This is a genomic window from Streptomyces sp. NBC_00988 (genome assembly GCF_045162645.1).
Classification (GTDB): Bacteria; Actinomycetota; Actinomycetes; order Streptomycetales; family Streptomycetaceae; genus Streptomyces.
The window spans coordinates 10063833-10294518 of sequence record NZ_CP108730.1; the positions used below are offsets into that span (position 1 = coordinate 10063833).

Genomic DNA, 230686 nt, shown 5'->3' on the forward strand with positions numbered 1-230686 from the left:
GTGGCGGTGCGCCGCGTGGGCGACGGCCTCGTCGAGGAGCTCGCTCAGGACGACGGGGGTGCGTTCGGGCAGGGCGTGGGCGTCGCCGCGGGCCAGGGTCTGCAGGCCGGTGAGGAGCGCGGTGATACGGCGGTGCTCCGCGCTCATCGCCTCCAGGGCCCGGGCCCGTTGGGGTGCGGGGAGTTCGGGGTTGCGCTGGAGGGTCTCCAGGGTGACCCCGAGACTGGTGAGCGGGGTGCGGAGTTCGTGGCCCGCGTCGGCGGTGAAACGGCGCGTGGAGTCCATGCTGACGCGCAACTGGTCCAGCATGCTGTTCAGCGCGTGGGAGAGGTCCGCGACCTCCTGCGGGCGTGTGACGGCGGGGAGTTGGGGCCCGGCCGTGTCCGCGCTGATCGCGAGGGCGCCGGTCCGCAGGCGTTCGAGCGGCTGGAGGATGATCCGGGTGAGCAGCCAGACGCCGCCGGCCGTGGCGAGCGCGGCGAGGAGCGTGACGGCGGCGACGATCACGGTGTTGTCCGCGAGCCGCCGCTCGATCGGGTCGATGTCCTGGAGGACTTCGAGGCGCTCGCCGGTGGTGCTCAGGGACCGGGTGAGCGAGCGCCAGGTCTGCCCGTCCGTGTTGATCGTGCGGTAGCCGTCGCGGGTGGGCACCGGGAGCGGGGCGGTCGGCGTCTCCCCGTGCTGCGCGATCACCTTCCCGCTGGAGACGAGCCGGACCAGACTCTGACTGCCCGCGAGCAGGCCGCCGTAGTCGTCGCTGTCCTCCCCGTCACCGTTCGGATGGTCCCCCTGGTCGCGGAGCTTGTCGGCGTCCTGGTCGCCCTTCTCGGCACGGGCGGCGAGTTGACGGTCGACGTCGGTACGGTCGCGGTGATCGATCCGGGCAACGATGACCAGCCCGGCGAGCGCGACCACGACAGTCACGAGCAGGACGACAGCGGCGGTGATCCGTGAGCGCAGGCTGCGCGGCAGCCAGGTCATGGACCGGTCCATAGAGCGATGGCGGGTGTGATGCGGGGGCGCGGGCTGAGCGGCAGCCATGTCAGGCTCGGGAGGGCAGGACGGACCGTGGCCGTGATCCGGGAGCGCAGGTTGCGCGGTAGCCACCTCACGAGCCAACAGCCTGGAACCATCGTGGGTTTGAGTCGGGAGCGCGGGTTGCGCGGTGGCCATGTCATGGGCTGGTCCGCAGGACGGCGGCGGTCGTGATTGAGGTGCGGAGGTCGCGCGGTAGCCACCTCACGGGCCAACAGGCAGGAATCGCCGTGGGTTTGAGTCGGGAGCGCAGGTTGCGCGGTGGCCGGGTCATGGGCTGGTCCGTAGGGCGGCGGCGGGATGTGATCGGGGAGCGGAGGCTGTGCGGTATCCGTGCCATGGGCCGGTGCGCAGGACCGACTGCGGTCGTGGTCCGGGTCCGGGGGCGGGGGCTGCGCGGCCGGCGCCTCGCGGGCCAGTGGGCGGGAGCAGCCGTGGTCGTGGTCTGGGTGTGGAGGCAGCGCGCTAGCCTCCTCGCTGGCCAATAGGCAGGACCGACCCGGGACTTGAGGCGGAAGCGCAGGCCGCGCATTGGCCCCCTTCACGGGCCGGTGCGCAGGACGAAGCCGATGCCGCGGACGGTGCGCAGTACCCGGGGGCCGCCGTCGGCCTCCAGTTTCTTGCGGAGGTAGCCGATGAACACGTCCACCACGTTGGTGTCCACGTCCCAGGTGTAGCCCCAGACCTGTTCCAACAGCTGGGCCCGGGACAGGACTTGACCGGGCCGGTGGGCCAGGGCGAGCAGCAGGTCGAACTCCCGGGAGGTCAGCCGGAGTTCGCGTCCGGCCCGGGAGGCCACGCGGCGCGCGGGCTCGATCGCGACGTCGCCGACGACCAGGGACCGCTCGGTCGTCGACTCGTGCAGCCGCACCATCGCGTGCAGCCGCGCGGACAACTCCCCGATGGAGAACGGTTTTACGACGTAGTCGTCCGCGCCCGCCGCGAGCCCCGCGACCCGGTCGTCGACCTCGTCGCGGGCGGAGAGCATGCACACGGGAAGGGTTCGGCCCTGGGCGCGCAGCGCGCGGACGACCTCGACGCCGGACAGGCCCGGCATCGTCACGTCCAGGACGATCACCGACGGCGGCCGGCCGGCGACCTCGTCGAGTGCCGTCTCGCCGTCCTCGGCCAGCCGTACCGTGAAGCCCTCAAGACCGAGCCCCAGGTCCAGGGCCGCGCGCACGCCGGGGTCGTCGTCGACCACCAGCACCTCCGGCTTCCGGCCCACCGCCGCCATGCAGCACCTCGACTTCCTCACCGGCACCCGCGGGAACGAGCACCGTCGCCTGCCCCCAGGATCGGCGGCGAACAACAAGGAAGTCTAAGAACCACGCGGGCCCGTCCTCCCACCGAGCCGATATCGGCACAGGTCAGCGGCGTGCCCGCCTCTCCAGCCCGCCGGGTTTCTTAGAGCGGCCACAAAGAGCGGAGCAAGGGTGAGGACACGCCCTGTCCGCCGGGGCACCCCTGGCCCTCGCGACGAAGGAAGCCCGCCGATGACCCTGTCCACCGAGCTGCCCCGCGGGCAACGCACCCCGCCCGCCCCACCCCGCAGGGGGCGATTCACCCTCGCCGATCCGCTCGGCGCGCTCGCGATCCTGTCCGTGGTCGCGGTCGTAGCCCTGTGGGTCATGAACCAGGGCGGCCCACTCAGCCTCACCGCCTCCGACCGGGCGACCGGTTCCCTCGGCCTGCTCGCCGGACTGCTGGCCTCCGACCTGATGATCCTCCAGGTCGTCCTCCTCGCCCGGATCCCCTGGGTGGAACGGTCCTGGGGCCACGACCTGCTCACCCGCCGCCACCGACTGATCGGCTTCGCCTCGTTCTGGCTGATGACGTCCCACGTCGTCCTGTTCGCTGTGGAACGTTCCACACGGGAACCCACGGCGATACCGAACGCACTCCTCCGCCTCTTCATCACCGACTCATGGATGCTGTTCGCCACCGTCGGGACCGCCCTGCTGATCATGGTCGTGGTCACCTCGGTCCGCGCGGCCCGCCGCCGACTGCGCTACGAGTCCTGGCACCTCCTGCACCTCTACTCCTACGCCGGCATCGCGGCCACCTTCCCGCACACCTTCACCGACGGCGCCGACTTCCACGAGACCTGGACCCGCGTCTACTGGTGGTGCCTCTACGGCTTCGCGTTCGCCGCCACCCTCCTCTACCGCGTCGCCCTGCCCGCCTGGCGCTCCCTGTACTACCGCCTGCGGGTCGAGTCCGTGGTCACCGAGGCGCCCGGCACGGTCTCGGTCACCTTCAAGGGCCATCGCCTGGACCGGATGCGGACGGTCTCCGGCCAGTTCTTCGTCTGGCGCTTCCTCGACGGCCCCGGCTGGTCCCGCGGCAACCCGTACACCCTCTCCGCCGCCCCCACCCCCGACCGGCTGCGCATCACCATCAAGTCCGCGGGCGACGGCAGCGAACGCGCCGCCCGCCTCACCCCCGGCACCCGCGCCCTGATCGAGGGCCCCTACGGCACCCTCACCGCCCGCCGCCGCACCCAGCCCCGCATGCTCTTCATGGCCGCCGGGATCGGCATCACCCCCATGCGCGCCCTGCTCGAAGACGCCCCCTACGCCCCCGGCGAGGCCACCCTCATCTATCGCTACGGCGAGGACGAGCACGCCGTGTTCGCCGACGAACTCCGCACCATCGCCACCCACCGAGACGTCGCGCTGATCCTCCTCCCGGGACCGCGCCGCGCCGACACGTCGTGGCAGGCGGCGGGTTCCGCGCACCTCGACGGCACGTCCCGGCAGACCGGAGGACCGGTCCAATTCGAAGGCGCGTCCCGGCAGGCCGAAGGTCCCGTGCACCTCGCCGATGCCGCCCGGCAGGCCGTGCGTCCCGCACGTCTCGACGGCCCCTCCCGGCTGACCGCGGGTCCCGCATACCTTGCTGACGCCGCGCGGCAGACCGGAAACCCCGCACGTCTCGACGGCACCTCGTGGCACAACGCAGGCTCGGCCCACTTCGCCGGTACTCCCGGGCAGGCCACCGCCGCCGCTCACCTCGACGACGACATCCAGGTCCTCAAGAGGCTCGTCCCCGACATCGCCCACCGGGACATCTACGTCTGCGGCCCGCCCACCTGGATCACCGCCGTCCGCAAGGCCGCACGCGGCGCCGGCGCCCACCGCGACAGCGTCCACACCGAAGAGTTCGCCTGGTAGCAGCACCCCGTCCCGTCAACAACAGGAGCACATATGCGACGCATCACCCTCTGGTTCACCGCCACCCTCGCCGTGGCCGCACTCCTCTTCGCCTTCCAGCTCAACGCCTCCGGCGCGACCGGCAAGTCCGGAGACGGCGGCGACCACATGCCGCCCGCTTCGACCTCCACGTCCACCTCCACCTCCACCGCCTCGGCCAAGCCCGGGGACGACACCGCCGGCTACGGCGACCACGTCGGAAAGCCGGGCGAGAACAAGTAGGTGCCTCACGGGCACGGGCGCGCCAACTCCCGCTCCACGGAAGCCTCTTCACGCGCCTCGCGTCGGCGGCCATACGCCCCCGTCACGCACCCGTCACGCCTCCGGCCGCCACCCCAACGCCCGGGATATCCCACGCGCCGCAAGCCGCACCGCCGGGATCAACGCCGGTACCTGCGCGTCGACTTGAGGCACGACCACCGACACGGCGGCGACCACCGCACCGCCCGGCCCGCGCACCGGTGCGGCCACCGACAGCGCGTCGTCGGTGATCTGACGGGTACTCACCGCGACGCCGGCGTGCCGGACTTCGGCCAGTACCCGGCGCAGTCGTACCGGATCGGTGATCGTGTACGGCGTGAAGGACGCCAACGGACCGGCGCAGTAGGCCTCTTGGGAATCCGGGTCGTCGTGGGCCAGCAGGGCCAGGCCCACTCCGGTGGCGTGGAGGGGCCAGCGGGCGCCCACGCGGATGTGCACGCCGACCGCCGAACGGCCCGAGATCCACTCGGTGTAGACGACCTCCGCGCCGTCCCGCACCGCCAACTGCACGTTCTCGTGCGTCGATTCGTACAGGTCCTCCAGGTAGGGCAGGGCGAGTTGGCGCAGGGCGAGGCCGCGAGGCGCGAGCGCCGCGATCTCCCACAGCCGTAGGCCCACGTGGTAGGCGCCCGACGTGTCCCGTTCCAGCGCGCCCCACTCGGTGAGGGCGCCCGCGAGGCGGTGGGCGGTGGTCAGGGTGAGGCCGGCGCGGCGGCTGATGTCGGACAGGGACAGGGCCGTGTGCGCGTGGTCGAAGGCGGCGAGCACGGCGAGCAGCCGGTCGGGCGCGGACCGCGTGGCGGGCGCCGCCGACCGGGGGATCGCCGCCGACCGTGCAGCGGCCGCGGGCCCCGTGGTCGTAGCGGAACCGGTGCTCGTAGCGGACCGGGTGGTGGTCATGGCCGGGCCTCCGTCCGGTGTCAGGTCAGTCCGTCCTCGGCGACCCGTTGCAGCAGGGTGTGCAGGGTCTCGCGCTCGGTCGGGTCGAGCGGGTCCAGCAGTTCGTTCGTGACGCGCAGGCCCGCTTCGTCCGTGTCGCGCAGGAAGCCGCGGCCGTCCGCCGTCAGGACCACGATGCGGCTGCGGCGGTCGTCGGGGGAAGGGCGGCGCTCGGCGAATCCCAGCTTCTCCAGGTCGTCGACCAGGCCGACGATCGCGCTCGGGTCGTAGCCGAGCCGGGTGCTCAGTTCGCGCTGGAGGGCGCCGTCGGACGTGGCCAGGAAGCGGAGCAGCGCGTAGTGGCGCAGGCGCAGGCCCGACTCCTGGAGGAACGTGTTGAAGAGCTGGCCGGAGCGCAGGCCCAGCCGGTACATGAGGTAGCCCGTGTCCGCGTGCAGCCCGCGCATCCACGGCTCGTGCGCGTCGATCGAGGGGTTCGCGGCGTGCGGCTGACGGGCGATGGCGGGCTCCCTGGGTCGAGGCCCCGGGCGGGGCGTGCGGTGGTTCGGAGCCAGTGTGACGCACATGGTCCATCGGCAACAACTATTGACGTCAACAATTATTGCTCTTAGCTTCGATCTCGAAGCCGCACCGGTGCCGTTCGCGGTCTTCGCAGTCCTCGCGGACTTCGGGGACTTCGCGGTCACGGTCCCGGTGTGTCGTACCGCAGCCTCGTCTTGTGAAGGGACCGCTCGTGCCCAGCATCGATCTGACCGGCAAGGTCGCCGTCGTCACCGGCAGTGGCCGGGGCCTCGGCCTCGCCTACGCGCACGCCCTGGCCGCCCACGGCGCGTCCGTGGTCGTCAACGACATCGACGAGGCGGTGGCCGAACAGGCCGTGAAGTCGATCGCCGAGGCGGGCGGCACCGCCGTCGCCGAGGTGGTCCCGGTCGGTACGACGGAGGCCGCCGAGCGGCTGGTGAACCGTGCCGTAGAGGAGTTCGGGCGGCTCGACATCCTCGTCACCAACGCGGGCATCCTGCGTGACAAGGTGCTGTGGAAGATGACCGACGAGGACTTCGACGCGGTGATCACCACCCACCTCAAGGGCACCTTCACCTGCGCCCGCGCCGCCGCCGTACGAATGCGCGAGCAGGGCGAGGGCGGCAGCCTGATCCTGGTCGGCTCGCCGGCCGGCCAGCGCGGCAACTTCGGCCAGACGAACTACTCGGCCGCCAAGGCCGGCATCGCCGCCTTCGCCCGTACCTGGTCGATGGAACTGGGCCGCGCGGGCATCACCGTCAACGCGATCGTGCCGGTCGCCGCGACGGCGATGACCGAGACGATCCCCGCGTTCGCCCCGTACATCGAGGCCATGAGGAACGGCGACCCGCTGCCCGACTTCCTCCGCAAGGGCGAGGGCTTCGGCACCCCCGAGGACTGCGCCGCCCTCGTTCCGTTCCTCGCCTCCGAGGCCGCGCGCGGCATCACCGGCCAGGCCATCGGCATCGGCGGCGACAAGGTGGCACTCTGGTCCCACCCGCAGGAGATCAGCGCGGCCTACGCCGACGGCGGCTGGACCCCTGACACCCTGGCCGACGCCTTCCCCACCTCGGTCGGCGCCGAACTCCAGTCGGTCGGCATCCCCGCACCGAAGCTGCCGGAGGCGTGATGGACATCGGTACGGACACCGGCACGGGTACGGGTAGGGGCACCGGTATGGACATCGGTGAACTCGTCGCGATCGACGTCCACACCCACGCGGAGGTGTCCTCCAAGGGGCACTCCTCCCTGGACGACGACCTGCACGACGCCTCCTCCGCCTACTTCAAGGTCGAGGGCAAGCGGAAGCCGACCCTGGAGGAGACCGCCGCGTACTACCGCGAGCGGAAGATGGCCGCGGTGATCTTCACGGTCGACGCCGAGTCCGCGACCGGCACCGAGCCCGTCCCGAACGAGGAGGTCGCCGAGGCCGCCGCCGCCAACGCCGACGTGCTCATCCCCTTCGCGTCCATCGACCCGTTCCGGGGTAGAGCGGGCGTGAAGCAGGCCCGCCGCCTGGTCGAGGAGTACGGGGTCAAGGGCTTCAAGTTCCACCCCAACATCCAGGGCTTCTTCCCCAACGACCGGTCCGTGGCCTACGACCTGTACGAGGTCATCGAGGAGACGGGCACCATCGCCCTCTTCCACACCGGCCAGACGGGCATCGGCGCGGGAGTGCCGGGGGGAGGCGGGATCCGCCTGAAGTACTCCAACCCCCTCCACGTGGACGACGTCGCCGCCGACTTTCCGCACCTCAAGATCATCCTGGCGCACCCGTCCTTCCCCTGGCAGGACGAGGCCCTCGCCGTCGCCACGCACAAGCCGGGCGTGCACATCGACCTGTCCGGCTGGTCCCCGAAGTACTTCCCGCCGCAGCTGGTGCAGTACGCGAACACCCTGCTGAAGGACAAGGTCCTCTTCGGCTCCGACTACCCCGTCCTCACCCCGGACCGCTGGCTCGCCGACTTCGAGAAGCTGCCGATCAAGGACGAGGTCAAGCCGAAGATCCTCAAGGAGAACGCCGCCCGCCTGCTCGGACTGACGTAAGGGGCACCGGATGCGCAACGAGGGACTGGGGTCCTGGCCCGCACGCCGGGCCCGCAAGACCCCGCACCGAACGGCTTTGGTCTACGGCGGACTGTCTACGGTCGGCGGTGGGCCGTCGACGGGTCACGGTATTCCGACGACGGACGGCAGCCGAGGGTCGGCAGGCGCCGGTAGTTCGTCGACAGTCGACGATGGGTTGTCGGCGGGCCACGGTGGACTGTCGACGGTCGCCAGTGGTTCGTCGACGGTCGGCAGCGGACGGGCGACGGTCGACAGCGGGCGGTCCACGGACCACAGCGGTCCGCCGACGCCCGGCAACGGTTCGTCGATCGACTACGGCACATTGCATACACGAACCACCCGCCTCGCCCACGCCCTGCGCGCCCGAGGCGTCCGCCGCGGCGACCGCATCGCCTACCTCGGCCCCAACCACCCCTCCTACCTGGAGACCCTGTTCGCGGCCGGCATCCTCGGCGCGGTCTTCGTCCCCCTCAACACCCGCCTCGTCGGCCCCGAGATCGCCCACCAACTCTCCGACTCCGGCGCCAAGATCCTCGTCTACGGCCCCACGCACGCCGGCCTCGTCGCCGGACTGCCGGGCAGCACCGACGTACGTACATACCTCGAAGTCGGCCCGGAATACGAGGAGTTGCTCGCCGCGGCGTCCGACGAGCCGATCGACGAGCCCGTCACGGCCGACGACACCTGCATCATCATGTACACCTCGGGCACGACGGGCCGCCCCAAGGGCGCCATGCTCACCCACGGCAACCTGGCCTGGAACGCGATCAACGTCCTCGTCGACACCGACCTGATCGCCGACGAACGCGCCCTGGTCTCCGCCCCGTTGTTCCACACGGCCGGCCTCAACATGCTCACTCTGCCGGTGCTGCTCAAGGGCGGTACCTGCGTCCTGGTCGAGGCCTTCGACCCGGACGCCACCTTCGACCTGATCGAACAGCACCGGATCACCTTCATGTTCGGGGTCCCGACGATGTTCGACCAGCTGGCCCGGCACCCCCGCTGGGCCGACGCCGACCTCTCCTCGCTGCGCATCCTCACCTGCGGCGGCTCCCCGGTCCCGTCGCCGCTGATCGCCGCCTACCAGGAACGCGGACTGACCTTCCTGCAGGGCTACGGCATGACGGAGGCCGCGCCCGGAACCCTGTTCCTGGACGCCGAACACGCGGTGAGCAAGGCGGGTTCGGCGGGTGTGCCGCACTTCTTCAGCGACGTACGGGTCGTACGGCCCGACCTCACCCCCGCCGGCGTCGGCGAGACCGGCGAGGTCGTGGTGCGCGGGCCCCATGTCATGCCCGGTTATTGGGGGTTGCCCGAGGAGACGGCCGCGGTCTTCGCCGACGGCTGGTTCCGCAGCGGGGACGCGGCACGGACCGACGAGGACGGGTACGTGTACATCGTCGACCGTATGAAGGACATGATCATCTCCGGTGGGGAGAACATCTACCCCGCCGAGATCGAGGACCTCCTCCTCGCCCACCCCGACATCGTCGAGTGCGCGGTCATCGGGGTCGCGGACGACAAGTGGGGCGAGGTGCCGCGCGCGGTCGTCGTGCCGCGCGAGGGTGCGTCGCCGGATCCCGACGAGGTGCTCGCGTCGCTGGCCGGCCGGCTCGCCAAGTACAAGATCCCCAAGTCGATGGTGATCGCGGACGAACTTCCGCGCACCGCCTCCGGCAAGCTCCTCAAGTCCCGGGTGCGCAAGCGCTTCGGTGACCAGTAACTCCCTTAAGGAACAGGCTACTTATGACCATCACCGTGAACGGCCTCGACGAACTCAAGAAGCTCGCGGGCAGCGACCTCGGCACCAGCGAGTGGATCGAGGTCACCCAGGAACGCGTCAACACCTTCGCCGACGCGACCGGCGACCACCAGTGGATCCACGTCGACCCGGAGAAGGCCGCGGCAGGCCCCTTCGGCGCGCCCATCGCGCACGGCTATCTGACCCTCTCCCTCTTCATCCCGCTCTTCACCGAGCTGCTGGACGTCGAGGGCGTGTCCACGAAGGTCAACTACGGCCTGAACAAGGTGCGTTTCCCCGCACCGGTCAAGGTCGGGTCGCGGATCCGGCTCGTCGCGAAGCTCGCCTCGGTGGAGGACGTGCCGGGCGGGGTACAGGTCGCCGTCGACGGGACGATCGAGATCGACGGCGGGCCGAAGCCCGCCGCCGTCCTGCAGAGTCTCTCGCGGTTCTACGCCTGACCGGCAGCCGCAACTACCGTTCGTCTACTGCTGTTTGTACGAGTAGACGCTCGTCGACACCTGGCACACGCCCGGCTGGACGACCTCGGCACGCAGCGTGCCGCTGTTCACGTCGTAGTCGATGCCCTCGGCCTCGAACGTGCCCGTGCAGATGCTGCGTTCGGGCAGTGCGAACAGGCTGGTGACCGTGCCGGTGATCGGCTGGCCGTCCAGCTTGTGGGGCAGGTCGACCTGGAGGAGCGGGCGGATCTCGGGGAACTTGGTCCCCGACGCGTCGTCCGAGACGCACACCAGGCGGGTGTCCGTCACGAAGTCGCAGCCCTGGATGTCGTTCACCGTCCTGTCCAGGGTGATCTGCCCGGCCTGCGGCAGTGCCCCGCCCGTCGCCGGAGTCGACGGGTTGAGCAGGGGCGTGGGGAAGACCTGGAGTCTGGACTGGTCGCCCCACTCGCCCGACACCATCCACTGCGTGTCGGGCGAGATCGCGTCGAACGAGTTGTTGATCTTCTCGCCCGAGTCGAGCGTGTGGACGTACGAGTACCGGGTCCCCGACGGCGTGGTGACCGCGAACATCTTGGACGTGGCCGTGTCGGCGCCCTGGTAGGCGTCGAAGACGTAGCCGTTCGCGATGTCCGGGTCGCCGATGTGGTTCCAGCCCTGGATGCGCAGATCCAGCGGGATGGACGCCAGCCCGCGGTACAGCAGCGAGCCGTCCGCCTGACTGGCGACGCCCTCACCGCCGCCGAGGCTGCCGGTGTACGCCGTGCCGGTCTCCACCCAGGTGGTGGCGGCCGCCGCAGAGGAGGTGCTCACGCCGAGCGTGAGGGCACCCAATAAGCCAGCGAGGAAAGTGAGTTGACGCTTCATCAGATACCTGCCAGGTCGACGAAGATGGGGTTGGAATAGAACCATGTGTCGGCCCACGGGTCACCGGTTCCGGGCTCGTGGGGGATCGGGCCGTGCGGGTCGACCGAGGCGCCGAGGTAGCCCGCGCCGTGTCGCTTGCCGTCGCTGCCGCGCAGCCGCAGGTAGAAGGACTCGTCCCCGGCGGTCACCGGGACGCGCAGGGTGTACGTCCCCTTGCGGCCGCCGACGTCCGCCGTACGGACGACCTTCGTGTCCGGCGCCCGCCACGCGTCCCGGTCGGACACCGCGCCGCGCACCGCGCCCCGGATCACGTCCACGTGCGCCAACTCGGGCAGGATTCCCTGGGCGTTGGGCCGCGAGGCGGTCGTCACGGTGATGTTCAGCGTGAGCCGGTCGCCCTTGCGGACCCGCAGCCGGCCGCCCAGGGTGACGCCCTGACCGTGGTCGCAGTCCCGCTTCAGGCGCACGTCGAGCCCGTCCAGCAGATGCCCGTGGTCGACCCAGACCCGGCCGGCGCGCATCCCCGCCATCACCTCGCGGTAGCCGTAGCGGGTCACGCCCACGTGCGTGCGGCTGAACTCGCCGGGCCAGAAGTCGCTGCCGGGCTGCGGGGAGTCCGTCTGCACCGGGTCGGGCAGCTTGCCGGTGTTGTCGAAGTTCTGCCCGTCGGGCCAGGCGCCGTTGGCCCAAGTGTCGTAGACCGTTCGGTGGTTGTCGGAGTTGGTGGTGATCGAGAACAGCCGGCCCTCGGCCAGCATCGAGTCCCACAGCCCGCCGACGGTCGCGGTCGCCCAGTCGAACCCGCCGTACGTCACATACGCGTCCGTCGGATAGCCCGACCAGGACTGCGCCGAGGGCTTGTTCTCGTACTCGCCGCGGATCGACGTGGCGCCGCGCCAGCCGGGCAGGGCCGCGCCCTGGGCGCCGGGCGCGCCCTCCATGCCGATCATGATCTCCGGGGCCGCGTCCCGCCAGGCCCGCATCTCGTGCGGGGAGTCGATGCCCAGGCGCAGCGGGTGGTTGGCGAGGACGAGGACGTCGTCGACGTAGCCCGAACGGCGCTGCGCGGCCAGCCACTTGACGGCCTTCACGGCGTGGGCCTCGTTGCGGGCGGTGTCCGTCGCCCCGGCCGAGCCCTCGGTGTAGCCCAGCAGTTTGCCGTCGTAGGCCAGCTCGAACTGCGTGAGCAGGTCCACCTCGTTGCGACCTGGCGCGGCGAACACCGTGCAGTGCTCGGCGGCCGGGATGTACCACTCCAGGCCCTGGAAGATCAGCTGGCGGGGGTTCGCGGCACGCGCCTTGAGGATCTCCGCGTGCTCCGACTTGGCGCCGTAGGAGGCGTGTCCGAAGTTGGAGTGCTCGTTGAACACCATCCAGTCGAGGCCGTATGTGGCGGCGGCCTTCGCCTGCTGGGAGAACGTGTACTTCGCGTCGTGGCTGTACACGGAGTGCACGTGGTGGTCGCCGACGAGGTAGGCGAGGCGCGGGTCGTCGCCGCCGTAACCCCGGCCCGCCGCCGAGGCGGAGGTGGCGAGCGGGCCCGCACCGAGGGTGAACGCGGCGCCGAACAGGCCCGCGCGGCGCAGGAGTTGGCGTCGGGAGACGCCCTGAGCGTCGAGGTCGGCGGGGGAGACGGACGGATCGGCCCAGGAGGGCAGCTGCTGCTCGGTCATGATGGTTCGAAGTCCTCTGGAGGGCTGTCAGTGGGTCATGAAGGAGGTCACGGGCAGCGCCCGGGAGACGATCCGGACATCGCCGAGGCGACCGTGCAGGATCTGGTCGATCTTGTCCGCGTACTCGTAGCCGCCGAGCAGCCAGGGCTGTCCGGAGGAGGCGATGCCGATCGCGGGGGCGTGCGGGTTGCGGGCCACCGGGCAGCCCTGGACATACATGGTGGTGTGCCGTCCGTCGTTGACGACGGCGAGGTGCCACCAGATCTCGGGGTCGGTCTCGTCGCCCCAGTTGGTGGCCAACTGGGGCTGGTTCAGGGGGTGTACCGCCCACTGCGGGCCTGGGCCGTCGGAGAGGGACAGGGTGGCGAGCGGCTCGTCGGGGTCGTCCGTCACCGTGCCGACGGAGCCGTTGCGGCCGGTGCGGCTGACCAGTCCGGCCCAGGCGTTGTGCGAGGCGTCCCAGTCGGCCGGCAGCCAGTAGAACGCCTCGATGGTGTAACCGTCCTTGAACGTCGCCGAGTTGAGCGGCGCTCCGTCGACGGTCCGCAGGTATGCGCCCTTCAACGGGGACTTGTAGCCCGTGAACTCCAGGCTGCCGTGGCCCGGTTGGTCCGGGTGGTGGTCCGCCGACCAGCCGAGGGTGCCGCCGTTCACCGGGACCACGGTGAGGTCGTTGCCGCGGCCGGACAGGTCACGGACGGTGCCGGAGACCGGGGACTCGAAGCGCCAGTAGGCGGCCGTGCCCGGGATCACCATCTTCGACGCGGGGCGCGCCGGGCGGACCGGCACCGGGTCGAAGCCGGCGAAGCGGTCCGCGAAGTCGATGCCGACGGAGAACCGGTCGGCGTCGCCGCTGAGTTCGATCTCCTGCCGCTCCAGCTCGTTGAGGCCCTTCGCCGCCCGGCCCAGGATCCACGGTGACACCGTCTCGACGTCGATGACGTCGCGGTCCAGGTCGAAGTGGTAGAGGCGGATCATCGCCGCGCCGCCGAAGTAACGGTTCTGATAGTTCGTCAGATGAAGGTGGACGTCATTCCCCGCCGCGTTCTTGCGCGTTGCCCGGCGAGCCGGCCAGTAGTGGCCGTTCAGGGTCAGGAAGATCTGGTCGTGGTCCGCGATCAGCTGGTCCCACAGCTGCTGCCCGTAGTCCGACAACGTGTCGTCGTCCACGACCAGTTCGTGCGTGGTGAGGATGACCGGCGTCTTCGGGTGCCGCGCGATGACGTCCTTCGCCCAGGCGTAGCCCTTCGCGGACAGCCGCCAGTCCAGCGCCAGCACCAGCCACTGGCGCCCGGCCGCCTTGAACAGGTGGTACGTGTTGTAGCCGTCCGAAGAGGCGCCGCCGAACGTGGGCTTGCTCTTGAAGCGCTGCGGGCCGAACGTGTCCAGGTAGGGCGACGCGCCGCGCTGGTCGTCCGTCGACGACTTGATGTCGTGGTTGCCGGCCAGCACGCTGTAGCCGACGCCCCGCCGGTCCAGCAGCCTGAACGCCTCCCCGATCGCGGCGAATTCGGGCTTCGCGCCGTTCTGGGTCAGGTCGCCCAGGTGGGACAGGAAGACGATGTTCTCGTCCTTGCCGTGTTCCAGGAGATAGCGCAGCGAGGCCTCGATCGGCGCCTTGTCGATGCTCGGCCCGTCGAAGAGGTACTGGGTGTCCGGCATCACCGCGAGAGTGAACCGCCGGCTGTCGGTGTCGGGCCGCCAACTCGCCGTCGCCGGGGCCGCCTCGGCGGCGGTGGGCAGCGTGACGCCGGCCGTGGCGGCGGCGCCCAGCAGCGCGGTCGCCCGCAGGAAACTGCGCCGTCCGGCGCCGGCCTGGGCCGTCTCGCACTGGTCCTGCTCGTGCTCATGCGAAGTACACACGTGTGCTCCGTGGGTAAGTGCTCGTGAAAGCTGGGGAGTTCAAGGCTGGGGGATTTCAGAGAACGCGCAGGGTCCAGCTCCAGCGATGGACGCCCGGTGCGACGAGATACTGCGCCGACGTGTCGGGGCCGCACGACGCCGTGCCCAACCCCCGGTGCGCCGCGTCGAGTTGCACCACGCAGGACGCGCGCGGCACCAGTTCGTCGTGATGCCGTACGGCGGTCAGGTCCGCGGCGCGATGGCGGGTCACCGAGACCTGGCGGGGCTCGTCGAGGTCGACCGCGAGACCGGTGGCGTCCGGTGCCGACAGCGTGAACCGCCGCACCCCGTGCCTGCCGCCGCTCTCCTGCGGCCGCAGATACGGAGTGAACAACTCGTCGACGGGGACCGAGTGGTGGCCCACGGGCGCGCCCGTGCTGCGGTCGGGGTACGACTCCCAGGGACCCCGGCCGAACCACTCCAGCAGATCAAGACCCGGCACCGTCTCGAACACGGTGCCCACCCGGGCCACATCGACGAACTCCTCGGGCAGCTGGGCCGATTCCTCGACCCTGACCCCGCCCTCCACCGGCGTGAACACCTGACAGTGCCGGACCACACCGGCGGCCCCGGCGTACTCGGCGACCGTCGTCACGCGCTCGCCGTCACGCCGTACCGAGACGATCTTGCGGACCAGCGAGTCGAGCCCCCAGGTCCGCCAGCGCGCCGCCATGCCGCCCAACTCGTCGTTGTCGGTGGGCGCCCGCCACAGGGACAGGGTCGGGGCGACCGTCAACAGCGGGTGGAGGAGCAGGCCTTCGCCGTCGACCTCGACCCGGCCGCCGCCAACCACCGGCGGTGCCATCGGGGTTGCCGCCCGCAGCCGTACCTGGGGCGCGCACACGTCCGTGCCGCGCGGTGCCCACGCCTGGTCCTCGGCCGTCGTCACGCGCAGCGTCAGCCAGGCCTCGCCGCCGTCCTCCGGCAGGTCGAACGGCAGCGGTACGGCCACCGTCTCACCCGGGCACAGGGCGGGCAGTTCGGCCGGAGCGGTCAGCGTACGGCCGTCCGCGAGGGCCAACTCCCAGGTGGCGGTGAGCCATTCGAAGCCGCGGAAGTGCTGGTGGTTGCCGAGGACGATGCCCTCGTGCCGGAAACACTCGATGCGCACCGGCGCCGCGATCTCCCGGTGCTCGAACATGACAGGCTTGGGCGTGCGGTCGGGAAACACCACGCCGTCGGCGATGAACGCGCCGTCGTGGATCGACTCGCCGAAGTCACCGCCGTACGCCCAGCGTTGACCGGGCGCGGCGACACCGTTGTCATACAGTCCGGCGCCCGCGCGGCCGGTGGGTCTTCCGTCGCTCACACGCTGCAGGATTCCGTGGTCCCAGAACTCCCAGATGAAGCCGCCCTGAAGACCCGGGGTTGACTCGATGGCGGCCCAGTGGTCCGCGAGGGTTCCGTTGCTGTTGCCCATCGCGTGGGAGTACTCGCACTGGATCAACGGCTTGGTCTGCTCACCGGACAGCGCATGGGCGACACAGTCCTCCAGCGGCGCGTACATCGGGCACGCGATGTCGGAGGCGAGGTCCGGGTCGGCCCAGCCGCGCTTGGCCGCGCCCTCGTATTGGACCGGTCTAGTGGGGTCGTGCCGACGGACCCAGCCGGCGGCCGCGTCGTGATTGGCGCCGTAGTCGGACTCGTTGCCGAGCGACCAGATGATGACGGAGGGGTGGTTCTTGTCGCGCAGCACCATCCGCGCCATGCGGTCCACGAACGCGTTGAGATAGTGCGGGTCGTCCGCGATCTCGTGCGCGTGGTCGTGCGACTCGATGTCCGCCTCGTCGACGACGTAGAAGCCCAGCTCGTCGGCGAGGTCGTAGAGCGCCGGGTCGTTCGGGTAGTGCGAGGTGCGGACGGCGTTGAAGCCGAACCGCTTGAGCAGCACCAGGTCCGCGCGCATGTCGTCGTACGACACCGTGCGGCCGGTCAGCGGATGGAAGTCGTGCCGGTTGACGCCCCGGACGAACACGCGCTCGCCGTTGACGAGCAGGTCACGCCCGACGATCTCGACGTCACGGAAGCCGATGCGCCGGTACGACGAGTCGGCGACCGTTCCGTCGGCGCGGTGCAGCCGGACGGTGAGGCCGTACAGCTCGGGCGTCTCGGCGTTCCAGGTGCGGACCTCGGGCACCGTGGCGCGCATGCGGGCCTCGCCGAGGAAGTCGGAGACCCGGTCGTCCTCCGTGTTGAAGCGGTCGAACTCCTTGTCCTGGGTGAGGAGTTGACCGTCGAGATCCCCGCTGACGTACCACCCGGCGGGCAGTGCGCCGGCCGCGTCCCGCACCTGGCAGTCGACCTGCAGCTCGCCGTCGTAGGACGCCCGCACGGTGACGTCCGCGAGATGCAGCGGATCGGTCGCGTACAGCAGCACCGACCGGGTGATGCCCCCGTGCCACCACTGGTCCTGGTCCTCGATGTGCGAGGAGTCCGACCACTTGACCACGGTCAGCCGTACGGTGGCCCGCCCGCCGGGACGTACGACGTGCGAGAGGTCGAACTCGGCGGCGAGGTGGGAGTCCTTGGAGATGCCGACGGGCCGCCCGTCCACGTGCAGGAGCAGCACGCTCTCGGCGGCCCCGACCTGGAGCACGATCCGCCGCCCGGCCCAGTCGGCCGGGACGTCCACCTCACGCTCGTAGACACCCGTCGGATTGTCGACCGGCGACAGTGGAGGGAATTCCGCATACGGCATACGGACGTTCGTGTACTGCGGAAGGTCGTCCGTATCCTGCATGGTCCATACGCCCGGCACGTATGCGGACGACCAGGCGTCCGCGAGTGGCGCGTCCGGCGCCGGCAGCAGCTGGAAACGCCAGTCGCCGTCGAGGGACACGGCACCGGCGCGGCGGTCGACGGCGGACATGGGCAACCGCCCCCAGGAGGTCACCTCGGGTGACTCCCAGGGGCGGAGCGCGAGCAGCGGGTCGGTCATCAGCGGATGGCTCCCTTGCCGAGGTCGCCGATGATCTGCTTGGCGCCGACCGCGAACACGATCAGCAGGGGGACGAGGGCGAGGAGCGCGCCGGTCATGACCATTCCGTAGTCGGTGGTGCCGTGGGTGCCGTTGAGCTGGGACAGGGCCACCTGGAGGGTGACGTTGTTCGGGTTGGTGAGGGCGATCAGGGGCCAGGCGTAGTCGTTCCACTGGCCCATGAAGGTGAAGATGCCGAGGAAGGCGAGGCCCGGCCGGACCACCGGGAGGGCCACGTGCCAGTACTGGCGCAGGAAGCTCGCGCCGTCGATGCGGGAGGCGTCGAGGAGTTCGTCGTGGATCGCGCTCTTCATGTACTGGCGCATCCAGAAGATGCCGAACGCGTTGGCCGCGGCCGGCACGATCAGCGCGGTCATCGAGCCGATCCAGCCGAGCTTCGCCATGATGACGAACTGCGGGATGGCCGCGAGCTGCGCCGGCACCATGAAGATGCCCATGAGCAGCGCGAACATCACGTTCTTGCCGGGGAACTGGAACTTGGCGAAGACGAACGCGGCCAGCGAGTCGAAGAACAGGACCAGGAAGGTCACCGACCCCGCCACGAGTACCGAGTTGAACATCGAGCCGAAGAAGTCGATGTTGTCGAAGAGGCTGCGCACGTTCTCCAGGAAGTGCGTGCCCGGCAGCAGTTTCGGCGGGTAGGAGAAGATCTCCGACGAGGTGTGCGTCGACATGATCACGGCCCAGTAGAACGGGAAGGCCGAGAGCAACACGCCCAGGATCAGGGAGACATGGAGGGCGACGCCGCGGCTCCGGGTGCCCCGGATCGCCTTCGGCCGCCGTGTGCCTTGGAAGAATGCCATGGTGACCGGCTCCCTAGTCTTCGCCCCGGCGCTGCACCAGGCGCCAGTTGACGATGGAGAAGATGATGACGACGAGGAAGATGCCCCAGGCCACGGCGGCGCCGTAACCGAAGTCGTTGTTGTCGAAGGTCTGTTGGAAGAAGTACAGGACCATCGTCTGGCCGGAGTGGCCCGGACCGCCCGCGAACGTCGAGTCGTTGGAGGTGTTCTGCAGCAGCACCTGTGGTTCGGAGAAGCTCTGCAGACCGGTGACGGTCGAGATGACGAGAACGAACAGCAGCACCGGCCGCATCATCGGCAGCGTGATCCGGAAGAACGTCTGGACCGGTCCGGCGCCGTCCATCCGGGCCGCCTCGTACACCTCGCTCGGGATGGTCTGCAGACCGGCGAGGAAGATGATCGCGTTGTAGCCGGTCCACTGCCAGGTCATCAGCGTCGCGATCGCGATCTTGATGCCCCACGGGGTGTTCAGCCAGGCGATCTGGTCGATGCCCACCGCCTGCAACAGGGCGTTCACCAGGCCGAAGTTGGTGGAGAACACCGAGCCGAAGACGATCGCGATCGCCACCACCGAGGTGACGTTCGGGAGGAAGTAGGCGAAGCGGTACACGTTCTTGAAGCGGACCGCAGAGTTGAGCATCACGGCCGTGATCATCGCGAGGAAGATCATGGGGAACGTCGCCAGCGCCCAGATGATCAGGGTGTTGCCGATCGAGTTCCAGAAGTCGGTGTCGCTCAGCAGGTACTTGTACTGCGACAGACCCGCCCACTCCATGGAGCCGAGGCCGTCCCAGCGGTGGAGGGAGAGGTAGAACGAGAACCCGACGGGGATCAGCCCGAAGCAGAGGAACAGCAGATAGAACGGGGAGATCGCGGCATACAGATGCCAGTACTTCCGGAAGCCGCTCTTGGGCCGCGAGGCGGCGGACGAACTGTCCACGGCGGCAGGGGGCTTGTCCAGTGCGGTGGCCATCAGTAGCTCACCCCCAGGTGGTCCGCGATGCGCCGGCACTTGCTCATGGCGTCACTCCAGGCCTTCTTGGGGTCCTTGCCGAGGACACCGACGTTCTTGATCTCGTCCTTGAGGGGCTGCCCGAGCGCGATGTCGAACGGGCTGTTGTAGGCGACCGTGATCTTCTGCGCGGCGGGCCCGAAGATGTCCATCGTGTCCTGGCCGCCGAAGAACGGGTCCGGTACGCGCACGGTCTTCAGGTCGTACGAGGCGGGGGTGGAGGGGAACAGGCCCGCGTCGACGAAGCCTTGAGCCTGGTTGGCCGCGTTCATCATCCAGGTGATGATCCGGAAGGCCTGCTCGGGCTCGCGGCACGCCTTGGTGATCGACAGGAACGAACCGCCGTTGTTGGCCGGCCGCACCGGCATGTCGGCGACCCGCCACCTGCCCTTGGTCTTCGGCACGCCGGTCTTGAGGTCGCTGGTGGCCCAGGAAGCGCCCAGCTGACTGGGCAACTTGCCGTCCTGCACGGCCGAGAGCTGGTCCGGCGTGCCACTGACCAGATCCGAGACGATCTTGCGCTGCTTGGCCTGCACCGCCAACGCCCAGGCGTTGCGCACGTGTTCCTGGTCGCCGATGAAGTGGCGGTCCTTGTCGACGTACCGTTTGGAGCCCTGGTTCACCACGTTCTCGAAGATGCTGTTGACGTCGGTGACCAGAGACGTCCCGGGGATCCGCTTCCTGAGCTGCTCGCCCGCCGCGAAGAACTTCTCCCAGGTGTTCAACTCCTGTGAGACGTCGGCCGGTTCGTACGGCAGCCCGGCCTTGCGGAAGACGGCGTACTGGTAGAAGTGGGCCACCGGGCCGCAGTCGATGGGGAAGCCGACCATCGTGCCGTCGTCGGCGATGCCCTGCTCCCACTTCCACGTCAGGTACTGGCTCTTGTACTTGTCCGCGCCGAGTGTCCTGAGGTCCACGAACTGGTCGGCGTTGGGCAGATAGGACGCCATGTCCTCGCCCTTGAGGCCGGCGATGTCGGGGATGTGGGCCTTGCCCGCCATCGTGGTGATCAGCTTGGACCGGTAGTAGCCACCGATCTTGATCGCCTGGAGGTCGACCGTACTGTCGTAACGCGCCTTGGCGTTCTTGACGACCGTGTCGCCGAGGCCGCCGTCCCAGTACCACAGGACCATGTTCCGGCCGGTGGAACCGGTCGGAACGGCGCAGCCGGACGCCAGGCCGCCGAGCGCCGTGGCGGCCGTACCGGCCAGGCCCGCGCGGAGCAGGCCTCTTCGTGAGAGCCGCACAGCTCCCACCGCCTTTCGGATCTGTTCGATCTGTTCGGGTCGTGCATACGAGGGGCTCAAGTGGGGGGACTTGCAAGGGACTTGAGAGGGAGGGGGGGGCTACTTCGGTGCGGGGGGAGTGACGGGGGCGTACGAGACGGGCGGGCCGGGGTCCGCCGGGATCCTGTCGACGAGGAAGCCGTATGCGCGCCGCAGTTCGGGATCGCGGACTGTATGCAGCCAACGGTCGACGCCGTACCAGCCGGGCGCCGCCAGCGCGCCGCCGTGGTGCTGGACGGACAGCCCGGCCGCGAGCACCGCGAACCGCAGCCGTTCCTCCAGCGGCCAGCCGCCGAGCGAGGCCGCGACGAAACTCGCGCCGAACACGTCACCGGCGCCCGTCGCGTCCAGGACGTCCACGGCGAGGGCCGGGACCTCCGCGTACTCGCCGGTCGTCTGGTCGACGGCGACCGCCCCGTCGCCGCCCCGCGTGATCACCGCGACCGGCACCAGTTCGGTGAGGGTGCCGAGCGCCGCGACCGCGCTGTCGGTGCGGGTGTAGGCCATTGCCTCGGTCTCGTTGGGGAGGAAGGCGTGGCACAGGGCGAGCTGGTCGAGGAGGTCGCGGGACCACTGCTCGGTGGGGTCCCAGCCGACGTCGGCGTAGATCTGCGTGCCGTTCGCGGAGGCCTTGGCGAGCCACCCGCGCGGCTCGGCCTCCAGGTGCACCAGCGCGGTCCGTGCCTCGGGCGGGTCGCCCATCAGCACGTCCTGCGAGTACGGCGGTTCCTGGCCGTGGGTGACCAGCGCCCGGTCGTCGCCGTGGGCGAGCGAGACGGTGACGGGGGTGTGCCAGCCGTTCGCGGTGCGGGACAGGGAGAGGTCGACGCCCTCCTGGCCGGCGAGGATCTCATGGCAGTACGCGCCGTAGAAGTCGTCGCCGAAGACCGTGGCCAGGGAGGTCCGCAGGCCGAAGCGGGACGCGGCGACCGCGAGGTTCGCGATGCCGCCGGGGCCGCAGCCCATGCCGGTCGTCCAGATCTCCTCGCCCGGCGTCGGCGGCTGCCCCAGACCCGTGAGGACGAGGTCGTAGAAGAGCAGCCCGGTCAGCAGCACATCGGGCCGGGGGTCGTCCACGCGCGCATCCTCTCGTCGGCACGTCGCTGGAGAGTTCGTCAAAACTCTTCATTTCGGTGACCGGAATCGTGCGCTGCTCGACGAGATTGGTCAATACCCAAGCAGAACTGAGCATAGAAATGATTGAAGATGACGAGTAGTGTTCGCGGCGTGCTGGCAGAACGACGACATCAACTCATCCTGCGGGCCCTGCGCTCCGGGGGCCCCGCGGCCGTGACCGATCTCTCCGAGCAGCTGGGTGTGAGCCCCGCCACCATCAGGCGTGATCTGCTCAAACTGGAGGAGGACGGACTGCTCACGCGTGTCCACGGCGGTGCCGTGGCCGACGAGGGCGACCAGCCCTTCGCCGAGGTCGCCGAGGTGCGGGTGGCCGAGAAGGACGCGATAGCCGCGCGCGCCGCCGCGATGGTCGCGGACGGCCAGTCGGTCCTCCTCGACATCGGCACCACCGCCTACCGGCTGGCCCGCCAGCTGCACGGCCGCCGGCTCACCGTGATCACCAGCAACCTCGTGGTCTACGAGGAGCTGGCCGACGACGAGGGCATCGAACTGGTGCTGCTCGGCGGCATGGTCCGGCGCGAGTACCGCTCCCTGGTGGGCTTCCTCACCGAGGACAACCTGCGCCAGCTGCACGCCGACTGGCTCTTCCTCGGCACCAGTGGAGTGCGGCCCGGCGGCCAGGTGATGGACACGACGGTCGTCGAGGTGCCGGTGAAACGGGCCATGATCAAGGCCGCCGACAAGGTCGTGCTGCTCGCGGACGCGCAGAAGTTCCCGGGTACGGGGATGGCGAAGGTGTGCGGTCCCGAGGACCTGGACGCGGTGGTGACGAACGCCCCGGTCGACCCGGTGACCCGTTCCTCCCTGGAGGAAGCGGGCGTCGAGGTCGTCGTGGCAGGAAAGGTGAAAGCGTGAAGCTGACGATTCTGGGCGGCGGCGGGTTCCGGGTGCCGCTCGTGTACGGGGCACTCCTGACGGACCGCGGCGAGGGCCGGGTCACCGAGGTCGTGCTGCACGACCTCGACGACAGTCGACTGTATGCGGTCGCCCGTGTACTGGCCGAACAGGCCGCCACCGTGCCCGACGCCCCCACCGTCACCGCCACCACGGACCTCGACGAGGCCCTGCGCGGCGCCGACTTCATCTTCTCCGCGATCCGCGTCGGCGGCCTGGAGGGACGGGCGAACGACGAGCGGGTAGCCCTCGCGCAGGGCGTCCTCGGCCAGGAGACGGTCGGCGCCGGCGGTATTGCCTATGGTCTGCGAACCGTCCCCGTCGCCGTCGACATCGCCCGGCGCGTGGCCCGCCTCGCCCCCGACGCCTGGGTCATCAACTTCACCAACCCGGCGGGCCTGGTCACCGAGGCCATGTCCCGCCACCTCGGCGACCGCGTCATCGGCATCTGCGACTCCCCGGTCGGCCTCGGCCGCCGTATCGCAACAGTGCTCGGCGCCAACCCGCGCGAGGCCTTCATCGACTACGTCGGCCTCAACCACCTCGGCTGGGTCCGCGGCCTGCGCGTCGCCGGCCGCGACGAACTTCCGCGCCTGCTCGCCGACCCCGACCTCCTCGGCTCCTTCGAGGAGGGCAAGCTCTTCGGCACCGACTGGCTCCAGTCGCTCGGCGCGATCCCGAACGAGTACCTGCACTACTACTACTTCAACCGCGAGACCGTCCGCGCCTACACCGAGGTCGAGAAGACCCGCGGCGCCTTCCTCCGCGACCAACAGGCGCAGTTCTACGACGAGATGAAGCGCCCCGACACGGCCGCGCTGACCGCCTGGGACCGCACCCGCGCCGAGCGCGAGGCGACCTACATGGCGGAGAACCGGGAAACGGCCGGCGCCGGCGAACGCGACGCCGACGACCTCTCCGGCGGGTACGAGAAGGTCGCCCTCGCCCTGATGCGGGCCATCGCCCGCGACGAACGCACCACCCTGATCCTCAACGTCCGCAACCAGGGCGCCCTGTCCGTCCTCGACGCGGACGCCGTCATCGAGGTGCCGTGCCTGGTCGACGCCAACGGCGCCCACCCCGTCGCCGTCGACCCGCTGCCCGACCACGCCACCGGCCTGGTCTGCGCGGTCAAGGGCGTCGAGCGCGAGGTCCTCGCGGCGGCCGAGAACGGCTCCCGCACGACGGCGGTGAAGGCCTTCGCGCTGCACCCGCTGGTCGACTCCGTGAACGTCGCACGCAGGCTGGTCGAGGGCTACACCGAGGTCCACCCGGGCCTGGCGTACCTTAAGTAGGCACCCTTCGGTAAGCGCTTTCCCCAAGTTCGCGACAGCACCGCAGGTTCGCGACAGCACCCCGAGTTCTCGGCAGCGAGTTCTCGACAGCTTCCCCAGTTCTCAGCAGCTCCCTGGTTCCCTGGAGACTTCCCATGCACGACGAACGCCGCCGGATCGAGGAGCGCGTCGAGCGCGCCCACAACCAGCGCATCAAGCCCGCGATCTACGCGGCCACCGCGCCCTTCACGGTCGAGGCCTGGCAGGCCCCCGGTGAGCCGGTCCCCTTCGAGGAGGCCGCGGCGGCGCCGTACGCGCCGTTCGCGATGGACACCCCGTGGGGTCCGCCCTGGGGCACCACCTGGTTCCGGATGCGCGGGCAGGTGCCGGAGGCGTGGGCCGGGAAGCGCGTCGAGGCCGTCATCGACCTCGGCTTCGTCGGCGACTGGCCGGGCAACCAGGCCGAGGCCCTGGTCCACCTCGTGGACGGGACGCCGCTGAAGGCGGTCAACCCGCTCAACCAGTACGTGGCGATCGCCAACCCGGCGACGGGCGGCGAGGTCATCGACTACCTGGTCGAGGCGGCCTCCAACCCCGACATCCTCGCCAACAACTTCTCGGAGCCGACACCTCTCGGTGATGTACTGACGGCAGGCGACCGTCCACTGTATACATTCCGCCGCGCCGACCTCGCCGTCCTCGACGAGGAGGTCTTCCACCTCGACCTCGACGTCCAGGTGCTGCGCGAACTGATGCTGGAACTGGGCGAGCACGACCCCCGCCGCCACGAGATCATGCACGCGCTCGACCGAGCCCTCGACCTTCTCGACCTGGACGACGTCGCCGGTACGGCCGCCGACGTACGGGCCGCGCTCAAGCCGGTGCTGTCCAAGCCCGCCAACGCCAGCGCGCACATTGTCTCCGGTGTCGGGCACGCGCACATCGACTCGGCGTGGCTGTGGCCGATCCGCGAGACCAAGCGCAAGACGTCCCGCACCTTCTCGAACGTCACGTCCCTCGCTGACGAGTACGAGGACTTCATCTTCGCCTGCTCGCAGGCCCAGCAGTACGAGTGGGTGCGCGACAACTACCCGCAGGTGTGGGCCCGGATCCAGGAGTCCGTCAAGCGCGGCCAGTGGGCCCCGGTCGGCGGCATGTGGGTCGAGTCCGACGGCAACCTGCCCGGCGGCGAGGCCATCGCCCGCCAACTCGTCCACGGCAAGCGGTTCTTCATCGAGCACTTCGGCGTCGAGACCAAGGGCGTCTGGCTGCCCGACTCCTTCGGCTACAACGCGGCCTACCCGCAGCTCGCCAAGCTCGCGGGCAACGAGTGGTTCCTCACCCAGAAGATCTCCTGGAACCAGACCAACAAGTTCCCCCACCACACCTTCTGGTGGGAGGGCATCGACGGCACCCGCATCTTCACGCACTTCCCGCCGGTCGACACCTACAACGCCCGCTTCAGCGGCGAGGAGATGTCCCGCGCGGTCCGCAACTACCAGGAGAAGGGCAACGCGACCCGCTCCCTGGCCCCGTTCGGCTGGGGCGACGGCGGTGGCGGCCCGACCCGCGAGATCATGGAACGGGCGCGCAGGCTCGCCGACTTGGAGGGCTCGCCGAAGGTCGTCGTCGAGCACCCCGACGACTTCTTCGCCAAGGCCCGCGCCGAGTACCCCGATGCCCCGGTCTGGGTCGGCGAGCTGTACCTCGAACTCCACCGCGCCACCTACACCTCCCAGGCCCGCACCAAGCAGGGCAACCGGCGCAGCGAACACAAGCTCCGCGAGGCCGAGTTGTGGGCGACCACGGCCGCCCTGCACGTACCGGGCTACGCCTACCCGTACGAGAAGCTCGACAAGCTGTGGAAGACGGTGCTGCTGCACCAGTTCCACGACATCCTGCCGGGCTCCTCGATCGCCTGGGTGCACCGCGAGGCCGAGGCCGAATACGCGCGTGTGGCAACGGAGTTGGAGGAGCTGACGGCGGCGGCCGTGGCCGCGCTGGGCGGCGGCGGGACCCGCGTCTTCAACGCCAGCCCCTTCGACCGCGCCGAGGTCATCCGCACGGCGACCGGCGTCCCGATGTACGCGACGGTCCCGGCGAACGGCAGCGCCCCGCTGGCCGCCGAGTACGTCCCGCAGGCGGTGACCGTCACCGACCGCGTCCTCGACAACGGCATCGTCCGCGTCGAACTCGCCGCCGACGGCACCCTCGCCTCCGTGCGCGACCTGCGCCACGGCGGCCGCGAAGTCCTCGCCGACCAGGGCAACTTGCTGCGCCTGCACACCGACCTGCCCAACTACTGGGACGCCTGGGACGTCGACAAGCACTACAAGAACCGCTTCACCGACCTCCTCGACGCCGACTCCATCACCGTCGTCGAGCAGGACCCGTTGCTCGGCGCGATCCGTGTGGAACGGTCCTTCGGCAAGGGCTCGAAGATCGTGCAGACGATCACCGTGCGCGCGGGCAGCCCCCGCATCGACTTCGAGACCGACATCGACTGGCACGAGGCCGAGAAGTTCCTCAAGGCGGGCTTCCCGGTGGACATCCGGGCCGCGCACTCCTCCGCCGAGATCCAGTTCGGCCACATCCAGCGGCCCACGCACACCAACACCAGCTGGGAGGCGGCCCGTTTCGAGGTCTCCGGCCACCGCTGGGTGCACCTCGCCGAGCCCGGCTACGGCGTCGCCGTCATCAACGACTCGACGTACGGCCACGACGTCTCCCGCACGGTCCGCGAGGACGGCGGCACGACGACCACGGTCCGCCTGAGCCTGGTGCGCGCCCCGCGCATCCCGGACCCGGGCGCCGACCAGGGCAAGCACCGCCTCACCTACTCGCTGCTGCCCGGCGCGAGCATCGAGGACGCGGTCGCCGAGGGCTACGCCCTCAACCTCCCGCTGCGGGTGGCCGATTCGGACGGCGCCCCGGAACCGGTCGTCTCCGTCGACGGCGACGGCATCACCGTCGAGGCGGTCAAGCTCGCCGACGACGAGTCCGGCGACGTCGTGGTCCGCCTCTACGAGTCGAACGGCGGCCGCGCCCAGGGCGCACTGCGCACGGGCTTCCCCCTCGCCGGCGCACAGGTCACCGACCTGCTGGAGCGCCCCTTGGAGGACGAGGTCGCTGTCGACGGCGATTCGGTCGCCGTCGCCCTGCGGCCCTTCCAGATCCTGACGCTCCGTCTGCAGCGGGCGGGCGCGGGCCAGTAGCACCCGGGGGAGGGGCGGGCCCGGCATCGGTGCCGCCGGGCCCGCCCCTCTTCATCTCCCAACTCGCCCTGTACGTAAAGGGAGTTCAGCCGTGACCGTGCAACCGTGGTTCACCGACGCCAAGTTGGGGATCTTCGTCCACTGGGGGATCTACGCCGTCGACGGCGTCCAGGAGTCCTGGTCGTTCTACGACGACATCGTGCCGCACAACCGGTACATGTCCCAGCTCGACCGCTTCACCGGCGCGAGGTACGAACCGCGCGCCTGGGCCGACCTGTTCGCCCGCGCCGGCGCCAAATACGCCGTCCTGACGAGCCGTCACCACGATGGAGTCGCCCTGTGGGACACCGAGTTCGGCGAACTCAACCTCGGCAAGGACTACATCACCGGTTACGCCGACGCGCTGCGCGAGCAGGGCCTGAAGGTCGGCCTCTACTACTCGCACTCCGACTGGAACCACCCCGACTACGCCACCACCCGCAAGCCGGGCCGCCCGCCGGAGCAGGAGGACAACCGCTACTCCGAGTGCTCGGCGGAGGACGAGGACCTCGAAGCCTGGGAGCGGTTCATCGTCTACCGGGACGGCCAGATACGGGAGTTGGCCTCCCGCTACCGGCCCGACCTGATGTGGTTCGACGGCGAGTGGGACCGCAGCGAGGAACAGTGGCGCATCAAGGAACTCGCCGCGCTCGTCCGCTCGTACTCGCCGGACGTCGTCTTCAACGCCCGCATGCTCAGCGAGGGCGACTACGCGACACCGGAGCAGGGCGCTCCCGTCGAACCCCCGGACGGGCCCTGGGAGTTGTGCCTCACCATCAACGACTCGTGGGGGTACCAGCACCACGACGGCAACCACAAGTCGCTGAGCCAGCTGGTGCGTTACTTCACGGAGACGATCGGCGGGGGCGGCAACCTCCTCCTCGACGTGGGCCCGATGGAGGACGGCACCATCCCGCAGCCGCAGGTCGAACGCCTCGAAGGCCTGGGGGAGTGGATCCGCAAGCACGCCGACGCCGTGTACGGCACGGTGCGCGGGCTCCCGGCCGGGCACCACTACGGGCCGAGCACCCTCTCCGCCGACCGGCGCACCCTCTATCTCACCCTGTACGACATCCCGCGCGCCGAGATCGGGGTCCGAGGGCTGGTCACCCCGGTCCGCCGTGTCACCGTGCTCGGCACCGGCACCGAACTCGCCCACCGGGTCGTCGGCGGACTGCACGAGGCCGTAGGGCAGTTGTGGATCGACCCGCCGCCCCTGGCCGACCTCGACCCGCTCGCCACGGTCCTCGCCGTGGAACTGGACGGGGAGTTGGAGCTGTACTGGGGCTCGGGCCGTTTCTGACCGACGGAGCCGACCGTCGGGGCACGCACCGAGGCGGCCGGCCCACACGGGGGACCGGCCGCCAGGGGTGGGGGTCGTCAGCCGGTGAAACCGGCTGTGATGGACGTGAACTGCCAGGTGTTCTGGCTGATGCCGGAGCAGTTGCTCACCACTCCGCCGCCGGCGCACCCGCGGTCGCGGTTGACCGACCAGAAGGCGAGCCGGGCGATGTGGTGCGAGTTCGACCAGTCCCGGATCGAGGTCCAGATAGCGGGAGTTGTGGTCTCCGACTGGTCCGACAGACCGTTCATGCCGGAGATACCGATGTGCGAGTAGGCCGTCGCGTCGTCCCACCCGAACGTGGACTTCAGCTTGGTCTTCAGGCCCTCGGCCGCGGCGACCGTGTTGCCGTACATGTCGGAGCCGCCGCCGAAGTCGAACGGCATGATGGTGAAGACGTCGATGTTGGCGTTGAGCGACTGCGCCTGCTCGATGAGCCGGTTGCCGTAGTACGTCGGGCCGGTCGTCGAGGTGCCGAAGGTGACGATCGTGCGCAGGCCCGGGTTGTTGGCCTTCACGGTCTTCAGCGCGGTCAGGATCTTCGCCTGGACGGCCTCGTTCTCGAACTCGTCCGTGTTCTCGATGTCCATGTCGATCGCCTTGAGGCCGTAGGCGGTGATCACCTTCTGCAGAGCCCCGGCGAGTGCGCTCGCGGAGGAGCAGTTGGCGCCGAGCTTGCTGCCCTGCCAGCCGCCGAAGGACGGCACGACGTCACCGCCCGCCGCGCGGATCTGGTTGATGGCGGTCTGGTCGACGCCACCGGTCAGGGCCCGGCTGCCGTCCCAACTCGGCGTGCAGCCACCGGAGTCGAGCACGAACGCCATCGTGAACCACTTGATGCCGGTCGCGCTCATCACCGTGCTCGGGCTCGGCGGATCGCCCCAGCCCTCGTAGAGATAGGGCGCGGCCTGCGTGAAGCCGGTGCCGCCGCCGGTGCCGGCACTCGTGGTGACGCTCACCGCGTTGGAGGCCGCCGAACTGTTCCCGGCCGCGTCGCGCGCCTTCACGGTGAACGTGTAGGCGGTGCTGGCCGCGAGCCCGGTGACCGTCCCGCTCGTACCGGAGACGCTGAGGACCTGGTTCGAACCGCTGTAGATGTCGTACGCCGTGACGCCCACGTTGTCCGTCGAGGCGCCCCACGACAGCGAGACGCTGGAGGAGGTCTTGCCCGTGGACGTCAGGCCTGTTGGCGCGGTCGGGGCCTGGGTGTCGCCACCGCCGCCACCGCCCGGACCGTCGAGGCTGATGTCGTCCGCGTAGTAGGTGCCCTGCGCGTACCAGCCGTGGACGTAGATGGTGGCGCTGGTCTGCGAGGCGGTGGTGGTGAAGGACGTCGTCAGCTGGCTGTACGCCGACGGGGACGAAGTCCACGTCGAGGAACCGCCGTTGACACCGAGGTAGACATAACTGCCGCGCACCCAGCCGCTGAGCGAGTACGTCGTGCTCGGCTGCACGGCGACCGTCTGGGAGCACTGTGCGGTGTCGCTCGAACTCACCGCGCCCGCAAGGGCCTTGGAGCCGCCGTGCACGGGCGAGGAGACGACCGAACCGAGGTTTCCGGTGCAGGACCAGGGGGAGAGACTGCCCGACTCGAAGCCGGGGTTGGTCAGGACGTTGGCAGCCTCCGCCGTACCGGGCAGCGCGATCGCCCCGGCCATGGCCAGGGCGGCGGTACCGAGCAGGGCGAGGAGCCGATGTCTGGAGCGTCTGAGTGTGTCGCGCACGCGATCTCCCTGAAGTAATGGGGGTGTTCGGGAGTGCAAGAGGGTGCGCAACCAAGTTGGTATGGACCAATCACGGTGTCAAGGTGCGACGCCATGATTGGTCCAGACCGGTATGAAGTTGTGTGGTGAGAGCGGGAGTTAAGCGCGAGCCGCTGCCCGGCTGCCCGTCTCCGAGGTCTCTGTCGCCGTTTCCATCTCGTCCTGCGCCGGTGCGGGCGCCGCCGGGAGCAGGGGCTCCGACTCCTCCGCGCGCTGGTGCGGGAGCGACACCGGACGCAGCTGGCGCGGGCCGGACACCACCGCGTAGTCGGCGCCCAGGAACGGCGGCTCCATCGTGCCCGGGTCCTCGCCGAGCGCCAACTGCACTGCCGCCCAAGGGGCGTTGACACCGCACAGCGACAGCTGGTGCAGGCCCCCGGCGGGGCGGGTGTTGACGTCCATCAGTACGGGCCGGTCGCCGAACATGCGGAACTGGATGTTGGACAGGTAGTGCAGCCCGAAGCCCTCCGCGATCCGGCGGGCCGGCTCCAGCCACTGCTCGTGCAGGGTGAAACCGCGACGGCGGCCGTTCTTCGTGCGGCCCACGGCGAGCCGGACCAGGTTGTCGGGACCGGTCAGGCAGTCCACCGACACCTCCGGCTCCTCCAGACGGGGCATGACCAGCCAGTCGACCTGCTCGTCGGCCTGCTCCAGCGCCTCGACGACCGTGTCGAGCGGGACGTAGGGGCTCGGGAAGCCGTTGAGGTGCATGAGCGAGAAGGGGGCGCGCGTGATCACGCGGAAGCCCACCCCGCCGGCGCCGGACGCCGGCTTGAAGCACGCCTTGTGCCCGGCGGCCTCCAACTCCTCGACGGCGGCGACGAGTTGGGGAGCCGTGCGCACCCGCCACCACGGCGGTACGGGCACGCCGATCGCCTGGACGGCCTCGTACGCGATCACCTTGTCGTGGAAGACGGCGACGGCCTCGGGGGTCGGCGCCAGCAGCGCCGTGCCCACCGCCGCGAAGTCCGCGCGGTGCGCCACGATCTCCGACTGGTGCAGCCGGGGCACGAACACGTCGATGCCGCGACGGGCGCACTGGTCGAGCGCGAACTCGACGTACGCGGCCGGGGACAGGCCCTCGGGCTCCAGGTCGGCGGTGTCGGCGGCGGCCAGTACGGGCGAGTCCGCGTCGCCGTGCGTGGCATGGATCTCGACGGCCCGGTCGCTGGGATTTCTCCGCAGCTGATCCATGAAGAACACGTTCTCCGCGTACGTGCGGTTGAGCCAGACGCGTACGCGAGAGACCATGCAGGGCCGTCCTTTCGGTTTCGCGGGCACGGCGGAGCGAGGCCGTGCCCGGCCAAGGTGGTTGGAGGTACACCAAACCGCCCTCGGCGAAGGGGCGTTCGTAGCGGTGGTGTTGGGGCGATCATACGGCTTGCGAAGGGTGCCGCGTGCAACGCCCGTGTTACGGATTTCCCGATGGTGCCCACCCGGGACATGAACTCCCGTCGCGGCGTCGCCCGGGCCTCCGGGTTTCCCGCGGCCCGCTCCGCGGACACGCCCCCGTGCGTCCGGCCGTCTTGTCGCGGAACGGCGGGATGTGATCTCGTGGGCCCCATCGGGTGCGCGGAGGGGGCGAGGGTGGAGTCGACGGCCGGCGGTGCCGGACAGCTGCTGGCCATCAGCGACCTGCACATCGGGTACGCCGAGAACCGCGCCCTGGTCGAGAACATGCGGCCCGTCACGGACGACGACTGGCTGATCGTGGCCGGTGACATCGCCGAGACCGTGGCCGACATCCGCTGGGTCCTCGAACTCCTCGCCGGCCGCTTCCGCAAGGTCCTCTGGGCCCCCGGAAACCACGAACTGTGGACCCACCCCAAGGACCCCGTCACCCTGCGCGGCGTCGCCCGCTACGACCATCTCGTCGCCCTGTGCCGGGAGTTGGGCGTCGTCACGCCCGAGGACCCCTACCCCGTCTGGGAGGGTCCCGGCGGCCCGGTCGTCGTGGCACCCCTCTTCCTGCTCTACGACTACTCGTTCCTCCCGGCCGGCTGCACGACCAAGGCCGAGGGACTGACGTACGCGCACGGCACCGGCATCGTCTGCAACGACGAGTTCCTGCTGCACCCCGACCCCTACCCCAGCCGTGAGGCCTGGTGCCGGGCCCGGGTCGCCGAGACCGAACGCCGGCTCAGCGAGATCCCCGACACCCTGCCCACGGTCCTGGTCAACCACTACCCCCTGGACCGGCACCCCACCGAGGTCCTCTGGTACCCCGAGTTCGCCATGTGGTGCGGCACCACCCTGACCGCCGACTGGCACCGCAGATTCCGCGTGGACACCATGGTCTACGGCCATCTCCACATCCCGCGGACCACCCACCACGAGGGGGTCCGCTTCGAAGAGGTGTCCGTGGGATACCCCCGCGAGTGGCAGAAGCGCCCGGAACCCCCGGGCCGACTGCGCCGCATCCTGCCGATGGAGGTCGGAACCGGTGATCGAGGAACTGCTTCCGGACTCCGTGGTGACCGTGGAGACACACGGTGACGAGGGGCTCCAGGACGCCCGGCTGTACCCCGAGGAAGAGGCCCGCGTGGCCCGCGCGGTGCCCAAGAGACGCCGCGAGTTCGCCGCCGTACGGGCCTGTGCGCGGCGCGCCATGGAGAAGCTCGGCGTGCCCCCGCAGCCGATCCTGCCCGGCGCCCACGGCGCGCCGGCCTGGCCCGCCGGAGTCATCGGCAGCATGACCCACTGCGACGGCTACTGCGCCGCCGCACTGGCCCGCGCCGGCGACCTCGCCTCGCTCGGCATCGACGCCGAACCCCACGCCCCGCTCCCGGACGGCATCCTCCCCTCCGTCTCCCTGCCGGCCGAACAGGAACGCCTGGCACGCCTGACGGCGGAGCGGCCCGGCGTCCACTGGGACCGGCTCCTGTTCAGCGCCAAGGAGTCCGTCTACAAGGCGTGGTTCCCCCTGACGGGCAAGTGGCTGGACTTCTCGGAGGCCGACATCGAGGTCTTCACGGACCCGGGTGAGGACACCCGCGGCGGCCTCCGCGCCCGTCTCCTTGTGCCCGGCCCGGTGGTGGACGGCGAACGTCTCGACGTCTTCGAGGGCCGCTGGACCGTCGGGCGCGGACTGGTCGCCACGGCGGTCACGGTCCCGCATCCCTCAACTCCCTTCACCCCTCCGGGCACCAGCTCTCCAGCAGCCTGAAGAACGCCTCCTCGTTGCCCGCGAGCCCGGCGTCCGTCAACGCCTGGTCCGCCTCGGCCAGTACCGAGGGCGGGACCAGGACCGGTCGAGGGGCGCCCGGCGGGCCGTCGAAGGCTGCTCGGACCGTGTGCAGCAGCCGTAGATAGGCCTGAACGGCGGCGCGCTCACGGTCGGTCATCACTGCGGTCTGCATAGGACGGCTCTCCCCTGGTCGGCGTCATGCGCCCCCGCACGGCGGTGGCACGACCCCAGCTTGCCGGGTGCCACTGACAATGCCGTTGTGACGGGCGCCGGTTCGCCCGCTTAGCGGAGGCGAAACGTCACCGAAATCCCCGGTGGGACAGCGGCCCTACGCTGGAGGGAAGGGCTTTCGGCCGTCTGCGGGCGGCCAGGTGAACGGGAGGCGAGTGCGTGGAGGACGTCCCGGCACGGCGCCCGGCGCGCGCCGCACGACTGCGCTCGGTGGGCGTCGGAGAACTTGAGCTGCAGTACCGCGTCGTGCACGGATACCGGCGCGCCTTCCGCATGGCCGGCCAGGGCCCGGCGCTGGTCCTCATCCACGGCATCGGCGACTCCTCAGCCACCTGGACCGACCTCATCCCGGACCTCGCCCGCACCCACACCGTGATCGCGCCCGACCTCCTCGGCCACGGCGCCTCCGACAAACCGCGGGCCGACTACTCGGTCGCCGCCTACGCGAACGGCGTCCGCGACCTGCTCACCACGCTCGGCATCGAGTCCGCGACCCTGCTCGGCCACTCGCTGGGCGGGGGAGTGGCGATGCAGTTCGCCTACCAGTTCCCCGAGCGCACCGAACGCCTCGTCCTCGTCAGCGCGGGCGGCGTGGGCCGCGAGGTCAATCCGGTGCTACGGCTCGTCTCGCTCCCGGGGTCCCATCTCGCCCTGTCCGCGCTTCGGTTGCCCGGCATGCGTCTCCAAGTCGGCCTCACGGTCGGGCTGTTGCGGCTCCTCGACACCGACCTCGGCCGGGACGCCCCCGAACTCCTCACCCTCGTCGACGCGTTGCCCGACGAGACCGCCCGCAACGCCTTCATCCGCACCCTGCGCGCGGTCGTCGACTGGCGCGGCCAGGTGGTGACCATGCTCGACCGCTGCTACCTGACCGAGGGTATGCCGACCATGCTGCTGTGGGGCGACCGGGACAGCGTGGTGCCGGTCCGGCACGCGTACGGCGCCCACGAGGCCATGCCCGGCAGCCGGCTGGAGATCTTCGAGGGCGCGGGGCACTTCCCGTTCCACACCGACCCGGCACGGTTCCTCACCCTGGTCGAGGAGTTCACCGGCACCACCACCCCCGCCCACTGGAGCCGCGAGCACTGGCGCGACCTTCTGTGCGAGGGCCGCCCCGGCGTCACGGCCCAGGGCGGCGCGACGGAACGGGACCTGCGGGAGGCGAGCGAACGCAGCGCCACGTGAGACGCGCCTGCCTGTCTGCCGACAGACCTGTTTGACGGGACGTCAAGTCCTAGCCGCGCGGCCCCGGATACCCCAGCGCCGCCTCGATCCGCCCCGCCAGGTGGTCGTGCCGCGCGGGTCCTCTGTGGGACGAACCGGCCAGCCACGTACGGCACTTGCTGGCGAGCAGCAGACCGAAGCTCTCGGCCTCCCGCTCGTCGGCACGCTCGAACCGGCTGCGGGCGGCCACCTTGAGAACGGTCGCACGCAGCGCGGCCTCGTCGACGGTGTCGCCGAGGAGCCGGGCGGCCACCGCGGTGCCCTCCAGATGCGGGCCGCAGTGCCCGGCCTTCATGTGCCACAGCTCGTGGCCCAGGATCACCAACTGGTGGTCGGGAGCGGTGCGTTCCTCGATCACCACGAGATCCTGGTCGGCCATGTCGAGCCACAGCCCGCTCGCGGTGCAGGCCGGGAAGGCGGCCGTACGGAACTGGACCGGGCGGCCGCGGCGGCGGCTCATCGCGTCGCACAGCGCGGTGTACAGGTCGTGGGGGCGTGCGGGTGCGCCGAGGCTCAGCTCCGCGACCAACTCACCGCACAGGCGGCGCATCTGCCGTCCGATGCCCACCGTTCTCCCCCGGATCACGACTCGGGCCGCTTCACGCTCTCCAGGAGCATGTCCAGCCACTCGGCGACCTTGTCGCGATGCTGGTCGGTGGGCAACTGCGCGGCCCGCCAGGCGATTCCGCGCACTCCGTGGTCCTGGAGCAGCCGCTCCAGCGGGTCCTCCGCGGCCTCGGCAGCCGCCCGCTCGCGGTCCGCGAGCTTCTGCAACAGCTCCTGCTCGGTGCGCTGGAGGGCGCCCGCGAGGGCTTCGGAGTCCTCGGCCGTGAGGAATCCGGCGTGCACGCGGAAGAAGCGCTGGAGGGCGTCGCAGTGCTCCATGGTGGGACGCCGGTCGCCGTTGATGAGCGCGCCCGCCTGCTGGCGGGACATGCCCGCGCCGTCGGCGATCTCCTGCTGGGTGTACTTGCGTCCGTTGGGCTTGAGTCTGGTGCGGCGCAGCAGGTCGAGGCGTTGCAGGAACCGGGCCTGCACATCGGGCTCGCCCGCGGGACGGCCGCTCAGCAGGGCTCTGACCACGGACTCCGGGACGCCGCAGGCGACGGACAGCCGGCCGATGTGGACGACCTCGGCCTGGGGCACACCGAGCCGTTCGGCGAGCGCGGTGACGCGGTCGACGACGGCGGGCAGCAGAGCGGTCGGCGTCGTGCCCGGTACCTCGAAGCCATCCGACACCGACAGATCTCCTATACGTCTCTCACAGGCTTCTCACAAACGGCGGCTGTGAACATCCCGGAGAGTAGCGGTTGGTTCGAACTCGCATCCAGGTCTCGCCACAACTGTGGCCAATTTCAGCCGTCAACAAGCACGAAATGCCACGATAGTTGACACGGCTCGCGTCGGGGCACCAGGATCAAGGCGCCGCGAGAAGGCCGCATAGGCAAGAGGGGTGACCTCCCGATGGCATATCAGGCAGGTGGGCAGCGGTCCGCGCCGCGGCCCGTCCCCGAGAGTCCCGAGGCCCAGGCGTATCTGCTGGACTACGCCACGCTGTTGGAGGCCGTCACTTTCCCCTCCGTCGTCATGGACCACCGCTGGGACGTGGTGTTGACCAACGGCGCGTTCAAGTCACTTTTCCGGGCGGTCGGCCCGCATCCGACGGCGATGCCGGGCGACAACTTCCTTCGCTTCGTGCTCTTCCACCCCGACGCGAGCACCGTTCTCGGTGAGCACGAGTCGAGTTGGTGCCTGCCGATGCTGGCCCACTTCGCCGCCGCCGTGGAGAGCCACGGGCACGACCACGGCCTGCAGGCGATCCGTCGTGACATCGCCCAGGACCCGATCATGGAGGCGGCCTACCGGCAGGGCCTGCCGCACTGGATCCGCGCGGTCGGCGAGCAGGCGGCCGTCGAGCACGACGGCGCGGTCCGCCCGTTGCTGCACCCCGACCCGCGCTGGGGCGCCACCGACTGCCGTGTCGTCGGCGAGACCCCCAAGACCCTTGAGAACATGGGCTATACGCGTCTGACGCTGGTCCTGCGCGAGGCCCGGCGCGTGCCACCGCCCAGGGTCCGCAGGGCGGGCCGCGGCGTCGGACACCTGAGGGTGGTCTCCGCGGCCGAGTGAGCGCGGGCTCCGTGCGGCTCGCCCCAACTCGGCGCCCCGGCGTGTGACTTCTGCGCGGGTCGGCCCCAAATCGGTTGCCGCGCGGAAGAGTTCGGTCACCGCTCCGCGACCACCAGCACCAACGGCACCCCGTCGCACGGCACCAGCCGCGCCCCCTGCGCGAACCCGGCCCGGCCCGCCGCGAGGGCCTCCGCGAAGTCCGGACCCTTGCTCAGCGAACCGACCAGGTGCCGGGGGTCGGTCGAAGCGGCCACTCTGCCACGGGCGTTGACCAGTCGGGCCGGTCCCGGCAGCCGGTGCAGCATCGGCATCACGGCCGCCTCGAAGTGCCGTAGATACACGTCCGCCGCGGCCACCCCGGCGAACCGCCCCTCCATCAGGACCGGCGCGGACAGGGTGAGGCTGTACTCGTCCGAGCAGAGGTAGTCGACGTACGGCCCGGCGACCGCCCGCTCCCCGGTGTCGCGGGGCAGCGCGAACCAGTCCCAGTGCGTGTAGTCGGCGTACGCCGAGTGCTCGGGGTCGAGGTCGAGCAGCAGCGGTCGTATGCCACCGTCGGAGGTGGACTGCCACCACTCCAGCCACGCGGGTACGTCGCTCAGCAGGCCCGGCGCCGCGACGAAGCCGACGCCGGACACCAACTCGTGCTGGGCGAGCCGGAGATGGAGGCCCGGGCGCAGTGCGGCGAGGTCGACGGTCGCCGGGCGGCGGCCCTGTGCGGCCACCTTGGCGAGCAGTGCCGTCGTGTCGGCGCGGGTGGTGGCCACGGCGTCGAACACGGACTCCAGCGCCGAGCGGACCCCGGCCGCGACGGACTGCTCGGGTGCCGTGGGCGGCGTTGCCGTCGCGAGGCTCATGCGTGCCCTCCAGCAGACGGGGAGCGGTCGCGGTGACGGGCTACAGGGCCAGCCGCTCGGCGATGAGCCGCGCCGTGGATTCCTGCACGCACCGCTCGGCCAGCTCCCTGGCCGAATCGTGGGCCCCATCTTGCACGGCCGAGATTACGGAGCGGTGACGGGCTGCGGCTTCTTCACGATATTCGTCGTTCCCGAGCACGAGGCACAGCAGTGCGCCGACCTCGGTCTGCAACGCGACCTGTTCGCGGGTGAGCCGGGCCGACTGCGCTGCGGCGGCCAGCTCGACATGGAAGCGGCCGTAGACCCGGCCGCGTGCCGCCGCGTCCTCGGCGTGCGTCAACTCTTCGGCCGTACGCCGGAGTTGGACCAGGTCCTCCGGCTCGGTGCGCTGTGCGGCGAGCCGGGCCGCGGTGCCCGACAGGGCCGCCCAGTGGTCGCCGAGGTCGCGCAGCTCCTCGGTGCTCCAGCCGCGCAGCCGGACCTTCAGGCGCTCCTCGCCGGGGACTTCGGGCAGCGACACGAAGCTGCCGCCGCCGCGCCCCCGGCGGGTGGTGACGAGCCCCTGCTGGCGCAGCGCCATCAGCGCCTCCCGCAGGGTCACCGTGGACACCCCGAGCTGCCCGGCGAGCTCGCTCTCGCCCGGGAGCTGCTCGCCGTCGGAGAGCAGTCCGAGTTCGATGGCGTCCCCGAGTCTGCTGACGACGGCGTCGACCCGCGCCCGGTTGTCGACCGGGGCGAAGACGGCTTTCCGGGCGCCGCCGTTCATGTGCTGCTGCTGGTTCACGGTCACCACCTTGCACGTTGACTCAAGCTTTACCTTAAGGGGGTCTTGAGATTTGAACTATGGCTTCATATGTTTCCGTGCAACGTTATAGAGCACCAGAAAGGTTCCCGCCCATGGAGGGGATTGCGATCCGGCTGCGGGATCTGCGGAAATCGTTCGGGGAAACGACCGCCGTGGCCGGCGTCGACCTGGAGATCAGGGACGGCGAGTTCTTCTCGATGCTCGGCCCGTCCGGCTCGGGCAAGACGACCGTGCTTCGCATGATCGCCGGCTTCGAGAGCCCTACCGGGGGCACCATCGAACTCGCCGGCCAGGACGTCACCGGCCTCGCCCCCTTCGAGCGGGACGTCCACACCGTCTTCCAGGACTACGCCCTCTTCCCGCACATGACGGTCGAACAGAACGTCGCCTACGGCCTCAAGGTCCGCAGGGTCCCCAAAGCCGAACGGCTCGTGCGTGCCCGAAAGGCCCTCGCGGAAGTACGACTTGAGAGTTACGGCACCCGCCGCCCGGCCCAGCTCTCCGGCGGCCAGCGGCAACGCGTCGCCCTCGCCCGCGCCCTCGTCGGCCGCCCCAGGGTGCTGCTGCTCGACGAACCGCTCGGCGCCCTCGACCTCAAACTGCGCGAGCAGATGCAGGTCGAACTCAAGGCGCTCCAGCGGGAGGTGGGTATCACCTTCGTCTTCGTCACCCACGACCAGGAGGAGGCCCTGACGATGAGCGACCGCATCGCCGTCTTCAACCAGGGTCGCATCGAACAGATCGGCACCCCCGCCGAGGTCTACGAACGCCCCGCGACCCCCTTCGTCGCGGGCTTCGTCGGCACCTCCAACCTGCTGGCGGGCGAGGCGGCCGAGCGGATCGTCGGCACCACCGGTACGTACAGCATCCGGCCCGAGAAGATCCGGGTCCTCAAGGACTCGGCCGAGACCGGCGAACCGGACCACGAGAGTGCCGCCGGCACCGTCGCCGAGGTCGTCTACCTCGGGGACTCGACCCGCTTCCTCGTCGACCTCGACGCCGGCGGCCGCCTCACCGCACTCCAGCAGAACCTGGAGACCTCCGCCGAGGACGTGGCCGCCTACCGCGGCAGCCGGGTGCGACTGCAATGGCACCGGCGCCACACGGTGCACGTTCCCGACCCCCGCTGACCCCGTTCGCTCCTTCACCCATCTCCTCCACCCATGGAGAACGCCGTGCGTCTCACCCGAACCCTCCAGGTGGCGGCCTGTGCCGCCGTCCTGCTCGCCGCCACCGCCTGCGGCTCCTCCGACTCGGGAGGCAGCTCGTCCGGCGGCCTCAACCCCCCTGATCTCAAAGCCCAGTCGAAGCTCGGCAAGAGCGAGGGCGAGGTCAACCTGGTCGCCTGGGCCGGCTATGTCGAGGACGGCTCCAACGACCCCAAGGTGAACTGGGTCAGCGACTTCGAGAAGCAGACGGGCTGCAAGGTCAACTCCAAGGTCGCCGCCAGCTCCGACGAGATGGTCAAGCTGATGAAGACCGGTGAGTACGACGCCGTCTCCGCCTCCGGCGACGCCTCCCTGCGCCTCATAGCCTCCGGCGACGCGGCCCCCGTCAACACCAGCCTGGTCCCCAACTACAAGGAAATCTTCCCGGACTTGAAGCTCCAGGCCTGGAACTCCGTCAAGGGCAAGGCCTACGGCATCCCGCACGGCCGCGGCGCCAACCTCCTGATGTACAACACCCAGAAGGTCACGCCCGCCCCGACCTCCTGGGCCGCGGTCTTCGACGACGCCTCGAAGTACAAGGGCCATGTCACCGCGTACGACTCGCCGATCTACATCGCCGACGCGGCCCTCTATCTCAAGGCCACCAAGCCCGAGTTGAAGATCAAGGACCCCTACGCGCTCGACCAGAAGCAGTTCGACGCCGCCGTCGCCCTGCTGAAGAAGCAGAACGCGGACATCGGCGAGTACTGGAGCGACTACCTCAAGGAGATCTCCGCCTTCAAGAGCGGCGACTCCGTGGTCGGCACCACCTGGCAGGTCATCGCCAACCTCACCGCCGACGAGGGCGCCAAGGTCAAGGCCTTCGTGCCCAAGGAGGGTTCGACCGGCTGGTCCGACACCTGGATGATCTCCGCCAAGGCCAAGCACCCCAACTGCGCCTACCAGTGGCTCAATTGGATCGTCTCGCCGAAGGTCAACGCCCAGGTCGCCGAGTACTTCGGCGAGGCTCCCGCCAACTCCAAGGCGTGCGCCGAGACCAGCGACAAGAACTTCTGCACCACGTACCACGCCGCCGACACCGCGTACTGGAAGAACATCGCCTTCTGGAACACGCCCATCGAGCAGTGCCTCGACGGCCGCACGGACGTGAAGTGCGTGCCGTACGCCAAGTGGGTGCAGGCCTGGACCGAGATCAAGGGCTGACACCGACATGACCGTCACCGCGCAGGCCGCCGGACGCCCCGCACCGGGCCCCGTCCGGCGGCTCGCCGGGATGCTGCACCGCCGACCCCGGCTGCGGCTCTCCCTGCTCCTCACCGCACCGCTGCTGTGGCTCGCCGTGCTCTATCTCGGCTCCCTCAGCGTGCTGTTCGTCTCCGCGTTCTGGACGACGGACTCCTTCACCTCCGAGGTGGTGAAGGTCTGGTCGACCGACAACTTCCACGAGCTGTTCACGGTGCCCGTGTACCGGCAGGTCATCCTGCGCAGCATCGGCGTCGCGCTCGCCGTCACGGTCCTGTGCGCCGTGGTCGCGTTCCCGCTCGCCTTCTACACCGCCCGCGTCGCGAAGCCGCGGTGGCGCCCGCTGCTCGTGGTCGCCATCCTCACCCCGCTGTGGGCCAGTTACCTGGTCAAGGTGTACGCGTGGCGGCTCATCCTGTCCCAAGGCGGCCTGGCCGACTGGATGTTGAAGCCGTTCGGCCTCAGCGGACCGGGGTTCGGACTGCCCGCGACCGTCCTCACCCTGACGTACCTGTGGCTGCCGTACATGGTCCTGCCGATCCACACCGCGCTGGAACAACTGCCCGCCAACCTCCTTGACGCGTCAGCCGACTTGGGCGCGCGGGCCGGGCGGACCTTCCGGTCGGTCGTGCTGCCGATGGTGCTGCCGTCCGTCGCCGCCGGCTCGATCTTCACCTTCTCGCTCAGCCTCGGCGACTACATCACCGTGCAGATCGTCGGCGGCAAGACCCAGCTCATCGGCAACCTCGTGTACTCCAACATCGAACTCAACCTGCCCATGGCCGCCGCCCTCGGCACCGTCCCCGTCGTCGTCATCGTGGTGTACCTGCTCGCGATGCGCCGCACGGGCGCGCTCAGCAGCCTGTAGACGATTCCCGACAGCCTCCGAAGGGGGTGACATGTCATGCAGCTCTCCCGTTCCGCGCGTATCGCCCTGCGCGTGGCCGCCGGGTTCGGCTTCGCGCTGATCTACGTCCCGCTCCTGCTCGTCCTGGTCAACTCCCTCAACCCGGACCGCAGCGCGAGCTGGCCGCCGTCCACCCTGACCCTGCACTGGTGGTCGGTCGCCTGGCAGAACTCCGGTGCCCGCGCGGCCCTCTGGGTCTCCGTGAAGGCCGGCCTCGGCGCCACCGCCATCGCCCTCGTGCTCGGCACCCTGATCGCCTTCGCGGTCGCCCGGTACCGCTTCTTCGGCCGCGACGCCATCTCCTTCGTGGTCGTCCTGCCGATCGCGCTGCCCGGCATCGTCACGGGCATCGCCCTCAACTCGGCGTTCAGTACGGTACTTGAGCCGCTCGGGGTGGGCCTCGGGCTGTTCACGGTGATCGTCGGACACGCCACCTTCTGCATCGTCGTCGTCTTCAACAACGTCGTCGCCCGGCTCAGACGCACCTCCGGCTCGTACGAGGAAGCCGCGATGGACCTGGGCGCCGACACCTTCCGCGCCTTCGTCGACATCACCTTCCCGCTGGTGCGCTCGGCGCTTCTCGCGGGCGGACTGCTCGCGTTCGCGCTGTCCTTCGACGAGATCGTGGTGACCACGTTCACCGCCGGGCCCGGCATCGAGACCCTCCCGATCTGGATCTTCAACAACATGACCCGCCCCCAACAGGCCCCGGTCGTCAACGTGGTGGCCGCGGTGCTCGTCCTGCTCTCCGTGCTCCCGATCTACGTCGCCCAGCGACTGTCCGCCGACACGGCCACCGCCAGCCGCGTCTGACGACTGGTCACCCCGCCTGCCGGGGTGACCAGTCGGCGAACTCAGCCCGCGAACTCCCGCATCCACGCCTCGACTTCGTCGGCCGAGCGCGGCAGCCCCGCCGACAGGTTCTCGTAACCGTCCGCCGTCACCAGCAGATCGTCCTCGATCCGGACGCCGATGCCCCGCCACTCCTCCGGCACCGTCAGATCGTCGGGCTGGAAGTACAGGCCCGGCTCGACGGTGAGCACCATGCCGGGTTCGAGAACCCCGTCCACGTACTCCTCGCTGCGTGCCTGGGCGCAGTCGTGGACGTCGAGCCCGAGCATGTGCCCGGTGCCCGCCATCGTGAACCGCCGCTGCAGCGACAGCTCGTACGCCCGCTCGGCCGGCCCCTCGATGAAGCCCCACTCCACCAGCCGTTCGGCCAGGGACCGTTGGGCCGCCTCGTGGAAGTCCCGGTAGTGCGCACCTGGCTTCACCGTCGCCATGCCGGCCTCCTGAGCCTCGAACACCGCGTCGTAGACCGTGCGTTGGACGGGGGAGAACGTGCCGTCGATCGGGAGGGTGCGGGTGACGTCGGCGGTGTAGAGGCTGTGCGTCTCGACTCCCGCGTCCAGCAGGAGGAGTTCACCGGGGCGGACCGGGCCGTCGTTGTCGGTCCAGTGCATGATCGTGGCGTGCTCACCGGCGGCGCAGATCGAGCCGTAGCCGACATGGTTGCCCTCGACACGCGCCCGGCGGAAGAAGGTGCCCTCGATCCAGCGTTCCGACGTGGCGACCGCCTGCGACAACTCCCGTACGACATCGGTGAATCCGCGCACCGTGGAGTCGACGGCCCGGCGCATCTCGCCGATCTCCCACGCGTCCTTGACGAGCCGCAGCCCGGAGACGGCCGACTCGAACGCGTCGTCGCGGTCCTCGTCGGTGTCGAGCGCCGCGTCCAGGGCCGGGTCGACGCCGCGGACGATGCGGGTGGGTGTCCCGGAGGTCTTCGCCAGGTCCTCGGCGATCGTGCGGATGTCACGGCAGGGCAGCCCGAGCAGCAGCGCCGACTCGGCGAGCGAGCGGCGGCGGCCCATCCACAGCTCGGCGGTGTAGCCCGTCCAGAACTCGTCGCTGTCCCGGCTGTCGCGGGGGAGCTGGTAGCAGTGTGCGTCGTGACCGCCGTCGGGGCGGGGCTCCAGGACCAGGGCACCGTCGCGTGCCTGGTCGCCGGTGAGATGCACATAGCCGGAGTACGGGCGGAACGGGTGGTGGCTGTCGTTCGAGCGGATCAGGAGGCTTCCGGACGGCACGACGAGGCGCTCGCCCGGGAAGAGCGCGGACAATGCGGCCCGGCGGCGTGCCGCGTACGGCGCCTGCTCGGCCGGCTCCAGATCCGTGCGCTCGGTGTCGGCCCAACCGGTCCGCATCAGAGCGGACAGCTCGTCGGAGATTCCTCGGTACAGACCGTTCTTTCGGCCCTTGGCCACGTCGGGCACCTCTTCCGTGTGTGGTGACATGCGCGTGGGAGATACGCGTGAACATACCCAGCTAGAGAGTCATGTGACATAGTACTGCTGTGAGCAAGCGACTGACCTGCGATGTCGTGGTCGTCGGAGCCGGAATGGTGGGCGCGGCCTGCGCCCTCTACGCGGCCCGGGCAGGCCTCGACGTCGTCATCGTGGACCGCGGCCCGGTCTCCGGCGGCACGACCGGCGCCGGCGAGGGCAACCTGCTCGTCTCCGACAAGGAGCCGGGCCCGGAACTCGACCTCGCCCTCCTCTCCGGCCGCCTGTGGGCACAACTCGCGCAGGAACTCGGGGAGTTCGTCGAGTACGAGGCAAAGGGTGGCCTCGTCGTGGCCTCCACCCCCGACGGGCTCGCCGCGCTGGAGCGCTTCGCCGACGAGCAGCGCACCGCCGGAGTCGTCGCCGAGCCGGTCCACGGCGACGCCCTGTACGACCTCGAACCCCACCTCGCCCCCGGCCTCCCGGGCGGCGTGTACTACCCCCAGGACTGCCAGGTGATGCCCGCCCTGGCCGCCGCCCACCTCATCCGGGCCTCGGGCGCCCGCCTGCTCACCGGCCGTACGGTGACGGACGTACTCCTCAAGGCGGATGGAACGGTCCACGGCGTCCGCACGGACCGGGGCGACATCCTCGCCCCCACCGTCGTCAACGCCGCCGGCACCTGGGGCGGCGAACTCGCCGCCCTCGCCGGAGTCACCCTCCCCGTCCTCCCGCGCCGCGGCTTCGTCCTCGTCACCGAACCGCTGCCCCGCCTGGTCCGGCACAAGGTGTACGCCGCCGACTACGTGGCCGACGTGGCCAGCGACTCGGCCGCCCTGCAGACCTCACCGGTCGTGGAGGGCACCGCCGCTGGACCGGTCCTGATCGGCGCGAGCCGTGAACGCGTCGGTTTCGACCGGGAGTTCTCGCTGCCGGTCGTACGGGCGCTGGCGGCGGGCGCGACGAGACTGTTCCCGTTCCTGTCCGACGTCCACGCGATGCGCTCCTACCTAGGCTTCCGCCCGTACATGCCGGACCACCTGCCCGCCATCGGCCCCGACCCGCGCGCCCCCGGCCTCGTCCACGCCTGCGGACACGAGGGCGCGGGCATCGGACTCGCCACCGGCACAGGGCACTTGATCGCCCAACTGCTGGGCGACAAGACCCCGGACCTCGACTTGGCACCCTTCCGACCCGACCGTTTCCCCGAGTCCCCTGAGTTCCCCGAGGAGGAGGACGCGTGAACTCCCCACTGGACCTCGCCGACGCCCACCCGGGCCCGGCCTTCACCGTCACCCTCGACGGCCGCGAGGTCGAGGCCCTCCCCGGCCAGACCGTCGCCGCCGCGCTGTGGACGGCGGGCGTGACGTCCTGGCGCACCACCCGGGGCGAGGGCCGCCCACGCGGCGTCTTCTGCGGGATCGGCGTCTGCTACGACTGCCTCGTCACCGTCAACTCCCGCCCGAACCAACGGGCTTGCCTGGTGGCTCTGCACCCGGGCGACGCCATCCGTGCGCAGGAGGGGACGGGCCACGATGACTGACCACCGACCGCACCTCGCCGTGATCGGCGCGGGCCCGGCAGGACTCGCCGCCACCGTCGCCGCCGCGGCCCACGGCGTCCGCGTCACCCTGATCGACTCGGCGGCGCGGGCGGGCGGCCAGTTCTACCGACAGCCCGCCACCGAACTGAACGCCGGACGCCCGCAGGCCCTGCACCACCAGTGGCGGACATGGGAGCGACTGAGGGGCGCCCTCGCCCGAGACGTAGAGGCGGGACATGTAACGCACTTGACGGATCATCATGTCTGGCTTGTGGAGCGGCGGTTGAAGCAACAGGCCAGCGGTGCTGACCGAAACGCCTTCACCGTGCACGCCCTCCTCGGTCCCGAACAGGAGGCCCCGGCAGAGGTACGTGCCGACGCCGTCCTCCTCGCCACCGGCGGCTACGAGAAGATCCTACCGTTCCCGGGTTGGACCGTTCCCGGAGTCCTCACCGCGGGCGGCGCCCAGGCCATGCTCAAGGGCAACCTCGCCGTCTCCGGACGCACCGCCGTGGTCGCCGGTACCGGCCCGCTCCTCCTCCCCGTGGCAACCGGCCTCACGGCAGCCGGTGTCGAGGTGGCCGCGCTCGTCGAGTCCGCCGACCCCAAGGCGTTCGTACGACGGACCCGCGCGCTCGCGGCACAGCCGGGCAAGGTCGCCGAGGGTGCCCAGTACGCGGCCCAACTCCTGTGCCACCGCGTCAAGTTGCTCACCCGGCACGCCGTCGTGGAGGCCCACGGTGACGAACGGCTGGAGGCGGTGACCGTTGCCGCACTCGACACCGACGGGCGCGTCCGGCCCGGCACCGAACGCCGTATCGCCTGCGACACCCTCGCGGTCGGCCACGGCATGCTTCCCCACACCGACCTCGCCGAGACCCTCGGCTGCCGACTCGACGGACTCAATGTGCAGGTCGACGACGAACAGCGCACCGACGTCCCCGGCGTCTGGGCGGCCGGCGAGACCACCGGTATCGGCGGCGCGGCCCTCTCCCTCGCCGAGGGCCACATCGCGGGACGCTCCGCCGCGGCACGCCTGAACGGCACCGAACCCGACCCGCGCACCTGGGCGTCGGCCGCCAAGTCCCGTACGGGACTGCGGGAGTTCTTCGCCGCCCTCGACACCGTGTACGCGCCGCCCGCCCGTTGGACCGATCTAGTCACCGACGACACCGTGGTCTGCCGCTGCGAGGAGGTCACCGGGGGCGCGATCCGCGAGGCCGTGGACGGGCTCGGAGCCGGTGACGTACGCACCGTGAAGCTGCTGACGCGGGCCGGGATGGGCTGGTGCCAGGGGCGGATGTGCGGGCCCGCGGTCGCGGGGCTGGCCGGGTGCCAACTCACCCCGTCCCGGCGGCCGTTCGCGCGGCCCGTACCGCTCGGGGTGCTGGCCCGTGCCGGTGAGTCCGAGTCCGCAGCTGAGCCGGACTGACCGTACGTCCTGCCCGTCAGTAAAATGTCACACCCTATTCAGATGGGAATCGACCGCACATGACCACCACCCCGAACCGCCCCTGGCGCGGCGTCCTCGTCGCCACCGCCCTTCCGCTGACCGACGAACTCGCCGTCGACTACGACAAGTTCGCCGAGCACTGCGCCTGGCTCGTCGAGAACGGCTGCGACGGTGTCGTGCCGAACGGCTCGCTCGGCGAGTACCAGGTGCTCACGCCCGAGGAGCGCGCCAAGGTCGTCGAGACGGCCGTCGCCGCGATCGGCGGCGCGCGCGTGATGCCCGGTGTCGCCGCCTACGGCTCCGCCGAGTCCCGCCGCTGGGCCGAGCAGGCCCGTGACGCCGGCTGCGCCTCCGTGATGCTGCTGCCGCCCAACGCGTACCGCGCCGACGAGCGTTCGGTCCTCGCGCACTACGCGGAGGTCGCGAAGGCGGGCGTGCCGATCGTGGCGTACAACAACCCCATCGACACCAAGGTCGATCTGGTGCCGGAGCTGCTCGCGAAGCTGCACGGCGAGGGGTACATCCACGCCGTCAAGGAGTTCTCCGGCGACGTCCGCCGCGCGTACCAGCTTGCCGAACTCGCCCCGGAACTCGACCTGTTGATCGGCGCCGACGACGTCCTGCTGGAGCTCGCGCTCGCGGGTGCGAAGGGTTGGGTGGCCGGTTACCCGAACGCGCTGCCCGCCGCGTCCGTCGAGCTGTACCACGCGGCCGTCGACGGTGACCTGGCGACGGCGAAGAAGCTGTACGAGCAGTTGCACCCGCTGCTGCGCTGGGACTCCAAGGTCGAGTTCGTGCAGGCCATCAAGCTGTCCATGGACATCGTCGGCCGGCACGGCGGCCCGGTCCGTCCGCCGCGCGTCCCGCTGCTGCCCGAGCAGGAGACCGCTGTGCGCGCCGCCACCGAGAAGGCGGTCGCGGCCGGGCTCGCGTAGACAACGGCACACTGGTTTACCGGCATTCATCAGGAGCGTCATGCGCAGCAAACTCGTCCTGCACGCCGTCGACTCGCACACCGAGGGCATGCCCACCCGCGTGATCACCGGCGGCATCGGCACGATCCCCGGCGCGACCATGAACGAGCGGCGGCTGTACTTCCGCGAACACCGCGACCAGATCCGGCAGTTCCTGATGAACGAGCCGCGCGGCCACTCCGCGATGAGCGGCGCGATCCTGCAGCCGCCCACCCGCCCCGACTGCGACTGGGGTGTCGTCTACATCGAGGTCTCCGGCTACCTGCCGATGTGCGGGCACGGCACGATCGGCGTGGCCACCGTGCTCGTCGAGACGGGCATGGTCGAGGTCGTCGAGCCGGTCACCATGATCCGGCTCGACACCCCGGCCGGACTCGTCGTCGCCGAAGTCGCCGTCGAGAACGGCGCCGCGAAGAACGTCACCCTCAAGAACGTCCCCTCGTTCTCCGTCGGCCTGGACCGCAAGATCACACTCGCCGACGGGCGGACGGTGACATACGACATGGCGTACGGCGGCAACTTCTACGCCATCCTGCCGCTGGACCAGTTCGAGCTGCCCTTCGACCGGTCCCGCAAGGACGACATCATCAAGGCGGGCCTGTCGCTCATGGAGGCGATCAATGCGCAGGACGAGCCCGTCCACCCCGAGGACGACTCCATTCGCGGCTGCCATCACGTCCACCTGTACGCGCCCGGCGCCACCGCGCGGCACTCCCGGCACGCGATGGCGATCCACCCGGGCTGGTTCGACCGCTCGCCCTGCGGCACGGGCACCAGCGCCCGCATGGCGCAGCTCCACGCGCGCGGTGAACTCCCGCTGCACACCGAGTTCGTGAACGAGTCCTTCATCGGCACCCAGTTCACCGGACGGCTCCTCGACACCACCGAGGTCGCCGGTCTCCCCGCCGTCCTGCCCAGTTTCACCGGCCGGGCCTGGATCACCGGCACCGCCCAGTACCTGCTCGATCCCGCCGATCCGTTCCCGGGCGGATTCATCCTCTAGATCGGGGATAATGGCCGGTCACGCGTGACATTGCACCGTGTGGGACCTTGCACCGCTAGGAGACTTCCGATGGCCGTTCAGCGAGCCGGCGCCCCGCCGACCACCGCTCCGGATCTGCCCACGCTGGGCGGCAAGAAGAGCAGCTACCGCGAGCGGGTCGTCGACGCCCTGCGGGCCGCGATGATCGCGGGGGAGCTGCGGCCGGGCGAGGTGTACTCCGCGCCGACGCTCGCCGCCCGCTTCGGTGTCTCGGCGACCCCGGTGCGCGAGGCCATGCTGGACCTGGCCAAGGAGGGGCTGGTCGACACCGTCCCGAACAAGGGGTTCCGGGTCACCGCGGTCTCGGAGAAGCAGCTCGACGAGTACACCCACATCCGCGCGCTGATCGAGATCCCCACGGTGGTGGGGCTGGCCGGGACCGCCGACCCGGTCTCGCTGGAGGCGCTGCGCCCGGCCGCCCGGGAGATCGTCCACGCGGCCGTGGCCGGTGACCTCATCGCATATGTCGAGGCGGACACCCGTTTCCATCTCGGCTTGCTCGCGCTTGCGGGCAACGCCCACCTCGTCGAGGTCGTCGGTGATCTGCGGGGGCGTTCCCGCCTCTACGGCCTGACCGCCCTCGTCAAGGCAGGGCGGCTGCTGGCCTCCGCGCAGGAGCATCTGGAGCTCCTGGACGCGCTGTTGGACCGTGACAAAGGGGCCGTGCGTGAGATCATGACCCGGCACCTGGGGCACGTCCGCGGTCTCTGGGCCGCCCACGACTGACCGGCGCCGAGGGTCGTTGGCGGGCGCCAAGAGCCGCTGACCGGCTCGGGAAGCCGCCGGTCGCCGGATCCGACTCACCCATAACGCAAACCACTTGCATATCTTGCGCTATTCTTGCGCACATGACGCGACGACTTGCTGAGGTGGCGAAGAAGGTCGGGGTCAGCGAGGCCACGGTCAGCCGGGTGCTCAACGGCAAACCCGGAGTCTCCGAGCCCACCCGGCAGGCGGTGCTCTCCGCCCTGGACGTGCTCGGCTACGAGCGGCCCACGCAGTTGCGCGGGGAGCGCGCGCGGCTCGTGGGTCTGGTGCTGCCCGAGCTGCAGAACCCCATCTTCCCCGCCTTCGCCGAGGTGATCGGCGGCGCCCTCGCCCAACTCGGACTGACCCCGGTGCTGTGCACCCAGACCAAGGGCGGCGTCTCCGAGGCCGACTACGTGACCCTGCTGCTCCAACAGCAGGTCTCCGGCGTCGTGTTCGCCGGCGGGCTCTACGCGCAGGCGGACGCGCCGCACGACCACTACCGGCTGCTCGCCGAGCGCAACATCCCGGTCGTCCTGGTCAACGCGGCCATCGACCACCTCGGCTTCCCCGCGGTGTCCTGCGACGACGCGGTCGCCGTCGAGCAGGCCTGGCGGCACCTCGCCTCCCTCGGCCACGAGCGCATCGGGCTGGTCCTCGGCCCCGCCGACCACATGCCGTCCGCAAGGAAGTTGGCCGCCGCGCGGGCCATCGCGGCGGACCTGCCCGACGAGTTCGTCGCCCGCGCCATCTTCTCCATCGAGGGCGGTCACGCCGCGGCCTCCCGGCTGATCGACCGGGGCGTCACCGGCATCATCTGCGCCAGCGACCCCCTCGCCCTGGGTGCGGTAAGGGCCGCTCGCCGCAAGGGACTTGACGTCCCGTCACAGATTTCCGTCGTGGGTTACGACGACTCCGCCTTCATGAACTGCACCGAGCCCCCGCTGACCACCGTCCGCCAGCCCATCGAGGCCATGGGCCGGGCCGCCGTGGAGCTGCTGAACTCACAGGTCGGCGGGACGGCCGTACCGGCCGAAGAGCTGCTCTTCGAACCGGAACTGGTAGTGCGTGGTTCCACCGCGCAAGCCCCGCGCGGCTGAGCGTCAGCGCGCTGTCGAATAATTACAGATTCTGCGCGACATCTTGCGGACAGGTGTCGGCGGTGCTTGAGTGTGCGGCGCCCACCGCTCCTGCCCAGAGGGGTCCACCGATGAGAAGCACCGGGTTCCGCCGCACCTTCGCCGCGATCGGCGTCTGTTCTCTCGCGCTCACTGCCTCCGCCTGCGGGTCCGGCGACGACTCGGCGAGCGGCAAGACGCGCATCACGGTCAACTGCGAGCCGCCCAAGAGCGCCAAGGTCGACCGCAAGTTCTTCGATTCCGACGTCGCGGCCTTCGAGAAGAAGAACACCGACATCGACGTCGTCACCCATGACGCGTTCCCCTGCCAGGACCCGAAGACCTTCGACGCCAAACTCGCCGGCGGCCAGATGGAGGACGTGTTCTACACGTACTTCACCGACGCCAAGCACGTCGTCGACATCAACCAGGCCGCCGATCTCACGCCGTACATCAAGGAGTTGAAGAGTTACGACACGCTGCAGAAGCAGCTGCGTGACATCTACACCGTCGACGGCAAGATCTACGGCATCCCGCGCACCGGCTACTCGATGGGCCTGATCTACAACCGCAAGCTCTTCCAGCAGGCCGGCCTCGACCCCGACAAGGCGCCGACGACCTGGGCCGAAGTCCGGGCCGACGCCAAGAAGATAGCCGCGCTCGGCAACGGCACCATCGGCTACGCCGACTACAGCGCCCAGAACCAAGGGGGTTGGCACTTCACCGCCGAGATGTACTCCCAGGGCGGCGACGTCGTCAGCGCCGACGGCAAGAAGGCGACCATCGACACGCCCCAGGGCCACGCCGTGCTGCAGAACCTGCACGACATGCGCTGGACCGACAACTCGATGGGCAGCAAGCAGCTCCTGGTCATCAACGACGTGCAGCAGCTGATGGGTTCGGGCAAGCTCGGCATGTACCTCTCCGCGCCGGACAACATCCCGATCCTGGTCAAGGAGAAGGGCGGCAACTACGACGACCTCGCCCTCGGCCCGATGCCCGGCGGCCAGGGCACGCTCATCGGCGGCGACGGCTACATGTTCAACAAGCACGACACGCCCGCCCAGATCCGCGCCGGCCTCAAGTGGCTCGACAGCATGTTCCTCACCCCGGGCAGCGGCTTCCTCGGCGACTACGCCCGCGCCAAGAAGGCCAACGCGCCCGTCGGACTGCCCGAACCGCGCCTGTTCACCGGCGCCGCCGACGCCAAGGACCAGCAGGTCAAGAAGGCCAACTCCAATGTCCCGGTGGCGAATTACCAGGCCTTCCTCGACGGCAACCAGTCCCTCCAGATGAAGATCGAGCCGCCGGACGCGCAGCAGATCTACTCCGTGCTCGACGGAGCCGTCTCCGCCGTCCTCACCAAGAAGGACGCGAACATCGACCAACTCCTCAAGGACGCCTCCGGAAAGATCGACGGCATCCTGGCCCGGGGCTGACCCGATGACCCGGACGGCCACCCGGAGTCCCGTCGAGACGACGGCAGTTCGACAGGTCGAGGCGCCGCCCCCGGGAGGGGGCCCGGGGCGGCGCCGCCTCCTCGACCAGGCCCGCGCCTACGCCTTCCTCATCGGCGGCCTGATCTGCTTCGCCCTGTTCTCCTGGTACCCGGCGATCCGCGCGGTCGTGATCGCCTTCCAGAAGTACACGCCCGGCTCCTCGCCCGAGTGGGTCGGCACCGCCAACTTCACCCAGGTCTGGCACGACCCCGAGTTCGCCGCGGCCTGGCGCAACACCCTCGTCTTCACCCTGCTGGCCCTGCTCATCGGCTTCGCGATCCCGTTCGTACTCGCCCTGGTCCTCAACGAGTTGAGGCACTGGAAGGCCTTCTTCAGAGTCGTCGTCTACCTCCCGGTGATGATCCCGCCGGTGGTCACCGCCCTGCTGTGGAAGTGGTTCTACGACCCGGGAGCGGGCCTCGCCAACGAGACGCTGCGCTTCCTGCACCTGCCCACCTCGAACTGGTCCAACGGCACCGACACCGCCCTCATCTCCCTGGTGATCGTGGCCACTTGGGCCAACCTGGGCGGCACCGTCCTGATCTACCTGGCCGCGCTCCAGTCCATCCCCGGCGAGCTGTACGAGGCCGCCGAACTGGACGGCGCGAGCCTCCTGCAACGCGTCCGGTACGTGACGATCCCTCAGACCCGGTTCGTCATCCTGATGCTGATGCTCCTTCAGATCATCGCCACGATGCAGGTGTTCACCGAACCGTTCGTCATCACCGGTGGCGGACCGGAGAGCGCCACCGTCACCGTCCTCTACCTGATCTACAAATACGCCTTCCTCTACAACGACTTCGGTGGCGCCTGCGCGCTCAGCGTGATGCTCCTCGTGCTGCTCGGCGTCTTCTCGGCCCTCTATCTGCGGCTGACCCGCTCCGGAGAGGACGACCTGTGACCACCCGCACGCTGCTCTCCCCGGCGACCCTCGCCCGGCCGCGCGGAAAGGCCGTCTACTGGACGGTGTTCACCGGCGTCGTCGTGCTCTTCGCGCTCGCCTTCCTCTTCCCCGTCTACTGGATGGTCACCGGCGCGATGAAGTCGCCGGACGAGATCGCGCAGACCCCGCCCACGATCGTGCCCCACCACTGGCACCTCAGCGGCTACACCGACGCCTGGGACCTGATGCAGCTCCCGGAGCACCTGTGGAACACGGTCGTCCAGGCCGCCGGCGCCTGGGCGTTCCAGCTGGTCCTCTGCACGGCCGCCGCCTACGCCCTGTCCAAACTGAAGCCCGCCTTCGGCAAGTTGATCCTCGGCGGCATCCTGGCGACGCTGATGGTCCCGGCCCAGGCACTCGTCGTACCCAAGTACCTGACCGCCGCCGACCTCCCGCTGATCCACACCAGCCTGCTCAACAGCCCCCTCGGCATCTGGCTCCCGGCCGTCGCCAACGCCTTCAACCTGTATCTCCTCAAGCGGTTCTTCGACCAGCTCCCGCGCGACGTCATGGAGGCCGCCGAGATCGACGGCGCCGGGAAACTCCGCATCCTGTGGTCCATCGTGCTGCCCATGTCCCGCCCGGTCCTCGGCGTCGTGTCGATCTTCGCGCTCGTCGCCGTCTGGCAGGACTTCCTGTGGCCGCTGATGGTCTTCTCCGACACCGACAAACAGCCGATCAGCGTGGCACTCGTCCAGCTGTCCCAGAACATCCAACTGACCGTGCTCATCGCCGCGATGGTGATCGCGAGCATCCCCATGGTCGCGATGTTCCTGGTCTTCCAGCGGCACATCATCGCCGGGATCAGCGCGGGCAGCACGAAGGGCTGACACCGCCCCCTTCGACGCCCCCGACAGAAAGGCCAGCACCGTGGGACAGCCCACCCCTGCCCAGAGCCAGGACGACTGGTGGCGCTCCGCCGTCATCTACCAGGTCTACGTCCGCAGCTTCGCGGACGGCGACGGCGACGGCACCGGCGACCTCGCGGGCGTCCGCTCCCGACTGCCGTATCTCGCCGAACTCGGCGTGGACGCGCTGTGGTTCAACCCCTGGTACCTGTCACCGATGAAGGACGGCGGCTACGACGTCGCCGACTACCGCGCCATCGACCCCGCCTTCGGCTCGCTCGCCGAGGCGGAGAAACTCATCGCCGAGGCACGGGAGTTGGGCATCCGCACGATCGTCGACATCGTGCCGAACCACGTCTCCGACCAGCACCCGTGGTTCCGCGCCGCCCTCGCCGGCGGCCCCGAGCGCGAGCTGTTCCACTTCCGCCCCGGACGCGGCGAGCACGGTGAACTCCCGCCGAACGACTGGCCGTCGCAGTTCGCCGGCTCCACCGAACCCGTGTGGACCCGGCTCCCCGACGGCGACTGGTACCTCCACCTGTTCACCCCCGAACAGCCCGACCTCAACTGGGCCCACCCGGCGGTGCGTCAGGAGCACGAGGACATCCTGCGCTTCTGGTTCGAGCGCGGCGTCGAAGGCGTCCGCATCGACTCGGCGGCGCTACTCGCCAAGGACCCCGACCTGCCCGACTTCGTCGAGGGCCGCGACCCCAACCCCTTCGTCGACCGCGACGAACTCCACGACATCTACCGCTCCTGGCGGGCCGTCGCCGACGAGTACGGCGCCGTCTTCGTCGGCGAGGTCTGGCTCCCCGACACCGAACGCTTCGCCCGCTATCTGCGCCCCGACGAACTGCACACCGCCTTCAACTTCGCGTTCCTGTCCTGCCCTTGGGACCCCGAGCGGCTACGCACGTCGATCGACGAGACCCTCGCCGAGCACGCCCCGATCGGCGCACCCGCCACCTGGGTCCTGTGCAACCACGACGTGACCCGCACGGTCACCCGCTACGGCCGCGCCGACACCGGCTTCGACTTCGCCACGAAGGCCTTCGGCACCCCGACCGACCTCGCGCTGGGCACCCGGCGCGCACGGGCGGCCGCCCTGCTCTCGCTGGCCCTGCCAGGAGTGGTCTACCTCTACCAGGGGGAGGAGCTGGGACTGCCCGAGGTCGAGCTGCCCGTCGACCGCATACAGGATCCGATGTACCTCCGGTCCGGCGGCACCGACCCCGGCCGCGACGGCTGCCGGGTGCCGCTGCCCTGGGCCGAGGAAGCGCCGTACGCGGGCTTCGGTTCGCGCGGTGAGCCGTGGCTGCCGCAGCCGGTCGGCTGGACATCGTATGCGGTCGACCGTCAGCAGCGGACCGTCGACTCCATGCTCAACCTCTACCGCGAGGCGATCCGCCTCCGGCCGGTCTTCGGCGACGGCCCCCTCACCTGGCTGCCCGCCCCCGACGGCGTCCTCGCCTTCGCCCGCGCGGAGGGCGTGACCTGCGTGGTCAACCTCGCCGACACACCCGCCGACCTGCCCTCGCACACCCGACTTCTGCTGACCAGCGGTCCCCTGGACGACCAGGGACGCCTGCCGCGGGACACGGCCGCCTGGCTGCGCACCGCATAGCCCCGCGGTTATCGGCCGTCACCCTGCATCCGCTATCCCCGTACCCCCACCTCGAAGGGATCAGCACATGCACAGCACCACCTTTCATTCTGTCAGGCGCATGCCAATGATCGGCGCGGCCGTCGCACTCGCCGCCGGCACGCTCGTCGCCCTGACCCCCGCCGCCGCCCACGCCGCCTCGGGCGCCTCCCTCCCCTTCACCTCCGTCGAGGCCGAGTCCGCCACCACCACCGGGACCAGGTTCGGTCCCGACTACACCCAGGGGACCCTCGCCTCCGAGGCCTCCGGACGGCAGGCCGTACGGCTCACCTCCGGGCAGCGCGTCGAGTTCACCGTGCCGCGCGCGGCCAACGCCGTGAACGTGTCCTACAGCGTCCCGGACGGCCAGAGCGGCAGCCTCGACGTGTACGTCAACGGCACCAAGATCAGCAAGACGCTCGCCGTGACCTCCAAGTACTCGTACGTCGACACGAGTTGGATCGCGGGCGCCAAGACGCACCACTTCTTCGACAACTCCCGGCTCCTGCTCGGCCAGAACGTGCAGCAGGGCGACAAGGTCGCGTTCGTGTCGACGGGCACCCAAGTCACCGTCGACGTCGCCGACTTCGAGCAGGTCGCCGGGGCCGCCGCGCAGCCCGCCGGTTCGGTGTCCGTGGTCTCCAAGGGCGCCGACCCCAGCGGCGCGGGCGACTCCACCCAGGCCTTCCGCGACGCCATCTCCGCCGCCCAAGGGGGAGTGGTGTGGATCCCGCCGGGCGACTACCGGCTCACCTCCTCCCTCAGCGGTGTGCAGAACGTGACGCTCCAGGGCGCCGGCCAGTGGTACTCGGTCGTGCACACCTCGCGCTTCATCGACCAGTCCAGCTCCTCCGGCGGCGTCCACATCAAGGACTTCGCGGTCATCGGCGAGGTCACCGAACGCGTCGACTCCAACCCGGACAACTTCGTCAACGGGTCGCTGGGACCGGGGAGTTCGGTCTCCGGCATGTGGATCCAGCACCTCAAGGTCGGTCTCTGGCTGACGGGCAACAACGACAACCTCGTCGTCGAGAACAACCGGATCCTCGACACCACCGCCGACGGCCTCAACCTCAACGGCAGCGCCCACGGCGTGATCGTCCGCAACAACTTCCTCCGCAACCAGGGCGACGACTCCCTCGCCATGTGGTCGCTCAACTCCCCGGACACCAACAGCAGTTTCGAGAACAACACCATCTCCCAGCCGAACCTCGCCAACGGCATCGCGATCTACGGCGGCACCAACATCGCGGTCAGGAACAACCTGGTCTCCGACACCAACGCCCTCGGCAGCGGCATCGCGATCTCCAACCAGAAGTTCCTCGACCCCTTCTCCCCGCTCGCCGGAACCATCACGGTCGAGGGCAACACCCTCGTCCGCACCGGCGCGATCAACCCCAACTGGGGCCATCCCATGGGCGCGTTGCGCGTCGACTCCTACGACAGCGCCGTCAACGCCACCGTCAACATCACCAACACGACCATCACCAACAGCCCGTACAGCGCCTTCGAGTTCGTGTCCGGCGGCGGCCACGGTTACTCGACCGGCAACGTCACCGTGAGCGGCGCCACCGTGCAGAACACCGGCACGGTCGTCGTCCAGGCCGAGGCGCAGGGCGCGGCCAAGTTCAGCAACGTGCAGGCCACCGGCGTCGGCGCGGCCGGCATCTACAACTGCCCCTATCCGTCCGGCTCCGGGGTCTTCACCGTCACCGACGGCGGCGGCAACTCCGGCTGGAGCAGCACCTGGTCGGACTGTTCGACCTGGCCCCAGCCCGGCCAGGGCAACCCGCCCCCGGACCAGAACGCCAACCTCGCCAAGGGCCGCCCCGCCACCGCGACCGGCTCGCAGGACGTCTACACACCGGGCAAGGCGGTCGACGGCGACGCGAACACCTACTGGGAGTCCGCCAACAACGCCTTCCCGCAGGCCTGGACGGTCGACCTCGGCTCCAACCAGGCAGTGCGCAGAGTGGTGTTGAAGCTGCCGCCGTCCTCCGCGTGGGGCGCCCGCACGCAGACACTGTCCGTGCTGGGCAGCACCGACGGCTCGACCTACTCCACGGTCGTCGGCTCCACCGGCTACCGCTTCGACCCGGCGACCGGGAACACGGTCACCGTGGCCCTGCCGAGCGGCACGAACCTGCGCTATCTGCGGCTCAACGTCACCGCCAACACCGGGTGGCCCGCAGGGCAGTTGAGCGAAGTGGAGGCGTATCTCACTTCGTGAGCCGGTCCTGAACCGGGAGCGTCCCGCGCTTCGCCGCCTGGATCTGCTCGTACACATGGGTCCGCAGTTCGGCGAAGCGCGGGGCGACCCGGGTGTGCAGCTGGTCGCGCTCCACGGGCAGATCGACCTTCAGCTGCTCCTGCACGACGGTCGGCGACGCCGACAGCACGACCACCCGCTCACCCAAGTACACGGCCTCGTCGATGTCGTGGGTCACGAACAGGATCGTGATGCCGCGCTCCCGCCACAACCCCCGTACGAGATCCTCCAGATCGGCCCGGGTCTGCGCGTCGACCGCCGCGAACGGCTCGTCCATCAACAGGACTTCGGGCTCGTACGCCAGCGCACGCGCGATCGCGACCCGCTGCTGCATACCGCCGGACAGCTGCCACGGATACGCCCCCGCGGCCTCCGTCAACCCGACCGACTCCAGTGCGTCCGCGACCAGTTCACGCCGTCGGGCCTTCGACAAGTTCTTCTGTTTCAAGGGGAGTTCGACGTTCTCGCCGACCCGCATCCAGGGGAAGAGGCTGCGTCCGTACTCCTGGAACACGAACGCCATCCCGGGTGGCGGACCGCTCACCTTCCGTCCGCCCAGGAGGACTTCGCCCGCGGTCGGGGTGAGCAGCCCGCCCATGCACTTCAGCAGGGTGGTCTTGCCGCAGCCCGACGGGCCGACGAGACAGACGAGTTCGCCGGCGTCGACGCTGAAGGTGAGGTCCCGCACCGCCTCCACGCGGCGACCGGAACCCTCGTAGACCTTCTGCAGGCCGGATACGTCGAGTTGCGCGTGCATGGACCGCCCTTTCACGATGTTCACGGGGACCGGCGGGAGGCCGCGCGCAGGCCGTGGTACCAGCCGAGCACCCGCCGCTCGACCACCTGGAAGACGACGGAGAGCAGGAACCCCAGGATCCCGAGGACGAGGATGCCCGTCCACATGTCCGGGATGGCGAAGCTGCGTTGGAACTGGACGATGGTGAAGCCCAGCCCGTCGGTGGCCGCGAACATCTCGCTGATGACCATCAGGATGATCCCGATGGACAGCGCCTGGCGCAGCCCCGCGAAGATCTGCGGGCTCGCCGAGCGCAGCACCAGCGTGCGCAGCCGGGCGACGCCCGTGACGCCGTAGGAGAGGGCTGTTTCCTTCATGACGGGGTCGACCGCGCGGACGCCCTCGACGGTGTTGAGGAGGACGGGCCAGACGCAGCCGCTCGCGATGACCACGATCTTCATCGTGTCGCCGATGCCCGCGAACAGCATGATGACCGGGACCAACACCGGTGGCGGGACCGCGCGCAGGAACTCCAGGACCGGTTCGCACACCGCGCGCACCCGGCGGTACGAGCCGATCACCGTGCCGAGCGCGACGCCGACGACGGCCGCCGTGGCGTAACCGGCCGCGAGCCGCAGGACGCTGGGCAGGACGTCCGTCTTGAGACGGTCGCCGGTCCATACGTCGGGGAAGGTCTTGAGGATCGTGCGCAGCGGCGGCCAGTACACGTTGGTGCTGCCGTCCGACGCCAGCCACCACACGGCGACGAGTACGGCCGGCAGCGCGACCGCGAACAGCAGTCGGATCAGGATCCGCCTCACACCGCCACCTCCCCGCGCACCGACTGGTGCCAGGCCAGCGCCCGCCGTTCCACCGTACGCGCGCCGACGTTGATGAGCAGCCCCAGCAGACCGGTCACCACGATCAGCGCGTACATCTCCGGTACGGCCTGCGAGGTCTGGGCGACCGCGATGGTCGCGCCCAACCCCGGTGCCCCGATGACCAGTTCGGCGGTGATGGTGAGGATCAGCGCGACGGCCGCCGCCAGCCGCACGCCCGTCATGACGTACGGCAGCGCGCTCGGCCACAGCACGTGCCGGACCCGGGCCCAGGTGCCGAGACCGTACGACCGTGCCGTCTCCTCGGCGACCGGGTCGACGTCCTGGACGCCGTAGAGGACCTGGATCAGGATCTGCCAGAAGGAGGCGTAGACAACGAGCAACAGCACCGACTTGAGTTCGGTGCCGTACAACAGCACTGCGAGGGGGATGAGGGCGACCGACGGGATCGGGCGCAGGAACTCGATCGTCGACGCGGTCGCCTCGCGGAGGTGGGGGACGACGGAGAGCAGGACGCCGACGACGATGCCCGCGCCGACGGCGATCGCGAGGCCCAGGGCCCAGCCGGTGAGGGTGTCGCCGAGGGCCGACCAGAACGCGCCGTCCTTGAGTTCGTCGACGAACGCGGACGCGATCCTGCTGGTCGGCGGGAAGTAGGCCTCCTTGACGATGCCGACGCGCGGCACGACCTCGCCGAGGGCGAGGAAGGCCGCGAGTCCGGCAGCACCCAGTGCGGTGTTCAGTCCCTTCACGGAAGCAGCTTGTCCAGGTCGGGGGCCGTCTTGAAGAGACCGTCCGTCACACTCAGCTTCTCCAGCGTCTCGATCGACGAACGGTTGGGATCGGCGGGCCACTTGGGCAGGATCACCTTGGCCAGCACGCTCGACGGAACCTTGGTGTAGGTGGTGACGATCTGGCGGACCTCGTCCGGGTGGGCGTCGGCGTAGGCCAGGGACTCGGCGGTGGCCTCCTGGAACTTCTTGACCAGGTCCGGGTTCTTGGTCGCGTACGCCGTCGAAGTGAAGTACATGGCGACGGTGAGGTTCGGCGCGACGTCGACCAGCGGCCAGGCGATCTGCTGGGCGCCCTGGTCCAACATGGTGGTGAGGGCGGGTTCGACGGCCATGGCGGCGTCGATCTGGCCCTTGTCCAGCGCGGCCGGCATCTGGTCGAAGGCCAGCTCCACGAACTTGACCTTGTCGGGATCGCCACCGGCCTTACGGACGGATTCGCGTACGGCCGTCTCGTTGATGTTCTTCAGCGTGTTGACCGCGACCTTCTTGCCCTCCAGCTCCTTCGCCGACTTGAGGGAGCTGCCCTTCTTGACGACGAGGGCGCCAAAGTCCTTGCCGGACACGCCCGTTGAGGCGACGCCGTTGGCGATGGCCTGCACGGGCACGTTGTTGGACTCGGCGAGCATCAGGGAGGTCATGTTGGAGAAGCCGAACTGGAACTGGCCGCTGACCACACCCGGCACGATGGCCGCGCCGCCCTGCGCGAGCGTCATCGACAGTTTGAGCCCGTGCTTGCTGAAGAAGCCCTCCTTCTGGCCGAGGTAGAGCGGGGCGACATCGACGATGGGGATGACTCCCACCTTGACCGTGGTGGTGCCGGTGGACGAACTGGTGTTGTCCGACGCTCCGTTGCCGGACGAACCGCAGGCCGACGCGGCGACCAGCATGGATCCGGCCGCGAGGCCGACGAGCAGACGACGCATGGCAACTCCTGTGCAGACGACGGTGTTCCGACAGGCTGTGCGCAGACCGCACAGTGGTGCTCAATGGGTGTTGAGCGGGAACGTAGGGCCCCGTCGCGGCCAGGTCAATGCCTAGTGCTCACAATATTGTTGACAGTTACCGAAGCGCGCTCTCGCTGTGTCGTGAAGTGCGCTCTTGTCGTGTCGTCCGGCGTCGTCACAGATCCGGCCCGTGTCGTCACAGATCCAGCACGAGCCGCTTTCCCAGGCAGCGCGAGACACAGATGAGCATCGTCTCGCCGGCCGCCCGCTCATCCTCGCTCAGTACCGAGTCGCGGTGGTCCGGGGTGCCTTCGAGGACATCGGTCTCGCAGGTCCCACAGGTGCCCTCGGTGCAGGAGAACAGCACCTCGACACCGGCGGCGCGCACGGTGTCGAGTACGGACACGCCCACGGGGACGGTGACCGTCTTCCCGCTCTGCTCCAGCACGACCTCGAACTCGCTGTCGGCGCCCGCGACTTGGACCTTCGGCTGGAACCGCTCGACGTGCAGGATGCCGGCGGGGCAGCGTGCCTCGACCGCGTCGAGCAACGGCCCGGGACCGCAGCAGTAGACGAGGGTGCCGTCCGGAACGTCGTCCAGGACCGACGGCAGGTCGAGCAGCCCGGCCTCGTCCTGCGGAGCGACGGTGACGCGGTCGCCGTAGCGGCCCAACTCCTCCGTGAATGCTATGGAGTTGCGGGTGCGGCCGCCGTAGAGCAGGCTCCACTCCGCGCTCGCCGCCTCCGCCGCGGCCAGCATCGGGAGGATGGGTGTGATGCCGATGCCGCCCGCGACGAAGCGGTAGCGGGGGGCGGGCTCCAGGCGGAAGTGGTTGCGCGGGCCGCGTACCCGCACCTTGTCGCCCTGCTCCAACTGCCCGTGCACGTAAGCCGATCCGCCCCGCCCGTCCGGCTCGCGCAGCACGGCGATCCGCCATGTCGTACGGTCGGCCGGGTCGCCGCACAGTGAGTACTGGCGCTCCAGGTCGGGGCCGAGGGCGACGTCGATGTGGGCGCCCGGTTCCCAGGCGGGGAGTTGCTCGCCGAGCGGGTGGCGCAGGGTGAGGGCGAGTACGCCGTCGGCCGCGAACTCCCTTGCCTCTACGACGAGTTCGGCCTCGTAGGTGGTCATGCGTCGGCTCCCTGCGCATCGTCGAGGGCGTGGCCGCGGGGGTGGGCGAGCATCCACTCCCACATCTCGATCGGGTCCTGGGACGTGTGCTCGCGGCCGCAGTGGCAGGTGCCGTGCAGGATGTCGGTGCCCGGCAGCCAGTCGATGCGGTAGACCTCGCCGGTCGGAGCGGTCACTGGACCTTCTCCACGGGCTTGGCGCCCTCCTCGACCAGCCGGGCGAGGATACGGCGGGCCGCGAGACCGCCGGTGTCGATGTTGATGCTCAGCTCCTGGTAGCCGCCGCGCTCCGAACCCAGCGTCTTCTGAAGGAGGTTGAGGGCGTCGACGTCCTGCATGACGACGGTGTGGTTGTTGCCGCGCAGGAACTCGGTGACCTCGGCGTCGTCCGTGGCCCAGTCGCGCGAGACCGCCCAGAAGTCGTACACCTTGCCGTCCGACGAGGGCGTGATGGCGTAGGTGATCTCGGTGTGGAAGCCGTTCGGGTCGCTGCCGTCCTCCTCGGGGAGGACGCCGACCGGGGCGATACGGCTGTGCAGGAGGTAGAGGCACGGCGCGTGGTACTCGATGTCCTGCCAGCGGGTGATCCGCCCCTGTATCCCGGTGGACCTGGCGTAGAACGGCGGGCATTCGGCGTCGCCCATGTGCCGGCTCACCCGTACGACGCCTGCGCCCTCGTCGACCTCGGTGGTGATCGGCGTCTCGGCGACCTCGGGGGAGCCGATGTAACCGCCGTGCAGATACGTCTCGTGGGAGAGGTCGAGGAGGTTGTCGACGAGGAGGCCGTAGTCGGCGTCGATCGGTTCCATGCCGCTGACGGTGACCCAGTCGGGGGAGGCGAGGTGCGGGGCGCGCGGGATGACCTGCGGGTCCGCGAGCGCCGGGTCGCCGATCCACACCCAGATCAGCGCGTCCTGCTCCACCACCGGGTACGAGGCGACACGGGCGGTGCGGGGGATGCGTTTCTGCCCCGGCACGTACACACAGGTGCCCGTCGTGTCGTAGGTGAAGCCGTGGTATCCGCACACGATCCGGTCCCCGTCGAGGCGGCTCTCGGAGAGCGGGAACCGCCGGTGCACACACCGGTCGTGCAGGGCTACGGCGGTGCCGTCGTCCTCGGTGCGGTAGAAGACGAGGGGTTCGCCGAGGATCGTCCGGCCGAGCAGGTCGCGGCCGACCTCGTGGCTGTAGGCGGCGACGTACCACTGGTTCCTGGCGAAGGCGGTGGTGTGCGGCATCGTTGCGGCTCCCGTCATTGGGTGATGGCGACATCGTCCGGAAGGGCGTCACGGCGCCGCAAGAGCTCTTCCGCGTCACGGAAGGGGGTGGGGAAACCGCCCGTGCGCCCGGCCGCGACAACCCGGCACCGGTCGACGGCCGTACGAGCTCGACGGTGCCGCCGCCATGGGTCCTGGACCCGGAATTCCCGTCCCGGGTAAACCAGTTGGGCACTCACGGCTGTATCAGGGTGTCGCTGCTGTGCTCCTGTGGAAGGGACCCTGAAATGGTTGTCGAACCTGTGGTGGTGGTCGTGGTGCCGGCCTGTACACAGTTGGTGTACGCGCTGGCGGTGCTGTGGACGCAGCCGGTCCGGGACCGCGCGCGGGCGCACGCGCTGGCCACGGTCGTGCGGGCGGCCGGGCCCGGCGGCACGGTCGAGGTCACGTGCGCCGACGGCGAGACGCTGATCGCGCGCTCGGCGGCGGCCGTCGAGCCGGCCGGGGCGGAGCACCGGTGAGCGCCGAACAGGCCGTGGGCCAACGGGACTTCGAGACCTTCTTCGCGTGCGCCTACGGACGTGTCCTGGCGCAGGTGATCATGCTCTGCGGCAGCCGCGAGGACGCCGAGGACGTCACCCAGGAGGCGTTCCTGGAGGCCTACCGGGCCTGGGACCGCATCGCCGGGTACGAGCTGCCCGAGGCGTGGGTGTACCGGGTCTCGGTCCAGCGGCTGTGGAAGACCCAGCGCAGGCGCAGAACGGGCCAGGACCGGCTGCCGGACGTGCCGGTGCCGGTCCGGGCGAGCCCCGAACAGAGCGCGGAGGCGCGCGAGGCGCTGCGGCTGCTGGCCGCCTTGCCGCCGCGGCAGCGGGTCACGATGGTGCTGTTCTGTCTGCACGGCTGGTCCCAGAACGAGATCGCCAGGACGCTGCGGATGACGCGCGGCGGCGTCGCCGCGAACGTCTCCAAGGCGCGCCGGACGCTCAAGGAGGCGCTGGACATGGCCGCGGACGACACGAGCAGGCACGACCCGTTCATGTCCGGCCCGCAGCCGGCCCGTCCTGGCCGCATGGACGCGAGCCGGATCGGCCTCGGCCGTGACCCCGTCGTCATGGCCCTGCGCACCGCGGAGGCATGGCTGCGGGCGGCCGTCGAGGCGGACCCGAAGGCGCTCGCCCGGGCGAGGGCGGCGCTGGACCGCAGACGGGGAGGAAGCCGGTGACGACTGTCCTGGCGTGGTTACGCGGGTTGTTCGCCGTGGGGATGCTCGCCGGGTTCTACGTCGTGGCGTTCACCCTCCTCGCGGCCGACGCGGCACTCGTCTGCTTCATGCTGTGGGGGATCGTCGAACTCCCTTCACAGGGCGGCAACTGGGCGCTCGTCGTGGGCAGCAGCATCCCGGCGGCCTCCGCCCTGGTGTACGGGATAGCCACGGTGAGCCGCACGGAGGAGCCTCCGTCCGACGCGGTCTTCCTGCGCCGCGCCGACGCGCCCGGCCTGTGGCGGCTGGTCGAGGAGCTGGCCGGGCAGTTGCGCACCCGGCCGCCCAGCCGGATCTACCTGACGTCGCAGGCCAACGCGTCGGTGTCGGAGGACGCGCGGCTCCTCGGGTTCGCGGTCGGTGAGCGGACCATGAACCTGGGTGTGCCTCTGCTCCTTTGGCTGAAGCCCGTGGAGCTGCGGGCCGTGCTCTGTCATGAACTCGGCCACTACGCGGGCCGGCACACCCAGTTCGGCGCGATCACCTACAGGGGGGCCGCGTCGCTGCGCTCCACCCTGTTCCGGCTGCGGATGACCGCGCGGTCGGACGAGGCCCGCATCGGGTACGCATGGCTGTTCCAGGCGGCGATCGGCGCCTATGCCTGGGTGTATCTGCGCCTGTCTCTGGCGGTGCGCCGACGCCAGGAGCTGGAGGCGGACGCGGAGGCGGCCGCCGCGGTCGGTCCCGAGGTGACCGCCCAGGCGCTGCGCGCCGTCCACGCGCTCGGCATCACCTGGGCCGGGTTCGAGAGCCGGTATCTACGGCCCGTGCAGCGGCTCGGGTTCGTGCCCGAGGACGTGTTCGAGGCGTTCGCCGCCATGGTGGGCGACCCGCCGGTGCGCGAACGGATGGCCGAACTGCGCGCGCACCCCCTGGAGTTGGACCGTTCCCCGCTGGACTCCCATCCACCGCTGGCCCGACGGCTGGCCCTGATCGAGGCGATGCCTGCCAGGCCCGGAGGGACCGTCGTCGAGGAGGGCCTGCTGGTCGCAGACCCGTCCCCGGTGCCCCGGGTGCAGCGCAAGATGCTCGGCGAGTTCGGGCACTCGGCGACAGCACTGCCCCGGACGGCGTGGGCCGACCTGGCCGCCGAGGCGTTCGCCATCGAACTCGCGAGCCTCCTGCTCGACGCGGCGAGCGACTCCCGTGCGATCGCGCGCCCGACTCTCGCCACCGTGCTCGGCCTGCTGGAACGCGGAGAGCAGACAGAGCTGATACGCCGTCTCACCGACGCACCCGAGCCCGAGGAGCAGCTCGCCGAGGCGCTGTACGCGCTGACCGGGCAGGCGCTGGCCGGCGCGGGCCGCGCGCGCTGGGTGCTCAGCTGGACCCAGGGCTACCTCCTGGACTGCCCCCAGGACCCGCGCGGACGCCTGGACGATCTCGTCGCGGCCGCCGCACGCGACAAAGGGGCGGTGCCGGCCCTGCGCGGCGAACTCGCGCGCCTCGGCCTGGACATCGAGGCGCCGGTCGTCCTGGCCCTGCGTACCGTGGCCGCACCGGCCGGACGGACAACCGCCCGGCGGCGCACCAGGAGCGCGCCGGACCTGGTTGTCGAAGAACTCGCGCGGCAACGCACGGTCGCCAAGGTGACCATGGGCGCCGTGATCGTGACGGGGATGGTGTGGGGGATCGCCCTGCTCGGCTCCGACTCCTCCCAGCCCTACGGGCAGTCCTACCGGCCCGGGCTGCCGACGGCGGCGGCCTCGCGGTACACGCCGTGGCCCCTCTCCACCGATCACCTGTCCGCGCCGAGCTACACCGCGCGGCTGCCCGTGCCGATCATCACCGAGCCCATCCTGCGGCCGACGCCCTCCCTCTACTTCCGCATCCATTTCGTCGTACGCGGTGACACGCTGTCCGCCCTCGCCTGCGAGTACGGCACGACCGTCGAGGACCTGCAGGAACGCAACGACATGGGAAAGAGAACCGATCTCACCGTGGGACAGATGCTGTCGGTACCGGCCGAAGGGGAGGGCTCCGGGATCGTGGCGACGGACTGCCGGTGACCGAAGCGGGTCAGCGGCGGCGTCGCCTCGGCCGCGGTTCGTCGACAGGCCTCCACCAGGCGAACCGGTCGGCCCGCCGCCACGAGGAGTCCGGATCGTGCGCCGGGAAGGAACCGGCGTACATCCCCTGGTCACGGACGGGGCCCGGGCCGGCACCAGTGCGCGGGCCGGCACCGGAGGCCCACTCGAAGGGGTCGGCTGCCGGCGGCGGTTCGGTGGTGGTTCCGGGCGCGCCACGTGGCGGCGCCGCGCGGCGACGGTCGTACGCCTTGCGCCGCACCGGGTCGGACAGCGTCTCGTAGGCCCGGCGCGCGTCCTGGAAGGCTTCCGCGTCGCCGCCACGGTCGGGATGGTGGGTCAGGGCCCGTCGGCGGAACGCGCGCACGATCTCGGCCCTGGTGGCATCGGCCGGGATGCCGAGCACACCGTAGAAGTCCGGTTCGTCCGCCGCGGTCACCGCGCCGCGACCTCGGCCTGCCGGCAGATCAGCCGCCACGACGCGCGGTGCGCGGGACCGGACAGACCCGAGCCGTGCCCCGACACGAAGGTCACCCACCGGCGCCCGGCCAGGTAGCACCAGACGTCCAACTCGTCGTCGTACCCGGAGTAGAAGCAGTTCCCCCGGGCGAACGTGTCGCCGTTGACGAACGGCCGCTGCAACCGTGCCTGAGCCTCCACGGGCAGATTGCCGAGAAATCCGCGTAAGCGCTCCGGCAGCGGCAGTTCCTCGTCGTACCCCCGCGGCTCGTCGCCGCCCGGCAACGCGGGACGACCGGAGCGCGGCCGTCTCGGCTTCTGCACGACCACCGCGTGCCGCAACGACGACGGTACGAACGGCAGGACCGTGATCGACTGCGCGGGCCCGCCCCGGTCGTTGACGGTCGGCGTGGCCACCGCGAGGCCCCGCTCACCGAACACCACCGCGTACGGGCGTTCGTGGTCCGTGGGGTGGCAGTACGCCCACCACTCGACGATCGGACCGACCCTGGTCACCATCCGGTCGCGGGCCGCCGTGCTCAGCTCACGCCACCAGTACTCGCGGCCGGGCAGGTCGACCAACCCGAGCGTCGCGGCGTCGTGCACCGGAGCGTCCACCTCCGCGGCGCGCCCCGGAACAGGAAGCGGCCCGGACCCACGATCCACCGAACCGGCCTTCGGCCGAGGCACAGGGTGCGACGCCATACGGGACCTCCCAGGGCGCGGATCCACCGACACCGGCCGTCCATTGTGACCGTGCCGCCTCCGCCAGGGAAGAGCGCGGCCCGGCCGCGAGACCTTCGGCTACGGGTGAGGAGCCGACGCCGGTTCCTTCGCGGCCGGTGCCTGCGCCGGTGTGGTCGTGCGGCGGCCGTGGACCCGGTTGATCACGACCGTCGCCGCGAGCGCCCCGAGCGGCGGGGCGAGCAGATAGACGGGCAGGAGGGAGGGCGCCCCGGCGAACACTGCCGGCCCGAACTCCCGTGCCGGGTTGGCGATTCCGCCCGACAGGGTGCCGAAGGCGACGATCTGGGCGGCGATCATCGTGCCCACCGCCCACGGGGTGAACGGGCCGAGCCGACGGCTGGAGACGGCGATTCCGGCGACGGCGACGATGACGAACATCGTGGCGGTCTCGATGAGGGCTACGGAGGCCCAACTCCAGCCGGGAGCAGGGCGGATGACGGCGAAGTCCACGGCCGGGGAGGCGAACGCCGGGCCCCAGACCAGTCGTCCGGCCGCGATGCCGAGCAGCGATCCGATCAGCTGACCGGCGATGTACGGCGCGACATCGCGGCCCGGGGTGCGGCCGTAGCGCCACATCGCGAGGGTGATCGCCGGGTTGATGTGGCCGCCGGTCAGCCGGCCCCAGGGGGAGAGCATGACGGCGGTGACCGTGTAGCCGGAGAGAGGGGCCACCGCGAGGAGTCTGCCCTCCGGGGTGTTCCACCAGCCGCCGGACGCAGGGTCGATGGTGCCCATCAGCCAGCGGACCGTTGTCGCCACGATGAACAACATCAAGGCGGTCAGGGCGAGTTCGAGTAGCGCGGAGTGAAGTGTGCGCCGCCACGGGAGACTTGCGGACGCGTCCTTCGCGGCGGCTTCCTTCACCGTGGCTCCGTTCACAGCGGCTTCGTCCAGGACGCGTCGGAGCGGGTCAGTACGAACGCCGTGACGGAGGCCGCCACCAGCAGCACCGCGGCGAACAGCAGGGGCAGGGCGCGGCCGCCGTGCTCGACCGTGACGGCACCGGCCAGACCGCCGGCGAACATCGCTCCGGCCGAGAGCACGCGCCGGCCGACCTTGCTGCCCTTGCCGCCCGCGAGGCGGCTGTCCGCGGCGACTCCGGTGATGGTGAGCGTCAGCACGGTCGTGGTCAGGTCGGGTACGGCCAGGGCGCGGGCGGTGGCGTTCTGCACGCCCATCGCCAGGCCGAGGAGGGCGATCAGCGTGTACTGGACGGCCGTGCTCACCTGCGAGATGTCGGCGACCTGGGCGACGACGTACGCCGCCAGGACCAGGGTCGTCTCCAGCAGCAGCGCGAGGTGCAGGACCCGTCCTCGGTGGGCGCCGGCCCCGTGCGCGAGCCGGCCGCCGAGCAGGGCGCCGAGGGCGAACGCGGCCAGTGCGGCGAGCGAGGCGGCCAGGGAGAAGCCCGCCGCGCCGGCGATCGCGAAGCCGGAGAAGACGACGTTGCCGGTCATGTTGGCGACGAAGACATGGCCCAGGACGAGATAGCTGAAGGCGTCCACGAGCCCGGTCACCACCGTCAGCGCGAGCATCAGGGGAGGGAGCGGGCCGTGCCGGTCCTCCATGTCGGGGACGACCGTGGTCCACGCGTCGCGCAGTACGGCAGACATGGCATTGCTCCCATTCGCTGGACGTCACCGGTCTCCCGGCTGCCTCTTCCGGTTTCTCCACCGGGTTCTCTTCCGAGCGTCGCGCCACGGGAGCGGTTCGTCCAACATATGGATGCGGGTGCAGCGATCTCCTGAACCGATCGATCGGCCTCCTAAACGGATCGACCGGCCTCTTGGACCGGTCCATCGGCCCGGTCCCTGATCGCGTGCCGCTCCACCACTTCGAGGAACGCCGCCGCGGCCGGCGCCAGCCGCTTGCTGTCGTGGACCGCGCAGATGGTGTGCACCGCCGCCTCGTCCGCAAGACGGAGTGCGCGGGCACCGTACGGCAGGGCGTCCCGGAGGCTCGCGTCCGGCGCGGAGTCGTCGAACACGGACGACCGCGGTACGACCGTCACGCCGATGCCCCGTGCCGCCAGCCGGATCATGTCCTGGATCTGGCCGACCTGGAAGTGCTGGCCCGGTTCCACTCCGGCACGGGCGAAGGCGGCCTCCACCTGGCGGCGCAGACCGCTGCCCCGGGTGAACTGGATCAGCTGGTGGCTCTCCGGCAGATCGGCCAGGTCGACGAGCTCGCGGTCGGACAGCGCGTGGTCGGCGGGCACGATCAGGACCAGCGGGTCGGCCGCCAAAACCTGGTGGTCGAGCCCGTCCGGGATCTGCCGCGGGCCGAGGCCGACGATCGCGATGTCGAGGTCCCCGGCCAGGACCGCGGCGGCCATCTCCGCGCTGGGCGCGTTGGTCACATGGAAGTCGATGCCCGGGTAGCGGGCGTGGTAGTCGGCCATCACCTCGACCAGGTCGACCGAGGAGGCCCGCGTCTGCACGAGGCCGAGGCGCAGCCGCCCGCGCCGCAGCCCGGACAGGGCGTCGAGGGCCGCCCGGGCGGTGTCGACGTCGGCGAGGATGCGGCGGGCCAGCGGTTCGAGGAGCTCCCCGGCCGCCGTCAGCCGTACGGAACGGCTGGTGCGGCTGAACAACTGGGCGCCCACGTCCTTCTCCAGCCGGGCGATCTGCTGGCTCAGGGCGGACTGCGCGACGTAGCAACTGGCCGCCGCCTGCGTGAAGTTGCGGGTCTCGGCGACGGCGAGGAAGTACTTCAGGTGCCTCAGGTCCATCCGGCGCCCGTCCTTCCATCCAGCTGCTTCGGCGATCGATACAAGCAGAACCATGTGTTGGACCGATCCATTGTCGCAGACCTACCGTCAGAGGTGTCGCCGGACGACCGCCCCCCGCCTCCCCTCGCCTCTCCTGCTCCGAGGAGCCTCCATGTCCAGCAGCACCTTGCCCGCGGGCACCATGCCCGTGGGTGGCATACGCCCCTACGACGGCGTCCAGCACCCCGCGCAGCTCGTCGTCCGCAACGGTCGTATCCACACCGGTGACCCCGCCCGCGCCGCCGCGTCCGCCGTGGCCATCACCGACGGTGTCTTCACGGCCGTGGGAGACGACGCGACCGTCGCCCCGCACATCGGTCCGGCCACCCGGGTCGTGGACGCGCTCGGCCGGCGCGTGATTCCCGGGCTCAACGACTCCCATCTGCACGTCATCCGGGGCGGGTTGAACTATCTGCTCGAACTGCGCTGGGACGGCGTACGGTCGTTGCGCACCGCCCTGCGGATGCTGCGGGAGCAGGCCGAGCGGACGCCAACAGGGCAGTGGGTGCGGGTGGTTGGCGGCTGGACGGGGGAGCAGTTCGCGGAGAAGCGGCTGCCGACCGTCTCCGAGTTGAACGCCGCCGCCCCCGACACCCCTGTGTTCGTCCTGCACTTGTACCAGTCGGCGATCCTCAACCGGGCCGCGCTGGAGGCCGTCGGCTTCACGCGTGACTCGCCGAATCCGCCCGGTGGCGAGATCGTGCGGGACTTCGCGGGCAACCCCACCGGCGTCCTGTTGGCCGCGCCCGCCGCCGGGCTGCTCTACTCCACCCTCGCCAGGGGACCGGTCCTCGCCCCCGAGGACCAACTCGGCTCCACCCGGCACTACTTGCGCGAGCTGAACCGCTTCGGCATCACCAGCGCCATCGACGCGGCCGGCGGTTTCCAGAACTTCCCCGACAACTACGCGGCCGTCACCGAGCTCGCGGAGCGCGGGGAGTTGACGGTCCGGATCGCCTACCACCTCTTCCCGCAGACCGCCGGGCAGGAACTCGACGACCTGCGCCGCTGGATCGGCATGGTCAGCCCCGGCGACGGAGACGAGTGGCTGCGCTGCAACGGCGCCGGCGAGAACCTCGCCTGGTCCCCGGCCGATTTCGAGAACTTCGCCGAGCCCCGCCCCCAACTCACCGCCCGCGCAAGGGAGGACCTCGACGCGGCGGCCCGGCTGCTGCTCGACAACGGCTGGGGTTTCCGCCTCCACGCCACCTACGACGAGACGATCCGCCAGGACCTCGACGTCTTCGAGAAGATCGCCGCGGACGGCGGATTCCCGGACGGGACACGGTGGTTGTTCGACCACGCCGAGACCGTCAGCCGCAGCAGTCTGGACCGGATCAAGGCCCTGGGCGGCGCCGTCTCCGTGCAGAACCGCATGATGTTCCAGGGCAAGGCCTTCATCGACCGCTACGGCGCCGAGCGCGCCGCGACCGCGCCCCCGATCCGCGCCATGCGCGACACTGGCCTGCTGGTCGCCGCCGGCACCGACGCCACCCGCGTCTCCAGCTACAACCCGTGGTTGTCCCTGTCCTGGCTGGTCACCGGCCGGACCATCGGCGACACGCTCCTCTACCCGGCCGAGAACCGCGTGGACCGTTCCACCGCCCTGGAGATGTACACCAGCGCGGGCGCCCACCTCACCGGCGAGGCCGACGTGAAGGGCACCATCACCGAGGGCAAGTACGGCGACCTGGCCGTGCTCTCCGCCGACTACTTCTCCGTCGCCGACGAGGACATCGACCGTATCGAGGCCCTGCTCACTGTGGCCGGCGGCAAGGTCGTGCACGCGGTCGGCGACTACGAGAACATCGCCGCCCCGCTGCCGGAGATCAGCCCGGCCTGGAGCCCGGTGGCCCGCTTCGGCGGATTCCAGGCGAGGACAGAGGTAACAGGGGTGACCGGGGCGTCAGAGGCATCGGGCGCCCGGCAGGCCCGCGCCTTCGTCGACGCCGCCGCCGACTCCGAGGAGCAGCGCGCCTGGCGCGACCGGCGCGGCGACTTCGAGCGCGTACCGCAGGTGCCGCACCAGGTCGGCGGCGCGCTCGACCCGCTCGACGGCTGCTTCTGACCGACCGTTGGACCGGTCCCACGGGCGGGTCCGGTTTTACGGCGGCTTGGTGGCCCGACCCGCACTGAGCTGCCGTACCTTCTTCTCGACCGACCGCACACCTCGCTCCGGGAGCCGCAGCATGAGCGCGAGTACGACGACGGGGAGGACCGCGGAGTCCGGCTCGGCCTGGGCGCCGTTGGGCCGGCCGGTGTTCCGGGCGCTGTGGATCGCCCAGTTCGTGTCGAACACCGGCACCTGGATGCAGACCGTCGGCGCGCAGTGGCTGCTGCTCGGGCACGGGGCGACCATGGTGACGCTGGTCCAGACGGCGTCGAGTCTGCCGATCGTGCTGCTGGCGTTTCCCTCGGGCGTGCTCGCCGACCGGTTCGACCGACGCGGGCTGCTGCTGGTCGCGCAGTTCGCGATGTTCGCCGTGTCGGCGGTGCTGACCGCGCTGGCCTTCGCGGACGCGCTGTCCGCCGTACCCCTGCTGGTCCTCACCTTCCTCCTCGGCTGCGGGACCGCCCTGATGGGGCCGTCGTGGCAGGCCATCCAGCCCGAGCTGGTGGAGCGGGAGCAGTTGGGGCAGGCGTCCGCGCTGGGCGCGGTGAACATGAACCTCGCGCGGGCGGTCGGTCCGGCGCTCGGCGGTGTCGTGGTCGCGGCGGCCGGCGCGGGCTGGGTGTTCGGCTTCAACGCGGTGTCGTTCCTCGGGATCGCCGCCGTACTGGTGCTGTGGCACCGCCCGAAGACCACCGTCCCCGCAGCCCAGCAGGAACGGCTCCTGACCGCCGTCTACGCGGGCCGCCGCTACGTTTGGAACGCTCCAGGCATCCGCCGCGTCCTCCTGCGCACCGCCCTGTTCATCCCCGGCGCGGCGGCGCTCTGGTCCCTGCTTCCGCTCATCGCCGCCGACTCCCTCGGGCTGGGCTCGGGCGGTTACGGCCTGCTGCTCGGCGCGGTCGGTGTCGGCGCGGTGGCGGGCGCGTTCGCACTGCCGTGGCTGCGCCAACACCTGGGTATCAACGGCATCCTGGCCGCAGGCGCCCTCATGTTCGCCCTCGTCCTGCTGGTCCTCGCCACCGTGCACATCACCTGGGTCGCGGTGCTCGTCCTGCTGCCCGCCGGGGTGGCCTGGATCGGCGTCCTGTCCACCCTCAACGCGGCGATGCAGACCCGGCTCCCCGGCTGGGTCCGGGCCCGCGGCCTCGCCGTCTACCTCCTGGTCTTCCAGGGCGGCCAGGCCGTCGCCGCCCCCGTGTGGGGCGCCCTGGTGCAAGGGCTGGGCCTGACCACGGCCCTCCTCATCGGTACCGCCGTCATGGTGCTGAGCGCGCTCAGCCTCTACCGCTGGCGGCTCTACGGCATGGAAGGCATCGATCCCACCCTCTCCGACCACTGGCCGACCCCGCCCCTGGTCTTCGTGCCCGGCCCCTCAGACGGCCCGGTGCTGGTCTCCGTCGTCTATCGCGTGGCACCGGACGACAGCGCGGCGTTCATCGACGCCATGGAACGTGTCGCCCAGTCCCGCCGCCGCACCGGCGCCATCACCTGGGGCCTCTTCCAGGACGGCAACGAACCCGGCCGGTTCATCGAGAACTACCTCGTCGGCACCTGGTCCGAACACCTCGCCCAGCACCACGACCGGCTCACCGCCACCGACCGGAGCTTCGAGGACCGCGCCCGCGCGTTGCTCCTGCCCGGCACCGCCCCCGAGGTGACCCACGCCTTCGACGCCGCCGTTGGACCGGTCCCGCCCACCTCGGAGAAAGCTTCCTGAAGACCTGAAGGTGGGTGCCGGACACCCAGGAGAGGCGTGGCCTGGTTACCCGTGTGCGGGAACGCGACCGTGGAGCCATGAACACGAACGCAGCACCGCACCCCTTCGTCGGCATGTGGGTGACCGCCGACGGACACATCCGGCAGGAACTACTCGCCAACGGCCGCTACGACGAGGCCCGCGGGAACCGGTCAAGCGCCTACATCGGCAGCTACACCGTCACCGGCGACCACATCGACTACGTCGACGACACCGGCTTCACCGCCACCGGTGACGTCCGGGACGGCGTGCTCTTCCACGAGCACCTCGTCCTGTACCGTGCGTGACCCGGTAGCGCCATGGACAGCCTCGAACTGATCGTCGCGGCCGCCGTCCTGCTCATGGGCTGGCTGTCGCGGCGTACGGGCCTGAGTGAACCCCTGCTGCTGCTCGCCGCGGGGTGCCTCGTGGGGCTGACGCCGTCCTTCTCGTCGTTCGCGCTGTCCCCGGACGTCGTCCTGTTCCTCTTCCTGCCAGCGCTGCTGTACTGGGAGGCGCTGACTTCCTCGGTGCGGGAGATCCGCAACAACTTCCGCAGCATCGCGCTCCAGTCGACCGGCCTGGTCCTCGCCACCGCCGTCGCGGTCGCCGCCGTGGCCCACGCGCTGGGCTACGGCTGGCCGATCGCGTTCGTCCTCGGTGCCGTGCTCGCTCCGACGGACGCGGCGGCCGTCGCCGCGGTCGCCCAGGCCATGCCGCGCCGCATCCTCACCGTGCTGCGCACCGAGAGCCTCCTGAACGACGGGACCGCGCTGGTCCTGCTCGCCGTGACCATCGACGTCGTCACCGACGAACACCCCTTCTCCTGGTCCGGCACGGCACTCGCCTTCGTCGCGTCCAACGCCGGAGGCATCCTGATCGGCGCCGGGGTCGCGCTGCTCCTCATCCCGGTCAGGCGTCGGCTTCCCGAACCGCTGCTGCACAGCGTGCTGAGCGTCGCGACGCCCTTCCTCGCCTATCTGCCGGCCGAACTCCTGCATGTGTCAGGTGTGTTGGCGGTCGTCGTCTGCGGTCTGGTGTCCGCCTGGTTCGGGCCGCGTGTCATCGGGTCCGAGGCCCGTATCCAGGCCGTCGCCTTCTGGGAGGTGGCGAGTTATCTCCTGAACGGCGCCCTGTTTGTCCTCGTCGGCATCCAACTACCGGCTGCGGTCAGGGCGTTGACGTCCGTGTCCCTCCTGCAGGCGACGGTCGCCGCCCTCGCGGTGAGTGTCGCGGTGCTCGGGACCCGGCTGCTCTGGTTCTACTCGGTGCCCTATCTGGTGCGGCTCCTGGACCGGCGCCCCCAGCAGCGGGACCGCCGGATCACCGCCCCGCAGCGGCTGCCGCTGGCCTGGGCGGGGATGCGCGGCGCCATCTCGCTGGCCGCCGCGCTGACCGTGCCCGGCATGACCGCCGAGGGCCGGATCGTCGGGCAGCGGGACGCCGTCGTGTTCATCACCGCGGTCGTCATCGTCGTCACCCTCACGTTCCTCGGACCCACCCTGCCGGCCATGGTCCGCCGGGCCCGCTTCCCGGCCGACGAGGGCAAGAGCGCCGAACTCACCCTGGCCCGCAGCCGGTTGAGCAGCGCCGCGTTGGACGCCATGCCGGCGCTGGCCGAGCGGTTCGGGGTCGCCGAGGAGGACACCTCGCGCATGGTCCAGGACATCGAGGACCGCACGGCCCCCGCACCCGGCTCCGCACACCGCCGCGAGAGCGTACGGCGCCTCCAACTCGCCCTGCTTCAGGTCAAACGCGACACCCTCACCGACCTGCGCGACAGCGGCCGTATCGACGACATCGTCCTCCGGGCGGTTCAGGAAGTTCTCGACGTGGAGGAAGTCAGGCTGGGGCGGCCGTAGCCGACGGAGGCCGTAGGCGTCGAAGGCCGTACGTGTCGAAGGCCGTACGTGTCGGACGGCGTCCTGGGTGTGCCGCAGCTAGGGAAACGGCGGCCTGGTTGCCGTACGAACGCGGATCGAATCTTGGACCACACGCCACCCGACGTCGCCCGACGTCACCGAAGTCATCCGAAAAGGGGCTCTCATGAACGCCAACGACACCACCAGCGCCGGCCTTCTCGACCAGCTGCGCCGTCAGTCCGCCGACCCGAGCCGGCGCATCCTGTTCACCGGCGCGACCATCGTCACGATGGACCCCGAACTGGGCATCATCCAGGGCGACTTGCTCGTCGAGGGCGACGCCATCGCCGCGATCGGGGCGGATCTGTCGGCGGAGGGCGCGGTGGTCGTCGACGCCTCCGGCACGATCCTCGCGCCCGGGCTCGTCGACACCCACCGGCACGCCTGGGAAGCCCAGTTGCGGCGGATCATGCCCGACGTCGACGACCTCGGCGGCTATGTGATGGCCACGCTCGCCGGATACGCCACCGTCTACCGGCCCGAGGACATGTACATCGGCACCAGACTCGCGGCGCTCACCGCGCTCGACAGCGGCATCACCACCATGCTCGACTTCTCGCACAACTCCCGTACCCGCGAACACTCCGACTCGGCGGTCGAAGCGCTCCGCGACACCGGCATCCGCGGCGTCCACGCCTCCATGGGCCCGCACTTCGGCGACTGGGACCGCCAGTGGCCGGCCGACCTGAACCGCCTCAAGGACCAGTACTTCAGCAGCGACGACCAGCTCCTCACCCTGCGCCTGGCGACCCTCGCCACCGACGAGATCGCGGGACCCGCCTTCGCCTACGGCCCTGAACTCGCCCGTATCGCAGCCGATTTGGGCATCGGAGTGAGCGTCGACGCGGTCTTCGGCGCCTCCGGTTCGGATGCCGTGCTGTCCTGGGCGAAGCACGGCATCCTCGGCCCCGACGTCACCCTGATCCACTCCACGGGGCTGACCGTCGAGGCATGGAAGGCGATGGGGGAGTCCGGTACGACGGTGGCCCTCGCGCCCACCTCGGACGCGCAGATCGGTCTGGAGACGGCGATCCCCGCGGTGGACGAGGCGCTTGCCGTAGGCATCCGCCCCGGACTGAGCATCGACGTCGAAGTCGCCCTGGCCAGCGACCTGTTCACCCAGATGCGGGCCCTGCTCGCGATCCAGCGGATGCGCGCGGTCAACGCGGCCTACGGCACTGCGGGCGAGCCCTCCCGCATCACCGCGCACGACGTCCTCGACTTCGCCACGCTCCAGGGCGCCCGGACCAACGGTCTCGGCGACGTCACCGGCTCCCTCACCGTCGGCAAGAAGGCGGACCTGTTGGTCGTCCAGGCCGAGGACCTCAACAACATGCCGCTCAACGACCCGATCGGGACACTGGTGTTGGGCTCGGACGCGCGCAACATCACCGCTGTGTTCGTCAACGGGCAGTCCCGTAAGTGGGACGGTCAGGTGCTCGACGTGAATCTTCCCAAGCTGCGTGCCGAGGTGAGCGCCTCTCGGGACCACGTGCTCAACACGCCCACGAAGTAAGGGGAGTTGAGTAGCAAGGAGAGTCGATGCGGCGGGCACCCGAACCCGAGGGTGCCCGCCGCATCAGTGCCGTAGGCAGATCAGATGGGTCAGTTGGAGAACCAGGGGTTCCCGCCGCCCAGCGACCACACCGAGACCTTGGTGACGCCGAGGCCCTTGAGGACGGCGAGCTTGCGGTCCATGGCGACGCTGTCGACGTAGTCGTAGAGGACGCCGCCGGAGACCCAGCGGATCTCGCCGGAGGAGGCGTCGCGGCGGCTCTCTATGGTGGCCGGGTTGCTGGAGAAGCCGGGGCTCTTCTTCATGTCGCTGAACTGGATGTTGCCCGTCACGGAGTTGAGGTCGCACGGGTCGGGCGCGCGGTAGCCGTAGGAGGGCACGCCGATGATCAGGCGGCTGGGGTCGGGGATCTTGCTCTGCGCGTACTGGGTGACCTTCTTCAGCCAGTCGTAGGGGCTGATGGGCAGGCAGCGGGCGCCGGATGCGGTGTCGAACTCCTCGTCGTACGCCATGATCACGACGTCGTCGGCGCCGGTCGCGGCCACGGCGGCGAAGTCGTAGAACGAGGCGTCCTCGGTCATCGCGGGTGCGTCGACCTGGAGGCGCTTGCCCTTGGCGTGCAGGGCGGTGGCCAACTGCTTGAGGAACGTCTTGTAGTTGGTGAAGTCGGCGGTGCTCCAGGACCAGTAGTCCTCCAGGTCTACGTCGACGCCGCTGAGCCCGGCGTCGCTGACGAGGGAGGTGACCTTGGTGACGGCCGCCGTACGGGTGCTGTTGGTGCTGACCAGGGCGTGGACGTCGGCGGTGGTCATGCCGGAGAGCGTCGGGTACTGGTACGCCGAGTGCGCCTTGAGGTCGGCGACGTTGGCCGCGCTGTAGGTGTTGCAGCTGCCGTCGGCGGTGGTCTCCAGTTTCACGGAGCCGTTGCTCTGGACCGACCAGTACTCGGGGTTGAGGGCGCCGCTCTTCACCCTGTTGTCGGCGTACTCGCTCTTGGCTGTGCAGGTGGAGTCGCCGGTCGAGCCGGGGTAGAGCCAGGTCTGGAGCTGGACGCCCGAGGTGGCGGAGGAGGCGGCGCCGGCTGGGACCGAGGCCGTACAGGCGAGCAGCGTGGTGACCGTGGAGGCCACGACGCCGGTCACGGTGAGTGCGTGACGGAACATGAGCGGTCCTTTCTGGTGGGGAGTGGCGTGTCTTTCGGGTGGGGAGGGCGTGCGGGACCGCCGCGTCGGCCGGTGGGCCGGCGCGGTGAACTGGTGGGTGAGGGTGGCTAGTTGGTCCAGTAGGGGTCGAAGACCAGGGTGTCGGCGCCGGGGACGGTGGTGGCCGCCGACCAGGAGCCGTCGACGACGCGTCCGCCGTCGGGCCGGGCCGCCAGGGACAGCCTGGTGAAGATGCGGTAGCGGTCGCCCCGGTAGACGGAGCGGGTGAACTCGACGACCCGGCCCGCCGCGTCGCGCGCCGCCCGTTCGAAGAGCAGGGCGGGCGTGTGCACGGAGACGCCGAGGAGTTCGGCCTCCCACTCGTCGACCACGGTCGGTTCGATGCTCTGCGCGGCGTCGGTCAGCAGGATCTCGTATCGCTGTCCGAGCATGCGGTAGAAGGAGTCGGTCTCCAGGTCGCGGGCGGTCAGTCCGGGGACCAGCGCGTGCGGTACGTGCAGGGTCTCCACGCACATCGGGTCGCCGTCGACCGTCCGCAGCCGGAGGATCCGCAGGATCTGCTCGCTGGGCGCGATGCCCAGCCGGCGGCCGATCCGGGGGCCCGCGGCGACGGTCTTGAAGTCCAGGGTGCGGCTGGCCCAGGTGCCGTCCACGCCGCCGACGCCCAGGCCCGGTGCCTGCCCCGGGGCGGAACCGCTGAGGTGCTGGGCGACCTTGGCGCGGGCCACGAAGACACCGCGCCCGTGCTCCCGCACCAGCAGACCGTCACGGACGAAGTCGTCGACCACCGCGCGCAGCGTGGGGCGGGAGACCCCGAGCTCCTCGCACAACTGCCGCTCGCCCGGGAGGGGACGTCCGGGGCCGGTCTCCTCGACCAGGTCGAGGAGGTGGGTGCGGATGCGTTCCCGCTTCTCCCAACGGCTCTCACCGCTGACCATTCCTACCAACTTTCCATACCAGTGGTCATTTTTCTTGCGGTTCACTTCCGAAATGCTTGCTTGACAGTACCCAAATGGTGCCCCAACATGTGCCCACTGGTCAATAAGTGGTAAGCAAATGCGCCGGAGGTTCCATGTCCGAGTCCCGTACCGCCCGCCGTACCGTCGCCGCGTCGCTGCTCGCGGTCACGGCGCTGCTGGCCGCAGCATGCACCACCGGCGGCGCCACGTCGAAGGCGGACACCGGCGTCGACGACACCACCCCGGTCACCATCACCTTTTGGCACGGTCTAAGTTCCCCGCACGAGATCGCCTCGGTCGACGCGGTGCTGGCCAAGTTCCACAAGAAATACCCGTACATCACCGTCAAGGCCGTCGCCGCCCAGACCGACGACAAGGTCAACCAGGCCATCCGCGGCGGCACCGCGCCCGACGTGGCCTCCTCGTTCAACGCCGCGAACGTCGGCGGCTGGTGTTCCAGCGGGGCCTTCCAGGACCTCACCCCGGACATCAAGGCCGACCACGTCGACATGAGCGAGATCCCGAAGGCCGTCCAGTCGTACACCGCCTTCGACGGCAAGCGCTGCACGATGCCGTGGCTCGCCGACACCTTCGGCCTGTACTACAACAAGAAGCTGTTCGCGAAGGCCGGGATAACCTCCCCGCCGAAGACGATGTCCGAACTGGCGGCGGACACCAAGAAGTTGACCACCTTCAACGCGGACGGCTCGATCAAGACCGCCGGGTTCATGCCCTACCTGGGCGCCTACGAGATGCTCACCGAGCATCTCGTCCCCAGCTGGGGCGGCAAGTGGCTCACTGCCGACGGCCGGTCCAACGTCGGCGCCGACCCCGCCTTCGCCCAGGCACTGACCTGGCAGAAGAGCCTCGTCGACTGGTTCGGCGCGAAGAAGCTCGTCACCTTCAAGGCGGGCATGGGCGACGAGTTCTCCGCCCAGAACGCCTTCGAGACCGGCAAGTTGGCCATGATGATCGACGGTGAGTGGCGCAACGCCTTCATCAAGAACGACAAGGCGAAGATCGAGTACGGCACCGCGGCGGTACCGGCCGCCGACGGCAAGTCCGAGCTGTACGGCGCCGGTTACGTCGGCGGCAATGTGATCGGCATGCCGCGCGGCGCCAAACACCCGGGCGCGGCCTGGAAGTTGATCAAATTCCTCACCACCGACACCGACGCGCTCACTTCGCTGGCCGACGCGATCGGCAACGTCCCCACCACCACGGCCGCGCTCGACTCACCCTCGCTCGGCCTCTCCAAGGACCCGAACTTCGCCCCGTTCCTGGAGGTCTACAAGAACCCGCTCACCACCACCACTCCGGCCAGCGGCGACGGCGGCGCCTACCTCACCAACTTCGGTCACTTCGTGGAGAAGTGGCAGAGCGGCGGCGTACCCGACCTGAAGGCCGGCCTGACCGCCGTCGACAAGCAGAACAACGCCGCGCTCAAGCTGGGGCAGTGACCGTCATGGCCACCACCCACCAGATCACTCAACTCCCGCTCGTCGCGGCCCCGTTGAAAGCACGGATGCGCCGCAACCGGCTACGCGTGCTGCTCTTCCTGGCCCCCGGCCTGGTCGGCTTCGCGGTCTTCCTCATCTACCCCTTGGTGATGACGGTCTGGCTGTCCTTCACCAACTCGAACATGATCTCCCAGGCCCGGTTCGTGGGGCTGCGCAACTACCGCTACCTGCTCGACGGCGACCCGCTGATCTGGCACGCCGTCCGCAACACCGCCTGGCTGGTGGTGATCATGGTCCCGGCGCAGGTGCTCTTCGCCCTCGGCGTGGCCATGGTCACCGCCCGGCTCAAGGCCGGGGCGAGCCTCTTCCGCACCCTGTTCTATCTGCCCGCGCTGGCTCCGCCGGTGGCCGCGACCGTCGCCTTCGTCTGCATGTTCAACCCCAACTCCGGCCCGGTGAACCGGATCCTGGGCCTGCTCGGCATCTACGGCCCGCTCTGGTTCAACTCGCCGGACTGGTCCAAACCGGCCCTGACCCTGCTCGCCCTGTGGGGCAGCGGCACGATGATGGTCATCTTCCTGGCGGCCCTGCTGGAGGTACCCGCCGAACTGTACGAGGCCGCAGAGCTCGACGGCGCCGGCCCCTGGCACCGCTTCCGCTACGTCACCCTGCCGACGATCTCACCGGTCGTGCTGTTCGCAACCGTCACCGGGGTCATCGCCGGACTCCAGTACTTCACCCAGGCGATGGTCGCCTCCCAGGTCGCCAACGGCAACATCCAGGCCGCGCCCGGCTATCCGGACGGCTCCACCCTCACCTTCCCCCAGCAGCTCTACATCGCCGGCTTCAACCAGTTCCACGCGGGCTACGCCTGCGCCCTTGCCGTGGTGCTCTTCGTGGTGGCGATGGCCTTCACCGTCGTCCTCCTCCGCCGCGCCTCCGGCTTCGACATAGAGGAGTCCCCGCGATGACGTACGACGCCGAGATCCTCCGCATCGAGGAGTCACCGCGATGACGTACCGCTTCGCCCATCGGCAAGTCGCCACGACCGTCCGGGACTTGGCCACCGAGGAGCCGCCACGATGACGACGACCTACGCCCCGGCACCCGCCCGGCAGACCCGCGCCGCCTCGCCCCACCGCGCCGCACGAGGCCGGGCCGGCCGCCGCAGGACCCTGATCTGGATCGCCGAACACGCCATCGCCGTCGGCCTGGCCTGCGCCTTCATCGGACCGATCGTGTTCATCTTCCTGACCTCGGTCATGACCGACGGCCAGTCCCTCACCACCAGCCTGTGGCCCCACCAATGGCAGTGGTCCAACTACCGCACGGTGTTCAGCACCGCGCCGATCGGCACCTGGCTCACCAACACGGTGATCTACGCCGTCGCCGCCACCACGACCACCCTGCTCTCCAGCGTCCCCATCGCGTACGCGCTGGCCCGGTTCCGCTTCAAGGGCCGCAACACGGCGTTCCTGTGCGTCATCACCATGATGATGCTGCCGCCCCAAGTCCTCGTCATCCCCATGTACTTGATGTGGGCCCGGCTCCATCTCACCGGCACCATCTGGCCGTTGGTGCTCCCGTCCCTCTTCGGGGACGCCTTCTCGGTGTTCCTGCTGCGCCAGTTCCTGCTCACCGTCCCCGAGGACTACCTCAACGCGGCCCGCATCGACGGCTGCGGTGAACTCCGGGTCCTCACCCGGGTGGTGCTGCCGATGATGCGCCCCGCGCTCGTCGCCGTCGGCCTCTTCGCCTTCTTCAACGCCTGGAACGACTACTACGGCCCGCTCATCTACACCGGCGAGACGCCCGCCCACTGGACGTTGGCCCTGGGCCTGGCGACCTTCAAGACCTCCCATGCGGTGCAGTGGAACCTCACCATGGCGGCGACCCTCATTGCGATGGCGCCGGTGATCATCGTCTTCTTCTTCGCGCAAAAGGCCTTCATCGAGGGCGTCACCCTGACAGGAGTCAAAGGTTGAAGATCACCGTTGTCGGTGGCGGATCCACGTACACCCCCGAACTCATCGACGGATTCGCCCGGTTGGGCCTCCCCGTCACCGAGATCGCCCTGGTCGACCCCGACCCCGAGCGGCTCGACGTCATCGCCCCGTTCGCGCGTCGCATCCTGGCCCGCCAGGGCAGCTCCGCGAAAATCACCACCACCGCCGACCCCGACGCGGGCATCGACGGTACCGACGCCGTCCTCTTCCAGCTCCGCATCGGCGGCCAGGCCGCCCGGCACGTCGACGAGACCTTCCCGCACGAGTGCGGCTGCATCGGCCAAGAGACCACCGGCGCGGGCGGGTTGGCCAAGGCGCTGCGCACCGTCCCGGTCGTCCTCGACCTCGCCGAACGGGTCGCCAAGCGCGCCCCGAACGCCTGGATCGTCGACTTCACCAACCCGGTCGGCATCGTCACCCGCGCCCTACTGGACGCCGGACACAAGGCAGTTGGGCTCTGCAACGTCGCCATCGGCTTCCAGCGCACCTTCGCCGACTGGCTCGGCGTCGACCACGAGCGCGTCGCCCTGGACCACGTCGGCCTCAACCACCTCACCTGGGAACGGGCGGTGCGGCTCGACGGCGTCGACGTCCTCCCGCGCATCTTCGACGAGCACGGCCAGGCCCTCGCGGACCGGTTGCGCATGCCGCTGGACGTGGTCCGCAGGCTGGGCGTCGTTCCCTCCTACTACCTGCGCTACTACTACGCCCACGACGAGGTCCTGCGCGAGCAGCTCAGCGAACCCTCCCGCGCCCAGCAAGTGGCCGAGATGGAGGGCGACTTGCTCAAGATGTACGCCGACCCGGCCCTGACGGAGAAGCCCGCCCTGCTGGACAAGCGCGGCGGCGCCTACTACTCCGAGGCGGCCGTCCAGCTGGTGCACGCCCTCACCGCCGACACCGGTGACGTCCGCGTCGCCAACGTCCGCAACAACGGCACCCTGCCCTTCCTCCCCGACGACGCCGTCATCGAGGTCCCGTCGCGCATCGACGCGCAGGGTGCAACTCCCTTGCCCGTCACGGCCGTAGAGCCGTTGTTCGCCGGACTGATCGCGCATGTGACGGCCTACGAGGAACTGGCCCTGGAAGCAGCCTTGCACGGCGGGGTCGACCGGGTCGCGACGGCGTTGCTGGCGCATCCTCTCGTCGGACAGGTCAAGGTCGCCGAGGAGTTGGCGGCGAAGCTCGTCGCCGCCAACCGCGAACACCTGTGGTGGGCCTGATGAAGACAGGCCTGCTGCTCGCGGTCGACGGCGGCAACTCGAAGACGGATGTCGCCGTGTTGACGACGGACGGCACGATCCTGGGCCGTGCGCGGGGCGGCGGATTCCGCCCGCAGGCGGTGGGCGTCGACGCAGCGATGGACGTACTCGCGGCCTTGCGCGCCGAGGCGATGGCGTCGGCGGGCGTTGAGGCCGACGTCGAGGTGGACGGCATCACGGCCTTCCTCGCCGGGGCCGATCTGCCGTACGAGATCAAGGCGTTGCGCGAGGCCGTCGGCGCCCGCCGCTGGGCGGTCACCCAGCGCGTCGACAACGACTCCTACGCCGTCCTCCGCGCCGGCGCCAGCCGCCCCTGGGGCGTAGGCGTGGTCTGCGGCACCGGCATCAACTGCGTCGGCGTGGCCCCCGACGGCCGCACCACCGGCTTCGCCGCACTGGGGAGGATCTCGGGGGACTGGGGCGGCGGCATCGACGTAGGCACGTCGGCGCTGTGGCACGCGGCGCGGGCGGAGGACGGCCGCGGCCCGCGAACTGCCCTTCGCGCGGCGGTAATTGACCACTTCGGCCTCGCGACGGTCGCCGACGTCACCGCCGCCCTGCACAACGGCGACGTCCCCTCCCTCCGCCTCAGCGAACTCTGCCCGGCGGTGTTCGCGGCCCGCGACGAGGGGGACGAGATCGCGACGGAACTGGTCGAACGCCTCGCGGCCGAGATCGCGAGAATGGCGGTCACCGTTCTGTGCCGCCTCCAACTCGCCGTCTCCCCGGACCCCGAAGTCGTCCTGGGCGGAAGCGTGTTGGCCGCCGGCCACAAGGCCCTCCTCGACGACGTCGAACACCGCCTCAGGGAAGCGGTCCCGACCGTCCGCCCGGTGGTGTGCACGGAACCACCCTTGCTCGGCGCGGCCTTGGCGGCCCTGGACCTGCATCCGGGATCTGCCCCTGGGGCTGAGGGCCGGTTGCGCGCGGAGTTCGCGGGGAGCGGCGGTCCCTGATCCGGTACGACCGCGTGGGCGGGGTCCGACGGTGTGAGGCGCCTGGGTCGGACCGGTGGTGTGCGGGGATCCGCCGGGGCGCTCTGGACTTGCGCCTGCGTCCCGGGCCTGGCGGCCAACGGTTTGCCATCGGGTTCGACCAGCCGGGGCCTGTGGCGCGAGGTTCCAGGGTTTGCCCCGGGGCGCGCGGATCCGGCCCACGCCCCGCTACGACCGCCCGCGCCTGGCATCGATCTACGCCTGCGCCCGGCCGGGGGCATCGACCTAGGCCCGCGCCCGGCCGGGGCCCCGCACCGCGTGCCGCGCTTCCGCACTACGCCCGCCCCCAAGCCGCATCGCATAACCCGCGTGATGCAGCTCGTCGCCCCGGAACTCGCCGAAAGCCCAGAACCCGAGGTCGTCCAGGTAGTCGATGCGGTCGCCGTCGATCCAATAGCGGCCCTCGTAGGCGTGCGGGCGGCCGCCGCGGGTCTCGTCGTAGCGGCCATCGGGGGTCAACTCCTGGTGCAGGAAGTCGTTTTCGTCGATCCAGACGCCGATGCGCGGGCTGCCGGTCAGGTCCTGGGCGGCCGGGATGCCCGGCTCGGGCGCGGTCGCGCGGCCGGGGGCGTCCGTGCCGGACCAGAGGACCGGCTTGCCGGCGGCCACCAGGGCGCGGACCTCTTGCGGGCGGGTCAGCAACGTGGCCAGCGCGCTGGCCACATCGGGGGCCGACGAGTCCGGTACGACGAGCAGGTCCCCCGTGTTCCCGGGCGTCAGCGTCGCGACGTACTCCGAACGCCGGCCGCGACCGCCGACCAGGGCGATCGCGTCCACCACCGCCGGGACCACCGTCATGCCCGCGCAGTCGACGACGATGGCGTTGTCGTCGCCCGCCGCCGTGATGATGCCCGGGCCGACGCCCACCAGCAGGGCGCCAACGAGCAGGACGTCGGCGCCGCGCAGGGTTCCGATCAGGGGGTCCATGGTCAGGACCCGGGCGTTGGTGAAGAGGACGGGGCGGCCCGTGTCGTTCGAGATGATCTCGTCGAGGGCCTTGTCGTTCCAGGTCACGGTGTTCGTGTCGGCTTCAGTGTCGGCTTCCGTGCCGGTGTCCGTGTGGGTGACGCTCATCGTCCGCTCCTCGGGTGGGTCTTCAGGTGGTGCCACACGGTCAGCCTGGTCGCGCCCGAGGAGCGCAACCAGGCTGCCCATTACCCAGGTGTCGGACACCCACCCTGCGCTCAGCTCCCGGCGGCGGCCGTGAGTGCTCCGAGCGCGCTGGCCTGCGTACGCCAGTCGGTCTGGTTGGGGCTGGTGCCGGCCCAGCGTTCACCGAGGGTGTTGAGTGTGGACCGGTCCAGCGCCCACAGGGTGTCGGCCTGTTTCTGGATGTACGTCTGGTAGGTGGTCGAGCCGGTCGCCTTCGCCAGGTCGGCGAAGTTCCGCATGAAGATGCCCTTGAACTGTTTCTGGTTGTCGTCGCAGGACGCCGAGCCGACATCGCAGGACTCGGTCAGCACTCCGCCCACCGTCAGCTGCGAGTTGCTGATCGCCGCATCCGCCAGCGTCCGCGCCGTGGTCAGCATCGAGCTGTCACCCGTCGTCTTCCACAGTTCCGTGAAGGCGCCGATGGCCAGGCCCTGGTTGTAACTCCACACGGTGGAACCGTTGTTGGCGCAGGACGACGACAGTCCGTCGTTCACCAGACCCGCGGAGTTGATCATCCCGCTGGCCTTGTACCAGGCGGCCGACGTCTTCGCCCGCTGCAGCCAGACCGTGTCACCGGCGATGCGCTGGTGCAGCGCGGTGGTCAGCCACAGGTACTGCCCGTTCGTCACCGCGTTCTTGTAGGTCCGCTCCCGGTCCCACCACACACCGCCGCCGCAGGTACTGGTGTCCCAGTACTGCTGGACGTAATTGGCAATGGTGACGGCCTCGTTGAGGTAGCGCGCGTCGTGGGTGTAGTCGTACGCGTCGATCCACGCGATCGCCCACCAGCCCGAGTCGTCGATCGACCGGCTGATGAAGTCGCCCTCGATCGCGTCCGAGCTGCGCGTCCCGGCCGGGAAGACGCCCTTGTTCTGGTCGAAGGTGCGGGCGATGATCCAGTCGTAGTCGTGCGTGCCGGTCGTCTTCGCGAAGTCGATGACGGAGGTGAGGGTCGCCGCAGAGTTCCACCAACTGCTGGGCCACCAGCCGTTGTAGGGGTCGTACGACGTCATCAGTGAGTCGGCCGCGGCGCGCGCCCGGGTCGGCACCGGCCGGTACCACGCCGTGCAGCTGCCCTCGTTGTGGCTCGCCTCCCGGCCGCAGGCGCGGACCGCCCCGCCGTAGAGGAGACCGCGCGGATCGCGGGCGGCGTACATCGCGGTGCGGGTCGTGGTCGCTCCGGACGGGGTGCTCGTCCGGCCGAGGGAGGAGCCGTCCGGCCAGGTCGAGCCGCCGTCCCAGGAACGGTCCAACCAGATCTCGTCACCGGCGCCACCGGTGTCGATGCTCGCCCAGGCCATGGAGTTCTTCTGGTCCACGTGCAGCCGAATGGTGCGGCCGTACAGGGTGGTTGAGGGAACCGGCTGGTCGTCGCCCGCCGCCTGGGTCGCGCTCGTGCCGTCGCAGACCGCGTCGCAGACGGTGGGGTAGACCCAGTTCGTGCAGCCGACGCCGGCCGCGTCGCCGCAGGCGCGGACGAGGCCGCGCTTGTGGTTGCGCGGGTCGGTGATGTTGTACATCAGCGTCCTTGTACCGGTCCAGGTGCTCGGGATGCTCGCCTTGCCGAGCAGACCGTCCCAGGTGGCGCCGCCATCCCAGGACCGGTCCAACCACACCGCGTCGCCGCTCGTACCGTTGTCGATGCTGGCCCACGCCATGTCGTCGGCGTCGGACACATGGAGCCGTACGACCCGTCCGTTGAGGGTCTTGTCCGGCACTGGAAACGTTTCCTGTCTCGCCTGCGACGGGTCGAGCGTGTCACAGGCCAGGACGCACACCTGGGTGGCGGCGGAGGCCGGCGACGCGACCGGGACCAGCGCCACGAACGCGAGGGCGGCCGTCAGCAGAAAGCTGAGGAACCGTGGTCTGACAACGATGTCGAAATCATGTAGGGACACCGGAACTCGCCTCGATTTCACGATGGGGGACGCTGGGTGTGAATGGATTCAGCTCTGGATCAATGGTCCATACCTCTACCCGTCCTCGACGCAGTGAACCGGCTTGGTGCGGCCCTGTCAATCTCCTAAGGTGCGCTTTTTACGCCGGAGTTGAGGGCTGTCGCGATGGGTTGACACCCGCTCGCCCGGCGCCCATCATCGGTGCGAACTTCGGCGAGTCATCTCGCGTACCCGCTGCTCTTCCACTTCCAGGCCCCCGCAGTCGATCAGTTTGAATCGATTCACATGCCTGGTTGTCCAGTTGAGCGGCTGGTTCCCCCACCGATCCGGGAGGCACTCATGCGCCGCCGCAGGCCACCGCAGAACCGAAAGCCCAGACCAGGCCGCCTAGTTGGGCTCACCATGACGGTGGCCGCCGCGCTGGCCGTGACCCCGGCCCTGTCCGCCGGGGCGGCGCCGGCGAGTGCAACGCCCGCCCCCAAGGCGGCACTTGACGCCGTGAACTACTCGCCGACCTCGCGCACCCTCAAGCCGACCGCCGTCTACCGCACGTCCGGCAGCGTCGCGAACCCGACGAACGTCCTCAACGGGCAGGCGACCCGGATCTCCGGCTCGCAGTCGGCCATCACGCTCGATTTCGGGAAGGAGGTCGGCGGCTTGGTAACGTTGTCATTCGGCAGCACCAGCTCCAGCGGTCAACGTGTCGGACTGGCCTTCAGTGAGTCGTCCCTGTACGTGGGCAACAACAGCGACCGCAGCAGCGGCCGCGACGGCGAGGACGGCACCCTCTACGCCACACCCTCCGCCAACGGCACCTACACCGTTCCCACCGCTCAACTCCGGGGTGGATTCCGCTACTTGACCGTCTTCCTCGACAGCTCGGGCTGGGTGGACCTCACCGGTGTCAGCCTCAACTTCACGGCGGCCCCGGGGAAGGCGAACCCGGCCGACTACGCCAACTACTTCACCTCCAGCGACGAGTTGCTCAACCGCATCTGGTACGCCGGGGCCTACACCGTGCAGTTGAACACCATCGCCTCCAACCAGGGCCGCGCCTGGCCCCCGCCTGCGTCGGCGTGGGACAACAGCGCCACCGTAGGCGTGGGCGACTCCGTGCTGGTCGACGGGGCGAAGCGGGACCGTACGGTGTGGCCCGGCGACATGGGCATCGCCGTGCCCACGCAGTACGCGTACTCCAACGACCTCACCTCGACCCGCAACGCGCTCACCACGATGTACAACGCGCAGTCGTCGGCGGGTGAAATCCCTTGGTCCGGGCCGCCGTTCAACCTCACCGGCTCGGACACGTACCACACGTGGACCCTGCTGGGGACGTCCACGTACTACACCTACACCGCCGACCGGTCGTGGCTGGACTCCGAATGGTCCAACTACAAGCGGGGGATGGCCTTCATCACCAACAAGATCGACGGCAACAACCTCCTCAACGTGACCCGCACCCAGGACTGGGCCCGCGTGGGCCAGGGCGGCGAGAACATCTCCGCCAACGCACTGCTGTACGGCGCCCTCAAGGGCGGCGCTTCCCTCGCCACGGTCGAGGGCGACAGCGCGCTCGCCGCGAGCTGGAACAGCAAGGCCGCCGCGATCAAGTCAGCCGCCAACTCCCTTCTCTGGGACGCCTCCAAGGGCATGTACAAGGACAACCCGACCAGCGGCCTGTATCCGCAGGACGGCAACTCCCTTGCCGTCTGGTACGGGTTGAGCGACTCCACGGCCAAGTCGAAGAGCATCATCACCGGGCTCGGCAAGAACTGGGGCATCTACGGCCCGACCACGCCCGAATGGGGCGGCAACGTCTCGCCGTTCGCCGGCGGCATGGAGCTGAACGCCCGCTTCACCGCGAACGACGACTTCACGGCCCTGGACCAGATCCGCCGTACCTGGGGCCACATGCTCGACAGTGACATCGGGACGAAGAGCACGTTCTGGGAGGGCATCCAGTCCGACGGCGGTCTGGCGTACGGCGGTTCGTTCATGAGCCTCGCGCACGGCTGGTCCACCGCACCCACCTCCACGCTCACCTTCGACGTGCTCGGCACCGCGCCCGAGTCGTCCACCGGCGCCTACCGCTTCGTCCCGCACCCCGGCGACCTGACCAGCGCCCAGGGCCGCATCACCATGCCCCAGGGCGCCATCAACGCGTCCTGGTCCCGCGACCCGTCGGCCGGCACCTACTCGGCCACCCTCTCCAGCCCCTCGGGCAGCACCGGCCGCATCGGCGTCCCGAAGCTGGGCGGCAACATCACGGTGACCGTGAACGGCGCGACCGTCTGGAGCAACGGAGCGTTCACGCCCACCTCCGGCATCACCGGCGGCAGCCAGGACGACACCTACGTCTACCTCACCGGCGTCGCCCCCGGCAGCTACACCGTCTCCGCCACCGGCCTCGGCAATCCGTCGCCGCCCGCCGAACCCGGCACCGGCGCCCTGCGCGCGGGCTATACCCGGTGCGCGGGCGAGGGCGGTACCTGCTCCTTCAGCGGCACCCGCTCCGTGGCCTACGGCGCCGGGACGTACACCTACAAGACCGTGACCAGCAGCACCGCCTGCTCCAACGACTCCTTCGGCGGCGACCCGGCGGCCAACCTCGTCAAGTCCTGCTACGTCGCCGACGTGGGCGGCCCGCCCGGATACACCGCCTGCGCGGCCGAGAACGGCACCTGCGCCGTGCCCGGCTACAACCGCGACGTGGCCTACGGCGCCAACGGCAACTTCGTCCACCAGGTCACCAACGGCAACGTCGCCTGCACCAACGCCCACTTCGGCGATCCCATCGACGGCGTCGCCAAGTCCTGCTACCTGCCGCCCGCAGGAGCCCCGGCCGGTGGCTGGACCAAGTGCGCGGACCAGAACGGCACTTGTGCGGCAGCGGCGGGACAGCCGGTGATGTACGGCGCCTATGGAGCGTTCACCACGGCCACCGCCACCGGTGACACCGCGTGCACCGACGCCACGTTCGGCGACCCCATCTCCGGTGAGTCGAAGGCCTGTTACACCGCTACCGGCGGCCCGGTCGGCTATGCCACCAACTGCTCGGCGGAAGGCGGCACTTGTGCCTTCAGCGGACAGCAGACCGTCGCCTACGGCGCCCGCGGCCGCTTCCTCTACAAGGCATTCAGCGGCGGCGCGAGCTGCACGACGGCGGCCTTCGGTTCCGACCCGCTGCCCAACGTGAGCAAGTCCTGCTACCTCACGTCCTGAGCGGCCCCTCGCATCCGGCAGCCTCCACTCCCCGCGTGACCGGAGGCTGCCGGATCACTCCGGATGGGCCACTGCCTCCTTCTGCAGGTGCACAGCGGCCAGCAGGCTCAGGCGCGGCTCCGCCTGGCGCAGCGCACGCACCGCGGCGACCGAGGTGAGGTCCCCGGTGAAGCCGACAGCGTCCAGCCGGGACCGTACCCAACGAGCGTGCAGCCGGCCCTCGTTGGCGGCGGCGGTGGACTCGACGAGAGCGGCGGCGCGTTCCAGGCCGGGGCGCTCCTCGGGAGACGCCCCGTCCAGCGCCTGGCGCAGGGCCGCCGTGACCACGTCGGCATCCCGGATGGTCAGCACGAAGGTGTTCTTCTTGCTCAGTCCCGTGATTCCAGTCATGGGGCTCAGCCTGCCGACCATGTTCCGTGCGGGCCAAGCGACTTGAGGAGATTCAGAGGCTTGGCCACTAGTCCTCGTCCTGCGCGGTGAGCGCGAAGGCCAGCAGGGCCGTCGTCGTGAAGTCCAGCGAGGGCTCCACCGTCTGCCAGGCGCCCACGTCGTCCACGTAGCGCGAGCCCTTGCCGTCGAAGTCGGTCCAGGCTCCCGACGGCGGGGCGGCGGTGCACTTCTTCATCGTCGGGAAGCCGTTCAACTCGGACAGTTTGTCAGCGGCGTTGGGGCCGTTGACCACCGCGCCCCGCAGGATCGCGCCCTTGCCGTCGAGGCTGCCGCGGAGGTTGGCCAACTGGTGTTCCGGGCAGTGCGGGTAGACCTCGCCCGCACCGATCATGAAGCTGGTGCCCCAGGGGTTGGCGCCGAGCGCCCAGCCCCGCTGCCGGCCGGCGAACGCTGCGTAGCGGGTGTCCCCGGTGGCCTTGGCGTAGAGGCGGGCGGTGGCCACCAGGCCGAAGGTGTGCGGTACGGCGTCGAAGTCGTCGTAGACCGCGCCGGCACCGAACGGATCGTGGTCCGCGTGATCGACCCCGTCCTCCAACTGGCGCCGCAGGTCCTTGTTCAGGTCCTCGGCTCCAACTCCGTTGCTGCGGGCGCCGTCCAGAGCGGTGGCCAGGTCGACATGGGCCAACGCGCTGACGTCCGCGACGTTGAGGGTGCCCTTGACGTCGGAGTCCAGGTAGGCCTTGGCCCAGTGGGCGGACTCGCCGGTCCAGTCGGCCTCCCGGTCGTCACCCAAGTCCCGTGCGGCCAGGGCCAGTTCGGCGCCCGCGAACTCCATGTCGTCCTGCCAGGAGTCCTCGGGATAGAAGGCACTCGGGAAGGCCGTGACGAGCGGCTTGTCGGGGTCGTGGTCGGTGTCGGCGAGGTCGTAGACGGCGGCGGCCTTGTCCAGCCACTCCCGCGCCTGGTCCGGGTCGCTGTCGGCCGTGCGCTGCGCGGCGAGGGCGAACACCGCGGCCACCCGTCCCGCCAGACTCGGCGTGATCGGCTCGCCCGGCTTGTTCGCGCGGAACACCGGCCGGTGCTTGATCGTGTAGTCCGGGTCACCGGGCTCCACATCGAGCCGGTCGTCGGCCTCCGGCAGCCGCCACACGTCGTGATCCGTCCGTACGGCGTCGTTGCCCGCGCCGATGCCGACCTGGGCGTTGAGCGTCTCGCTGTCCCCGTCCCACATCTTGTCCACCCACTCCAGCCCGTGCTCGGCCTCGGCGGACAGCGCCTCCATGTCCGGCAAGCCCCTTTCGGCCAGCAGGAGTTCGGCGGTCGAGTAGGAGGTGGTGCCGGTGAACTTGAGGAAGTCGCCCGCGTCGAACCAGCCGCCCGCGACATCGGCCTTCACACCGGTCGGGGTCAGCCGCTCGTCGAGCAGTTCCTCGCCCGCCTCGTCGTAGTGCGGGTCTGCGTAGACGGTCGCGTCCTCGTCGGCGAGATGGGACGGGCCGTGGGACAGCCCGCCGGGAACCATGTCGGCTCCGTCACGCTGTGCCTGCAGGAATCGGACGTTGTCCCGGATGAGCGGGGTCATCAGCTCGCTCGCGTCGGCGATCCGGAAGGCGGGGGATCGGCCGGCCGCGCTGCCGGACAGGACGATGCGGTACGTGCCGGGCTTGTCCAGCGCGGAGAGGTCGACGGTCCGCACGGACGGGAACTTGGCGTTCCAATGACCGGTGACGGCACCGAGCCGACCCGCCGTGACCACCTTGCCCGTCGTGTCCACGACCTTGAAGCGCGCCCCCGCGAGCGCCCTCGTGGGCCCCATGACATACGCCTGTTTCGTCTCGCCCCTCACATAGCCGACCTGGTCGACCCGGACGGCCACATGGGCTGCGGACGGTGTGGCGGCCTCGCCGTAGACATTGAGGCCGACGAGCACGGCGCCGATGCTCACGGCGGTGGTGGTGACCAGCACGACTGGGCTGCGCAATACGTTCATGCGCCCACGGTGCCGGGACCTTCATGAGATGAAGATGAGGACGCCTGGGGTGCGTCCGTCGGGAGCCGGAGTTCGGCGAGCAGGCCGCCGCCGGGGGCGTCCGTGAGGCGGGCGGTGCCGTGGTGCAGACCGGCGACCCAGCGGACGATGGCGAGGCCCGCGCCCGTGCCTGGACCGGTCCTGGTGACCCCGCGTGCGAACACGCGCTCCCGGTCCGCGAGCGGTACGCCGTCCCCGTGGTCGCGGACCGTGACCAGCCCCGGCGTGACGCCGACCTCCACCGGCGAACCGGCCGGGCCCCCGTGCCGCTGCGCGTTCTCCACCAGATTCCGCACCGCCTGCGCCAGCAGATCCGGATCGCCGAGCACCACCACCGGCTCGGCCGTCACCGTCACGTTCTCGTGGTCCGGCAACTCCTCGACCGTCGTCTCCACCAACTGGTCCAGCCGCAGCCGCACCAGCTCGACCCGCTGCGCCCCGGACTCCAGCCGCGCCCGGGCGAGCAGCCCGGTGACCAGCCGACTGAGCCGGTCCACCAGCCGTAGCGCCTCGTCGCTTGGACCGTTCCGCTCCACCACGAGCCGCAGCGTCGCCAGCGGCGTCCGCAGCTCGTGCGCCGCCTCGGCCAGGAACTGCTCCTGCTGGCCAAGGCCCCGAAGCGCGGGCCGCATGGCCCGCCCGGACAGCAGATGTCCTACGGCAGCCGCGCAGCAGACCAGCGCTGTGCAGCCGAGGGCTAGCCAGCGCACGAGGAGGTCGTGGTCGTGTTCGCTGCGCGCCAGTTCCGTGCCGACGAGTACGACCGCCCCGATCCGGTCCTCGTCCCAGACCGGCGCCGCCGCCCACCGCAGCCGCCCGCCCTTGGTGGCGGAGGCGCTGACTTGGACCGTTCCCTGCTCGTCCAGGACGCTGTGCCAGACCTCGTCCAACTGGTCCGCGTCGGGAAGCGACGAGCGTCCGGGTACGACGTTCCGCACGGTCGGCGTCTTCCCCGGCGCCGCCTGCAACACCGCCAACACCTGGGCGCCTTGGGCGAGTTCGTCCTCGCGCAGCGGCTCCAGGTGCAGGACACCCGCGTCATCGAACCAGACCGCCCGCGACAGCCCCGCCGCGCGACTGCCGACCTCGTGGTCGAGGCCGGAACGGCGGGACGCGGAATCGATGCGGATGGCGACCACGGCGAGGACCACGAGACAGGCCGCGGTCGTCGAGGCGAAGAGGAGGGTCATCAGCCGGCGGGTGCGGCGGAGTCGGGCCACGGCGGGCGACGGGGCTGAGGCCGTGTCGCGGCGGTTCACGCCTCGCCGCCCAGTCGGTAGCCGACACCGCGCACCGTTTCGATCGGATCGGGCGGCCCGAGGCGTCTGCGCAGCTGGCCGATCAGGACGTCCACCACGTTGGACATCGGCTCGCTCGCCTCGTCCCAGCAGCTCTCGATCAGCTCGCTGCGGGTCACCACTTCGCCCGCGCGCAGCATCAGCAGTTCGAGGACCGCGAACTCCTTGGCCGAGAGGCTGAGCAGGACCCCGGCCCGGGTCACCCGGCGGCGTGGGAGGTCGAGTTCCAGGTCGCCCGCGCGCAGGACGGACGGCCGCGCGGGCTGCTCCCTGCGGCACAACGCCCTTACCCGTACGACCAGTTCGGCGAAGGCGAAGGGCTTCACCAGGTAGTCGTCCGCGCCGTGCTCGAAGCCGGCGACCCGGTCGCTCACCGCGTCCAGCGCCGTCAGCAACAGGAAGGGCAGCACCGAACCCGCGCGCCGGTGTGCGGCGAGGAGCGTGAGGGAGTCGCCGTCCGGGACCGAGCGGTCGGCCACGACACAGTCGTAGCGATTGACGGAGAGCTTGAGATCCGCCTCGGCCAGCGTGCGCGCGAGGTCCACCGCGAACCCCGCGTCACGCAGTTGAGCAGCGACGACGGGCCCCAGCTCGGGGTCGTCCTCCAAGACCATTACGCGCATGGGCCGGAGCTTAGGCGACGTCGGGCCGCGCTCCCGGATGCCGTACGCCGAGTGTGCGGCCCGCCGCCCTGAGTGATCAACTGCTGGGCACGGTGTCCTCGAACGTGGTGCCCGCGCCGCGGTACGCCGCGACCTTGGCGGCGACCTGCGCCGGCGTGAGGACCTGGTCCTTGACGTGCAGGACGTAGTCGACCTGCTCGTCGTAGGACCGTGCGGTGGAACTGGTCAGGCCGCCGAAGTCGATCAACCACTGGTTGAAGTTGATCGACATCGGCCGCTCCGGGAGGTACGCGGCGTCGTGGGTGCCGAAGAGCCGGCCGTCGATGTAGTACTTGATGCTGCTGTTGTCGATGGTCAGCACCAGGTCGTGCCAGCCGTTGTAGCTCTGCCGGCCCTCGGTGTGCTGGTTGACCGCGATCCACGGGTCGGCCTGGTAGGTCTCCCAGGACGTCGTGTAGAGGATGTCGGAGGTCTCGCCCCAGCCGCCGTTGGGGAGGTACTCGAAGTCGTACTCGGAGTAGTCGTCCGCCAACGGGGCCGTGAGGTCGTTGATGGTGAAGAACGTCTGCACGAGGTGGTCGCCGTCCGGTCCTGACTTGGGCGCGTCGTTGAACTTGACCCGGGCCGCGTAGGTGCCGTTCTTGAACTTCCTTGTGTTGGTGACGACTTCGGTCTGCTTGGTGCTCTCGCCGGTGCCGGACGTCGACGTCTCCAGGTTCATCACGGAGTTGCCGCTGGTGCTGGCGAACGTGACGTTCTCGGGCGCCCAGGTGGCACCGGAGACACCTGGACCGCCGGAGCCGGCGCGCACGCTCCAGCCGTGCGACGAGATCTTCGGGTCGTTGTAGGCGCTGTAGTTGAAGTCGTCGAACAGCGTGGCGCCGGTCGCCGGGGGATCGGTCGGCGGGTCCGTGGGCGGGTTCGTCGGGTCGTTGCCCGCGGGGGCGGTGCCCCACAGCGTGGCGCCGGACAGCTGCGCGGTGACCTTGGACCAGTCGGCGTACGACGTCTGCGCGGCGCCGAAGGAGTAGTCGTCGCTCTGGTTCAGCGTCTGCCACGTCGACTGGTAGAAGCGCAGCTGCATGTCACCGGTGTCGGCGCCCGGTGCGAGTGTGCCCGCGCCGGAGGTGAAGCCGATCTCCAGGTAACGGTCCGCCGTGGCCGTCGGGTTGGCGAGCGTGCCGAAGGTGCCCGTGACGTTGGCACAGCCCTTGACCGCCCAGGAACACGCGAAGCGGTAACTCGCGCTCGCCGAGTCCGCCTTGAAGTAGTAGCGGAGCTTGACGCCCGCCAACTGCACTGTGCTGGAACCGGTGTTCTTCACCTTGAACCAAGGCTCCGACTGATCGGCCGTCGCCCCGGTGGCGCTCGTGCGGTACTGGACGCTCAGTCCGTCGCCCGCCGCGCTCGCGGTGGACGGCATCGCGGTGAGCGCGGCGGCGCCCATGGCCACCGCGACGGCGGCGGACGCGGCGGCGCGCAGCCTGTTCTTCGCGAACCTCGTGTCGAACCTCATGTCGAGTCTCATGTCGTGCCTCTCCAGAAAGGTGGGGTGATTCCGGAACGGACAGGTGAGGGGCGGTACTTGAGGGGGGCGGTACTGGAAGGGGGATGGCTCAGGGGCGGTACGGGACGCCGAGCGCGTCCAGGCGGGCGGTGTGGTCGTCGAGGCGGGAACGGAAGTCCGCCCAATCGGTCGCGCCGCTCCAGGCACGGTCGGCGAGGGCGCACAGGCGGGGGTAGGTGAGGTACTCGATGCGCTCGGGCGTCCTGACGAACTCGGTCCACAACTGCGCCTGCGTGCCCAACACCCGCTCGGCCGCGCTCCGTTCGGCGTCCTCGGGCACGGGGTCGTGGGCGTGGACGGCGCGCAGATCGACGACGCCGCCGGGCTGGGCCTGGGGTTCGCCCGGGTCCTCGGACTGGGCGTAGTCGAGGTAGGTCGCCCGGTGCCAGGCGCTGATGACGGGGTGGCCGCGGCGCGCCGCCGCCAGGGTGTGCGCCGCGTCGCGCCACGTCAGCACCGCGAAATCCAGGGGCAGTTCGGCCCCCGTCTCGGCCCAGCCGGCCGGACGCCGCCCGTGTCGCACGAGGAAGTCGCCGATCTGCCCGAGGAACCAGCCGTGCAGCTCCGCGGGGCTCGACAGGCCTTCCGCCAGGGTCCGTTCGCGGGCGGCGGCACTGTGCGTCCACTCGCCGGTGGGGCATTCCTCGCCGCCGACATGGATGTACGGCGAGGGGAAGACGTCCATGACCTCGTCGAGGACCGTACGGCAGAAGTCGAGGACCTCGTCGTGGACCCCGAGGACGGTGTCGCACACGCCCCAGCGGGTCCAGACGTCGAGGGTGCGCTCCGGGTTGTTGCCCAGTTCGGGATAGGCGGCGAGGGCGGCCCGGACGTGTCCGGGCATCTCTATCTCCGGCATGACGGTGACTCCGCGAGCGGCCGCATAGCTCACCAGGTCGGCGAGTTCGGCCCGTGTGTACGCCCCGCCGTGCGGGACACCGTCGTACAAGTCGCCCCCGGCGGGGCCCAGTTGGGACTCGGCGCGATGGCCGCCGATCTCGGTGAGCTTCGGGTAGGCGGACACCGGCATGCGCCAGCCCTGGTCGTCCGTGAGGTGCAGATGGAACACGCTGATCTTGTGCAGCGCCAACAGGTCTACGTACCGGCGCAGATAGGAAACTGGCTGGAAGTGCCGGGCCACGTCGAGCATCGCGCCGCGCCAGGGATGACGGGGGAGGTCGGTGATCTCGACGCACGGCAGCACCCACCGGGTGTCGGGCTGCGGAGTCTCCGACAGGGCCTGTGGGGGCAGGAGTTGACGGATCGTCTGGATGCCGCGCAGCAGACCGGTGAGGTGCGCGGCACGCAGCAGTACAGCGTGCGGGGCGACAGCGAGGCCGTATCCCTCCTCGCCGAGACCCGCCAGCCCAGCGAGACCGGGGTCGAGCGTGAGGGTCAACTGGCCCTCGGGGGAAGCCGGTAGAGGCAACCCGGTGGCCGGGGCGAGCAGGGTGCGCAGGAGGTCCGCCGCCGGTTCGGCGCCCGCGCCGATGTGCAGGGCGGAGTCGGCGTCGAGCGTGAACTGCCCTGGCCGGAACGCCGACTTGGTGGGGCGGGGGACGAGGGAGAGCACGGAACGCTGTGCGGGCATGGGGTGTCTCCGGGACGGGACGGGGCGGGTGGGGGAGGCTCACCTGGGGGCATACACGGACACCTGACCACCTGACCAGTGAAGCTCACTGGACAGCTCACCTCTCGATGTGGGGATGAAGGTGGCATAGACCAATGCGGACGTCAACCCCTCTTGCTGCAGGGGGACTTGGCATGCGGGTCGGTGCGGATCGGAAGGATCACCGCCCGGCAGTGGTTACACTGCCCGGGTCAACAGGGCGATTGCGGGCTACCGTTGGTCAACTGGTCAAGTGGTTGACCGGCCAGGGGCTCCGCGCAGGGGGAGTGCGACATGAAGGCCGACGCGCCAGGTGCGGTACTCAAACGGGAGCGGGTCCGCGACTTCATCCTCGACCTCGTCGAGTCGCACCACCCGGGGGACGCGATCCCCTCCGAGCGTGTCCTCTGTGCCCAACTCGGCGTGTCCCGCCCGACCTTGCGCGCGGCGGTGGACGAACTCGTCGCCGCGGGGCTGCTGGTGCGGGAGCACGGGCGCGGCATGTTCGTGGCGCCCGAGAAGATCACCCAGGAACTTGTCTCCGGCGAACAGACCATGACGGCACCTCAGGCCTCCGGTGCCTGGTCGAGCCGCCTGCTGGAGTTCACCACCATCCCGGCCGGCGCCCGCGTGGGCCGCCGACTGCGCCTCTCGCCCGCGGCCGAGATCGTGTACGTGGCCCGGCTGCGCCTGGTCGACGGCGCACCGATGGCCATCGAGCACCTGCACATAAGGGCCGACCTCGTACCGGCCCTGTCCGCACGGGAGTTGGAGGCCGGCGACCTGTACGAACACCTGCGGGAACAGCACGGCGTACACGTCCAGGAGGCGGTCCAGGCGATCGAGCCGACCGTCGTCACCCGCGCCGAGGCCGAACTCCTCGACGTCCCGGAACTCTCCCCGGCCCTGCTCTTCGAGCGCCTCACCTCGGACACCACGGGCCGGCCGGTCGAATACGTCCACTCGATCTACCGGGGCGACCGCTACCGCATCGTCTCCCGCCTCACCCTCGGCCCCTCGGTGACGGTCCCGTCGACCCCGCTCGGCCACCATCCCGGCATCCCCCCGGGCGACTTCGCCCACCGGGACACGATCGCGGCGTCCACGCGGGGGGACATTCAGTCGGCGTCCTGAGGCGCGGGTGCCGGTGCGGGTGCGGCTCGTGCCCTGGTGACAGCGTCGTAGAGGGACTTCGGATCGTCGGCGTGCAGCCTGATCACCCGTACCGGGCGAGCCGCGCCGAGGAGTTTCGGCGCGTTGACCGGTTCGGTCAGTCCGAGGGTGAGGGAGGTCTGCGAGCCGACGGGGAGGTTCAGTTCGCCGTCCTTCTTCGTGTGGGTGAACAGCGACTCGCGCCGGATGGAGGCGATCCGGGCGAGAGGTATGCGGATGTCGACGTGGGCCGCCTGCCGGACGCGCAGGACATCTCCGGCGAGGACGTGCGGCCGGGTGACGGTGGCCGCGTGCATGCCGAGGACGAACAGGACGGTGTAGACGTCGACGACCAGGAGGACGGCGTGGACGACGGGCCACCTGGCGAGCAGGAACGACAGGGCGACCGTTTCGGCCACGCACACGAACGTGAGGCCGTACATCATGGCCGCCTGGTCACGGGCGTGCGGGAAGACCCCGTCGGCCTCGCCGACTCCGTGCGGACGGCGTACGACCCACCGGACAAGGCTCGCCAGGATCCGCGCCTCGTGCGTTACGTACCGCGCCACACGCTCGGGCACGAGCCGCGCGAGCGCTTGCCGCGGGGACAGCCCGAGCCGCCGTAGCCGCAGCCAGACGTAGACCTCGGCGCCGAGCATTATCAACAGGAGCAGCTTGCCGCCGAGCAGCACGGCGTCGGGAACCGGAACTCCGCTGAACAGGCAGGCGATCAGGGCGAGTTGGGTGGGCACCGCGACGGCGCGTAGCGTGCTCAGGGTTGGTCCCCGCGGCAAGCGCTCGCGCGGCTCGGGGAGGGGCGTCTGGACCTCCGACGTCGTCGTCATGACGGGTCTTCCTGTCGGTGTGACGGAGCTTCCTGGCCGTGCTTCGCGAGCTGTCGGTGCTTCGCGAGTTCGATCGCGCGGCGCACCGCCGCCGACTGGGCGGGCGCCAGGTCCGAGAAGAGGGCGTCGGTGAGACCGTCGTCGGTCTTGTCGGGGAATTGCGCGGCCAGGTCGTCGGGCAGGAGGGCCGCGAGCGCGGCGGCGGCACGGGTCACCCCGGGGTCGTCCGGCTCCTTGTCGGCGAGGGCGTCCAGCAGGCCGTACATCTCGCCGGCGTGCTCCGCCATTCCCCGCAGCGTCTCCATCAGCCGGACCCGGTCCGCCTCGGGGGCCACGGTGTCGAGGAGGGCAAGGATCTCGCGGTCCTTCACGGCCATGGGGGAGTCGGGCAGCTCGCCGAGGCCCGCCAGCAGCTCGGTGAGCTGCGGCGAGAGTGGCGCTTCGGAGGTCAGCTGCCCGCCCCGCGCCTCGGCCAGCAGCGCGGCGAGCCGTTGGCGCCGCTCCCGGATGACCGCTTCCTGCCGGCCGAGGTCCTCGTCCAACTCCTGCAGGACGTCCACCAGTTCGCGTCCCTCGTCGTCCGTGAGGACGTCACGCACCTCGTCGAGACCGAGGCCCAGCTCGGTCAGACGCCGGATCCGGGCCAGCAGGACGGCGTCCCGGATGCCGTACTCGCGATAGCCGTTGCTCCGCCGTACGGGCTCGGGCAGCAGCCCGAGATGGTGGTAGTGCCGCACGGCCCGAGGGGTGACCCCGATCAGGGCGGCGATCTCGCCGATTCGCATGCGTTCAGTAGAAACCCTGACGTTGCGACAAGGTCAAGGTGACGCGGTTAGCGGGTGGTGTGGTTCGGATCAGTGCGGGGGAGCAGACCGGTGCGCCCGCGCCCCGAACTACCCCCGCCCACCCCGTACTTACAGCTCCCCGGGCCGCCCGTACCGGTAGAAGAACGGGCCGCCGATCTGGCCGGCCAGCGCGCGGGTCAGGCCCGAGCTGTCCTCCAGGAGGCGGGCGCCCGGGTCGAGGTCGCCGACGTAGAGCGGGTCGAAGCCGGCGGCCGTGATGAGTTGCGCGGTGATGTCCTTCGCGGCGGGTTCGGCGGCGAAGAGGTTGCTCGGGGTGACTCGCTGGGTGCCGATCTGGTCGTACGCGGAGGCGAAGACCGTGTTGAAGGACTTCGCGGTCGGGCCGCCGACGATCGACTTGACCTGGTGCGCGAGGGAGGGGAAGGCGGGGTCGCGCTCCGAGTAGAGGTTGGTCGCGTCGATGGTGACCTGGCCGTTCAGGCCGGTCACACCGCTCAGCGCCGCGGCGATCTGGTTGCCGGGGACGGCCACGACCACCACATCCGCGTCCGAGGCGTCACCGCCGTCCCGGCCCAGCGTCCTGACCTCGTGCCCGGCCTTCTCCCACAGACGGGCCAGGCCGCCGCCGACGTGTCCTCGTCCGATCACCGTGATGTTCATGCCGGCCTCCGGTCTGCCTGGGGTTCCGTGTCCTCGTTGACGTGTCAACAAAACACCACTGATGTTGTCGTGTCAACCAATGCCACCGGGACGGGGGAGGAGCAGCGAGTGCTGTTCCTCCCCCGCCCTGAGGGGATGGGGGACGGGACTGTGGCGGGACGGATCTCAGATCGCCTGCGCGGTGGGCAGGATGGTGATCTCGGTGAGGTTGACGTGGCGCGGTACGGCGGCCATGAACGCGACGGTCTCGGCGATGTCGGCGCTCTGGAGGACGTCGATGTCGCTGATGAGGTCGGCCATCAGCTTGGACGCGTCGGCGTCCGTGACGTGGTCGGGGAGCTCGGTGTCGACCATGCCGGGCTCGATGGTGGCCACGCGGACCATCTTCGGGCCGAGTTCCACGCGGAGGAGCCGGGTGAGGTGGCTGATGTACGCCTTGGTGCCGGAGTAGATCGAGAACTTCGTCAGGATGCGGGTGGCCGCGATCGACGAGGTGTTGATCAGGTCGGCCGGCTTGCCCGCGGCGGCGGACTCCGTCAGGTGGGGGAGGAACGCGGCGATCACGTTCATCAGCCCACTGATGTTGAGGTCGATCTGGCGCTGCCAGTCGTCGACCTTCAACTCCTCGATACCGGAGATGAGTTGGACACCGGCGTTGTTGAACACCAGGTCTGCCTTGTCGTAGCGCTCGGCGACCCGGTCGGCGGCGGCCTGGACGGCGGCGCGGTCCGTGACGTCGACAGCCAGGGCGAACGCGGTGCCGCCGGCGGCCTCGATGTTCTTGACCACACCCTCCAGCGGCTCCTTGCGGCGGGCCAACACGACCACGGTGGCGCCGAGTTCGGCGAGCCGTTCGGCGGTGACGGCACCCATCTGGAGGCGCCGGAGACGACGGCGACCCGGCCGGAGAGGGGGGTACCGGTGAGCAGGGCGGAAGCAGACATCGCAGAACCTCAATCACTCTGATGGGGAAGATGTTTGATGGCGTGTCGGATGTGGGGGAGCGTCGGGTGTGCCGGGCGGTGGCCGGCACGGGCGCCCGCACTCGTCGGCCACGGCCGCCCGCACTCGTCGGGCACGGCGCCCGAACTCCTCGGGCCCCGGCGCCCGTTGTGCGTCAGGCGTCGTCGTCGTGTCCGGTGGCCGCGGACTTCTCGCGCCACGGGGCCAGGTCGTCCTGCACCTGCTGGTACTTGACCCCCAGCCGCTCCAGCGTGTCGCGGCCGAGGTAGAGGTGCGTCGGCAGCTTCTCGGTGCCGGTGACCTCGACGATGAGGGCCGCGCCCAGGACGGGGTCACCGAGCTGCGCGTGGTTGGCCCGGTCGATCCAGTCGAGCGTCACGTGGGCCGGGGTGTCGTCGTAGTCGGCGATACGGTTCGCGGCGACCGAGAGCGAGCTGGAGTCGAGGAAGTCGGTGCGGAAGACGCCCGGTTCGACCACCATCGACTGGATGCCGAACGGCGCCATCTCGGCGGAGAGCGCCTCGCTGATGCCGGCGACCGCGAACTTCGACGCGGAGTACAGGCTGACCCCGGGCTCGCCCTCGAAGCCCGAGCGGGAACCGATGTGCACGAGCTTGCCCGAGCCCTGCCTGCGCATGACGGGCAGGACGGCGCGGGTGACGTTGATGAGGCCGAAGACGTTGAGGTCGAACAGCGACCGTGCCTCCGCGTCGGTGATCTCCTCCAGCGCGCCGAGCAGGCCGCGGCCGGCGTTGTTCACCAGGACGTCGATACCGCCGAAGCGCTCCACCGCGGCCTCGACCGCCTGCGGGATGCTGTCGTTGTCCGTGACGTCCAGGGCGACCGCGAACACGTTGTCGGACTTCTTCAGGTCGTCGGGCACCCGTTCCGGATTCCGTACGGCGACCACGACATTGTTACCGCCTGCCAGTGCGGCCCGGGCGATTTCCGCGCCGATTCCGCGGGAGGCGCCGGTGACAAACCACGTAGCCATGGGGAAAACCTCTTTCGTCGCTTCCCCTTGTGGGGGGATTTCTTGTTGACGAGTACGAGTCTGTCCCGCCGCGACGGAGCTATGAAGGCAGCGGTTTTCCTGGGAGTCCCACACCCAGGAACGGGCGTCGACCGGCGAAGTCGGTGACATGTCAACAAGCTGCTACGGTGAAGTCATGTCCGAACCGCGATGGCTCACCCCCGACCAGGCCGACGTCTGGGCGAAGTACCGGAGAGTGCGCCGCGAGCTGCAGCGGGCCCAGGACCAGCAGCTACAGCGGGATTCGGGTCTCTCGGCCGCCGACTACGCGCTCCTCGCGCCCCTGTCCGAGTCCGCCGACGGCGTGCTGCGCGCGCGGGAGCTGGGCGCCGAGGTCGACTGGGAGCGCAGCCGACTGTCTCATCAGATCAGCCGCATGGAGAAGCGCGGGCTCGTCACGCGCGAGCCCTGTGCGGACGACGCCCGCGGCTCGATGGTGCGGCTCACGGAAAAGGGCCGGGAAATGATCGAGGCCGCCGCACCCACCCACGTGGAGAATGTGCGGCGGCTTTTCTTCGACCCGCTCACCTCGGACGAGGTGCGCCTTTTCGGAGATTTCCTGGACCGGATACTGGGAGCGGTCGAGCGGGATTCCCGGTAATTCGTGACCTAGGGATATTACTGCGCGTCCTGCACCTCGGGCGCGCTGAGCGAACCCAGCAGCGCCAGGCCGTCCGCCGAAGGAGAGTCCGGCTCCGCCTGAAGGATGATGAGCTGCTGCCCGGGCGCGCTGCGGATGGTGAGCGCCTCGTGCCGCAGCTCCAGATCGCCCACCACGGAATGGCGCATCCGCTTGACCTCGTAGGGCGGGACCCGGGTGTACTCGCGGGCCCACAGCGAGCGGAACTCGGGGCTGCGTACGGACAGTTCGCCGACGAGGTGCAGGATACGGGGATCCTCGGGCGTGCTCGCGGCGGACTGCTGGAGATCGGCGACGGCGCGGTGCTTCGCCCGCTCCGGGCTCCGGTAGAACGTCTTCGCGGCGGGGTCCAGGAAGAGCATGCGCAGCACGTTGTCGTGCTGGGTGAAGTCGCGGTAGAGGGCGTCGGCCAGGGTGTTGGTTGCCAGCAGGTCCTGGGCGTGGCCGATGACGAAGGCCGGCGTCCTGGTCCAGCTCTCGATCAGCTGCCGCAGATGCGGGCGCACCCGCTCGACGCGGGACGGCGACCTCGTACGACGGCCCGCGGGCCGCGCCAGCCGGAACAGTTCGAGCCGGTCCTCCTCCGCCAGCCGCAGCACACGGGCCATGGCCTCCAACACCCTTGCGGACGGGCTGAGTTCACGGCCCTGCTCAAGTCTGCTGTAGTAGCCCGGGCTGACCCCGGCGAGCGCGGCGACCTCGTCGCGGCGCAGCCCGGGCACCCGTCGCCGGCCGGAGCCGGCCAGGCCCACGTCGGCGGGGCTGACGCGCTCCCGGCGGGAGCGGAGGAACTGACCCAGCCCTTCCACCGGGTCGGGGCGCACGTCGTCGTTGTACATACCGTCGAGGCTAGGCGGAGAACGCCCGGAGAAGTTCAGCCGACGGTGGGTGCGTTGCACCCAGGAGCACGGCTCCCCGGCTCACCGATAGAAAAGCATCTAGTCTTGCCGCATGAGCAATGGGACCCCTTTGGGAGATTTCCTCCGGGCCCGCCGCGAGGCCCTCAAGCCCCAGGACGTCGGTCTGCCCGAGTACGGCCGACGCCGGGTGCCGGGACTGCGCAGGGAGGAGGTCGCACTGCTCGCCGGAGTCAGCTCCGACTACTACATCAGGCTGGAGCAGGGACGCGAGAACAGCCCCTCGCCGCAGGTCCTGGAGGCCGTAGCGCAGGCGTTGAAGCTGGACGCGGAGTCCGCCGACCATCTCAACCGCCTTTGTCTGACGCCCTCGCAGCGGCCGCACGACTGGGGCCGGGCCGATGTCAGCCCGCAGCTGCTGCAGTTGATGGACGGCTGGGAGCACACTCCGGCGTTCGTGCTCGGCCCGGCGCTCGACATTCTCGCGGGCAACTCCCTTGCCACGGCGTTGCACAGCGGGTTCGACGCGTTCGACAACCTCGCCCGCAACGTGTTCGTCGACCCGGCGGGGCGCGAGTTCTACCAGGAATGGGACCGGGCAGCGCATTCCTGTGTCGCCGAACTCCGGGCCGCCTACGGGCACGATCCCGAATCGGCCCGTATCGCCGAGGTGGTCGACGAACTCTCCGCGGAGAGCGAGGAGTTCGCGGGGCTCTGGAGGCTGCACGACGTCAAGAGCAAGTCCCAGGAAGGCAAGCACCTCAAGCACCCGGACGTCGGCGACCTGCACATCGCCTTCGCCGCGTTCACGGTCAACGGTGCCCCGCATCAGCAACTCGTCGTCTACCAGGCCGAACCGGCGAGCCGGACCACGGCCGCCTTCGAGACGCTGAGGGCGCCGGCCACCGCGCCGAAGAAGGCCGGCGCGAACGCGAACACGTAGGACCGGGCCGAGGCTGGTCCTCCCGCACTCCGAAACCGATCCTCCCGCACTCCGAGGCTGGTCCTCCCGCACCCAGGAAAACCGCGGCCTTCGTACCGGCGCGCCGGCCCCGCCGCCGGGACGCGCTCCGTACGGCGTCAGGAGCGGACATGATCACCGTGAAGGACTTTCCGACACCACCCTCGTCGCCCCCTACAGCCTGTTCATCCTGGAGCCGGTCCGGGCCTGGACCGGTCCTTCGCAGCCCGCCCCGAGCCTGTTCCACCACCGCGGCGACGGCACCTTCACCCTCGACGGCCCGACCGTCGATCTCAAGGACCGCATGACCAAGTGGCAGTACCTTCTGTAGGCCAGCGGATCACCCGGAACACTGGAGACTCGACCATGCCCCGAGCAGTGAAATTCTCGCGCTACGGCGGCCCCGAGGTGCTGGAGGTCGTCGAGGTGCCGCGACCCGAGGCGGGCCCCGGGGAGGTCCTCGTCCGGGTCGTCGTCGCCGGGGTCAATCCCGGCGAGGCAGGCATCCGGCAGGGCGTCTTCGCGGACATGTGGCCGGCGGTGTTTCCCGAAGGGCAGGGCAACGACTTCGCCGGCTGGGTAGCCGAACTCGGCGACGGCGTAAGCGAGTTCGCCGTCGGCGACGAGGTCATCGGCTACCTGCCCCGAAGGGCGCAGGCCGACTACGTCGTCTCGCCCGCCGGCCTCCTCGCCCCCAAGCCCGCCGACATCAGCTGGGAAGCCGCGGCGCCGCTGTCCGCGGTCGGGGTGACGGCATGGGCCGCCGTCGACGCCGTAGAACCGGCGGCCGGGGACACCGTCGTGGTGTCCGGCGCGGCCGGCGGGGTCGGCTCCCTCGCCGTGCAGCTCGCGCGGCTGCGCGGCGCCACGGTCATCGGCACCGCCGGACCGCACAACGCCGACTTCCTGCGCTCCCTCGGAGTCGTCCCCGTCGAGCACGGGCCCGGCCTCGCCGACCGGCTGAAGGCCGCGGCACCCGACGGGATCGACGCGTTCGTCGACACCTTCGGCCAGGGCAACGTCGACATCGCCATCGCGCTGGGCGTGCCCCCGCACCGGATCAACACCCTCGCCGACGGCCGGGCCGTGGCCCGCCACGGCGTACGCGGCAGGGCCCAGGAGGACGTCTTCACCCCTCAACTGGTCGCCGAACTGGCCGAACTGGTCTCCAAGGGACAGCTCACCGTCACCGTCAGCCAGGTCTACCCCCTGGAACAGGTCCAGGAGGCCTACCGGCAGGTGCAGCAGAGGCACACGCGGGGAAAGATCGTGCTCAGCCTGGTCCCGCCCGACGACCGCCCCGCACCGGCCGCCCGACTCCACACCCTCTGACCCCTCACCGCATTCCACGGAGGACCCATGCCCGTACGTCGTATCGGCCTCGTCGTCCACCAGGGACGCGAGACCGCCCGGGACGCGGCGGCCGCCGTGCACGCCTGGAGCGAGGCGCACGACGTGCGCTGCACGGAGATCGACGTCTGGGCCAAGGACCACCACCGCCGCGCCGGACGCGAGGAGGCCGAGGCCGCGGGCAACCCCGACCTCGTCGTCACCCTCGGCGGCGACGGCACCTTCCTGCGCGGTGCCCGCATCGCCGTCAAGAGCGGGGCCGGCGTCCTCGGCGTCGACCTCGGCAAGGTCGGCTTCCTCACCGAGGTCCCGGCCGGCGACATCGACGAGGCCCTCGACGCCGTGCACGAGGGACGGGCCATCGTCGAGGAACGCATGACACTGACCATGCGCGCCTCCCGCCCGCTGGACATCCCCGAGGAGATGGAGGCCCTGCTGCGCTACGGCCGCGGTCCCGCCCTGCCGCCGCCGCAGGTCCGGCCCGAGACCACGGAGGGCGGCGGCTGGGGCTGCGCGCTGGACGTCACCGCGCTCAACGACGTCGTCCTGGAGAAACTCGCCCGCGACCGGCAGGTCGGCGTCGGCGTCTACCTGGCCGGACGACTGCTGGCGACCTACTCCGCCGACGCGCTCGCCGTCGCCACCCCCACCGGCTCCACGGCCTACAGCTTCGCCGCCGGCGGACCCGTCCTCTCGCCCCACATGGACGCCGTCGTCTTCACGCCGATCGCCCCGCACATGACGTTCAACCGCAGCGTGATCGCCGCCCCCGACGAACCGGTCGGCCTGCGCGTCCTGCCCCACTCCGGCCAGGCCATCGTCACCGTCGACGGCCAGCTCCGCGGCGTCCTGGACCCCGGCGACTGGATCGGCGTCTTCCGAGCCCCCCAGCGCGTCCGCCTCGTCCGCCTCCGCCCGACGGATTTCTACGGCCGGCTACGCGACCGGTTCCGGCTCACGGACGCCCCCGCCAACGCACAGGACGGCCCCTCGGAACCGTTCTTCCGCCCGGACACCCCGGTCCCGGCGGACCTCGCGGGGATGCGCCTGCCGCCCGCCGGTCAGTAGGTCACGCGGGAAGGCGGACGGTGAAGACCGTGCCGGCGCCGACCGCGCTGGTCACCGTCACCGTCCCGCCGTGCGCCTCGGTCAGCCTGCGCACGATGGCGAGGCCCAGACCGCTGCCGCCGGTGCGCCGGCTGCGTGACTTCTCCGCGCGCCAGAAGCGGTCGAAGACCCGGGGCAGATCCTCGGCGGGGATACCGGTGCCGGTGTCGGCGACCTCGACCGTGACGTGGCCCGCGGTCCGGTGGGCGCGCAGGGTTACCGTGCCGCCGGGTGCGGTGTGCCGTATCGCGTTGGACACCAGGTTGCCGATGACCTGCCGCAGCCGTACGGGATCGCCGGACAGCTCCAGGTCGCCGTCCGTGCGGGTGGTGAGGGTGACGCCCGCGGTCTCGGCGCGGCCGAGGTGGGCGGTGGCGACGTGGTCGAGGAGGTCGCGTACGAAGAGGGGTTCGGGGTGGATGCGCAGCTGGCCCGCGTCGGCCTCCGCGAGGTCCTGGAGGTCGTCGACGATGTGCTGGAGCAGCAGTGCCTCCTCGAGGAGGGAGTCCACGAGCGCCTCGTCGGAGGTGGCGATGCCGTCCTGCACGGCTTCGAGCCAGCCGCGGATGGTGCTCAGCGGGGTGCGCAGTTCGTGGGCGACGTCGCTGACCATCGCCTTGCGCTGACCCTCCATGCGTTCGCGGCGCTGGGTGAGGTCGTTGAAGGCGGCGGCGAGGTAGCCGATCTCGTCGTTGGTGGTGACCGGCACGCGTTGATGTTCTTCTACGGGGCGGCGCGCCGCGTCGGCCAGGGCGCGCAACGGCCTGACCAGGCGGGTGCCGACCACGACCGTGACGGCCACGGTCACCAGCAGCACCAGCCCGGCGACACCGGCGATACGGGTGGTGTTGGCCGAGGTGAAGTGGAACGCGGGGGCGGCGGTCGAACCGGTCGGGGTGGCGACGAAGAGGAGGGCGGCCGGTGCGACGTAGGGGGTGAGCTGGTCGCGGCGGGCGGTGTCCAGGCAGGTCTGGGCGGGCGGGCCGCCGTAGACGACGACGAAGTCGACGCCGAACTTCACGGGCTCCAGGTGTCGGCGCCGCAGACAGTCGTTGACCATGGTGGTGAGCCGGTCCAACGGCTCGCGCTCGCTCGCGACGGGAAGGGCGAGTTCGGCCAGGCCACAGTCGCGGTCACCGGGGACTCCGCCCAGGGCGCTGCTGGCGATCTTGATGAAAGGGCGGCCGCCAGGCCCGACGACGAGTGTGGCGCCGGCGCCCGGGCCGCCCAGGCAGGCGAGGAGTTTGTGCGCCTGGCCGGACAGGCTCGCGCGTTCGGCGGCGGTCAGCCGGTAGGGGCCGACGGCACGAGGGTCGATGCGGTTCGCCCCGGCGTCCGGCAGCAGCGCCGGGTCGGTGTGCAGGGGGTCGACTACGGCCGACGCCCGGGTGGGGAGGGCAGCGGCAGCGGTAGGGGTGGTGGACGAGGTCGCGATCGTACGGCGGCTCTGTGTGGTCAGGGTGATACGGCGGCCGGTCCGCTCGGCGAGGCGGCGGATGGTGGGGGCGACGCCGTTCCAGTTCGGGTGGGCGGCGGCGTAACCGACCAGGGTGTCGTAGATCTCGGTGTCGGAGGACAGGAGTTGGCCCTGTTCCTGCTGGATGGCGCTGCTGGTGGTACGGGCGGCCAGCCAGGCGGTGGCGGCGACCGAGCAGACGGCGATCATCACGGAGGTGGCGAGCAGTCGTACCAACAGGCTTCTGTGCAGCGGCACTTTGGCCCGGACGCGGGCCCTGGACTTCGGCCCGCTGCCTCCTGCGGCCTCCAACTCCGGTTCAGCGCCCACGACTTCCGTCCATGAGCTTGTAGCCGACGCCGTACACCGTTTGCAGATAGGCCGGTCGGCGGGGGACGGCCTCTATCTTCTTGCGCAGGTTGAGGACATGGACGTCGATCGTGCGTTCGGTGATGTAGCGGTCGAACCCCCGTGTCAGGGCGAGGAGTTGGCGCCGGGTGAAGACCCGCTCCGGTTCGGCGGCCATCGCCGCGAGGATCTCGAACTCCCCGGGCGTGCACACCACTTGGCGTCCGTCGAGCTCGACGGTACGGCGGACCGGGTCGATGGCGAGCGCGCCGATCCGCAGCACGGGATCGTCCGGCGCCGCCGTGGCACCCCGCGCCCGCCGCAGCAGGGTGCGGATGCGGGCCATCAACTCCCGTGGGCTGTAAGGCTTGGTCATGTAGTCGTCGGCGCCGAGATCGAGCCCGAGCAGGAGATCCTCCTCCGTGCTGCGCGCGGTCAGCATCAGCACGGGCACATCGCACTCCCGGCGCAGCACACGGCACACGTCCAGCCCGTCGACCAGGGGCATCATCACGTCGAGGACGAGCAGATCCGGCCGCCGGCGCCGCACCTCGTCGATGGCCGCGCGCCCGTCGTGGACGACCAGGGAGGAGTGGCCCTCGCGCTCCAGATAGCGGCGGATCACCTCGGCCTGCTTGACGTCGTCCTCGGCCACCAGGACATATGCGTTCACGCGGCTCACCCTAAGGTCGGCGCCGCGACACCAGACAGAAGTCTGACGGCGGCCTGACAGGATCTTCATATCCTCGGGTCACGGTGCCGCCATGTCGAGACTCACTCATCGAAGGCGCTCCGCCGTCCTCGCCGGCGCGGGCGCGGCGGCGGCACTGTGCCTCCTCGCGGCCTGTGGCGGGGGCGGCGGGGGCACGGCGTCCGACGACCATGGCGTCGCCTCGGTCGCCGGCCCGGCCGCGAAGGGCGGGTCGGCGAGGCCGGATGCCGACGACGATTCGGGTCGCCCGCAGTTGCGGCTGGACACCTCCCAGCAGGAGCGGGACCGGCTGACGTTCGTCTATTTCGACTGCCTGCGCGACCACGGTGTCCCCGGCGGGCACAAGCCGGGTTCGAGCCAGTGGTTCCCCGGGGGCAGCGCCACCAGGAACGCCGCCGCCTACAAGGCCTGCCTCGTGAAGAAGCCGCTCCAGCCACCGGAGTTGGACCCGGCGAAGAACCCGCACTACCTGGACGACTTCCGCACGTACATCAGGTGCCTCAACGACGGCGGCCTGAAGGTCAAGGGCCTGGCCGACGGCTCCGGCTGGAACTACGACGGCGCGTCCGCCCTGACCCCGGCCCAGCAGGACAGGCTCGACCACGACTGCGAGTTGAAGGCGTACAAGCAGTGACCACGACCAGCGACGAGAACGACGACACCCGTCCCCGGCGCGGGAAACGCCGCCTGAAGATCGGGGCCGTAGCCCTCGTGGGCGTCACGGCGGCCGTGCTCGGCGTCACCGTATGGCAGGACGGGAACGCGACACCCAGCACGACGGCCGGTGAGTCGGCGCGGGTCGCCACCGCGACGGTGACCCGGACCGACCTGTCCAACGCCCAGACCCTGAGCGGGAGTCTGGGCTACAGCAAGGCGGCGCCGGTCAAGGGCGCGAAGGCGGGGCTGGTGACCTGGCTGCCCGCGCCGGGGGCGAGGGTGACCCGCGGCCACACGTTGTACAAGGTGGACAACGTGCCGGTGCCGGTGTTCTACGGCGCGACCCCTCTGTACCGCACGCTGAACGCGAGGGGAATGACCGGTCCGGACGTACGGGTGGTCGCCGACAACCTCAAGAGGCTCGGCTACGACATCGGGTCGCAACCGGCGGCGGGCACCTGGGTCACTCAACACCCGGCCCCCGTTGACGAGTTCGGCACCGCCGACGCGTCCGGAGCCAAAGGCACGACCGAAGACGGCGTGTCCGGCAAGACGGGCACCGACACGGCAGCCCCCGCCGCGACCCCGACGCCCACTGCGACGACAACCTCGGTCGAGGTGAAGGAGGGCGACGGAGTCCTCACAGCCGATCTCGTCGCGGCGATCAAGCGCTGGCAGACGCATGTCGGTATGCCGGCGACCGGGGTCCTGGGCATCGGCGACGTCGTCGTGCAGTCCGGGGAGGTCCGCGTCGGTGCCGTGCAGGCCCAGACCGGCGACGACGCCAACGGCGGCCTGATGACGGTCAGTTCGACCGCCAAGAAGGTGTCCGTACCCGTGGACGCGACCGGCGTCGGCACCATGGCCCGGGGCAACCGCGTCACGGTCACCCTCCCCGACAATTCCACCGTCACCGGCACCATCGAGGCGGTCGGTGCCACCGCCACCGACAACACCGACGGCGACACCAGCGGCGGAGGCGGCCCGGCCCAACTCACCGTCACCGTCAGGGTTCCCGACACCGGCGCCGTCGCGAAACTGACCTCCGCCCCCGTCCAGGTCGCCTTCACCTCCGAGACCCGCAAGGGCGTCCTCGTCGTACCGGTCGGCGCGCTGCTGGCGCTGAGCGAGGGCGGCTACGCCGTCCAACTCCCCGGCGGCAGGCTGGTCGCGGTGAGGACCGGCATGTTCGCCAAGGGCCTGGTGGAGGTCACCGGCACCGGCCTCACCGCCGGGCTGAAGGTGGTGACCACGTCGTGAAGAGCCGACCGGTCCTCGCCGTGACCAACGCGGGCATGGCGTACCCGGGCGGAGTGACGGCCCTGGACGGTGTCTCGCTCGCCATCGAGGAGGGCGAACTCCTCGCCATCGTCGGCCCGTCGGGCTCGGGGAAGTCGACGCTGCTGAACATCATGGGCACCCTGGACCGCCCGACCAGCGGAACCGTGGAGATCGGCGGCCACGATGTCGCCACCCTCTCCGACCGCCGCCTGTCCGCCCTGCGCGGCCGTCTCCTCGGCTTCGTCTTCCAGCAGTTCCACCTCACCGACGGGCTGAGCGCCGCCGAGAACGTCGCAACCGGCTTGCTCTACGCCGGAGTTCCGCGCCGCCGACGCCGGCCGCTGGCTCGCGAGGCACTCGCCCGGGTCGGCCTCGCCCGCCGCGCCGGACACCTCCCCAACCAGCTCTCCGGCGGTGAGCGCCAACGCGTCGCCATCGCCCGCGCGTTGGTCAACAGCCCCGCCCTGGTGCTGGCGGACGAGCCCACCGGCGCCCTGGACACCGCCAACGGCCGTGCCGTACTGGACCTGTTGACCACCCTGAACAGCGAGGGCACCACCATCGCGATCATCACCCACGACCGGGACATCGCCGGGCGCCTTCCCCGCAGAGTCGAGATCCTCGACGGCCGCCTCGTCGCCGACGTCCGTGGCGGCGGCTTCGACGAGGACACCCTCGCGATCGACATCGACCCGCTCACCGACACCGACGGGGATCACCGGCCATGACCGCGACAACCGCACCCCACAGGCCCGTTGCTCACTCCCTCGCCGACACCGAACCGGTCCGCCTGGCCCCCCTCGACATCCTGAGCCTGGGCCTGCTCGGCATCCACACCCGGAAGATCCGCGCCGCTCTGTCCGCGCTGGGCATCTCGATCGGCATCGCCACGATGATCGTCGTCACCGGCATCCCGGCGTCCAGCCAGAAGGCGCTGATGAACCAGCTCTCCGCGCTGGGCACCAACATGCTCCAGGCCGTGCCCGTCCCCAACCAGACCGACCCCGTCCTGCTCCCGCCCCAGTCCGTGGACATGGTCCGCCGCATCGGCCCGGTCACGGTGGCCAGCGCGGTCGCCAACACCCACGCCGAGGTGTTCCGCAACGACCACGTGGACGCCGACGACTACGCGGGCCTCACCGTCCTCGCCAGCAGGACCGACCTGCTCCACGCCATCAACGCCAAGGTGCAATCTGGGAGTTACCTCAGCGCGAGCACCGAGAGGTTCCCCACGGCCGTCCTGGGCTCGGTCGCCGCCACCCGCATGGGCATCGCCAAAGTCGTCCCCGGCCGGCCCGCCCCGCAGATCTACGTCAACCAGCGCTGGTTCACCGTCATCGGCATCCTCGCGCGGACCCCGCTCTCGCCCGACATCGACCGCTCGGTGCTGGTCGGCTGGGACGCCGCCCGCACCCAGCTGAACTTCGCCGGCCACCCCACGGAGATCTACGTCAAGGCCCGCGAGGACGGCATCGACGCCGTCCGCGGCGTCCTCGCCCCCACCATCTACCCGGAACTCCCCGGCATGGTCCAAGTCAGCCGCCCCTCCGACGCGTTGGCCGCCAAACGTGCCACTCAGACCACCTTCTCCGCCCTCTTCCTGGGCCTCGCCGGAGTGGCCCTGCTCGTGGGCGGGATCGGCGTGGCCAACACCATGGTCATCTCGGTCCTCGAACGCCGCCGCGAGATCGGCCTGCGCCGGGCCCTGGGCGCCAACAAGGGCCAGATCCGCGGCCAGTTCCTCACCGAGTCCATCGCCCTGTCCTGCCTCGGCGGTCTCGCCGGGACCCTCCTCGGCATCCTCGCCACCATCGGCTACGCCACCTACCAGGACTGGCCCTCGGTGATCCCGCTCCCCGCCGTCGCGGGCGGCTTCGCCGGTGCCGTCCTCATCGGCATGGCCGCCGGCGTCTACCCCTCGATCCGCGCCTCCCGGCTCACCCCCACCGAGGCCCTCGCGACAACGTGATGCGGTCGGCGGTGTCGAGCCGCCCCCGCACGTACGGGCGAGTTTCACATGGGCGCCACCAGACCCTTCCCTGACGTTTGTTGCTCTTGGAACACTCGCACCGCGCGCATTTCGCCATGTTCCGGCCGGCCGCGCGTCAGGATGAGAGGTGCCTCACCCATGTCCGAAGTCAATCGGCGTCGTTTTCTCCAACTCGCGGGTGCCACCACGGCCTTCACGGCGCTGTCGAACAGCATCGAGCGTGCCGCCGCGCTCCCGGCGAACCACCGCTCGGGGAGCATCGAGGACGTCGAGCACATCGTCGTGCTGATGCAGGAGAACCGGTCCTTCGACCACTACTTCGGCTCGCTCAGAGGCGTCCGGGGCTTCGGCGACCCGCGTCCGGTCGTGACCCGGCAGGACGGTAAACCGGTCTGGTACCAGTCGGACGGCACGAAGGACATCCTCCCGTTCCGCCCCGAGGCGAACGACCTGGGCCTGCAGTTCATCCAGGACCTCCCGCACAGTTGGAACGACGGGCACGCCGCGTTCGACGGCGGCAAGTACGACAAGTGGGTGCCGTCCAAGGGCTCCACGACGATGGCGTACCTGACCCGCGAGGACATTCCGTTCCACTACGCGCTCGCCGACTCCTTCACCATCTGCGACGCGTACCACTGCTCGTTCATCGGCTCCACCGACCCCAACCGCTACTACATGTGGACGGGTTACACCGGCAACGACGGCGTCGGCGGCGGCCCGGTCCTCGGCAACGACGAGGCCGGCTACAGCTGGACGACGTATCCCGAGCGTCTCGAAAAGGCCGGGGTCTCCTGGAAGATCTACCAGGACGTCGGCGACGGCCTCGACGCGAACGGCGGCTGGGGCTGGATCCAGGACGCGTACCGCGGCAACTACGGCGACAACTCGCTCCTGTACTTCAAGCAGTTCCAGAACGCCCAGCCCGGCGACGCGCTCTACGACAAGGCCCGCACCGGCACCGACGCCACCAAGGGCGAGGGCTTCTTCGACCAGCTGAAGGCCGACGTCAAGGGCGGCAAGCTGCCGAAGATCTCCTGGATCGTCGCCCCCGAGGCCTTCACCGAGCACCCCAACTGGCCCGCGAACTACGGAGCTTGGTACGTCTCCCAGGTCCTGGACGCGCTGACCTCCGACCCGGAGGTCTGGGCGAAGACGGCCCTGTTCATCACCTACGACGAGAACGACGGCTTCTTCGACCACCTGCTCCCGCCGTTCGCGCCGGGCTCCGCCGCGCAGGGCAAGTCGACCGTCGACGTCGGCCCCGACCTCTTCAAGGGCGACGCCAGCCACCCGGCCGGTCCCTACGGCCTCGGCCAGCGCGTGCCGATGATCGTCGTCTCGCCCTGGAGCAAGGGCGGTTACGTCTGCTCGGAGACCTTCGACCACACCTCGGTCATCCGGTTCATGGAGACCCGGTTCGGTGTCCACGAGCCCAACATCTCGCCGTGGCGGCGCGCGATCTGCGGCGACCTGAGCGGCGCCTTCGACTTCTCCCACAAGGACGTCAAGAAGGTCCCGCTGCCGGCCACCGACGGCTACCAGCCGCCGGACAAGAACCGTCACCCCGACTACGTGCCGACTCCGCCCGCCAACCCGGTGCTGCCCAAGCAGGAGCGCGGACTGCGCCCGGCCCGGCCGCTCAAGTACGCGGCCGCGGTGGACGGTTCGGCCGATACGGCGGCCGGGAAGTTCACGCTCACCTTCGCCTCCGGCGCGAAGGCCGGCGCCAACTTCCTCGTCACCTCCGCCAACCGCGCGGACGGGCCCTGGAGTTACACCACCGAGGCCGGCAAGTCCGTCTCGGACGCCTGGAACTCGGCGTACTCGAACGGCTCGTACGACCTGACCGTGCACGGCCCGAACGGTTTCCTGCGCGTCTTCAAGGGCCCCGGCAAGACCGCCGGACCCGAGGTCACCGCCCGGAACTGCGGCGACGACGTCGAGCTGACCTTCACCAACAAGGGCTCCGGGACAGCGCAGTTGAAGGTCGTGAGCGGCTACGGCGGCCGGGCGCAGACGTTCAAGGTGCGGGCGGGCGCCACCGTGCGGCACACCTTCGACCTGGGCGCGAGCAAGCGGTGGTACGACCTGACGGTCACCTCCGACGGCGACGCGACGTTCCTGCGGCGATTCGCCGGACATGTCGAGAACGGCCGGCCGGGGGTCAGCGACCCGGCGATCGCGACCGCTTGAGGGGCTTGGTGAGACCGGTTGTTTTCCGGGGCACTCGCGGTAGTGTGCCCCGGTGACCACGCATTCGAACACACCTGCAGGCTGGTACCCGGATCCGCACGGAGCGCCCCAGACCCTCCGGTACTGGGACGGCGTGAAGTGGACCGAGCACACCAACGCGGACCAGCAGGGCCAGGCCGCCCAGCCGCAGCCGCAGCCGCAGGCCGTGCCGCAGCAGCAGGCGGGGCCGGATCCGCGGGCCCAGCGCCAGGTGAAGCAGCAGGTGCAGCAGCAGGCCGGGGTCGCCGGGGGCGGCTCCGGCGGCGGCAGCCTGTTCAGCGAGCCGGTCCTCGTGGTGAACCAGAAGGCCAAGCTGATCGAGCTGACCAACGAGTACAAGGTCATGGATCAGAACGGCAATGTGATCGGGTCGGTCGACGAGGTCGGCCAGAGCACGCTGAAGAAGGCGCTGCGTTTCGTCTCCAGCCTCGACCAGTTCATGACCCACCGGCTGGAGATCCGGGACGCCTACGGGCAGCCGCAGTTGGTGCTGACCCGGCCGGCGAAGATCATGAAGTCCAGGGTGATCGTGTCCCGTCCGGACGGTTCGCCGGTGGGCGAGATCGTGCAGCAGAACATGATCGGGAAGATCAACTTCGCGCTGAACGCGAACGGCCAGCAGATCGGCGCGATCAAGGCGGAGAACTGGCGGGCGTGGAACTTCGCGATCGTCGACCACGCGGACAACGAGGTAGCCCGGATCACCAAGACCTGGGAAGGCCTCGCCAAGACGATGTTCACCACCGCGGACAACTACGTCCTGCAGATCCACTACCAGCTGCCCGAGCCGCTGCTGAGCCTGGTGGTGGCGACGGCCCTGACCGTCGACACCGCGCTCAAGCAGGACTCACGCGGCCTCGGCTGATCCTGCTCAGAGTGCGGTGAGGTGCCCCGGCGCGGACTTCCGGTCCGGCTGCCGGGGCAGCAACGCCGGTTCGGCGGACGCCGATTGAGGCTCCAGTGCCAGGACGGCGGCCACGGGATGATCGTGGTCGTCGTACTCGTGCGTCAGCGGTACGGCGGGTGCCACCCGGGTCAGCAGGACCACACCCCAGGACGCGATTCCGGCTCCCGCCAGGGCGAGGAGGATGCCGGCCGCGCCGCCCTGGAGGCGCTCGCCCAGCAGCGCGAGGCCGATCGCGGCGGCGGCCACCGGGTTCGCCAGGGTCACCACCGCGAGCGGGGCGCCGAGGCCGCCCCGGTAGGCGGTCTGCGAGAGCAGCAGCCCGCCCGCCGCGAACACCGCGACCAGCAGCGCGACACCGACCACCTGCATGCTCAGCAGCGGGCCCGAACGGTCCGTCGCCGCGACCGTCACGGTCTGCGTGAGCGCGGAGGCCACACCCGAGGCGACACCGGACGCCGAGGCATGCCGTAGACCGGGCTTCGCGCCGCGTCGGGCCAGGAGGCCGATGAGCGCGGAGGTCGCGCCCGCGACCGCCAACGCCTGGGGAACGGTGAGTACTTGGTCGGGCTGGGGGCCGGACGCCGTGACCAGCAGGGCGGACAGGCCGAGGAGGGTGAGGGCGGTGCCGCGCCACTCGACCGTGGTGACCCGCCGCCCGGCCACCCGGGCGCCCATCGGGACGGCGGCGACGAGGGTGAGGGCTCCCAGCGGCTGTACGACGGTCAGCGGGCCGTACTTGAGGGCCACGACGTGCAGCAGCGCGGCCGACGCGTTCAGGACGACCGTCCACCACCACGATCCGGTGGCGAGCAGTCGGAGCATGCCCGCGTCGGAGTTGCGGGACGCCAGCCGTTCCTGGGCCACGGCCGCGGCCGCGTAGGCGACGGCCGAGAACAGGGAGAGGACGACGGCGACGAGGGTGGCGTTCATCGGCCGGCTCCGACGAGAACCGGCTCTTCGGGGACGAGTTGGGGCTGGCCGCGGCCGGCCGTGGTCGCCGTGCGGTGCGGGGGATGGATCAGCGCGAGGGCGATGCCGAGCATGGCGGCGGCCACGACCGCGTCGAGCCAGTAGTGGTTCGCCGTGCCGATGATCACGATCAGCGTGACCAGCGGGTGCAGGAGCCACAGCCAGCGCCAGCGCGAGCGGGTCGCGACGATCAGGCCGATCGCCACCATCAGGGCCCAGCCGAAGTGCAGCGAGGGCATCGCCGCGAACTGGTTCGAGAGGTGGTCGCTGGTCGGCGGGCCGTACACCGAGGGGCCGTAGACCTTGGCGGTGTCGACCAGGCCCGTCGCGGCCAGCATGCGCGGGGGTGCGAGGGGGAACACGAAGGGCAGCACCAGGGCGGCGGAGGTCACCGTCGCGAGGACCCGGCGGGCCCAGACGTAGTGCGCGGGGCGCCGCAGGTACAGCCAGACCAGGAAGGCCACGGTGGCCGGGAAGTGGACGGTCGCGTAGAAGGTGTTCGCGATGTGCACGAGGGTGTCGTTGTGCAGCAGTACCGACTGCACCGAGCCCTCGCCCGGGAGATGCAGGGTCCGTTCCAGGTCCCACACGTGGCGGGCGTTGTGCAGGGCCTCACCGGTGTGGCCCGTCGCCAGCTGGCGGCCGAACTTGTAGACGAGGAAGAGCCCTGCGACAAGCAGGAGCTCACGGACGAGAGGGGGCCGCGCTATCGCGCTGGTCCCCTTCTCTGCAGGCTCGGTTCGGGCATTCATCCCCCGGCCCCTTCGCTGACGGTGGTGCGTGTGGTGGTGCTGGCCGGGTTTGTGACCCTTCCGGCGGACCGAACTCATCGGTACGAGTTCGTTCCGATACGACAGTGTACCGATACGCGCGTGTACCGATACGGCGGAGTACCGGTACACTGGCGTATCGATAGCGAAACGAGACACACTGGAGAGCGGACCCCGAGTCCGCGGACCGAGCGAGGAGACGAGCCATGACGTCGCAGGCTGAGGACGGACCGGACACGGTCGCCGCCTCGCGCCGCTCCAAGATCACGCCCGAGCGTGAGCGGGAGTTCTTCGACGCCGTGCTCGAACAGATCCGCGAATGCGGGTACGACTCCGTCAGCATGGAGGGCGTCGCCAGCAGCACGCGCTGCAGCAAGTCCACGCTCTACCGGCAGTGGGGGACCAAGCCCCAGTTCGTCGCCGCCGCGCTGCGCGCCAACCGCAGGGTGCACTTCACCGGCATCGACACGGGATCGCTCGCGGAGGACCTGCGCCAGGCCGCGCGGGCGGCGGGCGCCTGGTCGGCGAAGGACACGAAACTCGTCTCGGCGCTCGGCCACGCCGTCATCCAGGACAGCGAACTCGCCCAGGCGGTACGCGAGGCGCTTGTGCATCCGGAGATCGCCGCGCTGGAGGACATCCTGCGCCGCGGTGTGGAACGTGGCGAGATCCCGGCCGACCACCCGGCCCTGCCGTACGTCCCCGCCCAGATCTTCGGCGTCCTGCGGGCCCGGCCCGTCCTGGAGGGCTGTTACGCCGACCCCGACTACTTGGTCAGATTCGTGGAGGCCGCGGTGCTGCCCGCACTCGGTCTCACCTGAGAACCAGGCCGCCGTCCATGGGATGACTGGACGGTGACCTGATCGCGCCGCACCGTGGGGACGGGGGCGGCGCGCACCCCCGGCCGGGTGGGGTTCCTCTTGAGCGGAGAGGCGCCCCACCCGGCCGACTGGTGTCCGGGGAACCGACGTGGTTACGGCGGGAGTTCAGATCTTCTGTCCGTCGCCGCCGCTGCCCGAGGCCACCTTGATGTTCGAGGTGATCTCGTCGATGACGGACTGCTTCTGGCCCACGTCGACACCGAAGCGGACCACGACGATCTGACCGGTGCTGGCCGGCGACGGGAACGCGAGCGACTCGACGTACCCGTCGGCGCCCTTGCTGGTGACCGCCTTCCAGCGGACCAGGTAGCCCTTCTGCCCGGCCACGGTGACGGCCTTCGAGGCGAGGACCTCGTGGGAGGTGATGCTGCCGTAGGTCGTACCGCCGTAGGACTCCTTGGCGTTGGCGGCGATGTCCGCCTTCGCGACCGCCTCCGCCGTGCTGCCCTTCGTGCCCAGCACCACCGCGGGCGAGGAGTACGCCCCGCCGTTGGTGCAGGTCTGGGAGGTGTTGCCGGGGCACTTGTACGAGGTGTTCGACGTGACCTGCGCGCCGATCTGGATGACCTGGCCGTACCAGTCGGACGGCACGGTGAAGCTGATGCCGTCGAGCGAGTCGATCACGGTTCCGCCGGCTTTGACCTTCGGCTCCGCCGACTGGCTGGGAGCGGGCGTCGCACCGCCCGTACCGCCGGAACCACCCGTACCGCCGGACCCGCCGAAGGGATCGGTCTGCCCGCCGGTGCCACCGGAACCGCCCGTGCCGCCCTGCCCCTCGGGACCGGTCTGGCCGCCGGAACCGCCCTGCCCGTTCGGTGCCTGCTGGTTGCCGGCCTGGGTGCCGTTCCCGCTGCCGTTGTCGGACAGCGCGTACGCACCGACACCGATGGCCGTGAGGACCGCCACGGCCACCGCCACGGCTATGCCCGTGCGCAGATTGCGGCGCGGCGGGGCCGGGGGCGCGGCCGGATACGCCGGGTACGCGCCGCCGTACGGCGGCTCCGTCGGGGGACCCCATTCGGCGCCCGACCCGGCGGGCCGAGTGCGGTCCGTCCATGCCTTGCCGTCCCACCAGCGCTCGTCGGCGGGACCGTCATTCGTCTGTCCGGGATCGGGGTACCACCCGGGGGGAGTCACCTGCGTCATGCCCCTACCGTATGAGGCGTCGGTGAAAGGGGGATGAGAGGATCCGGCCGCAGTGCCTCCGCCCGTGTAGTTCTCGATCACCTTCCGGTGAGTGACCGCGGACGCCTGCGCTGATTCATCCATGCCGATGTCGGCCGAAGGGTGCCGAGTCACAGGCTTGGTGGGCGATGCTCCGCAGTGTTACGGGATTGACCGGAAGTGACTTTGTTTCGGCGCCTTCTGACTGATCGTCATGCCTATGAGTCCAGCCGTCACCCGATGCGGCAACAGCTCCCCGGACCGGCCTCCACTTCGGCATCCGGACGGCTACGCTCAAGGGCTGTACGTCGTTCGGGCTACTGGGGAGGTATCGGGATGACGGAGGAACGGCCTCCGGAGGCCGCCTCGGCCTCCCTGTGGGAGCGCGACGAGGAAGTCGCCGGTGTGGCGGAGGCGATCGACCGTCTGCGCGCCGACGAGTCGTCCTCGGGCAGCCTGCTGATGGTCCGCGGCGAGGCCGGGTTCGGCAAGACCGCGCTCCTGGCCGAGACCCGCCGCATCGCCGAGGCACGCGGCTGCGCGGTCTGGCAGGCCCGCGGCGGCGAGACCCTCAGGTCCGTCCCCTTCAACGTCGTACGGCAGTTGCTGCAGCCCGCCCTGATCTCGCTGATGCCCGAGGAGATCCGCGAGTACCTCGGCGACTGGTACGACATCGCGGGCCCCGCCCTCGGCGTCACCGAACCCGGCGAGCGGCAGCCCGACCCGCAGGGCGTGTGCGACGGACTGGTCGCCGCGGTGCGCCGGCTCGCCAAGCGCGTCTGGCCGCTGGTCCTGATCGTCGACGACGCCCACTGGGCCGACCAGGAGACCCTCCGCTGGCTCGCCGCGTTCGCCGAACGCCTCGACGACCTGTCCGTCCTGCTCGTGGTCGCCCGCAGGCCCGGCGAGGTCAGCGGCGAGAGCGCCCGCCACCTGGACGCGATCGCCGCCGCCGCGGGCCCGCCGGTCACCGTCCTGGAATCCCTCACCCCGAGGGCCACCGCGGGCCTCACCCGCGCCACCCTCGGCCCGCACGCCGACGGCGCGTTCTGCCGCGAGGTGTGGGCGGTCACCGACGGCAACCCGTACGAGACCGTCGAACTCCTCGCCAAGGTGCAGGACAGCGGCCTCGAACCCGTCGAGGACGCGGCCACCGAACTGCGCGAGCTCAACCGCTCCGCGCGCGGCGGCGGACTCGTCGCCCGCCTGGACGACCTGGGCTTCGAAGCCACCCGGTTCGCCTGGGCCGCCGCCATCCTCGGCACCGGCATCTCCGTGAGCCTGGTCGCCAAGCTCGCCACCATGAGCCGCGACGAGGCGGGCCGCTGCGCCGAGCTGCTCCGCACCGCCCGCATCCTCACCGCACCCGACCCCGCCGCGTCCCAAGCCGGCGCCGGCGAGCTGGAGTTCGTCCACCCGCTGATCGCCAGCGCCGTCTACGACTCCATCCCGGGCGGCGTCCGCACGGCCATGCACGGCATCGCCGCCCAGGTCGTCACCGACTCAGGGCTCGGCGCGGCCTCCGCCTCACGGCACCTCCTCAAGGTGCACCCGGACGACGACCAGGAACTCGTCGAGCAGCTGCGCGAGGCGGCCCGCGAACACCTCTCCATCGGCGCCCCCGACGCGGCCCGCCGCTGCCTGGAGCGCGCCCTCCTGGAGCCGCCGCTCGCCGAGACGCACGCGCACGTGCTCTTCGAACTGGGCTGCGCCACCCTGCTCACCGCGCCCGCCACCACCATCGGCCACCTCCAGACCGCCCTCGGCATGCCCGGCCTCGACGGCCACGCACGCGTGGACGCCGTTTTCCGACTCTCCCAGGCCCTGATCCACAACAACCAGCTGGAGGAAGCCGTCCGCACCGTCGAGGCGGAGTCCGTCCGGTACGAACCGGGCGCCGCCCGGATGCGGCTCCAGGCCGTGCAGTTCATGTGGGAGGGCATCCACGCGGGCGAGGGCATCTCCCCGGGACGCTCCGAGCGGCTCGCCGCACTCGCCGGCACCTGCACCGGCCGGGACAACTCCGAGCGGGCCCTGCTGATCCTGCGCGGCTTCGACGCCATGACCCACGGCGAGAACGCCGAGGAGGTCGTCGAGGTCTGCGACCGCGCCCTCGTCAACGGACGGCTCGCCCCCGGACTCGGCTGGACCGACACCGAGTGGGGCATCGAGATCCTCATGATGCTCGCCAGCGCGTACGCCTACACCGACCGCCTGGACCGCGCGGAGAGCCTGTACAACGAAGCCCTGCGCGCCTACGTGTCCGCGGGCTGGAGCGGCGGCCACCTCTCCCTGGCGCACGCCTACATCGGCCTCGGCCACCGCAGGCGCGGCCGCCTCCGCGACGCCGAGATCTCACTGCGTGAGTCCCTGCGCCTCGCCGAGCGCGTCGGCCGCGGACTGCCCCTGTACTGGTCGGCCACCTGCAACCTGGTCGACACCCTGCTCGCCCGCGGCCATGTCGAGGAGGCCTGGGCGACCGCCGAACAGTACGGCTTCGCACCGCCGTACCCGTCGACCATCGTGCTGCCGGACCCGCGCTGCGTACGCGGCCGTCTCCTGCTCGCCGTCGGCCGCACGAAGGACGGCATCAACGAACTGGAACAGGCCGCGAAGGCGGCGACCGTACGCGGCCACCACAACCCGGTCCTCGTCCCCTGGGCCGTCGACCTCGCCCGCGCCCTCGCCGTCGAGGACCCGACCCGCGCGGCCCAACTAGCCTCCGACGCCCGCCGCCAGGCCGAACACTTCGGCACGGACACGGCGATCGGAGAGGCCCTCCGCTGCGCGGCGGCACTGGAAACAGGGCAGCGCGCGGTACGGCTCGCCGCGCAGGCCGTCGCTTACCTGGAGTCCTCACCCTGCCAGTACGAGCATGCGGCGGCGCGCGTCGAGTACGGCATCGCGGCGCGGTCCGTGGCGGAGATCAACAGAGGCCTGACGCTTGCGCGTTCGTGCGGGGCGGACGGTCTGGTGACGCAGGCGCGGGAGGTGCTGGAGACGGGGAGGGGGTTGCGTTGAGTTGTTGTTCGGCTGCGGGTGAGTGGGGGCTGGTCGCGCCCACGCGGCGGAGCCGCATATAGATACAGCCCCGCGCCCCTTTCAGGCGCTCACGTCACCCTTCCTCTTCGGCCAGAACCCGTTGCGCCACCGCGAATGCCGAGTTCGCCGCCGGTACCCCGCAGTACACGGCGCTCTGCAACAGCACGGCGCCGATCTCCTCCGGTGTGAGGCCGTTGCGCCGAGCCGCCCGAACATGCATGGCCAACTCGTCGTAGTGGCCGTGTGCAATCAACGCGGTGAGTGTGATCATGCTGCGCTCGCGCCGCGACAGCGTTGGATCGGTCCAGATCTCCCCCCACGCGTACCGCGAGATGAAGTCCTGGAACCGCGCGGTGAACGGCGTCTGCCGAGCCTGCGCCCGGTCCACGTGGGTGTCGCCGAGCACCTCACGGCGTACCTCCATCCCGCGCTTGGCGCCGCCGCCGAGGTGCGCGCGCAGCGCCGTGAGGACCGCCTCCGGGCACTGCGCGGGCGCCAGATGGGAAGCGCCCGGGATCTCCACGAGGGCCGAGCCCGCCACCGCGTCCGCGATCTCCCGCAGATGCGCGGGCGGGGTCGCCGGGTCCTCGCGACCGGCGATCACCAGCGTCCGCGCGCTGATCCCGGGAAGCCGCTCGCGCAGGTCGTACGCGGCCAGCGCGTCACAGCACGCGGCGTACGCGGCCGGGTCGGCGGCGCCCTGGTCGGCCACCAGCTCCGGGACGGTGAACCCGGGCGTGAACCAACGGGAGTCGGCGCTCTCCACCAGCCAGTCCACCCCCTCCCTCCGCACCCGCGCGGCCCGTTCCTCCCACGGCTTCGACCCGTTGAAGTGGGCCGAGGAACAGATGACGGCGAGCGACGCGACCCGCTCGGGGTGATGCACCGCGAGATGCAGACCGACCGCACCCCCCAACGACACACCCGCGTAGGCGAATTGCTCGATCCCGAGGGAGTCGGCGAGCGCGAGCACCAGGTCGGCGAGGTCTCCGACGGTCGCCCCGGGACCGATCAGTCCGGGCGCCGAGCCACCGTGCCCGGGCAGGTCCCAGCGGATCACCCGGTGGGTGACGGACAGTTCGGGCGCGACCTTGTCCCACAGGGCGTACGACGTGCCCAGCGAGGGCCCGAGCAGCAGCGGGGGAGCGGAATCGGGGCCCTCGGCACGGAAGTTGAGGAGTTTCTCGGTCAACGTCGCTCCAAGGCGCGGTCGGTGAGGGCTCCGGCGGAACCCGTGTAACGGGCGGGGTCGGTCAGCGCGGAGAGGTCGAGGTCCTTCAACTCGGGCTCCCCGGCGAGCAGTTCGGCCAGCGGACGGCCTTCGGAGTACGCCCGCCGGGCTACCTCCGTGAGTAGCTCCTTCGCCCGGGCCCGGCCCAGCAGCGGTGCCAGCTCGGCCGACAGTCGCTCGGAGACGATCAACCCATGGGTGAGATCCAGGTGTTCACGCATCACGTCCGGATGCACCCGCAGCCCCTCGGTCAGCTCGGCGGCATCACGCGCCGCACCGCCGACCAGCCGCAGCAGCTCCCGCAACGGTTCCCACTCGGCGTGCCAGGCCCCGGCCGGCCGCTCGTCCTCGGCGACCAGCGAACCGTAGAGGACGGCCGCGAGCTGCGGTGCCCGGCGTCCGGCGGCGGCGATCAGCGTGGACCGTACGGGATTCGCCTTGTGCGGCATGGCCGACGAACCGCCGCCACTCCCCTCGGAGACCTCGGCGATCTCCGTACGGCACAGGACGAGGACGTCGGCGGCGACCTTGCCCAGCGCGCCCGCCGCGAAGGCCAGGCATCCGGCGAGGTCGGCGATCGGCGTCCGGAGCGCGTGCCAGGGCAACAGCGGTGCCGCCAGGCCGAGTTCACGGGCGTACGCGTCCGGCAGTGCGAGCGCGTCCTCGGCGCCGTACGCCGAGAAAGCGGCCAACGTGCCTGCTGCGCCCCCGAGTTGGACGGGCAACCCGTCCCGGACGGCACGCGCCCTGTCCCGCGCGTCGAGCACCAGCGACCGCCACCCGGCCGCCTTCAGCCCGAACGTCGTCGGTACGGCGTGCTGGGTGAGGGTCCGGCCCGGCATCGCGGTGTCGCGGTGGGCGGCGGCCAGTTGGGCCAGCGCGTGCTCCGTGCGGGCCAGGTCGGTCAGGACCAGGTCCAGGGTGCGGGACGCGACCAGCATCGTCGCCGTGTCCATGATGTCCTGGCTGGTCGCGCCTCGGTGGACGTACGGGCCGTACTCCCCACCGACCGCCTTCGTCAGGTCCGCGACCAGGGGGATCACCGGGTTTCCGCCGGTCCTGGACCGTTCCACGAGAGACCGTACTTCGAAGCGTTCCGGGTCCGCCGCGGCCGTCACCGCCGTCGCCGCCCCGGCGGGCGCGAGACCCAGGGCGGCCTGGGCGCGGGTGAGCGCGGACTCCGCGTCGAGCAGGGCCCGTAGATACGCGGTGTCGCTCGTCGCGGACGCGGCGGGGGAGCCGGCCCACCCGGGGGCGAGCAGGCCGGTGTCCGACGGGTCGGCAGCTGTCACTGGAACTCCAGGAAGACCGTTTCGCCTTCGCCCTGAAGGCGGATGTCGAAACGGTATGTGCCGCTGCCGCCGTCCTGCGCGATCAACGTGTCGCGCCGCGCCGCGTCCAGCCCGGACAGCAGCGGGTCCGCGGCGAGCGCGGCCTCGTCGCCCGGCAGGTAGATCCGCGTGAAGAGGTGCACCAGCAGCCCGCGCGCGAAGACGCACGCGCTGAGGTACGGAGCGCTCCGGCCGCGCGCGCCGGGCCGTAGCGTCCGCGCGTACCAGTGGCCGTTGGCGTCGGTCTGGATGCGGCCCCAGCCGGTGAACTCGACGCCGTTGCGGCCGAGATAGCCGCCGCTGGCCGCATCGCGCCGGATCGAGCCGTCGGTCGTGGAGACGTTGCCCTCGGGGTCGGGCCCCCACAGCTCGACGAATGCGTCCGGCAGCGGATTGCCCTCGCCGTCGTAGACGTACCCCTGGACGGTGATCGTGTCCGGGTGCCCGACGGGCGCGATGTCACCGCCGCCGGGGAACGGCAGCGCGTAGCCGTAGAAGGGGCCGACCGTGTGCGACGGGGTCGGCAGCACGGACTCCGGGCGGCTCGTGTCGATCTTCGTCATGGCGGGTCAGCGTCCTTCTTCGATCCAGGTGGCGTGCGGGCCGTCGAGCACGATGTCCCAGTGGTAGCCCATCGAGAACTCGGGCACCGACAGGCTGTGGTCGTAGGTCGCGACGAGGCGCTGCCGGGCCGCGTCGTCCGTCACCGACTGGATGATCGGGTCGTACGGGAACAGCGGGTCGCTCGGGAAGTACATCTGCGTCACGAGCCGTTGGGTGAACGCCGTGCCGAACATCGAGAAGTGGATGTGCGCCGGGCGCCAGGCGTTGACGTGGTTGCGCCAGGGGTAGGGGCCCGGCTGGACGGTCGTGAAGCGGTAGTTGCCCTCGTCGTCGGTCAACGTGCGCCCGAAACCGGTGAAGTTGGGGTCCAGCGGGGCGTCGTGCTGCTCGCGCTGATGGGCGTAGCGGCCGGCCGAGTTCGCCTGCCAGATCTCCACCAGCTGACTGCGGATCGGACGCCCGTCCCGGTCCAACAGCCGCCCGGAGACGGTGATCCGCTCACCGATGGGCTCGCCGTTGTGCTGCCGGGTGAGGTCGTTGTCGATCTCCGTGATGTCCCGTTCGCCGAAGGCGGGGGAGGCCAGTTCCACCAGCTCCGGGTCCTTCGAGACGTCGATGGTGACCGGCGGCTGTTTCGGGTGCCGCAGCAGCGAGGAGCGGTACGGGGCGTAGTCGCGGCGCGGGTGGTGCTCGACCGGCGCGCCGTCGGCGACCCGCTTCTCGTACGTCGCGTGCTCGGCCGCTATTTCGAGGTCGATGTCGTGCTGGGTGAGAGCCATGGGGGTTCCTGCCGTTCGAGTTCCTACCGTTCGAGGACGAGGGCCAGGCCCTGGCCCACGCCGATGCAGAGGGTGGCGACGCCAACTCCCGTTCCCTTGCGGGCGAGTTGGTGGGCGACGGTGCCGGCGAGCCGGGCACCGGAGGCGCCGAGCGGGTGGCCCAGCGCGATGGCGCCGCCCTGGGGATTGAGGATCGCGGGGTCGAACTCGGGCCACTCGGCGACACATCCGAGCACCTGCGCGGCGAAGGCCTCGTTGAGCTCCAGGACTGACAGGTCGTCAAATCCCTTGCCTGCCTTGGCGAGTGCGCGGTCGACGGCTTCCACGGGGGCGAGTCCGAAGTACTGCGGGTCGATCGCCGAGACACCGGTCGCGGAGACGCGGGCGAGGGGCTGACGGCCGGTCGCCCTGAGCCCTTCCTCGTCCACCAACAGCAGGGCCGCGGCACCGTCGTTGAGCGGCGACGCGTTGCCCGCCGTCACCGTCCCGTTCTCGGTACGGAAGGAGGGCTTCAGCTTGGCCATCGCCGCGAGGGAGGCGTCCGCCCGTACGGACTCGTCCGCGCCGAAGACGACCGGGTCGCCCTTGCGCTGCGGGATCGGCACGGGTGCGATCTCGCCGTCGAAGAGCCCCGCGGCCTGCGCCTCGGCCGCCTTCCGGTGACTCGCGAGCGCGAACTCGTCCTGCTGCTCGCGGCCGATCTTGTGCTTGTCGGCGATCAACTCCGCGCTCTCGCCGAGCGGGATGGTCCACTCCGGGTTCATGGCCGGGTTGACCATGCGCCAGCCGAGCGTGGTCGAGTACAACTCGGTGTGCCCGGCGGGGAACGGCCGGTCCGACTTCGGCAGCACGTACGGCGCCCGGGTCATCGACTCCACCCCGCCCGCCACGGCGATGGAGGCGTCCCCGACCGCGATCGCGCGGGCCGCCTGGATGACCGCTTCGAGGCCGGAGGCGCAGAGCCGGTTGACCGTGACGCCCGGCACGGAGGCGGGCAGGCCCGCGAGGAGGCCTGCCATGCGGCCGACGTTGCGGTTCTCCTCGCCGGCGCCGTTGGCGTTGCCGAAGTAGACGTCCTCGATGCGGGACGGGTCCAAGTCGGGCGTGCGGGCGAGGAGTTCGCGGAGGGCGTGGGCGGCGAGGTCGTCGGGGCGGACGGAGGCGAGCCCTCCGCTGTACCTGCCGATGGGGGTGCGGACGGCGTCGACGATGTAAACCGGGTTCACAGCAGGCCTTCCGTGACGGTGAGTTTCGCGTCGGTCCTGGCGACGATCTCCTCGACACTCACACCGGGCGCGGTCTCGATCAACACGAGGCCCTCGGGTGACACGTCGATCACGCCGAGATCGGTGATGACTCGGTTCACACACGCTTTGCCTGTGAGCGGCAGCGCGCACTCCGTGAGGATCTTCGGGGAGCCGTCCTTGGCCACATGGGTCATCACGACGATGACCGTGCGGGCGCCGTGCACGAGGTCCATCGCCCCGCCGATCCCGGTGATCATCTTGCCGGGGATCGCCCAGTTCGCCAGGTCACCGCCCGCCGACACCTGCATCGCGCCCAGCACGGCGACGTCGATGTGCCCGCCCCGGATCATCCCGAAGGAGAGCGCGGAGTCGAAGAAGGAGGCACCCGGCAGGACCGTCACGGTCTCCTTGCCGGCGTTGATGAGATCCGGGTCGACCTGGTCCTCGGTGGGGTACGGGCCGGTGCCCAGGATGCCGTTCTCCGACTCCAGGATCACCTCGACGCCCGGCGGGAGGTAGTTGGGGATCAGGGTCGGCAGACCGATGCCGAGATTGACGTACTGCCCGTCTGCAAGTTCGCGTGCCGCGCGGGCCGCCATCTCCTTGCGTGTCCAGGCCATCAGCTGCTCACCGTCCGCTGCTCGATCCGCTTGTCGGCGGCCTGCTCGGGGGTGAGGGCCACCACCCGCTGCACGAAGATCCCGGGCAGGTGCACCGCGTCCGGGTCGATCTCGCCGGGCTCGACCAGCTCCTCCACCTCGGCGATGGTCACCTTGCCCGCCATCGCCGCGAGGGGGTTGAAGTTGCGGGTCGACTTGTTGAAGACGAGGTTGCCGTGGCGGTCGCCCTTCGCGGCGCGGACCAGGGCGAAGTCGGTGCGGATGCCGCGCTCCAGGACGTACTCGGTGCCGTCGAACTCCCGCACCTCCTTCGGCGGCGAGGCGAGCGTGACGCCGCCGGAGCCGTCGTAGCGCCAGGGCAGTCCGCCCTCGGCGACCTGGGTGCCGACACCGGCCGGGGTGTAGAAGGCGGGGATGCCCGCACCGCCCGCGCGCAGTCGCTCCGCGAGGGTGCCCTGGGGGATCATCTCGACCTCCAGTTCGCCGGCGAGGTACTGGCGGGCGAACTCCTTGTTGGCGCCGATGTAGGAGCCGGTCACCCGTGCGATCCGCCCGGCGGAGAGGAGGACGGCGAGGCCGGACTCCATCGCCCCGCAGTTGTTGGAGACCACGCCGAGGCCGGTCGTACCGCGCTCGTACAGGGCCTGGATCAGCACGTTCGGCACACCGCTCAGCCCGAAACCGCCGACGGCGAGGGTCGCTCCGTCCGGCACATCGGCCACGGCCTCGTCGGCTGTGGCGACCACCTTGTCCATCCGTGAAGCTCCGTCCCGTTCGAGCGCCCGGTCAGCAGATAATCAGGGCACTGAGCATTTCGGTGAAGTTTCCTTCACGCTGCCACTGTGGGGGCTCGCCGTCAAGACCTGGGAGAAGTGCGAGGTCAAGGACGTGGATATGTCGGTGCACGAGGCTGGACTCACCCTGCGGGCCTCCAGGTATCGTTCAGTGCACGGATGAATACGACGTCGGGAGGGCACATGGCCGCGGTGGACCTCACCACCCACCCCGGGCACCTCGCCCGGCGACTCCAGCAGGCGCACTATCTGCTGTGGAACACCATGGTCTCCGAAGAGATCACCTCCCCGCAGTTCGCGGTGCTCAACGCGCTCGCCGACGAGCCCGGGCTCGACCAGCGCACGGTGGGGGAGCGGGTGGGCCTGGACCGGTCGACCGTCGCGGAGGTGATCAGCCGGCTGATCAGGCGCGGGTTGCTCGACAAGGTGCGTGATCCGCAGGACGGTCGGCGATTCCTGCTGCGCCTCACGGAGGACGGCACGCGCGTCCACCGCAAGCTGGTCGTGCGTACGGCCCGGATGAACCAGGTCTTCCTGGCTCCGCTCTCCGCCGATGAGCAGGCCGTCTTCTTCGACCTCATCCAACGTGTCTCGGACGCGGCGGAGGGGCTCCGCAATCCAGGAGAGCCCCTCGCCGTACAACGTTAGGCCGTCGCCGCCCGGCATCACGCCTTCGCGAACACCACCCAGACCTGGCCCTTCGCGAAGTTCATGGGCTTGCCGTCCGAGGTCGTGAACTCCGTTCCGTCCGTGGCCTTCTGCCGCTTCCAGTCGACGCTGAACGTACGGCCGTCCCGCAGCACGTCCGCCTTCCCGGAGCCGACGGTCTCCGTGTACGGCGTGTTGTTGCCGAGGACGTCGTGGTACTTGGACTTGCGGATCTTCACGTACTGCACGACGACCGTCGCCGGAGCCAGCCGCCTGCCGTCGGTCAGCACGGTGGGCGTGCCGTCCTCGCTGACCTGCCAGCGGTGCTTGCTCCCGGACCAGGTGAAGGTGAAGCGGGCCGCCGGGTAGCGCACGGTGCGGGAGGCCGTGGCCTTGCCGCCCGTAGGGGCCGCGCCGTAGTGGAAGCCGGTGGTCAGGGCCGCCGCGCCCGGGGCGGAGGAGAGCAGCTTGTTCGGGCGGAGGTAGAGGTTGTGCGGGGCGGACTTGTCGACGCCCCGGTAGTAGGCGCCGCCCTCCTCGTCGGGCGACGCCGATCGCAGCGGGGCCTTGGCGATCAGCGGCAGCAGCTTGTGCTGGGCACCGGAGAAGGCGAGCGTCGGGTCGTCGAACTGGCGCAGCAGTTCCAGGTCGGAGACGCGGGCGCTGCGCACCGGCCCGACGGACTGGGGCAGCTTGGTGGCGAACACCGCCATCAGCCGGCTCAGCCCACCCTCCACCTGCTCCGCGTACACGATGTCGGCCGAGTCCAGACCGGTCTGGGGGCGGGCCGCGGGCACGTTGTCGATCTTCACCGCGAGCAGTGGACCGGCGGCGGGGGCGACCGTGCCGCCTGCGCTCGGGCTCTGGGCCGGGGTCTGCGTCGGGGGCCGGCTCTGCCCGCGCCCGTCGTCGGCGGAGCTGCCGTGATGTGCCGTGCAGCCCACCGCCAGGGAGGCCGTCATCGTGGCGGCCAGCAGCGCCGCTCTTCTCGCGCCGCGCCGCTTGGGCGCCCTTCGTCCCATGCCCACCGTTGCCACCAAATCTGTGTTTTCGATTGTGCGCTTATAAGTTCATTGGTGGCCATACCCGCTCGGTTGTGTTTGTGCGCGTCGAATGGGCCGATCGGCCCACCGGAAGATCCGGAAGGGGTCAGTCCGGCGGGCCGAGGATCTCCGCGAGGTCGTAGCGGACCGGCTCCTCCAGCTGTGCGTACGTGCAGCTCTCGGGCGTGCGGTCGGGGCGCCAGCGGCGGAAACGCGCCGTGTGCCGGAAGCGCGCGCCGTTCTCCATGTGGTCGTACGCCACCTCGGCCACCCGCTCCGGTCTGAGCGGCACCCAGGAGAGGTCCTTCTTGCCGGACCAGCGGCTCGGGGCGCCCGGCAACCGGGCCGACTCGTGCGCGGCCTCCTCCGCCCAGGCCGCCCACGGATGCCCGGTCGGGTCGTCCATGCGCAGCGGCGCGAGTTCCTCGATGAGCTCGGCGCGCCGCTTCATGGTGAAGGCGGCGGACACCCCCACGTGCTGCAGGGCGCCCTGGTCGTCGTAGAGGCCGAGGAGGAGCGAGCCCACGACGGGGCCGCTCTTGTGGAGGCGGTAGCCCGCGACGACGGCGTCCGCGGTCCGCTCGTGCTTGATCTTGTACATGGCGCGCTCGTCCTGGCGGTAGCGCAGGTCCAGCGGCTTGGCCACGACACCGTCGAGCCCGGCGCCCTCGTACTGCTCGAACCACCGCTGCGCCACCTCGATGTCGGTGGTCGCGGGCGCCAGATGCACGGGTGCGGTCACGCCGGACAGCGCCCGTTCTAGGAGCGCCCGACGGTCGCCGAGCGGGACGTCCAGCAGCGACTCGTCGGCCAGGGCCAGCAGGTCGAAGGCGACGAAGGAGGCCGGGGTCCGCTCGGCCAGCGTCCGCACCCGCGACTCGGCCGGGTGGATGCGCTCGCTCAGCGCGTCGAAGTCCAGCCGCCCGTCCCGGGCGATCACGATCTCGCCGTCCAGCACGCACCGCTCCGGGACGCGCTCCTTCAGAGCCTCGACCAGTTCGGGAAAGTACCTGGTCAGAGGCTTTCCGGTCCGGCTGCCCAGCTCGACCTCTGCGCCGTCACGGAACACGATCGCCCGGAAGCCGTCCCACTTCGCCTCGTAGTGCATGCCCGGCGGAATCCTCGCCACCGACTTGGCGAGCATGGGCTTCACGGGTGGCATCACCGGCAGATCCATGGTTCCGATTCTGCGCTCGTACGTCGCTTGCCGCCCGGTGTGCGATGTCTGTGCGCCGGGCCTACGGTGGCTCGCATGGGCGAAGCGGTGGAACTGGAGGCGGGCGGCCGGACCGTACGGCTGTCCAGCCCAGGCAAGATCTTCTTCCCGGAGCGCGGCTTCACGAAGCTGGACCTCGCCCGGTACTACATCGCGGTCGGCCCCGGAATCCTCCGCGCCCTGCGCGACCGACCCACCACCCTGGAGCGCTATCCGGACGGGGTCGAGGGCGAGAACTTCTTCCAGAAGCGGGCGCCCAAGAACATGCCCGACTGGATCCCGACCGCCCACATCACCTTCCCCAGCGGACGCAGCGCCGACGAGATGTGCCCCACCGAGGAGGCCGCCGTGCTGTGGGCCGCCCAGTACGGCACGCTCACCTTCCACCCCTGGCCGGTCCGCCGCGACGACGTCGACAGCCCCGACGAACTCCGCATCGACCTCGACCCGCAGCCCGGCACCGACTACGACGACGCGGTCCGCGCCGCCCACGAACTCCGCGCCGTACTCGACGAGTTCGGCGGTCTGCAGGGCTTCCCCAAGACCTCCGGCGGCCGCGGCCTGCACGTCTTCGTGCCGATCGAACCGCGCTGGACCTTCACCCAGGTCCGCCGGGCGGCCATCGCGGTCGGCCGCGAGCTGGCCCGCCGGATGCCGGACCAGGTGACGGTCAAGTGGTGGAAGGAGGAGCGCGGCGAGCGCATCTTCGTCGACTACAACCAGACCGCCCGCGACCGCACCATCGCCTCCGCCTATTCCGTACGACCCCGCCCGCACGCCCCCGTCTCGGCCCCCCTGCGCTGGGACGAGGTCGGCACCGCGCACCCCCGGGACTTCGACCTCGTGACCATGCCGGCCCGTTTCGCCGAACTCGGCGACGTGCACGCCGACATGGACGACCACCGCTACTCCCTGGACGCCCTCCTCGAACTCGCCCGCCGCGACGAACACGACCACGGGCTGGGCGATCTGCCGTATCCGCCGGAGTACCCGAAGATGCCGGGGGAGCCGAAGAGGGTGCAGCCGAGCCGGGCGAAGAAGGCCGCGACGGCCGCGGATTCCGCCGCTGACTCCGCGACCGGCTCCTCCGCCGACTCCGCCCCTGACCCCGCTTCCGACGGATCATGAGCGCATGACTCGTCTGCTGACCCGGAGCGCCCTCGGCGCCCTGCTGGAACCCCCGGCCTGCCTCGCCGCGCTGCGGGCCGGCTTCCTCGCCGTAGGGGCTCCGGTGGCGATCCCGGGGCAACGGGTGCGTACCGACCTGCCGTTCCCCGGTACGGCCACCGCGCTGATGCCCGGACTGCTGCCCGGCATCGAGGCCTACACCGTGAAGGTCAACGCCAAGTTCCCCGACGCACGGCCCGCGTTGAGGGGCGTGCTGTGCCTGCACAGCGGCGTGGACGGCGAGTTGCTCGCCCTGCTGGACTCGGCGACGGTGACCGCGTGGCGTACGGGACTGGCGGCCGCCCTGGGCACGCATGCCCTCGCGGGGGCTGCGGAGGATGCGGTGGTCGGGGTGATCGGCGCGGGCGCGCAGGCCGAGTTGATGGTGCGGGGCCTGGGCACGCTCCGGCCGCACGGCGAACTCCTCGTCCACGACACGGACTTGGACCGGGCGAGCGAGTTCGCCGCACGGCACGGCGGCCGGGTGCTGGGCTCGCCGAAGGAGATCGCCGCGGCCGCCGACATCGTCCTGCTGGCGACCTGGTCCCGCACCCCGCTGCTGTCCCTCGCGGACACCCGGGAGGGGCAGCACCTCACCAGCCTGGGCGCCGACGAGCCGGGCAAGCGGGAACTCGCCGCCGACCTGCTGGACGCGGCACTTGTCGTCGTCGACGACCGCCAACTGGTCGAGTCCGTGGGCGCGTTGACCCCGACGGACATCGACGCGACGCTCGGCGACGTACTGCGCGGCGACCATCCGGGGCGGACCGACGCCGGTGCGCGTTCGGTCTACGCCCCGGTCGGGCTGCCGTGGCAGGACCTGGCGCTGGCGTGGCTGGCGTATGAGCGGGCGGAGCGGGACGGGGTGGGGCGACGGGTGGATCTGTTGGGGTGAACCGCTCTCCGGCAAGTGGATCCCGCCGAACTGGGAGCGCTCTCACCGTCCGGTTCCGCCGCGGCTATCCTGATCCGCATCATCGAGGAGGGGTCCAGACGTGACCGAGACAGCACCGCGTCCCACGCTGGAGGCCGTGGCCGCGCGGGCGGGGGTGTCGCGGGCCACCGTTTCCCGGGTGGTCAACGGCGGGGACGGGGTGCGGGAATCGCTCGTCGAGCGGGTCCGGCAGGCCGTGGACGAACTCGGGTACGTCCCCAATCAGGCGGCCCGGAGTCTGGTGACGAAGCGGCACGACGCCATCGCCGTGGTGATCGCCGAACCGGAGACCCGTGTCTTCGCGGACCCGTTCTTCGCCATGCAACTCCGGGGCATCAGCAAGGAGTTGACCGCCCACGACTCCCAACTCGTGCTGCTCCTCACGGAAGGCCGCGACGACCACGCCCGCGTCGGCCGCTATCTCGCCGGCGGCCATGTGGACGGCGCGCTCGTCTTCTCCCTGCACCTCGACGACCCGCTGCCCGGACTGATCCAACGGGCCGGTGTTCCGACGGTGTTCGGCGGCCGGCCCTCCTGGAGCGAGGGGACACGCGCCTCCGGACCGACGGTCTACGTCGACTGCGACAACCGGGGCGGCGCCCGCGATGCCGTACGGCATCTCGTCGGGCTCGGCCGCACCCGGATCGCGCACATCACCGGCGCGCTCGACCAGACCTCCGCGGTGGACCGGCTCGACGGGTTCCGGGACGTCATGGTCGACGTGGATCCGCGGCTGATCGTGGAGAGCGACTTCACCCCGGGCGGCGGTGAGCGCGCGATGCGGGAACTCCTCGACAACTGCCCCGACGTGGACGCCGTGTTCGCCGCCAACGACCTCACCGCCTACGGCGCCCTGAAGGTACTGCGCGAGGAGGGGCTGCGGGTGCCCGAGGACGTGGCGGTGATCGGCTTCGACGACATGCTTCCGGTCGCCGAGCAGACCGACCCGCCGCTCACGACGGTCCGCCAGGACATAGAGGAGATGGGCCGGTTGATGGCCCGCCTGCTGCTGCGCGGCCTCGACCGCCGGGGCGTCCGGGACGGCATCGGAGGCGCGCCGTCCAGCGTGATCCTGCCGACCACACTGGTCCACCGCGCCTCCGCGTGAGCGGTGCCCGTACGCCGGCGTAGGACCCGCCGGTCCGCCGACTGGGGGTGCCGTCAGCCCTGCGGCGGCGCGCTCTTGATGATCGCGAAGCGGGCGCCGTGCGGGTCGGTGAGCTGGGCGATGCGGCCGACGCCCTCCATGCTGGTGGCAGGCATGGCGACCTTGCCGCCCGTCTCCAGCGCCTTGGCCACCGTTGCGTCCACGTCGGCCACCTCGAAGTACAGAAGCCAGTACGCCCCCGAGGTCGCGCCGTCCGGGTCGAAGTCGAGCGGGACGACACCGCCGAACATCGCGTCCTCACCGGCACCGGACGGGTTGAGGCAGGTGTAGTCGCCGCCCGGCATGGGGGCGGCGGAGGTCTCCAGACCGAGTGAGGCGTCATAGAACGCGGCCGCCGCGGCGACATCCGGTGTGTACAGCTCGACCCAGGTCAGCGAACCGGGGTCGCCCGCGACGTCAACACCCTTCATCTCGCCCGGCTGCCAGATGCCGAACGCGGCGCCCGCCGGGTCCCTCAGGATCGCCATGTGGCCCTGGCCCAGCACGTCCATCGGCTGGAACAGGACCGCGCCGTGAGCCTGCTCCACCGCCTTGGCAGTGGCCTCCGCGTCCGGGCTCTGGAAGTACACGGTCCAGGCGGACGCGTCGTGCTCCGGCTGCAGTGGCATGCCGCCGGCGACTGTCTTGCCGTCGAGTTGGAAGAAGCCGTAGCCGCCGGCCTCGGGTCCCGCCGACTGGAACTGCCAGCCGAAGAGACCGCCGTAGAAGGAGATGGCGCTGTCGATGTCGGGCGAGCCGACGTCCAGCCAGTTGGGAGCGCCGTTGACGAAACGGGTGGTGAGCATCATTGCCCTCCTCATTGAAGGGTCCCGTTCTCTGCACTGCCGAGTCTTGCACCGCCCACTGACAATCGCTGCCGGGGCGCGGAAGCCGTTCGCGTATACGGCGTTGATTACCCTCGGTGACCGCTGAAGTTCTCCGTGTTTTCATACCGGTTCCGCGCGCCGCCGTGCGCCGGTGCGGGCGCGGCGCCACCATCGGGGTGGCCGGAGGCCTCGGAGCGCGGCGTTGATCCCGCGTTGATCGAACGTTTTTCGCCGCACGGCACGATCCTGGCCATGCACATCGACACGATCACCTCGCCCGACCTGGACTGGCAGCAGGAGGCGTTGTGCGCGCAGACCGGGGCGGACTTCTTCTTCCCCGAACCCGGCAGCTCCGTCAGGGAGGCGAAGCGGATCTGCGGCATGTGCCCGATCCGCTCCGCCTGCCTGGAGTACGCCCTCGACAACGACGAACGCTTCGGCGTGTGGGGTGGTCTGTCGGAGAAGGAACGCCTGGAGATCCGACGCACCTCACGCTGACCGACGACTGCTGATCGCCGACCGGTGATCCGGTCGGCGACAGCGGAACGGGGCCGTCGGCCTGGTACGGCCGACAGCCCCGAACTCCCTGCTCGCGTACGGGCGCGAGGCCCGTCAGGCGCTCGCGCGCGCCGCCATGCGGGCCTTGCGGGTGGCGAGCTTCTCGTCGAACTTGGAGGCCTCGGAGTCCAGGCCGCCCATGTAGAGGCCGATCTCCTCCTGCGCCTGCTGTCCCTCGGGGCCGAGACCGTCGATCTCCATGACCTTCAGGAAGCGCAGCACGGGCTGGATGACGTCGTCGTGGTGGATGCGCAGGTTGTAGACCTCGCCGATGGCCATCTGGGCGGCGAACCGCTCGAAGCCGGGCATGCCGTGACCGGGCATCCGGAAGTTGACGAGGACGTCGCGCACGGCCTGCATGGTGAGGTCGGGGGCGAGCTCGAACGCGGCCTTCAGGAGGTTGCGGTAGAAGACCATGTGGAGGTTCTCGTCGGTCGCGATGCGGGCCAGCATGCGGTCGCAGACCGGGTCGCCCGACTGGTGGCCGGTGTTGCGGTGCGACACGCGCGTGGCCAGCTCCTGGAAGGCGACGTACGCCACGGAGTGCAGCATCGAGTGCCGGTTGTCCGACTCGAAGCCCTCGCTCATGTGCTGCATGCGGAACGCTTCGAGCTTCTCCGGGTCGACCGCGCGGGAGGCGAGCAGGTAGTCCCGCATGACGATGCCGTGCCGGCCCTCCTCCGCCGTCCAGCGGTGCACCCAGGTGCCCCAGGCGCCGTTACGGCCGAAGAGGGAGGCGATCTCGTGGTGGTAGCTGGGGAGGTTGTCCTCCGTAAGGAGGTTCACGACGAGGGCGATACGGCCGATCTCGGTGACCTTGGACTGCTCCTTGCCCCAGGCCTCGCCGTCCTCGAAGAAGCCGGGGAAGTTCCGGGCGTCGCTCCACGGCACGTACTCGTGCGGCATCCAGTCCTTGGTGACCTTGAGGTGCCGGTTCAGCTCCGTCTCGACGACTTCCTCCAACGCGTACAGCAGCTTGGCGTCGGTCCAGACTGCGGGGCTGCCTAGGCGCGGGGAAGTGATCGTCACGGGGACTCCAGGGGGACGTCGTACAAAACTGAACAAACCGGCGAGCGGTGCCGGGACCTGTGCAACTTACGGAATCGTAGGCTACGAAACCGTAGGTTACGAGACCGTAGGTTAAGGGCGCCGTAAAGATCGCTGTTCAGGCCCGTATTCCCGGGGAATCCCCAGGAGTCGCAGGACCGCAGGTCCCGGCGCCGAACGGGCGGTTCCGTCACCCGTTCAGGCGTACAGATCCCGGAGCCGGACCGAGAGGCACGTCACACATCCTTCGAGTTTCTCGAACTCGCTGATGTCCACCACGACCGGCTCGTGGCCGAGATCGCTGAGCAGGTCGGCCGTCTTGGGCGCGCTCGCCGCCATCAGCAGCTTGTCGCCGCCGAGCAGCACCACATGAGCGCCGGCCTCCTCGGGCACCGACAGGAAGCGCGGGAAGAGCGACGGCCGGTCCACCTTCGGGATGTGCCCGAGCACCGTCCCGTCGGGCAGAGCGGTGACCGCCGACTTCAGATGCAGCACCTTGCTCACGGGCACGGTGACCACCCGCGCCCCGAGCGGTTCGAACACGGCCCGCAACTGCTGGATGCCGGCCCCGTTCGTCCGGCCGCCCCGGCCGACGTAGATCGTGTCGTCGACCTTGAGGACGTCACCGCCCTCCAGGGTGCCCGGCTCCCAGACCCAGTTCACCGAGCAGCCGAGCCGGGCCACCGCCTCCTCGACCCCGCCCGTCTCCTCGCGCCGGGACTCGGCGCCGGGCCGGGCGATCAGCGCCACGTTCTTGTACATGACCACCGCGTCCTCGACGAACACGGAGTCGGGGCAGTCGTCGGCCGGATCCACCTCGATCGTCTCCCAGCCGTGCGCCCGCAGCGTGTGCGCGTACGCCTCCCACTGCTCGACGGCCTGCTCGACATCGACCTTCTCCCGCTCGATGTGCGTGACCAGCCCTTCGGCCAGGCGCGGGCTGGGGCGGCGGACGAGGGCCTTCTTGCTGGGCACGAGCGGGACTCCGTATCGGCGGGATCGTTTCGGCGCCGTTGTCGGGGCACCGGTTGGCCATCATGCGTCACCGGTCCGTGCCGACAAAACCCCTCACGTGAGGCTGTGGCCCTCCTGAGATGAGCGCGAATCACCTCAGGCCGGGTGTTCCACCTCCTCCGGCGTGATCGTCCGCAGCTCCCCGTCCAGCAGCAGCCAGCGCGTGATGCCGATCGATTCGAGGAACGGCAGGTCGTGACTGGCCACGATCAACGCCCCTTCGTACGACTCCAGCGCCGTGGTGAGCTGCCGCACGCTCGCCATGTCGAGGTTGTTCGTCGGCTCGTCCAGCATCAGCAGCTGCGGCGCGGGCTCCGCGAGCATCAGCGCGGCCAGCGCCGCCCGGAAGCGTTCGCCGCCGGACAGGGTCGCCGCCTGCTGGTCGGCGCGGGCACCCCGGAACAGGAAGCGGGCAAGCCGCGCCCGGACCCGGTTGTTGGTGGCGCCCGGCGCGAACCGCGCCACGTTCTCCGCCACGGTCAGCTCACCGTCGAGCACGTCGAGCCGCTGCGGCAGGAAGCGCAGCGGGACATGCGTCACCGCCTCGCCCGACACCGGCTCCAGCTCCCCGGCGATCGTGCGCAGCAGCGTCGTCTTGCCCGCGCCGTTGCGCCCGATCAGCGCGATCCGCTCCGGCCCGCGCAGATCGAGGCCGCCCGCCCAGGCGCCGTAGGCGAGTTCCAGGTCCATGAGGGTCAGGACCTGACGGCCCGGCGGTACGGCCGTGTACGGCAGGTCGACGCGGATCTCGTCGTCGTCCCGTACGGCCTCCACCGCCTCGTCGAGCCGTTCCTTCGCCTCGGCGAGCCGCTCCTCGTGCAGGATGCGGTGCTTGCCCGCGGACTCCTGCGCGGACCGCCTGCGCGCGCCCATGACGATCTTCGGCTCGCGCTTCTGCTCGAACATCTTCTGTCCGTACTTCTTGCGACGGGCCAACTTGACCTGGGCGTCGGACAGTTCGCGCTTCTGCTTGCGGAAGTCGGCCTCGGCGACGCGCACCATCCGTGTCGCGGCGTCCTGTTCGGTGGTGAGGGCCTCCTCGTAGGCGGAGTAGTTGCCGCCGTACCAGGTGATCTCGCCGGCGCGCAGATCGGCGATCTGGTCGACGAGGTCGAGGAGTTCACGGTCGTGGCTGACCACGATCATCACTCCCGGCCAGGACGCGACGGCCGAGTACAGCCGCCTGCGGGCGTACAGGTCGAGGTTGTTCGTCGGCTCGTCGAGGAGCAGGACGTCCGGCCGGCCGAGCAACAGCGCGGCCAGCCGCAGGAGTACGGACTCGCCGCCCGAGACCTCGCCGATGGTGCGGTCCAAGTCGATGTGTCCCAGGCCGAGTTCGCCGAGTGTGGCGAGAGCTCGCTCTTCTACGTCCCAGTCGTCGCCGAGTGTCTCGAAGTGCTCCTCGGCCGCGTCACCGGCCTCGATGGCGTGCAGGGCGGCGCGTTGAGCGGCGATGCCGAGCGTCTCGTCGACGCGCAGGGCGGTGTCGAGCGTGACGTTCTGCGGGAGGTAGCCGACCTCGCCCGCGACCCGCATGGTGCCGTCGGCCGGGGCGAGTCGACCGGCGATCAGCTTCAACAGGGTTGACTTCCCTGATCCGTTGACGCCGACGAGCCCGGTTCTGCCGGGCCCGAATGCGGCGTCCAGGTCCTCGAAGACGGAGGTCCCGTCGGGCCACGCGAAGGAGAGGGACGTACAGGTGACGGAGGTATGCATGAGGGCCTCGCGGGTGCTTGATGCGGTCATGGGCAGACGCGTATCGAGACACCGCGAGGCGGGAGACTGGTCCCGGGGCAGAGGAGGAAAGCCCTGTTCCGGAGGACGGCTCGACGCCGAGGTCGTACACGGCGGACACACCTCAGGGGTGTGTGACGCGGTGTCTCAGAACCTCAGACGAGCAACGTCCTACTCCGATCGACGGCAACAGAAGCAAGGGCAACGCTACGAACGGCCCCGAGGGGCTGTCAACGCATTAAACGGGAGCCCGCGGCCCACACGCCGATGTCGGATTCCTGCCAGCCAGGGCGCGCCCGCGACTGCTTGAGTGGGGCGTATGACGAACCAGAACACCCTCCGGGACCGGGCTCTGGCCTTCCGCGCGCTGCATGTGCCGGGACGTCCGCTGATCCTCCCGAACGCCTGGGACGCCGCGAGCGCCCGCATCGTCGAGGACGCGGGCGTGTCCGCCGTGGCTACCACCAGCGCGGGTCTCGCCTGGGCCCTCGGGGTGGCGGACGGCGACCGGCTGGACCGGGAGCGGGCCCTGGAGGCGGTCGCCCGCATCACCGCGACCGTCGCCGTGCCGGTGAGCGCCGACATCGAGAGCGGCTTCGCGAAGGACGCCGCGGGGGTCGCCGACACGGTCCGCGCGGTGCTCGCGGCGGGCGCGGTGGGGGTGAACATCGAGGACGCGCTCTACGGCGGTGAGGGCGTCCTGCGGCCGGTCGCCGAGCAGGCCGAGCGCATCGCCGCCGCCCGGGAGGCCGCCGACGCGGAGGGCGTGCCGTTGTTCGTCAATGCGCGCATCGACACGTTTCTGCGGGGTGCCGGGGGAGTGGACGCGACGCTGGAGCGGGCCGCCGCGTTCCGGGCCGCGGGCGCCGACGGGATCTTCGTCCCCGGGGCCGTCGAACCGGGAACGGTCAAGGAACTCGCCGACGGGATCGACGCACCGCTCAATGTGCTGGTCGGCCCCGGCGCACCGCCGGTCGCCGAACTGGCCGCGCTGGGCGTCGCGCGCGTGAGCGCCGGTTCCAGCGTCGCACTGGCCGCGTACGCCGTGGTGCGCCGTGCCGCGCGGGAGCTGCTGGACACGGGTACCTACGGCGCGCAGACGGGAGGGCTCGGCTACGGCGAGCTCAACTCCCTGCTGGCACGGGGGAACTAGCTCAGCAGGCGTCCCGCATCAGCTCGGCGAGGTCGTGGTCCAGGTCGAGCTGGAGGTGTTCGAGACCGAAGGGCACCAGCTCGCCGGTGGCCTGTAGGAAGCGGCGTATCTCGGACGAGTGGACGTGCACGACGGCGGTGCCCTCGGGGGCGTGGAACTCCAGGACGGTGCGGTCGAAGCCGTAGGGCCGCACCCGGACGTCGCCATGGCCCTCGGCGCCGTGCAGGCCGGCCGCGAGGAGTTCCCGGGCGAAGGTCCAGCAGACCTCGACGCCCTCCAGGGTGGCCGGCGCCGGGAAGGTCATCCGGACGGCGAACGGGTCCCGCCGGTCGTAGTGCAGGGTGGCGGGAATGCTGGGCATCCGCGGTGCGGCGGCGACGAGGCGGGCCTCTACGGGCTGCTCGATGACGATGGACAACGCCTTGCTCCCTTGTGTGACGGCGGTACTGCTGCGGTGAAGGCCGGACGGTCTCCTGAAAAGATTCCGGAACGGACCCCCGGTCGGATGGGTCCGCACTGGAAGAGACGCTGGAACAGGCCCATTCGTGCACACGAATTTCGAGTGACCTCTGTCACCGCCGCCCATATGCGCCCAAGGCGGGCGCGGGCATCTGGACGGCCCCCGGGGAGTGGGCTACCTTCGCCCGCCATGAGGCGCATGGGGAAGACGCGACGGATGGGACGTACGTACCGGAACATGGCCGTGGCCATGGCGTGCGGGGCGGCGCTGGCCGCGCTGACCGCCGTACCGGCGCAGGCGCGGGAGACGGCGCACCGGGCTCCGCACTGGGAGCTCAAGGACAGCGGGGCCGCCGATGTGCGGTTCCGGGGGCTGTCGGCCGTCAGCCGGAACACCGCGTGGGTGGCCGGGACAGCGGGCACGGTGCTGCGGACGACCGACGGCGGGGCGAGCTGGCGGAACGTCTCGCCGCCCGGCGCCGGCGATCTGCAGTTCCGGGACATCGAGGCGTTCGACGCGCGCCGCGCGGTGGTCCTGGCGATCGGCGAGGGGGAGGCGTCCCGCGTCTACCGCACGGACGACGCCGGAGCGACCTGGACGGAGTCCTTCCGCAACACCGACGCGAGCGCCTTCTACGACTGCATGACCTTCTTCGACAGCCGCCACGGCCTCGCGATGAGCGACCCGGTGGACGGGAAGTTCCGCATCCTGTCGACCGGCGACGGCGGCCGCTCCTGGAAGGTGCTGTCCAACGCCGGGATGCCGGCCGCGCTCGACGGCGAGGCGGGCTTCGCCGCGAGCGGCCAGTGCCTGGTGAGTTCCGGGCCGAGGGACGTCTGGCTGGCCACCGGCGGGGGTGCACGCGCGCGTGTCCTGCACTCCGCGGACCGGGGCCTCACCTGGACGGCGACCGACACACCGATCCCGGCCGGTGACCCCGCGCGCGGGGTGTTCGCCCTCGCCTTCCGCGACCGTGCGCACGGCCTCGCGGTCGGCGGGAACTACACCGCCGACCAGCCGTCACCGCTGGCTGCCGCCGTCACCGGCGACGGAGGCCGCACCTGGCGTCCCGCCACGACCCCGCCGCCCGCCTACCGCTCCGGCGTCACCTGGCTGCCCCGCAGCCGCGGCACCGCCCTCGCGGTCGGCCCCACGGGCACCGACGTCACGACCGATGCCGGCCGTACCTGGAAGACGGTGGACACCGGCTCGTACGACACGGTGGACTGTGCGGCGGACCTGGGCTGCTGGGCGGCGGGGGAGAAGGGGCGCGTGGCGCGGCTGGAGGACTGAGGAGGCCTGGGCGGGGGCCGCCGTTACGGCCCCTGCCGTTTCTTCGTGCCACCGGGATCCCCGTACGCTCGGCACCACCATGACGACCGTAGACATTCCCGCGGGCTGGCCCGCGACCGAGGAGCAGGCCCGCGCCGTCCAGGACGAGTTGCGGGAGCGGGTGGTGACCGACGAACCGGGACCGCCGCCAAGGACCGGGCATGTCACCGGAGTTGATGTCGCCTACGACGACGAGCGGGACCTGGTGGTGGCCGCGGCCGTCGTGCTGGACGCGGTGGACCTCACCGTCGTCGCCGAGGCCACGGCCGTCGGCCGGGTCTCCTTCCCGTACGTGCCGGGGCTGCTCGCCTTCCGTGAAATCCCCACGGTGCTGGCCGCGTTGGAGGCGCTGCCCTGCCCGCCGGGCCTGGTCGTGTGCGACGGCTACGGCCTCGCCCACCCCCGCCGCTTCGGCCTCGCGAGCCATCTCGGCGTCCTCACCGGCCTGCCCACGATCGGCGTCGCCAAGAACCCCTTCACCTTCACGTACGACGATCCGGGCACCCCGCGCGGCTCCTCGTCGCCGCTCCGCGCGGACGCCGACGAGGTCGGCCGCGCGCTGCGCACCCGGGACGGCGTGAAGCCGGTGTTCGTCTCCGTAGGCCACCGGGTGACCCTGGACAACGCCTGCGCTCACACCCTTGCGTTGACCCCGGAGTTCCGCCTCCCGGAGACGACCCGCAGTGCGGACGCGCTGTGCCGTCGGGCGCTGCGGGAAGCGACCGCGTAAGCAACTGGGGGCGGTCGCGTACTGAGTACCTGATCTGAGTACCTGTACGGATGCGACCGCGCCCGCATGATCGGCAGGCTGTCCCGCATGACAACCCACCGTTCCCCGAAGCCCGTTGCCCACCCGAGCCAGCCCGTCGAGCGCGCCGTGATGATCGCGCTCGTCCTGTCCGTGGCGGCGGGCCTCGCCTGGATCGGCGGGATGATCTACACGCTGTGGCCGTGAGCGCGGGGCCGCACCGGTGCGGGAAACACGCGAGCCCCACCCCGCAAGTAGCGGTGTGGGGCTCGGACTTGAGCGCCGGGCAGGCCTTGCACCTGCATTTCCCCGCAGGAAGCGGGGCGTCTTTCCTTGGACCACCGACGCACGACCAGACCCCGGATGTTCCGGCGACCGGCTCATGATCCATCGTATCCCATTCCGAGGATCACTCCGAACTCCCCGATGGGCTCGGCCAGTTCGGGGCCCGACGTTCTGCGGCGGCATGCCACCAGCCGGGCGGCGACGGGCCGATGGCCTCGGCGGTGGGCTGGTCCGGATGCAGTCCGAGGCGTCGTAGCGCGTCGGCGTGGACCTGGACGTCGAACCAGCCGTGCCAGTGGCCGTCGGGCCCGATGCCGCAGGCGAGACCCCAGCGCGACTCCCGCTGGGCGAACGGCATCCAGTCGATGCCGCGCTCACGCAGTCAAGCGCGCGTCGTCGACTGCGGTGCGAGGCAGCCCGGCAGGTTCTCGTAGGCCGCGACGGTGATCCACTCGGTGTTCGGCGTCTCCATGCCGTCCATCGTGACACGGAGGTCCGACACGCTCACCGGATCGCCGCCACCCGGAACGTGATGCCCGCGCCGCGCAGCCGTTCGATGAGGGCGTCGCCCATCGCCACCGCCGTCGTCACCTGGCCTGCTGTGGGCGGGAGTTCGTCGAGGGCGAGGGAGAGGGCCGACTCGGCGAACATCTTCGCCGTCTCGTCGTAGCCGGGGTCGCCGCCCGCGACCTCGGTGAAGACCCGGCGGCCGCCGCCCTCGCCGACGAACTTCACGGAGAACCAGCTCTTCGCGCGCTTCTCCGGGCTCGGTCCGTCGCCGGGCTTGAGGCGGTCGGACAACCAGCGGCGGGCGGGCGGGAGTTGGGCGGCCGTGGCCAGTGCGCCGACCGCCGTGAGCCCGCCGAGCGCCACCGGGAGGTGCCGTACGGCCGCGTAGTGGCGGTAGCGGAAGTCGGGGCCGTAGCGTTCCAGGGCCCGCGCGGATCGTTGGACGACCTGCGGATCGATGGTCGGCAGCGGCACCGCCCAGGAGCCGACCTCCCCGGCGAACCGGGGTGCCCCCATGGGCGCGCCGGCCCGGCGGCCCACCAGGCGCGGTTCGTGGCGGCGCCGCTCCCGGGCGGCGGCCAACACCTGCCTGCCGCGCCCGAGTTGGGTCAGTGCTGTGGCGAACGTCCCGCCGGAGAACATCGCGTCGGCGGTCACGAAACCGTCCACTGTCAGGGGCACGCCCTCCGGCAGTTGCTGGACCGTGAAGTACGCCCCCAGGTCGTGCGGGATCGAGTCGAAGCCCGCGCAGTGCACCAGCCGTGCGCCGGTCTCACGCGCGCGTGCGTCGTGGCGGACGTACGTCAGGTCGACGAACTCCGGCTCGCCGCTGAGGTCGAGATAGTCCGTGCCGGCATCCGCGCAGGCGGCGACGAGGCCCTCGCCGTAGGTGACGTAGGGGCCGACCGTCGTGGCCACCACGCGCGCGTGCTCGGCGAGTTCGCGCAGGGAGGCCGGGTCGGAGACGTCGGCCCGGAGCACGCCGACCGACGTGCCGCCGGGCAGGCGCTCGCGCAGTCGCTTCAGTTTCAGCTCGTCGCGGCCGGCGATCGCCCAGCGCAGGCCCTCGGGCGCGTGCGCGGCGAGATACTCCGCGGTGAGCACACCGACGAAGCCCGTGGCTCCGAAGAGCACGATGTCGTAGGGACGGTCCGTCCTGTTCAGCCTGCTCATGACACTCCTGGGTCCCGCAGCCCGCGCCGCTGTCGGTGGCTGAGGCTAGCGTGAAGAGTGCGGTGCCCGACGACGAGCCCGGAGGTATCAGGTGGCCGTGCCCAGGAACGCCCTGAAGAAGTGGGCGAAAGTACGCGAGTTCGCCCTCGGGCTGCCCGGCGCCGCTGAGGAGTTCCCCTGGGGTGAGAGCGTCGCGAAGGTCAACAAGAAGGTGTTCGTCTTCCTCGGCGTCGACGACGGCAGCTATCCGCTCGCCATGACGGTCAAGCTCACGGACGAGGCGGCCCATGCCCACGCGCTCACCGCACCCGGCGCCGAGCCCGCCGGTTACGGCCTCGGCAAGGCCGGCTGGGTGCGCGTCCCGCTCGCCGAGCAGGGCGCTCCGGCCGCCGAGCTGCTGTGCGACTGGGTGGAGGAGAGCTACCGCGCGATCGCCCCGAAGCGCCTGATAGCCGAGCTGGACGCGGAGGACCGCGGCTGACGGGTGGGTAACTTGGCTAAGCGCTTGCTCGCCCAGGCCTTGTTTTTGAGTGGAACGCGTTCTTATCATCTCTGGTGTTACATCAGTTGTGTCACAGCTGGGGGCTGGATGACAGCGGCAACGACGCCCGGGCACGGCCCGCTCTCCGGCGTGCGCGTGGTCGAGCTGGCCGGGATCGGCCCCGGCCCCTTCGCGGCCATGCTCCTCGCCGACCTGGGCGCCGACGTCGTCCGCGTCGACCGGCCCGGCGGCGTCGCACTCGGGGTCAACCCGGAGTACGACATCACCAACCGCAACAAGCGCTCGGTTCTCGTCGACCTGAAGGCGCCGGACGGCCCCGCGCGCGTGCTCGACCTCGTCGAACGCGCCGACATCCTCATCGAGGGCAACCGCCCGGGCGTCACCGAGCGCCTCGGCGTGGGCCCCGGGCCCTGCCACGCCCGCAACCCGCGCCTCGTCTACGGCCGGATGACCGGATGGGGTCAGGACGGCCCCCTCGCCGAGCGCGCCGGGCACGACATCGCGTACATCGCGCTCACCGGCACCCTCGGCATGATCGGGTCCCCCGGGGAGCCCCCGCCCGTCCCCGCCAACCTGCTCGGCGACTACGCGGGCGGCGCGCTCTACCTCGTCGTCGGCGTCCTCGCGGCCCTGCACCACGCGCGCGTGACCGGCACCGGCCAGGTCGTCGACGCGGCCATCGTCGACGGCACCGCCCACCTCTCCGCGATGATCCACGGCATGCTCGCGGCCGGCAGCTGGCAGGACCGCCGGGCCGCCAACCTCCTCGACGGCGGCTGCCCGTACTACGGCACCTACGAGACCGCCGACGGCAAGCACATGGCGGTGGGCGCCCTGGAGCCGCGGTTCTACGACGAGTTCGTGCACCTGCTCGGCCTCGCGGACTTCGCCGACGCCCGCCGGGACTGGACCCGCTGGGGCGAGCTGCGCGAGGCGGTCGCGGCCCGCTTCCGGAGCCGTACGCGCGACGAGTGGACCGCCGTCTTCGCGGGCACGGACGCGTGCGTGGCGCCCGTGCTGTCGTTGCGCGAGGCCCCGCACCATCCGCACCTCGCCGCGCGCGGCACCTTCACCGAGCACGGCGGGATCACCCAGCCCGCCCCCGCACCCCGGTTCTCCGCGACGCCCACCTCGGTGCGCGGCGGGCCCGCCCGGCCCGGCGCGGACACGTCCGACGTGGCCCGGGACTGGGAACTCCCCGGACTTCTCGACGCTGTTGACGACCCTCAGCGAGGACACCCCTCGGCGAGTCTGTGAACACCCTCAGTGAAAGGCTTGGCAGTGAGCACCGAAGCGTATGTCTACGACGCGATCCGCACCCCGCGCGGGCGCGGCAAGGCCAACGGATCCCTGCACGGGACGAAGCCCATCGACCTGGTCGTCGGACTCATCCACGAACTCCGTGACCGCTTCCCGGACCTGGATCCGGCCGCGATCGACGACATCGTGCTCGGCGTCGTCGGCCCGGTCGGCGACCAGGGTTCCGACATCGCCCGGATCGCCGCCGTGGCCGCCGGACTGCCGGACACGGTGGCCGGCGTACAGGAGAACCGCTTCTGTGCCTCGGGCCTCGAAGCCGTCAACATGGCCGCCGCCAAGGTGCGTTCGGGCTGGGAGGACCTCGTCCTCGCCGGTGGTGTCGAGTCGATGTCCCGGGTACCGATGGCCTCGGACGGCGGCGCCTGGTTCAACGACCCGATGACGAACCTCGCCGTCAACTTCGTGCCCCAGGGCATCGGCGCCGACCTGATCGCCACGATCGAGGGATTCTCGCGGCGCGACGTGGACGAGTACGCGGCGCTCTCGCAGGAGCGGGCGGCCACCGCCTGGAAGGAGGGCCGCTTCGACCGGTCCGTCGTCCCGGTCCTGGACCGCAGCGGCCTCGTCGTCCTCGACCAGGACGAGCACCTGCGCCCCGGCACCACCGCCGACTCCCTCGCCCGGCTCAAGCCGTCCTTCGCGGACATCGGCGAACTCGGCGGCTTCGACGCCGTGGCCCTGCAGAAGTACCACTGGGTCGAGAAGATCGACCACGTCCACCACGCGGGCAACTCCTCCGGCATCGTCGACGGCGCCTCCCTCGTCGCCATCGGCTCCAAGGAGATCGGCGAGCGCTACGGCCTCACCCCGCGCGCGCGGATCGTCTCCGCGGCCGTCTCCGGCTCCGAGCCGACCATCATGCTCACCGGGCCCGCGCCCGCCACCCGCAAGGCCCTCGCCCGGGCCGGGCTGACCATCGACGACATCGACCTCGTCGAGATCAACGAGGCCTTCGCCGCGGTCGTCCTGCGCTTCGTACGCGACATGGGCCTGTCCCTGGACAAGGTCAACGTCAACGGCGGCGCCATCGCACTCGGCCACCCGCTCGGCGCCACCGGAGCGATCATCCTCGGCACGCTCGTCGACGAACTGGAGCGCCAGGACAAGCGCTACGGCCTCGCCACGCTGTGCGTCGGCGGCGGCATGGGCATCGCCACGATCGTCGAACGCGTCTGAACACCCCAGCGGCAGCAGAGACTTCTACGGAGAACCCCTCATGACCGAGAGCACCACCATCCGCTGGGAACAGGACGACACCGGGATCGTCACCCTCGTCCTCGACGACCCCGACCAGTCCGCGAACACCATGAACGCGGCCTTCCGCGACTCCCTCACCGTGATCGCCGACCGCCTGGAGGCCGAGCGGGACTCCATCCGCGGCATCATCGTCACCTCCGCCAAGAAGACCTTCTTCGCCGGCGGCGACCTGCGCGACCTCATCCGTGTCACCCCGGACACCGCCCAGGAGTTCTTCGACGGCGGCCTCGCCATCAAGCGGAACCTGCGCCGCATCGAGACCCTCGGCAAGCCGGTCGTCGCCGCGATCAACGGCGCGGCCCTGGGCGGCGGTTACGAGATCGCCCTCGCCTGCCACCACCGGGTCGCCCTCGACGCGCCCGGCTCCAAGATCGGCTGCCCGGAGGTCACCCTCGGCCTGCTCCCCGGAGGCGGCGGAGTCGTCCGTACGGTACGGCTGCTCGGCATCGCCGACGCCCTGCTGAAGGTGCTCCTCCAGGGCACCCAGTACAGCCCGCGGCGCGCCCAGGAGAACGGCCTCGTCCACGAAGTGGCCACCACCCCGGACGAGTTGATCGCCAAGGCCCGCGCCTTCATCGACGCCAACCCGCAGTCGCAGCAGCCCTGGGACAAGCCCGGCTACCGCATCCCTGGCGGCACCCCGGCGAACCCCAAGTTCGCGGCCAACCTGCCCGCGTTCCCGGCCACCCTGCGCAAGCAGACCAACGGCGCGCCCTACCCGGCCCCGCGCAACATCCTCGCCGCCGCCGTCGAGGGCGCCCAGGTCGACTTCGAGACCGCGCAGGTCATCGAGACCCGCTACTTCGTCGAGCTGGCGGTCGGGCAGACCTCGAAGAACATGATCCAGGCGTTCTTCTTCGACCTCCAGGCCGTCAACTCCGGCGCCAACCGCCCCCAGGGCATCCCCTCCCGCCCGGTCCGCAAGGTCGCCGTCCTCGGCGCCGGGATGATGGGCGCGGGCATCGCCTACTCGTGCGCCCGCGCGGGCATCGACGTCGTCCTCAAGGACGTGACTCCGGAGGCGGCGGCCAAGGGCAAGGCCTACTCCGAGAAGCTCTGCGCGAAGGCCGTCTCCCGCGGCCGTACGACCCAGGAGAAGGCGGACGCGCTGCTCGCCCGCATCACCCCCACCGCCGACCCCCAGCAACTCGCGGGCTGCGACGCGGTGATCGAGGCCGTCTTCGAGGACACCTCCCTCAAGCACAAGGTGTTCCAGGAGATCCAGCACATCGTCGAGCCCGACGCGCTGCTCTGCTCCAACACCTCCACCCTCCCCATCACCGCCCTCGCCGAAGGCGTCGAGCGCCAGGGCGACTTCATCGGGCTGCACTTCTTCTCGCCGGTCGACAAGATGCCCCTCGTCGAGATCATCAAGGGCGAGCGCACCGGCGACGAGGCCCTCGCCCGCGCCTTCGACCTGGTCCGGCAGATCAAGAAGACCCCGATCGTCGTCAACGACTCGCGCGGCTTCTTCACCTCACGGGTGATCGGCCAGTTCATCAACGAGGGTGTCGCGATGGTAGGCGAGGGCATCGAGCCCGCGTCCATCGAACAGGCCGCCGCGCAGGCCGGCTACCCGGCCAAGGTCCTTTCCCTCATGGACGAGTTGACGCTCACGCTCCCGCGCAAGATCCGCAACGAGTCCAAGCGCGCCGTCGAGGAGGCGGGCGGCACCTGGCCAGGCCACCCCGCCGAGGCCGTCATCGACCGCATGGTCGACGAGTTCGGCCGCACCGGGCGCAGCGGCGGCGCGGGCTTCTACGACTACGACGAGAACGGCAAGCGTGCCGGTCTGTGGCCGGGCCTGCGCGAGCACTTCACGCGCGAGGGCGCCGAGATCCCCTTCGAAGACATGCAGGAACGCATGCTCTTCTCCGAGGCCCTCGACACCGTCAAGCTCCTTGAAGAGGGCGTGCTGACGTCAGTCGCCGACGCCAACATCGGGTCCATCTTCGGCATCGGCTTCCCCGGCTGGACCGGCGGCGTCCTGCAGTACATCAACGGCTACGAGGGCGGCCTGCCCGGCTTCGTAGCACGCGCGCGTGCGCTCGCCGAGCGCTACGGGGAGCGGTTCACGCCGCCCGCGCTGCTCGTGGAGAAGGCGGAGAAGGGGGAGCGGTTCAGCGACGCGCGCTGACGTGTCGCTGAGCGACACGCTGCCCTTGCCCTCGTGGGGACGGGACCCCGACGCTGACCGGCGAACCGGTCACCGGTCCCGTCCCCCCGAGGAGCCCCCATGGGATACCGTCCCGCCCTCGCCCTCCTCGACGTCCTGCGCGGCGAGGGCGTGGACCGGATCTTCGGCAACCCCGGCACCACCGAACTCCCGTTCCTGGCCGCCCTGTCGGAGGCCGAGAACGCCCCCGAGTACGTCCTCGGCGTCCACGAGGGCGCCGTCGTCTCCATGGCCGACGGCTACGCGCGCGGCACCGGCCGCCCCGCGTTCGTCAGCCTGCACATCGCCGCCGGACTCGCCAACGGCCTCATCGGCCTTCTCAACGCCCGCCGCTCACGCACCCCGCTCGTCGTCACGGCCGGCCAGCAGGACCGCCGCCACCTCCAGCAGGACCCCATGCTCTCCGGCGACCTGCTCGGCCTCGCGAGGCCCGCGGTGAAGGCCACGTACGACATCCAGCACGCCCGCGACCTGCCCCTCGCCCTGCGCCGCGCCTTCGCCCAGTCCCAACGGCCGCCCGCCGGGCCGGTGTTCCTGTCCCTCCCCATGGACCTCCTCGCCGAGGACACCGAGGTCGAGGTCCCCGCCCGCACCGCCCCGCCACGCCAGGGGCCCGCCGCAGGGCTCGACCGGGCCGCCGTACTGCTCGGCGGTGCCGCGCGCCCCGTGATCGTCGCCGGGGACGGAGCGGGCCGCGAGGACGCGGTGGCGGCGCTCGTCCGCACGGCGGAGGCCTGCGGGGCGACGGTCTACCACCAGCCGATGGCGGACTGTCTCAACTTCCCTGCCACGCACCCCCTTTACGCCGGCATGCTGCCGCCCCGCCACGACGCGATCCGGGACACGCTGTCGTCGTACGACACCGTCCTCATCGTCGGAGCCCACGCCTTCACACCCCACCACTACAGCCCCGGGCCCGCCCTGCCGCCCGGCATCACCGTCGTCCAGCTCGACTCGGACGCCGACGAGATCGGCCGCAACTTCCCCGCCGACGCCGGGCTCGTCGGCGCCCTCGCGCCCTCGCTCCACCGGCTCGCCGAGCTGCTGCGCGAGCAGGTCCCCGACCACACCGCCAAGGCGCGCATGCTGCGCGCCGGTGAGCGGCACACCGCTGATCGGGACCGTGCCGAGTCCGCAGCGCACGCCGCCTACTCGACGGCACCGCTCGCACCGTGGGCCGCCGCCCACGCCGTCGCACGCGGCCTGCCGCCGGACGCCGTGGTCGTCGAAGAGGCCATCACCGTCGGCCTGTTGCTCCGCCGGCTGCTACGCCTCGACCGTCCCGGCAGCTACACCCACGCCGTCGGCGGCGGCCTGGGCTGGGGCATCGGCGCCGCCGTCGGCCGCTCGCTCGCCGCACCCGGGCGGCCCGTCGTCTCGGTCCTCGGGGACGGCTGCGCGCTGTTCGGACTCCAGGGGCTGTGGAGCGCGGCACGGCAGCAAGTCCCGGTGTTGTTCGTGGTGATGGGCAACGGCAGCTACCGCACCCTCCAGGACACGTACCAGGCGATGGGCGGCAAGGGCAGGTGCCCCGGAACCGAACTGGGGGACCTGGACTTCACCCGGGCGGCGCGGTTCTTCGGGGTCGACGCGGTACGCGCGGACAGCGCCGACCACCTGCGTGAACTGGTCGCCGGGGCAGACGAGTTGACCCGGCCGCTGCTCGTGGACGTACCGCTTCGACCGTCGTGACGCCGTGAACTCGACGAGGTACCGCTTCGATTGCGGTTCCTGACTGACCGTCACCGACACCTTGTCACCCGTGCGCGACAGCGACCACCATCGGTCCATGACGGACGGGCCGCTGCCGAAGTCGGTACTCGCACGCGGGGTGTTGCTGCTGCGCGCCTGCGGCGACGCCGAGACCGCGCTCTCCCTCGCCGAACTGGCCCTGCGCACCGGGCTGCCCAAGCCGACGGCGCACCGGCTGATCGGCGAACTGGTCCGGCTCGGTCTGGTCGAGCGCACCCCCGAAGGCAGCTACCGCATCGGGCTCGCCCTCTTCGTCCTCGGCCAGTCGGCGCCGTCCGTACGGGAGTTGCGCACGGTGGCGCTGCCCTATCTGGGCGACCTGCACGAGGCGACCCACGAGAACGTGCACCTGGCCGTCCCGGACGGCACCGACACCCTCTTCCTGGAGAAGATCACCGGCCGCCGCGCCACCCCGATCGTCTCCCGCACCGGCGGCCGGCTGCCGGCCCACTGCACCGCCACCGGCAAGGTCTTCCTCGCGCAGGACCCGCGCCCGCCCCGCCGCACCCTGGCCCGCCTCACCCCGCGCACCCTGGTCCTCCCCGGCCAGCTCGCCCGCGACCTCGCCCTGACCCGGGCCCGCGGCTACGGCGTGAACCTGGAGGAGGCCGAGATCGGCATCTCGGCGGTCGCGGCCCCCGTCTACGCCCATGACCGCGGCCTCGGCCCGATCGCCGCGATCTCCGTCACCGGCGGTACCCGCCGCCTGGACGTGGACCGCATCGGGGCACGCCTGTGCGCGGCGGCGCGGGCGATCACGCGCATGCTCTCCGACTGACGGGCTGGGGCCGAAGTTCAGCGGTCAGCAGGGGAGTTGGCCCCGGCTCCTGAAGCTCCCGCCCCGTTCGTCCGCTGCATCGCCGCCGCCAGCCCGTGCTCGGTCAACCGCTCCCCGCGCACCTCCTCGGTGACCCGCCCGCGCACGAACACCAGCACCCGGTCGCACACCTCCGTCAGCTCCGCGAGGTCGGTCGACGCGATCAGGACGGCCGCGCCGCCCGCCGCCAACTCGCCGACGATGCGGTGCATCTCGGCGCGTACGCCGACGTCGACACCCCGGGTCGGATCGTCCAGGACGACGATCTTCGGTTCGGTCGCGAGCCACTTGGCGAAGACGACCTTCTGCTGGTTGCCGCCGGACAGTCGGGCGACCAGGTCGTACGGCCCGCCGCGCAGCCGCAGCCGCTCGGTCAACTCAGCGGTGCGGCGCACCAGTTCGGACCGGGAGGGGGCGATCCCGCCCCGGCCCAGGGCCAGCCAGCTGACCGCCGTGGCGTTCTCCCACACCGTGCGGTCCACCATCAGCCCGTACCGCTTGCGGTCGCTCGGCACGAAGGCGACGCCCGCGCGCACCGCGCCCCGCAGCGAGCGCGGCAGCCCCCGGCCGCCGACGTCCACCCGGCCCGCGGAGATCGCCGTACGCCCGCACACCACCGCCAGCGCGTCGAGATGGCCCGCGCCCTGCAGCCCGGCGACCCCGACCACCTCACCCGCCCGCACGGTGAAGGTCACGTCGGTCAGCCGCCCGTCGACGCTCACCCGGGACAGCACCACCGGCGGCGGCCGGTCCGCCAAGGACCGTACCCGGCGCGGCGGTTGCTCCGGCCGGCCGCCCAGCATCGCCGACACCAGCTCCGGCACGTCGACCTCGGCCCGCTCCACACCCGCCAGGACGACCCGCCCGTCCCGCAGGACCGTCACGCGCTGCGCGAAGCGCATCACCTCGTCCAGGAAGTGGGAGACGTACAGGACGGCGATGCCCCGGTCGGTGAGCGTGCGCAGGACATGGTCGAGGCGGTCGACGGCGGCGGCCGGGAGCGCCGACGTGGGTTCGTCGAGGATCAGCAGCTTGGGGCGTCGTAGCAGGGCTCGTGCGATCTCCGTCAACTGCTGGTCTGCGAGGGGCAGTTCGCCCAGTTCCGTGCGGAGGTCCACATCCAGGCCGAGTTCCGCGAGGACCGGTCGGGCCGCCCGGTCCATGGCGCTCCGGTCCAACAGGCCCAGGCGCCGGGGCGGATGCTGCGGGAAGAGGTTCTCCCGCACGGTGAGATCCGGGAAGAGGCTCAACTCCTGGGAGACGACGGCGATCCGGGTGTCCTCGGCGGACCGCACCGTCCCGCCGTCCGCCGCCAGGATCCCCGACAGGATGCGTACCAGCGTCGACTTCCCGGCGCCGTTCTCACCGACCAGCGCGTGCACCTCACCGCCGCGCAGCCGGATCGACGCCCCGTTCAACGCCCGTACCCCGCCATAGGACTTGACCAGCTCCTCCGCCACGAGGACGTCGTCGTGAGTCATCTCAGCGCGCGTCCTTCAGCGGCTTGAGGTTGGCCGCCTCGTCGCCGAGGAGCTTGTCGATCGTCGGCTTGTACCAGTCGTACGCTGCCTGCGCCGACTTCTGCCGGGCGATGATGTCGTCGATGTTGGACGAGTCGACGACCCCGCCGGGTGACAGGAACCAACCGTCGGGCAGCTTGCCCTTCTTGTCGCGCACGGCCTCGATCAGCATCGCCGTGGACAGATAGCCCTTCAGGAAGTGCTGCGGGTCGATGGTGACGAAGTTCGAGCCGTCCTTCACCGCGTCCAGGGTCTTCGGGTCGACGTCGAAGCCGGCCGTCAGCCACTTTCCGTTCTCGGCCTTCTTGATCTTGGCGAGGTTGTAGCTGTCGGCGTCACCGACGCCGAGGAAGGCGAGCGCGTCCGGGTGCGCGTTCACCTGCGCGGACCAGGCGCTGTAGTTCTGGCCGGGATCGCTGTACGTCTGGAAGGGGCCGAGGACCTTGACGCCGGGCGCCTCCTTCTTGAACGTGTCGGAGATGCCCTTGGCCCGGTTGTCGAGCACCGGCGTTCCCGGGTTGGGCACGCCGATCACGATCTGGCCCTTCGGGCTGCTGCCGAGCCGCTTCAGCGCCTCCTTGGCCATCAGCTCGCCGAGCGCGTAATTGTCGTTCCCCACATAGAAGTTGACCTTGCTGCCGTCGGTGGGAGAGGTGTCCAGGGCGACGATCGGGATGCCCTGGTCGACGGCGCGTGCGGCGGGCCGGGTGAAGATCGGCGGATCGAGGTTCTCCAGGACGATGCCGTCCTTGGCGACGGCGGTGAGGTTCTGGAACAGCTGCACCTCGGCGGGCCCGTCCGTGTTGGGCGGTCCTACGGCCTTGAAGTCGACCTTCCCCGCGTGGCTCGCCGCGCTCTGCGCGCCCAGCACCATCTCGTGGGCGAAGTTCAGGGAGATGTTGGCGACCGAAATACCCATCTTCAGCTTGCCGTTGCCGCCGCCGGAACCGCTGCCGCAGCCTGCGGTGGCTAGCAGGACCAGGGCGCCGAGCGCCGCGGACCAGGTACGCGAACGGGAGTGCATCACGGCCTCCAAAAGGCTGGACCACAGGGGGACTTGACGACAGGGCGACGTGGACGACGGGGAGACTTCACTGGCGACGGCGTCCCGTGCGGCGCAGCGCGCTGTCGGCCGCGACGGCGACGAGGATCACCCCGCCGGTCGCGAACGACGTCCAGTTGATGGGTACTTCGAAGAACACCAGGCCGGAGGCGACGACCGACAGGATCATCGCCCCGGCCACCGCCCCGACCACCGAGCCGCGTCCCCCGGCCAGCGGAGTGCCGCCGATGATGCACGCGGCGATCGCCTGCAACTCGTAGCCCTGTCCCAGAGTCGGGTCCCCGGCGCCGTAGAAGGCGAGCGCGAGGACGGCGGCGCACGCGGTGGTGAGGCCGGAGAGGGCCAGCGCCTGGACGCGGGTGCGGACGACCGGGATGCCGCTGAACGCGGCGGCGTCGGGGTTGGACCCGATCGCCCGCACCCGGGCCCCGAAGCGCGTCCGGGACAGCACGACCGCCAGCACGACGATCACGGCGAGCAGCACCCACAGCGCGAACGGCACCCCGCCCGGATCACCGCCCGCGAAGGTGAAGAACGAGTTGTCCAGGGGGAGATCGGTGATCTGCTTGCCGTCGGCCAGCGCCAGCCCGACACCCCGGAAGAGCATCAGCGTGCCCAGCGTCACGATGAACGACGGCAGCGCCAGCAGCGTCGTCACCAGGGCGTTGAACACCCCCAGCCCGATCCCGGTGACCAGCATCACCGGCACCGCGAGCCAGGGCGGGGTGCCGTCCCGGATCAGCAACGCCCCGACGACCAGGCACATCGCGTAGGTCCCACCGACGGACAGATCGACCTCGCGCATCGACAGCGCGAACACCATGCCGCATGCCATCAGCGAGATGTAGACGGAGTTGTGGGCGGTGGAGAGGAGGTTGTTCGTGTCGAGGAAGTCCGGGTAGGGGATGCCGATTCCGGCGATCAGCAACCCCAGCACGAGCAGCACACCGAACTCGTCCCGGACCCACCGACGCGGCACCGGCTCCAACCGACGCGCAGACGGCGTGAGTCGACTCCACCAGCGCGTCAACCGGCCCCGCCCGCCGCCCTGTTCGCGGGCGCGCTCGGCGTCGTCCACGGCACGCTCGGTCTCGGTCATCGGGCACGGCTCCCGTACGGCTGGTGCTGGGGTCGTCACGCAGGGTGGGCCCACCGGGCGTGAGCGGCAACCGAGGCGTTTCAGCGAGTGGAATGCGCTCTTGCCGTGCGCCTGACGGGTCATCACACTCGCCCCATGGAGACACGTACCGCCCTGGTGACCGGAGCGGCACAGGGCCTCGGGCGGGAGTTCGCCGTCGCGCTCGCCGGGCACGGCTGCCGGGTCGCCGGACTCGACCTCGTCGCACAGCCGGAGACCGCCGAAAGGGTGCCGGGCTACGTGGAGTTGATCGGGGACGTCACCGACGAGGGCCAGATCCAGGGGGCGTTGGACCGCGTCGTCGAGGAGTTCGGCACCCTGCACATCCTCGTCAACAACGCCGGTGTCTACCCCTCGTGCCCCTTCGAGGAGGTCACGCCCGAGGAATGGCGCCGGATCATGCGCGTCAACCTGGAGGCGCCGTTCCTGCTGACCCGCGCGGTCCTGCCGTATCTGAAGGCCGCCGGCTGGGGCCGTGTCGTCAACATCGTCTCGGCCGCCGTCCTCACCGCGCCGCCCACGATGGTGCCGTACGTCGCCTCGAAGATGGGCCTGATCGGCTTCACCAGGTCACTCGCCGCGGCGCTCGGGCCGTACGGCATCACCGTCAACGCGATCGCGCCCAGCATGGTGCGCACCGCGACGGCCGAGCGGACGGTCGGCGCGGACGGTGGCTTCGAGCACGTCCGCGACGGTCAGGTCGTCCCGCGCACGCAGGAGCCGTCGGATCTGATCTCGACGCTGCTGTACGTCGTCGACGAGGGCAGCGGGTTCCTGACCGGGCAGACGCTGAACGTGTCGGGCGGCTCAGCCTTCCTCTGACTCCTGCGGCCCCTCCGGCCCCTTGAGCCACTCACGGAGCTCCTCCCGCAGCGACCGCTGAAAGGCCGTCAGAAGAGCCTGTACGACCAGGGGTTGCATGTGCGCGGACAGCGACTTCACGTCCTGCGCGGCGCGTTGGGAGACCTCCCCGCGGAACACCTGCGACAACTCGTGGGCCGCCGCGCGGGAGTGCTCGATCAGGATGTTCCGGGACGCGAGGATCGCCTCCTGCGAGACCGGTACGTCGAGGAGTCGCACGCCGAGCCGCAGCAGACCGGAGTCGACGCGGTAGGAGGCCCCGTCGAGCCCGACCACGCCCATCGCGACGAGCCGCTCCACGTCCTCCTCGCTCAGCGCCCGGCCCGCCCGCCGCCCCAACTCCGCGCGGTCCAGGGTCTCCACCGCGTCCGGCGCCCACGACGCCACCACCGCGCGGTGGAGAGCGAGGTCGTGCGCGCTGAGGTCCGGCGGCAGCTGCCCCAGATAGCGCTCGATCGCCGCCAGCGTCATACCCTGGTGCTGCAACTCCTCGATCAGCGCGAGCCGCGACAGATGCCCCTGCCCGTAGTGCCCGACCCGCCGCGCCCCGATCACCGGCGGCGGGAGTAGCCCCTTGGTGCTGTAGAACCGGACCGTGCGGACTGTGGTACCGGCCCGCGCGGCCAGTTCGTCGATCGTGAGCGTCGGCTCCTCGGTGTCGGTCGTCATACGCAGCAGTATCGCTGTCTCACCAATGCTGTGAAACCGCACCAGGCCCGTTGTCAGTGGTGGCGCCTACGGTGGATCGCATGTCGGGGATCAGTTCGGAGATCAGTTACGTCAGGGGAGACGCGACCGTTCCGTCGGTCAAGGGCGTCAAGGTGATCGCGCATGTCTGCAACGACATCGGGGGCTGGGGAAAGGGCTTCGTGCTGGCACTGTCGCGCCACTGGCCGGAACCGGAGAAGGCGTACCGGTCCTGGCACCGGGACCGCGCGGCCAACGACTTCGGCCTGGGCGCCGTCCAGCTCGTCCAGGTCGAGCGCCATGTCTGGGTCGCCAACATGATCGGCCAGCGCGGCATACGCACGGGCAGCAAGGGCGTCCCCGTGCGCTACGAGGCGATCGACACGGCGCTGGGCCTGCTGGCCGAGCGCGCGGCCGAGCTCGGCGCGTCCGTGCACATGCCCCGCATAGGGTGCGGCCTCGCGGGCGGCACGTGGTCACGGGTCGAACCGCTGATCACCGAGCGGCTGGTGCGGAGGGGGATCGCGGTGACGGTGTACGACCACGAGGGCTGAGCAGGCGGGCTCAACTCGACGCGGAATGAAAGGAGTTGCGGAACCTTGCGCAAGTCCTTGCGATGATCCCCGCCGCCTGTTTGACTCGCTGCTCGCATCCGACAGGGAGACCCATGAGCCGTGACATCGACGTCCTCGTCCTCGGCGGCGCCGGAGTGGACACCATCGTCCACGTCCCCGAACTACCGCTCCCGTACGCCGACAGTTACATGATCGACCCCGGCATCCGCACCCGCGCCGGCCAGACCGGCGACTTCGTCGCCCTCGGCCTCAGCGCGCTGGGCCTGCGCACCCACCACCTCGACATGCTCGGCGCCGACCCCGAGGGCGACCTGGTCCGCGCCCTGCACCGCGACCACGCCATCCCGCTCACCGAAGTCCCGCAGCCCGCCGGCACCAAGCGCGCGGTCAACCTCGTGGGCCCCGACGGCCGGCGCCTCTCCCTCTACGACGCGACCCGCGCCCACCCCGACGACCGCCTCCCGGAACCCACGGTGCGCGCCCTCGCCACGCGGAGCCGCCACGCCCACGTCTCCATCACCCAGCCCTGCGCCCATGCCCTCCCGCTGTTGCGCGAGTCCGGCACGACGATCTCGACGGACCTGCACAACTGGGACGGCGAGAACCCGTACCAGGCGGAGTTCGCCCACGCGGCGGACATCGTCTTCCTGTCCACCACCGCCCTGACCGGCGACCCCGGACGCACCATGCGCGCCATCGCCGAGCGGGGCCGGGCCGAGCTGGTCGTCGCCATGGCCGGAGCGGAGGGCGCGTATCTGCTGGCCGACGACGAGGTGACCCACATCCCGGCTGTCACCCCGCCCTCCCCGCTGGTCGACTCGAACGGCGCGGGCGACGCCTTCGCCGCCGCCTTCCTCTACGGCTGGCTCAACCGAGAGACACCACAACGCGCCGCCCTCTACGGCACGATCGCGGGCGCCCACGCCTGCACGGTGCCGTCCACGGAGACGGGGGCGATAACCCGCGGCGAACTCCTGACCAGGGCAGGGACAGCGCCCCGTAGGGGCGCGGGGCTGTGTTGATATGCGGCTCCGCCGCGTGGGTGCGACCAGCCACAGCCGCCCCGCAGCCCCCACCCCACAGAACCCGGCAGACGCTCAGTGCACGTCGTTCGTGGCCGCGATCTTCTTCCACGACTTCGGCTGCACCGGAGCCACAGAGGCCTTCGCGATGGCCGCGCTCCGCGCCGCCGGAGCCGCAGGCTTCGTCGGCTGGAACAACCACGTGTCGAAGAGCGCGGACAGCGACTTCCCCGACACCTGCTCGGCGTACGCCCGGAAGTCCGCGACCGACGCGTTGCCGTACGCGTGCTCCTTCGGCCACCCCTTCAGAACCGCGAAGAACGCATCGTCACCGATCTCGTTCCGCAGCGCCTGGATGGCCAACGCACCCCGGTCGTACACCGGAAGCTCGAACTGGTCCTCCGGACCGGGGTCACCCGGCGCGATCGTCCAGAACGCGTCGTCCGCCGGGTGCGAGGCGTAGACGTAGTCGGCGAGTTGCTGCGTCGTGCCCTCGCCCTCGTGCTCGGACCAGAGCCACTGCGCGTACCGCGCGAAGCCCTCGTTGATCCAGATGTCCTTCCAGCCCTTCAGGGACACGTCGTCGCCGTACCACTGGTGGGCCAACTCATGCACCACGACAGAGGTGTTGGCGCCGTTCGCGAACTGCTTCTGGCTGTAGTAGACGCGGGTCTGGGTCTCCAGCGCGTACCCGGTGGTCGTGTTGGGGACGTACCCGCCGGCGCTGCTGAACGGATACGGACCGAAGTAACCGCTCAGCCAGTCGACGATCTCCCCGGTGCGCTCGACGCTCGCCCGCGCCGCCCCGTCGTTGTCGCCGAGGTCCTTGCTATAGGCGTTGATGACCGGGACGCCACCGTCCGAGGTGCTGGTCGTGATGTCGAACTTGCCGAGGGCGAGCGTGGCGAGATAGGTGGCCTGCGGCTTGTTCTGGCGCCAGTTGTAGCGGGTCCAGCCGAGTTGTGAACTCGTCGACTGGAGCGTGCCGTTGGAGATGGCCTGGGTGCCGTTCGGCACCGCGACCGACACGTCGTAGGTCGCCTTGTCGCTGGGGTGGTCGTTGCTCGGGAACCACCACCACGCGGACTCGGGCTCGTCAGCCGCGACCGCGCCGTCCGGGGTGCGGTGCCAGGTGTTGAAGCCGTACGCGCTCTTCGTCGATGGCACACCGCTGTAGCGGACCACGACCGTGATCGGCGTGCCCTTCGGCAGCGGCGTCTTCGGGGTGATCTCCAACTCGTGCTGGCCGGAGGTCGCGAACGTCGCCGCGGCGCCGTTGACCCGGATCTCGCTGACATCCAGCAGGAAGTCCAGATTGAACCGCGAGAGATCCTGCGTGGTCTTGGCGAGGATCGTCGCCGTGCCCGCCAACTCGTCGGTGGCGGGCTGGTATTGGAGCCTGAGGTCGTAGTGCGAGACGTCGTATCCGCCGTTGCCGTAGAACGGGTAGTAGGGGTCGCCGATGCCCGGAGCGCCGGGGGAGTAGCTTGCCGCCGATGCCGGGATCGCCAGCATGAGGGAGGCCGCCGCGAGGGCGCCCGGCGCGATGATTCTGCGGTGCACGAGAACTCCAAGTCGTAGGGCTCCACGAAAAACCGGAGAGCCATGGGGGTCCACGAAGGTCGAAGAGCCGTAGGGGTCGGTCCACGAAGTCTGTTCAAAGGCTATTCACTCCCTGTGGCCCCGCGCCTGTCCACGGTCCCTCCTGTCACACGATCGCCATTCGGCCGTCATGACCCCGAGTGCCTCTTCCAGCACGGGAGTTGACCGATGTACCGTCCGCGCATGCCGAAACGCACGCGCTTCACGATCTGGAGATCGCTCGCGACGGCGGCGACCGCCGCCCTCCTGGCCACTTTTCTCACCCCGACAGTGGCCCAGAGCGCCCCACAGGAGAGCCAACCCGTCTACTCCTACGCCAAGGCCATCCGTGAGGCCGTCTGGGTGGACACCGGTCTCGACGGCGACGGTGACGGAAAGCCCGACCGGGTCGCCGTCGACATCGTCCGCCCGAGCGAACCCGCCCGACAGGGCCGCAAGGTCCCCGTCATCATGGACGCCAGCCCCTACTACTCCTGCTGCGGTCGCGGCAACGAGAGCCAGCTGAAGACGTACGACGCCGGCGGCAACGTTGTCCAGATGCCGCTCTTCTACGACAACTACTTCGTGCCCCGCGGCTACGCCTTCGTCGGCGTCGACCTCGCCGGCACCAACCGCTCCGACGGCTGCGTCGACGTAGGTGGCCGCTCCGACATCCAGTCCGCGAAGGCCGTCGTCGACTGGCTCAACGGACGCGCCAAGGCATACACGACACGCACCGGAACCGTTCGCTCGCAAGCGAGTTGGACCAACGGCGACACCGGGATGATCGGGAAGAGCTGGGACGGCACCATCGCCAACGGCGTCGCCGCCACCGGCGTGAAGGGCCTGAAGACGATCGTCCCAATCAGCTCCATCTCCTCCTGGTACGACTACTACTTCGCCCAGGGCGCCCCGCTCTACGACTCCGGCCCCGACTGGCTGTCCGACGCCGTCGAGAGCCCCGACGCACAGGCCAAGTGCGCGGCCGTACAGAAGAAACTCGTCGACGGCGCCCCGCGCACCGGCGACTGGACCCCGCTGTGGACCGAGCGCGACTACGTGAAGGACGCGAGCAAGGTCAAGGCCAGCGTGTTCCTCGTGCATGGCATGCAGGACCTCAACGTCCGCACCAAGAACTTCGGCCAGTGGTGGGACGCCCTCGCCAAGAACGGCGTCGAGCGCAAGATCTGGCTCTCCCAGACCGGCCACGTCGACCCCTTCGACTACCGTCGCGCCGACTTCGTGGACACCCTGCACCGCTGGTTCGACCACGAACTCCTCGGCTACGACAACGGAATCGACCGCCGGCCGATGGCCGACGTCGAACGCCACCCGGACCAGTGGGTCACCTCGGCGACCTGGCCGCCGAGCGGCACCGCGACGACCACCCTCCACCCGGCGCGGGGCGCCCAGGCGGGAGTGGGCACGCTCGGCCTCGGCACCGGTGCGGGCACCGAGACGTTCACCGACAACCCCCAGGAGAGCGAGACCGATTGGGCGGCCGCGATCGACAAGTCGACCGCGGACAAGGCCGGTTTCGTCACCGGACCCCTCACGAAGGACCTGCGTCTGTCGGGCTCCTCGAAGGTGACGATCACCGCGACGCCCACGACCTCAACGGCCCATCTGTCGGCCGTACTTGTCGACGTCGGCCCCGACACCATCCGCGACTACGCCGACTCGGCCGAGGGCATCACCACGCTCACGAACCGCACCTGCTGGGGTGAGAGCACGGCGGGCGACAGCGCGTGCTTCCTGGCAACTCAGGCCAAGACCAAGGCAGTCGACTACAACGTCTTCAGCCGCGGCTGGGCCGACCTCGGCCACTACGCCTCCGCCACGAAGGGCGTACCGCTCACCCCGGGCAAGGCGTACACCATCACCCTCGACCTGGCGGCGACCGACCACGTCGTCCCGGCCGGACACCGCCTCGCCCTGATCGTCGCGGGCACGGACAAGGACCTCATCGACCCGCCGTCCACCACCCCGACCCTCACCCTGAACCTGTCCCGCACCGCGGCCCAACTCCCGCTCGTCGGCGGCGCGTCGGCGTTCGCGAAGGCCACGGCGGGCAGCAAGTCCGTGACATCCGACGCCGAGACCCTCGACGGCGTACGGGCACCGCGCAGCGCCCAGCGGATCCCCGGCAACTGATCACCGACCCGGTGCGGGGCGGCGGCGCGAGTGGGCTCCGCCGCCCCAAACCGAGCTCTGGCATGTCGTACCGGTGGGCCGCCCTGAGGACCTGATCCCGAGCCCCGCGGCTCAGCCCCGCTCCGTCTCCACCAACTCCGCGGCCTCCCGCGCACACCCCCACGCCACCGTGATCCCCGCCCCACCGTGACCGTAGTTGTGCACCAACACCCGCCCGTCTCGCAGTACTTCACGCTCCAGCCGCACCGAGGGCCGGGTGGGCCGCAAGCCCACCCGGTGTTCCAGCACCCGCGCCTCAGCGATCTCCGGGCGGATCGCCGCGCAGCGGGCGATGATCGCCTCGGCCACCGCCGGATCGGGCGTCATCGACCAGGCGTCCTCCTCGGCCGTGCCGCCCAGGATCAGCCCGCCCGGCTGCGGGAAGAAGTACGTGGACGTGTCCGCCGAGTGGTCGACGGACGTCAGCCAGGTCGTGATCCCCGGGTTCTCCACGACGACCAACTGCCCGCGCACCGGCCGCACCGAGGGATCGGGCACGAGGTCCAGGGAGTCCAGCCCCGTGCAGTTGACCACGACGGCCGCCGGCACCTCCCCGAGATCCACCACCGACTGCTCCTCGACGGTCCCGCCCAGCTCCAGGAACCGCCCCCGCAGCCACGGCAGATGGGCCGGCATGTCGATCAGCGGCAACCGCGCCCACAGCCCGCCGCCCGCGTACTCCTCGGCCAGCGCCGGCCGCAGCCCCGGCACCCGGGCCGCCCACGACCCCAGCTCGTCCAGCCGCGTCCCGCCCTGTACACCCTCGACCATGCGTACGCCCGTCTCCTCGGGCCGCGCCGCCAACTCCTCGTACACGACGAGGGATTGGAGCGCCCACTCACCGACGAGCGCCTCCGGCTCGATCCGGTACGGCCACCACAGCGCGCCCGCGACCGCCGAGGTCGTCAGCTCGACAGGTTCCCGCGTCCACACCCGCACCCGGGCACCGCGCTCCGCCAGCACGACGGCCGTCGTCAGTCCGATGACGCCCCCGCCGACCACGATCACATCGCCACTCATGCCGCTCTCCATGCGCGGACGCTAGCGGAATATGTCATGCCGTGCTCATATCGTCCTCGCGCTGGGGATACTCACAGCATGTCTGCCGAATACGCGGCCTTCGGCCTGGCACCGGCGATGCGCGCCGGTGAAGTCCTCGCGGACGGCGGCTACCAGGTGCACCGCGACTTCGTCGACTTCATCGTCGACGGCCGCCCGCTGCTGTTCCAGCTCACCGACCTGGACGCCGTCTCCCCGCTCGCCTCCGACGTCCCCCCGGCGATCTTCACCGCCCAGGTCCGCAGCCTCCTCCTGGAGACGGACCCACCCCTGAAGGGCGGCCGCTACGTCATCTACGGCTGTCCCGAGTGCGAGGACCTGGCCTGCGGCGCCGTCACCGCCGTCATCCAGCAGGACGGCGCCGACTTCATCTGGCGCGACTTCGCCTGGCAGACCGACGAACACGCCGACCTGGAGCGCAACGGCTACCACGGCATAGGGCCGTTCCGCTTCGCCGGAGCCGAGTACCGCGCGGCCCTCGACTCCCTCATCGACGGCGCCGAGCCACCGGTCGCCAAACGCCGCGTCCTGCTGATCGGCGCCCGCGTGGCCGTCCTGAACAAGCTCGCCGCCGCCCTGCGCGCCATCGGCATCGGCGCCGACATCACCGGCGACGCGACCCACGTCCCCGCCGACGAACTCCGCGGCTACGGCGCCGTGGCGTTCGGCCGGGCCGTCACGGAGGAGCAACGGGCCGCCGTACGGGCCGCGTTCGACCGCGCCGGGGTCGACGTCGCGTACGTCGACGGCCTCGCGCCCATCGTCCCGCTCCTCGTCGCCCAGATCGAACACGCCCTGGACCGCCGCCCCGCCGAGCAGCACCGGCTGACCCGCCTGGTCGCCGCCGACGGCGAGGCGGGCATCGAGGTCACCTCACCGTGCCGGGTGCGCGTCACGGCGTACCGTCTCGACCGCCTGTACCGCAGCCACACGCAGGACGTCTTCGACGGCGTGCTGGAACCCGGCCGTCACCGCATCGCCCTGGACGCGAAGGCGGTGAAGGGCGAGTCCTTCGTCGTGGCCCGGACGACCGGGAGCGTGCTGGTGGAGGCGATGGCGCGGTGAAAGCCGCGGCGAGGGCGGGGAAAATCCGCGGCGCGGGCAGCGAAGGGGACAGATTAGGATCGGCGGTCTGATGACTGCCACTCTCGTCGCCAAGAATCTCGCCGCCGGACACGGCGACCGCGCTCTCTTCACCGGGCTCGACCTCGTCGTCGCCCCCGGCGATGTGATCGGCCTTGTCGGTGCCAACGGCGCGGGCAAGTCCACCCTGCTCAGGATGCTCGCCGGGCTCCTCGCCCCCGAGGAGGGCGAACTGCGCCTCTCCCCGCCGGCAGCGACCGTAGGCCACCTCCCGCAGGAGCCGGACCGGCGCCCGGGCGAGAGCGTGCGCGCATTCCTCGCGCGCCGTACGGGGGTCGCCGAGGCCCAGCGGACCATGGACGAGGCCACACAGGCACTGGTGGACGGCGCACCCGGCGCCGACGACGCGTACTCGGCGAGCCTGGAGCGCTGGCTCGACCTGGGCGGCGCGGACCTCGACGAACGGGCCGAGGAGATCGCCGACACCCTGGGCCTCGCCATCGACCTGGACCAGCCGATGACGTCCCTGTCCGGCGGCCAGGCGGCACGCGCGGGCCTGGCCTCCCTCCTCCTCTCCCGCTACGACGTCTTCCTGCTCGACGAGCCCACCAACGACCTGGACCTCGACGGCCTGGAGCGCCTCGAACGCTTCGTCTCCGGCCTGCGCGCGGGCACGGTCGTCGTCTCGCACGACCGCGAGTTCCTCACCCGCACGGTCACCAAGGTCCTCGAACTCGACCTGGCCCAGAACCAGATCAACCTCTACGGCGGCGGCTACGAGGCGTACCTGGAGGAGCGGGACGTGGCACGCCGGCACGCCCGCGACGACTTCGAGGAGTACGCCGACAAGCGCTCCGCGCTCCAGGACCGGGCGCAGATGCAGCGCGGCTGGATGGACAAGGGCGTCAAGAACGCCCGCCGCAAGGCGAACAACGACAACGACAAGATCGGCCGCAAGTTCCGCAGCGAGGCGAGCGAGAAGCAGGCGGCGAAGGCGCGGCAGACGCAGCGGATGATCGAACGCCTCGATGTCGTCGACGAGCCCCGCAAGGAGTGGGAACTGCGGATGGAGATCGCGTCCGCGCCGCGCTCGGGTGCGGTCGTCGCGACCCTGCGGGATGCCGAGGTGCGGCGCGGTGACTTCAGCTTCGGACCGGTGTCCCTGCAGATCGACTGGGCGGACCGGGTCGCGGTGACCGGCGCGAACGGCGCGGGCAAGTCGACGTTGCTCGGTGCGCTGCTCGGCCGTATCCCGCTGGACGCGGGGCACGCGACGCTGGGCTCGGGTGTTCTGGTGGGCGAGGTCGATCAGGCCCGGCAGTTGTTCCACGGTACGGAGTCGCTGCTCGACGCGTTCTGCGCGGCCGTGCCGGACACGGAGCCCGCCGAAGTCCGCACGCTGCTCGCCAAGTTCGGGCTGAAGGCGCATCACGTGATGCGTCCGGCGGGGACGCTGTCACCCGGTGAGCGCACCCGGTCCGCGCTGGCCCTGCTCCAGGGCCGGGGTGTCAACCTCCTGGTGCTGGACGAGCCGACGAACCACCTGGACCTGCCGGCTATCGAGCAGTTGGAGTCGGCCCTCGATGCGTACGAGGGCACGCTGCTGTTGGTGACCCATGATCGGCGGATGCTGGATGCGGTGCAGGTGACTCGGCGGCTTGAGGTGGCGGACGGGAAGGTGACTGAGCAACGGTGAGCTCCGCTGGTTGGGCGGTTCATTGGGTACGGGCCGGTGGGGGCAGGTCGCGCAGTTCCCCGCGCCCCTTAAGGGCGGCCCGTTCCACTCGGTCCCGGTGCTCCGTCCACCAACTCGCGTCGCCAGGAGCCATGTTGGTGCCCCCGACGCGTTGGCCCACCGTCCCGTCGATGAGTTCCCGTACGACGTCGGCGTGGCCCGCGTGTCGGGACGTCTCGTAGGTCATGTGGACGAGGGTGCGGTGCAGGGTGAGTTCGTTGCCTCCTGCACCGGGTATGCGGCCGATCGCGTCCAAGGGGAGTGTCTCGATCGTCGTGTCGGAGTGCGCGCAGATCCGTCGATAGTCGCCGACGATCTGGTCACGTGTCTCGTCCGGGGTCGCCCACAGATCCGCGTTCGGTTCGGCGTTCCCCGCGATCCACAACTCCGGCCCGTCGACCGGCCGCCCGAACACCGTCCCGAAGTAGAACGCCTCGGCCCCGGCGAGATGCTTGACCAGCCCCAGCAGATTGGTTCCGGTCGGCGTCATCGGCCGCCGGATGTCGTACTCCGACAGCCCTTCGAGCTTCCAGAGCAACGTGTCACGGGCGTCCTGCAGAATGATCCGCAGGTCGGCTTTGAAGTCCGGTGAGATCATGCCCCCAGTCTGTAGCAGGGCGCCATGCGCCCTGAAGGGGCGCGGAGAACTGCGCGACCGGCCCCCACCGGCCCGCAGCTCCCCACAACCTGACCGGCGAAGCCGTCAGCGCTTGCCCTTCTTGCCGGGGTCCAGCAACCCCGCCTTCCGCAGAGCATCAGCCATCGCACTGTTGCCCGGCGGCGGAGCCGCCTGCCGCGATCCACCGCCCTGACCACCCTGCCGCTGCTGCTGACGTTGCTGCGGCGGACGCCCACCGCCCTGCTGCCGACGCTCGCCACCACCGCCCTGCTGCCGCCGCTCCCCGCCGGAGGCCGCCGCCTCGTCATCCAGCCGCAGCGTCAACGAGATCCGCTTCCGGGGGATGTCCACGTCGAGGACCTTCACCTTGACGATGTCACCCGGCTTCACCACGTCCCGCGGGTCCTTGACGAACGTCTTGGACAGGGCGGAAACGTGGGCGAGACCGTCCTGGTGGACCCCGACGTCGATGAACGCCCCGAACGCGGCGACGTTCGTGACGACACCCTCCAGGACCATCCCGGGGGCGAGGTCGGAGATCTTCTCGACGCCGTCCTTGAACGTGGCCGTCTTGAAGGCGGGCCGAGGGTCGCGTCCCGGCTTCTCCAGCTCCTTCAGGATGTCGGTCACGGTGGGCAGACCGAACGTCTCGTCCACGAACTCGGTCGGCTTCAGCGAGCGCAGCACCGACGTGTTGCCGATGAGCGACGCCACCTCGCTGCCCGCCGTCTTCACCATCCGCCGCACCACCGGATACGCCTCGGGGTGCACGCTGGAGGAGTCGAGCGGGTCGTCGCCACCCCGGATGCGCAGGAAGCCCGCGCACTGCTCGTACGCCTTCGGGCCGAGCCGTGCCACGTTCTTCAGCTGGGTACGCGACTTGAACGGGCCGTTGGCATCGCGGTGCGACACGATGTTCTCGGCGAGGCCGGAGGTGATGCCGGAGACGCGTGAAAGCAGCGGCGCGGAGGCCGTGTTGACGTCCACGCCGACGCCGTTCACACAGTCCTCGACCACCGCGTCCAGCGAACGCGACAGCTTCACCTCGGACAGGTCGTGCTGGTACTGGCCGACACCGATCGACTTGGGGTCGATCTTCACCAACTCCGCGAGCGGGTCCTGGAGTCGGCGCGCGATGGAGACGGCGCCGCGCAACGACACGTCCATGTCGGGCAGTTCGGCAGAGGCGAACGCGGACGCCGAGTACACGGACGCGCCGGCTTCGGACACCATCACCTTGGTGAGGTTCAACTCCGGGTGCTTGGTGATGAGTTCACCGGCGAGCTTGTCGGTCTCGCGGGACGCCGTGCCGTTGCCGATCGCGATCAGCTCGACCGAGTGCTGCGCGCAGAGGCGGGCCAGCTTGGCGAGGGCGTCGTCCCACTTGTTGGCCGGGACGTGCGGGTAGATCACGTCCGTGGCGACGACCTTGCCGGTCGCGTCGACGACGGCCACCTTCACGCCCGTACGGAAACCGGGGTCCAGGCCCAGCGTCGAGCGGGTGCCGGCCGGTGCGGCGAGCAGCAGGTCGCGGAGGTTCGAGGCGAAGACGTTGACCGCCTCGTCCTCGGCGGCCGTCCGCAGCCGCAGCCGCAGGTCGATGCCGAGGTGCACGAGGATGCGGGTGCGCCAGGCCCAACGGACCGTGTCCTGAAGCCACTTGTCGCCCGGACGGCCGCGGTCGAGGACCTGGAAGCGGTGGGCGACCATCCCCTCGTAGGAGGAAGGCCCCTCGGTGTCCTCCTCGGGCTCCAGGACGAGATCGAGGACGTCCTCCTTCTCGCCGCGCAGCATCGCGAGGATGCGGTGCGAGGGCAGCGCGGTGAACGGCTCCGAGAAGTCGAAGTAGTCGGCGAACTTGGCGCCCGCCTCCTCCTTGCCGTCCCGCACCTTCGCGGCGAGGCGCCCGCGCCCCCACATCCGCTCACGCAGCTCGCCGATCAGGTCGGCGTCCTCCGAGAACCGCTCGGTGAGGATCGCCCGCGCGCCGTCGAGAGCGGCCTGCGGATCGGCGACACCCTTGTCGGCGTCGACGAACGCGGCGGCCGCGGCCAGCGGTTCCACGCTCGGGTCGCCCAACAGCCCCTCCGCGAGCGGCTCCAGGCCGGCCTCGCGCGCGATCTGGGCTTTCGTCCGCCGCTTGGGCTTGTAGGGCAGGTAGATGTCCTCAAGGCGCGCCTTGGTCTCGGCGGCGCGGATCTGCGCCGCCAACTCCTCGGTGAGCTTGCCCTGCTCGCGCACCGATTCGAGGATCGCGGTCCGCCGCTCCTCCAGCTCCCGCAGATACCGCAGCCGCTCTTCGAGCGTGCGCAGCTGCGCGTCGTCGAGCATCTCGGTCGCTTCCTTGCGGTAGCGGGCGATGAAGGGGACCGTCGAACCGCCGTCGAGCAGCTCGACGGCAGCCTTCACCTGCCGCTCCCGTACGCCGAGCTCCTCGGCGATCCTGCCTTCGATGGACCCTACGAGGGGTGTCGTCACGCCCGTACCGCCTTCTCCACTGAGGTTGCGCGGCAATTGTGGCAGGTGACACTGACAGTCGGGGATCAGGGCGCTGTCCTGCGGGTCCGGTGCCTAGCTCTTGCCGAGCAGATCCCGGGGAAACGCCCCGGCCGCGAGCGCCAGCCGCGCGAACCCGGTCGCCAGTTCGGTCAGACGTACGACCCCTTCGGCACCCAGATGCTCGTACGGCGCCCGGTCCAGCCGGTCGGTCTCCGCCTCGATCTCGGCGCGCAGCGCGACCCCCGCCTCCGTCAACTCGCCGTCCCCGTCGAGCAGTCCGCGCTCCCGGAGCCGTCCCGAAGCGGTGTCCCACTCCTCCTGGTTCCACCCGCGCGAGCCGAACACCCACTTCGGGGCCATGCCCTTGCCGGTCGCGGTGTGGGTGACCACGGCCTCCAGGCCGTCGAGTCCGGCGGACATCAGGACGGCCAGGTGACCGTCGCCGCGGTGCTCGCGCAGCAGTGTGGCCGCGTGGAAGTACGCGAGGTGCGGCTCCTCGGGGAGCGGCAGGTCGGCGTGGGCGGCATACAGCGGCCGGGCGGGACGCGAGCATGCTTCAGCGGCCCGCAGTGCCAGACGCGCCGCCTCCGCCATCTCCTCCGACGTCACCGCGTCCTCGCCGAGCAGGCGCCGCAGGGTCGCGTCGACGGCACGCGCGCGTGCGTGGAGGCACTGCTCCGGGGAGGCGGTCTCCCACACGGCGGGCACGTGCCGGGCCACGAGGTCGTACTTGTAGTTGTAGAAGGTCGCCGTCACCGTGCCGGGACCGACCTGGCCCATCGCCGCCGCCCGTACGGCGAAGTTGACGGCCCCGGGATGCGTGACTCCGAGAGCGCCGAACTCCTTCCCCAGGTCGGGCGAGAAGTAGAGCGTGGAGTGCAGGGAGTTGAGCGCGTTGTAGCAGCGGCGCCCGGCACGGTGATCGACGGCGGCAGTAGTCATGACGGTCACGTTACCGACTGGTCGGTACGGGCTCCAGGGGTGGGTTCCGGATGGCAGGAAAGGTGGGGTACCCGTCATTGCGGCCATCACACGGAGCGCGAAGAATCGACGGTATGCGAACCGTCCTGGTGGTCCTCTTCGACGACGTCCAGAGCCTCGATGTCACCGGCCCCGTGGAGGTCTTCGCGGGCGCCGAGACACAGACACCCGGGACCTATCGCATCCGTACGGCCTCCCTGGACGGCGGCCCGGTGCGCACCTCCAGCGGCCTGACCGTCGTACCGGACTCGGCCCTCGCTGACGCGCCCGCCCCGCACACGCTCCTCGTCCCCGGCGGCCCGGGCACGCGCGGCCCGGACCCGCGCGTGACCGACTGGCTGCGCGCACACGGGCCGCGCGCGGAGCGGCTGGTCTCCGTGTGCACCGGGGCGATCCTGCTCGCCGAGGCGGGCCTCCTGGACGGTCGCCGGGCCACCACGCACTGGTCGTACTGCGCGAAACTCGCCCGCGACCATCCCACGATCGAGGTCGACCCGGACCCGATCTTCGTCCGCGACGGACCCGTCTCCACCTCGGCCGGTGTCACCTCGGGCATCGATCTCGCCCTCGCCCTGGTCGAGGAGGACCTGGGCCGGGACACGGCGCTGACCATCGCCCGCCACTTGGTCGTGTTCCTGCGCCGGCCGGGGAACCAGGCCCAGTTCAGCGCCCAGCTCGCCGCCCAGACGGCCCAGCGGGAGCCCCTCCGCGAGGTCCAGCAGTGGATCACCGAGCACCCCGGCGACGACCTGAGCGTCGATTCCCTCGCCGCCCGCGCCCGCCTCTCGCCCCGCCACTTCACCCGCGCCTTCCAGTCCGAGACCGGCATGACCCCCGGCCGCTACGTCGACCGCGTCCGCCTCGAACACGCCCGCCGCCTCCTGGAGGACACCGGCGACGGCGTCGAGGAGATCTCCCGAGCCAGCGGCTACGGCACCCCCGAGTCCATGCGCCGAGCCTTCCTCAAGACCCTCGGCACGGCCCCGGCCGAGTACCGCCGCCGCTTCCACCCGACACAGAGCACACGGGCAACACCGACCCGCTGAAGACCGGACCCCGAACACGAAAGGCCCCGATGCAGATCGCCATCGTCCTCTTCGACCGCTTCACCGCCCTGGACGCCGTAGGCCCCTACGAGACCCTCGGCCGCCTCCCGGATTCGGAGACCGTCTTCGTCGCCGAGCGGACCGGCCCCGTCCGCAACGAGACCGGAAACCTGGCACTCGTCGCCGACCGCACCCTCGCCGACGTACCGAACCCCGACATCGTGGTCGTCCCGGGCGGCCCCGGCCAGACCCCGCAGATGGAGAACGCGACCCTCCTGGACTGGCTGCGCACCGCCGACGCCACCAGCACCTGGACGACCTCGGTGTGCACGGGCTCCCTGCTGCTTGCAGCCGCGGGACTGCTCCAGGGCCGCCGCGCGACCTCCCACTGGCTCGCCCTGGACCACCTGAAGCAGTTCGGCGCGGAACCCACGGGGGAGCGGGTCGTGACCGACGGCAAGTACGTCACCGCGGCCGGTGTCTCCTCCGGCATCGACATGGGGCTCACCCTGCTCGGCCGGATCGCGGGCGACGAACATGCCCAGGCCGTACAGCTGTTGACCGAGTACGACCCGCAACCGCCCTACGACGCGGGGTCCCCGGAGAAGGCGCCCGCGCACCTCGTCGAGAGGTTCCGCGCGAGCAGCCGTTTCATCCTGAAGTAGTACCTGAGGCAGTCCCTGGAGTGGTCCCTGACGCAGTCCAGGTGAAGCGCGGCGCCCGGCGCTCCAGGAACGCGGCGACGCCCTCCGCGGTGTCGCCGCTGCCGCGCGCCTGCTCGGCCCAGTAACCGTCCCTGTCCGTAAGCCCGTTGGCGAACTCCTTCGCCGACGCCTGCGTCAACTGCGAGCGGGAGACCAGCACCCGGGTGAACTCCGCGACCCGCTTGGCGAGTTCGCCCTCGGGCAGCAGCTCGTCGACGAACCCGGTACGCAGCGCCCGTTCCGCGTCGATCAACTCGCCCGAGAACAGCAGGTACTTGGCGGTCCCGGGACCCACCAGCGACACCAGCCGCCGGGTGGCGGACGCCGGATACACGATCCCGAGCTTCGCCGGAGTCACCCCGAACAGCGCGCCCTCCTCGGCGAAGCGCAGATCACAGGCCGCCGCCAACTGCGCACCGCCGCCCACACAATGACCGCGGATCGCCGCCAACGTCGGCTTCGGGAACGCCGCGAGCGCCTCCTCCGCGAGCACCGCCAGCCCCTGCGCCTCACCCGCCGACCCCCGCAGCGTCGAGATGTCGGCCCCGGCACAGAACGTCCCGCCCTCACCGGTCAGCACGAGCGCCCGTACGGCCGGATCGGCGGCCAGGGTGTCGAGCAGCGGCGGCAGCGAGCGCCACATCTCGGCGGTCATCGCGTTGCGCTTGCCGGGGTGGTGGACGACGACGGTGGCGACCGAGTCGGTGACGTCGTGCAGCAGGCGGGGCTCCATGCGCCGGATGCTACGTACAACCCGAAGAGTTCGCGAAGTCGCACGAGAGGAACAGAGGCGATCCCACAGTCGACCGGGCCGCATGGAAACGATCGGAAAGCGTCCGATAACTGCTGACTTCTGTTCAGTCATCCGGGGTGGCGCGGGTCCACGCCAACACTCGTCGGGTGGTGACAATCGAGCGCAAGGGTGGCGACCGGACGATGGAGAACCACGGGCGTGGGTCAGGCCCGCGCCCAGAAGGCGGCAGAGACGATCCCCCGGATCCCGTCCCCGCCCCGCCGGATCCGCTGCCGTACGAGGGAGTCTGGCGGTTCACCGCCTCCGCAGTCGACGCCTCCGTCCCACAGGCGCGACACGCCGTACGGGACCTGCTCTTCCGGCAGGGCGTGCCCCTCTCGGACGAGGTGTTGCAGGGGCTGTTGCTGATCGTCTCCGAGCTGGTCACCAACGTGGTCCGGCACGCGGTGCTGCTGTCGCCGACCCTCGCCGTGGAGGTCGCCGTCGGCGCCGAGTGGGTGCGGGTGTCCGTCGAGGACAACCACCCCTACCGCCCGACCGCCCTGGTGGCCGACCATGACGAGACCGGCGGCCGGGGACTGCTCCTGGTGCGCGAGGTGACCCGGGAGGCGGGCGGCGTCTGCGACGTCGAGCACACGGCGAGCGGCGGCAAGGTGATCTGGGCCGCCCTGCCGCTCAAGCCCGCGCAGGTGCCGTAGCCGAGGAGGTCACCAGCCCGCGGACGGGCCCGTCAGCTCCCTGACCGCTGGACGGGCCGCGTCCAGCACCGTCATGAACCAGGACGAGAAGGTGTCCTTCGCGTGCCGTTCGTCCAGCTCGGCGGGGGTCACGAACGCGGTCGTGCCCACCTCCTCCGGGTCCGGCCGCAGCGGCGACTGCACCATGCCGACGAAGAGGTGGTTGTACTCCTGCTCCACCAGGCCCGAGTCCGGGTCCGGGTGGTTGTAGCGCACCGTGCCCGCCTCCGCGAGCAGCGACGGGGACACCCCCAGCTCCTCGTACGTCCGCCGGGCCGCCGCCGCGAAGGGCGCCTCGCCGGGGTAGGGGTGACCGCAGCAGGTGTTGGACCACACACCGGGGGAGTGGTACTTGCCGAGCGCCCGCTGCTGGAGCAGCAGCCGGCCCTGCTCGTCGAAGAGGAAGACGGAGAAGGCCCGGTGCAGCTGCCCCGGCGGCTGATGGGCGGTGAGCTTCTCGGCGGTGCCGATCGTCACGCCGCTCTCGTCGACCAGTTCGAGCAAGATCGCGTCAGCGGTGCCGTTCGACGAGTTGTGCGTCGCGGTGGCAGGTGTGGTCGGCATACCCATCCTTCACATCGGTCCTCAAGGCCAAGTCTGCCGTACGAATCCGGCACTCCCGGCAGTTCATCGTGCCCGGCGCGGCGACGGCGGAACCGTCGGGGGGTGGGGCGCGGGACTGAGGACACGGGCGCGCGGCGACGGGCCGCACGCCGTCGAAACCGGTCGATTTCTGTCAGCGCGGAAGCTGTACGGGCCGTACGGGGCTCATACGGACCTCGTGCGAGCCTCATGGGAACGTCAGTGGCACAGCTTCGCCTCGTGCTCCGCGTGTCCGCGGGGCTCCAGCTGGAAGGTGCAGTGCTCCACGTCGAAGTGGTCGCCGAGGCAGCCCTGGAGTTCGTGGAGCATCTTCTCGTTGCCGATGGCGTTCAGCACGTCCGAGCGGACGACGACGTGCGCGGAGAGCACCGGCATGCCCGAGGTGATCGTCCACGCGTGCAGGTCGTGGACGTCCTCGACCCCGTCCAGGGCCAGGATGTGGGTGCGCACGTCCTGCATGTCGACGTCCTTGGGAGCCGACTCCAGCAGCACGTCCAGGGTCTCGCGCAGCAGCTTCAGCGTGCGCGGCACGATCATCAGGCCGATCGCGAGGGAGGCGATCGGGTCGGCCGCCTGCCAGCCCGTGGTCAGGATCACCACGGCCGAGATGATCACCGCCAGGGAGCCCAGCGCGTCCGCGGCCACCTCCAGGAACGCGCCCCGCACGTTCAGGCTCTCCTTCTGGCCGCGCACCAGCAGCGTGAGGGAGATCATGTTCGCGACCAGGCCGATCAGGCCGAACACGATGGTCAGCCCGCCCTCGGTGTCGGCCGGCGTGACGAACCGCTGGACCGCCTCGTACAGGACGTAGCCGCCGACGCCGAGCAGCAGCAGACAGTTGGCGAGCGCGGCGAGGATCTCCGCGCGGGCGTAACCGAAGGTGCGGTTGCCGACGGCCGGCCGGTTCGCGAAGTGGATCGCCAGCAGCGCCATGCCGAGGCCCAGCGCGTCCGTCGCCATGTGGGCCGCGTCCGCGATGAGCGCGAGGGAGTCCGCGAGCAGTCCGCCGACGACCTCGACCACCATCACGGTGATCGTGATCCCGAGCGCGATCCGCAGCCTGCCCTGGTACGCGGCCGCCGCCGTACCGGTGACGGGAGCGCCGTGCGAGTGCCCGTGGTCGTGCCCTGCCCCCATGAAATGCCGCCCTCCTGATTACTGCCCGGGGCCCCAGTGAACTACGGGTGGGGGGTATCGGGCAACGCGGCACTGAACACCGTTGTCATGTGCCCTGACCTGCGCAAACAAATCGCAGGTCAGGGCAGCCTAAGTTCACTTGGCGTGGTGCAGTCGCCACCCCTGCCACGCCGACCCGACCATCTCCCGCACCCCACGCCGAGCCGTCCATCCCAGCTCCACGGCGGCCCGCTCGGCGGAGGCGACCGCGCGCGGCGCGTCCCCGGGACGCCGCCCCTCGACGACGGCCGGCCGCCGGTCCCCGGTGACCTCGCCGATCACCGTGACCAGCTCACGGACCGAAACCCCTTCCCCACGGCCGATGTTGACCGTCAGGTCGCCGCTCGCACCGCCGTCGGACAGCCGCCGGGCCGCCGCCAGGTGGGCCTCCGCGAGATCCGCGACATGGATGTAGTCGCGGACGCAGGTGCCGTCCGGTGTCGGATAGTCGTCGCCGAAGATCCGCGGGGCCTCGTCACGGGTGAGCCGGTCGAAGACCATGGGGACGATGTTGAAGACGCCCGTGTCGGCCAGCTCGGGGGCGGCGGCGCCCGCCACGTTGAAGTAGCGCAGGCACACCGTGTCGATGCCGTGCGCCGCGCCCGCCGCCCGGACCAGCCACTCACCGGTGAGCTTGGTCTCGCCGTACGGGTTCACCGGCGCGCACGGGGTGTCCTCGGTGATCAGGTCGACGCCCGGGTCGCCGTAGACCGCCGCCGAGGACGAGAACACGAACCGCTCGATGCCCGCGCCGGCGACCGCGTCCAGGAGGGTCGCCAGGCCGCCCACGTTCTCCCGGTAGTAGTACGTCGGCCGCGCCACGGACTCGGCGACCTGCTTGCGTGCCGCGAGATGCACGACCCCGGTCACCCCGTGCTCGGCGAACACCCGCTTCAGGAGGTCGCCGTCCAGGGAGGAACCGTGGACGAGCGGGACGGTCGTAGGAAGGCGTGCGGGGTGTCCCGCCGAGAGGTCGTCCAGGGCGACGACACGTTCCCCGGCGTCCGCCATCGCCCGTGCCACATGCGCCCCGATGTATCCGGCTCCGCCGGTGATCAGCCATGTCATGGGCATTCACCCTATGTCGATACGGAGAGGGCCTCCGCAATGTCCCGCGATGCCCGGTCTGACGGGTGCGGTTTGTCGGGCGGGCCCCGAATCCCCGATGATGATCTCGGCGGAGGCGCTGGCAGACCGTGTTGATCAGGCCATGAACGGCCGGTGAACACGGGCTTGAGAGCATCCGATAGCCTCTGCCGACATGCCGCCCGGGTGCCACCCGAAGGGCGCCACCACCATGCACATGACCGGCGCCCGAGCGTCGGACCCAGGGAGTGAGTTCGGTTGCCGACCGCCATCCTCACCGGTCAGCCGGTCCCCGGATCGTCGATCGAGACCGATCTGCGGTCGCTCGGCTTCGACGTCCGGACCGCCGCCGACACCACCGAGGCGGAGACGCTCCTCGCGGCGGTCCCCGGTGACCAGCGGGTCGCCGTCGTGGACGCCCGCTTCGTGGGCCACCCGCACGCGCTGCGCCTCGGCCTCACCGACCCCCGCTTCCCGCTCGCCGCGGTACCGGGCGCCGTCACCGCGCAGCCGGCCGGCCGTCAGGCGCTGACCCGCGCGGTGGCCCGCGAGCACTCGGCGGGCGGCGGTACGACCCTCCTCGACAACCTCGCCGACCGCGTCGTCACCGCCCTCGACGCCGACGGCTGCGCCGTGCACCGCCCCGAGCTGGGCAGCCTCGTCGCCACGGTCCCCGCCGACCCGCAGGCCCGCAACGAGGCACGGCAGGCCGTCGCCGCCGTAGACGACGAGGCCGTACGCCTGAAGTCGGCCGTGAAGTCCCGCGACGGCTTCTTCACCACCCACTTCATCAGCCCGTACTCCCGCTACATCGCGCGCTGGTGCGCCCGCCGCGGCCTCACCCCGAACCAGGTCACCACCGCGTCCCTGCTCACCGCGCTCATCGCGGCGGGCAGCGCGGCCACCGGCACCCGCGGCGGCTACGTCGTGGCCGGCGTACTGCTCCTCTGCTCCTTCGTCCTCGACTGCGTCGACGGACAGATCGCCCGCTACGCCCTGCAGTACTCGACGCTCGGCGCCTGGCTCGACGCCACCTTCGACCGCGCCAAGGAGTACGCCTACTACGCCGGCCTGGCGCTCGGAGCGGCCCGGGGCGGCGACGACGTGTGGGCGCTCGCGCTCGGCGCGATGATCCTGCAGACCTGCCGGCACGTCGTGGACTTCTCGTTCAACGAGGCCAACCACGACGCCACCGCCAACACCAGCCCCACCGCCGCCCTCTCCGACAAGCTCGACAGCGTCGGCTGGACGGTCTGGGTGCGCCGGATGATAGTGCTGCCCATCGGCGAACGATGGGCGATGATCGCCGTCCTCACGGCCGCGACGACCCCCCGCATCACCTTCTACGTCCTCCTCGTCGGCTGCGCCTTCGCGGCGACGTACACGACGGCGGGCCGGGTGCTGCGCTCACTGACCCGCAAGGCGCGGCGCACGGACCGGGCGGCACAGGCGCTGGCGGACCTCGCGGACAACGGGCCGATCGCGTCGGCCGTGGCCCGCGTGAGCCCCGCCCGCCTCGGTGCGCCGTTCCTGATCGCGCTCGCCGGTACGGCGGTTCTCGTGGCGGCCCTCTTCTCCGGGGTCACCTGGGCCCCCGTGGCGGGTGCCGTCGTCTACGCGATCGCCGCCGGGCAGGCACTGTCCCGTCCCCTCAAGGGCGCCCTCGACTGGCTGGTCCCCCCGCTCTTCCGGGCGGCGGAATACTGCACCGTCCTGATCCTCGCGGCTGAAGCGGAGGTGAACGGAGCGCTTCCGGCGGCTTTCGGCCTGGTGGCCGCCGTCGCCTACCATCACTACGACACGGTGTACCGCATCCGCGGCAACGCCGGGGCGCCCCCGGCCTGGCTGGTGCGCGTCATAGGGGGGCAGGAAGGGCGGACGCTGCTCGTCACCGTTCTCGCCGCCGCGCTCACCGCGTCGCAGTTCACGGTCGCGCTCACGGTCCTCGCCGTGGCCGTGGCCCTGCTGGTGCTCGTCGAGAGCATCCGCTTCTGGGTGTCCGCAGGGGCACCCGCCGTACACGATGAAGGAGAACCCGCATGATCGGCCTCGTGCTGGCGGCCGGCGCCGGACGGCGTCTGCGCCCCTACACCGACAGCCTTCCCAAGGCTCTGGTGCCGGTGGGGCCCGCGGGCATAGAGGGCGAACCCACGGTCCTGGACCTGACGCTCGGCAACTTCGCCGAGATCGGTCTGACCGAGGTCGCGATCATCGTCGGCTACCGCAAGGAAGCCGTGTACGACCGCAAGGCGGCCCTTGAGGCGAAGTACGGCCTCAAGCTCACCCTCATCGACAACGACAAGGCCGAGGAGTGGAACAACGCCTACTCCCTGTGGTGCGGACGTGACGCCCTCAAGGACGGCGTGATCCTCGCCAACGGCGACACCGTCCACCCGGTCTCCGTCGAACGGACGCTGCTCGCGGCGCGCGGCGAGGGCAAGCGGATCATCCTCGCCCTCGACACCGTCAAGTCCCTCGCGGACGAGGAGATGAAGGTCGTCGTCGACCCCGCCAAGGGCATGACGAAGATCACCAAGCTGATGGACCCGGCCGAGGCGACCGGCGAGTACATCGGCGTCACCCTCATCGAGGGCGACGCCATGTCCGAGCTGGCCGACGCGCTCAAGACGGTGTGGGAGACCGACCCGCAGCAGTTCTACGAGCACGGCTACCAGGAGCTCGTGAACCGCGGCTTCCGGATCGACGTGGCCCCGATCGGCGACATCAAGTGGGTCGAGATCGACAACCACGACGATCTGGCCAAGGGGCGGGAGATCGCGTGCCTGTACTGACCCGGCTGATCCCCTCGCCCGTCGTCGTCGACATCCGCCCGGGTGCCCTCGACGACCTGGCCTGCGTCCTCGCCGACCAGCGCATCTCGCACTCCGGCCGGCTCGCGGTCGCCGTCAGCGGCGGCTCCGGCGCGCGGCTGCGCGCACGCCTGGAGCCGAGTCTGCCCGGCGCCACCTGGTACGAGGTCGGCGGCGGCACCCTCGACGACGCGATCCGGCTGGCCGGCGACATGAAGGCCGGTCACTACGACGCGGTCGTGGGCCTCGGCGGCGGCAAGATCATCGACTGTGCCAAGTTCGCCGCGGCGCGCATCGGCCTGCCGCTGGTCGCCGTACCGACGAACCTCGCGCACGACGGCCTGTGCTCGCCGGTCGCCACCCTCGACAACGACGCGGGCCGCGGCTCCTACGGCGTGCCGAACCCGATCGCGGTCGTCATCGACCTGGACGTGATCCGCGAGGCACCGGTCCGCTTCGTGCGGGCGGGCATCGGGGACGCGATCTCCAACATCTCCGCGATCGCGGACTGGGAACTCGCGAACCGCGTCAAGGACGAGAAGATCGACGGGCTGGCCGCGGCCATGGCCCGGCAGGCGGGCGAGGCCGTGCTGCGGCACCCCGGCGGGGTCGGCGACAACGCCTTCCTCCAGGTGCTCGCCGAGGCGCTGGTCCTCACCGGTGTCGCCATGTCGATCTCCGGGGACTCCCGCCCGGCCTCCGGTGCCTGCCACGAGATCAACCACGCCTTCGACCTGCTCTTCCCCAAACGCGCGGCCGCCCACGGCGAGCAGTGCGGACTGGGCGCGGCCTTCGCGATGTACCTGCGCGGAGCCCACGAGGAATCGGCCTACATGGCCGAGGTGTTGCGCCGGCACGGACTGCCCGTGCTGCCGGAGGAGATCGGGTTCACGGTGGACGAGTTCGTCCGCGCCGTGGAGTTCGCCCCCGAGACCCGTCCCGGCCGCTACACCATCCTCGAACACCTCGACCTGAAAACCGACCAGATCAAGGACATGTACACCGACTATGTCAAGGCCATCGGTAGCTGAACTCCGTCCCGTCGTCCACCCCGCAGGGGTGAAGGACCGGCGCAGCGGTGAGCACTGGATGGGACGCCTCTACATGCGTGAGGTGTCTCTGCGGGTCGACCGCTACCTGGTGAACACCAGGGTCTCGCCCAACCAGCTCACGTACCTGATGACCGTCTTCGGGGTGCTCGCGGCCCCGGCGCTGCTGGTGCCGGGGATCACGGGCGCCGTGCTCGGCGTGGTGTGCGTCCAGATGTATCTGCTGCTGGACTGCGTCGACGGCGAGATCGCCCGCTGGCGCAAGCAGTACTCCCTTGCGGGGGTCTACCTCGACCGGGTCGGCGCCTACCTGACCGACGCCGCCGTGCTCGTCGGCTTCGGGCTGCGCGCCGCCGACCTGTGGGGCAGCGGCCGTATCGACTGGCTGTGGGCCTTCCTCGGGACGCTGGCCGCGCTCGGCGCGATCCTCATCAAGGCCGAGACCGACCTGGTCGGCGTCGCCCGGCACCAGACCGGCAAGGCACCGGTCCAGGAGTCCGCGGCCGAGATGCGCTCCTCCGGGATGGCGCTGGCCCGCCGGGCCGCCGCCGCCTTCAAGTTCCACCGGCTGATCCTCGGCATCGAGGCGTCCCTGCTGATCCTGGTCCTCGCGATCGTGGACCAGATGCGCGGCGACCTGTTCTACTCGCGGCTCGGCGTCGCCGTACTCGCCGGCATCGCGCTGCTCCAGACCCTGCTGCACCTGGTGTCGATCCTCGCGTCGAGCAGGCTGAAGTGAGCGGCATGAAGGTCGGCGCGGTGATCATCACCATGGGCAACCGCCCCGACGAACTGCGGGCGCTGCTCGACTCGGTCGCCAAGCAGGACGGCGACCGGGTCGAGGCGGTGGTCGTCGGCAACGGCTCGCCCGTGCCGGACGTCCCCGCGGGCGTCCGGACCATAGAACTGCCCGAGAACCTCGGCATCCCCGGCGGCCGCAACATCGGCCTGGAGGCCTTCGGGCCCGCCGGTCGCGATGTCGACATAGTGATGTTCCTCGACGACGACGGGCTCCTCGCCCAGCACGACACCGCCGAGCTGTGCCGGCAGGCCTTCGCCGCCGACCCCCGCCTCGGCATCATCAGCTTCCGCATCGCCGACCCGGAGACGGGTGTCACCCAGCGCCGGCACGTCCCGCGACTGCGCGCCTCCGACCCGATGCGCTCCTCCCGGGTCACCACCTTCCTGGGCGGCGCCAACGCTGTCCGCACGAAGGTCTTCGCCGAGGTCGGCGGACTCCCGGACGAGTTCTTCTACGCCCACGAGGAGACCGACCTCGCCTGGCGGGCCCTCGACGCGGGCTGGATGATCGACTACCGGTCCGACATGGTGCTGTACCACCCGACGACCGCGCCCTCGCGGCACGCGGTCTACCACCGCATGGTCGCCCGCAACCGGGTCTGGCTGGCCCGCCGCAACCTCCCCGCGCCCCTCGTCCCCGTCTACCTCGGGGTATGGCTGCTCCTCACCCTCCTGCGCCGCCCCTCGCGCCCGGCGCTGCAGGCCTGGTTCGGCGGGTTCAAGGAGGGCTGGACCACTCCGTGCGGACCGCGCCGGCCCATGCGGTGGCGTACGGTGTGGCGCCTGACCCGGCTGGGCCGTCCTCCGGTCATCTGACAAGCTCGGGGTGCGCGTCCCGCGCGCGGGACGCGCGGCCGACCCCTCGATACGTATCCGGCGGCGGATACATGTCAGTTCCTGTAGCACAATTCCGTAAGACGAACGCAAGACAGTCGTAAGACGAATCCGAAAATGAAGGCATCCACCCTTGAGTGAGACAACGCATGACGGCGGAGTCGCGGTGAGCCCGCGTCCGTCGCCCGACGAAGGCCTCACAGCGGCACAACTGTCCGCCAAGTACGGGCTGACGGTGAGCGGTGCCCGCCCCGGACTCGCCGAGTACGTCCGCCAGCTCTGGGGACGCCGGCACTTCATCCTCGCCTTCTCCCAGGCGAAGCTGACGGCCCAGTACAGCCAGGCGAAGCTCGGCCAGCTCTGGCAGGTGGCCACGCCGCTGCTGAACGCGGCCGTGTACTTCTTCATCTTCGGCGTCATCCTGAAGGCCAGCCGGGGCATGTCCAGGGACGTGTACATCCCGTTCCTGGTCACCGGCGTCTTCGTGTTCACCTTCACGCAGAGCTCGATCATGGCGGGCGTCCGCGCGATCTCCGGCAACCTCGGCCTGGTGCGCGCGCTGCACTTCCCGCGCGCCTCGCTGCCGATCTCCTTCGCGCTCCAGCAGCTCCAGCAACTGCTGTTCTCGATGCTCGTGCTGTTCATCATCGTCGTCGGCTTCGGCAGCTACCCCAGCCTGTCCTGGCTGCTGATCCTCCCGGTCCTGCTGCTGCAGTTCCTCTTCAACACCGGGCTCGCGCTGATCGTGGCGCGGATGGGCGCCAAGACCCCGGACCTCGCCCAGCTGATGCCGTTCATCCTGCGTACCTGGATGTACACGTCGGGCGTCATGTTCTCCATCAGCGCGATGATGGAGGGCCGCTCCGAGGTGTTCATCCGCATCCTGCAGGTGAACCCGGCCGCCATCTACATGGACCTGATGCGCTTCGCGCTCATCGACGGCTACGGCTCGTCGAACCTGCCGCCGCACGTCTGGGCCATCGCCACCTTCTGGGCCGTGGTCCTGTTCGCCGGCGGCTTCGTGTACTTCTGGCAGGCGGAGGAGAGGTACGGCCGTGGCTGAGCAGAGCGTCGAGCAGACCCCCCAGGATCTGATCCCCACCGTCATCGCGGACGAGCTGCACATCGTCTACCGCGTGCACGGCGCCAAGACCGGCAAGGGCAGCGCCACCTCCGCCCTCAGCCGCATAGTCAAGCGCGGCGAGGAGCGCGGGGTGCGCAAGGTGCACGCCGTCAAGGGCGTCTCCTTCGTCGCCTACCGCGGCGAGGCCGTCGGCCTCATCGGCTCGAACGGCTCCGGCAAGTCGACCCTGCTGCGGGCCATCGCGGGCCTGCTCCCGGCGGAGAAGGGCCGGGTCTACACCAACGGCCAGCCCTCGCTGCTGGGCGTGAACGCGGCCCTGATGAACGACCTCACCGGCGAGCGCAACGTCATCCTGGGCGGGCTCGCCATGGGCATGTCCCGCGAGCAGGTCAGGGAGCGCTACCAGGAGATCGTCGACTTCTCCGGCATCAACGAGAAGGGCGACTTCATCACCCTCCCGATGCGCACCTACTCCTCCGGCATGGCGGCCCGGCTGCGTTTCTCCATCGCGGCGGCGAAGGACCACGACGTCCTGATGATCGACGAGGCGCTGGCCACCGGCGACCGCAAGTTCCAGGTCCGCTCCGAGGAGCGCATCCGCGAGCTGCGCAAGTCCGCGGGCACGGTGTTTCTCGTCAGTCACAACAACAAGTCGATCCGCGACACCTGCGACCGGGTGCTGTGGCTGGAACGCGGCGAACTCCGGATGGACGGCCCGACCGACGAGGTCATCAAGGAGTACGAGAAGTTCACGGGCAAGTAGTCCACACGCATAGGGGCGCAAAAGCCCAGAACGCTTCCCAGGGCCCCGCCGGAACTGTTCCGGCGGGGCTCCGCGTCTGCAAAGGAAACGTCAACTCGGCCCGGCCCAAGGAATCTTGACGCCAATCGGTGTGTTGTTGTGATGTGCAGGACACCCCGAGGAAGCTCGCTGCGTTGTACAACGTAAGCTGTACCGGTGCCGAATAGCGGCAAGTGGGGCGATAATGCGCGACACCCTTCTGCGGGTAAGCCTGCGTTTAACCGTGCGGACGACTGGGCGGCGTGTCCGAAATAGTGTGTATTGGGTCGGCAGTGTAGAACGGGAGATGTGACGGCAATGGCTACGGAAACTCCCCAGCTCACCGAAGCATGCGCCGTCCCCGCCCCTGGCTGTGAGCGGTGACGGGAACCGGCTCCGCCGGCACCGGTGATCCGGAGCGCGGCACACTCGACAAGGCCGCGGGAGAGAACTTCCCCGTGGCGCCTTTCTTCCTGCCCAGAGCCTGGCGCACCGATCTCATGGCGGTGTACGGATTCGCCCGCCTCGTCGACGACATCGGCGACGGCGATCTGGCCCCCGGCGGCGCGGACGCCCGCCTCCTCGGCGTGTCGCCCGTGGACGCCGAGGACCGCCTGCTCCTCCTCGACGCCTTCGAGGCCGATCTGCACCGCGTCTTCGACGGTACCCCCGGCCACCCCCTGCTGCGCCGCCTCCAGCCGACCGTCCGCCGGTGCGCGCTGACCCCCGAACCCTTCCTGGGCCTGATCGCCGCGAACCGCCAGGACCAGCTCGTCACGCGCTACGAGACCTACGACGATCTCCTCGCCTACTGTGAACTGTCCGCCAACCCGGTCGGCCGCCTGGTCCTCGGCGTCACCGGTACCGAGACCCCCGAGCGGGTCCGGCTGTCCGACGCGATCTGTACCGCACTTCAGATCGTCGAACACCTGCAGGACGTGGCCGAGGACCTCGGCCACGACCGCATCTACCTGCCCGCCCAGGACATGAAGCGCTTTCACGTCCAGGAAGCGGATCTCGCCACGCCCTCCGCGGGCGCATCGGTGCGCGCACTGGTTGCATACGAAGCAGAACGCGCCCGGGATCTCCTGAATGAAGGCGCCCCCCTGGTGGGTAGCGTCCACGGCAGACTGAAGCTGCTGCTCGCGGGGTTCGTGGCGGGGGGAAGGGCGGCGATCCGAGCGATCGTCGCCGCTGAATACGACGTACTTCCCGGCCCGCCCAAACCCGGCAAGATCCAGTTGCTGCGTGAGGTGGGCGTGACTCTGCGAGGAGAGGGGTGATCCGCAGCGTGGAGTCTGCACCGCACATGTCCGCACCGGTACTCGCCGCCTACAGCTACTGCGAGGCCGTCACCGGTCAGCAGGCACGTAACTTCGCGTACGGCATCAGACTGCTGCCGACGCCCAAGCGCCGCGCGATGTCGGCGCTGTACGCGTTCTCCCGGCGCGTCGACGACATCGGCGACGGCACACTGCCGACCGACGTGAAGTCGGCACGCCTGGAGGACACCCGGGCGCTGCTCACCCGGGTCCGCGAGGGCAAGGTCGAGGAGGACGACACCGACCCGGTCGCGGTCGCCCTCGCGCACACGGCCGAGGCCTTCCCGGTCCCGCTCGACGGCCTGGACGAGCTCATCGACGGCGTCCTGCTGGACGTCCGCGGCGAGACCTACGAGACCTGGGACGACCTGAAGGTCTACTGCCGGTGTGTCGCGGGTGCGATCGGGCGGCTGTCGCTCGGCGTGTTCGGCACCGAACCGGGAGCGCGCGGCGTCGAGCGCGCCTCGGAGTACGCCGACACGCTGGGGCTCGCGCTCCAGCTCACCAACATCCTCAGAGACGTCCGCGAGGACGCCGAGAACGGCCGTACCTATCTGCCCGCCGACGATCTCGCGAAATTCGGCTGCTCGGCCGGGTTCAACGGGCCGACGCCGCCGGAGGGTTCCGACTTCGCGGGTCTCGTGCACTTCGAGGTGCGCCGGGCCCGCACTCTCTTCGCCGAGGGCTACCGGCTGCTCCCCATGCTCGACCGCCGCAGCGGCGCCTGCGTCGCCGCCATGGCCGGCATCTACCGCCGCCTGCTGGACCGTATCGAGCGCGAGCCGGAGGCCGTCCTGCGCGGCCGCGTCTCCCTGCCCGGCCGCGAGAAGGCCTACGTCGCCGTGCGCGGCCTGTCCGGTCTGGATGCCCGGCACGTCACGCGGAGCACCCTCAGGAGGCGCACCTGATGGACAAAGTGGGCCAAGGTGACGGCACCGGAGAAATGCGGCACGCAACCCTCCGGTGCGAAGCGGCGTCCCTGACTGCAACGGTCTGCCGTGGCTGGTTCGAGCGCCGCGGTGGGCGCGCAGGGGGGAGTGCACGATGAGCGACGGGACGCGGCCCGACGGGCTGCCCGCCGGGCCGGCGACAGGACCGGCCGGACGGCATGCCGTCGTGATCGGCGGCGGCCTCGCCGGCATCACCTCCGCCCTCGCGCTCGCCGACGCCGGTGTCCGCGTCACCCTGCTCGAAGGCCGCCCGCGCCTGGGCGGACTCGCCTTCTCCTTCCAGCGCGGCGACCTCACCGTCGACAACGGCCAGCACGTGTACCTGCGCTGCTGCACCGCCTACCGCTGGTTCCTCGACCGCATCGAGGGCGCGGCGCTGGCTCCGCTGCAGGATCGTCTCGACGTGCCCGTACTCGACGTGAACCGCCCCGAGGGGCGCCGTCTCGGCAGACTCCGGCGCGACCCGCTGCCCGTGCCGCTGCATCTGGGGCGCAGCCTCGCGACGTACCCGCATCTCTCGTTCGCGGAGCGCGCCAAAGTGGGCCGTGCCGCGCTCGCGCTCAAAGGGCTCGATCTCGCCGATCCGGCCCTGGACGCGCAGAACTTCGGCAGCTGGCTGACCGCGCACGGTCAGTCGGCGCGTGCCGTCGAGGCACTGTGGGACCTGGTCGGGGTCGCCACCCTCAACGCGGTCGCGGGCGACTCCTCGCTCGCTCTCGCCGCGATGGTGTTCAAGACCGGTCTGCTCTCCGACCCGGGCGCGGCCGACATCGGCTGGGCACACGTCCCGCTGGGCGAACTGCACGACCGGCTCGCCCGCAAGGCGCTCGACTCCGCGGGCGTGCGCACCGAACTCCGTACACGCGTCACCTCCATCTCTACAGACGAGAACGGCCGTTGGAGCGTTCACTGTCCCGGCGAGACTCTTGAGGCCGACACCGTCGTGCTCGCCGTACCGCAGCGCGAGGCCCACGATCTGCTGCCCGACGGCGCCCTCGACGAGCCCGAGCGGCTGCTGTCGATCGACTACTCGCCGATCCTCAACGTCCATGTCGTCTACGACCGCAAGGTGCTCGCCCGCCCGTTCTTCGCGGCGCTGGGTACCCCGGTGCAGTGGGTGTTCGACCGGACCGACGCGTCCGGGCTGAAGGACGGCCAGTACCTGGCGCTGTCCCAGTCCGCCGTGCACGACGAGATCGACGCGCCCGTGGCCGAGCTGCGGGAGCGCTACCTGCCCGAGCTGGAGCGGCTGCTGCCCGGTGCGCGCGGCGCCGAGGTGAAGGACTTCTTCGTGACCAGGGAGCGCACGGCGACGTTCGCTCCCGCCCCCGGCGTCGGACGGCTGCGGCCCGGCGCCCGCACCAAGGCCCCCGGCCTGTACCTGGCCGGAGCGTGGACCGCCACAGGGTGGCCCGCGACCATGGAGAGTGCGGTCCGCAGTGGGGTGAGCGCGGCGGACGCCGCACTCGCCGCCCTGGGCCGGCCCCGCCCCCGTCACCTCTTCGAAGTCGAGGAGGCGGCGTGATGCTCGATCAGCAGGCGGCAGGCGGCCCCCGCACCTCCGGTACCGCGACAAGAGGAGAGACTGTGCCCACTGTGCCCCCGGCCGAGACGGCTGCCGACGCGGTGGACGTGTCCGCGCTCCTGGAGCGCGGCCGGACCCTTGCCACACCGGTACTGCGGGCGGCCGTGGACCGCCTGGCTCCCCCCATGGACACCGTCGCCGCCTACCACTTCGGCTGGATCGACGCCGAGGGCAACCCGGCGGACGGCGACGGCGGCAAGGCCGTACGCCCCGCGCTCGCCGTGCTCTCCGCGGAGGTCACCGGCGCCTCGCCCGAGACCGGCATCCCCGGCGCCGTCGCCGTCGAACTGGTCCACAACTTCTCGCTGCTGCACGACGACCTGATGGACGGCGACGAACAGCGCCGCCACCGCGACACCGTGTGGAAGGTGCACGGCCCCTCCCAGGCCATCCTCGTCGGCGACGCCCTGTTCGCGCTGGCCAACGAGGTCCTGCTGGAGCTCGGCACCGTCGAGGCCGGCCGCGCCACCCGCCGTCTGACCACCGCGACCCGCGCCCTCATCGACGGTCAGGCGCAGGACATCTCCTACGAGCACCGCGACCGCGTCAGCGTCGAGGAGTGCCTGGAGATGGAGGGCAACAAGACCGGCGCCCTGCTCGCCTGTGCCTCCTCCATCGGCGCCGTGCTCGGCGGTGCGGACGACCGCACCGCCGACATCCTGGAGAAGTACGGTCACCACCTCGGCCTGGCCTTCCAGGCCGTCGACGACCTCCTCGGCATCTGGGGCGACCCGGAGGCCACCGGGAAGCAGACCTGGAGCGATCTGCGCCAGCGCAAGAAGTCCCTGCCCGTGGTGGCGGCGCTCGCGGCGGGCGGACCCGCCTCCGAGCGGCTCGGCGAGATCCTCGCCGCCGACGCCAAGAGCAGCGACTTCGAGAACTTCTCCGAGGAGGAGTTCGCGGCCCGTGCCGCGCTCATCGAGGAGGCCGGCGGCCGCGAGTGGACCGCCGAAGAGGCACGCCGTCAGCACACCATCGCCATCGAGGCCCTCGACGCCATCGACATGCCCGACCGGGTTCGGGCGCAGTTCACGGCGCTCGCCGACTTCGTCGTCGTACGAAAGAGATGATCACTATCGGTCGAATAGCCCTCGCGTAGTCGCCGGCCGGTGCTGCGAAGATACGAGTACCGGCCGACGGCGGACCCACAGCAGAGACATGCCACTGCACGAAGGGGAAGCCATGACAGCGACGACCGACGGAAGCACCGGGGCCATGCCTCCCCGTGTTGCCGCGGCCAGCGAAACCGACATCAACACCCCCGTGGCGGCCGGGGTGCACGACGCCGCCGCGCTCTCGGTCCAACGCGCCACCGACTTCCTCCTCTCGCAGCAGGACGCCCAGGGCTGGTGGAAGGGCGACCTGGAGACGAACGTCACGATGGACGCCGAGGATCTGCTGCTCCGTCAGTTCCTGGGCATCCGCGACGAGTCGACGACCCAGGCCGCCGCACTCTTCATCCGCGGCGAGCAGCGCGAGGACGGCACCTGGGCGAGCTTCTACGGCGGACCCGGTGAACTCTCCACCACCATCGAGGCGTACGTCGCCCTCCGGCTGGCCGGGGACGCGCCGGACGCCCCGCACATGGCGAAGGCGTCCGCGTGGGTCCGGGAGCGGGGCGGGATCGCCGCGGCCCGCGTCTTCACCCGGATCTGGCTCGCGCTGTTCGGCTGGTGGAAGTGGGACGACCTGCCCGAACTCCCGCCGGAGCTCCTGTACTTCCCGACCTGGGTGCCGCTCAACATCTACGACTTCGGATGCTGGGCCCGGCAGACCATCGTGCCGCTGACGGTGGTCTCCGCGAAGCGGCCGGTACGGCCCGCGCCCTTCCCGCTCGACGAACTGCACACCGACGCGGACAACCCGAACCCGGTCAAGCCGCTTGCCCCGGTGGCGAGTTGGGACGGCGCCTTCCAGCGGCTCGACAAGGGGCTGCACCTCTACCGCAAGGTGGCCCCGCGCAAGCTGCGCAAGGCCGCGATGAAGGCGGCCGGCCGCTGGATCATCGAGCGGCAGGAGAACGACGGCTGCTGGGGCGGCATCCAGCCGCCGGCCGTGTACTCGGTGATCGCCCTGCATCTGCTCGGCTATGACCTCGAACACCCCGTGATGCGCGCGGGACTTGAGTCGCTGGACCGGTTCGCGGTCTGGCGCGAGGACGGGGCCCGGATGATCGAGGCCTGCCAGTCCCCGGTGTGGGACACCTGCCTCGCGACCATCGCGCTCGCCGACGCGGGCGTGCCGGCCGACCACCCCCAACTGGTCAAGGCGGCCGACTGGATGCTCGGGGAGGAGATCGTCCGCCCCGGCGACTGGGCGGTCAAGCGGCCCCAACTGCCGCCCGGTGGCTGGGCGTTCGAGTTCCACAACGACAACTACCCCGACATCGACGACACCGCCGAGGTCGTGCTCGCGCTGCGCCGGGTCAGACATCACGACCCGGAGCGCCTCGACCGGGCCGCCGGACGCGCGGTCCGCTGGAACCTCGGAATGCAGTCGAAGAACGGCGGTTGGGGCGCCTTCGACGTCGACAACACCAGCCCCTTCCCCAACCGGCTGCCGTTCTGCGACTTCGGCGAGGTCATCGACCCGCCGTCGGCGGACGTCACCGCGCACGTCGTCGAGATGCTCGCCGTCGAGGGCCTCGCCCACGACCCGCGCACCCGGCGCGGCATCGAGTGGCTGCTCGCCGAACAGGAGCCGGACGGCTCGTGGTTCGGCCGCTGGGGCGTCAACTACGTCTACGGCACCGGGTCCGTCGTACCGGCGCTCGCGGCCGCCGGGATCCCCGGCTCGCATCCGGCGATCCGGCGCGCGGTCACCTGGCTGGAGACCGTGCAGAACGACGACGGCGGCTGGGGCGAGGACCTGCGCTCCTACAAGTACGCCAAGGAATGGAGCGGCCGGGGCGCCTCCACCGCCTCGCAGACGGCCTGGGCGCTGATGGCCCTGCTCGCGGCCGGGGAGCGGGACTCCAAGGCCGTGGAACGCGGTGTGGAGTGGCTCGCGGCGACCCAGCGGGAGGACGGGTCCTGGGACGAGCCCTACTTCACCGGCACGGGCTTCCCGTGGGACTTCTCCATCAACTACCACCTCTACCGGCAGGTCTTCCCGCTCACCGCGCTCGGGCGCTACGTGCACGGAGAACCGTTCTCCCAGACACCGTTCTCCCCGGCCAAGGGGGGCTGATGGGCAGACAGTCCGCCGGACCGCCGCTGCTGATCGCCTGCGCGCTCGGCATCGAGCGCCTCGCCCTGCGCGCAGGCGACCGCTCCGGCGCCGACGGGCCGGTCACCTTCCTCAGGACGGGGATGGGGCCCCAGGCGGCCGAGGAGGCCGTCACCCGGCGCCTCACCGAGCCGGCGCTGTCCGAGGCCGCCGTACTGGCCACGGGCTTCTGCGCCGGACTCGCCCCCGGTATGCACCCCGGCGACCTGGTGGTCGCCGAGGAGACCAGGGAGGCGCGCGGAACCGTTCCGTGCGTCGGTACCGAGCTGCTCGTCAAGGAACTGGTGCGGGCCCTGCCCGGCCGCACCGTCCACACCGGCCCCCTGACCGGCTCCGATCACATCGTCCGCGGTCAGGAACGGTCGGATCTGCTCGCGACCGGCGCAATCGCGGTCGACATGGAGTCGGCGGCCACGCTGCTGAGCGCCGTGCGTACGGGCGCGCGCCCGGTTGCGGCCGTACGGGTGGTCGTGGACGCTCCTGAACATGAACTCGTCCGGATCGGCACGGTGCGCGGTGGAATATCGGCTTTCCGCGTTCTTCGATCCGTTCTTCCCGCTTTTTTCGAATGGCACCGTTCTTTGCTGCTCCCCCGGAGGTGAGCCAGATGGCCATGCCGCTGCGCCAGACAATCAAGGTCGCTACATACTTGGCTGAACAGAAGCTCCGCAAGAGGGACAAGTTCCCCCTGATCGTGGAGTTGGAGCCTCTCTTCGCATGCAACCTCGCATGCGAGGGCTGCGGCAAGATCCAGCACCCCGCCGGGGTGCTCAAGCAGCGCATGCCGGTGGCCCAGGCCGTCGGGGCGGTGCTGGAGTCCGGTGCGCCGATGGTGTCCATCGCCGGCGGTGAGCCGCTGATGCACCCTCAGATCGACGAGATCGTGCGGCAGTTGGTGGCGAAGAAGAAGTACGTCTTCCTCTGCACCAACGCCATGCTGCTGCGCAAGAAGATGGACAAGTTCAAGCCCTCCCCGTACTTCGCCTTCGCGGTGCACATCGACGGGCTGCGCGAGCGGCACGACGAGTCCGTGGCGAAGGAGGGTGTGTTCGACGAGGCTGTCGAGGCGATCAAGGAGGCCAAGAAGCGCGGCTTCCGGGTCACCACCAACTCGACCTTCTTCAACACCGACACCCCGCAGACCATCATCGAGGTGCTCAACTTCCTCAACGACGACCTCAAGGTCGACGAGATGATGATCTCGCCCGCCTACGCCTACGAGAAGGCGCCCGACCAGGAGCACTTCCTGGGCGTGGAACAGACCCGCGAGTTGTTCAAGAAGGCCTTCGCGGGCGGCAACCGGCGCAAGTGGCGGCTCAACCACTCCCCGCTCTTCCTGGACTTCCTGGAGGGCAAGGTCGACTTCCCGTGCACCGCGTGGGCGATCCCGAACTACTCGCTCTTCGGCTGGCAGCGCCCCTGCTACTTGATGAGCGACGGGTACGTCCCGACGTACCGGGAGCTGATCGAGGAGACCGACTGGGACAAGTACGGCCGCGGCAAGGACCCGCGCTGCGCCAACTGCATGGCGCACTGCGGCTACGAGCCGACCGCCGTCCTCGCCACCATGGGCTCGCTCAAGGAGTCGCTGCGCGCCATGCGCGAGACGGTCTCCGGAAACCGCGAGTGACGCGATGACCGCCATTTCCTTGGGCGTCCCCGAGGTACCGGTCCGGTCGATCGCCGAGCGACGTGTGTCGCGACGGATCGAGGTCGGGCCGGTGGCGGTCGGGGGCGGGGCTCCCGTCTCGGTCCAGTCGATGACCACGACCCGTACGTCGGACATCGGCGCCACCCTGCAACAGATCGCCGAACTCACCGCGTCCGGCTGCCAGATCGTCCGCGTCGCCTGCCCCACGCAGGACGACGCGGACGCGCTGGCGACCATCGCCCGCAAGTCGCAGATCCCGGTGATCGCCGACATCCACTTCCAGCCCAAGTACGTCTTCGCCGCGATCGAGGCCGGCTGCGCGGCGGTTCGCGTCAATCCCGGCAACATCAAGCAGTTCGACGACAAGGTCAAGGAGATCGCGCGGGCCGCCAAGGACCACGGCACGCCGATCCGCATCGGGGTCAACGCCGGTTCCCTGGACCGCCGTCTGCTCCAGAAGTACGGCAAGGCGACGCCCGAGGCGCTCGTCGAGTCGGCCCTGTGGGAGGCGTCCCTCTTCGAGGAGCACGGCTTCCGCGACATCAAGATCTCGGTGAAGCACAGCGACCCCGTGGTGATGGTCAACGCCTACCGGCAGCTGGCCGCGCAGAGCGACTATCCGCTGCACCTCGGGGTCACCGAGGCCGGGCCCGCCTTCCAGGGCACGATCAAGTCGGCGGTCGCCTTCGGGGCGCTGCTGAGCGAGGGCATCGGCGACACGATCCGGGTGTCGCTGTCCGCCCCGCCGGTGGAGGAGGTCAAGGTCGGCCTCCAGATCCTGGAGTCGCTGAACCTCAAGCCCCGCCGCCTGGAGATCGTGTCGTGCCCGTCCTGCGGGCGCGCCCAGGTGGACGTCTACAAGCTCGCCGACGAGGTCACGGCGGGCCTGGAGGGCATGGAGGTGCCGCTGCGCGTCGCGGTCATGGGCTGCGTCGTCAACGGACCCGGTGAGGCGCGGGAGGCGGACCTGGGGGTCGCCTCCGGCAACGGGAAGGGCCAGATCTTCGTCAAGGGCGAGGTCGTCAAGACCGTGCCCGAGTCGAAGATCGTGGAGACCCTCATCGAGGAGGCGATGAAGATCGCCGAACAGATGGAGCAGGACGGCGTCGCGGCGGGGGAACCGGCCGTCACCGTGAGCTGAAACAGCACGGACCGAAGGGGGCCCGACGTGACGATTCTGGAGAGCATCCGGCAACCACGCGACCTGAAGTCGCTGTCCGAGGCGGAACTCGGCGAACTGTCCGAAGAAATAAGGGAGTTCCTGGTCCACGCGGTGGCCAGGACCGGCGGACACCTCGGGCCCAACCTGGGTGTGGTGGAACTGACCATCGCGCTGCACCGGGTCTTCGAGTCACCGACCGACCGCATCCTCTGGGATACCGGCCACCAGAGCTACGTACACAAGATCCTGACGGGCCGTCAGGACTTCTCGAAGCTGCGCAGCAAGGGTGGCCTGTCCGGCTATCCCTCGCGCGAGGAGTCCGAGCACGACGTCATCGAGAACAGCCACGCCTCCACCGCGCTCGGCTGGGCCGACGGCCTCGCCAAGGCCCGCCAGGTACAGGGGGAGAAGGGCCATGTCGTCGCGGTCATCGGCGACGGCGCGCTCACCGGCGGCATGGCGTGGGAGGCGCTGAACAACATCGCCGCCGCCAAGGACCGGCCGCTGATCATCGTCGTCAACGACAACGAGCGGTCCTACTCGCCCACCATCGGCGGCCTCGCCAACCACCTGGCGACCCTGCGCACGACCGACAGCTACGAACAGGTCCTCGCCTGGGGCAAGAGCGTCCTGCTGCGCACCCCGGTCGTCGGCAACACGATCTACGAGTCGCTGCACGGCGCGAAGAAGGGCTTCAAGGACGCGTTCGCCCCGCAGGGCATGTTCGAGGACCTGGGCCTCAAGTACGTCGGCCCGATCGACGGACACGACATCGGCGCCGTCGAGTCCGCGCTGCGCCGCGCGAAACGCTTCCACGGCCCGGTCCTCGTCCACTGCCTCACGGAGAAGGGGCGCGGCTACGAACCCGCCCTCGCCCACGAGGAGGACCACTTCCACACCGTCGGCGTGATGGACCCGCTCACCTGCGCACCCCTCGCCCCCTCCAACGGCCCTTCCTGGACCAGCGTGTTCGGCGACGAGATCCTGCGCATCGGGGAGGAACGGGACGACGTCGTGGCCATCACGGCCGCCATGCTCCACCCGGTCGGCCTCGGCAAGTTCGCCGCGAAGTTCCCCGACCGCGTGTGGGACGTCGGCATCGCCGAACAGCACGCGGCCGTGTCGGCGGCGGGTCTGGCGACCGGCGGGCTGCATCCCGTCGTCGCCGTCTACGCCACCTTCCTCAACCGCGCCTTCGACCAGCTCCTGATGGACGTGGCGTTGCACCGCTGCGGGGTGACGTTCGTCCTGGACCGCGCCGGGGTGACCGGGGTTGACGGAGCGTCACACAACGGCATGTGGGACATGTCCATCCTCCAGGTGGTGCCGGGCTTGCGCATCGCCGCGCCGCGTGACGCCGACCAACTCCGGGCGCAGCTACGGGAAGCGGTCGCCGTCGACGACGCGCCTACCCTGGTCCGCTTCCCGAAGGAGTCGGTCGGACCGGAGATCCCCGCGATCGACCGCGTGGGCGGCCTCGACGTCCTGCACCGGGGACCGGAGACCCCCGAGGTACTGCTCGTCGCCGTGGGCGTGATGGCGCCCGTCTGCCTCCAGGCCGCCGAGCTCCTCGAAGCCCGGGGCATCAACTGCACGGTCGTGGACCCCCGTTGGGTCAAACCCGTCGATCCGGCACTCCCGGGCCTCGCCGCCGAACACCGCCTGGTGGCCGTCGTCGAGGACAACAGCCGTGCCTCCGGCGTCGGCGCCGCCGTGGCGCTGGCGCTCGGAGATGCCGAAGTCGACGTCCCCGTACGGCGGTTCGGCATCCCGGAACAGTTCCTCGCGCACGCCAAACGCGGGGAGGTGCTCGCCGACATCGGCCTCACACCCGTCGAGGTCGCCGGACGGATCAGCGCAAGCCTGGCGGTCAAGGACGCGAACGCCGGCACAGCCAAGGAGAAACCCGAATGACCAAGGAGTTCGACCTCACCGCGCTGCTGGCCGAGCGCGGAGCCGAGCGCTACGAGCTGCACACCAAGTACCTGAACCACCAGCTCCCGCGCATGCTGCACACCATCGGCTTCGACAAGGTCTACGAGCGGGGCGAGGGCGCCTACTTCTGGGACGCCGACGGCAACGACTACCTCGACATGCTCGCCGGATTCGGGGTGATGGGCCTGGGCCGCCACCACCCCGTCGTCCGCAAGGCGGTGCACGACGTCCTCGACGCCCAGCTCGCCGACCTCACCCGCTTCGACTGCCAGCCGCTGCCCGGCCTGCTCGCCGAGCAACTCCTCACCCACAGCCCGCACTTGGACCGGGTGTTCTTCGGCAACAGCGGTACGGAGGCGGTCGAGACCGCGCTCAAGTTCGCCCGGTACGCCACCGGGAAACCCCGTGTTCTGTACTGCGACCATGCCTTCCACGGCCTGACCACCGGCTCGCTCTCGGTCAACGGCGAGGACGGCTTCCGGGACGGCTTCGCCCCGCTGCTGCCGGACACGGCCGTACCGCTCGGCGATCTCGATGCCCTGGCACGGGAGTTGAAGAAGGGCGACGTCGCCGCCCTCGTCGTCGAGCCGATCCAGGGCAAGGGTGTGCACGAGGCGCCGCCCGGCTATCTGCGCGCCGCGCAGGAACTCCTGCACCAGCACAAGGCGTTGCTCATCGCGGACGAGGTGCAGACCGGTCTCGGCCGGACCGGCGACTTCTACGCCTACCAGCACGAGGAGGGCGTGGAGCCGGACCTGGTGTGCGTGGCCAAGGCGTTGTCGGGCGGCTATGTGCCGGTCGGCGCGACCCTCGGCAAGGACTGGATCTTCAAGAAGGTCTACTCGTCCATGGACCGGGTGCTGGTCCACTCGGCGAGCTTCGGGTCCAACGCCCAGGCCATGGCGGCCGGGCTCGCCGTGCTGTCGGTCATGGAGAACGAGCAGATCGTCGCCAACGCCCGTGCCACCGGGGACCAGTTGAGGTCCCGGCTCGCCGCGCTGGTCGACAAGTACGAGCTGCTCGCCGACGTCCGCGGCCGGGGCCTGATGATCGGCATCGAGTTCGGCAGGCCCAAGTCGCTGAAGCTGCGCAGCCGTTGGACCATGCTGCAGGCCGCGCGCAAGGGCCTGTTCGCACAGATGGTGGTCGTGCCGCTGCTCCAGCGGCACCGCATCCTCACCCAGGTCTCCGGCGACCACCTGGAGGTCATCAAGCTCATCCCGCCGCTGATCATCGGCGAGCGTGAGGTGGAACGGTTCGTGGACGCCTTCACCGCCGTGATGGACGACGCGCACAGCGGTGGCGGGCTGATGTGGGACTTCAGCAAGACGCTCGTGAAGCAGGCGGTGGCCAACCGGTAGGGGTTTCTGCCGGGTGCCGAGGGTGGGTGTCGCGGGTTTTTGCCTCTGAGGCAAGGAATTTGCCTCGGGGGCAAGCCTGCGGCTGAATGGAGAGCATGAGCTCTCCCGAGACCGAGCCGGAACCGTCGGCCGGGCCGGTCGACGACCTGCCGGCCACCGTCGCACCACAGCTCCGGGCCCTGCGCCGCCGCGCCTCCCTCACCCTGGAGGTCGCCGCCCGCTCGGCCGGACTCTCGCCCGCCCATCTCTCCCGTCTGGAGACCGGGCAACGCCAGCCCTCGCTGCCGATGCTGCTCGCGCTCGCCCGCATCTACGGTACGACAGTCTCGGATCTGCTCGGTGAGACGGTCACCGACCGGGAGGCCGTAGTCCGCGCCGCCGACATGGAACCGACCTGGGCGGGCGGCTGGACCTACTGGCAGGCAGGCGCCCCGGGCCGCGGGATGCAGTCGCTGCGCGTGCGCATCCCGCGCGGCTCCCAGGGCGACATCGTGCGCGTGCACCCCGGCGAGGAGTGGCTGTACGTCCTCAAGGGCCGGCTGCGCCTGCGCCTCGGCGACACCGCGCACCTCCTCGCGCCGGGCGACAGCGCGCACTTCGACTCGCTCACCCCGCACCGCCTCGCCGCCGCCGACGAGGACGGCGTCGAGGTCCTGTTCGTCCACACCCTGCTGCAGAGCCCCACGGCCACCCTGTGCCTGGGCCCGATCACCGGAGAGACGCCATGAGCGGCAACAACATCGAGGACAAGTTCCCCCGCGCCCTGTGGGTGCGGCTCATCATCTACATCGCCGTCGGCCACGTCTTCGCGGCCTTCATCTACCTGCTGTTCTCCGTAGGCGCCAAGTAGCCGGCCGCGGCGGCCGGTTCACCAGGTCCGGTTCAGTCGAGCAGGCGCTCGCGCAGCCGCTCCCGGATCTCCGGGGTGATCCCGAGTCCCTGTTCCAGGTAGGCGTCCACGCCGCCCCAGGTTTCCTCGACGGTCTCGAAGGCCGTCGTCAGATACTCGGCGCGGGCGTCGAAGAGGGGGCTGAGGAGCTCCATCACCTCGGGGGAGTAGGCCGAGGCGGAGGAGCCGCTGCGGCGCACCTTGTAGCGGCGGTGCTTCGCGTTCGACTCCAGGTAGTCGGCCACGATCGCCTCGCGCTCCACGCCCACGGCGAGCAGCGTCACGGCTATCGACAGGCCCGCGCGGTCCTTGCCCGCCGCGCAGTGCATCAGCGCGGGAACACTGTCCTCCGCGAGCGAGCGCAGCACCTGGGAGTGCTCGGCGGTGCGCTCCTTGATGATCGTGCGGTACGAGGCGATCATCCGGTTCGCGCCCTTGTCGCCGCCGAGGATCTCGCGCAGCTGGTCCATCTCGCCGTCGCGGACCATCTTCCAGAACTCGGAGCCGTCCGCCGGGTCGCTCAGCGGCAGATTCACATTGCGCACACCGGGCAGCTCGACGTCGGGACCCTCCAGCTTCTGGTCCGACGCGTTGCGGAAGTCGAAGATCGTGTGCAGTCCCAGCGAGTCGAGGAACGCGGCGTCCTCCTCGGTCGCGTGCGCGAGGTGGCCGCTGCGGAACAGCACCCCGTGCCGCACCCGCCGTCCGTCCACCGTCGGAAGTCCGCCCACGTCCCGGAAATTGCGCACTCCGGACAACTCCGGCTCGGTCGACGGAATCTGCTGCGTCACGAGGACTCCTCCCACTCGGCCCGACGACGCGGCTCACCGGCGGGCACGTTCTCGACGATACGACATGGGTCCGACAGGCAATGAGTTGTCCACAGGCGTTGCCTCACAGGCCTCCCGCCGTTGATGATGTTGGCGCTTGAGCGGACTTGTTCGAATCTGTGAGGAACCTGATGCTGGAGATCGCCGAGAACGGCCGTACGTGGGTGCTGTCGGGTCCCGCGAGCAGTTACGCCGTCCATCTCACCGAGGACGACGAGCTGCTCCACCTGCACTGGGGCCCCGCGATCGCACTCGCCGACGCAGAGGAGCTCGCCGCCCGCCCGCTGCCCGTCGGCTCCTCCTTCGAGTCCCCGCTCGACGGCCGCGAGGAGTACCCCGTCGAGGGCGGCCCCCGCTTCGCACGCCCCGCCCTGTCCGTGCGCACCCCCGGGCGCCGCGGCACGGAATGGACCTTCGAGCGGTACGACACCGAGGGCGACGAACTGCGGCTGCGCTTCCGGGACACCGGCCTCGCGATCACGCTGCACTACCGGATGCGCGGCGACGTCGTGGAGCGCTGGACGAGCCTCGGCAACGACGGGGCCGAGGCGCTGGAGCTGCTGCGCGCCGACTCCGCCGTGTGGACGCTGCCCGAGCGGGAGGGGTGGCGGCTGTCGCAGCTGCACGGGCGGTGGGCCGCCGAGTCGCGGCTGGTGCGGTCCGACCTCACCTACGGTGAGAAGGTCATCGGCAGCCGGCGGGGCCACACCGGGCACCAGCACCTGCCCTGGGTCGCGCTCGACACGGACGCGACCGAGGAGCGCGGTGAGGTCTACGGCTGTGCCCTCGGCTGGTCGGGGTCCTGGCGGATCGCCGTGGCCCAACTCCCGGACGCGCGCGTGCAGATCACCGGCGGTGCCGGGTACGACGACTCCGGGCTGCTGCTCCTGGAAGCGGGGGAGTCCTTCACGACCCCCGTCTTCGCCGGCCTGTGGAGCGACGCCGGGTTTGGGGGTGCCAGCCGCACCTGGCACGACTACCAGCGGACGTACGTCATCCCGGACGCCGACCAGGACCGGCCGGTGCTCTACAACTCCTGGGAGGCCACCCAGTTCGACATCTCCGAGGAGCAGCAGGAGACGCTCGCGCAGCGCGCGGCGGCGCTCGGGGTCGAGCTGTTCGTGGTCGACGACGGCTGGTTCGGGAAGCGCACCAGCGACCGTGCCGGGCTCGGTGACTGGACCCCCAACCCGGACCGCTTCCCGGCCGGCCTCAAGCCCCTTGCCGACCGCGTCCACGCGCTGGGCATGCAGTTCGGCATCTGGGTCGAGCCCGAGATGGTCAACGCGGACAGCGACCTGTACCGCGCGCACCCCGACTGGGTGCAGCACCAAGAGGGGCGAAAGCGGACGGAGTTCCGCAATCAGCTCGTACTGAACCTCGCCCGCGAGGACGTCCAGGAGTACCTCTGGGAGCAGCTCGACGGGCTGCTCTCCAGCGCCCCGATCGACTACGTGAAGTGGGACTTCAACCGCTGCTTCACGGATGCCGGGTGGCCCGGTGACGCCTATCCGCAGCGCCTCTGGGTCGACCATGTGCGCGCGCTGTACGCCCTGTTCGACCGGCTGCGGGCGGCCCACCCGGGTGTGGCCTTCGAGTCCTGCTCGGGCGGCGGCGGCCGGATCGACCTCGGCATCCTGAGCCGCACGGACCAGGTGTGGACCTCGGACAACACCGACCCGCTCGACCGGCTGGCCATCCAGCACGGCTTCAGCCAGATCCACCCCGCGCGCGTGATGGCCGCCTGGGTCACCGACAGCCCCAACACCCAGCTCAACAACCGGGTCAGCAGCCTGCGCTTCCGTTTCGTGAGCGCCATGGCCGGAGTGCTGGGCGTCGGCGGCGACCTCTCGGAGTGGACCGAGGAGGAACTCGCCGAGGCCCGCCGGTGGGTGGATCTCTACAAGGAGATCAGGCCGCTCGTGCAACACGGTGACCTCCACCGGCTGCGCCCGCCGAGCGGTGGACTCAGCGCCGTGCAGTACGTGCGCGGCGACGAGACCGTCGTCCTCGCCCTGCTCCAGGCACAGCATTACGGCGAGCCCGTACCGGCGCTCCGGCTGCGCGGGCTCGACCCGACAGCGTCGTACGAATGCCTCGAAACGGGCGAAGTCCACCGGGGGGCCGTCCTGTTGCATCACGGCCTGCGCACCGGCCTGCGTGGTGACCTCGATGCGACAGTTATCCGCCTGCGTCGCATCTGATCCCTCTGTCCCAATTGCAGCCTTCGTTCCAACTCGCTCTGGAATAAAGGAACCTGAGAGTTGTGTACGTGAGCAGCGTCATATTCGTGACCGTGCGTCGTTCGTCATGTTCACGTAATTGACGTGCTTTTACAGGGGAATTGAGGGGTTGAGTCCTGTGGGAATTCACGGAGGGTGACGGTGAATTCCCACAGGGAAACACAAGGAACGCAAATCCGTGGAACCTCCTGCTTGTCCCTTTGCGTCTTCCTCGCTTACGTTCGCCACCAATCCGGACGGACGCCCAATCCTGCCGCCGACCGGACTCCGCACACACCCACCCGTATGCGGCAGGAGCGGGGGACCCACAGGTAAGACGCCTGTTCCGGTCTCCGGAACGGGCTTGGGGTTTAGCCGCGACCAGCGCGCGGCCGGGCATCTCCAGCCCGCACCCGACAGCTCACCTCGCAGGCGCCGGAGAGGAATTCGTCATGCCCGCGAAGGGTAAGCACCGCCGCCCGAAGTCCCAGCGACTCACCCGCTCGATGGCCGTAGCCGGAACCGGCGGCGCCGCGCTCGCCCTTCCGCTCATGGGGGCCACCGGCGCCCATGCCGCGACCACGACTTCCGCTCCGGAAAAGGCAGTTCAGTCCGTTCCGGCGGCCGAGAAGACGGTTTCTGAGAAGGCGACCGCGAAGACCGTCTCCAAGGCCTCGGGCGTCAAGACGTATTCGGTGAAGGCCGGCGACTGGCTTGCGAAGATCGCCGAGGAGCAGGACGTCACCGGCGGCTGGAAGAAGCTCTACCAGGACAACCGCGAGGCCATCGGCGGCGACCCGTCGCTGATCCACCCAGGCCTGAAGCTCTCCCTCGGCGAGAAGGCATCGACGGGCGGGACCAGCGAGACGGGCGCGAGCAAGTCGTCCAACTCGTCGACGTCGTCCGGCTCTTCGTCTTCGTCGTCCTCCTCCTCGAAGAGCGCGTCGGCCTCGCAGAGCGACGACAGCACCAGCACCAGTACTTCCTCGGGTTACACCCTCCCCGTGACCGGTGGCACCATCGGCACCGGCTACCGCGTCGCGGGCAGCATGTGGTCCAGCGGTTACCACACCGGCGTCGACTTCGTCGTCCCGACCGGCACCACCGTCAAGGCGGTCGCCGCGGGCACGGTCGTCTCGGCGGCCTACGACGGCGCCTACGGCAACGAGGTCGTCATCCGGCACGCGGACGGCGAGTACTCGCAGTACGCCCACATGTCGCAGCTGTCCGCCTCGGCCGGCCAGACCGTGACCGAGGGCCAGCAGATAGGCCTCTCCGGCGCGACCGGCAACGTGACCGGCCCGCACCTGCACTTCGAGATCCGGACCACGCCGTACTACGGCTCGGACGTGGACCCGGTCGCCTACCTCCGCTCGCACGGCGTCACCGTCGGCTGACACCGGGCCCCGACACCTGCTTCACGCAACCGAAGGCCGGACCCAGATTCTTGGGTCCGGCCTTCGGGCGTAGCAGTTCCGGGGTGAACGCCCCTGCTCAGAGGGTTATTCCGACTTTGGACAACCCTTTACAAGTGGCTTATATCACCGCCCGTCAACCCCTAAATACGATCGCGTAGGTCACATGCGAGGGTGAATTATGGTTGCCGTGGCTAACGATTCGAAGAGTGACAACAGATCAGTGATCGGGTCGTACGTGGCGGTGGGGGACAGCTTCACCGAGGGCGTCGGCGACCCAGGGCCCGACGGGGCGATGGTCGGCTGGGCCGACCGGTTCGCGGTACTGCTCGCGGACCGGCGGCCCGAGGGCGACTTCGAGTACACCAACCTGGCCGTGCGCGGGAAGCTGCTCGACCAGATCGTGGCCGACCAGCTCACCCGGGCCAAGGAGATCGGGCCCGACCTGGTCTCTCTGGCCGCGGGCGGCAACGACATCATCCGTCCGGGCACCGACCCCGACGAGGTCGCCGAGCGCTTCGAACGCGCGGTGGCCGACCTCACCGCCGCCGTCGGCACCGTCATGGTGACGACCGGCTTCGACACCCGCGGCGTGCCCGTGCTCAAGCATCTGCGCGGCAAGATCGCCACCTACAACGGACATGTGCGGGCCATCGCCGACCGGTACGGCTGCCCGGTGCTCGACCTGTGGTCCCTCAAGACGGTCCAGGACCGGCGAGCCTGGGACGGCGACCGGCTCCACCTCTCTCCCGAGGGGCACACGCGCGTGGCGCTCCGCGCCGGCCAGGTCCTCGGTGTCGAGGTCCCGGCCGACCCGGACCAGCCCTGGCCCCCGCTGCCGCCCCGCGGCACGCTCGACGTCCGGCGCGACGACGTGCACTGGGCACGCGAGTACCTGGTCCCGTGGATCGGGCGCCGGCTGCGCGGCGAGTCCTCCGGGGACCATGTCGAGGCCAAGGGCGCGCTGTCGCCGGACGACATCAAGATGCGGATCGAGCGGGTGGCCTGACGGGGCGACGCCGTAACGGGGTGCCGGGTGTGGAGGTGACCCCTCGGAGAGGTGGCTTTTTCGGGAGGTGTCTCCTCGAAGAGGCGGCTTCTTGGGGAACGACTCAGGGAGCGGTCAACGCCGCCCGCTCCAGGCCCAGTTCCCGTGCGAGTGCCTCGTCGACCCACTCCAGGGCCCGTGCCCGCGGCACCGCTCCCGCGTATGCCGTCATCTGTACGGCGAGGCCGTCCAGGAGGGCCGTGAGGCGCAGGGCTGTGGTGGCCGGGTCCGGGCAGTGGAACTCGCCCGCGGCCACGCCCTCGGCGACGACCTCCGCGAGTGCTTGTTTCCACTGCCGGTCGAGATCGCGGGTGACGTCCAGGAGGGCGGGTTCGCGCAGGGCCGCCGCCCAGCCCTCGATCCACAGCCGCCAGCCCTTGGCCTGCCCGGTCGGCGCGTACCAGCGCACCGCTGCCCGCAGTCGGCGCAGCGCGGTCGTACGGCGGTCCAGGAGCTTGTGGAGATGTGCGAGGTCGGCCTCGGCGGCGAAGGCGAACGCGGCGGCGACCAGTTTCTCCTTGGTCGAGAAGTGATAGAGCACCAGCGCATTGCTCACGCCGAGGGCCGAGGCCACGTCGGCGATCCTGACCGCCGCCACACCCCGCGCCTCGATCTGCTCGACGGCGGCCCGCAGCAACTCGGCCCGCCGTTCCACCACGCTCAACCGCACTCTCGCCACGCGGTCACCCTAATCCGTTGCCCCTAGGGGTGGTGTCCCGTACGTCACCGGTACCAGCCGAACCGTTCCGCGATGACCGGCAGCCGGTCCGCGACGATGGCGTGCGCGGCGGCGCGCGGTGTCGTGCCGTCGGCCTCCGCGCGGGCCAGCATCCGGTCGATCAGGGCGCGCATCGAACGCCGGGTGTGCGCGAACGCCTCGTCCGCGTCGGCGCCGATGTCGCCGAACAGGGTCCACCACCACCAGGCGTTCGTCCCGGAGTTCACGACCACGTCCGGCAGCACGGTGACCCCACGCGCGGACAGCAGCTCCTCCGCCTCGGGCAGTACGGGCATGTTGGCCGCCTCGACGATCCAGCGGGCGGTGATCCCCTGCTGGTTCGTGGTGTCGATCGCGTACGACACCGCTGCCGGAACCAGCACCTCCGCGTCGACGGACAGCCAGTCCTCGCCGGGGAGTTCGAGGTCGCCCGGGCGCAGCGCGGAGCGGTCAACGGTGCCGTACGTGTCCCGGGCCGCGAGCAGCGCGTCCACGTCGAGGCCGGCCGGGTTCGCGACCGTGCCCTTGATGTCGGCGACGGCGACGACCGACAGCCCCGCGCGCGTGAGGAACCGTGCCGTGGCTCCGCCCATGGTGCCCAGCCCCTGCACGGCGACCCGTGTCCCCGCGTACGGCACGCCCGCCCGGTCCAGCGCCGCGAGCACCGACTCGGCGACCCCGCAGCCGCCGACCAGCTCGTCGAGACCGATGCCGTCCACCTCGACCGCGAAGGCGTCCGCGAGCCGCCGCCGCGCCGCGGTCTCGTCGTCGAGCAGCGGATACACGGCCTGGATCGACGACACGAGCCCCGCCTCCGCGGCGGCTCGGTCGACCAGGTCCTGGGTGAGTCCGAGATCCTCACCCGTCGTCCAGAAGCTCTCGATGTACGGCCGCATGGCGCGCAGATAGCGCACGAGGAGGCCGTACGACACCGGGTCCTGGGGATCGCAGTCGATGCCGCCCTTGGCGCCGCCCAGGGGGATGTACCGGCCCTCCGGGTCGTAGTGCAGCGCCTCTTTCATGGTCATGCCCCGGGCCAGCCCCGCCACCTCGTCGAGCGTGCAGCCCGGCCGCATCCGCAGTCCGCCGCTGGACACACCGCGCACCAGCCGGTCGACGACCAGGAAGCCCTGGCGGCCGGTGACGTGGTCGGTCCAGGTGAGCGACATCAAGGGGGCGGTCATACGGGCTCCTCGGGGCGCCGGCCGACAGGGCGAGTACGGGCAGGACGAGTGCTGGAGCGCGTACCGGGCGGGCCGTGCTGAATGGCGGGTACTGAATGGCGAGTCAGTATCGGAAGAGGTGGCGTGTCCTGTCAACGGAAGGACGAGTTCCGTCCCGCGGTGTCAACCTCCGGCGCGGAACTTTGGTCTTTCCTTGGAAACCGGCCCCGATGACGCCGACGCAGCGGCGTTGTCACAGGGGTCGACCATAATGGAAAGCCTGACCGACCCGAGCTGGAGGCATCGTGACCGGATTCCGTACGCTGAGCTCCGGGCTCCGCGCGCTGCAGCCCGCTGCCTTCGGCGCGGACCCGAGCGGCGAGCGCCTGGCGCGCATCCGCAGATCACCCCACTTCAAGGACGGGGTCTTCCAGAACCCCGGGGGCAATACGAGCCTCCGCCCGTCCGGCGGCGCGATGCGCGGGATGGGGAAGTCCTACCTCGACAAGGAGCAGCGCGCCCTCCGCGCCCCCGACGGCACGCTGCCGGTGCACGCCACCACCCTCGCCGACCTGGCCAGGCCTGCCGCGACCGGGCTGCGGCTGACCTGGATGGGGCACTCCAGCGTGCTCGCGGAGATCGACGGCCACCGGGTCCTCTTCGACCCGGTGTGGGGCGAGCGCTGCTCCCCGTTCCCGTTCGCCGGACCGAAGCGGCTGCACCCGGTGCCCCTGCCGATCGCCGCGCTCGGCCCGGTCGACGTCGTGGTCATCTCGCACGACCACTACGACCACCTGGACATGCCCACGATCAAGGCGCTGGCCGACACGGACACCCTGTTCGCCGTGCCGCTGGGCGTCGGTGCCCACCTGGAGCACTGGGGTGTGTCCCCCGACCGGCTGCGCGAGCTGGACTGGCACGAGGAGACCAAGGTCGGCGGCCTCACCCTGACCGCCACCCCGGCCCGGCACTTCTGCGGCCGCGGCCTGCGCAACACCCAGCACACCCTCTGGGCCTCCTGGGTGGTCGCCGGAGACGAGCACCGGATCTACCACAGCGGCGACACCGGCTACTTCGAGGGCTTCAAGGACATCGGTGCCGCGCACGGCCCGTTCGACGCCACGATGATCCAGATCGGCGCGTACAGCGAGTTCTGGCCCGACATCCACATGACACCCGAGGAGGGCATGCGCGCCCACCTCGACCTCCAGGGCGGGCAGCCGCACGGGGTGCTGCTGCCGATCCACTGGGGCACCTTCAATCTGGCGCTGCACCCGTGGGCCGAGCCCGGCGAGTGGACCGCGGACGAGGGCGAAGCGGCCGGCCAGGCCGTGGCCACGCCGAGGCCGGGCGAGCCGTTCGAACCGGGCGGCGACCTGACGACGGACCCGTGGTGGCGGCCCTTCGGGGGAACGATCGACCACCCCTGGCGGACCCCGAAGCCGGTGGATACGGAACAGAAGCCGACGACCGCTCCGGCGGAACTGGACCTCGCGAACGAACGCTGACAGGGCGAAAAGGTCCCGTCCTGCCGGCTCTGCTCAGTCGATGACCGCGGCGGCTTCGACCTCGACCAGATGGTCCGGCACGTCCAGGGCCGCCACGCCGATCAGTGTGCCCGGCGCCATCGGCGTGCTCCCCAGCGCAGCGCTGGCCCGGGCGACCCCCTCCAGGAACAGAGGCGTCTTGGCAGGGGCCCAGTCGACGACGTAGACGGTCGGCTTCACCACGTCGTCGAAGGACGCGCCGACCGCGGCCGGCGCGGTGCCGACAGTGAGACAGCTCCGCTCGACCCGGCACGTGTGGTTGGACCCACCGATACCTCGGTCCCATCGAGGCCGCCCGCCGCCGCTTCGACGCCTGACGCGCTCGTACGCCTCCGTCGCGGTCACGTTCTGTCATGTTCCGGGGTGTGGTCGAGCATGGCCGGGATTCCGGGAAACGCCTCTGCGGCCCGCCTCTGGGTGAGGGGCGGATGCGGGCCGGAGGCGGGGCGGCATCGAACCGCCCGGCCGCCGGCGCCCGTTCGTGACCGGTTCCGATCAGGCGCGATCGGTTCTTTGTCCTTCTTCGGCGTGTGGTCGAGGGGGTTATCGGTCTGTCGTACGAGGCCTCATACCAGAGCGGGACGCTCCCCGGGGGAGTTTGTCAACTGCCCACCGCACCTGATGCGTTGACGACTACTGTGAGTGTCCGTCGGGCGACGCAGGGCCGAAATCTTCGGCTCTCTCGACCGGCACCGCGATGGCGTATGCCCGAATCGCGCACCCCGCGCGAACCAACCGGCCCGACGCACCAGTACGAGGACGCCGATGTCTCAACTCCGTGCACCGGCCGCACGCGCAGACCGCCGTGAGGGCGGCCGGCACGGGCGACCGGCCGCCCGCCCCGTGCCCGCACTGCCCGAGACGCACATACGCCCCCAACTCCTGCGCCTCGCCGTGCTGCCGCCCGTCGCGGTCGCGCTGAGCGCCAGCGCGGCCGTCCTGTTCACCGTCCGCTCCACCGGCGCGCGGACCAGCCTCACCCTCTGGGGCGTCCTCGCCGGAGCCACGTCCGTGACCTTCGCCGGCATCCTGATCGCCGCCGTCGCCGCAGGCCGTGCCGCCGGCTCCGTCAGCGACCGCATCGGCGCCCTGCGCCGCAGCAGCGCGCGTGGCGAGGCCGATCTGCGCGACCTGGTCGAGGCGCTGCGCCGCGGTGAGGGCCCACCCCTACGCAAGCCGCGCACGAAGCTCCCCGGGGACGCCGACGACTTCGACCTGCTCGCCGCCGACCTGGCGCACGCGCACGACGGCGCCGTCACCGCCGTCGTCGCGGCCGCACAGCTCTCCAGCCAGGCGGGCAGCGAACAGAAAGTCGAGGTCTTCGTCAACCTCGCCCGGCGCCTGCAGTCCCTCGTGCACCGGGAGATCTCCCTCCTCGACGAGCTGGAGAACGAGATCGAGGACCCCGACCTGCTCAAGGGCCTTTTCCACGTCGACCACCTCGCCACCCGCATCCGCCGCCACGCCGAGAACCTCGCCGTCCTCGGCGGCGCCGTCTCGCGCAGACAGTGGAGCAACCCGGTCTCCATGACCGAGGTGCTGCGCTCCGCCATCGCCGAGGTCGAGCAGTACTCCCGCGTGAAACTCGTGCCGCCGATCGACGGCACCCTGCGCGGCCACGCCGTAGCCGACGTGATCCACCTGCTGGCCGAACTCGTCGAGAACGCCACGGTGTTCTCCGCCCCGCACACCCAAGTGCTGCTCCGCGTCAACCTCGTGACCTCGGGCCTCGCCGTCGAGGTCGAGGACCGCGGACTAGGCATGCCCGCCGGCGAACAGAGCCGGATGAACGCCCTGCTCACCGACCCCGACCAGGTCAACGTCGCCAGCCTGCTGGCCGACGGCCGTATCGGCCTGTTCGTCGTCTCCCAACTCGCCCGCCGCCACGGCATCCACGTCCGCCTGCAGACCAACATCTACGGCGGGGTGCAGGCCGTACTCGTGGTGCCACAGGCCCTGTTGGGTACGGCGCCGGGCGCCCCCGGGGTCGTAGGACAGCCGCAGGACACCTTGGGCGGGGGGCATCCGCTCGTCCCGCCGCAGCAGGCTCCGCGGATCGAGGGGCACGCGCGGGGTGGGGCCGAGGGTGGTCAACTCGCCGTCGGGCAGGGCGCGTCGGCGCCGTCCGGTGCTCCTGGCACGCCGGGTCGGCATCAGCGCGGGTCGGGGTCACCGGGTCGGCATCAGCGACGGGACTCCGTACCGTCCGCCGCAGCGGGGACGGACGGCAGCGGACCGGTGCCGTTGCCCGTGCGCGGTGCCCACGCGGAACGGGCCAACCCCTCGGAAGCGGTGCCCGGCATCCGTCCCGACGACCGGGGGACCGTGGCCGAGAACATGACCGCACCGCCCGTCCCACGCGGCGGAGCGGTACGCGGCACCATGGGCAAGCCGCCCCAACTGCCCCGGCGCCGCGCCCAGGAACACATCGCCCCCCAACTCCGCGACGGCCCCACCCCCCGCCAGGACTCCGAACACCCCGCCGGCCACGACCCGGGCCTGATGGCCGCGTTCCAACGCGGGATCGGCCTCGCGGAGGCGCAGCAGCACATGGAGGCGGCCGAGGCGGCGGACGGTGTGGTGCCGTTGGACGAGGGCGAGGTGGCGTCACCGCACATGGCGTCAGACCACGTGGAGTCCGACCACATGGCGCCGGACCACATGGAGTTCCCGCACACCAACGGGGCCGACACGACCGGCGTCCACACAGGCGGTCTCTACGTGAACGCGCTCCACGCGGACTCCTCCGCCCTGGACGCGACCACCCCTGTGGACCAGCCCCACATGTCGGCAACGCACATGGGCTCCGGCTACATGGACACCGCACTCCACCGCTACACCGCTCAGCCCACGACACCGGACACCGGGACGGACCGCTTCACCCTCGCCCCCCACATGGACGCGGCCCCCATAACCGAAGCGCACGCGCATGTGCTCGGCCATGACCACGACCTCACCGCCCGGCACGACGGGAGCGCATCAGCCGGATGACCACGCACGCCCCCACCCCCACAAGCACCCCCACCCGCGCTCCCGCAGACCTTCGTACCCCAAGGAGTCGATCCACCATGGCGAGCGACGCGCCGACCGGCCATGTATCCGATCTCGACTGGCTGATGAGCGGCCTCGTGCAGCGCGTACCGCACACCACCAGCGCGGTCCTGCTCTCCTGCGACGGGCTCGTGAAGTCGGTTCACGGGCTCGACCCCGACAGCGCCGACCACATGGCCGCCCTGGCCTCCGGGCTGTACTCCCTCGGCCGTAGCGCGGGCGTCCGCTTCGGTGACGGTGGAGACGTCCGGCAGGTCGTCGTCGAGCTCGACTCGACGCTGCTCTTCGTCACCACGGCCGGCTCCGGCACCTGTCTCGCCGTGCTCGCCGGGCGGGAGGCCGACGCGGCCGTCCTCGGCTACGAGATGGCGATGCTGGTCAAGAGCGTCCGCCCCTACCTCGTGACCGCCCCCCGGCAGCACGCCGTCGAATCCCCTGCGATGAGGCCTTGAGCGTGGCGACGGCCGGCGACGGGCCTTGGTTGGACGACGCGGCCGGACGTCTGGTGCGCCCCTTCACGGTCAGCAACGGCCGTACCCGGCCCTCCGTCGCACTCGACCTCCTGTCGCAGGTGATGGCCACCGGCGCCACCCCCCTCGGCTACCTCGGGCCCGAGCACGCGCAGGCGCTCGACCTGTGCCGCGCGCCCGTCTCGGTCGCCGAGGTCGCCGCCCACCTGAAGCTGCCGGCCGCGGTCACCAAGGTGCTGCTGTCGGACCTCGTCGACTGCGGGACGCTGACCACCAAGCCACCCGAGTTCCACCACAACCCCACTGACCGGTCTCTTCTGGAGGCAGTGCTCGATGGACTACGACGACAGCTCTGACCACGAGAGCGGCCACGACCCCTTCCCCACCGCACTGAAGATCCTGGTGGCGGGCGGCTTCGGCGTCGGCAAGACGACCTTCGTCGGCGCGGTGAGCGAGATCGCGCCGCTCAGCACGGAGGAGCTGCTCACCACGGTCAGTGCCGCGACCGACGATCTCGAAGGCATCGAGAACAAGGTCGAGACGACCGTGGCGATGGACTTCGGCCGGATCACCCTCGACCCGGAACACGTGCTCTATCTGTTCGGCACGCCCGGACAGGAACGGTTCTGGTTCATGTGGGACGAGCTGTCCGAAGGCGCGCTCGGCGCGGTCATCCTCGCCGACACCCGACGGCTGGAGGAGTGCTTCGCGGCCGTCGACTTCTTCGAGCAGCGCGGCCTCGGCTTCATCGTCGCGATCAACGAGTTCGACGGCTCCTACCGCTACGACCCCGAGGAGGTGCGTGCCGCCATAGACCTCGACCCCGGGATCCCGGTCGTCCGCTGCGACGCGCGGATCTCCAGTTCCGGAGTCCAGACCCTGCTGACCCTCGTACGCCATCTCATCGCCCACGCCCCGGCACACGCGCCGAGCCATGGTGCCCACATGTGATCCCCGCACACCGCCACGGAGTTCCTTTATGCCATACGTCCACATGGACGGAGTTCGCCCATGAGCTACGACCCGCCGCGTCCGGCCGGTCGTCTGCTGCTCACGCCCGAGGACAAGGAGGCCCCTCAACGGCGGCGCCGGCTGCGCGGGTTGGGCCTGGGGGAGCACCCGGACCCGGCGCTCGACGCCTTCGCGGACCATCTGGCCGACCTGACCGGGGCGCCGTACGCCATGGTCAACTTCATCGACGAGAACCGGCAGTTCTTCGCCGGTCTGCACACTCCGGGCGGGGTGGGACTGCCCCGGCCCGTCTCGGCAGGGGAGCACGCCAAGCCCGAGGTGGGCCGGCAGTTGGCGCGTGACTATGGGTTCTGCCCCCATGTGGTGGTCCGACGTAAGGCACTGGTGCTGGAGGACGTCTGCGACTATCCGCGGTTCGCGGGCAATCCGGTCGTCGACGAGTTCGGGATCCGTTCCTATCTGGGGGCGCCGCTCATCGACTCCACGGGGATGGTGCTGGGCACGGTGTGTGTCGTCGACACCGAGCCGCGGCCGTGGGGGAAGCCGGGGCTGGAGACGATCAAATCGACGGCGGCGGAGCTGGTGGCCCGGCTCGAACTGCTCGGCGGGGGATAGCCGACCGGTCGTACAGTTGTCGTATGGGTAGGACCAGTGACGCCGGAGAGAAGATCCTCGCCGCCGGGCGGACGCTCTTCGAGGCGCGCGGCTACTCGGCGCTGGGGGTGGCCGAGATCTGCAAGGCCGCCGGAGTGCCGAAGGGCAGTTTCTACTACTTCTACGCGTCGAAGGAGGCACTCGCGCTGGCCGTCGTCGACGAACACTGGGCGGACCAGCGCCGGGAGTGGACGCGCATCCTGAGCGGGGACACCGGTGGTGCTCAACCGCTGGACCGGCTGCGGCAGTTGTTCGAGGAGACCGAGGCCGGCCAGCACGCCGTGCAGCAGGGCTGCGGCACCGTGCTGGGCTGTCTGTTCGGCAACCTCAGCCTGGAGATGAGCAATCAGACGGAGGCCGTTCGCGCGCGGCTCCAGGAGATCTTCGACGCCCAGGTCGAGATGGTCGCCGCGGTCATCGGCGAGGCGCGCGAGCGCGGGGACGTCACCGTCAACGACTCCCGGGAGGCGGCGCGTTCCGTCGTCGCGCAGTTGGAGGGCCAGGTGATGTTCGCGAAGCTCTACAACAACACCGGGCGTCTGAGCCCCCTTTGGGCCAACTGCCTGGCCCTGCTCGGGGCCCGTACTGCCTGATCAACGACCGGCGGTCCGTACGTCCCGGGCGGGCGCGGAGTGTCGTAGCGCCACCGCTCGACGGCGCGGGAAGCCGGTCCGCAGGACGGCGGCTGCGACCGCCGCGGCGAGGACCACCGCGGCGGCCAGGAGCAGGGCCGGGCGGTAGCCGTGGTGCAGGAGCGGGGCCACGGCGAGGGGGCCGAGGATCTGGCCGACGGAGTATCCGGCGGTCAACAGGGCCACCGAGCGCGGGAATCGCAACTCCGCCCCGGCGGCCAGGGCGAGCGTGCTGACGCCGATGAAGGTCGCGCCGAACAGCACCGCGCCGACCAGGGCCGCCGCGACCCCGCCGACCAGCGCGGGCAGGGCGATGCCGACCGCCTGGATCACCAGCGCCACGCAGAGCAGCCCGGGCCGCGACCAGCGGCGCCCGAGCCGTGCCCACAGCGCGGAGGACGGTACGGCGGCCAGGCCCACGAGCACCCATGCGCCGCTGCCGATCCAGCCGGGGGAACTCTGCCCGATCGCGGCGACCAGGAAGGTACCGGCGACGATGTAGCCGACGCCCTCCAGGGTGTAACTCACGAACAGGGCGCCGAACCAGGGGTCAACCGCCGTTTCAGGGGCGCCGGTTGAGGGTGCGGCCGGTGCCTCGGGCCGTAGATTCCACGCGGCCGCCGCGAGTGCCGTGGCGAGGGCGGCCGAGGACCACCACGCGACCTGCCAGTCCGCTACGGAGCGCAGGGCGAGGACCAGCAGACCGGAGAGCGCGATGCCGGCGCCCACGCCGCCGAAGCCCCAACCGGGTATGTGCGCCGGGTGGTTGCGCAGATGGCCGAGGAGCGAGCTGACCGCGACCACGAAGATCAGCGCGCTCGCCACCCCTGCCAGTAGCCGCAGCGCGATCCATGCCGTGGTGCTGTGGGTGGTGGGCATCGCGGCCAGCGTGCCGATCAGCAGGACGAACGAACCGCGCAGGGCCGCACGGGAGCGGACCAGGGCGGGGAGCAGGGTGCCGGCGAGAGCGCCGAGGAGGTAGCCGACGTAGTTGGCGGTGGCCAGGTGGGCGCCGGCGTCCGTGGAGAGCCCCGCCTGCGCGTGCATCAGCGGGAGGATCGAGGTGTAGACGAAGCGGCCGACCCCCATGCCCGCCGCGAGGGCCGCGGCGACCCGCGCCACGTGGGTCCAGGGGGACAGGAGGGAGCCCTCCGCCCGGGGTGCGGGGACCGGGGCGTAGGGGCTCATGGCGGTGAAATCCCTTGTGAGCAGGGTGAGTTACTCCGCATAGCCGGGGTCGTTCGGGTGCGGTTCCAGCGGAGTGACGGCGAAGGTCATCCACGCGTGCAGGGGCAGGGTGCCGAGCACCTTCGCGTGGAGATCCTCCTCGTCGGCGGCGCGCCAGACGCCGACGCTGCGCAGTTCGCCGACCGGGCGCCACAGCCGGGCCAGATGGCCGGTCGCGGCCAGTTCGCGGGCACGGACCGCCTCGGCGGCGCGGCGCCGGTCGACCTCTTCCTGGGCGGTGCCCTCGGGGATCGTGGTGGTGATCTCGACCAGGAACTCTCGCAGCATGATCTCGCTCCGTTCGGGCCCGCCCGGCGGGGTTTCGGGGCGCCGGACTTCCATGCCCTCATCGTCGCCCGTGACCGGCCCGGGCGCCACGACGGGCTCGCTCCCTGCTGAGAGGCCCGGCCTCCCAGCGCGCGTAGCATGACGGACGTGGAGCTGCGCCAACTGAGGTACTTCGTCGCCGTCGCCGAGGAGCTGAACTTCGGCCGGGCCGCCGACCGCCTCCTGATCGCCGGCCCCTCCCTCTCCCAGCAGATCAAGGCCCTCGAACGCGACCTGGGCGTACGGCTCTTCGACCGCGACCGCCGCTCGGTCGCCCTCACCCCGGCCGGAGCCGCCCTGCTCCCGCACACCCGTGCCCTGCTGGAGCGCGCCGACGACCTCCGGCGCCGGGCCGGGCGGCTCGCGGGCTCGGAGGCGGTGCGGCTCGGCTACGTCAACTGGCTTCCCGCGGACCTGACTTCGCGCACCGCCGGAGTGGCCCAGGTGCACGTCGACGCGTGGGTCGCGCCCTCGCACACACAGGCCGCCCGGGTCGCGGACGGCAGCCTGGACCTGGCCGTGTGCTGGGTACGGGACGAGGACCTGAAGCGGCACGGACTCCGGGCCCGGCTGCTCGGCGCGGACCGGCTGTACGCGGTGTCCCCGGGCCCCGACACCGGTGACGTGCAGGCCAGGGACACCGCCCTCCTCCTCGACGACGACACCAACTCCTGGTCGTCGTGGAACGTCTACGCCGAGCAGCTCGCGCGCGACACAGGGGCCCGCGCGGTGCCCATCTCCGACGGCGGTGTCACCGGCCCCGCGTTCTTCGACCACGTCCGCCGCAGCCGCCGCCCGGTCGTCAACTCGCCCAAGGGGCAGACCACTTCGCTGCCGTCCGACCTGGTGCGCCGCGAGATCGTCGGGCCGACGGTCCACTGGACCTGGTCGCTGGTGTGGCGCGAGGGCGAGACGCGTACGGCCGTGCTCGCCGCCGTCGACGCCCTCTGCGACGGCGTCGGCGACCTCGGGCTGCGCGCCCCCGACGCCTGGCTGCCCGAGGGCGACCCGCACCGCTGACGTGGACTGGGAGGACAGGCCTCCCAGCAACGAGGATTCCGGTCCTGGGGAAAGCGCCTCCGACCTTTGCTTTCGCTTCCCTGGGGCGCCTACTTTCTCCAATAGGCGACCGGTCGGCTAGTAATCAACGATCGACCGGGAGCACCTCAGCACCTACTTCGGAGAAGGTCGTCATGAGCACTCAGAACCAGAAGGTCGCGATCGTCACCGGTGCCTCGCAGGGCATCGGCGCCGGCGTCGTCGACGCGTACCGCAAGCTCGGTTACGCCGTCGTCGCCACCTCGCGGACCATCGCCCTCGCCGACGACGCGGACGTACTGACCGTCCAGGGCGACATCGCGGACCCGGCGACCGCCGAGCGGGTCGTCGCTGCCGCCATCGAGCGGTTCGGCCGCGTCGACACGCTGGTCAACAACGCGGGCGTCTTCGTCGCCAAGCCGTTCACCGACTACACGGCCGACGACTACGCGTCCGTGCTCGGCATCAACATGACCGGGTTCTTCCGGATCACCCAGCTGGCCATCGGGCACATGCTGGCCCAGGGCGGCGGCCACATCGTCAACGTCACCACCAGCCTGGTCGACAACGCGGACGCCCGCGTCCCCTCCGCCCTCGCCTCGCTGACCAAGGGCGGGCTGCAGTCCGCGACCAAGTCCCTCGCCATCGAGTACGCCACCCGCGGCATCCGCGCCAACGCCGTGTCGCCCGGCACCATCAAGACCCCGATGCACCCGGAGGAGACCCACACAGGCCTCGCCGGACTGCACCCGGTCGGCCGGATGGGCGAGGTGAGCGACATCGTCGACGCCGTGGTGTTCTTGGAGAACGCCCCCTTCGTCACCGGCGAGATCCTGCATGTCGACGGCGGTATGAGCGCCGGTCACTGAGAAAGGTCGACGGAGATGAACAGCACGAACGACGACGAACTCGTCCTGCGCGGTGTCCTGACCCCCTGGAAAGCGGCCGTGGACGCGCATGAACCGGAGGAAGTGGCCCGGCTCTTCACCGAGGACGCGATCTTCCAGGGACTGCACCCCTACAGCGTCGGCCGGAAGGGAATCGCCGAGTACTACGACTCCCAACCCCTGGGCATGACAGCCGAGTTCGAGATCCTCGAAACCCGTCGGCTCGCCGACGACCTCGTACTCGGTTATCTGGACACGGAGTTCACGTTCACCGACCGGCCGCCGGTCGACGTGAAGCTCGCGGTGTTGGTGAAGCGGGTGGCGGACGGGTGGTCCATCGCCCACTACCAGGTGTCGCGGCTCTGACAGCTGTGAAGGAAAGCTGCGGCACGGCTTAAGAAAACCTCGATGGACCCGGGCGCTCCGGTGGGGCAGATTGCTAACAGAATCCACTCCACCCCCCGGAACGGGCTCGTTCGACGTGCCCGCGCCCGGGACCTCACCCTCAGGAGCCGTAGCGTTGAAGGCGCTGGTCAAGGAGAAGGCGGAGCCCGGGCTGTGGCTCGCGGACGTGCCGGAGCCCGCCGTCGGACCCGGCGACGTACTGATCAAGGTCCTGCGGACCGGGATCTGCGGCACCGACCTGCACATCCGGAACTGGGACGGCTGGGCTCAGCAGGCGATCCGTACGCCGCTGGTGCTCGGCCACGAGTTCGTGGGCGAGGTCGTCGGGACCGGCCGGGACGTCGCCGACATCGCCGTCGGTGAACTGGTCAGCGGCGAGGGCCACTTGGTGTGCGGCAAGTGCCGCAACTGCCTGGCCGGGCGCCGCCACCTGTGCCGGGCCACGGTCGGGCTCGGCGTCGGACGGGACGGGGCCTTCGCGGAGTACGTCGCGCTGCCCGCCGCAAATGTGTGGGTGCACCGTGTCCCCGTCGACCTCGATGTCGCCGCGATCTTCGACCCGTTCGGCAACGCCGTGCACACCGCGCTGTCCTTCCCGTTGGTCGGCGAGGACGTGCTGATCACCGGTGCGGGCCCGATCGGCTTGATGGCGGCGGCAGTTGCGCGGCACGCGGGTGCGCGGAACGTCGTAGTGACGGATGTGAGCGAGGAACGCCTCGCCCTCGCGCGCAAGATAGGCGTGAGTCTCGCCCTGAACGTGACGGACACTCAGATCGCCGACGGTCAGAGGGAGTTGGGACTCCGCGAGGGCTTCGACATCGGTCTGGAGATGTCCGGCCGCCCCGAGGCCATGCGCGACATGATCGCCAACATGACGCACGGCGGCCGTATCGCCATGCTGGGCCTGCCCGCCGAGGAGTTCCCGGTGGACTGGTCCCGCATCGTCACCTCGATGCTCACCATCAAGGGCATCTACGGCCGTGAGATGTTCGAGACGTGGTACGCGATGTCGGTCCTGCTGGAGGGCGGCCTGGACCTCGCGCCCGTGATCACCGGCCGGTACGGACACCGCGACTTCGAGGCGGCGTTCGCGGACGCGGCGAGCGGCAAGGGCGGCAAGGTCATCCTGGACTGGACCGCGTAACTCCCATGGGGCGCGTAACTCCCTTTGGGACCGAGCAACTCCCTGTCGGACCGAGTAACTCCCTCTCGGCGAAGGAACTTTAGGAGCTTCCCCCATGTTCGACTCCGTGCGCGACGACCTCCGCACCACCCTCGACGAGATCCGCGCGGCCGGACTCCACAAGCCCGAGCGCGTGATCGGCTCCCCGCAGTCCGCGACGGTGAACGTCACCGCGGGCGGGCGCCCCGGCGAGGTCCTCAACTTCTGCGCCAACAACTACCTCGGCCTCGCCGACCACCCCGAGGTCGTCGCCGCCGCCCACGCGGCCCTCGACCGCTGGGGCTACGGTATGGCGTCCGTGCGCTTCATCTGCGGAACCCAGGAGGTCCACAAGGAACTTGAGGCCCGGCTGGCCGCGTTCCTCGGCCAGGAGGACACGATCCTCTACTCCTCCTGCTTCGACGCCAACGGCGGTGTCTTCGAAACCCTGTTGGGCCCGGAGGACGCGGTCATCTCCGACGCCCTCAACCACGCCTCGATCATCGACGGCATCCGCCTCTCCAAGGCCCGCCGCCTGCGCTACGCCAACCGCGACATGGCCGATCTGGAAGGGCAGTTGAAGGAGGCGTCGGGTGCGCGCAGGAAGCTGATCGTCACCGACGGCGTCTTCTCCATGGACGGTTACGTAGCCCCCCTCCACGAGATCTGCGACCTCGCCGACCGCTACGACGCGATGGTCATGGTCGACGACTCCCACGCCGTCGGCTTCGTCGGCCCCGGCGGCCGCGGCACCCCCGAACTGCACGGCGTCATGGACCGCGTCGACATCATCACCGGCACGCTCGGCAAGGCCCTGGGCGGCGCCTCCGGCGGCTACGTCGCCGCCCGCGCCGAGATCGTCGCCCTGCTCCGCCAGCGCTCCCGGCCGTACCTCTTCTCGAACACCCTGGCCCCCGTGATCGCGGCAGCGTCGCTCAAGGTGCTCGACCTGCTGGAGTCCGCGGACGACCTGCGCGTCCAACTCGCCGAGAACACCGCGTTGTTCCGCCGGAGGATGACCGAGGAGGGCTTCGACATCCTCCCCGGTGACCATGCCATCGCGCCGGTGATGATCGGCGACGCGGGGGTGGCGGGGCGGATGGCGGAGCTGCTGCTGGAGCGGGGGGTGTATGTCATCGGCTTCTCGTATCCGGTGGTGCCGCAGGGGCAGGCTCGGATTCGGGTGCAGTTGTCGGCTGCGCACTCTACGGAGGATGTGAATCGGGCGGTGGATGCGTTTGTGGCGGCCCGCGCGGAGCTGGACGCCTGAGTGGAACCGGAGGCCGGGAACGGCTGGAAACCTTAGGGGACCGAACAGCTTGGACATATTGCGATAATCGGTCCCATGATCGAAGCGCGGCGGCTCCATATCCTTCGTGCGGTGGCCGACCACCGCACCGTGACGGCGGCGGCCGCCGCGCTGTATCTCACGCCCTCGGCGGTCTCGCAGCAGCTGGCCGCGCTGGAGCAGGAGACCGGGCACCGGCTGGTCGAGCGTGGTGCCAAGGGCGTGCGGCTGACCCCGGCCGGGGAGATCCTGCTCAGCCATACCAATGTGGTCCTGGCTCAGCTGGAGCGGGCCGAGGCGGAGCTCGCCGCGTACAGCTCGGGTGCGGCCGGCACGGTCACCGTCGCCGCGTTCGCGACCGGTATCGCGCAGGTCGTCGCACCCGCGGTGACCCGGCTGGCCCGGCTCGCGCCCGGCATTCGTATCCGCGTCCAGGACGCCGAGGGCGACGCCAGCCTGCCGATGGTGCTGGACCGGCAGGTGGATGTCGCGGTCGCCGTCGAGTACCGCGGGGCCCCGCCCGCCGACGACCCGCGCCTGACCCATCTCCCGCTCTACGCCGAGCCGTTCGACGCGGTCGTCCCGGTCACCCACCGCCTCGCCGACGCCGACGAGGTCCCCCTCGCCGAACTGGCCAAGGACCCGTGGATCGGCCCCTACCCCGGCAACCCCTGCCACGAGGTCGTCGTCCTGGCCTGCGAGAACGCCGGATTCCAGCCCCGCCTCGAACACTCCTCCGACGATTTCCGCGCCGTGGTCGCCCTCGCCTCGGCCGACGCGGGCGTGGCCCTCGTACCCCGCTCGGCGCTCCGCGGCATGGACCTGACCGGAGTCGTCGTCCGTCCCGTCGACGGGGTGGCCCCGACCCGCCGGGTCTTCGCCGCCGTACGACGCGGCACGGAGGAGCACCCGCTGATCCGTCCGGTACTGGATGCGTTGGAAGAAGTGGCCCGGACGTAACCTCGTCTTCTCGTATTCGGGATATCGTCCCGGATGTGAGATCAGAGGAAACGGCGGCGACTCTTGACCCGGTGGACATCCGGCTCGGTGCCCGGCTCGCCGAGTTGCGCGCCCAACACGGCTGGTCCCTGGGCGAGTTGGCGGAGCGGAGCGGGGTGAGCCGTTCGACCCTGTCCCGTGCCGAACGCGCCGAGATCAGCCCCACCGCCTCCCTCCTCAACCGCCTCTGTGGCGTCTACGGCCGGACGATGTCCCAACTCCTCAGCGAGGTGGAGGCCGAACCCGCCCTGCTGGTCCGCGCCGCCGAGCAACCGGTGTGGGAGGACCGCGCCTCTGGTTTCGTACGACGATCCGTGTCACCCCCGCACACCGGGCTGCGCGGCGAACTCGTCGAGGGGCGGCTCCGGCCGGGCGCCGACCTCGCCTACGACCGGCCGCCTGTGCCCGGCCTGGAACAGCACATCTGGGTCCTGGAGGGTGCCCTCGACGTGACGGCCCAGGACACCGAGCACCACCTGGACGCCGGTGACTGTCTGCGGCTGCGGGTGTGGGGGCCGACGCGGTTCCGGTGCCCGGGTCCTGACGGCGTGCGCTACGTACTGGCGGTGGTGTTGCCGTGAAGGCGAAGGGGATGGTGACGGTCCGGGGCCTGGACTCGCCTCAACTGATCGCTGCCGTCGACGAGTTGGCCGATCTGCTGGTCGACACTGTGGACGACGGCGCCTCGATCGGGTTTCTCGCTCCGCTCGGCCGGGCGGCTGCCGTCGACTGGTGGCGGGAGCGTGCCGACGGTGTGGCCGCCGGGCGGCTCGCCGTGTGGGCGGCGCTGAGCGGTGACCGGGTCGTCGGCACGGTGAGCCTGGCCTTCCCCGACAAGCCCAACAGCCGCCACCGCGCAGAGTTGGTCAAGCTGATGGTGCACCGGGAGGCAAGGGGATCGGGGCTCGGCCGCCGGCTTCTGACCGTCGCCGAGGACGCGGCCGTCGCCGCCGGCATCATCCTCCTCCACCTCGACACCGAGACCGACAGTCCCGCCGAGCACCTGTACCGCTCGGCCGGCTGGACCCGGGCCGGCGTGATCCCGGACTACGCGGCGAGCCCGGCCGGGGTGCTGCGGCCGACGACGCTGTACTACAAGCGCGTGGGAGAGGAGAAGGGAGGCGGAGCGGACGTCGGGTCGGATGCGGAGGCGGACTTGGGGGCGAGCACTCCCACCAGGTGATTGTCAGTGGCAGCCGCTATCTTGCGAGTCATGCCGGATGCCGAAGACGTACGCCGTATCGCCCTCTCCCTCCCGGACACGACGGAGAAAACCGCCTGGAACATGCCCACCTTCCGGGTCGCCGGAAAGATGTTCGTCACCGTGCCCGAGGAGGAGACCTCCATCGCGGTGCGCTGCCCCAAGGAGGAGCGCGACGAACTGGTCCTGGCGGAGCCGGAGAAGTTCTGGGTCGCCGACCACGAGGCGGGCTTCGCCTGGGTCCGGGCCCGCCTCTCCGCGCTGGACAGCGAGGACGAACTCCGTGACATCCTCGCCGACTCCTGGCGCCAGGCGGCCCCGCCCCGACTCCTGGACGCCCACCCCGAGTTGGGCCTCCCGGCCGGGTCCGGCGACTGAAATTCCCTCGGGCGTTGTCAGTGCCGCGTGGCATCATCCGGAAGCGGGGATGGGAGCCGGGACGGAGGGGGACCAGGCTCCCACGGCAACGATTCTGAGCGGGATGTCTTGAGCACCGGCGGGGCGCTTCGGGGGCGGCGGTCGGGGGAGGGAGCGGTGGGGGATGGCTACCGGGACGGGAAGCGGGCCGGAGGCGGAGTCGGGCGGAGCCGATGGCGACGGCGATGACATCGTTGCCGGAAGGGGTGCTGGAGGAGGTGCCGGTGCGGTTGCGGGGCCGGTGAAGCGGAGCGGCGGAGGCGGTGAACGCCCCGTCTGGTCACGGGACTTCGCCCTGTTCTTCGTGGCCCGCGCCGTCGCCCGGCTCGGCGACACCATGCTGCCCGTGGCCCTCGCCGCCGGCCTCCTGGAACACGGATACGGCGCGGGCGCGGTCGGCCTCGCCATGGCCTCTACGGCCGCCGCCTTCGCGGGACTTGTGGTGTTCGGCGGGGTGATCGCGGACCGGTTCAGCACCCGCAAGCTGATGATCGGCGCCGACCTGGTACGCCTCGGCACCCAGTCCCTCGCCGCGGCGCTCTTCTTCACCGGCCATGTCGTGCTCTGGGAGATCTGCGCGATCGGCTTCGTCAACGGCGTGGCGGGCGCGGTGTTCCAGCCCGGCGTGGCGAGCACCGTGCCGAGACTCGCCTCCGACATCCAGGGCGCGAACGGCGCGATACGCATCGCCGAGTCCGCCGCCCAACTCGCGGGCCCGGCCGTGGCGGGCCTGCTCGTCGGATTCACCTCGCCCGGCGGCGTGTTCGCGGCCCACGCCGCCACCTACGCGGTGAGCGCCCTCTGCCTCCTGCTGCTCCGGCTGCCCCCGCTCGCACCGGGCAGCCGCGAGCCCGGGCACGGGTCGGGCGCCTTCAAGGCCGATCTGGTCGAGGGGTGGCGGGAGTTCAGAGCACGCACGTGGCTCTGGGGAGTCATCGCCGTCTGGTGCTTGTACATGATCGCCGTATGGGGCCCGACCGTTCCGCTCGTGGCGACCGAGGTGGTGCAACAGCACGGCCCACGCGCCTACGGCCTGGTCAACTCGGCCCTCGGCGCGGGCACCGTCGTGGGCGGACTGCTGGCCCTGCGGCTGCGCCCCCGCCGTATGCTGCGCGCCGGTGCGATCGCCCTCTTCGCCTTCGCCGGGTTCCCGGCGACCGTCGGAGCGGGACTCGGCGTACCGGCCATGGCGGCCGGCGCAGCTGTCGCCGGGGTGGGGATGTCCTTCTGGGGCGTGATGTGGGCGACCAGTGTCCAGACCCAGGTTCCACCGGACGTCCTCAACCGCATCCACGCGTACGACGTGGCGGGCTCCCTCGCGATGATGCCGGTCGGCCAGGCCTTGGCGGGCCCCGCCGCCGCGGCCCTCGGCGCCGACCACGTGCTCCTCGTCGCGGGCGCGATGAGCTTCGTGGTGCCGATCTCGCTGCTCCTGGTGCCTGCCATACGCGGGCTGGTACGGGCCGACGCGATACCGGTCGGCCCGAGCGGGGCGAGTGCCCCCAGCGGGGCGGCGATACGTGAACGGGCGTGCCCGCAGGAGAGTTGACGGCGACGGGCACGGTGGGTGTACGTGCGGGTGGCGGTGCGGGCGTTGTCGTACGGCGCGGCCTCAGCCCCGCGCCGCCACCTGCCCGCCTCCTCCTTCCACGAAGTCGCCGATCCGCTCGCGCAGCGTCCGCGCGTCGAGGCCGTGGGCGGTGAGGTGTTCGGCGACGGTGCCGTAGCGCCGGAGTTCGGCCTTGCCGACGCCCAGGCCGAGCACGCGATGGGGTACGTCGGCGAGTGCGTCGTTCGCGGCTGCTGTCGAGGTGCCCGCCAGATACGGCTCGACGAGGACGACGTCCGTCCCGGCTTCGCGCGTGGCGGCGCGCAACGCGTCCGCGTCGAAGGGCCGGACGGTCGTGGCGTACAGGACGGTGACGTCGAGGCCCTCCGTCGCGGTGAGGACGGTGTCGAGCATCGGTCCGACGGCGACGACCACACCGGAGCGGCCCTCGCGGATGGTGAGGAAGTGGGCGCCGTCGACCGGGAGGGCCTCCGCGTTCGACTGGACGGAGAGTCGTACGTACACCTTGTCGTCGCCCGCGGCGACCGCGTGCCGCAGCAGCGTCTCGGCCTCGTCCGGGTGGCCCGGCACGTGCACGGTCCAGCCGTCCAGGGTGTCGAGGAGGGCCACGTCGCCCGGAGCCATGTGCGTGAACCCGCCGGCCGGCCAGTCGTAGGAGGCCGCCGCGCTCACCAGGACCGCGCCGACGTCCTGGTGTCCGAGGTCCAGCTTGACCTGCTCGAAGGGCCGCTCGACGAGGAA

General features: G+C 70.5%; 210 protein-coding genes and 1 riboswitch (2 of these 211 only partly in view). Of the genes, 121 read left to right on the plus strand and 89 right to left on the minus strand.

Translation table 11 applies throughout. The features are described from left to right. Positions 1-981, minus strand: the 5' portion of a protein-coding gene (locus tag OG496_RS45515) for an ATP-binding protein (protein ID WP_405975046.1). It extends 417 nt beyond the left edge of the window; 981 of the gene's 1398 nt are visible here — the first part of the coding sequence; the start codon lies at positions 979-981; the stop codon falls past the left edge of the window. Positions 982-1576: 595 nt separating this feature from the next. Further along, a complete protein-coding gene (locus tag OG496_RS45520; RefSeq protein ID WP_405975047.1) occupies positions 1577-2272 on the minus strand; it encodes a response regulator transcription factor in 696 nt (231 codons plus the stop codon). Between the two features lie 259 nt (positions 2273-2531). Between OG496_RS45520 and OG496_RS45525 the strand changes: the two genes are divergently transcribed. Together OG496_RS45525 and OG496_RS45530 are read left to right on the plus strand one after the other, a co-directional pair. Continuing rightward, a complete protein-coding gene (locus tag OG496_RS45525; RefSeq protein ID WP_405975048.1) occupies positions 2532-4211 on the plus strand; it encodes a ferric reductase-like transmembrane domain-containing protein in 1680 nt (559 codons plus the stop codon). 33 nt (positions 4212-4244) lie between these two features. After that, on the plus strand, positions 4245-4472 hold the full coding sequence (locus OG496_RS45530; protein WP_405975049.1) for a hypothetical protein: 228 nt from the start codon (positions 4245-4247) through the stop codon (positions 4470-4472). A gap of 93 nt (positions 4473-4565) precedes the next feature. Here OG496_RS45530 and OG496_RS45535 read toward each other — a convergent pair whose 3' ends face one another. Both OG496_RS45535 and OG496_RS45540 read right to left on the minus strand, forming a co-directional pair. Beyond that, complete coding sequence (locus tag OG496_RS45535) at positions 4566-5411, minus strand: IclR family transcriptional regulator (protein ID WP_405975050.1); 846 nt, start codon at positions 5409-5411, stop codon at positions 4566-4568. Positions 5412-5431: 20 nt separating this feature from the next. Continuing rightward, positions 5432-5857, minus strand: a complete 426-nt coding sequence (locus OG496_RS45540) for a MarR family winged helix-turn-helix transcriptional regulator (RefSeq protein WP_399389690.1) — start codon at positions 5855-5857, stop codon at positions 5432-5434. 287 nt (positions 5858-6144) lie between these two features. Between OG496_RS45540 and OG496_RS45545 the strand changes: the two genes are divergently transcribed. From OG496_RS45545 to OG496_RS45560, 4 genes are read left to right on the plus strand one after another with little or no spacing between them, the layout of a single operon-like run. After that, positions 6145-7062: an SDR family oxidoreductase gene (locus OG496_RS45545; protein WP_318019994.1), complete on the plus strand. Its 918-nt coding sequence runs from the start codon at positions 6145-6147 to the stop codon at positions 7060-7062. Between the two features lie 47 nt (positions 7063-7109). Beyond that, positions 7110-7979 carry an amidohydrolase family protein gene (locus tag OG496_RS45550; RefSeq protein WP_366493912.1) on the plus strand — a complete coding sequence of 290 codons (870 nt, stop codon included), beginning with the start codon at positions 7110-7112 and terminating at the stop codon, positions 7977-7979. Between the two features lie 10 nt (positions 7980-7989). Beyond that, complete coding sequence (locus tag OG496_RS45555; protein ID WP_405975051.1) at positions 7990-9723, plus strand: acyl-CoA synthetase; 1734 nt, start codon at positions 7990-7992, stop codon at positions 9721-9723. A 23-nt stretch (positions 9724-9746) separates the two neighbouring features. Beyond that, entirely contained in the window at positions 9747-10202 is a 456-nt protein-coding gene (locus OG496_RS45560; protein WP_366493524.1) for a MaoC family dehydratase, read from the plus strand. A 24-nt stretch (positions 10203-10226) separates the two neighbouring features. On the opposite strand, the gene OG496_RS45565 is transcribed toward OG496_RS45560, so the two are convergent. The 8 genes from OG496_RS45565 to OG496_RS45600 form a co-directional block, all read right to left on the minus strand. After that, a complete protein-coding gene (locus OG496_RS45565) occupies positions 10227-11069 on the minus strand; it encodes a hypothetical protein (protein ID WP_405975052.1) in 843 nt (280 codons plus the stop codon). After that, the gene (locus OG496_RS45570; protein ID WP_405975053.1) at positions 11069-12742 is read right to left on the minus strand and encodes a PHP domain-containing protein; all 1674 of its coding nucleotides are present in this window, start codon (positions 12740-12742) and stop codon (positions 11069-11071) included. The genes OG496_RS45565 and OG496_RS45570 overlap by 1 nt, the downstream gene beginning before the upstream one ends. 27 nt (positions 12743-12769) lie before the next feature. Continuing rightward, positions 12770-14605 carry a LamG-like jellyroll fold domain-containing protein gene (locus tag OG496_RS45575; protein WP_405975054.1) on the minus strand — a complete coding sequence of 612 codons (1836 nt, stop codon included), beginning with the start codon at positions 14603-14605 and terminating at the stop codon, positions 12770-12772. A 55-nt stretch (positions 14606-14660) separates the two neighbouring features. Then, positions 14661-17582 carry a glycoside hydrolase family 2 TIM barrel-domain containing protein gene (locus OG496_RS45580; RefSeq protein WP_405975055.1) on the minus strand — a complete coding sequence of 974 codons (2922 nt, stop codon included), beginning with the start codon at positions 17580-17582 and terminating at the stop codon, positions 14661-14663. After that, complete coding sequence (locus OG496_RS45585; RefSeq protein WP_366493519.1) at positions 17582-18445, minus strand: carbohydrate ABC transporter permease; 864 nt, start codon at positions 18443-18445, stop codon at positions 17582-17584. Before OG496_RS45585 ends, OG496_RS45580 begins: the two co-directional genes overlap by 1 nt. A 13-nt stretch (positions 18446-18458) precedes the next feature. Continuing rightward, the gene (locus tag OG496_RS45590; protein WP_366493518.1) at positions 18459-19418 is read right to left on the minus strand and encodes a sugar ABC transporter permease; all 960 of its coding nucleotides are present in this window, start codon (positions 19416-19418) and stop codon (positions 18459-18461) included. Beyond that, entirely contained in the window at positions 19418-20704 is a 1287-nt protein-coding gene (locus OG496_RS45595; RefSeq protein WP_366493517.1) for an extracellular solute-binding protein, read from the minus strand. The genes OG496_RS45590 and OG496_RS45595 overlap by 1 nt, the downstream gene beginning before the upstream one ends. Before the next feature lie 99 nt (positions 20705-20803). Further along, on the minus strand, positions 20804-21820 hold the full coding sequence (locus tag OG496_RS45600) for a carbohydrate kinase family protein (protein ID WP_405975056.1): 1017 nt from the start codon (positions 21818-21820) through the stop codon (positions 20804-20806). 150 nt (positions 21821-21970) lie between these two features. Here OG496_RS45600 and OG496_RS45605 point away from each other — a divergent pair, with 150 nt between their 5' ends. From OG496_RS45605 to OG496_RS45620, 4 genes are all read left to right on the plus strand, one after another. Then, a complete protein-coding gene (locus OG496_RS45605) occupies positions 21971-22735 on the plus strand; it encodes a DeoR/GlpR family DNA-binding transcription regulator (protein WP_019058991.1) in 765 nt (254 codons plus the stop codon). Continuing rightward, positions 22732-24069, plus strand: a complete 1338-nt coding sequence (locus OG496_RS45610) for a 6-phospho-beta-glucosidase (RefSeq protein ID WP_366493515.1) — start codon at positions 22732-22734, stop codon at positions 24067-24069. Before OG496_RS45605 ends, OG496_RS45610 begins: the two co-directional genes overlap by 4 nt. A gap of 134 nt (positions 24070-24203) precedes the next feature. After that, positions 24204-27263 carry an alpha-mannosidase gene (locus tag OG496_RS45615; protein ID WP_405975057.1) on the plus strand — a complete coding sequence of 1020 codons (3060 nt, stop codon included), beginning with the start codon at positions 24204-24206 and terminating at the stop codon, positions 27261-27263. A gap of 91 nt (positions 27264-27354) precedes the next feature. Next, complete coding sequence (locus OG496_RS45620; protein ID WP_405975058.1) at positions 27355-28605, plus strand: alpha-L-fucosidase; 1251 nt, start codon at positions 27355-27357, stop codon at positions 28603-28605. 77 nt (positions 28606-28682) lie between these two features. Here the strand turns inward: OG496_RS45620 and OG496_RS45625 are convergent, their stop codons facing one another. Further along, positions 28683-30368, minus strand: coding sequence for a carbohydrate binding domain-containing protein (locus tag OG496_RS45625; RefSeq protein ID WP_405975059.1), 1686 nt, complete (start codon positions 30366-30368; stop codon positions 28683-28685). Between the two features lie 138 nt (positions 30369-30506). Next, positions 30507-31658 carry an ATP-grasp domain-containing protein gene (locus OG496_RS45630; RefSeq protein ID WP_366493511.1) on the minus strand — a complete coding sequence of 384 codons (1152 nt, stop codon included), beginning with the start codon at positions 31656-31658 and terminating at the stop codon, positions 30507-30509. A gap of 336 nt (positions 31659-31994) precedes the next feature. Here OG496_RS45630 and OG496_RS45635 point away from each other — a divergent pair, with 336 nt between their 5' ends. Further along, the gene (locus OG496_RS45635; protein ID WP_405975060.1) at positions 31995-32903 is read left to right on the plus strand and encodes a metallophosphoesterase family protein; all 909 of its coding nucleotides are present in this window, start codon (positions 31995-31997) and stop codon (positions 32901-32903) included. Further along, on the plus strand, positions 32851-33573 hold the full coding sequence (locus tag OG496_RS45640) for a 4'-phosphopantetheinyl transferase (RefSeq protein ID WP_405975061.1): 723 nt from the start codon (positions 32851-32853) through the stop codon (positions 33571-33573). Before OG496_RS45635 ends, OG496_RS45640 begins: the two co-directional genes overlap by 53 nt. Here the strand turns inward: OG496_RS45640 and OG496_RS45645 are convergent. Beyond that, positions 33539-33766, minus strand: a complete 228-nt coding sequence (locus OG496_RS45645) for a hypothetical protein (protein ID WP_033281635.1) — start codon at positions 33764-33766, stop codon at positions 33539-33541. The genes OG496_RS45640 and OG496_RS45645 overlap by 35 nt on opposite strands. Before the next feature lie 218 nt (positions 33767-33984). On the opposite strand from OG496_RS45645, the gene OG496_RS45650 reads away from it, so the two are divergent. Next, positions 33985-35010 carry an alpha/beta fold hydrolase gene (locus OG496_RS45650; protein WP_399389193.1) on the plus strand — a complete coding sequence of 342 codons (1026 nt, stop codon included), beginning with the start codon at positions 33985-33987 and terminating at the stop codon, positions 35008-35010. A gap of 49 nt (positions 35011-35059) precedes the next feature. On the opposite strand, the gene OG496_RS45655 is transcribed toward OG496_RS45650, so the two are convergent. Then, positions 35060-35599: a toxin-antitoxin system, toxin component gene (locus OG496_RS45655; RefSeq protein WP_405976831.1), complete on the minus strand. Its 540-nt coding sequence runs from the start codon at positions 35597-35599 to the stop codon at positions 35060-35062. Positions 35600-35631: 32 nt separating this feature from the next. Continuing rightward, positions 35632-36288 carry a helix-turn-helix transcriptional regulator gene (locus tag OG496_RS45660; protein ID WP_366493506.1) on the minus strand — a complete coding sequence of 219 codons (657 nt, stop codon included), beginning with the start codon at positions 36286-36288 and terminating at the stop codon, positions 35632-35634. A gap of 225 nt (positions 36289-36513) precedes the next feature. Between OG496_RS45660 and OG496_RS45665 the strand changes: the two genes are divergently transcribed. Further along, a complete protein-coding gene (locus OG496_RS45665) occupies positions 36514-37179 on the plus strand; it encodes a hypothetical protein (protein ID WP_405975062.1) in 666 nt (221 codons plus the stop codon). Positions 37180-37274: 95 nt separating this feature from the next. Here the strand turns inward: OG496_RS45665 and OG496_RS45670 are convergent, their stop codons facing one another. Continuing rightward, positions 37275-38036 carry a cache domain-containing protein gene (locus OG496_RS45670; RefSeq protein WP_366493503.1) on the minus strand — a complete coding sequence of 254 codons (762 nt, stop codon included), beginning with the start codon at positions 38034-38036 and terminating at the stop codon, positions 37275-37277. Between the two features lie 40 nt (positions 38037-38076). After that, complete coding sequence (locus tag OG496_RS45675) at positions 38077-38802, minus strand: GntR family transcriptional regulator (RefSeq protein WP_366493910.1); 726 nt, start codon at positions 38800-38802, stop codon at positions 38077-38079. Positions 38803-38933: 131 nt separating this feature from the next. On the opposite strand from OG496_RS45675, the gene OG496_RS45680 reads away from it, so the two are divergent. The 4 genes from OG496_RS45680 to OG496_RS45695 are packed head-to-tail and all read left to right on the plus strand — an operon-like array spanning position 38934 to position 42972. After that, positions 38934-39971, plus strand: a complete 1038-nt coding sequence (locus OG496_RS45680) for an ABC transporter ATP-binding protein (RefSeq protein ID WP_405975063.1) — start codon at positions 38934-38936, stop codon at positions 39969-39971. Positions 39972-40016: 45 nt separating this feature from the next. Continuing rightward, positions 40017-41213 carry an ABC transporter substrate-binding protein gene (locus OG496_RS45685; RefSeq protein WP_405975064.1) on the plus strand — a complete coding sequence of 399 codons (1197 nt, stop codon included), beginning with the start codon at positions 40017-40019 and terminating at the stop codon, positions 41211-41213. A gap of 7 nt (positions 41214-41220) precedes the next feature. Beyond that, the gene (locus OG496_RS45690) at positions 41221-42120 is read left to right on the plus strand and encodes an ABC transporter permease (protein ID WP_366493500.1); all 900 of its coding nucleotides are present in this window, start codon (positions 41221-41223) and stop codon (positions 42118-42120) included. A gap of 36 nt (positions 42121-42156) precedes the next feature. Continuing rightward, positions 42157-42972 carry an ABC transporter permease gene (locus tag OG496_RS45695; RefSeq protein ID WP_366493499.1) on the plus strand — a complete coding sequence of 272 codons (816 nt, stop codon included), beginning with the start codon at positions 42157-42159 and terminating at the stop codon, positions 42970-42972. Between the two features lie 41 nt (positions 42973-43013). On the opposite strand, the gene OG496_RS45700 is transcribed toward OG496_RS45695, so the two are convergent. Next, positions 43014-44426, minus strand: a complete 1413-nt coding sequence (locus OG496_RS45700; RefSeq protein ID WP_399389183.1) for an aminopeptidase P family protein — start codon at positions 44424-44426, stop codon at positions 43014-43016. Between the two features lie 89 nt (positions 44427-44515). Between OG496_RS45700 and OG496_RS45705 the strand changes: the two genes are divergently transcribed. The 12 genes from OG496_RS45705 (at position 44516) to OG496_RS45760 (ending at position 58483) form a co-directional block, all read left to right on the plus strand. Then, the gene (locus tag OG496_RS45705; protein WP_405975065.1) at positions 44516-45688 is read left to right on the plus strand and encodes an NAD(P)/FAD-dependent oxidoreductase; all 1173 of its coding nucleotides are present in this window, start codon (positions 44516-44518) and stop codon (positions 45686-45688) included. Further along, positions 45685-45987, plus strand: coding sequence for a (2Fe-2S)-binding protein (locus OG496_RS45710; protein ID WP_405975066.1), 303 nt, complete (start codon positions 45685-45687; stop codon positions 45985-45987). Before OG496_RS45705 ends, OG496_RS45710 begins: the two co-directional genes overlap by 4 nt. Continuing rightward, positions 45980-47419: an NAD(P)/FAD-dependent oxidoreductase gene (locus tag OG496_RS45715; protein ID WP_405975067.1), complete on the plus strand. Its 1440-nt coding sequence runs from the start codon at positions 45980-45982 to the stop codon at positions 47417-47419. Before OG496_RS45710 ends, OG496_RS45715 begins: the two co-directional genes overlap by 8 nt. A gap of 59 nt (positions 47420-47478) precedes the next feature. Beyond that, entirely contained in the window at positions 47479-48375 is an 897-nt protein-coding gene (locus tag OG496_RS45720) for a dihydrodipicolinate synthase family protein (protein ID WP_405975068.1), read from the plus strand. A gap of 40 nt (positions 48376-48415) precedes the next feature. Beyond that, positions 48416-49417: a proline racemase family protein gene (locus OG496_RS45725; protein WP_405975069.1), complete on the plus strand. Its 1002-nt coding sequence runs from the start codon at positions 48416-48418 to the stop codon at positions 49415-49417. A gap of 69 nt (positions 49418-49486) precedes the next feature. Beyond that, positions 49487-50182, plus strand: a complete 696-nt coding sequence (locus OG496_RS45730) for a GntR family transcriptional regulator (RefSeq protein ID WP_366493491.1) — start codon at positions 49487-49489, stop codon at positions 50180-50182. 122 nt (positions 50183-50304) lie between these two features. Further along, entirely contained in the window at positions 50305-51303 is a 999-nt protein-coding gene (locus OG496_RS45735) for a LacI family DNA-binding transcriptional regulator (protein ID WP_266864363.1), read from the plus strand. A gap of 110 nt (positions 51304-51413) precedes the next feature. Beyond that, complete coding sequence (locus OG496_RS45740; protein WP_399389177.1) at positions 51414-52760, plus strand: ABC transporter substrate-binding protein; 1347 nt, start codon at positions 51414-51416, stop codon at positions 52758-52760. A 4-nt stretch (positions 52761-52764) separates the two neighbouring features. Next, the gene (locus OG496_RS45745; RefSeq protein WP_405975070.1) at positions 52765-53721 is read left to right on the plus strand and encodes a carbohydrate ABC transporter permease; all 957 of its coding nucleotides are present in this window, start codon (positions 52765-52767) and stop codon (positions 53719-53721) included. Then, positions 53718-54593 (plus strand): carbohydrate ABC transporter permease, encoded by an 876-nt coding sequence (locus OG496_RS45750; RefSeq protein WP_366493488.1) that lies wholly within the window; start codon positions 53718-53720, stop codon positions 54591-54593. Before OG496_RS45745 ends, OG496_RS45750 begins: the two co-directional genes overlap by 4 nt. Positions 54594-54633: 40 nt before the next feature. Further along, positions 54634-56235 (plus strand): glycoside hydrolase family 13 protein, encoded by a 1602-nt coding sequence (locus tag OG496_RS45755; RefSeq protein WP_405975071.1) that lies wholly within the window; start codon positions 54634-54636, stop codon positions 56233-56235. A gap of 67 nt (positions 56236-56302) precedes the next feature. Beyond that, a complete protein-coding gene (locus tag OG496_RS45760) occupies positions 56303-58483 on the plus strand; it encodes a discoidin domain-containing protein (RefSeq protein WP_405975072.1) in 2181 nt (726 codons plus the stop codon). On the opposite strand, the gene OG496_RS45765 is transcribed toward OG496_RS45760, so the two are convergent. The 7 genes from OG496_RS45765 to OG496_RS45795 form a co-directional block, all read right to left on the minus strand. Continuing rightward, positions 58473-59279 carry an ABC transporter ATP-binding protein gene (locus tag OG496_RS45765; protein ID WP_405975073.1) on the minus strand — a complete coding sequence of 269 codons (807 nt, stop codon included), beginning with the start codon at positions 59277-59279 and terminating at the stop codon, positions 58473-58475. The two genes, OG496_RS45760 and OG496_RS45765, sit on opposite strands and share 11 nt — an antisense overlap. Before the next feature lie 20 nt (positions 59280-59299). Further along, positions 59300-60079 (minus strand): ABC transporter permease, encoded by a 780-nt coding sequence (locus OG496_RS45770; RefSeq protein ID WP_405975074.1) that lies wholly within the window; start codon positions 60077-60079, stop codon positions 59300-59302. Then, entirely contained in the window at positions 60076-60849 is a 774-nt protein-coding gene (locus OG496_RS45775) for an ABC transporter permease (protein ID WP_366493483.1), read from the minus strand. Before OG496_RS45775 ends, OG496_RS45770 begins: the two co-directional genes overlap by 4 nt. Beyond that, on the minus strand, positions 60846-61814 hold the full coding sequence (locus OG496_RS45780; protein WP_405975075.1) for an ABC transporter substrate-binding protein: 969 nt from the start codon (positions 61812-61814) through the stop codon (positions 60846-60848). Before OG496_RS45780 ends, OG496_RS45775 begins: the two co-directional genes overlap by 4 nt. Before the next feature lie 217 nt (positions 61815-62031). Beyond that, the gene (locus OG496_RS45785; protein ID WP_405975076.1) at positions 62032-62967 is read right to left on the minus strand and encodes a PDR/VanB family oxidoreductase; all 936 of its coding nucleotides are present in this window, start codon (positions 62965-62967) and stop codon (positions 62032-62034) included. After that, complete coding sequence (locus tag OG496_RS45790; protein ID WP_366493480.1) at positions 62964-63143, minus strand: hypothetical protein; 180 nt, start codon at positions 63141-63143, stop codon at positions 62964-62966. The genes OG496_RS45785 and OG496_RS45790 overlap by 4 nt, the downstream gene beginning before the upstream one ends. After that, complete coding sequence (locus OG496_RS45795) at positions 63140-64204, minus strand: Rieske 2Fe-2S domain-containing protein (RefSeq protein ID WP_405975077.1); 1065 nt, start codon at positions 64202-64204, stop codon at positions 63140-63142. Before OG496_RS45795 ends, OG496_RS45790 begins: the two co-directional genes overlap by 4 nt. A gap of 266 nt (positions 64205-64470) precedes the next feature. Here OG496_RS45795 and OG496_RS45800 point away from each other — a divergent pair, with 266 nt between their 5' ends. The 3 genes from OG496_RS45800 to OG496_RS45810 are packed head-to-tail and all read left to right on the plus strand — an operon-like array spanning position 64471 to position 67456. Then, complete coding sequence (locus tag OG496_RS45800; protein ID WP_405975078.1) at positions 64471-64704, plus strand: hypothetical protein; 234 nt, start codon at positions 64471-64473, stop codon at positions 64702-64704. Further along, the gene (locus OG496_RS45805; RefSeq protein WP_399389166.1) at positions 64701-65408 is read left to right on the plus strand and encodes an RNA polymerase sigma factor; all 708 of its coding nucleotides are present in this window, start codon (positions 64701-64703) and stop codon (positions 65406-65408) included. The genes OG496_RS45800 and OG496_RS45805 overlap by 4 nt, the downstream gene beginning before the upstream one ends. Then, on the plus strand, positions 65405-67456 hold the full coding sequence (locus OG496_RS45810) for a M48 family metalloprotease (RefSeq protein ID WP_405975079.1): 2052 nt from the start codon (positions 65405-65407) through the stop codon (positions 67454-67456). Before OG496_RS45805 ends, OG496_RS45810 begins: the two co-directional genes overlap by 4 nt. Before the next feature lie 10 nt (positions 67457-67466). Here OG496_RS45810 and OG496_RS45815 read toward each other — a convergent pair whose 3' ends face one another. From OG496_RS45815 to OG496_RS45835, 5 genes are all read right to left on the minus strand, one after another. Then, on the minus strand, positions 67467-67913 hold the full coding sequence (locus OG496_RS45815) for a J domain-containing protein (protein WP_405975080.1): 447 nt from the start codon (positions 67911-67913) through the stop codon (positions 67467-67469). Further along, entirely contained in the window at positions 67910-68539 is a 630-nt protein-coding gene (locus OG496_RS45820; RefSeq protein ID WP_405975081.1) for a hypothetical protein, read from the minus strand. Before OG496_RS45820 ends, OG496_RS45815 begins: the two co-directional genes overlap by 4 nt. A gap of 198 nt (positions 68540-68737) precedes the next feature. After that, entirely contained in the window at positions 68738-69544 is an 807-nt protein-coding gene (locus OG496_RS45825; protein ID WP_405975082.1) for an MIP/aquaporin family protein, read from the minus strand. A gap of 11 nt (positions 69545-69555) precedes the next feature. Continuing rightward, the gene (locus OG496_RS45830; RefSeq protein ID WP_405975083.1) at positions 69556-70293 is read right to left on the minus strand and encodes a YoaK family protein; all 738 of its coding nucleotides are present in this window, start codon (positions 70291-70293) and stop codon (positions 69556-69558) included. Positions 70294-70445: 152 nt separating this feature from the next. Next, positions 70446-71411 (minus strand): LysR family transcriptional regulator, encoded by a 966-nt coding sequence (locus OG496_RS45835; protein ID WP_405975084.1) that lies wholly within the window; start codon positions 71409-71411, stop codon positions 70446-70448. A gap of 151 nt (positions 71412-71562) precedes the next feature. Here OG496_RS45835 and OG496_RS45840 point away from each other — a divergent pair, with 151 nt between their 5' ends. The 5 genes from OG496_RS45840 (at position 71563) to OG496_RS45860 (ending at position 78736) form a co-directional block, all read left to right on the plus strand. Beyond that, positions 71563-73518 (plus strand): amidohydrolase, encoded by a 1956-nt coding sequence (locus OG496_RS45840; RefSeq protein WP_405975085.1) that lies wholly within the window; start codon positions 71563-71565, stop codon positions 73516-73518. A 121-nt stretch (positions 73519-73639) separates the two neighbouring features. Beyond that, positions 73640-75280 (plus strand): MFS transporter, encoded by a 1641-nt coding sequence (locus tag OG496_RS45845; protein WP_405975086.1) that lies wholly within the window; start codon positions 73640-73642, stop codon positions 75278-75280. Positions 75281-75357: 77 nt separating this feature from the next. Beyond that, on the plus strand, positions 75358-75606 hold the full coding sequence (locus tag OG496_RS45850; RefSeq protein WP_405975087.1) for an Atu4866 domain-containing protein: 249 nt from the start codon (positions 75358-75360) through the stop codon (positions 75604-75606). A 12-nt stretch (positions 75607-75618) separates the two neighbouring features. Beyond that, the gene (locus tag OG496_RS45855) at positions 75619-77160 is read left to right on the plus strand and encodes a Na+/H+ antiporter (protein ID WP_405975088.1); all 1542 of its coding nucleotides are present in this window, start codon (positions 75619-75621) and stop codon (positions 77158-77160) included. 184 nt (positions 77161-77344) lie between these two features. Beyond that, positions 77345-78736: an amidohydrolase family protein gene (locus OG496_RS45860; protein WP_405975089.1), complete on the plus strand. Its 1392-nt coding sequence runs from the start codon at positions 77345-77347 to the stop codon at positions 78734-78736. 89 nt (positions 78737-78825) lie between these two features. Here the strand turns inward: OG496_RS45860 and OG496_RS45865 are convergent, their stop codons facing one another. Together OG496_RS45865 and OG496_RS45870 are read right to left on the minus strand one after the other, a co-directional pair. Next, positions 78826-79899, minus strand: coding sequence for a glycosyl hydrolase family 18 protein (locus OG496_RS45865; RefSeq protein WP_405975090.1), 1074 nt, complete (start codon positions 79897-79899; stop codon positions 78826-78828). A 107-nt stretch (positions 79900-80006) separates the two neighbouring features. Continuing rightward, positions 80007-80837, minus strand: coding sequence for a GntR family transcriptional regulator (locus OG496_RS45870; RefSeq protein ID WP_405975091.1), 831 nt, complete (start codon positions 80835-80837; stop codon positions 80007-80009). 134 nt (positions 80838-80971) lie between these two features. Here OG496_RS45870 and OG496_RS45875 point away from each other — a divergent pair, with 134 nt between their 5' ends. The 5 genes from OG496_RS45875 to OG496_RS45895 all read left to right on the plus strand — a co-directional run bounded on the left by OG496_RS45875 (position 80972) and on the right by OG496_RS45895 (position 86542). After that, positions 80972-82318: an ABC transporter substrate-binding protein gene (locus OG496_RS45875; RefSeq protein ID WP_405975092.1), complete on the plus strand. Its 1347-nt coding sequence runs from the start codon at positions 80972-80974 to the stop codon at positions 82316-82318. Between the two features lie 5 nt (positions 82319-82323). Further along, complete coding sequence (locus OG496_RS45880; RefSeq protein ID WP_405975093.1) at positions 82324-83289, plus strand: carbohydrate ABC transporter permease; 966 nt, start codon at positions 82324-82326, stop codon at positions 83287-83289. Positions 83290-83400: 111 nt separating this feature from the next. Next, positions 83401-84303, plus strand: a complete 903-nt coding sequence (locus OG496_RS45885) for a carbohydrate ABC transporter permease (protein WP_405975094.1) — start codon at positions 83401-83403, stop codon at positions 84301-84303. Then, the gene (locus OG496_RS45890; RefSeq protein ID WP_405975095.1) at positions 84300-85547 is read left to right on the plus strand and encodes a 6-phospho-beta-glucosidase; all 1248 of its coding nucleotides are present in this window, start codon (positions 84300-84302) and stop codon (positions 85545-85547) included. The genes OG496_RS45885 and OG496_RS45890 overlap by 4 nt, the downstream gene beginning before the upstream one ends. Next, a complete protein-coding gene (locus OG496_RS45895) occupies positions 85547-86542 on the plus strand; it encodes an N-acetylglucosamine kinase (protein ID WP_405975096.1) in 996 nt (331 codons plus the stop codon). Before OG496_RS45890 ends, OG496_RS45895 begins: the two co-directional genes overlap by 1 nt. A 264-nt stretch (positions 86543-86806) precedes the next feature. Here the strand turns inward: OG496_RS45895 and OG496_RS45900 are convergent, their stop codons facing one another. Continuing rightward, complete coding sequence (locus tag OG496_RS45900) at positions 86807-87655, minus strand: Atu4866 domain-containing protein (protein ID WP_405975097.1); 849 nt, start codon at positions 87653-87655, stop codon at positions 86807-86809. A 110-nt stretch (positions 87656-87765) separates the two neighbouring features. Beyond that, positions 87766-89631, minus strand: a complete 1866-nt coding sequence (locus OG496_RS45905; RefSeq protein WP_405975098.1) for a glycoside hydrolase family 76 protein — start codon at positions 89629-89631, stop codon at positions 87766-87768. Positions 89632-90033: 402 nt separating this feature from the next. On the opposite strand from OG496_RS45905, the gene OG496_RS45910 reads away from it, so the two are divergent. Beyond that, complete coding sequence (locus OG496_RS45910; protein ID WP_405975099.1) at positions 90034-92853, plus strand: MGH1-like glycoside hydrolase domain-containing protein; 2820 nt, start codon at positions 90034-90036, stop codon at positions 92851-92853. A gap of 54 nt (positions 92854-92907) precedes the next feature. On the opposite strand, the gene OG496_RS45915 is transcribed toward OG496_RS45910, so the two are convergent. The 6 genes from OG496_RS45915 to OG496_RS45940 form a co-directional block, all read right to left on the minus strand. After that, the gene (locus OG496_RS45915) at positions 92908-93243 is read right to left on the minus strand and encodes a hypothetical protein (RefSeq protein ID WP_405975100.1); all 336 of its coding nucleotides are present in this window, start codon (positions 93241-93243) and stop codon (positions 92908-92910) included. 67 nt (positions 93244-93310) lie between these two features. After that, positions 93311-95233 carry a glycoside hydrolase family 9 protein gene (locus tag OG496_RS45920; protein ID WP_405975101.1) on the minus strand — a complete coding sequence of 641 codons (1923 nt, stop codon included), beginning with the start codon at positions 95231-95233 and terminating at the stop codon, positions 93311-93313. After that, positions 95230-96531, minus strand: coding sequence for a sensor histidine kinase (locus OG496_RS45925; RefSeq protein ID WP_405975102.1), 1302 nt, complete (start codon positions 96529-96531; stop codon positions 95230-95232). Before OG496_RS45925 ends, OG496_RS45920 begins: the two co-directional genes overlap by 4 nt. Then, a complete protein-coding gene (locus tag OG496_RS45930) occupies positions 96528-97193 on the minus strand; it encodes a winged helix-turn-helix domain-containing protein (protein ID WP_405975103.1) in 666 nt (221 codons plus the stop codon). Before OG496_RS45930 ends, OG496_RS45925 begins: the two co-directional genes overlap by 4 nt. A gap of 76 nt (positions 97194-97269) precedes the next feature. Beyond that, complete coding sequence (locus OG496_RS45935) at positions 97270-98721, minus strand: cellulose binding domain-containing protein (RefSeq protein ID WP_405975104.1); 1452 nt, start codon at positions 98719-98721, stop codon at positions 97270-97272. A gap of 88 nt (positions 98722-98809) precedes the next feature. Continuing rightward, positions 98810-100351 (minus strand): beta-N-acetylhexosaminidase, encoded by a 1542-nt coding sequence (locus tag OG496_RS45940; protein ID WP_405975105.1) that lies wholly within the window; start codon positions 100349-100351, stop codon positions 98810-98812. Between the two features lie 312 nt (positions 100352-100663). Between OG496_RS45940 and OG496_RS45945 the strand changes: the two genes are divergently transcribed. Beyond that, positions 100664-101503: a GntR family transcriptional regulator gene (locus OG496_RS45945; protein ID WP_366492120.1), complete on the plus strand. Its 840-nt coding sequence runs from the start codon at positions 100664-100666 to the stop codon at positions 101501-101503. Here OG496_RS45945 and OG496_RS45950 read toward each other — a convergent pair. From OG496_RS45950 to OG496_RS45970, 5 genes are all read right to left on the minus strand, one after another. Continuing rightward, positions 101488-102366: a hypothetical protein gene (locus OG496_RS45950; RefSeq protein WP_405975106.1), complete on the minus strand. Its 879-nt coding sequence runs from the start codon at positions 102364-102366 to the stop codon at positions 101488-101490. The two genes, OG496_RS45945 and OG496_RS45950, sit on opposite strands and share 16 nt — an antisense overlap. Then, entirely contained in the window at positions 102363-103151 is a 789-nt protein-coding gene (locus OG496_RS45955) for a MerR family transcriptional regulator (protein ID WP_405975107.1), read from the minus strand. The genes OG496_RS45950 and OG496_RS45955 overlap by 4 nt, the downstream gene beginning before the upstream one ends. Before the next feature lie 129 nt (positions 103152-103280). After that, entirely contained in the window at positions 103281-103832 is a 552-nt protein-coding gene (locus tag OG496_RS45960; protein WP_405975108.1) for a dinucleotide-binding protein, read from the minus strand. Between the two features lie 165 nt (positions 103833-103997). After that, positions 103998-104705 (minus strand): SDR family oxidoreductase, encoded by a 708-nt coding sequence (locus tag OG496_RS45965; protein ID WP_405975109.1) that lies wholly within the window; start codon positions 104703-104705, stop codon positions 103998-104000. 244 nt (positions 104706-104949) lie between these two features. Further along, positions 104950-105789, minus strand: a complete 840-nt coding sequence (locus tag OG496_RS45970; protein WP_405975110.1) for an SDR family NAD(P)-dependent oxidoreductase — start codon at positions 105787-105789, stop codon at positions 104950-104952. A gap of 175 nt (positions 105790-105964) precedes the next feature. Here OG496_RS45970 and OG496_RS45975 point away from each other — a divergent pair, with 175 nt between their 5' ends. After that, positions 105965-106429, plus strand: coding sequence for a MarR family winged helix-turn-helix transcriptional regulator (locus OG496_RS45975; protein WP_405975111.1), 465 nt, complete (start codon positions 105965-105967; stop codon positions 106427-106429). A gap of 17 nt (positions 106430-106446) precedes the next feature. On the opposite strand, the gene OG496_RS45980 is transcribed toward OG496_RS45975, so the two are convergent. Continuing rightward, positions 106447-107307: a helix-turn-helix transcriptional regulator gene (locus OG496_RS45980; protein WP_405975112.1), complete on the minus strand. Its 861-nt coding sequence runs from the start codon at positions 107305-107307 to the stop codon at positions 106447-106449. A gap of 112 nt (positions 107308-107419) precedes the next feature. Here OG496_RS45980 and OG496_RS45985 point away from each other — a divergent pair, with 112 nt between their 5' ends. The 3 genes from OG496_RS45985 (at position 107420) to OG496_RS45995 (ending at position 110704) form a co-directional block, all read left to right on the plus strand. Beyond that, positions 107420-108268 (plus strand): helix-turn-helix transcriptional regulator, encoded by an 849-nt coding sequence (locus OG496_RS45985; protein WP_405975113.1) that lies wholly within the window; start codon positions 107420-107422, stop codon positions 108266-108268. A 384-nt stretch (positions 108269-108652) separates the two neighbouring features. Next, positions 108653-109618 (plus strand): NADP-dependent oxidoreductase, encoded by a 966-nt coding sequence (locus OG496_RS45990; RefSeq protein WP_405975114.1) that lies wholly within the window; start codon positions 108653-108655, stop codon positions 109616-109618. A 27-nt stretch (positions 109619-109645) separates the two neighbouring features. Then, positions 109646-110704, plus strand: coding sequence for an NAD(+)/NADH kinase (locus OG496_RS45995; RefSeq protein ID WP_405975115.1), 1059 nt, complete (start codon positions 109646-109648; stop codon positions 110702-110704). 1 nt (position 110705) lies between these two features. Here OG496_RS45995 and OG496_RS46000 read toward each other — a convergent pair whose 3' ends face one another. Both OG496_RS46000 and OG496_RS46005 read right to left on the minus strand, forming a co-directional pair. Continuing rightward, the gene (locus OG496_RS46000; RefSeq protein ID WP_405975116.1) at positions 110706-112529 is read right to left on the minus strand and encodes a sensor histidine kinase; all 1824 of its coding nucleotides are present in this window, start codon (positions 112527-112529) and stop codon (positions 110706-110708) included. After that, complete coding sequence (locus OG496_RS46005) at positions 112519-113220, minus strand: response regulator transcription factor (protein ID WP_405975117.1); 702 nt, start codon at positions 113218-113220, stop codon at positions 112519-112521. The genes OG496_RS46000 and OG496_RS46005 overlap by 11 nt, the downstream gene beginning before the upstream one ends. A 91-nt stretch (positions 113221-113311) precedes the next feature. On the opposite strand from OG496_RS46005, the gene OG496_RS46010 reads away from it, so the two are divergent. The 6 genes from OG496_RS46010 to OG496_RS46035 all read left to right on the plus strand — a co-directional run bounded on the left by OG496_RS46010 (position 113312) and on the right by OG496_RS46035 (position 120284). Next, complete coding sequence (locus OG496_RS46010) at positions 113312-113893, plus strand: hypothetical protein (RefSeq protein ID WP_405975118.1); 582 nt, start codon at positions 113312-113314, stop codon at positions 113891-113893. After that, positions 113890-115176, plus strand: a complete 1287-nt coding sequence (locus OG496_RS46015) for a hypothetical protein (RefSeq protein ID WP_405975119.1) — start codon at positions 113890-113892, stop codon at positions 115174-115176. The genes OG496_RS46010 and OG496_RS46015 overlap by 4 nt, the downstream gene beginning before the upstream one ends. A gap of 35 nt (positions 115177-115211) precedes the next feature. Beyond that, complete coding sequence (locus OG496_RS46020; protein ID WP_405976832.1) at positions 115212-115925, plus strand: ABC transporter ATP-binding protein; 714 nt, start codon at positions 115212-115214, stop codon at positions 115923-115925. Beyond that, positions 115922-117166: an ABC transporter permease gene (locus OG496_RS46025; protein WP_405975120.1), complete on the plus strand. Its 1245-nt coding sequence runs from the start codon at positions 115922-115924 to the stop codon at positions 117164-117166. The genes OG496_RS46020 and OG496_RS46025 overlap by 4 nt, the downstream gene beginning before the upstream one ends. A 159-nt stretch (positions 117167-117325) precedes the next feature. Continuing rightward, a complete protein-coding gene (locus OG496_RS46030) occupies positions 117326-119380 on the plus strand; it encodes a phosphocholine-specific phospholipase C (protein ID WP_405975121.1) in 2055 nt (684 codons plus the stop codon). A gap of 52 nt (positions 119381-119432) precedes the next feature. Beyond that, the gene (locus OG496_RS46035) at positions 119433-120284 is read left to right on the plus strand and encodes a phospholipid scramblase-related protein (RefSeq protein ID WP_405975122.1); all 852 of its coding nucleotides are present in this window, start codon (positions 119433-119435) and stop codon (positions 120282-120284) included. Between the two features lie 6 nt (positions 120285-120290). On the opposite strand, the gene OG496_RS46040 is transcribed toward OG496_RS46035, so the two are convergent. Then, a complete protein-coding gene (locus tag OG496_RS46040; RefSeq protein WP_366492103.1) occupies positions 120291-121256 on the minus strand; it encodes a hypothetical protein in 966 nt (321 codons plus the stop codon). Then, positions 121253-122047 (minus strand): phosphatase PAP2 family protein, encoded by a 795-nt coding sequence (locus OG496_RS46045; RefSeq protein WP_405975123.1) that lies wholly within the window; start codon positions 122045-122047, stop codon positions 121253-121255. Before OG496_RS46045 ends, OG496_RS46040 begins: the two co-directional genes overlap by 4 nt. Positions 122048-122271: 224 nt before the next feature. Here OG496_RS46045 and OG496_RS46050 point away from each other — a divergent pair, with 224 nt between their 5' ends. Then, complete coding sequence (locus OG496_RS46050) at positions 122272-122886, plus strand: TetR/AcrR family transcriptional regulator (protein ID WP_329261715.1); 615 nt, start codon at positions 122272-122274, stop codon at positions 122884-122886. 165 nt (positions 122887-123051) lie between these two features. On the opposite strand, the gene OG496_RS46055 is transcribed toward OG496_RS46050, so the two are convergent. Further along, on the minus strand, positions 123052-124092 hold the full coding sequence (locus OG496_RS46055) for a DUF2510 domain-containing protein (protein ID WP_366492101.1): 1041 nt from the start codon (positions 124090-124092) through the stop codon (positions 123052-123054). 354 nt (positions 124093-124446) lie between these two features. Here OG496_RS46055 and OG496_RS46060 point away from each other — a divergent pair, with 354 nt between their 5' ends. After that, entirely contained in the window at positions 124447-127131 is a 2685-nt protein-coding gene (locus OG496_RS46060; RefSeq protein WP_366492100.1) for an AAA family ATPase, read from the plus strand. A 94-nt stretch (positions 127132-127225) separates the two neighbouring features. Here the strand turns inward: OG496_RS46060 and pcaD are convergent, their stop codons facing one another. From pcaD to OG496_RS46095, 7 genes are read right to left on the minus strand one after another with little or no spacing between them, the layout of a single operon-like run. Further along, a complete protein-coding gene (gene pcaD / locus OG496_RS46065) occupies positions 127226-128344 on the minus strand; it encodes a 3-oxoadipate enol-lactonase (protein WP_405975124.1) in 1119 nt (372 codons plus the stop codon). Continuing rightward, a complete protein-coding gene (pcaB, locus tag OG496_RS46070) occupies positions 128341-129675 on the minus strand; it encodes a 3-carboxy-cis,cis-muconate cycloisomerase (RefSeq protein WP_405975125.1) in 1335 nt (444 codons plus the stop codon). Before pcaB ends, pcaD begins: the two co-directional genes overlap by 4 nt. After that, entirely contained in the window at positions 129672-130277 is a 606-nt protein-coding gene (gene pcaG / locus OG496_RS46075; RefSeq protein WP_405975126.1) for a protocatechuate 3,4-dioxygenase subunit alpha, read from the minus strand. Before pcaG ends, pcaB begins: the two co-directional genes overlap by 4 nt. Positions 130278-130283: 6 nt before the next feature. Further along, positions 130284-131057, minus strand: a complete 774-nt coding sequence (gene pcaH / locus OG496_RS46080) for a protocatechuate 3,4-dioxygenase subunit beta (protein ID WP_405975127.1) — start codon at positions 131055-131057, stop codon at positions 130284-130286. Positions 131058-131080: 23 nt separating this feature from the next. Continuing rightward, positions 131081-132283, minus strand: coding sequence for a thiolase family protein (locus OG496_RS46085; protein WP_405975128.1), 1203 nt, complete (start codon positions 132281-132283; stop codon positions 131081-131083). Continuing rightward, positions 132280-132924, minus strand: coding sequence for a CoA transferase subunit B (locus tag OG496_RS46090; protein ID WP_405975129.1), 645 nt, complete (start codon positions 132922-132924; stop codon positions 132280-132282). The genes OG496_RS46085 and OG496_RS46090 overlap by 4 nt, the downstream gene beginning before the upstream one ends. Next, positions 132924-133679, minus strand: coding sequence for a CoA transferase subunit A (locus OG496_RS46095; protein WP_327399896.1), 756 nt, complete (start codon positions 133677-133679; stop codon positions 132924-132926). The genes OG496_RS46090 and OG496_RS46095 overlap by 1 nt, the downstream gene beginning before the upstream one ends. 222 nt (positions 133680-133901) lie before the next feature. Between OG496_RS46095 and OG496_RS46100 the strand changes: the two genes are divergently transcribed. Continuing rightward, positions 133902-134366, plus strand: a complete 465-nt coding sequence (locus tag OG496_RS46100) for a MarR family winged helix-turn-helix transcriptional regulator (protein WP_405975130.1) — start codon at positions 133902-133904, stop codon at positions 134364-134366. Between the two features lie 17 nt (positions 134367-134383). Here OG496_RS46100 and OG496_RS46105 read toward each other — a convergent pair whose 3' ends face one another. Together OG496_RS46105 and OG496_RS46110 are read right to left on the minus strand one after the other, a co-directional pair. Then, positions 134384-135388 carry a DUF3048 domain-containing protein gene (locus OG496_RS46105; protein ID WP_405975131.1) on the minus strand — a complete coding sequence of 335 codons (1005 nt, stop codon included), beginning with the start codon at positions 135386-135388 and terminating at the stop codon, positions 134384-134386. A 127-nt stretch (positions 135389-135515) separates the two neighbouring features. Further along, on the minus strand, positions 135516-136586 hold the full coding sequence (locus OG496_RS46110; protein ID WP_405975132.1) for an ATP-dependent DNA ligase: 1071 nt from the start codon (positions 136584-136586) through the stop codon (positions 135516-135518). Between the two features lie 75 nt (positions 136587-136661). On the opposite strand from OG496_RS46110, the gene ligD reads away from it, so the two are divergent. The 3 genes from ligD (at position 136662) to OG496_RS46125 (ending at position 139834) form a co-directional block, all read left to right on the plus strand. Continuing rightward, positions 136662-137753 (plus strand): non-homologous end-joining DNA ligase, encoded by a 1092-nt coding sequence (gene ligD / locus OG496_RS46115; protein WP_405975133.1) that lies wholly within the window; start codon positions 136662-136664, stop codon positions 137751-137753. A gap of 4 nt (positions 137754-137757) precedes the next feature. Further along, positions 137758-138687, plus strand: a complete 930-nt coding sequence (locus OG496_RS46120) for an ornithine cyclodeaminase family protein (protein WP_405975134.1) — start codon at positions 137758-137760, stop codon at positions 138685-138687. 100 nt (positions 138688-138787) lie between these two features. Further along, positions 138788-139834: a LacI family DNA-binding transcriptional regulator gene (locus OG496_RS46125; protein WP_366492087.1), complete on the plus strand. Its 1047-nt coding sequence runs from the start codon at positions 138788-138790 to the stop codon at positions 139832-139834. Positions 139835-139887: 53 nt separating this feature from the next. On the opposite strand, the gene OG496_RS46130 is transcribed toward OG496_RS46125, so the two are convergent. Next, positions 139888-140679, minus strand: a complete 792-nt coding sequence (locus OG496_RS46130; protein WP_405976833.1) for a VOC family protein — start codon at positions 140677-140679, stop codon at positions 139888-139890. Between the two features lie 273 nt (positions 140680-140952). Here OG496_RS46130 and OG496_RS46135 point away from each other — a divergent pair, with 273 nt between their 5' ends. Further along, on the plus strand, positions 140953-141198 hold the full coding sequence (locus OG496_RS46135; protein ID WP_199810972.1) for a WhiB family transcriptional regulator: 246 nt from the start codon (positions 140953-140955) through the stop codon (positions 141196-141198). Between the two features lie 114 nt (positions 141199-141312). On the opposite strand, the gene OG496_RS46140 is transcribed toward OG496_RS46135, so the two are convergent. The 3 genes from OG496_RS46140 to OG496_RS46150 form a co-directional block, all read right to left on the minus strand. Continuing rightward, positions 141313-142287, minus strand: coding sequence for an acyl-ACP desaturase (locus tag OG496_RS46140; RefSeq protein ID WP_405975135.1), 975 nt, complete (start codon positions 142285-142287; stop codon positions 141313-141315). 216 nt (positions 142288-142503) lie between these two features. Further along, complete coding sequence (gene ddaH, locus OG496_RS46145) at positions 142504-143280, minus strand: dimethylargininase (RefSeq protein WP_366492084.1); 777 nt, start codon at positions 143278-143280, stop codon at positions 142504-142506. A 135-nt stretch (positions 143281-143415) separates the two neighbouring features. Then, on the minus strand, positions 143416-145035 hold the full coding sequence (locus tag OG496_RS46150; RefSeq protein WP_405976834.1) for an ABC-F family ATP-binding cassette domain-containing protein: 1620 nt from the start codon (positions 145033-145035) through the stop codon (positions 143416-143418). A 337-nt stretch (positions 145036-145372) separates the two neighbouring features. Here OG496_RS46150 and OG496_RS46155 point away from each other — a divergent pair, with 337 nt between their 5' ends. Continuing rightward, positions 145373-146206 (plus strand): isocitrate lyase/phosphoenolpyruvate mutase family protein, encoded by an 834-nt coding sequence (locus tag OG496_RS46155; protein WP_405975136.1) that lies wholly within the window; start codon positions 145373-145375, stop codon positions 146204-146206. A gap of 1 nt (position 146207) precedes the next feature. Here the strand turns inward: OG496_RS46155 and OG496_RS46160 are convergent, their stop codons facing one another. Next, on the minus strand, positions 146208-146624 hold the full coding sequence (locus OG496_RS46160; RefSeq protein WP_405975137.1) for an SsgA family sporulation/cell division regulator: 417 nt from the start codon (positions 146622-146624) through the stop codon (positions 146208-146210). A gap of 279 nt (positions 146625-146903) precedes the next feature. On the opposite strand from OG496_RS46160, the gene OG496_RS46165 reads away from it, so the two are divergent. The 3 genes from OG496_RS46165 (at position 146904) to mmpA (ending at position 148953) form a co-directional block, all read left to right on the plus strand. Then, positions 146904-147959 (plus strand): WD40/YVTN/BNR-like repeat-containing protein, encoded by a 1056-nt coding sequence (locus OG496_RS46165; protein ID WP_405976835.1) that lies wholly within the window; start codon positions 146904-146906, stop codon positions 147957-147959. 79 nt (positions 147960-148038) lie between these two features. Beyond that, positions 148039-148728: an endonuclease V gene (locus OG496_RS46170; RefSeq protein ID WP_405975138.1), complete on the plus strand. Its 690-nt coding sequence runs from the start codon at positions 148039-148041 to the stop codon at positions 148726-148728. 87 nt (positions 148729-148815) lie between these two features. Next, on the plus strand, positions 148816-148953 hold the full coding sequence (gene mmpA, locus OG496_RS46175; RefSeq protein WP_366430049.1) for a morphogenic membrane protein MmpA: 138 nt from the start codon (positions 148816-148818) through the stop codon (positions 148951-148953). 202 nt (positions 148954-149155) lie between these two features. Here mmpA and OG496_RS46180 read toward each other — a convergent pair whose 3' ends face one another. Together OG496_RS46180 and OG496_RS46185 are read right to left on the minus strand one after the other, a co-directional pair. After that, positions 149156-149389 (minus strand): hypothetical protein, encoded by a 234-nt coding sequence (locus OG496_RS46180; RefSeq protein ID WP_405975139.1) that lies wholly within the window; start codon positions 149387-149389, stop codon positions 149156-149158. Between the two features lie 146 nt (positions 149390-149535). Continuing rightward, complete coding sequence (locus OG496_RS46185; protein ID WP_405975140.1) at positions 149536-150714, minus strand: saccharopine dehydrogenase family protein; 1179 nt, start codon at positions 150712-150714, stop codon at positions 149536-149538. 91 nt (positions 150715-150805) lie between these two features. Here OG496_RS46185 and OG496_RS46190 point away from each other — a divergent pair, with 91 nt between their 5' ends. The 6 genes from OG496_RS46190 to OG496_RS46215 all read left to right on the plus strand — a co-directional run bounded on the left by OG496_RS46190 (position 150806) and on the right by OG496_RS46215 (position 158499). Further along, positions 150806-151195, plus strand: a complete 390-nt coding sequence (locus tag OG496_RS46190; protein WP_405975141.1) for an MmcQ/YjbR family DNA-binding protein — start codon at positions 150806-150808, stop codon at positions 151193-151195. Positions 151196-151303: 108 nt separating this feature from the next. Continuing rightward, complete coding sequence (locus tag OG496_RS46195) at positions 151304-152473, plus strand: CaiB/BaiF CoA transferase family protein (RefSeq protein WP_405975142.1); 1170 nt, start codon at positions 151304-151306, stop codon at positions 152471-152473. 24 nt (positions 152474-152497) lie between these two features. Continuing rightward, complete coding sequence (locus OG496_RS46200) at positions 152498-153712, plus strand: acetyl-CoA C-acetyltransferase (protein WP_405975143.1); 1215 nt, start codon at positions 152498-152500, stop codon at positions 153710-153712. A 40-nt stretch (positions 153713-153752) separates the two neighbouring features. Beyond that, on the plus strand, positions 153753-155930 hold the full coding sequence (locus OG496_RS46205; RefSeq protein WP_405975144.1) for a 3-hydroxyacyl-CoA dehydrogenase NAD-binding domain-containing protein: 2178 nt from the start codon (positions 153753-153755) through the stop codon (positions 155928-155930). A 99-nt stretch (positions 155931-156029) separates the two neighbouring features. Beyond that, positions 156030-157661: a thiamine pyrophosphate-binding protein gene (locus tag OG496_RS46210; protein ID WP_405975145.1), complete on the plus strand. Its 1632-nt coding sequence runs from the start codon at positions 156030-156032 to the stop codon at positions 157659-157661. A gap of 97 nt (positions 157662-157758) precedes the next feature. Then, the gene (locus OG496_RS46215; protein WP_366492073.1) at positions 157759-158499 is read left to right on the plus strand and encodes an IclR family transcriptional regulator; all 741 of its coding nucleotides are present in this window, start codon (positions 157759-157761) and stop codon (positions 158497-158499) included. 17 nt (positions 158500-158516) lie between these two features. On the opposite strand, the gene OG496_RS46220 is transcribed toward OG496_RS46215, so the two are convergent. The 3 genes from OG496_RS46220 to OG496_RS46230 all read right to left on the minus strand — a co-directional run bounded on the left by OG496_RS46220 (position 158517) and on the right by OG496_RS46230 (position 162220). Further along, a complete protein-coding gene (locus OG496_RS46220; RefSeq protein ID WP_405975146.1) occupies positions 158517-160019 on the minus strand; it encodes a sugar ABC transporter ATP-binding protein in 1503 nt (500 codons plus the stop codon). Between the two features lies 1 nt (position 160020). Next, positions 160021-161082 carry a sugar ABC transporter substrate-binding protein gene (locus OG496_RS46225; RefSeq protein ID WP_405975147.1) on the minus strand — a complete coding sequence of 354 codons (1062 nt, stop codon included), beginning with the start codon at positions 161080-161082 and terminating at the stop codon, positions 160021-160023. A 67-nt stretch (positions 161083-161149) separates the two neighbouring features. Beyond that, the gene (locus OG496_RS46230) at positions 161150-162220 is read right to left on the minus strand and encodes an ABC transporter permease (protein ID WP_405975148.1); all 1071 of its coding nucleotides are present in this window, start codon (positions 162218-162220) and stop codon (positions 161150-161152) included. 135 nt (positions 162221-162355) lie between these two features. On the opposite strand from OG496_RS46230, the gene OG496_RS46235 reads away from it, so the two are divergent. Then, positions 162356-163081, plus strand: coding sequence for an SDR family NAD(P)-dependent oxidoreductase (locus OG496_RS46235; protein ID WP_405975149.1), 726 nt, complete (start codon positions 162356-162358; stop codon positions 163079-163081). Here OG496_RS46235 and OG496_RS46240 read toward each other — a convergent pair. After that, positions 163067-163789 (minus strand): MerR family transcriptional regulator, encoded by a 723-nt coding sequence (locus tag OG496_RS46240; RefSeq protein WP_405975150.1) that lies wholly within the window; start codon positions 163787-163789, stop codon positions 163067-163069. The genes OG496_RS46235 and OG496_RS46240 overlap by 15 nt on opposite strands. An 80-nt stretch (positions 163790-163869) precedes the next feature. Here OG496_RS46240 and OG496_RS46245 point away from each other — a divergent pair, with 80 nt between their 5' ends. Together OG496_RS46245 and OG496_RS46250 are read left to right on the plus strand one after the other, a co-directional pair. Beyond that, entirely contained in the window at positions 163870-164361 is a 492-nt protein-coding gene (locus OG496_RS46245) for a macro domain-containing protein (RefSeq protein WP_399389049.1), read from the plus strand. 113 nt (positions 164362-164474) lie between these two features. Next, positions 164475-165404: a PfkB family carbohydrate kinase gene (locus OG496_RS46250; protein ID WP_405975151.1), complete on the plus strand. Its 930-nt coding sequence runs from the start codon at positions 164475-164477 to the stop codon at positions 165402-165404. Positions 165405-165479: 75 nt separating this feature from the next. Here OG496_RS46250 and OG496_RS46255 read toward each other — a convergent pair whose 3' ends face one another. After that, the gene (locus tag OG496_RS46255; RefSeq protein WP_405975152.1) at positions 165480-166967 is read right to left on the minus strand and encodes a M1 family metallopeptidase; all 1488 of its coding nucleotides are present in this window, start codon (positions 166965-166967) and stop codon (positions 165480-165482) included. Positions 166968-167189: 222 nt separating this feature from the next. Between OG496_RS46255 and OG496_RS46260 the strand changes: the two genes are divergently transcribed. Continuing rightward, complete coding sequence (locus OG496_RS46260) at positions 167190-169139, plus strand: Xaa-Pro dipeptidyl-peptidase (protein WP_405975153.1); 1950 nt, start codon at positions 167190-167192, stop codon at positions 169137-169139. Between the two features lie 111 nt (positions 169140-169250). On the opposite strand, the gene OG496_RS46265 is transcribed toward OG496_RS46260, so the two are convergent. Continuing rightward, positions 169251-170198, minus strand: coding sequence for an FAD-dependent oxidoreductase (locus OG496_RS46265; RefSeq protein ID WP_405975154.1), 948 nt, complete (start codon positions 170196-170198; stop codon positions 169251-169253). Positions 170199-170276: 78 nt separating this feature from the next. Here OG496_RS46265 and OG496_RS46270 point away from each other — a divergent pair, with 78 nt between their 5' ends. Both OG496_RS46270 and OG496_RS46275 read left to right on the plus strand, forming a co-directional pair. Next, positions 170277-171302 carry an oxidoreductase gene (locus OG496_RS46270; RefSeq protein ID WP_405975155.1) on the plus strand — a complete coding sequence of 342 codons (1026 nt, stop codon included), beginning with the start codon at positions 170277-170279 and terminating at the stop codon, positions 171300-171302. 70 nt (positions 171303-171372) lie between these two features. Then, positions 171373-173016 carry an ABC-F family ATP-binding cassette domain-containing protein gene (locus tag OG496_RS46275; protein WP_405975156.1) on the plus strand — a complete coding sequence of 548 codons (1644 nt, stop codon included), beginning with the start codon at positions 171373-171375 and terminating at the stop codon, positions 173014-173016. 19 nt (positions 173017-173035) lie between these two features. Here the strand turns inward: OG496_RS46275 and OG496_RS46280 are convergent, their stop codons facing one another. The 3 genes from OG496_RS46280 to OG496_RS46290 all read right to left on the minus strand — a co-directional run bounded on the left by OG496_RS46280 (position 173036) and on the right by OG496_RS46290 (position 177115). Further along, entirely contained in the window at positions 173036-173653 is a 618-nt protein-coding gene (locus OG496_RS46280) for a DinB family protein (RefSeq protein ID WP_405975157.1), read from the minus strand. A 105-nt stretch (positions 173654-173758) separates the two neighbouring features. Continuing rightward, positions 173759-176152: a Tex family protein gene (locus tag OG496_RS46285; RefSeq protein ID WP_405975158.1), complete on the minus strand. Its 2394-nt coding sequence runs from the start codon at positions 176150-176152 to the stop codon at positions 173759-173761. A gap of 93 nt (positions 176153-176245) precedes the next feature. Beyond that, entirely contained in the window at positions 176246-177115 is an 870-nt protein-coding gene (locus tag OG496_RS46290) for an SCO6745 family protein (RefSeq protein WP_405975159.1), read from the minus strand. 113 nt (positions 177116-177228) lie between these two features. On the opposite strand from OG496_RS46290, the gene OG496_RS46295 reads away from it, so the two are divergent. Together OG496_RS46295 and OG496_RS46300 are read left to right on the plus strand one after the other, a co-directional pair. Next, on the plus strand, positions 177229-178200 hold the full coding sequence (locus tag OG496_RS46295) for a GlxA family transcriptional regulator (protein ID WP_405975160.1): 972 nt from the start codon (positions 177229-177231) through the stop codon (positions 178198-178200). A gap of 29 nt (positions 178201-178229) precedes the next feature. Continuing rightward, positions 178230-178865, plus strand: a complete 636-nt coding sequence (locus OG496_RS46300; protein ID WP_405975161.1) for a DJ-1/PfpI family protein — start codon at positions 178230-178232, stop codon at positions 178863-178865. Here OG496_RS46300 and OG496_RS46305 read toward each other — a convergent pair. Next, positions 178852-179637 (minus strand): enoyl-CoA hydratase/isomerase family protein, encoded by a 786-nt coding sequence (locus OG496_RS46305; protein ID WP_399389035.1) that lies wholly within the window; start codon positions 179635-179637, stop codon positions 178852-178854. The two genes, OG496_RS46300 and OG496_RS46305, sit on opposite strands and share 14 nt — an antisense overlap. 203 nt (positions 179638-179840) lie before the next feature. On the opposite strand from OG496_RS46305, the gene OG496_RS46310 reads away from it, so the two are divergent. Then, on the plus strand, positions 179841-180356 hold the full coding sequence (locus tag OG496_RS46310; protein WP_405976836.1) for an ATP-binding protein: 516 nt from the start codon (positions 179841-179843) through the stop codon (positions 180354-180356). Positions 180357-180365: 9 nt separating this feature from the next. On the opposite strand, the gene idi is transcribed toward OG496_RS46310, so the two are convergent. The 3 genes from idi to galE form a co-directional block, all read right to left on the minus strand. After that, positions 180366-180959 (minus strand): isopentenyl-diphosphate Delta-isomerase, encoded by a 594-nt coding sequence (idi, locus tag OG496_RS46315; RefSeq protein WP_405975162.1) that lies wholly within the window; start codon positions 180957-180959, stop codon positions 180366-180368. A gap of 237 nt (positions 180960-181196) precedes the next feature. Further along, positions 181197-182135 (minus strand): cation diffusion facilitator family transporter, encoded by a 939-nt coding sequence (locus OG496_RS46320; protein WP_405975163.1) that lies wholly within the window; start codon positions 182133-182135, stop codon positions 181197-181199. A gap of 135 nt (positions 182136-182270) precedes the next feature. Beyond that, positions 182271-183242 carry a UDP-glucose 4-epimerase GalE gene (gene galE / locus OG496_RS46325; RefSeq protein ID WP_405975164.1) on the minus strand — a complete coding sequence of 324 codons (972 nt, stop codon included), beginning with the start codon at positions 183240-183242 and terminating at the stop codon, positions 182271-182273. 276 nt (positions 183243-183518) lie between these two features. On the opposite strand from galE, the gene OG496_RS46330 reads away from it, so the two are divergent. The 20 genes from OG496_RS46330 (at position 183519) to OG496_RS46425 (ending at position 204663) form a co-directional block, all read left to right on the plus strand. After that, positions 183519-185303 carry a DUF5941 domain-containing protein gene (locus tag OG496_RS46330; RefSeq protein ID WP_405975165.1) on the plus strand — a complete coding sequence of 595 codons (1785 nt, stop codon included), beginning with the start codon at positions 183519-183521 and terminating at the stop codon, positions 185301-185303. Next, positions 185300-186052, plus strand: a complete 753-nt coding sequence (locus tag OG496_RS46335) for a sugar phosphate nucleotidyltransferase (RefSeq protein WP_399389028.1) — start codon at positions 185300-185302, stop codon at positions 186050-186052. Before OG496_RS46330 ends, OG496_RS46335 begins: the two co-directional genes overlap by 4 nt. Further along, positions 186040-187101, plus strand: a complete 1062-nt coding sequence (locus tag OG496_RS46340) for an iron-containing alcohol dehydrogenase family protein (RefSeq protein ID WP_405975166.1) — start codon at positions 186040-186042, stop codon at positions 187099-187101. Before OG496_RS46335 ends, OG496_RS46340 begins: the two co-directional genes overlap by 13 nt. Further along, positions 187079-187858 (plus strand): CDP-alcohol phosphatidyltransferase family protein, encoded by a 780-nt coding sequence (locus OG496_RS46345; RefSeq protein ID WP_317880951.1) that lies wholly within the window; start codon positions 187079-187081, stop codon positions 187856-187858. The genes OG496_RS46340 and OG496_RS46345 overlap by 23 nt, the downstream gene beginning before the upstream one ends. Positions 187859-187863: 5 nt before the next feature. Next, positions 187864-188736, plus strand: coding sequence for a glycosyltransferase family 2 protein (locus tag OG496_RS46350; RefSeq protein WP_366492158.1), 873 nt, complete (start codon positions 187864-187866; stop codon positions 188734-188736). 151 nt (positions 188737-188887) lie between these two features. Beyond that, positions 188888-189817, plus strand: a complete 930-nt coding sequence (locus tag OG496_RS46355; RefSeq protein WP_405975167.1) for an ABC transporter permease — start codon at positions 188888-188890, stop codon at positions 189815-189817. After that, complete coding sequence (locus OG496_RS46360) at positions 189810-190601, plus strand: ABC transporter ATP-binding protein (RefSeq protein ID WP_405975168.1); 792 nt, start codon at positions 189810-189812, stop codon at positions 190599-190601. Before OG496_RS46355 ends, OG496_RS46360 begins: the two co-directional genes overlap by 8 nt. A gap of 398 nt (positions 190602-190999) precedes the next feature. Then, entirely contained in the window at positions 191000-191902 is a 903-nt protein-coding gene (gene hpnC / locus OG496_RS46365; protein WP_405975169.1) for a squalene synthase HpnC, read from the plus strand. After that, positions 191899-192849: a presqualene diphosphate synthase HpnD gene (gene hpnD, locus OG496_RS46370; RefSeq protein WP_405975170.1), complete on the plus strand. Its 951-nt coding sequence runs from the start codon at positions 191899-191901 to the stop codon at positions 192847-192849. Before hpnC ends, hpnD begins: the two co-directional genes overlap by 4 nt. A gap of 35 nt (positions 192850-192884) precedes the next feature. After that, on the plus strand, positions 192885-192989 hold the full coding sequence (locus OG496_RS46375; RefSeq protein WP_405976837.1) for a DUF6380 family protein: 105 nt from the start codon (positions 192885-192887) through the stop codon (positions 192987-192989). Beyond that, positions 192986-194416, plus strand: coding sequence for a hydroxysqualene dehydroxylase HpnE (gene hpnE / locus OG496_RS46380; RefSeq protein ID WP_405975171.1), 1431 nt, complete (start codon positions 192986-192988; stop codon positions 194414-194416). The genes OG496_RS46375 and hpnE overlap by 4 nt, the downstream gene beginning before the upstream one ends. Before the next feature lie 62 nt (positions 194417-194478). Further along, positions 194479-195546, plus strand: a complete 1068-nt coding sequence (locus tag OG496_RS46385) for a polyprenyl synthetase family protein (RefSeq protein ID WP_405975172.1) — start codon at positions 194479-194481, stop codon at positions 195544-195546. 112 nt (positions 195547-195658) lie between these two features. Next, entirely contained in the window at positions 195659-197665 is a 2007-nt protein-coding gene (gene shc / locus OG496_RS46390) for a squalene--hopene cyclase (RefSeq protein ID WP_405975173.1), read from the plus strand. Then, positions 197665-198306: a 1-hydroxy-2-methyl-2-butenyl 4-diphosphate reductase gene (locus OG496_RS46395; protein WP_366492040.1), complete on the plus strand. Its 642-nt coding sequence runs from the start codon at positions 197665-197667 to the stop codon at positions 198304-198306. Before shc ends, OG496_RS46395 begins: the two co-directional genes overlap by 1 nt. A gap of 5 nt (positions 198307-198311) precedes the next feature. After that, positions 198312-199334, plus strand: coding sequence for an adenosyl-hopene transferase HpnH (hpnH, locus tag OG496_RS46400; RefSeq protein WP_266864586.1), 1023 nt, complete (start codon positions 198312-198314; stop codon positions 199332-199334). A 4-nt stretch (positions 199335-199338) separates the two neighbouring features. Next, positions 199339-200496 carry a flavodoxin-dependent (E)-4-hydroxy-3-methylbut-2-enyl-diphosphate synthase gene (gene ispG / locus OG496_RS46405; protein WP_405975174.1) on the plus strand — a complete coding sequence of 386 codons (1158 nt, stop codon included), beginning with the start codon at positions 199339-199341 and terminating at the stop codon, positions 200494-200496. A gap of 27 nt (positions 200497-200523) precedes the next feature. Continuing rightward, the gene (gene dxs / locus OG496_RS46410; protein ID WP_405975175.1) at positions 200524-202431 is read left to right on the plus strand and encodes a 1-deoxy-D-xylulose-5-phosphate synthase; all 1908 of its coding nucleotides are present in this window, start codon (positions 200524-200526) and stop codon (positions 202429-202431) included. Next, on the plus strand, positions 202428-203813 hold the full coding sequence (locus OG496_RS46415; protein ID WP_405975176.1) for an aspartate aminotransferase family protein: 1386 nt from the start codon (positions 202428-202430) through the stop codon (positions 203811-203813). The genes dxs and OG496_RS46415 overlap by 4 nt, the downstream gene beginning before the upstream one ends. A 95-nt stretch (positions 203814-203908) precedes the next feature. Then, the gene (locus OG496_RS46420) at positions 203909-204541 is read left to right on the plus strand and encodes a helix-turn-helix domain-containing protein (protein WP_405975177.1); all 633 of its coding nucleotides are present in this window, start codon (positions 203909-203911) and stop codon (positions 204539-204541) included. Beyond that, positions 204538-204663 (plus strand): DUF6126 family protein, encoded by a 126-nt coding sequence (locus OG496_RS46425; protein ID WP_019058824.1) that lies wholly within the window; start codon positions 204538-204540, stop codon positions 204661-204663. Before OG496_RS46420 ends, OG496_RS46425 begins: the two co-directional genes overlap by 4 nt. A gap of 32 nt (positions 204664-204695) precedes the next feature. Here the strand turns inward: OG496_RS46425 and OG496_RS46430 are convergent, their stop codons facing one another. Continuing rightward, entirely contained in the window at positions 204696-205493 is a 798-nt protein-coding gene (locus OG496_RS46430; protein ID WP_405975178.1) for a tyrosine-protein phosphatase, read from the minus strand. Between the two features lie 170 nt (positions 205494-205663). Here OG496_RS46430 and OG496_RS46435 point away from each other — a divergent pair, with 170 nt between their 5' ends. The 3 genes from OG496_RS46435 (at position 205664) to OG496_RS46445 (ending at position 210178) form a co-directional block, all read left to right on the plus strand. Continuing rightward, positions 205664-207736 (plus strand): alpha-galactosidase, encoded by a 2073-nt coding sequence (locus OG496_RS46435; RefSeq protein WP_405975179.1) that lies wholly within the window; start codon positions 205664-205666, stop codon positions 207734-207736. A 303-nt stretch (positions 207737-208039) separates the two neighbouring features. Then, a riboswitch (cyclic di-AMP (ydaO/yuaA leader) is annotated at positions 208040-208202 on the plus strand. Positions 208203-208206: 4 nt separating this feature from the next. Continuing rightward, on the plus strand, positions 208207-209151 hold the full coding sequence (locus tag OG496_RS46440) for a peptidoglycan DD-metalloendopeptidase family protein (RefSeq protein WP_405975180.1): 945 nt from the start codon (positions 208207-208209) through the stop codon (positions 209149-209151). Positions 209152-209392: 241 nt separating this feature from the next. Next, positions 209393-210178 carry an SGNH/GDSL hydrolase family protein gene (locus OG496_RS46445; RefSeq protein ID WP_366492157.1) on the plus strand — a complete coding sequence of 262 codons (786 nt, stop codon included), beginning with the start codon at positions 209393-209395 and terminating at the stop codon, positions 210176-210178. 103 nt (positions 210179-210281) lie between these two features. Here the strand turns inward: OG496_RS46445 and OG496_RS46450 are convergent, their stop codons facing one another. Both OG496_RS46450 and OG496_RS46455 read right to left on the minus strand, forming a co-directional pair. Next, positions 210282-210896 (minus strand): TetR family transcriptional regulator C-terminal domain-containing protein, encoded by a 615-nt coding sequence (locus tag OG496_RS46450; protein WP_405975181.1) that lies wholly within the window; start codon positions 210894-210896, stop codon positions 210282-210284. 44 nt (positions 210897-210940) lie between these two features. After that, a complete protein-coding gene (locus OG496_RS46455; protein WP_405975182.1) occupies positions 210941-212119 on the minus strand; it encodes a Glu/Leu/Phe/Val dehydrogenase dimerization domain-containing protein in 1179 nt (392 codons plus the stop codon). A 284-nt stretch (positions 212120-212403) separates the two neighbouring features. Between OG496_RS46455 and OG496_RS46460 the strand changes: the two genes are divergently transcribed. Then, positions 212404-213606 carry an MBL fold metallo-hydrolase gene (locus OG496_RS46460; RefSeq protein ID WP_405975183.1) on the plus strand — a complete coding sequence of 401 codons (1203 nt, stop codon included), beginning with the start codon at positions 212404-212406 and terminating at the stop codon, positions 213604-213606. Between the two features lie 33 nt (positions 213607-213639). On the opposite strand, the gene OG496_RS46465 is transcribed toward OG496_RS46460, so the two are convergent. Beyond that, a complete protein-coding gene (locus OG496_RS46465) occupies positions 213640-213990 on the minus strand; it encodes a Rid family hydrolase (protein WP_405975184.1) in 351 nt (116 codons plus the stop codon). 420 nt (positions 213991-214410) lie between these two features. Between OG496_RS46465 and OG496_RS46470 the strand changes: the two genes are divergently transcribed. From OG496_RS46470 to OG496_RS46495, 6 genes are all read left to right on the plus strand, one after another. After that, positions 214411-216636 (plus strand): ATP-binding protein, encoded by a 2226-nt coding sequence (locus OG496_RS46470; protein WP_405975185.1) that lies wholly within the window; start codon positions 214411-214413, stop codon positions 216634-216636. Between the two features lie 77 nt (positions 216637-216713). Beyond that, positions 216714-217148, plus strand: a complete 435-nt coding sequence (locus OG496_RS46475; RefSeq protein ID WP_019069670.1) for a roadblock/LC7 domain-containing protein — start codon at positions 216714-216716, stop codon at positions 217146-217148. Positions 217149-217150: 2 nt separating this feature from the next. Next, positions 217151-217522, plus strand: a complete 372-nt coding sequence (locus tag OG496_RS46480) for a DUF742 domain-containing protein (protein WP_327406991.1) — start codon at positions 217151-217153, stop codon at positions 217520-217522. After that, positions 217500-218117, plus strand: coding sequence for an ATP/GTP-binding protein (locus tag OG496_RS46485; protein ID WP_366492029.1), 618 nt, complete (start codon positions 217500-217502; stop codon positions 218115-218117). Before OG496_RS46480 ends, OG496_RS46485 begins: the two co-directional genes overlap by 23 nt. Before the next feature lie 60 nt (positions 218118-218177). Then, complete coding sequence (locus OG496_RS46490; protein ID WP_366492028.1) at positions 218178-218753, plus strand: GAF domain-containing protein; 576 nt, start codon at positions 218178-218180, stop codon at positions 218751-218753. A gap of 23 nt (positions 218754-218776) precedes the next feature. Continuing rightward, complete coding sequence (locus OG496_RS46495; protein ID WP_405975186.1) at positions 218777-219385, plus strand: TetR/AcrR family transcriptional regulator; 609 nt, start codon at positions 218777-218779, stop codon at positions 219383-219385. Here the strand turns inward: OG496_RS46495 and OG496_RS46500 are convergent, their stop codons facing one another. Together OG496_RS46500 and OG496_RS46505 are read right to left on the minus strand one after the other, a co-directional pair. Then, on the minus strand, positions 219386-220612 hold the full coding sequence (locus OG496_RS46500) for a YbfB/YjiJ family MFS transporter (RefSeq protein WP_405975187.1): 1227 nt from the start codon (positions 220610-220612) through the stop codon (positions 219386-219388). It abuts the gene before it with no gap. Between the two features lie 30 nt (positions 220613-220642). Beyond that, complete coding sequence (locus OG496_RS46505) at positions 220643-220936, minus strand: muconolactone Delta-isomerase family protein (protein WP_366492156.1); 294 nt, start codon at positions 220934-220936, stop codon at positions 220643-220645. A 141-nt stretch (positions 220937-221077) separates the two neighbouring features. On the opposite strand from OG496_RS46505, the gene OG496_RS46510 reads away from it, so the two are divergent. The 10 genes from OG496_RS46510 to OG496_RS46555 all read left to right on the plus strand — a co-directional run bounded on the left by OG496_RS46510 (position 221078) and on the right by OG496_RS46555 (position 229924). After that, positions 221078-221998 (plus strand): LysR family transcriptional regulator, encoded by a 921-nt coding sequence (locus OG496_RS46510; RefSeq protein ID WP_405975188.1) that lies wholly within the window; start codon positions 221078-221080, stop codon positions 221996-221998. 173 nt (positions 221999-222171) lie between these two features. Further along, entirely contained in the window at positions 222172-222885 is a 714-nt protein-coding gene (locus OG496_RS46515) for an SDR family NAD(P)-dependent oxidoreductase (RefSeq protein ID WP_405975189.1), read from the plus strand. Between the two features lie 15 nt (positions 222886-222900). Further along, positions 222901-223269: a YybH family protein gene (locus OG496_RS46520; RefSeq protein ID WP_405975190.1), complete on the plus strand. Its 369-nt coding sequence runs from the start codon at positions 222901-222903 to the stop codon at positions 223267-223269. A 154-nt stretch (positions 223270-223423) separates the two neighbouring features. After that, a complete protein-coding gene (tdh, locus tag OG496_RS46525; RefSeq protein WP_405975191.1) occupies positions 223424-224452 on the plus strand; it encodes an L-threonine 3-dehydrogenase in 1029 nt (342 codons plus the stop codon). Between the two features lie 94 nt (positions 224453-224546). After that, positions 224547-225740 carry a glycine C-acetyltransferase gene (locus tag OG496_RS46530; RefSeq protein WP_405975192.1) on the plus strand — a complete coding sequence of 398 codons (1194 nt, stop codon included), beginning with the start codon at positions 224547-224549 and terminating at the stop codon, positions 225738-225740. Positions 225741-225815: 75 nt separating this feature from the next. After that, complete coding sequence (locus OG496_RS46535; RefSeq protein WP_366492020.1) at positions 225816-226718, plus strand: LysR family transcriptional regulator; 903 nt, start codon at positions 225816-225818, stop codon at positions 226716-226718. A 35-nt stretch (positions 226719-226753) separates the two neighbouring features. Beyond that, positions 226754-227338: a helix-turn-helix domain-containing protein gene (locus OG496_RS46540; RefSeq protein WP_405975193.1), complete on the plus strand. Its 585-nt coding sequence runs from the start codon at positions 226754-226756 to the stop codon at positions 227336-227338. 11 nt (positions 227339-227349) lie between these two features. Further along, the gene (locus OG496_RS46545) at positions 227350-227940 is read left to right on the plus strand and encodes a GNAT family N-acetyltransferase (RefSeq protein ID WP_405976838.1); all 591 of its coding nucleotides are present in this window, start codon (positions 227350-227352) and stop codon (positions 227938-227940) included. 30 nt (positions 227941-227970) lie between these two features. Beyond that, on the plus strand, positions 227971-228336 hold the full coding sequence (locus OG496_RS46550) for an MmcQ/YjbR family DNA-binding protein (protein ID WP_366492018.1): 366 nt from the start codon (positions 227971-227973) through the stop codon (positions 228334-228336). A 280-nt stretch (positions 228337-228616) separates the two neighbouring features. Beyond that, on the plus strand, positions 228617-229924 hold the full coding sequence (locus OG496_RS46555) for an MFS transporter (RefSeq protein WP_405975194.1): 1308 nt from the start codon (positions 228617-228619) through the stop codon (positions 229922-229924). Positions 229925-229987: 63 nt separating this feature from the next. Here OG496_RS46555 and OG496_RS46560 read toward each other — a convergent pair whose 3' ends face one another. Continuing rightward, positions 229988-230686: the 3' portion of a transketolase family protein gene (locus tag OG496_RS46560; RefSeq protein WP_405975195.1), read on the minus strand. 228 nt of this gene lie beyond the right edge of the window; only the last 699 of its 927 coding nucleotides appear in the window; its start codon lies beyond the right edge, outside the window; its stop codon occupies positions 229988-229990.

Coding starts and splice junctions, on each gene's coding strand:
- OG496_RS45960 (WP_405975108.1), bottom strand. CDS start 103,832: ATGAACATCACGGTGATCGGACGAGGACACGTCGGCGGCGGCCTGGCC.
- OG496_RS46310 (WP_405976836.1), top strand. CDS start 179,841: ATGGAGAACCACGGGCGTGGGTCAGGCCCGCGCCCAGAAGGCGGCAGA.
- OG496_RS46130 (WP_405976833.1), bottom strand. CDS start 140,679: ATGCTCACCACCCGTTTCGTCAACGGCGCTCCCAACTGGCTGGACGTC.
- OG496_RS46295 (WP_405975160.1), top strand. CDS start 177,229: ATGCGAACCGTCCTGGTGGTCCTCTTCGACGACGTCCAGAGCCTCGAT.
- OG496_RS45885 (WP_405975094.1), top strand. CDS start 83,401: ATGACGACGACCTACGCCCCGGCACCCGCCCGGCAGACCCGCGCCGCC.
- OG496_RS45975 (WP_405975111.1), top strand. CDS start 105,965: ATGTCCGAACCGCGATGGCTCACCCCCGACCAGGCCGACGTCTGGGCG.
- OG496_RS46395 (WP_366492040.1), top strand. CDS start 197,665: ATGGGCAGACAGTCCGCCGGACCGCCGCTGCTGATCGCCTGCGCGCTC.
- OG496_RS45845 (WP_405975086.1), top strand. CDS start 73,640: ATGAGCGCGAGTACGACGACGGGGAGGACCGCGGAGTCCGGCTCGGCC.
- OG496_RS45520 (WP_405975047.1), bottom strand. CDS start 2,272: ATGGCGGCGGTGGGCCGGAAGCCGGAGGTGCTGGTGGTCGACGACGAC.
- OG496_RS45760 (WP_405975072.1), top strand. CDS start 56,303: ATGCACAGCACCACCTTTCATTCTGTCAGGCGCATGCCAATGATCGGC.
- OG496_RS45865 (WP_405975090.1), bottom strand. CDS start 79,899: ATGTTCCGTCACGCACTCACCGTGACCGGCGTCGTGGCCTCCACGGTC.
- OG496_RS45735 (WP_266864363.1), top strand. CDS start 50,305: ATGACGCGACGACTTGCTGAGGTGGCGAAGAAGGTCGGGGTCAGCGAG.
- OG496_RS45900 (WP_405975097.1), bottom strand. CDS start 87,655: ATGAGCGTCACCCACACGGACACCGGCACGGAAGCCGACACTGAAGCC.
- OG496_RS46375 (WP_405976837.1), top strand. CDS start 192,885: ATGCGGCACGCAACCCTCCGGTGCGAAGCGGCGTCCCTGACTGCAACG.
- OG496_RS46520 (WP_405975190.1), top strand. CDS start 222,901: ATGAACAGCACGAACGACGACGAACTCGTCCTGCGCGGTGTCCTGACC.
- OG496_RS45915 (WP_405975100.1), bottom strand. CDS start 93,243: ATGACTGGAATCACGGGACTGAGCAAGAAGAACACCTTCGTGCTGACC.
- OG496_RS46185 (WP_405975140.1), bottom strand. CDS start 150,714: ATGAGCAGGCTGAACAGGACGGACCGTCCCTACGACATCGTGCTCTTC.
- OG496_RS46045 (WP_405975123.1), bottom strand. CDS start 122,047: ATGAATGCCCGAACCGAGCCTGCAGAGAAGGGGACCAGCGCGATAGCG.
- OG496_RS45950 (WP_405975106.1), bottom strand. CDS start 102,366: ATGACGACGACGTCGGAGGTCCAGACGCCCCTCCCCGAGCCGCGCGAG.
- shc (WP_405975173.1), top strand. CDS start 195,659: ATGACAGCGACGACCGACGGAAGCACCGGGGCCATGCCTCCCCGTGTT.
- idi (WP_405975162.1), bottom strand. CDS start 180,959: ATGCCGACCACACCTGCCACCGCGACGCACAACTCGTCGAACGGCACC.
- OG496_RS45690 (WP_366493500.1), top strand. CDS start 41,221: ATGACCGTCACCGCGCAGGCCGCCGGACGCCCCGCACCGGGCCCCGTC.
- OG496_RS45645 (WP_033281635.1), bottom strand. CDS start 33,766: ATGCAGACCGCAGTGATGACCGACCGTGAGCGCGCCGCCGTTCAGGCC.
- OG496_RS46215 (WP_366492073.1), top strand. CDS start 157,759: ATGACGGACGGGCCGCTGCCGAAGTCGGTACTCGCACGCGGGGTGTTG.
- OG496_RS45665 (WP_405975062.1), top strand. CDS start 36,514: ATGGCATATCAGGCAGGTGGGCAGCGGTCCGCGCCGCGGCCCGTCCCC.
- OG496_RS46240 (WP_405975150.1), bottom strand. CDS start 163,789: ATGACGACCGACACCGAGGAGCCGACGCTCACGATCGACGAACTGGCC.
- OG496_RS45715 (WP_405975067.1), top strand. CDS start 45,980: ATGACTGACCACCGACCGCACCTCGCCGTGATCGGCGCGGGCCCGGCA.
- OG496_RS45955 (WP_405975107.1), bottom strand. CDS start 103,151: ATGCGAATCGGCGAGATCGCCGCCCTGATCGGGGTCACCCCTCGGGCC.
- OG496_RS46420 (WP_405975177.1), top strand. CDS start 203,909: ATGAGCTCTCCCGAGACCGAGCCGGAACCGTCGGCCGGGCCGGTCGAC.
- OG496_RS46535 (WP_366492020.1), top strand. CDS start 225,816: ATGATCGAAGCGCGGCGGCTCCATATCCTTCGTGCGGTGGCCGACCAC.
- OG496_RS46350 (WP_366492158.1), top strand. CDS start 187,864: ATGAAGGTCGGCGCGGTGATCATCACCATGGGCAACCGCCCCGACGAA.
- OG496_RS45535 (WP_405975050.1), bottom strand. CDS start 5,411: ATGACCACCACCCGGTCCGCTACGAGCACCGGTTCCGCTACGACCACG.
- OG496_RS46440 (WP_405975180.1), top strand. CDS start 208,207: ATGCCCGCGAAGGGTAAGCACCGCCGCCCGAAGTCCCAGCGACTCACC.
- OG496_RS46515 (WP_405975189.1), top strand. CDS start 222,172: ATGAGCACTCAGAACCAGAAGGTCGCGATCGTCACCGGTGCCTCGCAG.
- OG496_RS46230 (WP_405975148.1), bottom strand. CDS start 162,220: ATGACCGAGACCGAGCGTGCCGTGGACGACGCCGAGCGCGCCCGCGAA.
- OG496_RS45835 (WP_405975084.1), bottom strand. CDS start 71,411: ATGGACCTGAGGCACCTGAAGTACTTCCTCGCCGTCGCCGAGACCCGC.
- OG496_RS46210 (WP_405975145.1), top strand. CDS start 156,030: ATGGGATACCGTCCCGCCCTCGCCCTCCTCGACGTCCTGCGCGGCGAG.
- OG496_RS46150 (WP_405976834.1), bottom strand. CDS start 145,035: ATGCATACCTCCGTCACCTGTACGTCCCTCTCCTTCGCGTGGCCCGAC.
- OG496_RS45990 (WP_405975114.1), top strand. CDS start 108,653: ATGCCCCGAGCAGTGAAATTCTCGCGCTACGGCGGCCCCGAGGTGCTG.
- OG496_RS46415 (WP_405975176.1), top strand. CDS start 202,428: ATGACCAAGGAGTTCGACCTCACCGCGCTGCTGGCCGAGCGCGGAGCC.
- OG496_RS45860 (WP_405975089.1), top strand. CDS start 77,345: ATGAACGCCAACGACACCACCAGCGCCGGCCTTCTCGACCAGCTGCGC.
- OG496_RS46165 (WP_405976835.1), top strand. CDS start 146,904: ATGGCCGTGGCCATGGCGTGCGGGGCGGCGCTGGCCGCGCTGACCGCC.
- OG496_RS45655 (WP_405976831.1), bottom strand. CDS start 35,599: ATGCGCCGCCTGTGCGGTGAGTTGGTCGCGGAGCTGAGCCTCGGCGCA.
- OG496_RS46040 (WP_366492103.1), bottom strand. CDS start 121,256: ATGAACGCCACCCTCGTCGCCGTCGTCCTCTCCCTGTTCTCGGCCGTC.
- OG496_RS46050 (WP_329261715.1), top strand. CDS start 122,272: ATGACGTCGCAGGCTGAGGACGGACCGGACACGGTCGCCGCCTCGCGC.
- OG496_RS46530 (WP_405975192.1), top strand. CDS start 224,547: ATGTTCGACTCCGTGCGCGACGACCTCCGCACCACCCTCGACGAGATC.
- OG496_RS46300 (WP_405975161.1), top strand. CDS start 178,230: ATGCAGATCGCCATCGTCCTCTTCGACCGCTTCACCGCCCTGGACGCC.
- OG496_RS45780 (WP_405975075.1), bottom strand. CDS start 61,814: ATGCGTCGTCTGCTCGTCGGCCTCGCGGCCGGATCCATGCTGGTCGCC.
- OG496_RS46060 (WP_366492100.1), top strand. CDS start 124,447: ATGACGGAGGAACGGCCTCCGGAGGCCGCCTCGGCCTCCCTGTGGGAG.
- OG496_RS45680 (WP_405975063.1), top strand. CDS start 38,934: ATGGAGGGGATTGCGATCCGGCTGCGGGATCTGCGGAAATCGTTCGGG.
- OG496_RS46095 (WP_327399896.1), bottom strand. CDS start 133,679: ATGGACAAGGTGGTCGCCACAGCCGACGAGGCCGTGGCCGATGTGCCG.
- OG496_RS45580 (WP_405975055.1), bottom strand. CDS start 17,582: ATGACCGACCCGCTGCTCGCGCTCCGCCCCTGGGAGTCACCCGAGGTG.
- OG496_RS46335 (WP_399389028.1), top strand. CDS start 185,300: ATGATCGGCCTCGTGCTGGCGGCCGGCGCCGGACGGCGTCTGCGCCCC.
- galE (WP_405975164.1), bottom strand. CDS start 183,242: ATGACATGGCTGATCACCGGCGGAGCCGGATACATCGGGGCGCATGTG.
- OG496_RS46275 (WP_405975156.1), top strand. CDS start 171,373: ATGACTGCCACTCTCGTCGCCAAGAATCTCGCCGCCGGACACGGCGAC.
- OG496_RS45935 (WP_405975104.1), bottom strand. CDS start 98,721: ATGAGACTCGACATGAGGTTCGACACGAGGTTCGCGAAGAACAGGCTG.
- OG496_RS45880 (WP_405975093.1), top strand. CDS start 82,324: ATGGCCACCACCCACCAGATCACTCAACTCCCGCTCGTCGCGGCCCCG.
- OG496_RS46235 (WP_405975149.1), top strand. CDS start 162,356: ATGGAGACACGTACCGCCCTGGTGACCGGAGCGGCACAGGGCCTCGGG.
- OG496_RS45965 (WP_405975109.1), bottom strand. CDS start 104,705: ATGGGTGCCGTCACCGCCGAACGGCTCGCCGAACTCGGCGCCACCGTG.
- OG496_RS46470 (WP_405975185.1), top strand. CDS start 214,411: ATGTCTCAACTCCGTGCACCGGCCGCACGCGCAGACCGCCGTGAGGGC.
- OG496_RS46260 (WP_405975153.1), top strand. CDS start 167,190: ATGCCGAAACGCACGCGCTTCACGATCTGGAGATCGCTCGCGACGGCG.
- OG496_RS46220 (WP_405975146.1), bottom strand. CDS start 160,019: ATGACTCACGACGACGTCCTCGTGGCGGAGGAGCTGGTCAAGTCCTAT.
- OG496_RS46100 (WP_405975130.1), top strand. CDS start 133,902: ATGGCCGCGGTGGACCTCACCACCCACCCCGGGCACCTCGCCCGGCGA.
- OG496_RS45945 (WP_366492120.1), top strand. CDS start 100,664: ATGAAGGCCGACGCGCCAGGTGCGGTACTCAAACGGGAGCGGGTCCGC.
- OG496_RS46120 (WP_405975134.1), top strand. CDS start 137,758: ATGACTCGTCTGCTGACCCGGAGCGCCCTCGGCGCCCTGCTGGAACCC.
- OG496_RS45530 (WP_405975049.1), top strand. CDS start 4,245: ATGCGACGCATCACCCTCTGGTTCACCGCCACCCTCGCCGTGGCCGCA.
- OG496_RS45585 (WP_366493519.1), bottom strand. CDS start 18,445: ATGGCATTCTTCCAAGGCACACGGCGGCCGAAGGCGATCCGGGGCACC.
- OG496_RS45985 (WP_405975113.1), top strand. CDS start 107,420: ATGAGCAATGGGACCCCTTTGGGAGATTTCCTCCGGGCCCGCCGCGAG.
- OG496_RS45795 (WP_405975077.1), bottom strand. CDS start 64,204: ATGCCGCACACCACCGCCTTCGCCAGGAACCAGTGGTACGTCGCCGCC.
- OG496_RS46110 (WP_405975132.1), bottom strand. CDS start 136,586: ATGGATCTGCCGGTGATGCCACCCGTGAAGCCCATGCTCGCCAAGTCG.
- OG496_RS45855 (WP_405975088.1), top strand. CDS start 75,619: ATGGACAGCCTCGAACTGATCGTCGCGGCCGCCGTCCTGCTCATGGGC.
- OG496_RS45695 (WP_366493499.1), top strand. CDS start 42,157: ATGCAGCTCTCCCGTTCCGCGCGTATCGCCCTGCGCGTGGCCGCCGGG.
- OG496_RS45630 (WP_366493511.1), bottom strand. CDS start 31,658: ATGGTCTCTCGCGTACGCGTCTGGCTCAACCGCACGTACGCGGAGAAC.
- OG496_RS45840 (WP_405975085.1), top strand. CDS start 71,563: ATGTCCAGCAGCACCTTGCCCGCGGGCACCATGCCCGTGGGTGGCATA.
- OG496_RS45850 (WP_405975087.1), top strand. CDS start 75,358: ATGAACACGAACGCAGCACCGCACCCCTTCGTCGGCATGTGGGTGACC.
- OG496_RS45875 (WP_405975092.1), top strand. CDS start 80,972: ATGTCCGAGTCCCGTACCGCCCGCCGTACCGTCGCCGCGTCGCTGCTC.
- OG496_RS45895 (WP_405975096.1), top strand. CDS start 85,547: ATGAAGACAGGCCTGCTGCTCGCGGTCGACGGCGGCAACTCGAAGACG.
- pcaG (WP_405975126.1), bottom strand. CDS start 130,277: ATGACGAAGATCGACACGAGCCGCCCGGAGTCCGTGCTGCCGACCCCG.
- OG496_RS45555 (WP_405975051.1), top strand. CDS start 7,990: ATGCGCAACGAGGGACTGGGGTCCTGGCCCGCACGCCGGGCCCGCAAG.
- OG496_RS45745 (WP_405975070.1), top strand. CDS start 52,765: ATGACCCGGACGGCCACCCGGAGTCCCGTCGAGACGACGGCAGTTCGA.
- OG496_RS45590 (WP_366493518.1), bottom strand. CDS start 19,418: ATGGCCACCGCACTGGACAAGCCCCCTGCCGCCGTGGACAGTTCGTCC.
- OG496_RS45980 (WP_405975112.1), bottom strand. CDS start 107,307: ATGTACAACGACGACGTGCGCCCCGACCCGGTGGAAGGGCTGGGTCAG.
- OG496_RS46290 (WP_405975159.1), bottom strand. CDS start 177,115: ATGACTACTGCCGCCGTCGATCACCGTGCCGGGCGCCGCTGCTACAAC.
- OG496_RS45940 (WP_405975105.1), bottom strand. CDS start 100,351: ATGCCCGCACAGCGTTCCGTGCTCTCCCTCGTCCCCCGCCCCACCAAG.
- OG496_RS45765 (WP_405975073.1), bottom strand. CDS start 59,279: ATGCACGCGCAACTCGACGTATCCGGCCTGCAGAAGGTCTACGAGGGT.
- OG496_RS45830 (WP_405975083.1), bottom strand. CDS start 70,293: ATGTCTGCCGTACTGCGCGACGCGTGGACCACGGTCGTCCCCGACATG.
- OG496_RS46550 (WP_366492018.1), top strand. CDS start 227,971: ATGCCGGATGCCGAAGACGTACGCCGTATCGCCCTCTCCCTCCCGGAC.
- OG496_RS46320 (WP_405975163.1), bottom strand. CDS start 182,135: ATGGGGGCAGGGCACGACCACGGGCACTCGCACGGCGCTCCCGTCACC.
- OG496_RS46495 (WP_405975186.1), top strand. CDS start 218,777: ATGGGTAGGACCAGTGACGCCGGAGAGAAGATCCTCGCCGCCGGGCGG.
- OG496_RS45560 (WP_366493524.1), top strand. CDS start 9,747: ATGACCATCACCGTGAACGGCCTCGACGAACTCAAGAAGCTCGCGGGC.
- OG496_RS46435 (WP_405975179.1), top strand. CDS start 205,664: ATGCTGGAGATCGCCGAGAACGGCCGTACGTGGGTGCTGTCGGGTCCC.
- OG496_RS46250 (WP_405975151.1), top strand. CDS start 164,475: ATGAGCCGTGACATCGACGTCCTCGTCCTCGGCGGCGCCGGAGTGGAC.
- OG496_RS46245 (WP_399389049.1), top strand. CDS start 163,870: ATGTCGGGGATCAGTTCGGAGATCAGTTACGTCAGGGGAGACGCGACC.
- OG496_RS45910 (WP_405975099.1), top strand. CDS start 90,034: ATGACGGTGGCCGCCGCGCTGGCCGTGACCCCGGCCCTGTCCGCCGGG.
- OG496_RS46305 (WP_399389035.1), bottom strand. CDS start 179,637: ATGGAGCCCCGCCTGCTGCACGACGTCACCGACTCGGTCGCCACCGTC.
- OG496_RS46020 (WP_405976832.1), top strand. CDS start 115,212: ATGGCGTACCCGGGCGGAGTGACGGCCCTGGACGGTGTCTCGCTCGCC.
- ligD (WP_405975133.1), top strand. CDS start 136,662: ATGGGCGAAGCGGTGGAACTGGAGGCGGGCGGCCGGACCGTACGGCTG.
- OG496_RS45800 (WP_405975078.1), top strand. CDS start 64,471: ATGGTTGTCGAACCTGTGGTGGTGGTCGTGGTGCCGGCCTGTACACAG.
- OG496_RS46205 (WP_405975144.1), top strand. CDS start 153,753: ATGACCGAGAGCACCACCATCCGCTGGGAACAGGACGACACCGGGATC.
- OG496_RS46270 (WP_405975155.1), top strand. CDS start 170,277: ATGTCTGCCGAATACGCGGCCTTCGGCCTGGCACCGGCGATGCGCGCC.
- OG496_RS45565 (WP_405975052.1), bottom strand. CDS start 11,069: ATGAAGCGTCAACTCACTTTCCTCGCTGGCTTATTGGGTGCCCTCACG.
- OG496_RS46030 (WP_405975121.1), top strand. CDS start 117,326: ATGTCCGAAGTCAATCGGCGTCGTTTTCTCCAACTCGCGGGTGCCACC.
- OG496_RS46195 (WP_405975142.1), top strand. CDS start 151,304: ATGACAGCGGCAACGACGCCCGGGCACGGCCCGCTCTCCGGCGTGCGC.
- OG496_RS46545 (WP_405976838.1), top strand. CDS start 227,350: ATGGTGACGGTCCGGGGCCTGGACTCGCCTCAACTGATCGCTGCCGTC.
- OG496_RS45725 (WP_405975069.1), top strand. CDS start 48,416: ATGCGCAGCAAACTCGTCCTGCACGCCGTCGACTCGCACACCGAGGGC.
- OG496_RS46010 (WP_405975118.1), top strand. CDS start 113,312: ATGTCGAGACTCACTCATCGAAGGCGCTCCGCCGTCCTCGCCGGCGCG.
- OG496_RS46425 (WP_019058824.1), top strand. CDS start 204,538: ATGAGCGGCAACAACATCGAGGACAAGTTCCCCCGCGCCCTGTGGGTG.
- OG496_RS46510 (WP_405975188.1), top strand. CDS start 221,078: ATGACGGACGTGGAGCTGCGCCAACTGAGGTACTTCGTCGCCGTCGCC.
- OG496_RS45785 (WP_405975076.1), bottom strand. CDS start 62,967: ATGACCACCTACGAGGCCGAACTCGTCGTAGAGGCAAGGGAGTTCGCG.
- ispG (WP_405975174.1), top strand. CDS start 199,339: ATGACCGCCATTTCCTTGGGCGTCCCCGAGGTACCGGTCCGGTCGATC.
- OG496_RS45550 (WP_366493912.1), top strand. CDS start 7,110: ATGGACATCGGTGAACTCGTCGCGATCGACGTCCACACCCACGCGGAG.
- OG496_RS46475 (WP_019069670.1), top strand. CDS start 216,714: ATGGCGAGCGACGCGCCGACCGGCCATGTATCCGATCTCGACTGGCTG.
- hpnE (WP_405975171.1), top strand. CDS start 192,986: ATGAGCGACGGGACGCGGCCCGACGGGCTGCCCGCCGGGCCGGCGACA.
- OG496_RS45675 (WP_366493910.1), bottom strand. CDS start 38,802: ATGAACGGCGGCGCCCGGAAAGCCGTCTTCGCCCCGGTCGACAACCGG.
- OG496_RS45970 (WP_405975110.1), bottom strand. CDS start 105,789: ATGGCTACGTGGTTTGTCACCGGCGCCTCCCGCGGAATCGGCGCGGAA.
- OG496_RS45730 (WP_366493491.1), top strand. CDS start 49,487: ATGGCCGTTCAGCGAGCCGGCGCCCCGCCGACCACCGCTCCGGATCTG.
- OG496_RS46135 (WP_199810972.1), top strand. CDS start 140,953: ATGCACATCGACACGATCACCTCGCCCGACCTGGACTGGCAGCAGGAG.
- OG496_RS46090 (WP_405975129.1), bottom strand. CDS start 132,924: ATGGCCTGGACACGCAAGGAGATGGCGGCCCGCGCGGCACGCGAACTT.
- OG496_RS46155 (WP_405975136.1), top strand. CDS start 145,373: ATGACGAACCAGAACACCCTCCGGGACCGGGCTCTGGCCTTCCGCGCG.
- OG496_RS46225 (WP_405975147.1), bottom strand. CDS start 161,082: ATGCACTCCCGTTCGCGTACCTGGTCCGCGGCGCTCGGCGCCCTGGTC.
- OG496_RS46265 (WP_405975154.1), bottom strand. CDS start 170,198: ATGAGTGGCGATGTGATCGTGGTCGGCGGGGGCGTCATCGGACTGACG.
- OG496_RS46280 (WP_405975157.1), bottom strand. CDS start 173,653: ATGATCTCACCGGACTTCAAAGCCGACCTGCGGATCATTCTGCAGGAC.
- OG496_RS45615 (WP_405975057.1), top strand. CDS start 24,204: ATGCACGACGAACGCCGCCGGATCGAGGAGCGCGTCGAGCGCGCCCAC.
- OG496_RS45540 (WP_399389690.1), bottom strand. CDS start 5,857: ATGCGCGGGCTGCACGCGGACACGGGCTACCTCATGTACCGGCTGGGC.
- OG496_RS46490 (WP_366492028.1), top strand. CDS start 218,178: ATGAGCTACGACCCGCCGCGTCCGGCCGGTCGTCTGCTGCTCACGCCC.
- OG496_RS46170 (WP_405975138.1), top strand. CDS start 148,039: ATGACGACCGTAGACATTCCCGCGGGCTGGCCCGCGACCGAGGAGCAG.
- OG496_RS46345 (WP_317880951.1), top strand. CDS start 187,079: ATGTCAAGGCCATCGGTAGCTGAACTCCGTCCCGTCGTCCACCCCGCA.
- OG496_RS46500 (WP_405975187.1), bottom strand. CDS start 220,612: ATGAGCCCCTACGCCCCGGTCCCCGCACCCCGGGCGGAGGGCTCCCTC.
- OG496_RS46105 (WP_405975131.1), bottom strand. CDS start 135,388: ATGGGACGAAGGGCGCCCAAGCGGCGCGGCGCGAGAAGAGCGGCGCTG.
- OG496_RS46055 (WP_366492101.1), bottom strand. CDS start 124,092: ATGACGCAGGTGACTCCCCCCGGGTGGTACCCCGATCCCGGACAGACG.
- OG496_RS45525 (WP_405975048.1), top strand. CDS start 2,532: ATGACCCTGTCCACCGAGCTGCCCCGCGGGCAACGCACCCCGCCCGCC.
- OG496_RS45930 (WP_405975103.1), bottom strand. CDS start 97,193: ATGCGCGTAATGGTCTTGGAGGACGACCCCGAGCTGGGGCCCGTCGTC.
- OG496_RS45670 (WP_366493503.1), bottom strand. CDS start 38,036: ATGAGCCTCGCGACGGCAACGCCGCCCACGGCACCCGAGCAGTCCGTC.
- pcaH (WP_405975127.1), bottom strand. CDS start 131,057: ATGGCTCTCACCCAGCACGACATCGACCTCGAAATAGCGGCCGAGCAC.
- OG496_RS46485 (WP_366492029.1), top strand. CDS start 217,500: ATGGACTACGACGACAGCTCTGACCACGAGAGCGGCCACGACCCCTTC.
- OG496_RS45570 (WP_405975053.1), bottom strand. CDS start 12,742: ATGACCGAGCAGCAGCTGCCCTCCTGGGCCGATCCGTCCGTCTCCCCC.
- OG496_RS46455 (WP_405975182.1), bottom strand. CDS start 212,119: ATGACCGCCCCCTTGATGTCGCTCACCTGGACCGACCACGTCACCGGC.
- OG496_RS45870 (WP_405975091.1), bottom strand. CDS start 80,837: ATGGTCAGCGGTGAGAGCCGTTGGGAGAAGCGGGAACGCATCCGCACC.
- OG496_RS46180 (WP_405975139.1), bottom strand. CDS start 149,389: ATGCCGTTCGCCCAGCGGGAGTCGCGCTGGGGTCTCGCCTGCGGCATC.
- OG496_RS45995 (WP_405975115.1), top strand. CDS start 109,646: ATGCCCGTACGTCGTATCGGCCTCGTCGTCCACCAGGGACGCGAGACC.
- OG496_RS46025 (WP_405975120.1), top strand. CDS start 115,922: ATGACCGCGACAACCGCACCCCACAGGCCCGTTGCTCACTCCCTCGCC.
- OG496_RS45740 (WP_399389177.1), top strand. CDS start 51,414: ATGAGAAGCACCGGGTTCCGCCGCACCTTCGCCGCGATCGGCGTCTGT.
- hpnH (WP_266864586.1), top strand. CDS start 198,312: ATGGCCATGCCGCTGCGCCAGACAATCAAGGTCGCTACATACTTGGCT.
- mmpA (WP_366430049.1), top strand. CDS start 148,816: ATGACAACCCACCGTTCCCCGAAGCCCGTTGCCCACCCGAGCCAGCCC.
- OG496_RS45920 (WP_405975101.1), bottom strand. CDS start 95,233: ATGAACGTATTGCGCAGCCCAGTCGTGCTGGTCACCACCACCGCCGTG.
- OG496_RS45720 (WP_405975068.1), top strand. CDS start 47,479: ATGACCACCACCCCGAACCGCCCCTGGCGCGGCGTCCTCGTCGCCACC.